Source organism: Peribacillus sp. NPDC101480 (genome assembly GCF_050277335.1).
Taxonomy (GTDB): domain Bacteria; phylum Bacillota; class Bacilli; order Bacillales; family DSM-1321; genus Peribacillus.
In genome coordinates, this window is the sequence record NZ_JBNNSB010000007.1 from 115,343 (window position 1) to 320,630 (window position 205,288).

General features: G+C 41.2%; 198 protein-coding genes, 1 pseudogene and 4 riboswitches (1 of these 203 only partly in view). Of the genes and pseudogenes, 120 read left to right on the forward strand and 79 right to left on the reverse strand.

All coding sequences use genetic code 11. The annotated features are described in order from the left end of the window. From ACQKMF_RS21400 to ACQKMF_RS21420, 5 genes are all read right to left on the reverse strand, one after another. On the reverse strand, nucleotides 1–1,108 hold the 5' portion of the coding sequence (locus ACQKMF_RS21400; protein ID WP_402940880.1) for a C40 family peptidase. 50 nt of this gene lie to the left of the window's left edge; only the first 1,108 of its 1,158 coding nucleotides appear in the window; it begins with the start codon at nucleotides 1,106–1,108; the stop codon falls past the left edge of the window. Nucleotides 1,109–1,394: 286 nt separating this feature from the next. After that, a complete protein-coding gene (locus ACQKMF_RS21405) occupies nucleotides 1,395–2,231 on the reverse strand; it encodes a TIGR03943 family putative permease subunit (RefSeq protein ID WP_402940883.1) in 837 nt (278 codons plus the stop codon). A gap of 14 nt (nucleotides 2,232–2,245) precedes the next feature. Further along, a complete protein-coding gene (locus ACQKMF_RS21410) occupies nucleotides 2,246–3,127 on the reverse strand; it encodes a permease (protein ID WP_375781817.1) in 882 nt (293 codons plus the stop codon). A gap of 190 nt (nucleotides 3,128–3,317) precedes the next feature. Then, nucleotides 3,318–3,947: a DNA-3-methyladenine glycosylase gene (locus tag ACQKMF_RS21415; RefSeq protein ID WP_427574858.1), complete on the reverse strand. Its 630-nt coding sequence runs from the start codon at nucleotides 3,945–3,947 to the stop codon at nucleotides 3,318–3,320. A gap of 102 nt (nucleotides 3,948–4,049) precedes the next feature. Next, entirely contained in the window at nucleotides 4,050–5,615 is a 1,566-nt protein-coding gene (locus tag ACQKMF_RS21420) for an MDR family MFS transporter (RefSeq protein ID WP_402940887.1), read from the reverse strand. A gap of 285 nt (nucleotides 5,616–5,900) precedes the next feature. Between ACQKMF_RS21420 and proC the strand changes: the two genes are divergently transcribed. Together proC and ACQKMF_RS21430 are read left to right on the forward strand one after the other, a co-directional pair. Further along, on the forward strand, nucleotides 5,901–6,707 hold the full coding sequence (gene proC / locus ACQKMF_RS21425; RefSeq protein ID WP_230177191.1) for a pyrroline-5-carboxylate reductase: 807 nt from the start codon (nucleotides 5,901–5,903) through the stop codon (nucleotides 6,705–6,707). A gap of 85 nt (nucleotides 6,708–6,792) precedes the next feature. Further along, nucleotides 6,793–8,160: an FAD-binding oxidoreductase gene (locus ACQKMF_RS21430; protein ID WP_427574862.1), complete on the forward strand. Its 1,368-nt coding sequence runs from the start codon at nucleotides 6,793–6,795 to the stop codon at nucleotides 8,158–8,160. 261 nt (nucleotides 8,161–8,421) lie between these two features. Here the strand turns inward: ACQKMF_RS21430 and ald are convergent, their stop codons facing one another. The 6 genes from ald to ACQKMF_RS21460 all read right to left on the reverse strand — a co-directional run bounded on the left by ald (nucleotide 8,422) and on the right by ACQKMF_RS21460 (nucleotide 14,854). Next, nucleotides 8,422–9,555, reverse strand: a complete 1,134-nt coding sequence (gene ald, locus ACQKMF_RS21435; RefSeq protein ID WP_053533925.1) for an alanine dehydrogenase — start codon at nucleotides 9,553–9,555, stop codon at nucleotides 8,422–8,424. A gap of 171 nt (nucleotides 9,556–9,726) precedes the next feature. Next, nucleotides 9,727–10,548, reverse strand: coding sequence for an EcsC family protein (locus ACQKMF_RS21440; RefSeq protein WP_427574864.1), 822 nt, complete (start codon nucleotides 10,546–10,548; stop codon nucleotides 9,727–9,729). Nucleotides 10,549–10,597: 49 nt separating this feature from the next. Continuing rightward, the gene (locus ACQKMF_RS21445; RefSeq protein ID WP_230177196.1) at nucleotides 10,598–11,854 is read right to left on the reverse strand and encodes a PucR family transcriptional regulator; all 1,257 of its coding nucleotides are present in this window, start codon (nucleotides 11,852–11,854) and stop codon (nucleotides 10,598–10,600) included. A gap of 129 nt (nucleotides 11,855–11,983) precedes the next feature. Further along, a complete protein-coding gene (locus tag ACQKMF_RS21450; protein WP_101224327.1) occupies nucleotides 11,984–12,982 on the reverse strand; it encodes an inorganic phosphate transporter in 999 nt (332 codons plus the stop codon). Between the two features lie 15 nt (nucleotides 12,983–12,997). Beyond that, a complete protein-coding gene (locus ACQKMF_RS21455; RefSeq protein ID WP_063235631.1) occupies nucleotides 12,998–13,618 on the reverse strand; it encodes a DUF47 domain-containing protein in 621 nt (206 codons plus the stop codon). 237 nt (nucleotides 13,619–13,855) lie between these two features. Then, nucleotides 13,856–14,854, reverse strand: a complete 999-nt coding sequence (locus tag ACQKMF_RS21460) for an inorganic phosphate transporter (protein WP_101224326.1) — start codon at nucleotides 14,852–14,854, stop codon at nucleotides 13,856–13,858. Nucleotides 14,855–15,239: 385 nt separating this feature from the next. Between ACQKMF_RS21460 and ACQKMF_RS21465 the strand changes: the two genes are divergently transcribed. Then, entirely contained in the window at nucleotides 15,240–16,070 is an 831-nt protein-coding gene (locus ACQKMF_RS21465; protein ID WP_230177197.1) for an aldo/keto reductase, read from the forward strand. A gap of 471 nt (nucleotides 16,071–16,541) precedes the next feature. Continuing rightward, entirely contained in the window at nucleotides 16,542–16,796 is a 255-nt protein-coding gene (locus ACQKMF_RS21470) for a GlsB/YeaQ/YmgE family stress response membrane protein (RefSeq protein ID WP_170946860.1), read from the forward strand. 209 nt (nucleotides 16,797–17,005) lie between these two features. Here ACQKMF_RS21470 and ACQKMF_RS21475 read toward each other — a convergent pair whose 3' ends face one another. Next, the gene (locus ACQKMF_RS21475; RefSeq protein ID WP_427574867.1) at nucleotides 17,006–17,917 is read right to left on the reverse strand and encodes an RluA family pseudouridine synthase; all 912 of its coding nucleotides are present in this window, start codon (nucleotides 17,915–17,917) and stop codon (nucleotides 17,006–17,008) included. 232 nt (nucleotides 17,918–18,149) lie between these two features. Here ACQKMF_RS21475 and ACQKMF_RS21480 point away from each other — a divergent pair, with 232 nt between their 5' ends. After that, nucleotides 18,150–18,563: a DUF5365 family protein gene (locus ACQKMF_RS21480; RefSeq protein WP_048689759.1), complete on the forward strand. Its 414-nt coding sequence runs from the start codon at nucleotides 18,150–18,152 to the stop codon at nucleotides 18,561–18,563. 68 nt (nucleotides 18,564–18,631) lie between these two features. On the opposite strand, the gene ACQKMF_RS21485 is transcribed toward ACQKMF_RS21480, so the two are convergent. Beyond that, complete coding sequence (locus tag ACQKMF_RS21485; RefSeq protein ID WP_048689755.1) at nucleotides 18,632–19,102, reverse strand: thioredoxin family protein; 471 nt, start codon at nucleotides 19,100–19,102, stop codon at nucleotides 18,632–18,634. Further along, entirely contained in the window at nucleotides 19,102–19,539 is a 438-nt protein-coding gene (locus tag ACQKMF_RS21490; protein ID WP_101224324.1) for a disulfide oxidoreductase, read from the reverse strand. The genes ACQKMF_RS21485 and ACQKMF_RS21490 overlap by 1 nt, the downstream gene beginning before the upstream one ends. A 191-nt stretch (nucleotides 19,540–19,730) precedes the next feature. On the opposite strand from ACQKMF_RS21490, the gene ACQKMF_RS21495 reads away from it, so the two are divergent. The 3 genes from ACQKMF_RS21495 (at nucleotide 19,731) to ACQKMF_RS21505 (ending at nucleotide 23,847) form a co-directional block, all read left to right on the forward strand. Then, nucleotides 19,731–21,278 (forward strand): carbon-nitrogen hydrolase family protein, encoded by a 1,548-nt coding sequence (locus ACQKMF_RS21495; RefSeq protein ID WP_137018058.1) that lies wholly within the window; start codon nucleotides 19,731–19,733, stop codon nucleotides 21,276–21,278. A 150-nt stretch (nucleotides 21,279–21,428) separates the two neighbouring features. Next, nucleotides 21,429–23,159 (forward strand): phospho-sugar mutase, encoded by a 1,731-nt coding sequence (locus ACQKMF_RS21500; protein WP_402940911.1) that lies wholly within the window; start codon nucleotides 21,429–21,431, stop codon nucleotides 23,157–23,159. Between the two features lie 160 nt (nucleotides 23,160–23,319). Further along, entirely contained in the window at nucleotides 23,320–23,847 is a 528-nt protein-coding gene (locus ACQKMF_RS21505) for an NADPH-dependent FMN reductase (RefSeq protein ID WP_101224321.1), read from the forward strand. 131 nt (nucleotides 23,848–23,978) lie between these two features. Here ACQKMF_RS21505 and ACQKMF_RS21510 read toward each other — a convergent pair whose 3' ends face one another. Then, nucleotides 23,979–24,221 carry a YhdB family protein gene (locus tag ACQKMF_RS21510; RefSeq protein ID WP_427574871.1) on the reverse strand — a complete coding sequence of 81 codons (243 nt, stop codon included), beginning with the start codon at nucleotides 24,219–24,221 and terminating at the stop codon, nucleotides 23,979–23,981. 132 nt (nucleotides 24,222–24,353) lie between these two features. Here ACQKMF_RS21510 and ACQKMF_RS21515 point away from each other — a divergent pair, with 132 nt between their 5' ends. The 13 genes and pseudogenes from ACQKMF_RS21515 (at nucleotide 24,354) to arsC (ending at nucleotide 36,684) form a co-directional block, all read left to right on the forward strand. Then, a complete protein-coding gene (locus ACQKMF_RS21515) occupies nucleotides 24,354–25,322 on the forward strand; it encodes a M14 family zinc carboxypeptidase (RefSeq protein ID WP_402940915.1) in 969 nt (322 codons plus the stop codon). 49 nt (nucleotides 25,323–25,371) lie between these two features. After that, nucleotides 25,372–25,692 (forward strand): DUF3889 domain-containing protein, encoded by a 321-nt coding sequence (locus tag ACQKMF_RS21520; protein WP_230177204.1) that lies wholly within the window; start codon nucleotides 25,372–25,374, stop codon nucleotides 25,690–25,692. Nucleotides 25,693–25,898: 206 nt separating this feature from the next. Continuing rightward, a complete protein-coding gene (locus ACQKMF_RS21525; RefSeq protein ID WP_427574874.1) occupies nucleotides 25,899–26,780 on the forward strand; it encodes a radical SAM/SPASM domain-containing protein in 882 nt (293 codons plus the stop codon). Between the two features lie 465 nt (nucleotides 26,781–27,245). Further along, complete coding sequence (locus ACQKMF_RS21530) at nucleotides 27,246–28,088, forward strand: MurR/RpiR family transcriptional regulator (protein WP_101224317.1); 843 nt, start codon at nucleotides 27,246–27,248, stop codon at nucleotides 28,086–28,088. A gap of 63 nt (nucleotides 28,089–28,151) precedes the next feature. Next, a complete protein-coding gene (locus tag ACQKMF_RS21535) occupies nucleotides 28,152–29,306 on the forward strand; it encodes a M20 peptidase aminoacylase family protein (RefSeq protein ID WP_427574876.1) in 1,155 nt (384 codons plus the stop codon). After that, nucleotides 29,299–30,093: a GNAT family N-acetyltransferase gene (locus tag ACQKMF_RS21540; RefSeq protein WP_402940923.1), complete on the forward strand. Its 795-nt coding sequence runs from the start codon at nucleotides 29,299–29,301 to the stop codon at nucleotides 30,091–30,093. Before ACQKMF_RS21535 ends, ACQKMF_RS21540 begins: the two co-directional genes overlap by 8 nt. 13 nt (nucleotides 30,094–30,106) lie before the next feature. Continuing rightward, complete coding sequence (gene menC / locus ACQKMF_RS21545) at nucleotides 30,107–31,219, forward strand: o-succinylbenzoate synthase (RefSeq protein WP_427574878.1); 1,113 nt, start codon at nucleotides 30,107–30,109, stop codon at nucleotides 31,217–31,219. Between the two features lie 151 nt (nucleotides 31,220–31,370). After that, on the forward strand, nucleotides 31,371–32,450 hold the full coding sequence (locus ACQKMF_RS21550) for a YkvI family membrane protein (RefSeq protein ID WP_427574880.1): 1,080 nt from the start codon (nucleotides 31,371–31,373) through the stop codon (nucleotides 32,448–32,450). A gap of 162 nt (nucleotides 32,451–32,612) precedes the next feature. Then, nucleotides 32,613–34,028: a SpoVR family protein gene (locus ACQKMF_RS21555; protein WP_101224313.1), complete on the forward strand. Its 1,416-nt coding sequence runs from the start codon at nucleotides 32,613–32,615 to the stop codon at nucleotides 34,026–34,028. A gap of 50 nt (nucleotides 34,029–34,078) precedes the next feature. After that, nucleotides 34,079–34,338: pseudogene (locus ACQKMF_RS21560) on the forward strand (flavoprotein); the annotation flags it as partial. Between the two features lie 236 nt (nucleotides 34,339–34,574). Beyond that, on the forward strand, nucleotides 34,575–34,916 hold the full coding sequence (locus ACQKMF_RS21565) for an ArsR/SmtB family transcription factor (protein ID WP_101224312.1): 342 nt from the start codon (nucleotides 34,575–34,577) through the stop codon (nucleotides 34,914–34,916). An 18-nt stretch (nucleotides 34,917–34,934) separates the two neighbouring features. Then, nucleotides 34,935–36,233, forward strand: a complete 1,299-nt coding sequence (locus ACQKMF_RS21570) for an arsenic transporter (RefSeq protein ID WP_230177208.1) — start codon at nucleotides 34,935–34,937, stop codon at nucleotides 36,231–36,233. A gap of 31 nt (nucleotides 36,234–36,264) precedes the next feature. Beyond that, nucleotides 36,265–36,684 (forward strand): arsenate reductase (thioredoxin), encoded by a 420-nt coding sequence (gene arsC, locus ACQKMF_RS21575; RefSeq protein ID WP_402940934.1) that lies wholly within the window; start codon nucleotides 36,265–36,267, stop codon nucleotides 36,682–36,684. An 83-nt stretch (nucleotides 36,685–36,767) separates the two neighbouring features. Here the strand turns inward: arsC and ACQKMF_RS21580 are convergent, their stop codons facing one another. Continuing rightward, complete coding sequence (locus ACQKMF_RS21580) at nucleotides 36,768–37,544, reverse strand: SurA N-terminal domain-containing protein (protein WP_427574883.1); 777 nt, start codon at nucleotides 37,542–37,544, stop codon at nucleotides 36,768–36,770. A gap of 833 nt (nucleotides 37,545–38,377) precedes the next feature. Here ACQKMF_RS21580 and ACQKMF_RS21585 point away from each other — a divergent pair. From ACQKMF_RS21585 to ACQKMF_RS21650, 14 genes are all read left to right on the forward strand, one after another. Next, nucleotides 38,378–39,370: an alpha/beta hydrolase fold domain-containing protein gene (locus ACQKMF_RS21585; protein ID WP_427574885.1), complete on the forward strand. Its 993-nt coding sequence runs from the start codon at nucleotides 38,378–38,380 to the stop codon at nucleotides 39,368–39,370. Nucleotides 39,371–40,066: 696 nt separating this feature from the next. Continuing rightward, a complete protein-coding gene (locus tag ACQKMF_RS21590) occupies nucleotides 40,067–41,425 on the forward strand; it encodes an MFS transporter (protein WP_340874911.1) in 1,359 nt (452 codons plus the stop codon). Between the two features lie 61 nt (nucleotides 41,426–41,486). Further along, complete coding sequence (locus ACQKMF_RS21595) at nucleotides 41,487–41,942, forward strand: DUF3237 domain-containing protein (protein WP_230177213.1); 456 nt, start codon at nucleotides 41,487–41,489, stop codon at nucleotides 41,940–41,942. A gap of 78 nt (nucleotides 41,943–42,020) precedes the next feature. Then, nucleotides 42,021–44,231 (forward strand): helix-turn-helix domain-containing protein, encoded by a 2,211-nt coding sequence (locus ACQKMF_RS21600; RefSeq protein WP_427574888.1) that lies wholly within the window; start codon nucleotides 42,021–42,023, stop codon nucleotides 44,229–44,231. Nucleotides 44,232–44,381: 150 nt separating this feature from the next. Beyond that, nucleotides 44,382–45,236, forward strand: coding sequence for a 3-hydroxyacyl-CoA dehydrogenase family protein (locus ACQKMF_RS21605; RefSeq protein ID WP_230177215.1), 855 nt, complete (start codon nucleotides 44,382–44,384; stop codon nucleotides 45,234–45,236). Nucleotides 45,237–45,256: 20 nt separating this feature from the next. Continuing rightward, a complete protein-coding gene (locus ACQKMF_RS21610; protein ID WP_230177216.1) occupies nucleotides 45,257–46,033 on the forward strand; it encodes an enoyl-CoA hydratase/isomerase family protein in 777 nt (258 codons plus the stop codon). A 189-nt stretch (nucleotides 46,034–46,222) separates the two neighbouring features. Further along, the gene (locus ACQKMF_RS21615; RefSeq protein WP_427574890.1) at nucleotides 46,223–47,398 is read left to right on the forward strand and encodes an acetyl-CoA C-acetyltransferase; all 1,176 of its coding nucleotides are present in this window, start codon (nucleotides 46,223–46,225) and stop codon (nucleotides 47,396–47,398) included. A 255-nt stretch (nucleotides 47,399–47,653) separates the two neighbouring features. After that, complete coding sequence (locus ACQKMF_RS21620; RefSeq protein WP_402940957.1) at nucleotides 47,654–49,201, forward strand: class I adenylate-forming enzyme family protein; 1,548 nt, start codon at nucleotides 47,654–47,656, stop codon at nucleotides 49,199–49,201. Nucleotides 49,202–49,226: 25 nt separating this feature from the next. Then, nucleotides 49,227–49,646, forward strand: coding sequence for an acyl-CoA thioesterase (locus ACQKMF_RS21625; RefSeq protein ID WP_402942884.1), 420 nt, complete (start codon nucleotides 49,227–49,229; stop codon nucleotides 49,644–49,646). Nucleotides 49,647–49,650: 4 nt separating this feature from the next. Further along, a complete protein-coding gene (locus ACQKMF_RS21630) occupies nucleotides 49,651–51,357 on the forward strand; it encodes an acyl-CoA dehydrogenase family protein (RefSeq protein ID WP_427574893.1) in 1,707 nt (568 codons plus the stop codon). Nucleotides 51,358–51,534: 177 nt separating this feature from the next. Beyond that, on the forward strand, nucleotides 51,535–52,599 hold the full coding sequence (locus ACQKMF_RS21635; RefSeq protein WP_427575033.1) for a cupin domain-containing protein: 1,065 nt from the start codon (nucleotides 51,535–51,537) through the stop codon (nucleotides 52,597–52,599). Nucleotides 52,600–52,619: 20 nt separating this feature from the next. Beyond that, on the forward strand, nucleotides 52,620–53,468 hold the full coding sequence (locus ACQKMF_RS21640; RefSeq protein WP_340874923.1) for a fumarylacetoacetate hydrolase family protein: 849 nt from the start codon (nucleotides 52,620–52,622) through the stop codon (nucleotides 53,466–53,468). 86 nt (nucleotides 53,469–53,554) lie between these two features. Next, nucleotides 53,555–54,784, forward strand: coding sequence for an FAD-dependent oxidoreductase (locus ACQKMF_RS21645; protein ID WP_260356816.1), 1,230 nt, complete (start codon nucleotides 53,555–53,557; stop codon nucleotides 54,782–54,784). A 69-nt stretch (nucleotides 54,785–54,853) separates the two neighbouring features. Further along, nucleotides 54,854–55,411, forward strand: coding sequence for a hypothetical protein (locus tag ACQKMF_RS21650; RefSeq protein ID WP_230177227.1), 558 nt, complete (start codon nucleotides 54,854–54,856; stop codon nucleotides 55,409–55,411). A gap of 233 nt (nucleotides 55,412–55,644) precedes the next feature. Here ACQKMF_RS21650 and ACQKMF_RS21655 read toward each other — a convergent pair whose 3' ends face one another. The 3 genes from ACQKMF_RS21655 to ACQKMF_RS21665 are packed head-to-tail and all read right to left on the reverse strand — an operon-like array spanning nucleotide 55,645 to nucleotide 58,235. Then, on the reverse strand, nucleotides 55,645–56,187 hold the full coding sequence (locus tag ACQKMF_RS21655; protein WP_427574896.1) for a TVP38/TMEM64 family protein: 543 nt from the start codon (nucleotides 56,185–56,187) through the stop codon (nucleotides 55,645–55,647). Nucleotide 56,188: 1 nt separating this feature from the next. Next, nucleotides 56,189–56,866: a response regulator transcription factor gene (locus ACQKMF_RS21660; RefSeq protein ID WP_101224307.1), complete on the reverse strand. Its 678-nt coding sequence runs from the start codon at nucleotides 56,864–56,866 to the stop codon at nucleotides 56,189–56,191. After that, nucleotides 56,844–58,235 (reverse strand): ATP-binding protein, encoded by a 1,392-nt coding sequence (locus tag ACQKMF_RS21665; protein ID WP_427574898.1) that lies wholly within the window; start codon nucleotides 58,233–58,235, stop codon nucleotides 56,844–56,846. Before ACQKMF_RS21665 ends, ACQKMF_RS21660 begins: the two co-directional genes overlap by 23 nt. 882 nt (nucleotides 58,236–59,117) lie before the next feature. Between ACQKMF_RS21665 and ACQKMF_RS21670 the strand changes: the two genes are divergently transcribed. Then, on the forward strand, nucleotides 59,118–59,594 hold the full coding sequence (locus ACQKMF_RS21670; protein ID WP_034315019.1) for an Lrp/AsnC family transcriptional regulator: 477 nt from the start codon (nucleotides 59,118–59,120) through the stop codon (nucleotides 59,592–59,594). 35 nt (nucleotides 59,595–59,629) lie between these two features. On the opposite strand, the gene ACQKMF_RS21675 is transcribed toward ACQKMF_RS21670, so the two are convergent. From ACQKMF_RS21675 to ACQKMF_RS21700, 6 genes are all read right to left on the reverse strand, one after another. After that, nucleotides 59,630–60,181 (reverse strand): chromate transporter, encoded by a 552-nt coding sequence (locus tag ACQKMF_RS21675; RefSeq protein WP_101224305.1) that lies wholly within the window; start codon nucleotides 60,179–60,181, stop codon nucleotides 59,630–59,632. Beyond that, on the reverse strand, nucleotides 60,181–60,801 hold the full coding sequence (locus tag ACQKMF_RS21680; RefSeq protein WP_427574900.1) for a chromate transporter: 621 nt from the start codon (nucleotides 60,799–60,801) through the stop codon (nucleotides 60,181–60,183). Before ACQKMF_RS21680 ends, ACQKMF_RS21675 begins: the two co-directional genes overlap by 1 nt. 368 nt (nucleotides 60,802–61,169) lie before the next feature. Next, nucleotides 61,170–62,042 carry a DMT family transporter gene (locus tag ACQKMF_RS21685; RefSeq protein WP_427574902.1) on the reverse strand — a complete coding sequence of 291 codons (873 nt, stop codon included), beginning with the start codon at nucleotides 62,040–62,042 and terminating at the stop codon, nucleotides 61,170–61,172. 533 nt (nucleotides 62,043–62,575) lie between these two features. Beyond that, a complete protein-coding gene (locus tag ACQKMF_RS21690; RefSeq protein ID WP_101224302.1) occupies nucleotides 62,576–62,788 on the reverse strand; it encodes a hypothetical protein in 213 nt (70 codons plus the stop codon). Nucleotides 62,789–62,934: 146 nt separating this feature from the next. Next, nucleotides 62,935–63,162 carry a hypothetical protein gene (locus ACQKMF_RS21695; protein WP_427574904.1) on the reverse strand — a complete coding sequence of 76 codons (228 nt, stop codon included), beginning with the start codon at nucleotides 63,160–63,162 and terminating at the stop codon, nucleotides 62,935–62,937. After that, nucleotides 63,159–63,905 carry an ABC transporter ATP-binding protein gene (locus ACQKMF_RS21700; RefSeq protein ID WP_427574906.1) on the reverse strand — a complete coding sequence of 249 codons (747 nt, stop codon included), beginning with the start codon at nucleotides 63,903–63,905 and terminating at the stop codon, nucleotides 63,159–63,161. Before ACQKMF_RS21700 ends, ACQKMF_RS21695 begins: the two co-directional genes overlap by 4 nt. A gap of 306 nt (nucleotides 63,906–64,211) precedes the next feature. Here ACQKMF_RS21700 and ACQKMF_RS21705 point away from each other — a divergent pair, with 306 nt between their 5' ends. The 3 genes from ACQKMF_RS21705 to ACQKMF_RS21715 all read left to right on the forward strand — a co-directional run bounded on the left by ACQKMF_RS21705 (nucleotide 64,212) and on the right by ACQKMF_RS21715 (nucleotide 65,793). Further along, the gene (locus ACQKMF_RS21705; RefSeq protein WP_427574908.1) at nucleotides 64,212–64,574 is read left to right on the forward strand and encodes a group I truncated hemoglobin; all 363 of its coding nucleotides are present in this window, start codon (nucleotides 64,212–64,214) and stop codon (nucleotides 64,572–64,574) included. Between the two features lie 124 nt (nucleotides 64,575–64,698). After that, a complete protein-coding gene (locus ACQKMF_RS21710) occupies nucleotides 64,699–65,082 on the forward strand; it encodes a cupredoxin domain-containing protein (protein ID WP_427574910.1) in 384 nt (127 codons plus the stop codon). Nucleotides 65,083–65,238: 156 nt separating this feature from the next. Further along, nucleotides 65,239–65,793 carry a hypothetical protein gene (locus ACQKMF_RS21715; protein ID WP_427574912.1) on the forward strand — a complete coding sequence of 185 codons (555 nt, stop codon included), beginning with the start codon at nucleotides 65,239–65,241 and terminating at the stop codon, nucleotides 65,791–65,793. Nucleotides 65,794–65,855: 62 nt separating this feature from the next. Here the strand turns inward: ACQKMF_RS21715 and ACQKMF_RS21720 are convergent, their stop codons facing one another. Next, the gene (locus ACQKMF_RS21720; RefSeq protein ID WP_427574913.1) at nucleotides 65,856–67,268 is read right to left on the reverse strand and encodes a PQQ-dependent sugar dehydrogenase; all 1,413 of its coding nucleotides are present in this window, start codon (nucleotides 67,266–67,268) and stop codon (nucleotides 65,856–65,858) included. Between the two features lie 352 nt (nucleotides 67,269–67,620). Here ACQKMF_RS21720 and ACQKMF_RS21725 point away from each other — a divergent pair, with 352 nt between their 5' ends. From ACQKMF_RS21725 to ACQKMF_RS21790, 14 genes are all read left to right on the forward strand, one after another. Continuing rightward, nucleotides 67,621–69,219: a bifunctional metallophosphatase/5'-nucleotidase gene (locus tag ACQKMF_RS21725; RefSeq protein WP_427574915.1), complete on the forward strand. Its 1,599-nt coding sequence runs from the start codon at nucleotides 67,621–67,623 to the stop codon at nucleotides 69,217–69,219. 281 nt (nucleotides 69,220–69,500) lie between these two features. Beyond that, on the forward strand, nucleotides 69,501–70,172 hold the full coding sequence (locus tag ACQKMF_RS21730; RefSeq protein WP_427574917.1) for a GntR family transcriptional regulator: 672 nt from the start codon (nucleotides 69,501–69,503) through the stop codon (nucleotides 70,170–70,172). Nucleotides 70,173–70,656: 484 nt separating this feature from the next. Further along, nucleotides 70,657–72,123, forward strand: coding sequence for a 4-hydroxyphenylacetate 3-hydroxylase family protein (locus ACQKMF_RS21735; RefSeq protein WP_427574919.1), 1,467 nt, complete (start codon nucleotides 70,657–70,659; stop codon nucleotides 72,121–72,123). 29 nt (nucleotides 72,124–72,152) lie between these two features. Further along, nucleotides 72,153–72,944: a carbon-nitrogen family hydrolase gene (locus ACQKMF_RS21740; protein ID WP_101224293.1), complete on the forward strand. Its 792-nt coding sequence runs from the start codon at nucleotides 72,153–72,155 to the stop codon at nucleotides 72,942–72,944. After that, complete coding sequence (locus tag ACQKMF_RS21745) at nucleotides 72,941–73,618, forward strand: DUF2848 domain-containing protein (RefSeq protein ID WP_260356827.1); 678 nt, start codon at nucleotides 72,941–72,943, stop codon at nucleotides 73,616–73,618. The genes ACQKMF_RS21740 and ACQKMF_RS21745 overlap by 4 nt, the downstream gene beginning before the upstream one ends. Before the next feature lies 1 nt (nucleotide 73,619). Then, a complete protein-coding gene (locus ACQKMF_RS21750) occupies nucleotides 73,620–74,336 on the forward strand; it encodes a hypothetical protein (RefSeq protein ID WP_101224292.1) in 717 nt (238 codons plus the stop codon). 443 nt (nucleotides 74,337–74,779) lie between these two features. Beyond that, the gene (locus ACQKMF_RS21755) at nucleotides 74,780–75,601 is read left to right on the forward strand and encodes an FAD synthetase family protein (RefSeq protein WP_101224291.1); all 822 of its coding nucleotides are present in this window, start codon (nucleotides 74,780–74,782) and stop codon (nucleotides 75,599–75,601) included. Then, nucleotides 75,601–76,062: a flavin reductase family protein gene (locus ACQKMF_RS21760; RefSeq protein ID WP_427575035.1), complete on the forward strand. Its 462-nt coding sequence runs from the start codon at nucleotides 75,601–75,603 to the stop codon at nucleotides 76,060–76,062. Before ACQKMF_RS21755 ends, ACQKMF_RS21760 begins: the two co-directional genes overlap by 1 nt. 131 nt (nucleotides 76,063–76,193) lie before the next feature. Then, nucleotides 76,194–76,967, forward strand: a complete 774-nt coding sequence (locus tag ACQKMF_RS21765; protein WP_402941011.1) for an IclR family transcriptional regulator — start codon at nucleotides 76,194–76,196, stop codon at nucleotides 76,965–76,967. A gap of 317 nt (nucleotides 76,968–77,284) precedes the next feature. Continuing rightward, nucleotides 77,285–78,628, forward strand: coding sequence for an MFS transporter (locus tag ACQKMF_RS21770; RefSeq protein WP_427574922.1), 1,344 nt, complete (start codon nucleotides 77,285–77,287; stop codon nucleotides 78,626–78,628). Nucleotides 78,629–79,122: 494 nt separating this feature from the next. Continuing rightward, a complete protein-coding gene (locus tag ACQKMF_RS21775; protein WP_427574924.1) occupies nucleotides 79,123–80,478 on the forward strand; it encodes an APC family permease in 1,356 nt (451 codons plus the stop codon). 27 nt (nucleotides 80,479–80,505) lie between these two features. Further along, the gene (locus tag ACQKMF_RS21780) at nucleotides 80,506–82,131 is read left to right on the forward strand and encodes an amidohydrolase (protein WP_427574926.1); all 1,626 of its coding nucleotides are present in this window, start codon (nucleotides 80,506–80,508) and stop codon (nucleotides 82,129–82,131) included. A gap of 34 nt (nucleotides 82,132–82,165) precedes the next feature. Further along, nucleotides 82,166–83,065, forward strand: a complete 900-nt coding sequence (locus tag ACQKMF_RS21785; protein ID WP_101224287.1) for a carbon-nitrogen hydrolase — start codon at nucleotides 82,166–82,168, stop codon at nucleotides 83,063–83,065. Nucleotides 83,066–83,628: 563 nt separating this feature from the next. Beyond that, nucleotides 83,629–83,769 carry a hypothetical protein gene (locus ACQKMF_RS21790; RefSeq protein WP_157831099.1) on the forward strand — a complete coding sequence of 47 codons (141 nt, stop codon included), beginning with the start codon at nucleotides 83,629–83,631 and terminating at the stop codon, nucleotides 83,767–83,769. A 176-nt stretch (nucleotides 83,770–83,945) separates the two neighbouring features. On the opposite strand, the gene uraH is transcribed toward ACQKMF_RS21790, so the two are convergent. From uraH to ACQKMF_RS21810, 4 genes are all read right to left on the reverse strand, one after another. Continuing rightward, a complete protein-coding gene (uraH, locus tag ACQKMF_RS21795; RefSeq protein ID WP_427574929.1) occupies nucleotides 83,946–84,305 on the reverse strand; it encodes a hydroxyisourate hydrolase in 360 nt (119 codons plus the stop codon). A 9-nt stretch (nucleotides 84,306–84,314) separates the two neighbouring features. After that, entirely contained in the window at nucleotides 84,315–85,808 is a 1,494-nt protein-coding gene (gene pucL / locus ACQKMF_RS21800) for a factor-independent urate hydroxylase (RefSeq protein WP_427574931.1), read from the reverse strand. 15 nt (nucleotides 85,809–85,823) lie between these two features. Beyond that, on the reverse strand, nucleotides 85,824–87,149 hold the full coding sequence (locus ACQKMF_RS21805) for a nucleobase:cation symporter-2 family protein (protein WP_427574933.1): 1,326 nt from the start codon (nucleotides 87,147–87,149) through the stop codon (nucleotides 85,824–85,826). 158 nt (nucleotides 87,150–87,307) lie between these two features. Then, nucleotides 87,308–88,921, reverse strand: a complete 1,614-nt coding sequence (locus ACQKMF_RS21810; RefSeq protein WP_402941032.1) for a PucR family transcriptional regulator — start codon at nucleotides 88,919–88,921, stop codon at nucleotides 87,308–87,310. Nucleotides 88,922–89,230: 309 nt separating this feature from the next. On the opposite strand from ACQKMF_RS21810, the gene ACQKMF_RS21815 reads away from it, so the two are divergent. The 4 genes from ACQKMF_RS21815 to ACQKMF_RS21830 all read left to right on the forward strand — a co-directional run bounded on the left by ACQKMF_RS21815 (nucleotide 89,231) and on the right by ACQKMF_RS21830 (nucleotide 94,418). Beyond that, nucleotides 89,231–90,286: a Rieske 2Fe-2S domain-containing protein gene (locus ACQKMF_RS21815; RefSeq protein WP_427574936.1), complete on the forward strand. Its 1,056-nt coding sequence runs from the start codon at nucleotides 89,231–89,233 to the stop codon at nucleotides 90,284–90,286. Nucleotides 90,287–90,483: 197 nt separating this feature from the next. After that, a complete protein-coding gene (gene allC, locus ACQKMF_RS21820; protein ID WP_427574938.1) occupies nucleotides 90,484–91,731 on the forward strand; it encodes an allantoate deiminase in 1,248 nt (415 codons plus the stop codon). Nucleotides 91,732–91,745: 14 nt separating this feature from the next. Beyond that, nucleotides 91,746–93,008 carry a pyridoxal-phosphate-dependent aminotransferase family protein gene (locus ACQKMF_RS21825; protein ID WP_101224280.1) on the forward strand — a complete coding sequence of 421 codons (1,263 nt, stop codon included), beginning with the start codon at nucleotides 91,746–91,748 and terminating at the stop codon, nucleotides 93,006–93,008. A 30-nt stretch (nucleotides 93,009–93,038) separates the two neighbouring features. Then, entirely contained in the window at nucleotides 93,039–94,418 is a 1,380-nt protein-coding gene (locus ACQKMF_RS21830) for an allantoinase (protein ID WP_402941040.1), read from the forward strand. Between the two features lie 137 nt (nucleotides 94,419–94,555). On the opposite strand, the gene ACQKMF_RS21835 is transcribed toward ACQKMF_RS21830, so the two are convergent. The 3 genes from ACQKMF_RS21835 to ACQKMF_RS21845 are packed head-to-tail and all read right to left on the reverse strand — an operon-like array spanning nucleotide 94,556 to nucleotide 96,917. Beyond that, complete coding sequence (locus ACQKMF_RS21835) at nucleotides 94,556–95,002, reverse strand: PaaI family thioesterase (RefSeq protein WP_427574941.1); 447 nt, start codon at nucleotides 95,000–95,002, stop codon at nucleotides 94,556–94,558. Nucleotides 95,003–95,016: 14 nt separating this feature from the next. Further along, nucleotides 95,017–96,567 carry a solute symporter family protein gene (locus tag ACQKMF_RS21840; protein WP_427574943.1) on the reverse strand — a complete coding sequence of 517 codons (1,551 nt, stop codon included), beginning with the start codon at nucleotides 96,565–96,567 and terminating at the stop codon, nucleotides 95,017–95,019. Further along, nucleotides 96,564–96,917, reverse strand: a complete 354-nt coding sequence (locus ACQKMF_RS21845; RefSeq protein WP_230177268.1) for a DUF485 domain-containing protein — start codon at nucleotides 96,915–96,917, stop codon at nucleotides 96,564–96,566. Before ACQKMF_RS21845 ends, ACQKMF_RS21840 begins: the two co-directional genes overlap by 4 nt. A 249-nt stretch (nucleotides 96,918–97,166) precedes the next feature. On the opposite strand from ACQKMF_RS21845, the gene ACQKMF_RS21850 reads away from it, so the two are divergent. The 14 genes from ACQKMF_RS21850 to paaX all read left to right on the forward strand — a co-directional run bounded on the left by ACQKMF_RS21850 (nucleotide 97,167) and on the right by paaX (nucleotide 109,101). Continuing rightward, nucleotides 97,167–98,495, forward strand: a complete 1,329-nt coding sequence (locus tag ACQKMF_RS21850; RefSeq protein ID WP_260356840.1) for a phenylacetate--CoA ligase family protein — start codon at nucleotides 97,167–97,169, stop codon at nucleotides 98,493–98,495. A gap of 214 nt (nucleotides 98,496–98,709) precedes the next feature. Continuing rightward, nucleotides 98,710–98,949 (forward strand): ferredoxin, encoded by a 240-nt coding sequence (locus tag ACQKMF_RS21855; protein WP_402941047.1) that lies wholly within the window; start codon nucleotides 98,710–98,712, stop codon nucleotides 98,947–98,949. A 126-nt stretch (nucleotides 98,950–99,075) separates the two neighbouring features. Next, nucleotides 99,076–100,032 carry a 1,2-phenylacetyl-CoA epoxidase subunit PaaA gene (gene paaA, locus ACQKMF_RS21860; RefSeq protein ID WP_101224274.1) on the forward strand — a complete coding sequence of 319 codons (957 nt, stop codon included), beginning with the start codon at nucleotides 99,076–99,078 and terminating at the stop codon, nucleotides 100,030–100,032. A gap of 18 nt (nucleotides 100,033–100,050) precedes the next feature. Beyond that, on the forward strand, nucleotides 100,051–100,410 hold the full coding sequence (gene paaB / locus ACQKMF_RS21865) for a 1,2-phenylacetyl-CoA epoxidase subunit PaaB (protein WP_101224273.1): 360 nt from the start codon (nucleotides 100,051–100,053) through the stop codon (nucleotides 100,408–100,410). Further along, nucleotides 100,400–101,200: a 1,2-phenylacetyl-CoA epoxidase subunit PaaC gene (paaC, locus tag ACQKMF_RS21870; protein ID WP_427574947.1), complete on the forward strand. Its 801-nt coding sequence runs from the start codon at nucleotides 100,400–100,402 to the stop codon at nucleotides 101,198–101,200. Before paaB ends, paaC begins: the two co-directional genes overlap by 11 nt. Nucleotides 101,201–101,224: 24 nt before the next feature. Beyond that, nucleotides 101,225–101,722 carry a 1,2-phenylacetyl-CoA epoxidase subunit PaaD gene (paaD, locus tag ACQKMF_RS21875; protein ID WP_101224271.1) on the forward strand — a complete coding sequence of 166 codons (498 nt, stop codon included), beginning with the start codon at nucleotides 101,225–101,227 and terminating at the stop codon, nucleotides 101,720–101,722. A gap of 20 nt (nucleotides 101,723–101,742) precedes the next feature. After that, on the forward strand, nucleotides 101,743–102,048 hold the full coding sequence (locus ACQKMF_RS21880) for an EthD family reductase (RefSeq protein ID WP_098372584.1): 306 nt from the start codon (nucleotides 101,743–101,745) through the stop codon (nucleotides 102,046–102,048). Beyond that, nucleotides 102,045–102,821, forward strand: coding sequence for an enoyl-CoA hydratase/isomerase family protein (locus tag ACQKMF_RS21885; protein WP_260356843.1), 777 nt, complete (start codon nucleotides 102,045–102,047; stop codon nucleotides 102,819–102,821). Before ACQKMF_RS21880 ends, ACQKMF_RS21885 begins: the two co-directional genes overlap by 4 nt. 10 nt (nucleotides 102,822–102,831) lie before the next feature. After that, nucleotides 102,832–103,605, forward strand: a complete 774-nt coding sequence (locus ACQKMF_RS21890; protein WP_427574950.1) for an enoyl-CoA hydratase-related protein — start codon at nucleotides 102,832–102,834, stop codon at nucleotides 103,603–103,605. Between the two features lie 23 nt (nucleotides 103,606–103,628). Beyond that, nucleotides 103,629–105,146, forward strand: a complete 1,518-nt coding sequence (locus ACQKMF_RS21895; protein ID WP_230177277.1) for an aldehyde dehydrogenase family protein — start codon at nucleotides 103,629–103,631, stop codon at nucleotides 105,144–105,146. 120 nt (nucleotides 105,147–105,266) lie between these two features. Next, a complete protein-coding gene (locus ACQKMF_RS21900) occupies nucleotides 105,267–106,139 on the forward strand; it encodes a 3-hydroxyacyl-CoA dehydrogenase (RefSeq protein ID WP_230177278.1) in 873 nt (290 codons plus the stop codon). Further along, the gene (locus tag ACQKMF_RS21905; RefSeq protein WP_101224266.1) at nucleotides 106,136–107,344 is read left to right on the forward strand and encodes an acetyl-CoA C-acyltransferase; all 1,209 of its coding nucleotides are present in this window, start codon (nucleotides 106,136–106,138) and stop codon (nucleotides 107,342–107,344) included. The genes ACQKMF_RS21900 and ACQKMF_RS21905 overlap by 4 nt, the downstream gene beginning before the upstream one ends. 13 nt (nucleotides 107,345–107,357) lie before the next feature. Then, nucleotides 107,358–108,134 carry an enoyl-CoA hydratase-related protein gene (locus tag ACQKMF_RS21910; protein WP_427574953.1) on the forward strand — a complete coding sequence of 259 codons (777 nt, stop codon included), beginning with the start codon at nucleotides 107,358–107,360 and terminating at the stop codon, nucleotides 108,132–108,134. A gap of 85 nt (nucleotides 108,135–108,219) precedes the next feature. After that, nucleotides 108,220–109,101: a phenylacetic acid degradation operon negative regulatory protein PaaX gene (gene paaX / locus ACQKMF_RS21915; RefSeq protein WP_096339984.1), complete on the forward strand. Its 882-nt coding sequence runs from the start codon at nucleotides 108,220–108,222 to the stop codon at nucleotides 109,099–109,101. Nucleotides 109,102–109,178: 77 nt separating this feature from the next. Here the strand turns inward: paaX and ACQKMF_RS21920 are convergent, their stop codons facing one another. Then, a complete protein-coding gene (locus ACQKMF_RS21920; protein WP_034314889.1) occupies nucleotides 109,179–109,691 on the reverse strand; it encodes a gamma carbonic anhydrase family protein in 513 nt (170 codons plus the stop codon). An 80-nt stretch (nucleotides 109,692–109,771) separates the two neighbouring features. Here ACQKMF_RS21920 and ACQKMF_RS21925 point away from each other — a divergent pair, with 80 nt between their 5' ends. Both ACQKMF_RS21925 and ACQKMF_RS21930 read left to right on the forward strand, forming a co-directional pair. Continuing rightward, the gene (locus tag ACQKMF_RS21925) at nucleotides 109,772–110,737 is read left to right on the forward strand and encodes an NAD(P)H-dependent flavin oxidoreductase (protein ID WP_101224264.1); all 966 of its coding nucleotides are present in this window, start codon (nucleotides 109,772–109,774) and stop codon (nucleotides 110,735–110,737) included. A gap of 341 nt (nucleotides 110,738–111,078) precedes the next feature. After that, complete coding sequence (locus ACQKMF_RS21930; RefSeq protein ID WP_230177286.1) at nucleotides 111,079–111,690, forward strand: DedA family protein; 612 nt, start codon at nucleotides 111,079–111,081, stop codon at nucleotides 111,688–111,690. A 42-nt stretch (nucleotides 111,691–111,732) separates the two neighbouring features. Here ACQKMF_RS21930 and ACQKMF_RS21935 read toward each other — a convergent pair whose 3' ends face one another. Next, nucleotides 111,733–111,885 (reverse strand): YjcZ family sporulation protein, encoded by a 153-nt coding sequence (locus tag ACQKMF_RS21935; protein WP_214743454.1) that lies wholly within the window; start codon nucleotides 111,883–111,885, stop codon nucleotides 111,733–111,735. A gap of 216 nt (nucleotides 111,886–112,101) precedes the next feature. Between ACQKMF_RS21935 and ACQKMF_RS21940 the strand changes: the two genes are divergently transcribed. From ACQKMF_RS21940 to ACQKMF_RS21960, 5 genes are all read left to right on the forward strand, one after another. Then, complete coding sequence (locus ACQKMF_RS21940) at nucleotides 112,102–112,845, forward strand: metallophosphoesterase family protein (protein WP_402941065.1); 744 nt, start codon at nucleotides 112,102–112,104, stop codon at nucleotides 112,843–112,845. Nucleotides 112,846–112,943: 98 nt separating this feature from the next. Next, entirely contained in the window at nucleotides 112,944–113,075 is a 132-nt protein-coding gene (locus ACQKMF_RS21945; RefSeq protein ID WP_260356845.1) for a hypothetical protein, read from the forward strand. A 208-nt stretch (nucleotides 113,076–113,283) separates the two neighbouring features. Then, nucleotides 113,284–114,210 (forward strand): cation diffusion facilitator family transporter, encoded by a 927-nt coding sequence (locus ACQKMF_RS21950; protein WP_427574957.1) that lies wholly within the window; start codon nucleotides 113,284–113,286, stop codon nucleotides 114,208–114,210. A gap of 257 nt (nucleotides 114,211–114,467) precedes the next feature. Further along, nucleotides 114,468–115,157 (forward strand): response regulator transcription factor, encoded by a 690-nt coding sequence (locus ACQKMF_RS21955; protein ID WP_402941072.1) that lies wholly within the window; start codon nucleotides 114,468–114,470, stop codon nucleotides 115,155–115,157. Then, the gene (locus ACQKMF_RS21960) at nucleotides 115,147–116,577 is read left to right on the forward strand and encodes a HAMP domain-containing sensor histidine kinase (protein ID WP_427575038.1); all 1,431 of its coding nucleotides are present in this window, start codon (nucleotides 115,147–115,149) and stop codon (nucleotides 116,575–116,577) included. Before ACQKMF_RS21955 ends, ACQKMF_RS21960 begins: the two co-directional genes overlap by 11 nt. A 55-nt stretch (nucleotides 116,578–116,632) precedes the next feature. Here the strand turns inward: ACQKMF_RS21960 and spx are convergent, their stop codons facing one another. Beyond that, nucleotides 116,633–117,028: a transcriptional regulator Spx gene (spx, locus tag ACQKMF_RS21965; RefSeq protein WP_034314875.1), complete on the reverse strand. Its 396-nt coding sequence runs from the start codon at nucleotides 117,026–117,028 to the stop codon at nucleotides 116,633–116,635. A gap of 248 nt (nucleotides 117,029–117,276) precedes the next feature. Here spx and modB point away from each other — a divergent pair, with 248 nt between their 5' ends. After that, nucleotides 117,277–117,930, forward strand: coding sequence for a molybdate ABC transporter permease subunit (modB, locus tag ACQKMF_RS21970; protein WP_427574959.1), 654 nt, complete (start codon nucleotides 117,277–117,279; stop codon nucleotides 117,928–117,930). Here the strand turns inward: modB and ACQKMF_RS21975 are convergent. Continuing rightward, the gene (locus ACQKMF_RS21975; protein ID WP_427575040.1) at nucleotides 117,892–118,371 is read right to left on the reverse strand and encodes a GNAT family N-acetyltransferase; all 480 of its coding nucleotides are present in this window, start codon (nucleotides 118,369–118,371) and stop codon (nucleotides 117,892–117,894) included. The genes modB and ACQKMF_RS21975 overlap by 39 nt on opposite strands. Before the next feature lie 115 nt (nucleotides 118,372–118,486). On the opposite strand from ACQKMF_RS21975, the gene ACQKMF_RS21980 reads away from it, so the two are divergent. Beyond that, entirely contained in the window at nucleotides 118,487–118,978 is a 492-nt protein-coding gene (locus tag ACQKMF_RS21980; RefSeq protein WP_101224256.1) for a hypothetical protein, read from the forward strand. 197 nt (nucleotides 118,979–119,175) lie between these two features. Then, nucleotides 119,176–119,373, forward strand: coding sequence for a cold-shock protein (locus tag ACQKMF_RS21985; protein WP_028393295.1), 198 nt, complete (start codon nucleotides 119,176–119,178; stop codon nucleotides 119,371–119,373). Nucleotides 119,374–119,414: 41 nt separating this feature from the next. On the opposite strand, the gene ACQKMF_RS21990 is transcribed toward ACQKMF_RS21985, so the two are convergent. The 4 genes from ACQKMF_RS21990 to ACQKMF_RS22005 form a co-directional block, all read right to left on the reverse strand. Next, nucleotides 119,415–119,582 (reverse strand): hypothetical protein, encoded by a 168-nt coding sequence (locus ACQKMF_RS21990; RefSeq protein ID WP_402941076.1) that lies wholly within the window; start codon nucleotides 119,580–119,582, stop codon nucleotides 119,415–119,417. A 117-nt stretch (nucleotides 119,583–119,699) separates the two neighbouring features. After that, entirely contained in the window at nucleotides 119,700–120,137 is a 438-nt protein-coding gene (locus ACQKMF_RS21995) for a flavodoxin domain-containing protein (RefSeq protein ID WP_230177290.1), read from the reverse strand. Continuing rightward, a complete protein-coding gene (locus ACQKMF_RS22000) occupies nucleotides 120,109–121,161 on the reverse strand; it encodes a ribonucleotide-diphosphate reductase subunit beta (protein ID WP_137023613.1) in 1,053 nt (350 codons plus the stop codon). Before ACQKMF_RS22000 ends, ACQKMF_RS21995 begins: the two co-directional genes overlap by 29 nt. Nucleotides 121,162–121,206: 45 nt before the next feature. Continuing rightward, on the reverse strand, nucleotides 121,207–123,504 hold the full coding sequence (locus tag ACQKMF_RS22005; RefSeq protein ID WP_427574962.1) for a ribonucleoside-diphosphate reductase subunit alpha: 2,298 nt from the start codon (nucleotides 123,502–123,504) through the stop codon (nucleotides 121,207–121,209). Between the two features lie 138 nt (nucleotides 123,505–123,642). Further along, nucleotides 123,643–123,823: riboswitch (cobalamin riboswitch) on the reverse strand. A gap of 292 nt (nucleotides 123,824–124,115) precedes the next feature. Here ACQKMF_RS22005 and ACQKMF_RS22010 point away from each other — a divergent pair. Continuing rightward, entirely contained in the window at nucleotides 124,116–125,045 is a 930-nt protein-coding gene (locus ACQKMF_RS22010; RefSeq protein ID WP_101224252.1) for a manganese-dependent inorganic pyrophosphatase, read from the forward strand. A gap of 94 nt (nucleotides 125,046–125,139) precedes the next feature. Here ACQKMF_RS22010 and ACQKMF_RS22015 read toward each other — a convergent pair whose 3' ends face one another. The 3 genes from ACQKMF_RS22015 to ACQKMF_RS22025 all read right to left on the reverse strand — a co-directional run bounded on the left by ACQKMF_RS22015 (nucleotide 125,140) and on the right by ACQKMF_RS22025 (nucleotide 129,483). After that, complete coding sequence (locus ACQKMF_RS22015) at nucleotides 125,140–125,286, reverse strand: hypothetical protein (protein ID WP_155726446.1); 147 nt, start codon at nucleotides 125,284–125,286, stop codon at nucleotides 125,140–125,142. An 85-nt stretch (nucleotides 125,287–125,371) separates the two neighbouring features. Then, the gene (locus ACQKMF_RS22020; protein WP_101224251.1) at nucleotides 125,372–126,829 is read right to left on the reverse strand and encodes a SulP family inorganic anion transporter; all 1,458 of its coding nucleotides are present in this window, start codon (nucleotides 126,827–126,829) and stop codon (nucleotides 125,372–125,374) included. A gap of 1,096 nt (nucleotides 126,830–127,925) precedes the next feature. Beyond that, nucleotides 127,926–128,015, reverse strand: a riboswitch (cyclic di-GMP riboswitch). A 256-nt stretch (nucleotides 128,016–128,271) separates the two neighbouring features. Continuing rightward, the gene (locus tag ACQKMF_RS22025; RefSeq protein WP_101224249.1) at nucleotides 128,272–129,483 is read right to left on the reverse strand and encodes an MFS transporter; all 1,212 of its coding nucleotides are present in this window, start codon (nucleotides 129,481–129,483) and stop codon (nucleotides 128,272–128,274) included. A gap of 199 nt (nucleotides 129,484–129,682) precedes the next feature. Here ACQKMF_RS22025 and ACQKMF_RS22030 point away from each other — a divergent pair, with 199 nt between their 5' ends. Together ACQKMF_RS22030 and ACQKMF_RS22035 are read left to right on the forward strand one after the other, a co-directional pair. Then, nucleotides 129,683–130,990 (forward strand): CitMHS family transporter, encoded by a 1,308-nt coding sequence (locus ACQKMF_RS22030; RefSeq protein WP_427574965.1) that lies wholly within the window; start codon nucleotides 129,683–129,685, stop codon nucleotides 130,988–130,990. A gap of 169 nt (nucleotides 130,991–131,159) precedes the next feature. Next, entirely contained in the window at nucleotides 131,160–131,792 is a 633-nt protein-coding gene (locus tag ACQKMF_RS22035; RefSeq protein ID WP_427574967.1) for a superoxide dismutase family protein, read from the forward strand. Between the two features lie 311 nt (nucleotides 131,793–132,103). Here the strand turns inward: ACQKMF_RS22035 and ACQKMF_RS22040 are convergent, their stop codons facing one another. After that, nucleotides 132,104–133,069, reverse strand: coding sequence for a rhodanese-related sulfurtransferase (locus tag ACQKMF_RS22040; RefSeq protein WP_402941094.1), 966 nt, complete (start codon nucleotides 133,067–133,069; stop codon nucleotides 132,104–132,106). Between the two features lie 141 nt (nucleotides 133,070–133,210). On the opposite strand from ACQKMF_RS22040, the gene ACQKMF_RS22045 reads away from it, so the two are divergent. Continuing rightward, on the forward strand, nucleotides 133,211–134,227 hold the full coding sequence (locus tag ACQKMF_RS22045) for a nitronate monooxygenase (protein WP_402941097.1): 1,017 nt from the start codon (nucleotides 133,211–133,213) through the stop codon (nucleotides 134,225–134,227). 17 nt (nucleotides 134,228–134,244) lie between these two features. After that, nucleotides 134,245–134,700, forward strand: coding sequence for a GNAT family N-acetyltransferase (locus tag ACQKMF_RS22050; protein ID WP_427575042.1), 456 nt, complete (start codon nucleotides 134,245–134,247; stop codon nucleotides 134,698–134,700). A 261-nt stretch (nucleotides 134,701–134,961) separates the two neighbouring features. Here the strand turns inward: ACQKMF_RS22050 and ACQKMF_RS22055 are convergent, their stop codons facing one another. After that, nucleotides 134,962–135,540: a GNAT family N-acetyltransferase gene (locus ACQKMF_RS22055; protein ID WP_101224245.1), complete on the reverse strand. Its 579-nt coding sequence runs from the start codon at nucleotides 135,538–135,540 to the stop codon at nucleotides 134,962–134,964. 103 nt (nucleotides 135,541–135,643) lie between these two features. Between ACQKMF_RS22055 and ACQKMF_RS22060 the strand changes: the two genes are divergently transcribed. After that, nucleotides 135,644–137,035 (forward strand): PLP-dependent aminotransferase family protein, encoded by a 1,392-nt coding sequence (locus tag ACQKMF_RS22060; protein ID WP_427574970.1) that lies wholly within the window; start codon nucleotides 135,644–135,646, stop codon nucleotides 137,033–137,035. Nucleotides 137,036–137,067: 32 nt separating this feature from the next. On the opposite strand, the gene ACQKMF_RS22065 is transcribed toward ACQKMF_RS22060, so the two are convergent. Then, entirely contained in the window at nucleotides 137,068–137,487 is a 420-nt protein-coding gene (locus ACQKMF_RS22065; protein WP_034314851.1) for a MarR family winged helix-turn-helix transcriptional regulator, read from the reverse strand. A gap of 659 nt (nucleotides 137,488–138,146) precedes the next feature. Beyond that, nucleotides 138,147–138,350 carry a hypothetical protein gene (locus ACQKMF_RS22070; protein WP_427574972.1) on the reverse strand — a complete coding sequence of 68 codons (204 nt, stop codon included), beginning with the start codon at nucleotides 138,348–138,350 and terminating at the stop codon, nucleotides 138,147–138,149. A gap of 128 nt (nucleotides 138,351–138,478) precedes the next feature. Between ACQKMF_RS22070 and ytvI the strand changes: the two genes are divergently transcribed. Beyond that, nucleotides 138,479–139,522 (forward strand): sporulation integral membrane protein YtvI, encoded by a 1,044-nt coding sequence (gene ytvI, locus ACQKMF_RS22075; protein ID WP_402941109.1) that lies wholly within the window; start codon nucleotides 138,479–138,481, stop codon nucleotides 139,520–139,522. Between the two features lie 345 nt (nucleotides 139,523–139,867). Here the strand turns inward: ytvI and ACQKMF_RS22080 are convergent, their stop codons facing one another. Next, on the reverse strand, nucleotides 139,868–141,220 hold the full coding sequence (locus tag ACQKMF_RS22080) for a hemolysin family protein (RefSeq protein ID WP_101224242.1): 1,353 nt from the start codon (nucleotides 141,218–141,220) through the stop codon (nucleotides 139,868–139,870). A gap of 615 nt (nucleotides 141,221–141,835) precedes the next feature. Here ACQKMF_RS22080 and ACQKMF_RS22085 point away from each other — a divergent pair. From ACQKMF_RS22085 to ACQKMF_RS22100, 4 genes are all read left to right on the forward strand, one after another. Further along, complete coding sequence (locus ACQKMF_RS22085; protein WP_311735918.1) at nucleotides 141,836–142,408, forward strand: YitT family protein; 573 nt, start codon at nucleotides 141,836–141,838, stop codon at nucleotides 142,406–142,408. A 93-nt stretch (nucleotides 142,409–142,501) separates the two neighbouring features. Beyond that, nucleotides 142,502–143,215 (forward strand): FixH family protein, encoded by a 714-nt coding sequence (locus ACQKMF_RS22090; RefSeq protein WP_101224241.1) that lies wholly within the window; start codon nucleotides 142,502–142,504, stop codon nucleotides 143,213–143,215. A 91-nt stretch (nucleotides 143,216–143,306) separates the two neighbouring features. Further along, complete coding sequence (locus tag ACQKMF_RS22095; RefSeq protein WP_157831095.1) at nucleotides 143,307–143,471, forward strand: hypothetical protein; 165 nt, start codon at nucleotides 143,307–143,309, stop codon at nucleotides 143,469–143,471. Between the two features lie 162 nt (nucleotides 143,472–143,633). After that, the gene (locus ACQKMF_RS22100) at nucleotides 143,634–144,263 is read left to right on the forward strand and encodes a DedA family protein (RefSeq protein ID WP_427575044.1); all 630 of its coding nucleotides are present in this window, start codon (nucleotides 143,634–143,636) and stop codon (nucleotides 144,261–144,263) included. A gap of 54 nt (nucleotides 144,264–144,317) precedes the next feature. Here the strand turns inward: ACQKMF_RS22100 and ACQKMF_RS22105 are convergent, their stop codons facing one another. From ACQKMF_RS22105 to ACQKMF_RS22120, 4 genes are all read right to left on the reverse strand, one after another. After that, the gene (locus ACQKMF_RS22105; protein ID WP_427574976.1) at nucleotides 144,318–145,649 is read right to left on the reverse strand and encodes a hemolysin family protein; all 1,332 of its coding nucleotides are present in this window, start codon (nucleotides 145,647–145,649) and stop codon (nucleotides 144,318–144,320) included. Nucleotides 145,650–145,922: 273 nt separating this feature from the next. Continuing rightward, entirely contained in the window at nucleotides 145,923–147,032 is a 1,110-nt protein-coding gene (locus ACQKMF_RS22110; RefSeq protein ID WP_230177300.1) for a histidine kinase N-terminal domain-containing protein, read from the reverse strand. A 236-nt stretch (nucleotides 147,033–147,268) separates the two neighbouring features. Continuing rightward, complete coding sequence (locus ACQKMF_RS22115) at nucleotides 147,269–148,156, reverse strand: cation diffusion facilitator family transporter (RefSeq protein WP_402941120.1); 888 nt, start codon at nucleotides 148,154–148,156, stop codon at nucleotides 147,269–147,271. A gap of 411 nt (nucleotides 148,157–148,567) precedes the next feature. After that, nucleotides 148,568–149,092 (reverse strand): universal stress protein, encoded by a 525-nt coding sequence (locus ACQKMF_RS22120; RefSeq protein ID WP_427574979.1) that lies wholly within the window; start codon nucleotides 149,090–149,092, stop codon nucleotides 148,568–148,570. A 292-nt stretch (nucleotides 149,093–149,384) separates the two neighbouring features. On the opposite strand from ACQKMF_RS22120, the gene ACQKMF_RS22125 reads away from it, so the two are divergent. After that, on the forward strand, nucleotides 149,385–151,418 hold the full coding sequence (locus ACQKMF_RS22125; RefSeq protein WP_427574981.1) for a transglycosylase domain-containing protein: 2,034 nt from the start codon (nucleotides 149,385–149,387) through the stop codon (nucleotides 151,416–151,418). Between the two features lie 405 nt (nucleotides 151,419–151,823). On the opposite strand, the gene ACQKMF_RS22130 is transcribed toward ACQKMF_RS22125, so the two are convergent. Then, nucleotides 151,824–152,132: a hypothetical protein gene (locus ACQKMF_RS22130; protein WP_427574983.1), complete on the reverse strand. Its 309-nt coding sequence runs from the start codon at nucleotides 152,130–152,132 to the stop codon at nucleotides 151,824–151,826. A gap of 194 nt (nucleotides 152,133–152,326) precedes the next feature. Here ACQKMF_RS22130 and iadA point away from each other — a divergent pair, with 194 nt between their 5' ends. From iadA to ACQKMF_RS22160, 6 genes are all read left to right on the forward strand, one after another. Further along, the gene (iadA, locus tag ACQKMF_RS22135) at nucleotides 152,327–153,502 is read left to right on the forward strand and encodes a beta-aspartyl-peptidase (protein WP_427574985.1); all 1,176 of its coding nucleotides are present in this window, start codon (nucleotides 152,327–152,329) and stop codon (nucleotides 153,500–153,502) included. 857 nt (nucleotides 153,503–154,359) lie between these two features. Continuing rightward, nucleotides 154,360–155,472, forward strand: a complete 1,113-nt coding sequence (gene pdhA / locus ACQKMF_RS22140) for a pyruvate dehydrogenase (acetyl-transferring) E1 component subunit alpha (protein ID WP_402941131.1) — start codon at nucleotides 154,360–154,362, stop codon at nucleotides 155,470–155,472. Next, the gene (locus ACQKMF_RS22145) at nucleotides 155,472–156,455 is read left to right on the forward strand and encodes an alpha-ketoacid dehydrogenase subunit beta (RefSeq protein ID WP_101224443.1); all 984 of its coding nucleotides are present in this window, start codon (nucleotides 155,472–155,474) and stop codon (nucleotides 156,453–156,455) included. The genes pdhA and ACQKMF_RS22145 overlap by 1 nt, the downstream gene beginning before the upstream one ends. A gap of 29 nt (nucleotides 156,456–156,484) precedes the next feature. Next, nucleotides 156,485–157,765 carry a dihydrolipoamide acetyltransferase family protein gene (locus ACQKMF_RS22150; protein ID WP_402941134.1) on the forward strand — a complete coding sequence of 427 codons (1,281 nt, stop codon included), beginning with the start codon at nucleotides 156,485–156,487 and terminating at the stop codon, nucleotides 157,763–157,765. Further along, entirely contained in the window at nucleotides 157,766–159,190 is a 1,425-nt protein-coding gene (gene lpdA / locus ACQKMF_RS22155) for a dihydrolipoyl dehydrogenase (protein ID WP_402941137.1), read from the forward strand. Between the two features lie 376 nt (nucleotides 159,191–159,566). Beyond that, a complete protein-coding gene (locus tag ACQKMF_RS22160; RefSeq protein ID WP_101224231.1) occupies nucleotides 159,567–160,946 on the forward strand; it encodes an amino acid permease in 1,380 nt (459 codons plus the stop codon). An 88-nt stretch (nucleotides 160,947–161,034) separates the two neighbouring features. Here ACQKMF_RS22160 and hisC read toward each other — a convergent pair whose 3' ends face one another. Beyond that, nucleotides 161,035–162,147, reverse strand: a complete 1,113-nt coding sequence (gene hisC / locus ACQKMF_RS22165; RefSeq protein ID WP_101224230.1) for a histidinol-phosphate transaminase — start codon at nucleotides 162,145–162,147, stop codon at nucleotides 161,035–161,037. A 173-nt stretch (nucleotides 162,148–162,320) separates the two neighbouring features. On the opposite strand from hisC, the gene ACQKMF_RS22170 reads away from it, so the two are divergent. Continuing rightward, nucleotides 162,321–162,788 (forward strand): Lrp/AsnC family transcriptional regulator, encoded by a 468-nt coding sequence (locus ACQKMF_RS22170; protein ID WP_101224229.1) that lies wholly within the window; start codon nucleotides 162,321–162,323, stop codon nucleotides 162,786–162,788. Nucleotides 162,789–162,884: 96 nt separating this feature from the next. Here ACQKMF_RS22170 and ACQKMF_RS22175 read toward each other — a convergent pair whose 3' ends face one another. After that, nucleotides 162,885–163,283 carry a carboxymuconolactone decarboxylase family protein gene (locus ACQKMF_RS22175; RefSeq protein WP_427574989.1) on the reverse strand — a complete coding sequence of 133 codons (399 nt, stop codon included), beginning with the start codon at nucleotides 163,281–163,283 and terminating at the stop codon, nucleotides 162,885–162,887. A gap of 118 nt (nucleotides 163,284–163,401) precedes the next feature. Between ACQKMF_RS22175 and ACQKMF_RS22180 the strand changes: the two genes are divergently transcribed. Together ACQKMF_RS22180 and ACQKMF_RS22185 are read left to right on the forward strand one after the other, a co-directional pair. After that, nucleotides 163,402–163,824, forward strand: coding sequence for an Lrp/AsnC family transcriptional regulator (locus ACQKMF_RS22180; RefSeq protein WP_101224441.1), 423 nt, complete (start codon nucleotides 163,402–163,404; stop codon nucleotides 163,822–163,824). A 223-nt stretch (nucleotides 163,825–164,047) separates the two neighbouring features. Next, the gene (locus ACQKMF_RS22185) at nucleotides 164,048–164,983 is read left to right on the forward strand and encodes a catalase family peroxidase (protein ID WP_427574991.1); all 936 of its coding nucleotides are present in this window, start codon (nucleotides 164,048–164,050) and stop codon (nucleotides 164,981–164,983) included. 266 nt (nucleotides 164,984–165,249) lie between these two features. Here the strand turns inward: ACQKMF_RS22185 and ACQKMF_RS22190 are convergent, their stop codons facing one another. Beyond that, nucleotides 165,250–166,920: an ABC1 kinase family protein gene (locus tag ACQKMF_RS22190; protein ID WP_427574993.1), complete on the reverse strand. Its 1,671-nt coding sequence runs from the start codon at nucleotides 166,918–166,920 to the stop codon at nucleotides 165,250–165,252. A gap of 14 nt (nucleotides 166,921–166,934) precedes the next feature. After that, a complete protein-coding gene (locus tag ACQKMF_RS22195; RefSeq protein WP_063232312.1) occupies nucleotides 166,935–167,237 on the reverse strand; it encodes a phasin family protein in 303 nt (100 codons plus the stop codon). A gap of 220 nt (nucleotides 167,238–167,457) precedes the next feature. On the opposite strand from ACQKMF_RS22195, the gene ACQKMF_RS22200 reads away from it, so the two are divergent. Then, complete coding sequence (locus ACQKMF_RS22200; protein WP_101224225.1) at nucleotides 167,458–168,207, forward strand: SDR family NAD(P)-dependent oxidoreductase; 750 nt, start codon at nucleotides 167,458–167,460, stop codon at nucleotides 168,205–168,207. A gap of 2 nt (nucleotides 168,208–168,209) precedes the next feature. Here the strand turns inward: ACQKMF_RS22200 and ACQKMF_RS22205 are convergent, their stop codons facing one another. Both ACQKMF_RS22205 and ACQKMF_RS22210 read right to left on the reverse strand, forming a co-directional pair. Beyond that, nucleotides 168,210–168,440 (reverse strand): hypothetical protein, encoded by a 231-nt coding sequence (locus ACQKMF_RS22205; protein ID WP_101224224.1) that lies wholly within the window; start codon nucleotides 168,438–168,440, stop codon nucleotides 168,210–168,212. 64 nt (nucleotides 168,441–168,504) lie between these two features. Continuing rightward, complete coding sequence (locus ACQKMF_RS22210; protein WP_048687434.1) at nucleotides 168,505–169,296, reverse strand: TIGR00266 family protein; 792 nt, start codon at nucleotides 169,294–169,296, stop codon at nucleotides 168,505–168,507. 191 nt (nucleotides 169,297–169,487) lie between these two features. Between ACQKMF_RS22210 and glpK the strand changes: the two genes are divergently transcribed. Together glpK and ACQKMF_RS22220 are read left to right on the forward strand one after the other, a co-directional pair. Further along, nucleotides 169,488–170,978 carry a glycerol kinase GlpK gene (gene glpK / locus ACQKMF_RS22215; protein ID WP_427574996.1) on the forward strand — a complete coding sequence of 497 codons (1,491 nt, stop codon included), beginning with the start codon at nucleotides 169,488–169,490 and terminating at the stop codon, nucleotides 170,976–170,978. A 67-nt stretch (nucleotides 170,979–171,045) separates the two neighbouring features. Further along, a complete protein-coding gene (locus ACQKMF_RS22220) occupies nucleotides 171,046–171,513 on the forward strand; it encodes a CBS domain-containing protein (RefSeq protein WP_101224222.1) in 468 nt (155 codons plus the stop codon). A gap of 53 nt (nucleotides 171,514–171,566) precedes the next feature. Here ACQKMF_RS22220 and ACQKMF_RS22225 read toward each other — a convergent pair whose 3' ends face one another. From ACQKMF_RS22225 to ACQKMF_RS22240, 4 genes are all read right to left on the reverse strand, one after another. Further along, the gene (locus ACQKMF_RS22225; protein ID WP_402941159.1) at nucleotides 171,567–173,681 is read right to left on the reverse strand and encodes a peptidoglycan D,D-transpeptidase FtsI family protein; all 2,115 of its coding nucleotides are present in this window, start codon (nucleotides 173,679–173,681) and stop codon (nucleotides 171,567–171,569) included. 361 nt (nucleotides 173,682–174,042) lie between these two features. After that, nucleotides 174,043–174,396, reverse strand: coding sequence for a hypothetical protein (locus tag ACQKMF_RS22230; protein WP_101224220.1), 354 nt, complete (start codon nucleotides 174,394–174,396; stop codon nucleotides 174,043–174,045). Between the two features lie 75 nt (nucleotides 174,397–174,471). Further along, a complete protein-coding gene (locus ACQKMF_RS22235; RefSeq protein ID WP_427574999.1) occupies nucleotides 174,472–175,590 on the reverse strand; it encodes a DUF2515 family protein in 1,119 nt (372 codons plus the stop codon). Nucleotides 175,591–175,674: 84 nt separating this feature from the next. After that, on the reverse strand, nucleotides 175,675–175,842 hold the full coding sequence (locus ACQKMF_RS22240; protein WP_157831094.1) for a hypothetical protein: 168 nt from the start codon (nucleotides 175,840–175,842) through the stop codon (nucleotides 175,675–175,677). Nucleotides 175,843–176,353: 511 nt separating this feature from the next. Between ACQKMF_RS22240 and ACQKMF_RS22245 the strand changes: the two genes are divergently transcribed. The 3 genes from ACQKMF_RS22245 to ACQKMF_RS22255 all read left to right on the forward strand — a co-directional run bounded on the left by ACQKMF_RS22245 (nucleotide 176,354) and on the right by ACQKMF_RS22255 (nucleotide 180,504). Continuing rightward, the gene (locus ACQKMF_RS22245) at nucleotides 176,354–178,105 is read left to right on the forward strand and encodes an ABC transporter ATP-binding protein (protein ID WP_427575001.1); all 1,752 of its coding nucleotides are present in this window, start codon (nucleotides 176,354–176,356) and stop codon (nucleotides 178,103–178,105) included. After that, on the forward strand, nucleotides 178,102–180,120 hold the full coding sequence (locus tag ACQKMF_RS22250) for an ABC transporter ATP-binding protein (protein ID WP_427575003.1): 2,019 nt from the start codon (nucleotides 178,102–178,104) through the stop codon (nucleotides 180,118–180,120). The genes ACQKMF_RS22245 and ACQKMF_RS22250 overlap by 4 nt, the downstream gene beginning before the upstream one ends. 135 nt (nucleotides 180,121–180,255) lie before the next feature. Further along, nucleotides 180,256–180,504: a type B 50S ribosomal protein L31 gene (locus tag ACQKMF_RS22255; protein ID WP_101224216.1), complete on the forward strand. Its 249-nt coding sequence runs from the start codon at nucleotides 180,256–180,258 to the stop codon at nucleotides 180,502–180,504. 112 nt (nucleotides 180,505–180,616) lie between these two features. Here the strand turns inward: ACQKMF_RS22255 and metC are convergent, their stop codons facing one another. Together metC and ACQKMF_RS22265 are read right to left on the reverse strand one after the other, a co-directional pair. After that, nucleotides 180,617–181,798 (reverse strand): cystathionine beta-lyase, encoded by a 1,182-nt coding sequence (gene metC / locus ACQKMF_RS22260; RefSeq protein WP_427575005.1) that lies wholly within the window; start codon nucleotides 181,796–181,798, stop codon nucleotides 180,617–180,619. Next, entirely contained in the window at nucleotides 181,795–182,907 is a 1,113-nt protein-coding gene (locus ACQKMF_RS22265; protein ID WP_230177317.1) for a methionine biosynthesis PLP-dependent protein, read from the reverse strand. Before ACQKMF_RS22265 ends, metC begins: the two co-directional genes overlap by 4 nt. 86 nt (nucleotides 182,908–182,993) lie before the next feature. After that, a riboswitch (SAM riboswitch) is annotated at nucleotides 182,994–183,107 on the reverse strand. A gap of 328 nt (nucleotides 183,108–183,435) precedes the next feature. On the opposite strand from ACQKMF_RS22265, the gene fumC reads away from it, so the two are divergent. Together fumC and ACQKMF_RS22275 are read left to right on the forward strand one after the other, a co-directional pair. Next, entirely contained in the window at nucleotides 183,436–184,818 is a 1,383-nt protein-coding gene (fumC, locus tag ACQKMF_RS22270) for a class II fumarate hydratase (protein WP_101224213.1), read from the forward strand. A gap of 105 nt (nucleotides 184,819–184,923) precedes the next feature. Continuing rightward, the gene (locus tag ACQKMF_RS22275; protein ID WP_076367341.1) at nucleotides 184,924–185,166 is read left to right on the forward strand and encodes a hypothetical protein; all 243 of its coding nucleotides are present in this window, start codon (nucleotides 184,924–184,926) and stop codon (nucleotides 185,164–185,166) included. Between the two features lie 47 nt (nucleotides 185,167–185,213). On the opposite strand, the gene ACQKMF_RS22280 is transcribed toward ACQKMF_RS22275, so the two are convergent. Together ACQKMF_RS22280 and ACQKMF_RS22285 are read right to left on the reverse strand one after the other, a co-directional pair. Further along, a complete protein-coding gene (locus tag ACQKMF_RS22280) occupies nucleotides 185,214–186,359 on the reverse strand; it encodes an ABC transporter ATP-binding protein (protein ID WP_101224212.1) in 1,146 nt (381 codons plus the stop codon). A gap of 123 nt (nucleotides 186,360–186,482) precedes the next feature. Beyond that, on the reverse strand, nucleotides 186,483–187,367 hold the full coding sequence (locus tag ACQKMF_RS22285; RefSeq protein ID WP_427575008.1) for a PucR family transcriptional regulator: 885 nt from the start codon (nucleotides 187,365–187,367) through the stop codon (nucleotides 186,483–186,485). A 180-nt stretch (nucleotides 187,368–187,547) separates the two neighbouring features. On the opposite strand from ACQKMF_RS22285, the gene ACQKMF_RS22290 reads away from it, so the two are divergent. Further along, nucleotides 187,548–188,585, forward strand: coding sequence for an NAD-dependent epimerase/dehydratase family protein (locus ACQKMF_RS22290; RefSeq protein ID WP_230177319.1), 1,038 nt, complete (start codon nucleotides 187,548–187,550; stop codon nucleotides 188,583–188,585). A 199-nt stretch (nucleotides 188,586–188,784) separates the two neighbouring features. On the opposite strand, the gene ACQKMF_RS22295 is transcribed toward ACQKMF_RS22290, so the two are convergent. From ACQKMF_RS22295 to ACQKMF_RS22305, 3 genes are read right to left on the reverse strand one after another with little or no spacing between them, the layout of a single operon-like run. Beyond that, nucleotides 188,785–189,606 carry a MetQ/NlpA family ABC transporter substrate-binding protein gene (locus ACQKMF_RS22295; protein ID WP_427575010.1) on the reverse strand — a complete coding sequence of 274 codons (822 nt, stop codon included), beginning with the start codon at nucleotides 189,604–189,606 and terminating at the stop codon, nucleotides 188,785–188,787. A gap of 55 nt (nucleotides 189,607–189,661) precedes the next feature. Beyond that, nucleotides 189,662–190,330, reverse strand: a complete 669-nt coding sequence (locus ACQKMF_RS22300) for a methionine ABC transporter permease (RefSeq protein WP_402941186.1) — start codon at nucleotides 190,328–190,330, stop codon at nucleotides 189,662–189,664. Then, nucleotides 190,317–191,333 (reverse strand): methionine ABC transporter ATP-binding protein, encoded by a 1,017-nt coding sequence (locus tag ACQKMF_RS22305; protein ID WP_402941189.1) that lies wholly within the window; start codon nucleotides 191,331–191,333, stop codon nucleotides 190,317–190,319. Before ACQKMF_RS22305 ends, ACQKMF_RS22300 begins: the two co-directional genes overlap by 14 nt. Nucleotides 191,334–191,401: 68 nt before the next feature. Further along, nucleotides 191,402–191,506, reverse strand: a riboswitch (SAM riboswitch). 281 nt (nucleotides 191,507–191,787) lie between these two features. Here ACQKMF_RS22305 and ACQKMF_RS22310 point away from each other — a divergent pair. Then, the gene (locus ACQKMF_RS22310) at nucleotides 191,788–192,612 is read left to right on the forward strand and encodes an MBL fold metallo-hydrolase (RefSeq protein WP_230177322.1); all 825 of its coding nucleotides are present in this window, start codon (nucleotides 191,788–191,790) and stop codon (nucleotides 192,610–192,612) included. Nucleotides 192,613–192,668: 56 nt separating this feature from the next. Here the strand turns inward: ACQKMF_RS22310 and ACQKMF_RS22315 are convergent, their stop codons facing one another. From ACQKMF_RS22315 to ACQKMF_RS22340, 6 genes are all read right to left on the reverse strand, one after another. Continuing rightward, on the reverse strand, nucleotides 192,669–192,857 hold the full coding sequence (locus tag ACQKMF_RS22315; protein WP_053534060.1) for a hypothetical protein: 189 nt from the start codon (nucleotides 192,855–192,857) through the stop codon (nucleotides 192,669–192,671). Between the two features lie 85 nt (nucleotides 192,858–192,942). Beyond that, the gene (locus ACQKMF_RS22320) at nucleotides 192,943–193,146 is read right to left on the reverse strand and encodes a YheE family protein (RefSeq protein ID WP_101224207.1); all 204 of its coding nucleotides are present in this window, start codon (nucleotides 193,144–193,146) and stop codon (nucleotides 192,943–192,945) included. Nucleotides 193,147–193,209: 63 nt separating this feature from the next. Next, entirely contained in the window at nucleotides 193,210–194,406 is a 1,197-nt protein-coding gene (locus tag ACQKMF_RS22325) for a YheC/YheD family protein (protein ID WP_402941195.1), read from the reverse strand. Continuing rightward, complete coding sequence (locus ACQKMF_RS22330; protein ID WP_427575015.1) at nucleotides 194,403–195,770, reverse strand: YheC/YheD family protein; 1,368 nt, start codon at nucleotides 195,768–195,770, stop codon at nucleotides 194,403–194,405. Before ACQKMF_RS22330 ends, ACQKMF_RS22325 begins: the two co-directional genes overlap by 4 nt. A 3-nt stretch (nucleotides 195,771–195,773) precedes the next feature. Beyond that, entirely contained in the window at nucleotides 195,774–196,844 is a 1,071-nt protein-coding gene (locus ACQKMF_RS22335) for a YheC/YheD family protein (protein ID WP_427575017.1), read from the reverse strand. Between the two features lie 16 nt (nucleotides 196,845–196,860). Further along, nucleotides 196,861–197,874: a YheC/YheD family protein gene (locus tag ACQKMF_RS22340; RefSeq protein ID WP_427575019.1), complete on the reverse strand. Its 1,014-nt coding sequence runs from the start codon at nucleotides 197,872–197,874 to the stop codon at nucleotides 196,861–196,863. Nucleotides 197,875–197,911: 37 nt separating this feature from the next. On the opposite strand from ACQKMF_RS22340, the gene ACQKMF_RS22345 reads away from it, so the two are divergent. The 6 genes from ACQKMF_RS22345 to ACQKMF_RS22370 all read left to right on the forward strand — a co-directional run bounded on the left by ACQKMF_RS22345 (nucleotide 197,912) and on the right by ACQKMF_RS22370 (nucleotide 200,781). Further along, nucleotides 197,912–198,118: a hypothetical protein gene (locus ACQKMF_RS22345; protein ID WP_157831091.1), complete on the forward strand. Its 207-nt coding sequence runs from the start codon at nucleotides 197,912–197,914 to the stop codon at nucleotides 198,116–198,118. Between the two features lie 536 nt (nucleotides 198,119–198,654). Beyond that, complete coding sequence (locus ACQKMF_RS22350) at nucleotides 198,655–198,858, forward strand: hypothetical protein (RefSeq protein WP_427575021.1); 204 nt, start codon at nucleotides 198,655–198,657, stop codon at nucleotides 198,856–198,858. Continuing rightward, nucleotides 198,855–198,965 carry a hypothetical protein gene (locus ACQKMF_RS22355; RefSeq protein ID WP_101224201.1) on the forward strand — a complete coding sequence of 37 codons (111 nt, stop codon included), beginning with the start codon at nucleotides 198,855–198,857 and terminating at the stop codon, nucleotides 198,963–198,965. The genes ACQKMF_RS22350 and ACQKMF_RS22355 overlap by 4 nt, the downstream gene beginning before the upstream one ends. Nucleotides 198,966–199,038: 73 nt before the next feature. Beyond that, entirely contained in the window at nucleotides 199,039–199,395 is a 357-nt protein-coding gene (locus tag ACQKMF_RS22360) for a YlbF family regulator (protein ID WP_101224200.1), read from the forward strand. A gap of 147 nt (nucleotides 199,396–199,542) precedes the next feature. Beyond that, nucleotides 199,543–200,409: a Cof-type HAD-IIB family hydrolase gene (locus ACQKMF_RS22365; RefSeq protein WP_101224440.1), complete on the forward strand. Its 867-nt coding sequence runs from the start codon at nucleotides 199,543–199,545 to the stop codon at nucleotides 200,407–200,409. Between the two features lie 105 nt (nucleotides 200,410–200,514). Further along, a complete protein-coding gene (locus tag ACQKMF_RS22370; protein WP_241663197.1) occupies nucleotides 200,515–200,781 on the forward strand; it encodes a transcriptional regulator SplA domain-containing protein in 267 nt (88 codons plus the stop codon). Nucleotides 200,782–201,121: 340 nt separating this feature from the next. On the opposite strand, the gene ACQKMF_RS22375 is transcribed toward ACQKMF_RS22370, so the two are convergent. Then, nucleotides 201,122–201,571: a DinB family protein gene (locus tag ACQKMF_RS22375; protein WP_427575024.1), complete on the reverse strand. Its 450-nt coding sequence runs from the start codon at nucleotides 201,569–201,571 to the stop codon at nucleotides 201,122–201,124. Between the two features lie 390 nt (nucleotides 201,572–201,961). On the opposite strand from ACQKMF_RS22375, the gene ACQKMF_RS22380 reads away from it, so the two are divergent. Further along, nucleotides 201,962–202,360, forward strand: a complete 399-nt coding sequence (locus ACQKMF_RS22380; RefSeq protein ID WP_402941216.1) for a hypothetical protein — start codon at nucleotides 201,962–201,964, stop codon at nucleotides 202,358–202,360. 198 nt (nucleotides 202,361–202,558) lie between these two features. Here ACQKMF_RS22380 and ACQKMF_RS22385 read toward each other — a convergent pair whose 3' ends face one another. Then, nucleotides 202,559–203,437 carry a dimethylarginine dimethylaminohydrolase family protein gene (locus ACQKMF_RS22385; protein ID WP_202190619.1) on the reverse strand — a complete coding sequence of 293 codons (879 nt, stop codon included), beginning with the start codon at nucleotides 203,435–203,437 and terminating at the stop codon, nucleotides 202,559–202,561. 392 nt (nucleotides 203,438–203,829) lie between these two features. On the opposite strand from ACQKMF_RS22385, the gene ACQKMF_RS22390 reads away from it, so the two are divergent. Beyond that, the coding region (locus tag ACQKMF_RS22390) for a long-chain fatty acid--CoA ligase (protein ID WP_427575027.1) at nucleotides 203,830–205,288 on the forward strand (1,459 nt) is incomplete at its 3' end.

The window sequence follows — 205,288 nt, forward strand, 5'->3', positions numbered from 1 at the left end:
TGTTAATGTTAGCGTAGGATACTCCTTTAGATGTAGAAGCATTCAGCATTTGACCGTTACCGGCATAAATTCCTACATGGTTGATTACTCCATCATTATTGGTATCAAAAAATACTAAATCCCCTTTTTGAAGGGCTTTTGAAGATACAGCTGTACCAACGTGTGATTGTGCCACTGAATTTCTAGGCAAGGAAATACCTGCACTTTTGAATGCCCTTAATGTGAACGAAGAGCAATCAAATATGTCAGTCCGCGAAGTGCTCGCACCGTAAACATACTTAGCTCCCATGTATTTAGCACCAGCTGCCAGAACTTGATCCGCTTTGGTCGATTTGGACGGTTTATTAATTGAAGAAGCCGAGGCTTTCCCTGAAACACGGATGGTTTGGCCTATACGAATACGATCTGAATTAGAAATATTAGGGTTTATTTTAAGTAAGGCACTAAGGGAAAGGTTATATCTTTTAGCGATGGTTGATAAGGAATCCCCTAATTTAACCACATAAACGTCTGTTGTATTTTTATTATTATCCGGAGTGCTGGTAAGGGTATTAACCTTCAGGACCTGACCGGGAAAAATAAGGCTACCAGTCAAATGGTTTTTAGACTTTAATTGTTGGACAGTCATATTGTTGACTCTTGCAATTTTGTCCAGGGTGTCTCCGGATTTGACTGTATATGTAGCATTTGTTTTGGCCGTAGAGCTGGATGCAGGAGCTTGTCCGGAAACACGGATGGATTGGCCAATATAAATGCGATCCGAATTAGAAATATTAGTGTTTAATTTAAGCAGGGCACTAAGTGAAAGGTTGTATCTTTTAGCAATTTTAGATAAAGTATCCCCCAGTTTAACTACATATTTTTCGGTTTTATCTATATTCTTAGTGTTAAGAGTATTAAATTTCAAGATTTGGCCGGGAAAAATAAGGTTACTAGTCAAATGGTTTTGAGATTTTAATTGTTGGACAGTTGTATTATTAGCTTTAGAGATTTTATCAAGGGTGTCCCCTGATTTAACTTGATAAGAACCAGCATAGGCAGAAGTGCCGGCGATAAGGGTACCTATAATGGTTCCTGCAAGAATGAAAGAGTTTTTCGAATTGTTCATTTAGGAAAGTTCCTCCTGATGTGGTAAAAAAATATGTAGCATTTATATTATAAAGGTAAGGCATATAAAAAACATGACCCATTTAAATAAAATTCAACTTTTTCGTCATTTCTCAGGTTATTTTGCAGATCTGTCACATTGAGTGGAATCAAGTGGATGGGCAGGATCCTTAATATCGCATAAAGAGATAACTAGGCTAAAAGAGATTTCATAAATGGAAGCTTTGAGGTAATTAAAAAGAAAGGTAAGAATAATATAATATCTTTACCTTTCCATGATTAATTTTTTAATATTGTCTATAAACATAGGGATCGTCAGGTTCTGCGATTTTACTATGTGATGATACTTTGAGCAGGGGAATGGTTTTCTTGAATGGCTGATAATAAATGGATTCCAATTCTCCTGTCACGGAATACCACTCATCATTTTTTGGATGCATACCTTCGGGAAATTCGATCAGCATACCGAATACCCCAGAGTCTGCGACACAGTGAATGACTCCAAAACGAAACAGGAATACCTGGTTTTTGGCTAGCTCATCCGAATTGTACGAAAACCCGGTTAACGTAATTTGTTTGCCCGTGAATTTTCCAGGAGAGTAATAGATGGCCTCTAAGTCATTTAGATAGTTTTCATCGGTTAAATGAAGACTATCATGGTCAACTAAGTCTTTGAGCGAGTGATCCATTAAAGTTAAATAGTCATCCTTGCCATAATAAAGACTCGTATCCGGCTGCAGAAATTGATGCTGGCTATATTCATCTGAGTCATCATATACCGGGAAATGAAATCCTTTTTTTTCTACGATATTCGAGTCCATAGTGGCAACAGGCAAAAAGAGACCGGTTAAAATGGGAATGACGTAAAGGAAGTAAGTAAGGTTCTTTTTCCATTTCTTGTTTTCCTGGGAGTGATCATGTCCGCACTGACAATCAACACATTCTTCTTGATTATCTTCTTTAAAATATAAGTAGGATCCCATTAACGTGAAAATAGCCAATATATAGATGGCAATTTGTGAAATATAAGAATATTCCATATTGATGTATTTCGATATATTCCCTGAGGCGTGTAAATGCACGAATAAAAAAGTAAGTCCAAGTAATATGAATAATCTTCCCATATAAAACACCCTCTTTAAGAAATAAACAATAAAGTCAGGCCTAAGACGGAAATAAATATATAGGCCATCAAACATAAAACGAATTTTGTTTTGAAGGTACCTAAAAGCATGATTGTATTTTTAATATCAAACATGGCCCCAAATACAAGAAAAGCAACTAGTGAAGAGGGCGAGAAGGTACTTCTAAAAGAACTTGCAACAAAGGCGTCCGCTTGGGAACACAAGGACATGACATAGGACAAAGCCATCATGACTGCATTCCCGGATAGTTTTCCTTGCCCAATTTCAAGCAATAGGGATGTTTTCAAAAAGGTTTGAATGCCAGCTGCCAGCAGTGCACCAATGATTAAGTATTTTCCAACAGAAAAGAACTCTTCAATCGAGTGTTTAAACATCCCCGTTATTTTGTCTTTAAATGTAAGTTTATGGTGATGTATATGTTCGATATGTTCCTGTTTAAGCTGATTTGTCTTAAATTGAAAAGACAAGATGCATGCAATGATCAGGACGACCACGAATGCAATTCCGCCACGATAGAAAACCATGCTCCAGCTATTACCAAACGCTATATAGGTGGAAAACAGGACGATCGGATTGAGAATGGGTGCAGAAAGCATAAAGGCAATGGCCGCTGAAAGAGGAACCCCTTTAGCGATCAAACGGCGGGTAATCGGGACGATCCCGCACTCGCAGGCAAGAAAAAAGACTCCTGCACCTATTGCGGATAGAACAGATAAGATCGGATTTTTCGGAATAATTTTTGCAATCATCTCTTCTGACACAAACATTTGGATGATTCCAGATATAAGGACTCCCAGTAAAATGAAGGGAAGGGATTCAATTAGGATACTAATAAAAATTGTATTCATTTGCAAAAGGGCCTGAACGTTCATCATAAACCACCTTCCATATTGCTGACTTAACTATATTAGGTTCGTAAAAGAAGGAAGTCAATTTATTATTACTTGGGTAATAGGATGGAAGTTGAATAGGGAGGGGGGATTAAGAAAATTGAATAAAGTAAACTCCCCTCAAAGTTGTGTAACATCCAAAGGATTTACATTATTCAACATAGAGGGGATAAAATCATGGTTTATTTTTCAGTACAGCTTTATTAATTAGGTTTTTACGCGATACAAACTGATTGTCGGTAACCCAGAAGCGCCAAGGGTAATCTTTTGCTACCCCGGAGTTGTCGATTCCGACGCGGGGGCCGCTGGATATGTGTTCAGGCTGTTTTCCGACAGCTAGATATAGCGGGGGATCCGTAAAAGATCGACCATAATCATCCATGGTGATGCCCAGTGCCTTTGTTAGCTTCCCTGGTCCATCGGTCCATTTACGAATATCGGCAATTCCTCGTCTTTCATGCATTAACTCGAGCCCCGAATAGGGTTCAACCGCACGGATTAAAATGGCTTCCGGATTTTCAGGCCCTCCGCTTACGACATTGACCAGTGTATGTGTGTGCATGACGTATGTATAGATCAAACCTGAATTTCCGAACATCACTTCCGTCCGTTTTGTCCTTCTATTTCCAAAGCTATGTGCGGCCCTGTCTCCAGGTCCAATATAGGCCTCTGTTTCAACAATGAATCCAGAAGCGGTTCCATCCGCTGTTTCTTTTATAATCAGGCAGCCTAGAAGGGATTTTGCCAGTTCAAGGGTAGGCTGCTGATAAAAATCCGCAGGTAAAATTGAATCGTATATCTTCATGATATCACTCCATTTAGTCTCATACAGGTAAAATTCCCTTATCGATGAAAAAGAAACATGAAGGGAAAAAAAGACCGGCTGATTATATCAGCCGACCTTTTTTTAGCCTAATTCCTTCTCCGTTTCTTGATCTTTTTTGATTCGGCCCGAACCCACGGAAAGTGCCACTAATATCCCTGCGGAAACAAAAAAGATACCGGTGATGAAAACACTGGAGAATGCATCGATCCAAGCATTTTCAATCGTTTTTACAAGGACAGTGCTGACTTCTGCGGGCATTTTAAGGTTTTCAGGATAAAGCATGATATTGAATAACGCATCCGTTTTATCGGCTAATGCTTTCAGTGCCTCATGCAATATAGGGTCCTTTTGACTTACGACCGCATCATCCATATTTTGCTGGAGATTGTGATTCATGACAGCATTCAAAATCGTGATGCCCATCGTTCCTCCTATTGATCGGAAGAATGTCGAAGCCGCTGTAACCGACCCGAGCTGCGATTTTGGAAATTCGTTTTGAACGGCAATCATCAATGTCGGCATGACAAGACCCATGCCTATCCCAAGGATGGCCATGAATGAGTACGCAGTGAATATAGTCGTACTGCCGTCCATCATGCTCATTAGGAAAAAGCCAAGCGTCGCAAAGACCATTCCAAAGGTAAGCACGGTACGAAAACGGAATTTCAACAGTAATCGCCCGCCAATGATGCTGGAAAGAATCATACCGATCATCATCGGAGTCATGGTCGACCCTGCTTTTGTTGGTGAAACTCCCAATACGCCTTGCATGAACAGCGGGACGAACATGATTGCCCCGAACATGCCAAGGCCAAGCAAGAATCCCAAAATATTCGTGGTGGTAAAAACTCTATTTTTAAAAAGGGATAAATCAAGGATCGGTTCGACCGCTCTTCTTTCAAAAAAGATGAATAGGGCAATGAAGACAATGGTGCTGCCGAAAATCAAGAAAGATTCTAATGATAACCATTCGAATTTATCACCACCGAAGGTCAAGCCAAGCAGTAACAGGACAATACCAGGAATCAAGGTGAAAATCCCTAGATAATCGATATTCACTTTCTCTGTTTTCCTTATCGCTTCATGTTTCAATCCTACATAAATCAAAATGGCAGATAGTAAGCCCGTCGGTACATTGATCAAAAAGATCCAATGCCAGCTGATATGGTCAACGATCAGGCCGCCCAGAAAAGGGCCGATGACAGAACTTAAACCAAAAAGGGCTCCGAATACACCCTGCCATTTGGCTCTTTGTTCCGCAGAGAATATATCACCGATTATCGTTTGGGATAAAGGCATGATCATCCCGCCGCCGATTCCCTGCAGGCCCCTGTAGATGATCAATTGCTCCATCGAAGTGGCTGTGGCACATAAAAACGAACCGATCGTAAATATGATCGTGCCAAGCAGATAAAGGGAACGTCTGCCATATAAATCAGATAGCTTACCAACAATGGGTACAACAGTCGTTGAGGCTATTAAATAGGCAGTCGTTACCCATGCAAAGATGGTAAATCCATTCAATTCCCCGATAATTGTCGGCATGGCCGTACCGACGATCGTCTGTTCCAATGAACTGAAAAACATTCCAATGATCAATCCTGTTAAGACAAGCTTGGTATTGACCGCTTTTTTTTCCATTTGCATAGCATTTCTCCATTCCTATAACTGTATTCCTTATTCGTTTTTTGACTAATAGGTCAAAATTATAAATCTCTAATGACCATTTAGTCAACATTTTTTTTTGCTAAAAAATTCAATTGCATGACTATATTGCGTAAAGGTGGATTTAAGGATACATCCATATCACTAAAGTAATTCGACCAGAAACCACCAAATCCTTCCTTATTAATGTCTCCAACGTGTTTCCATTTATCATATCCGATATAATAAGAAGGAATATAGATGAACTTATGATTGGAAGTGTAAGATATGAATAAAAAAATAGGATTTATTGGATGCGGCAAAATGGGTGAGGCGATGCTTGAGGGCATGCTGCTTGCAGAGGTCATTTCACCTGAAGGGATCATGGTCAGTACTGCGAGTGTGGAGACCAAAACTAAAATCACCACGAAATATAAGGTTAAAGGTACTTTGGATAATAAAGAGGTTGCCGGTTTTGCTGATTTTCTCTTTCTAGGAATCCAACCTGCCATGCATAAGCAAGTGCTGGAAGAAGTGAAGAATCATGTTAAAGAAGACGCTGTGATCATTACTATGGCAGCAGGCATCACTGTATCACTAGTTGAGAACAGCTTCGGAAAAAAAGTGAAGGTTGTCCGGACGATGCCAAACACTCCTTCGCTTGTCGGTGAAGGCATGACTGCCATGAGCATTAATGATCAAATTACCGATGCTGATATAGAGGATGTGACTGCACTGCTGAATAGTTTCGGTAAAACGGAAATCCTGCATGAAGATTTGATGGACGCAGTACCTGCCATCAGCGGTTCGTCGCCTGCTTATGTATATATGTTCATTGAGGCGCTGGCTGATGGAGGGGTCCGTGACGGCATTCCACGAAAACAAGCATACCGAATGGCAGCACAAGCTGTAATGGGAGCTGCTAAAATGGTACTGGAAACGGAAAGACATCCTGCTGCTTTAAAGGATGATGTCTGCACGCCGGGCGGTTCAACGATAGCTGCGGTAGCGTCTCTAGAAGAAAATCAGCTAAGATCCAGCATTCTGCAAGCAATGAAGGCCTGCACGGATAAAACGAAAGGTTTAAGTAAATGAAGAAAGATGGATTGCCTTTTAGAGGGCAATCTTGTCCGTTTTTGTATTTCCAGAATGTTTTGTGAAAAAAGAGGGGGCTGCAATAATGAAAGGTTATATAGAAGATTTAAGGAAGATACTTTCGGAAGAACAAGTAACGGTGAATGAAACTTTATTGGAGCAGCACAGCCATGATGAATCATATCACACCCCGCATTTACCGGATATGGTCATATATCCAAGGGATACTGCGGAAGTAAGCGCAGTCATGCGTTATGCGAATGAGCATGAAATACCGGTCATTCCTTTTGGGTTAGGATCAAGTTTGGAGGGGCATGTCGTTCCAGTCAAAGGGGGAATTTCCCTGGATCTGTCCTTGATGAATCGAGTATTGGAAGTCAGGGAAAATGACTTCCTTGTGAAGGTGCAACCAGGTGTGACTAGGACGCAGCTCAATAAAGAATTAAAAAAATACGGTTTGTTCTTTTCCGTCGACCCTGGTGCCGATGCTACATTGGGAGGGATGGCAGCTACGAATGCAAGTGGGACGACCTCGGTCAAATATGGGATAATGCGCGATCAAGTAAGGGATTTGGAAATAGTTTTAGCAAACGGTGAAGTGATTCATTCCGGAAGCTTAGCGACAAAATCATCTTCAGGCATCCATTTGAATGGCTTGTTTGTTGGCTCTGAAGGTACGCTGGGTGTATTTACTGAACTGACATTAAAGGTGTATGGCATTCCTGAAGTCACAATGGCAGGGAGAGCATCATTTCCAACCGTCGAACAGGCAGTATCTGCGGTTAATGGGATCATGCTTGCTGGTATTCCGATTGCACGAATTGAATTGGTTGATGCCGAGTCCATAAAAAAAGTTAATCAATTCATGGACAAATCCTATGAAGTCAAACCAACTTTATTCCTCGAGTTTCATGGGAACTTTGCCGGACTGGAACAGGACGTCAAATTTGCCAAGGAAATCGTAAGTGATTTTGGCTGTGGGGATATCCAGTTTGAAACCGATTCAAGAGCACGGAATGCCTTATGGGAAGCGCGCCATAATCTCGCGTACGCATTCATTCACAGCGCTCCGGGGAAGAAGCTGATGGTGACCGACGTTAGTGTGCCCCTTCAAGAATTATCGAATGCCATACTGGATACAAGGAAGAAAGTCGAACAATCCAAAGTGGAGGGGGCGATTGTAGGTCATGTAGGTGACGGGAATTATCACGTATTGTTCATGATCGATCTGAAAAATCCTGAAGAAGTTAAAGAAGCGAAAAGGTTAAATGAAGAAATCGTTGAATATGCATTAACCAGAGGCGGTACATGTACGGGTGAACATGGAGTGGGCCTTGGAAAATCGAAGTATCAGCGAAGGGAGCATGGAGGAGCTTACGAAGTGATGAAAACGATCAAACAGGCATTGGATCCGAAAGGATTAATGAATCCCGGGAAGATCTTCATAGATTAAGAGGAATATTCTATTTTGATAGATCAGTAATAACATCAATTGGGGAAAGGGCAGAGTAGTGTCCTTTCCGGAAAAATAGTCCGTCATAGCAGATAATTCAATCTAACTCTGGATAATTCGACCGATCTCGAGCAGAAAATCGGACCTAACCCCAAATAATTCGACCTAAAGGCCGGATTCGTATGAAGACATACAGCTTCATCGAGATTCTCGTCCAAAAAAAATAAGACTCCAGACATGATTCTGGAGTCTTATTTTTTATTAAGCGTTAATGTTATTTGGGTTTAAGGCGTTTTCAACACTTACGTAGTTGTAGCCAAGGTCTGTGGCAACTGCTTCGAACGTGATTTCACCGTTCGCCACATTGACGCCTTTTGCAAGGGCATCATTTTCAAGGATTGCTTTGATGGCACCTTTGTTTGCAATTTGAAGTGCAAATGGTACAGTTACGTTAGTTAAAGCAACTGTAGAAGTTTGAGGCACTGCTCCTGGCATATTCGCCACTGCATAATGCACTACTCCATGTTTAACATAAGTAGGGTTATCATGTGTTGTTATGTGGTCGACCGTTTCAAAGATACCGCCTTGGTCGATTGCAACATCGACAATGACTGAACCTGGAGACATCGATTTAACCATTTCTTCAGTAACGAGCTTAGGAGCTTTAGCACCTGGAATCAATACAGCACCGATAACCAAATCGGCATCTTTGACTGCTTCTGCAATATTATAAGGGTTGGAGATGAGTGTAGTCAGTTCATTTCCGAAAATATCATCAAGTTGACGAAGGCGGTCTGGGCTTAAGTCAAGAATGGTAACATCTGCGCCTAATCCAATAGCGATTTTAGCAGCATTCGTTCCAACCATGCCTCCGCCGATAACAGCGACTTTACCGCGTTTAACTCCAGGAACTCCGCTTAAGAGTATTCCTTTACCGCCGTTATTTTTTTCAAGGAACTGAGCACCGATTTGTGCAGCCATGCGTCCTGCAACTTCACTCATTGGTGTCAATAAAGGAAGTGTGCGGTTTACTGCAACCGTTTCATAAGCAATGGCCAAGACACCGCTTTCTTTTAGGGCCTGAGCTAGTGCCGGTTCTGCCGCAAGATGTAAATATGTGAAAAGGATTAAATCTTTTCGGAAATATTTATATTCAGATGAGATAGGTTCTTTTACTTTCATGATCATTTCTGTGCTTGCCCAAACGCTAGCAGCGTCCTCGACTATAACAGCTCCAGCTTCTTGATATGCTTCATTTGTAAAACTGCTTCCTAGACCTGCGTTCATTTCGATTAATACTTCATGTCCTGCATTGACTAATGCTACGACCCCAGCTGGAGTGATAGCTACACGATTTTCATTGTTCTTAATCTCTTTTGGAATTCCTATTCTCATCTTAATCCCTCCAATAATATGTTTTACTATTTGTATCACAAGTATAGTTGGAAAAAGAAACAGTTAGTATGTGGAAATCAGAAAAATGAAAAAGGTGTATTTGTGGAATTCCACAAACGCAGTTTCAAAAAACATGGACTTGCCAGGATCAAAACCTATTTAAAGCTGAATTCAATTCTTTACAATTGGTTCTTGAATGCGCTCTAGAATCCTTCTTTTCTTATAAAGCATGATTCCCGTATCGGCTATGTCGGCAATCATGGAACGATTTGTAAGGGCGCCGAATATTATTCCGGCAACAGGAACCATTTGCAAAAGCTTTTTCCAGCCAAACTGATCACGGTATGTATAAACTACTTCTCGCCATCCTTGCAGTTCTGAGGCTATTTCCCTTTTTGATTGGGAATCAGTCTGGGTCATTTTCGACAATTCATTTAATATAGCCTTTTTGCCGACTACATCCGATGTTGTGAATTGCAGGCATTTGACGATGAATATACGTTCTTGGCGGTCCCTAGGATTGAAGCCATATGTGATGGCGATATCCTGAAGGGTTTTGATCGACATGCCGAGAAGAAGGGGGATGTCAATTGCCAAGGTGAAGATTCCGCCAATCCCGGTAGTGGCACCTTGAACCGTTGCCAATTTGCTCCCTGAATTTTTAATATCCTGACTCACGCTATCCATGATATGGAGGGGGATGCTTGAAACATCTTCCAGGGCAGTAATATTCAACTCGGGATTCTTGGCTTGCAGCTGATTTAGAATATGAGCTTCTTTCGTTAAATATTTTCCGCCATTCTGAATGTAGCTGCCGATTTCATCAAGCATGACACCCAATTTTTTCTGAATGAAATCCGGTGTCAACTTATCCAATAGCTTGAAAGGGATCCGCCCAATACGTTCCCAAAACCATAGTCCTTTCTGATCCTTCTCCCATTTATCTATGATTGCTAATTCTTTTTCAATTTCTTCTTTTGTTTCAAGTTTCATAAGATCAACCTTTCCACACCTCTAGTATTCCATATCAGGGAATATATCATTAATTTTTCTTGAAGAATTCATCATATTGATTAAGTTTAATGTTAAGAAAGAGGGACATTTTTTGAATCGGGTCTTTTAACCGGATATTTCCCACTTCCGAGATCCTTTTTAATCGGTAATTCAATGTATTCACATGGATATGAAGGTTTCTTGAAGCTTCGTTTGGGTTGCAGTCTTTCTCTAGATAGACAGTTAGTGTTTGCAGCAATTCCGTCTGGTTTTTCATGTCGTATGCTTTTAGTTTAAGGATGGAAGGATGAACACGACGCTGTTTGTTGCTTGCGAGTGATTCAATCATTTGAAACATGCCAAGTTCTTCATAATGTAAAATGAGTTTCATGTCATCAGGGAATATATTCTTCATTTTTAGGGTGTATTGAGCTTCTTCGTAACTTGATTTAACGTCCATTAAGTTTTTATACATATTGCCAGCCGTTCCAAGGATATGCTCAACACCGAAACGCCGTTTCATCTCCAGAATGAAAAAAGGAATGAACTCATAAATGGATGAAGTGAAAGAAGGGCTGTTTTCCTGGTTGGCTCCCGCGAAAAGAATGAGTTTGTTATGGTCAATGGCAAATAATGAACTGTTTATCTTTTGAGTGGTCGTTAACATGTATGAAATATAGCGCTCCACTTCGCGATTGATTTCTTTAGGGAATTCAAATACCAATATGGAAAAAACAACTGGAACATGGATGGAGAATTTCTGATAATTTTCAATTATTTCCGATTCTTCTTGATAATGCCCGGTCAACATGCGCCAAAGAAACTCTTGATGACCGGCTTCTTTCCTTTTCTTTTTCAATTGCAATTGCTGTAACTGGTTCTTCGCTTCCTTGGCAGCGAATTGCAGAAATTTCATATCTTCTTCGGAGAAAGGTTCATTTACTTCCAAAGCCCAAATGAAACCAAGTACTTCATTATTTTTCCGGATGGAAACCGCAACCCTGTTACCGAGCCCGACATCATTGATAGCCCCGATTTTAATGGGGGCATCTTCTTTCAATAACGCGGGTATGAAGCCATCTTTCCATAAACTGTTGATGACCTTCTCAGGGACACGTCTTCCGATTATGGTCATGATACGAGCCTGATCCGTAGTATCATCGTGTGTGCTATAAGCAAGTAAGCGATGGTTACCGTCCTCGATTGTAATGGGGCAACCTAAAACAGAACTGATTCTATCGGCAAACTCCATCATATCTCCATAAAGGTCTTTAAAAATATCTCTATTTTTTTCGAATTCCTTCATTATTATTTTGCCCCTCGCTAAAAAAATTCCTTCTCCTTGAATTTTAAACGATTTTCTATTAATAAGCATAGATAAATCCTTTGTTAATACAAAAAATCCCTACCTATGGTTACCGGTAGGGATTTTATTTTAGAATAGGAAGTTAATTAAAAGATAAAACAAACCAGCTAATGTTGCCGAGATGGGAATGGTAATGAACCAAGTGATGATCATTCTCTTTGCCGTTCCCCATTTTACGCCCTTGACACGATGCGCAGATCCAACACCAAGGATTGAAGACGAAATAACATGGGTTGTACTAACGGGCATGTGTATTACAGTCGCGCCAAAAATAATGAAAGCGCCGGTTAAATCCGCTGCAACACCATTGACCGGACGGATTTTCATGATTTTGCCGCCAACGGTTTTAATGATTTTCCATCCGCCGACGGAAGTTCCAAGTCCCATTGCCAGTGCACATGAGAATTGAACCCAGAAGGGGATATCGGTACTTGATGCATAACCATTTGCAATAAGGGCCATCGTGATGATACCCATCGCTTTTTGAGCGTCGTTCGTTCCGTGTGTATACGATTGAAGTGCCGCAGTAGCAATCTGTATAGTCCGGAATTTTTGGTTTGTTTTTGTCAGGTTATTGTTTTTAAAGACTACTTTAAAAATGCTGTATACGATAAACCCGATTGCAAAAGCAATTAGCGGGGAGAAGATCAAAGCTTGAAGAATTTTCATGAACCCTTCCCATTTAATGCCGGCGAAGCCTGCTGCAGCAATGGCTGCACCTGCAATCGAACCAATCAATGCATGGGAGGAACTGCTTGGTATTCCGTAATACCAGGTAAGAAGATTCCATATGATAGCGGCAAGCAGAGCAGCCAGAATTACATATGAACCATTCGGAAGCGTGAACGGATCCACGATATCCTTCGTTATGGTCTTCGCCACTCCAGTAAATGTCATAGCTCCGACGAAATTCATGATTGCTGCCATGATGATGGCATGCCTAGGCTTCATGGCCTTTGTTGAAACAGCAGTAGCTATTGCATTGGCTGTATCATGAAAACCATTGATGAAGTCAAATGCTAAAGCAAAGAAAACGATTAATATTGTTAAAATTAATAAAGTATCCATTTATTGGGGTACTCCTTAGGCGTTTTTCATTATGATTGTTTCAAGTGTATTGGCCACCGCTTGACAGTGATCGGCGATCTCTTCAAGGCTTTCGTAAATTTCTTTATATTGAATGATCCTGATTGGATCTTTTTCAACTGTAAACAAGTTTTTGATTGATTGACGTTGAATTCCGTCACAAACTGATTCAAGATCTTTAATTTTGATTGCATTTTCACGAATCATTGGCAATTTTTTAGTGGATAGTGTATCGACAGCATTTTCAATCTCATACGTACACTGTTTGATTGCATCCACAAACTTAAGCATATACTCATCTGCATTGACAATTGAGTACATTTCGAATAATGCCGCACAGTGTTCCAAACCGTCTATGACATCATCCATTCTCATGGTTAATTCAAGAATATCCTCCCGTTCGATAGGAGTGATGAAAGCATTGTTCAGCTCTTTGATCACATTATGAACCATTGAATCGCCTTTATGCTCATAGTCTTTCATCGTATCTGAAAATACTTTTAGATCGGAGATATTTTTGAGTTTATAATCCGCGAAATAGTCAGCACCTTCTTTAAGGTTTTGAGCGATGTTAAAAAGCATTACAGCGAATTTGTCTTTTTTTGATTTAAAAGCCATGTTAAAGCCTCCCAATTAGTCATGCAAATTTACGCACTTTAGTCGTACGCTTAGTATTAACAAATTGATTGTAACGAATTCATGTAGTATCCGGGAAGGTTTTTCGACGAAAATTTACAAAATCTTAATAAAACTTTACATAAAAAAACAAGGAAAATTAAAAAAAGGGAAAAACCTGCAATTATAAGGGGGTATTTGTAAAAAAAAAGCCTTTCCGATATGGAAAGGCAAAAGTTTCTATAAAAATAAAGCAATCAAATAGTAAATGATTCCAGATAAGGAAGCGGAAATTGGCAATGTAATGAACCAAGTGACCAACATGTTTTTAGCGGTTCCCCATTTTACCCCTTTGATGCGGTGTGCAGAACCGACCCCTAGTATTGAAGAAGAAATGACATGAGTCGTGCTGACAGGCATATGCAGGAAGGTTGCACCGAAAATGATCGCTGCACCAGTCATATCTGCAGCAACGCCATTAACCGGACGGATTTTCATGATTTTACCGCCAACGGTTTTGATGATCTTCCAACCTCCGATAGATGTACCAAGCGCCATGGCAATGGCACATGATAATTGTACCCAGAATGGAACTTCAGAGGTAGAGGCATATCCGTTAGCGATCAAAGCCATCGTGATGATACCCATGGATTTTTGAGCATCATTCGTTCCATGTGTATAAGACTGGATGGCCGCCGTGAGAATTTGTATTCTCCTGAATCGCTTATTAGTTTTTCCTAAATTATTATTTTTGAATACTACCTTGAAAATACTGTATACAATGAATCCAAGCGTAAAGGCAAGGATGGGAGATAGAATCAATGCTTGTACAATTTTAGTGAATCCACTCCATTTAATCGCATCGAATCCACTGGCCACGATGGCAGCTCCTGCTATTGAACCAATGATCGCATGGGAGGAACTGCTTGGAATTCCAAAATACCAGGTGATTAAATTCCATATTATGGCCGAAATTAGTGCAGCAAGGATTACATAAGAACCATTGTTCAATGTGAAAGGATCCACGATATCCTTCGTAATGGTATGCGCAACACCAGTAAAGGTAAGTGCTCCTAATAAATTCATGACCGCAGCCATGATGATTGCATGACGTGGTTTAAGCGCCTTGGTTGATACTGCTGTTGCGATGGCGTTAGCCGTATCATGGAAACCATTGATAAAGTCAAAGACCAAAGCAAAAATAATAATTAGCACTGTTAAGATGAGTATGCTATTCATACATGGAGGACTCCCTTGATTTCAAGTGTAAAGTGTATATGGATTTTGGCCAATGAATGGGCGCAAAACAGTTTGCAACTCCTCAATATTTAGGATGGGAGTTTTACGTTTGATTATTCTATAAAAGCTGACACCTTCTTTTTTACTTTGTTTTAAGTCGAACTATTCAATTGTAACGAATTTCATATCTATAAGGATAGATGTTTCGTCATTTTTTTACAAAATATTTAACTTAGTGAATGATTAAAAAGATAAAATGTTTCCTTTTATATATATAAATTGGTGCGTTTTCGTTTAAGAACTCTGTAAATCCCGAGGCTTATGGTTAGAAATAGAAGGTGGAGGGATGTATAATTGGTAAATAAAAGTAAGGGGGAATGATGGAATGATTTCAAATATTGGGGAAACGATCACCTTACATAATGGAGTTAAAATGCCACAGTTGGGTTTTGGTGTATTTAAAGTGAAAAACGGCAATGAAACGGTTGAGTCTGTCAAGAAAGCGATCGAAGTTGGATATCGTGCGATCGATACGGCTGCCATTTATGAAAATGAAGAAGGTGTTGGTCAGGCGATTCGTGAATGCGGCGTGCCTCGTGAAGAATTGTTCATAACATCTAAAGTGTGGAATACAGAGCAAGGATACGAAACGACGCTCCAGGCATTTGATGATAGTTTAAATCGCCTTGGCTTGGAATACTTGGATTTATACTTGATCCACTGGCCGGGAAAAGATAAATATCTGGAAACCTGGAGGGCTTTGGAAAAGCTTTATAAGGATGGAAAGGTGAAATCAATCGGTGTAAGTAATTTCCATGTTCATCATTTGGAAAATTTACTTGCAAACAGTGAAGTGAAGCCGGTCGTCAATCAAATTGAATTGCATCCACTTTTGACTCAAGTCGAAATTCGTGATTACTGTGCAAAACATGAAATAAAGGTAGAATCTTGGAGCCCGCTAGGAAGAGGAAACCTATTGGAAGAGCCGACAATTAATCATATAGCGAAGAAGCATGGGAAAAGTTCAGCGCAAGTGTTGATTAGATGGCATCTGCAACATGATCTAGTTGTAATACCTAAATCGATTACGCCGTCCCGCATTGAGGAAAATGCACATGTATTTGACTTTTCATTAAGCTTGAATGAAATGAATCAAATAGATGCCTTGAACAAAAATGAACGGTTCGGCAGCAATCCCGATGAACTTTTGTTCTAAAGCATGCTGAAAATATAGAAGGGTGTCCCGAAATTGGGGCATCCTTTTTCTTTTTCCTTTATGAACATATTTGAGACGGTTACTGCTTATACTAACAATGTGACAAAGTTTAAGCCTATGGTATACCCGTTTAATATGTCTGATAATCCTGTTTTCGTTGCCAAATATTTTTAAAAAAAATTAGGTTTTAGATTATTTAAACGGGGAAAATAATGAGTACAGCGGCAAACAAAAAGAAAAAAATCACTAACATGAGGATTGTCCAATCAGTTACTCAAGGGCTATAGCTAGCTAACTCTACCCAATAACTAAAGCATTCACATTCATTAGATATCGTGCTAATCGGCATCATACCATTTGAATGTAAAAGTTAAAATAACTGAAAAAAGCATGACAAAATGGAAGTGATTTGATTTCTTGGAGTCTGCTGCAGAAATGAAAAAATAACTAATTTGAAGGAGGAAATATATTATGGGATTTTTATGGTCATTAATTATCGGAGGTATCATTGGTTGGTTAGCAGGTATGATCGTTGGACGTGACGTACCATTTGGAATTATCGGTAACATTATCGCTGGTTTTGTTGGTGCATGGTTAGGTTCATTAATTCTTGGGAACTGGGGACCTTCAGTAGCAGATTTCGCTATAATTCCAGCATTGATTGGTGCAATCGTATTTGTCTTCATCTTAAGCCTTATCTTAAAAGGCATGAGAAAAGCTTCATAAATAAAAAAATAAAGCTGGCCCAAGTGGCCAGCTATTTTTTATGCCAAAATGAACGGATTTCGTCCCGACATGCGTATATTTCGGCCGTATAGCGGAAAAATTCGACCCAACATGCAGAAGATCCGTCCGTAAAAAAATATGAGCGACAATTCGGATAATATTAATGAAGAAATAAGAACACCGTCCGAAATGGAACGGTGTTTTTTTGTTTAAATGGTGACATCGAATATATCAGGTTCATCAATGAAAGGAGCTTCAACGATCATTTTTTCTTCTGATATGGGATGGATGAATTCAATTTTCCTTGCATGAAGGGCTTGACGTGGAAATGTCCTTTTTCCGCCATATAAGGTATCTCCGGCCAATGGGTGGTTTAAATGACTGAAATGCACCCTGATTTGATGGGTTCGGCCGCTTTCCAAGGTGCAGCTGACGAGCGTCAAGTTTTTCTTGGGATCTCGGTTGAGCACCCGATAGTGGGTGACTGCTGTCTGGCCTGTAGGGGAAACCCTTCTTCTCGTCGCATGGTGGCGGTCGCGGCCAATTTTTTCTTTGATTTCTCCTTCATTCTTTTTAATGTTTCCTTCGACTAAAGCTAGGTAAGTCCGCTTGATTTCCCTTTCTTCCAACATTCTGTCCAGCATGGACCCAATAAGGCGGTTTTTGGCAAAAAGGACGGCACCGGTGGTATCTTTATCAAGCCTATGAATATGCTTGATCATACAGGTCTGGCCGGTTTTTTGAAGATGGTGCGCGACACCATTGAGGAGGGAGTGTGCTTCACCCGGCTGAGAAGGATGGGTATCCATTCCAGCCGGTTTATTGGCTATCAACAACACATCATCTTCATATAAGATGGAAATTCCTAAGTCTGCCGCTTGTACTGATTCATTTTCAGCGTGATCCAATAAGGGGATGCTGATCGAATCTCCTTCATTAAGGATAGCTGACCATGCGACGGAATTCCCGTTCACTGTAACTTCTTTACTCATTCTCCATTCATGCACTAATTTTTTGGGGGCCTGCCAACGCTCCCTAAAAAGCTTTTCAATTGTTAATCCATTCCAACTTTGGAGAACATCAATTATTAAATGTTGGTTAGTTATTCTGAAATTTTCCAATAAAAACCCCTACTTTCGACTGCTTTGGTTTTGATTAAATGAAAAAAATATATAATAATTAAGAATTAGTCATGAAAAAGTAACCTTGGACCTATTGATGAAATTTCCGTGGTGGAAATTACCACATATTTTTTACAATATTTATGTTATTCTAGTGAGAAAGAAATCGCTTGTCCTAGAATATACATATAATAGATAGGTCTAACGGATCTGAAAAAAGGTGGTTTTTTTAGTGAAGACGGTCTTTTCTTCAACGGAAGAACAAGAGCAAGAAATAGCGAGTCTCGTTTCTCGTTTCTACGAATCTGTATTTCCCAAATACTTTACGGAAAGTGAAATCCTTCATTTTCGCGAGATTGGCGTTTTAAAGCCCAATCAAAGTTCTGTTACTTACTTGGCAACATTAAGAGACGCATTTCAAGTAATGACATGTCTTCAAGTCCTTATGTCGATATTAGACAAACAAAAGAGAGAAGATTTTATGGAATCTGAATCTGAAGAATTGTTCCAACATAACATCACTCTATTGAATGAATGCGGAATATTCTTCCCCTTTTATTATGACCATTTTTCAAGTATAAACCATGAAGCGAATAATGAGATGCAGATGATGGACATCCAGGTGGCGAATCAATATTTAGTATAAGGCAAAAAAAATGAGCCGGCTATAACGGGAGAAGCATTTCCGTTAGGGCCGGCTCATTTTTTCCATCCTTAATTAATATCGTGGTCCTTGAACCATTTCTCGAACGTTTCCTCATCATTATAGCCAACGATCCGTTCTTGTTCTTTGCCATTATTATAGTGAACGATGGTCGGTGTGCTTTTGATGCCATAATCGCTCCATCCTTGTTCAAACTCCAAAAGATTGTATTGAACTAGATCGATTCCCAGCTTTTCTGCCAAAGGAGCCACGATTGGCGTGGTTTTTTGACAATGCGGGCACTCAGGACTATAGAAGTAAACGGTCACATCTTCATTATCCTGGAGGTCCTGCTCCAATTCTTCCGGCAGGATCAAGTTTTGATAATTGGGGTCATCCAGCTGATCGACAGTAGCGGGTTTAAGCTTATCCTTACCGTATGGATTTCCTTTTGATTTTTCTTCTTTTTTCAAGTTTGTAAAAACGCCCAGCAGGACAAATATCGCGACGATTATCACTAAAAATATAGCCATTTTCTTCATTAAGCTGCAACCTCCTTGGATCTTGTCCATATGATGTAACTGCATATGAAAATAATGATGAATGCAGTCAAGGCTAGGAACGGGATGGTGATGAAACCAAATACGTTTATATATTGACCTGTACATGGAACCCTTCCACATGCAAGGGTGTGGTCAGAAAAGAATGAAACCTTTTGTATCAAGTAATGGTACGTGGAAATGAATGCACCGATAGCGGATAATATCATCGTATAAAAGCTGATCCAATAATCTTTTCGAATGATTGCAATTCCTAAAATGATCGTAAAGGGATACATGATGATCCGCTGATACCAACAGAGGACACAAGGTTCATATTGCTTGATTTCAGAAAAATATAAGCTTCCAAACATAGCAATGATGGAAGCAGCCCAGGCTACAAATAATAAGTTTTCCACACTGCGTTTTGTATTGTTCATGGTTCCTCTTCCCCATCTCTTTTTACTCTCATGAAAAGTATAGTATGTAAGGACCGCGTATGTAAAATATATATTCTTTTAACGGACATTCAGAATGTTTTTATTTGTAATCCATGGGTAGGTTCAGTTGTTTTAATTTTGGAATAAGGGGTATAATTCTTATGGAAGAGATTAAAGGAGTCTGAGGAAAAATGCCCAATTTGGACCTGCATAAATATGAAAAAATAATGGAAATACGTAATATGAGGCTAGGAGACATAGATGAAATAATTGCTTTGCAGTCGAGTTGCTTTCCTGGAATGGTTCCCTGGAAGCGAGATCAGCTTGAGAGCCATCTGGCGATTTTTCCAGAAGGACAGTTTGTGGCTGAATATGATGGAAAAGTGATTGGCTCATGTTCCAGTCTCATTATTAATTTTGACGAATATGATGACCGCCATACATGGGATGATGTAACCGATAATGGGTACATCACGAATCATAATCCAGACGGTTATAATTTATATGGAATCGAGGTCATGGTCCATCCTGAATTCCGCAGGATGAAAATTGGCCAAAGATTATATGATTCAAGGAAAGAGCTTGTTGCCCATTTGAATTTAAAAAGCATCATTATCGGGGGAAGGATCCCCAATTACCATAAACATGCGGAAGAACTATTACCAAGGGAATATGTGAAAGAAGTGCAATTGCATAAAATATATGATCCGGTTCTTTCATTCCAACTTTTAAATGGGTTCACGCTTATGAGGATCAATCCGAATTACTTGCCTGATGATCTGCAATCGAATAAGTATGCTACTCTCATGGAGTGGAATAACGTCGATTATCAGCCGAAAACAAAACGTTATTATAAAACATCAGAGCCGGTACGTATCTGCGTCGTGCAATACATGCTGCGTAAAATCGATTCATTCGAAGATTTCGCTAACCAAGTCGAATATTTCACCGATGTTGCTTCGGATGCTAATGCGGATTTCGCCGTGTTCCCGGAATTGTTCACCACCCAGCTGATGTCTTTCTTGAATGAAAGATCACCAAGCTTGGCTGTCCGGAAACTGTCGGATTTCACGGAGCAATACATTGAATTGTTTACCACTTTAGCTGTAAGGTATAACGTCAATATCATCGGCGGTTCCCACTTCGTTAAAGAAGATGATGACAATATCTATAATATCGCTTATTTATTCCGTCGCGATGGGACGATTGAAAAGCAATATAAAATTCATATCACACCGAATGAAAGAAAATGGTGGGGTATTAACGCAGGTGACCGCGTTCGTGTCTTTGATACGGATTGTGGAAAAATTGCGATACAAATTTGTTATGATATTGAGTTTCCGGAACTCGCCCGGATTGCTACCGACATGGGAGCCAAAATCATATTCACTCCATTTTGTACAGAAGACAGGCAAGGCTATCTGCGAGTTCGTTATTGTGCCCAGGCCCGTGCAGTCGAAAACCAAATCTATACTGTCATTTCCGGAACGGTCGGAAATCTTCCGCAAACGGAAAATATGGATATCCAATATGCCCAATCGGGAATCTTCTCTCCATCGGATTTCGAATTTGCGCGTGACGGCATAGTCGGGGAAACCAGCCCGAACCTTGAGATGGTCCTGATTGGCGATGTCGATTTGGAAATCTTAAGGCGGGAGCGTCAGTCTGGTACTGTAAAGCAATTGAAAGATCGCCGCCATGATATTTACCATCTGCATTACAAAGATGGCCAAAAATAAAGAGGTAAACGAGCTCGTGATGTGAAGAATGCTGGATTCGGTTCTTTTCATTACGAGCTTCATTTATTGGAATAAATGTGATAATTTTGTATATGTAAGGTAGATACATAATAATTACAAATATGAGGCGTTTGGGAGGAGATGTTGGAGATGGATTGGAAATCTTTATACACCACTTGGGCAGGGTACCAGAATTTAAATGGGGAATTACGTGTCCTCCTTGAGGAAATGCAGCGGGATGAAGCACAACTCGAAGATGCCTTTTATAAAAATTTAGAGTTTGGAACAGGCGGAATGCGCGGGGAAATCGGAGCGGGAACGAACCGGATGAATGTTTATACGGTAAGGAAGGCAACGGTTGGGTTGGCTCAGTATATCTCTTCGTTTGGGGAAGAAGCGAAAGGAAGAGGGGCTGTGATCGCTTATGATTCAAGACATAAGTCCCCGGAATTTGCACTGGAAGCAGCTAAGACCTTGGCAACATTTGGGGTGAAAGCTTATTTATTCGATGAATTGCGTCCAACTCCAGAATTGTCATTTGCGGTTCGCGAGCTGAATGCTTTTGCTGGCATCGTCATCACGGCAAGCCACAATCCGCCTGAATATAATGGTTACAAGGTTTATGGGTCAGATGGGGCACAATTGCCACCGGATGCGGCGGATCAAGTGATCAGCTACGTGAATGCCATTGAAAACGAGCTTGAAATTCAGGTTGAAGAAGCTGAAGTCCTTAAACTGCAGGGCCTCATCGAAATGGTTGGGGAGGAAGTGGATGCAGCGTATAATCGCGCGTTGCTTACAGTTCCAGAGAACCCGCAGCTTGCCGAGGAAATAGATGTGTCAATCGTCTTTACGCCGCTTCATGGAACGGCAAATAAATCCGTCAGGCGGGCACTGCAAAGCTTAGGTTATCAAAATTTGCATATCGTTAAGGAGCAGGAATTGCCAGATCCGGATTTTTCGACAGTTCAGTCTCCAAACCCGGAGGAACCTGCTGCATTTGAAATGGCCATCGAGCTTGGTAACAAGGTGGAAGCGGATCTATTGATAGCAACGGACCCGGATGCCGACCGGCTTGGAATTGCCGTGAGAGACGAGATGGGCCAATATGTTGTCCTGACTGGTAATCAAACAGGTGCCCTTTTCCTGGATTATTTACTCTCCCAGAAAAAAGAAAAAGGGAAGATTCCTCAAAATGGAGTCATCTTAAAAACGATCGTCACTTCAGAAATCGGGCGTACGATTGCCGAGTCATATGGCTTGAAGACGGTTGATGTACTTACCGGATTTAAGTTCATTGCCGAGAAAATAAATCAGTACCATGAAAGCGGGGAAAGCAGCTTTTTGTTCGGATATGAAGAAAGCTACGGTTATCTGATTAAAGACTTTGCACGTGATAAGGATGCCATTCAAGCTGCGGTGCTTGCTGTCGAGGTCTGTGCCCATTATAAAAAGCAGGGATTGACCTTATATGAAGGGTTGCTGAATGTGTTTGAAAAGTACGGCTTTTACTTGGAAGGTTTGCGTTCATTGACTTTGAAGGGCATTGAGGGAGCGAAACAGATTCAAGGAATATTGAATCAATTCCGTCAAAATCCTCCTTCCCGAATAGCTGGCATTCCGGTAGTCGTTGAAGAAGATTACCAAAGCAGCAAGAAGCGTACATTACTTTCAAATGATGAAGAATTGATCGAGCTTCCGAAATCAAATGTATTGAAGTATTTCCTTGAGGATGGTACATGGGTTTGCCTGCGTCCTTCAGGCACTGAACCGAAAATTAAATTCTATTTCGGTGTCCAAGGTAAATCAATGCAAGAAGCTGAGTCCAAGTTATCGGGAGTCATGGAAGATTTCATGAGCAAGATTGAAGCATTGGTTTAAATTTATGAAAGCTAAACGAAAGACTTCTTCAGGTCTTTCGTTTTTTTTTGATTTTTAGTTGCATGAAAAATCAAAATTCTAGGAAATTCCGTTGCGGTTTTGGTATACTGTATTGGCGACTGATCTCGGAAAACATCGGGGAATAATGGAGGTTTAATTCATGAAATTAGTAATCATTAATGGTTCACCACGTAAACAAGGGCGTACGGGGATTGCCTCACGCTACATATCCAAGAAATACGGAGCGGAACTTATTGATTTAAGCAATAGCGAAATCCCTTTATATTCAGGTGAAGGTGAACAATATCAACTGGAAGTTATTCAAGGACTTCGGAAAAGCATCGAGGAAGCAGATGGCGTAATTCTGACAACTCCGGAGTATCATGGTTCCATGAGCGGAGCCTTGAAAAATGCCTTGGATTTTCTAAGCAGCGAACAATTCACGCATAAACCAGTCGCTCTATTGGCTGTTTCCGGCGGAGGAAAAGGCGGGATCAATGCCTTGAATTCCATGAGGACAGTGGGTCGAAGCCTTTATGCAAATGTGATCGCCAAACAATTGGTTCTGGATCCGCATTGCTTCGATTACGAAAATGATGGTTTATTTGAAGAATCTGCAGTACTTGTAGAAGGTATGATTGAAGAGCTTAAAATGTATGCAACGGCATATGCTACAATCAAAAAATGATGAAATGAGGGTCAGGTATTTACATACCTGACCCTTCCTTGTTTTTATAGGGTTTCACCAGCCAAAGTTATATCCCCGAAAATCGATCCTCTTGTATAATTTTTCCCGTTTTGCAAAAACTATAGTTGATTTTAGCTTGGAAGTTCACTTAAATAATCACTTGTTTTTTCTGCTGCATGATCCAGATAACGAAGCAGTGCATACAGCTGGAATTGAACGATTTGATAATCATGCTCAAACCTGTAAGCGTGCAGAAAATGTTCTATTTTTTTTGAAAGAAAGTGATCTTTCGTTCGAACCATCAATACTAACAAGCTGTCCCAATCAGAACGGTGCGTGTGAAACAATGCCTGATCATAATCAGCAATCCTCATGTTCTTCTCCCCCTTATTAAGGAGCTATTTGTATTTTGTTCAGATATGACAGAACATTTCCTTACAATAAGTGGCGATGTATTTGGAACGCGGTTGTTGCTTTTTACCTGAATAAAAATAAAAGGTGAGTACATGAGAAAAATAATGGTAATTGGAATACTGGTGCTTCTTTTTTTCCCTGAACCATCGCTGGCGGCAAAAGTGTATTCCCCTGAACAGATGGAAATGGATCTGCAAGGAATCCAAAAGCAGTATGAATTGGACGTTCAAATTATCGGACAAACTGAAAAGGGAAAAAATATAAAGGCAGTTAGGTTAGGAAAAGGAAAAAGATCGATTTTGCTGGTGGGATCACATCATGGTCGGGAATGGCTCAGCTCCAAACTTTTAATGCGCATGCTTGAAGAATATGCAGCCGCATATCGAGCGGGCAAACCTGTTGGGGAATATTTGACGGAATCATTGGATGAGGTGAGCATCTGGTTCATCCCGATGCTGAATCCAGATGGCGTCAGCATCCAGCAAGGAGATTTATCCAACTTAAATGTTCTTGAGAAGGCTGCGGTATGGAAAATGAATCGATATAGCAGGAATTGGTCCCGGTGGAAAGCCAACGCTAATGGCATTGATTTAAATAGGCAGTATCCGGCTGGATGGAAAGAAGTCATGAGTCATGAAACAAAACCGACGTATCAATTTTATAAGGGCCGACAACCACTTGAAGCAGCTGAAGCTATAGCGCTTACGGATTTCACGAAAAAGATCGATCCCCTTATTGCCGTTTCCTATCATACCTCAGGAAGGGAAATCTTTTGGCATTACAATAATAAACGGAAAAATATGGCAAGGGATTATGGCATTGCGAAAAAGGCTGCCGAATTGACTGGATATGAACTGACCTTTCCGGACAAAGAAGCGGTAGGAAGCGGATATACGGATTGGTTCATAACTGAATTCCGCCGCCCGGGAATGACGATTGAACTTAGTTATTTAGTGGATGAAACCAATCCGCCATTGACTGTGTTTCCTGAGGAGTGGGAGAGGAATCGATTAGTTGGAATCATGCTTGTAAAAGAAGCAAAGCAGCTGCATAACAACTGAACAATTTTACATAATAATACTAACCGGAAAGTATGAGGAGGAAAAGATTTTGAAAAAAGTCATCGTGATGCTAATGGGGATTTTTTTGATTATGCAAGCAGGGGCCATTTCAGCACAAGCCCAAAAACCCGATTACGAAAAATACGGAAAGATTGCGATTACAATAGTTCAGGCAGATTATCCTGAAGTTGAGATTACCGATTACGAATATAAGGGCAGAAAAACAGTAGCGAAAAATCTAGTCGAAGACGATTTCAGATTTTTGGTCGAGAATAAAGGTCAGAAGTTTAATGTCATCGTGACTGTACAACATGATTTGAAAAATGAAAAATTACTTAGTTTGAAGGTCACGGAACAAAAAGGAAAGTGAGATCGGAACAACCGGAAAACTTAAGGGATGCATTACAGACATCTTCACCTCGAGAAGATGTTTTTTTCTGATTTTGTTTAAAGGTTGTCCGGGAAATGGTGGCAGCCGTTCAGCTTCCATGAAGTTTTCATTGCATTTAGGAGCAGCTAACAAGTATAGTTAGTATCAGAATGAAAGAATAAGCTTGATTGTAGGGGTATTAGAAAATGAGAAAGTTTAAGAAAGTTTATGTGGAAATTACGAATATATGTAATTTGAAGTGTAATTTTTGTCCAAGCTCCAGTCTGCAAAGGACCCTGAAATTCATGGATCCTGAAGGGTTTACGGATGTTATCAAGAAAATCAAACCACACACCGATCATATTTATTTTCATCTGATGGGTGAACCGTTTTTAAATAAAAATTTGGGTACATTCCTGGATATCAGTGCTGAAAATGACCTGAAGGTTAATATTACAACGAACGGTACCTTGATTCAAAAGGTCAAAGACAAGCTGCTCTCCCAAAAAGCCCTTCGGCAGGTGAATATTTCACTTCATAGCTTTGAGGCAAACGATACGAGCAATAGTCTTGACTCTTATGTCAGTAATATTGCCGATTTTATTAATGAAGCAAATGAAAAAAGCGAAGTGATTTGTGCCATTCGTTTATGGAATATGGATACGGATGAATTAAAAGCGAGTAATGGCCTGAACGATGATATTCTGAGCATGCTGGAGGAGAAGCTTTCATTGGATATTCGCTTAAGTGAAGCTCTTCAGCAAAAGAATAATATAAAGTTGAGGGACAGGGTTTATATAAACATGGCCGAAAAATTCGAGTGGCCGGAATTGGACCGTGACATTATCGATGAAAATATTTTCTGCTATGCCCTTAGAGATCAATTAGGCATCTTGGTGGATGGTACAGTCGTACCTTGTTGCTTGGATAGTGAAGGCAAAATACCGCTGGGAAATATATTCGAAACATCACTTGAAGACATTTTAAATGGCGAACGGGCGAAAAATATGTATGATGGTTTTTCAAGAAGATGTGCAGTTGAAGAATTATGCAAACGATGTGGCTATGCAAAGCGTCATAAAAAATAAATGAAGGAAAACCACCGGTACATTTCGTGGTTTCAGACTGTAGACAAACTCGATGAAAACTCAGTTTGCCTACAATTTTTTATTTTAAAATGTTCAGTTGATTTCAGAAATCCGCTCCCTTTCCGCCGACTGTCTTGGGCCGTTGACGCAGTTTATCGACCTAAACCACACCGTATTCGACCGTTGAGGCACAGTATTCGACCTACCCCGCACTGTATTCGGCCGTTTAAGTTCACCTCACTATTCGGACTCTGAACCCCATTTTGCCGCCAAACTGAAACCACGGAGTCCATCTCCGTGGTTTTTTTGCTTGAAGCATTTTCTTCTTTTTTATTAAAAATTCAGAATATTATTGTTTTATTAAAAGTCCTGTGATAAAATACTCTCTATTATTGTTGAAGCGAAAACTTCATATTGTCATATAAAAAGTTTTGGATTCATATCTTGTTTCAGAGGGGATGTTTTATGGATTTACAGCAAAAAGTTAAAGAAGTATTCCCTGGTTTATCTACTGGTCAAAAAAAGGTAGCAAAATACTTGTTGGTGCATTCACATACATTTGCAGTCACTTCAGCTCAAAAGCTCGGAAAGGATATTGGGGTGAGTGAAACGACCATCATCCGCTTTTGCTATTCATTAGGGTTAAGTGGATATGCTGAGCTTCAAAAGCTTATTCGCAATCAGTTGATATACGAGAGCAGCAGTTTGAATGAATATCATTCTTCAAAACTTGAAGCCGCGAGTCAGCCAAACTTCATGGCTCAGGTGATGGGGCAGGATATCATCAGCATCGAAAAGACAATGAAAAATTTATCAAATGAAGATTTCTCCAAAACAGTCGATAAATTGGCGGCAGCTGACAATGTTTTAATATCCGGACACCGTTTATCATTTTCGGCAGCACATTGGTTAACCTTTACGCTTAGGCTTGTTAGGGAAGAGGTTCATTTATATCGCCCTGATACTGATGATATATTTTTACTGTTGAATAAAATGACTGAAAATTCCGTTTTTGTGGCCATTTCATTTCACCGCTATGTTAAAGAGACTGTGAAAATAACGGAAATGGCCAAAAAAGCGGGTGCATTTGTAATTGGGGTTACGGATTCCGAACTGGCTCCGATTGCTGAATACACTGACATTTTACTGCCCATTTCAACACCAAGGACTTCCACGATCGATACCGCACCGGTTTTATTCTCATTATTGAATAGTTTAGTAGCTGGTGTATCGATTAAGGACGAACAGGGTTTCAAAGAAAGAAAAGCTATATATGATGCGTTTAATCAAGACGATTATTTCTTTTAAGGTAAAACTTCCACCAGTTTGGGGAACAAGCCGATTAAACCGGGATACAAGGGGGAGACAGAGATGGATATCACACAATCTATCGAAAAATTAAGGCCGCGTATACTCGATATTTTTGACCATTTACACGCAAATCCTGAAACGAGTTGGAATGAAGTGAATACGACAGCTTTCATTTCAAATATCTTAACGGAGAATCAGTGTACGGTGAAAACATTCGAGGACTGTACAGGAGTGATTGGGGAAATCGGGGATGGGAATTTTACGGTCGGGTTACGATCGGATATCGATGCACTTTGGCAGGAGGTGCATGGCACGTTTCAAGCCAATCATTCGTGTGGACACGATGGTCATATGACCTTGGCACTTGGAGTATTCCTGGTATTGAGGGAAATGGACTTCCATCCTAGCGGGAAGCTGAAGTTCATTTTTCAACCTGCCGAAGAAAAAGGCACGGGCGCCTTGAAGATGATTGAAGAAAAGGTATTGGATGATGTCGATTTCCTTTATGGAGTGCACTTAAGACCGGTTGAGGAAGTGAAGGATGGGCAAGCGGCACCAGCCATTGTGCATGGAGCCGCTCAGTTCATTAAAGGTGAAATAGCGGGAACTGATGCGCATGGAGCCAGACCGCATCAAGGGCAAAATGCCATCGAGATAGGAGCGGCATTCATCACTTTGTTAAATGGTATCCATCTCAATCCGTCCATCCCTTATTCCGTAAAAATGACGCAGTTTTTTGCTGGCGGCGAAAGTTCCAATATCATCCCGGGGAGAGCCACTTTTTCCTTGGATTTAAGGGCACAGGATAATGCAGTGATGGAAGAGCTCACCAAAAAGGTGGAAAAGGTTGCAGAATCTTTGGCCATTGTCCATGGAGTCGAAATGAAACTCGAACCGGGAACCTGTGTTGCTGCAGCAACCGTGAACGATCAAGCCCAGGAAATAATGTCTGAAGCGATAGCCGATACACTCGGGGAAAAAAATCTGGTAGCGCCTGTCATTACAACCGGGGGAGAGGATTTTCATTTTTATACGTTGAAAAGACCTGAACTCAAAGCGACGATGCTTGGATTGGGCTGTGATTTGGCACCAGGGCTCCATCATCCGAACATGACTTTCAACAAAGATGCTTTGTTATCGGGAATTGAAATCCTGGCCAAAGCCATCATACTGACTTTCGAGAAATATGGGGATGGGGGCCACTTACATGACTGATGAATTAATTGTTAAATCCCTATCCACATTAGAGGATTTACAAGAAGTGCAGCGACTGGAAGCCCTCGTATGGGGTATGGATTGCGTTCCCATCCATCAGACGATTACGGCAGTCAAAAATGGCGGGCTTGTTTTAGGCGGCTATATCAATGGCCAGTTAGTCGGGTTTCAATACAGTTTCCCGGGATTCAAAGACGGAAGGGTATATCTTTGTTCACATATGTTAGCCATCCATCCGGACCATCAAAAGAAGGGCTATGGCAGATTACTTAAACTTGCACAAAAAGAAGAAGCACTAAAAAAAGGCTACGACTTGATCACATGGACGTATGATCCATTGGAAAGTGTGAATGCAAACTTGAATATCGGTAAGCTAAAAGCTGTTTGCTCTACATATATGGAAGATTGTTATGGAAATATGAAGGATACCCTCAATGAAGGACTGTCCACTGATCGATTCATGGTGGAATGGAATATACGGCAGGAAGCAAAGGAAGAGACTCCGCTTCCTGATGAAGCCATACACCTCGTAACGACAGCAATGAATGACCAAGGCTTTCCTTACATCAAGGATTATCATTTCGAAACCAATGCCGAGGTGATCGCCATACCCATTCCGACAGATATTCAACAAATCAAAAAAGCTGATCTTCGCCTTGCGATTGATTGGCGGTTAAAAACCGGTGAATTATTCAAAGCCTTTTTTGCCAAAGGATATGTTGCAACCGGGATCGAACGGGAAAAAGGTAAAAACATTCAAAACTATTTATTAAAAATACAAGAATAAGAGGGGATTTGGGATGAAAATAACAGAAGTGCGTTTACGTCATTTAAATATGGATTTGGTAGCTCCCTTTACAACAAGCTTTGGAACGTTTGTGGATAAGGAGTTCATTCTTGTGGAAGTGAAAAATGGAGAAGGGCTTTCGGGCTGGGCTGAATCTGTGGCGTTTTCAGCACCTTGGTATAACGAAGAAACCATCAAAACCAATTGGACCATGCTGGAGGATTTCCTGATTCCGCTTGTATTGGATAAAGAAATAGAGCATCCTCGTGATGTATCGGATATGTTCTCGCATATTCGTAAAAATAATATGGCAAAATCGGCAATCGAGGGAGCCATCTGGGATTTATATGCGAAAGAAAAGAATATTCCATTAAGTATGGCTTTAGGCGGAAAACTGGAAAAAATCGATGTTGGAATCAGCATCGGCATCCAAAAAACGGTACCTGAATTACTGGCGAAGATAGAAGCTGGATTGAGGGATGGGTATAAAAGAATCAAAATGAAAATACAACCAGGATGGGATGTAGATGTAATCAGGGAAGTACGCAATCGTTATCCCGATGTTCCGATCATGGCAGATGCAAACTCCGCTTACCGGCTGAAAGACATCGAATTACTGAAACAACTTGATCAATTTGATTTAATGATGATCGAGCAGCCCTTGTCATCAGATGATATTGTCGATCATGCCACATTACAAGCGGAAATCAAAACACCGATTTGCTTGGATGAAAGTATACATTCCGTCGAAGATGCAAGAAAAGCCCTTGAATTGGGAAGCTGTAAAATCATTAATATTAAAATCGGCAGGGTTGGCGGTTTAACGGAAGCAATGAAAATACATGAATTATGTAAAGAAAGGAATGTACCTGTTTGGTGTGGAGGCATGTTGGAATCTGGTGTCGGGCGTGCTCATAATATCGCTTTGACAACACTTGATAACTTCACGATGCCTGGTGATACGGCAGCATCCGCGAATTATTGGCATAAAGACATCATCCAACCAGAGGTTACAGTGGAAGATGGTGTCATAAACGTCCCAAAGGCGGCAGGCATTGGCTATGAAGTCGATTATGCTGCGATCGATGAATTCACTTCCTATAGTAAAAGATATCCTAATAAATAAGAGTAAGAATAAAAGAACTCCCGGCTTCATGGACATCGGCCCGTTAACTTGAAGCTGGGAGGCTATTAAAGAACAGGATCATGATGAAGGGGAAGATATTTCTTTTAACTTAAATTGTCAGAATAATCATATAATTAGGGTGGTATTTGATATGAAAAATAGTATAAATCTAGCAGGAGCATATATTGGAATCATCATTGGAGCAGGTTTCGCTTCAGGACAAGAAGTATTACAGTTCTTCACGAGTTTTGGAATCTACAGTGTATTGGGAATTGTGGTGGCGACAGCTTTATTCGCGTTTTTAGGCATGCAAGTTACCCAGCTGGGGAGCACTCTCCAAACACGCTCCCATAAAAGCATCATCGATCATATTTGTGGCCGCTATATAGGCAGGGTGGTCGATATTATCATCACATTTTTCTTGTTTGGCGTTACAGTCATCATGATTGCCGGTTCCGGAACGATTTTTGAGGAACAATTCGGGATTCCAAGCATTGTCGGTGCAATCGTCATGACGGTACTCACGATTGGTACGCTTTTACTTAATGTTAATAAAATAATGTCCATCATTAGTGCCGTCACACCGTTTTTATTTGTTATCATGATCATTATTTCAGGTTATTCATTTTTTACATCCGATCTAAGTTTCAATCAAATCATTTCATCTTCAAGTAAAGGAACGGCTGCAACCGGGAATTGGATGATGGGTTCATTACTTTATGTTTCATATAATATGACTGCCGGAATAGCCATGCTAGCCGTAATGGGAGGGACCTTCAAGAATAAGAAAGAGGCTGGTATGGGAGGAATTCTAGGAGGGATCGGTTTAGGGATCCTGCTATTCTTGATCAATTTGGGGATGATGTCCGACTTGAAGGGCATAGAAGGCTCAGGAATGCCTACCCTTCATTTAGCGAATCAGATTTCACCATGGTTGGGATATATCCTATCAATCATCTTTTTAGGAATGATTTATAATACCGCTGTCGGGATGCTGTATGCGTTCACCGCCAGGTTGGTGCCTGCCGAAACAAAACGCTTTAAAATATCCGTGATTATAGTCGGCATCCTCGCTTTCCTTGCAAGTTTCGTTGGCTTTATTAAATTGGTTGGGACGGTATACCCTGTCACAGGATACTTAGGTTTTGTCATCATTGCAGCGCTCATCATTTCCTGGATCCGTTCAAGAACGAAAAAAGAGGCTGTGAATACGGAATTCGCGAAATTTTAATTTCAAAGGGATTAAGTGCAGAACTGCACGAAACTTTTGGCCTGGCATCTTCTATATGGAGGTGTTTTTTTTCTGTTATCGAGGACCTTTCTCATGATCACGGCATTTTTCCTCCTTTTTTTCATACATTAGTTTAAAGGCGAAAGACAAGGGGGATATCGGATGAATGAAGCGGAGCAAAAGGCTCTGGAATATGCCATTAGTGAAATTACCGAAATAGCAACAGGGTTCGGGTTGGATTTTTACCCGATGCGTTATGAAATTTGCCCTTCAGAAATCATTTATACATTTGGTGCCTATGGGATGCCTACCCGTTTTTCTCATTGGAGCTTTGGGAAGCAATTTCATAAAATGAAGCTGCAGTATGACTTTGGATTAAGTAAGATCTATGAACTGGTCATTAACTCTGATCCTTGTTACGCTTTTCTGCTGGACTCCAATTCACTTGTACAAAATAAATTGATTGTTGCCCACGTTTTGGCGCATTGTGATTTCTTTAAGAATAATATACGTTTCAATAATACTAAGAGAGATATGGTAGAAAGTATGTCGGCAACGGCAGAAAGAATCCGTGAATATGAAATCCTGCATGGCAAAAAGGAAGTGGAAACCTTCCTTGATGCACTTTTAGCCATTGAAGAACATATCGATCCGTCGCTGATGAGACCAAAGCTTGCCTGGACGATGGAGGATGAGGAAGAAGAAGAGGAAATAAAACCGACAGCCACACAATATGATGATTTATGGGACCTTGATAATAAAGATAAACCGAAGAAATCCAACATTAAAAAAAGAAAAAAATTCCCGCCAAGGCCTGAAAAGGATATTATGCTTTTCATAGAACAGTACAGCAGGGATTTAACCGATTGGCAACGGGATATCATGACGATGATCAGGGAAGAGATGCTGTATTTCTGGCCGCAGCTGGAAACGAAAATCATGAACGAAGGCTGGGCATCCTACTGGCATCAGCGCATAATCCGTGAATTGGATCTATCCTCAGGCGAAGCCATTGAATTCGCGAAACTGAACGCAGGGGTCGTTCAGCCATCACGGACCAGTATCAATCCTTATTATCTCGGCTTGAAAGTGCTTGAAGATATTGAAGAACGCTATGATAATCCAACCGAAGAAATGATCAGGCTGGGCGTCAAGCCTGGATCTGGCCGGGAAAAGATGTTCGAAGTCAGGGAAATCGAATCTGATATTTCCTTTCTCCGCAATTATTTGACGAAAGATCTGGTCATGCGGGAGGATATGTACTTATTCCAAAAGCAGGGCAAGGATTATAAAATCGTCGATAAGGCATGGGAACATGTTCGTGATCAACTCGTCAGTATGAGGGTTAACGGCGGTTTCCCCTATATCACAGTAAACGATGGGGACTTCATGCGCAATGGGGAACTTTATCTAAAGCATTGGTATGAAGATATTGAACTGGATCTGAAATATCTCGAAAAAGTCATGCCATATATCTATCAGCTCTGGGGCCGCCCCGTGCATATGGAATCAGTCATGGAAGGAAAAGAAGTCCTGTTTTCCTATGATGGAAAAGGTATTCACCGGAAATATTTATAAAGCTGAAAAAACTGCCGGTCACTCGGCAGTTTTCTTGTTTTTGTCTCATAAAGATATACGGAAGAGCGCCTACTTCTTACTGGCAACAGGCTACGAACAAGTCCGTTCCGTGGTGGCTTATCTGACAGGGGATGTCGAGGGGGCAAAGGAAGTGCGCTTGCAACTTCCTGAAACAGGAGTTTGCAGTGTGAATCTGGCATCTAGTTCCTACGATTCTGATATTCCTCCAACTGAAACAAACAATAGTTCTTGCTGTGGCAGTCCTGTTTCAGTGAGATTGGAAATAAAAATTAATTCCTGTTGTAAATAAAATAGAAGACCAGTCTGAAACCAGGCTGGTCTTTTTATAATTTCTTCGGGTACTATTCAGGGCTGCCGTTGCAATCGCTTTATTCGGAGTTATTGTGAAGCCCGTTTTTAAGAAGAGTATGAAAATTATTGCTGAATAGTTAATGCTTGATTAAATAAGAATATGCTTATACAATGATGGTAAATAATCACATAAGCATATACTTATTTACTTTGTGCTAGGAGGGATGAAAAGCTATGAATGAAGCGTTGGATTTGGAAACCACGGCAAACATTCTTAAATTACTAGGTGATAAAACCCGTTTGACCATGATTAAGATCATGGCTGAGCATGAATGCTGTGTCTGTGAATTTGTGGACCTATTCGAGATGAGCCAGCCCGCTATCAGCCAGCATTTACGAAAGTTGAAAGATAGCGGGATCGTGAATGAAGCGAGGAGGGGACAATGGGTTTTTTACTCGTTAAACCCGTCTTCTTCCCATTACACATTTATTCAGACGGTCATCAAGGACTTGCCAAGTCAAAACTTTAAATTAGAAAACTTAACAGCACAAGGAAAACGGATTTGTTGTGACTAACTAGGAGGTACTACTTCAGTGGGATCAGTTATTTTGGCAGTTATCATCTTTTTATTAACACTCATTCTCGTCATCTGGCAGCCGAAGGGATTGTCAATCGGATGGTCAGCTTGTGGCGGTGCGGTTTTGGCCTTACTTGTTGGAGTGGTGGACTTTACTGATGTCATGGACGTGACATCGATAGTCTGGAACGCGACACTCGCCTTCATCGCGATCATCATCATCTCGCTTATTTTGGACGAGATAGGATTTTTTGAATGGGCAGCGCTGCATATGGCGAGAGCCGCCAAGGGAAATGGAGTAAGGATGTTTGTCTATGTAAGTATCCTTGGTGCTCTTGTGGCTGCCTTTTTTGCAAATGACGGAGCCGCCCTTATCCTCACACCAATCGTATTAGCAATGGTTCGGGCATTGAAATTTAGTGATAAAATGATTTTCCCTTTTATCATGGCAAGTGGGTTCATTGCTGATACAACCTCACTGCCTTTAGTGGTGAGTAATCTTGTAAACATTGTATCTGCAGACTTTTTCAATATCGGTTTTGCCGAGTTTGCTTCTAGAATGATCGTACCGGACATCTTTGCACTTATTGCAAGCATCTTGGTTTTATATATATTTTTCCGTAAAAGCATACCGAAAAATTATGATGTATCACAGCTTAAAAAACCAGCGGAAGCCATTCAAGACCACAGGATGTTTAGGCTGTCCTGGATCGTATTAGGAATATTGTTGGTTGGTTATTTTTCCAGTGAATTCATTGGGGTTCCTGTATCCATCATTGCAGGCATTGTCGCCATCTTCTTCCTCATGATGGCTAGAAGGAGTCCAGCGGTCAACACAAAAACCGTTATCAAAGGCGCACCATGGGCAATCGTCTTTTTCTCAATTGGTATGTATGTAGTGGTTTATAGCCTGCGAAATGTTGGCTTGACGAATGTATTAACGGATTTAATCCAAGTTACCGCCGATCAAGGATTATTTGTAGCAACGATTGGGATGGGCTTCATCGCCGCCATTCTGTCATCACTTATGAATAACATGCCAACCGTTATGATTGATGCCCTTGCCATTTCCGACACCCATACAACAGGCGCAATCAGGGAGGCCCTTATTTATGCAAATGTCATCGGTTCGGACTTGGGCCCGAAAATCACTCCTATCGGTTCTTTGGCTACGTTATTGTGGCTGCATGTCCTTTCATTAAAAGGCGTGAAAATCTCATGGGGAACTTATTTTAAAACGGGAATCATCTTAACCATCCCAACATTGTTCATCACATTGGTCGGCTTATATATATGGCTGCAAATCATTCATTAAACATTTACTACAAACAAAGGAGAGAAACAGCATGGCTAAAAAAACACTTTACTTCCTATGTACAGGGAACTCTTGCAGAAGCCAAATGGCTGAAGCATGGGGGAAGAAATATCTAGGTGACGAATGGCAAGTGATTAGCGCAGGAATCGAGGCCCATGGGTTAAATCAAAAAGCTGTAAAAGCGATGAATGAAGTTGGATTGGACATCTCCAATCAAACATCGGATATCATCGACCCTGACATATTGAATAATGCCGATTTTGTCGTTACATTATGTGGTGATGCGGCAGACAAATGTCCAATGACGCCAAAGCATGTGAGACGTGAACATTGGGGCTTTGATGACCCGGCAAGAGCGGAAGGAACAGATGAAGAAAAATGGGCTACCTTCCAACGTGTACGTGATGAAATAGGAGAAAGAATTGCACGTTTCTCTAAAACGGGTGAATAAATAAAAATGAAACGCCTTGGGTGTTATAGGCGAACCAAAGACCATAAAGAAAGAGCTGCCATAATTGGCAGCTCTTTTCATCATTAAATCTTAATATCGACATTGGCATTTTTCTGAAGTTCTTCCACATGCTTCACAAGCTTTTCTTGTTTCTTTTGCTGCTCTAGTTGTTCCTTGATTTGCGGCTTCATTTCCTCGAGTTTCTGTACCTTCTGCCCGCTTGTTTTAGCTTGCTCTGCAACCTGGTCATAATACTTTTGGATTTCTTCATCAGTTGCTTCTTCCACTTTAATCTCTTTTTCAACGTACTTCGTATATGGGATGTTCTCTGCAATCTGAGCATTCAGCGTTTCCGAATTCAGGCCTGCTTGCTTCATCGCTTCCTTGAATTTCTCTTCACTCTCATATTGCTTTTTGATTTCGGCAAGTTGCTTATCAATTTCGGCCTTGGAAGCTGTGTAGCCCTTTTTATCAGCTGCTTGAAGCAGTAATTTTTGCCCCACTAAAGAGTTGAGCGTTTGCTCTTTAGTTTGTTTGGCTCCCTCCTTGGTTGTCGGGTCTTGTCCGAATTGCTGCATCTGCATTTGTGTGGTGGACAACACGGTATTATATTCCGCACCTAAAATTTTTTCGTCATTGACGATGGCCACCGTTTTCTTTTCATCCACCTTTTGCTTGTCTAGTTTCTTCTGCATTTCTTCCATCTGTTTTTGCTGTTCCTCAGTTGCTTTAGCCGTTTCTTTCTCAGTTGTTTTAGTCTCTTTCTCGTCATTTTTCTTATCAGCTTCATCGTTCGAACCACAAGCCGTCAGAACAACTGCCAATAATCCAATGATGATTGGGTACAATAGTTTCTTCATATTTCAGTCTCCTCTCGTATTCAATGCTAAAAAATCATCTAATGCGCATTATAAAGGAATTTCCCATTAAAACACAATAAATTCATTCTTTTTTTCCAGAAAACAGGAAGATAGTATAGGCATCATCTCATTATATAAGTGTAACATTCGCGGAAATGAACCAATTTACCCTTCGACATGAAATAAGCTTAAAAAATGCGAAGGCTGATACCTGGTGCAGTCAGCTTGAATTCATTCTCTTAATCACAAAACGTAACTACTGTAAATTGGTTTAGTAAAAAGAAAGAATCGTCAGAAACAGAAGATTCTTGGATACTCTTCTAGGAATTAAGCGGTTTAAATCTCTACTTAATTTCCACAAATGTGTTTTCTTCATCGATAGATATCATCGGTTCCACCAGCATTTTGACAAAAAACTTAGTCGACAGAACCCTTGTAATAAGTAGTTTATTATAAATATACATTTGATTGAAAGCTTCCTGTTGGAGATTTTAGAGATATGTAAATCCCTCGATGAATCTCTTTTGAAAAGAAGTGAATATTTTCTCTTCCAGGTTAGTATTCAAAACATACAAAAACACATTTCCTTTTTCCTACAGAAAGCGGCTAACAATTTTACACGCAAGTTATTAATATAAAGACAAGGAAAAAATTCCCAAGAGACTAACTGATGATTTGTCAGCGCTCCATTACAGTTTGGTCCAAATAAAGGAGGATACAATTCATGGACGTGGTTGAGTAAGAGTGTAGATTATGTAAGCGCTCAAATAAATCAATACATCCTATGGGTTATTATCATTAATCTTTAAAATATATTCTAGGAGGACAATTGAATGAAAATAAAAAAGGCTCCCTTTCTTTCTTTATTAATGGTTGGTATTCTTGCTGTTGCTACTCCACTTGCTAGTGCAGCTGACAACAAGGCTAAAATGTTAGAAGTCCCTATTAAGGAACCTTCTGTTAATTTAATTTCAGATGTTGTTTACTCTCAGCAACCTATTTATGGTGATTCCAATGTTCCGCTAGAAATGGATATATTACAGCCTGAAGGTAAAAAACCACTTCCTGCAGTTGTATTTGTACCAGGAGGTGGATTCATGTCAGCTAATAACGATAAGTCTGTACAACAAAGAATGACCATTTCAGAGGCAGGTTACGTTGTCGCTAGTATTGAATATCGGGTTACGCCTCAGAGTACCTTCCCTTCACCACTTGAAGATGTGAAAGCGGGCATTCGCTACCTGCGAGCCAATGCTGAAAAATTTAATATCGACCCTAAGAATATCGTTGTAATGGGTAGTTCAGCTGGCGGATATCTTGCTGCGTTTGCTGGAATAACTAATGGTTTGGCGGAATTCGATAAAGGGGAAAATCTAGATCAAAGCAGTGATGTGAAAGCGGTTATCGATTTATATGGGCTTTCTGACTTAACGAGAGTTGGAGATGGCTTTTCAGAAGAGATTCAGGCCCTTCACAAATCTCCTTCCGCACCAGAAGGTATGTGGGTAAATGGACCTTCCGTAATGAGCCCTGGTGGTTCGATTTTTGATAATCTTGAAAAAGCAGCCAAAGCAAACCCCATCACATATATCACTAAGGATGCACCTCCGTTCTTAATCATGCACGGAGATAAAGATACACTTGTTTCACCAAACCAAACTGAAATATTACACGAAAATTTAATTAACAAAGGGGTTGATTCCATTTATTATGTTGTAAAAGGTGCTGGCCATGGTGGAACTCACTGGGTGCAACCAAAAGTCATGAAAATCTTGATTAACTTCTTAGATAAACACGTAAAAGGTAAAGAAAATAAAAAGAACTAAAGAGAGAAAAAAGAATTGAAGCTAAATCCTTCCGTGAATCATACGGAAGGGTTTCTTAGTGTGCAGTGGATTCCAATGGAAATCCGAAATTTTTATCTCAGTAAAACAAGAAACAAAAAGTCTGCAAAGGTCTTCTTCCAGAAAAGCTTTGCAGTCTATTTGAAATCAAACGAAAAAGTAGAAAGAAAAAACTCTACATAAACATTAATACGAAACTAACAAGCAATTTTCTAATGAATAGTAGACTCGGTAGAAGATACTGATAAGGCCATAACAAACAAGGCTAGTAGCCATAGGGGCTCGCCCTTTATAAATTGTTTAGAAATCGAAAGAGATTAGGATCAAGGGAGATTTGAGAACGGAGTTCCCTGCTTTTCTAAAACACTATAAATATTAGTCGAATGAAAACTGTGCAAATTAAATTAGCGAACGTCTTCTTTCTTATATATCACTAAGCTGTTTTACTAGTTGGATAGGTTGCACTATTCGAATAGACTACATAATAACTGAAAATAAACTTCTTTTTTCCTACATTAAGTGGCTAACAATCCTTACAGCCAGCTAATAAAATTAGATTACGGAAAAGTCAGTTACTTAAAAGGAGGGAACAGAGGTTACAAAAAAATGAAAGCGTTTCCTATTGGTGCAGGGTACGATTTGTTAAATGAAATCTAAATTTAAAGGGGGGCAATAATAATGAAGTTGATTAATCCAATGAAAGTAATTGACGGAAGCCGCATCCATTCATTCCATATTTGGCTTGTTTTCTGGCTTTTTCTCGTCATTTTGTTTGATGGATATGATGTTGTCATATACGGGGCTGTCGTTCCATCCCTTATTAAGGAATGGGGAATATCGGATGTTACAGCAGGTGCAATTGGTAGTTATACGGTAATGGGTACAGCTGCCGGCGCAATCGTATTCGGGTTACTTGCAGACAAATTGGGCAGGAAGAAAATTATCTTGTTGACCATTTTCCTCTTCAGCTTTTTCACACTGCTATCTGGGTTCGCGAATGGACCGACAATGTTTATAATTTTTCGGGTCATTGCAGGTATTGGCCTAGGGGGAGTCATGCCAAATGTTATTGCCTTGACCACTGAATTTGCACCTAAGCACATCCGTTCTGCTCTCGTGTCATTCGTTTTTTGTGGTTATTCGGTTGGAGCTATAGCAGCAGCACTTACAAGCCGGTCGCTTCTGCCGACTGTTGGCTGGGAGCCCGTTTTCTGGCTCGCGGGAATCCCTCTTTTGTTCTTTCCATTGTTAATCAAAGTCATACCGGAATCTGTTAGCTTTCTAATTCAAACTGGTAGAGTGGAAGAAGCCAAGAGAGTTCTTGCCAAGATTGATCCTACAATAAACGTGAAAGAGGCAATAGAACTTAAGAAACCTGATGAGAGAACACCAGGTTCACCTGTTATAAAATTGTTTGAACAAAAACGTGCAATAAGCACCGTAATGTTCTGGATTTCCTGCTTCAGCGCATTTATTTTGATTTACTCGATGAATACATGGCTTCCACGCCTTATGATGCAGGCTGGTTATGACCTTAAATCAAGCCTCACCTTTATTGCGGTCATGCAAATCGGAGCTATTGTAGGGACCATCGTATTTGGCCGATTGGTGGATAAACTGGGCTTTAAGAAAGTACTTGTTCCCCTGTTTTTCTGTGGTGCGATTGCCCTGTCGCTCATTGGCTTCACGAACAGTCCATTTATCGCATATGGCCTGATTTCAGTAATAGGTGCTGCATCGGTTGGTGTACAGAATATGTCAAATGCATTTGTTTCACAGTATTATCCTACTGAAATGCGTTCTACGGCCCTAGGCAGTACCATGGCTTTTGGACGTATGGGGGGGATAGTGGCTCCAACATTCGTAGGTATTCTTCTTACAATGAACTTGCAGCCCCAGTATAACTTCGCAGCAATTGCAAGCGCCGCTGTGCTTGGGGGATTCGCGATGCTGTTCGTTCAGGAGAAGCATGGTAATTATAATAAGGAAGCGGACAAACCTGAATCGGCAGAAGATCGTTTGAATGCCGCTAAATAATATTCAATCCCGATGAGATACTCTCTTCGGGATTTACGACTGAGAGGAAGGAGAAGAGGAAATGAGCATAAACCTGAAGCATATTTTTACGGCAAACATACATGTGGACGATCCTATTGAAGTAGGGGATGTGGGAACGGGTATAAGAAGAATCATTCCTATAACGGGTGGAACGTTTTCCGGACCTGGGATAAAAGGAATTGTTTTACCTGGTGGCGCGGATTACCAGATGATTCGATATGACGGCATGACGGAGGCGCTTGCCCATTATACGATTCAAACAGAGGAGGGGGTGCTAATTTATGTTGTGAACAAAGGTTACCGGCATGGCCCCAAAGAAATTATTGACCGTATCATCCAAGGGGAAGAGGTTCCAATTGGATCTTATTATTTTAAAACGGCTCCCTTGTTTGAGACCGGGAGTGAAGAATATGCTTTTTTAAATCGAAATATTTTTGTAGGAGAAGGCATAAGAAGACCTTCTGATGTGCAGATGAAATTTTATCAGGTACTATGATTTTTGGTTTTCCCTCTTTCATTATGTGTTTCTTCATTTACAATAGGATTAGGGAGAATTAGGAAGGAGGGAAGGGTTTTGTCTAGCAGTAAAAGAGAGAAATTAATGAGAAAAGTAGATAACCATTTGCGAAAGACATCACGTTATCTGATTAAGATTAACACCGAAGAAGAGGCACTGCAGTACTTGACCGATTCCTTTCGTTCTGAACTATACTGCGATTTTGTTGGTGTCGTGTTAGAAGAGGGCGGGCAGCTTTTACCGAAAGCGTGGAGCGGCAACATACCTTCTGTAACCGAGGCCTTTCCATTTTCTACAGATGACTGTTCCTCCAAATTATTTCGTCAAAGTATGACGTATAAAACAGCGGAAGTGCCGGAAAAATGCCATATGGCAAAAGTATTGAAGAAGGCCAACATTAAAACATGGTTTACTGTCCCCCTCAAAGACGACATTCACCATTTTGGCTTCTGCATAGTTGGTTTCTTAAGCTTCGTCCCGCTTTTGGATATGGAAGTCCACTTTGAGGAATTTGGAAAGGACATGGCAGTTGCCATGGCAATGGCGAGGGAAAAGGAAACACAGCTGAAAAAAATAGAAGGCATTGAATGGATTAGCAAAAACCTCTCACTCGATGCGCCTCTTGAACAGCATATCGCCGAACTGACGTCTAGGGCAGGAAAAGGGACCAATGCCGATTTTGCGTGCATTTATTTATATAATGAAAAAGAAAACTGTTTTGTTTTCCAACAACCTGCTTACGGGAAGATGGAATACGAACACAAAATCATGATCCAAGACAATTATATGCTGAAAGACTACTTTCCCTTTCTGGAAACACCTGGTGGGAATCAGCTAACGATTCCTCTTTTCAATGATCTGAAACCAATAGGAGTCCTGCATGTTGGGAACGAAGGGACAGGTGTATTCTCAGAAGATGATTTGAGAATGTTGGAGCTGTTGTCCAAACACGTTGCTGCTTTGCTCGAAAATGCTCGTTTATATCATAGCGAAAGAGATCATAAACACAGGCTTCAATTTCTTTTGGATTCTCAGCAAGCGCTTGTAAAAGAAACCGTTGAAGTTGACAATTTTGATGGCATCACAACCATGCTCGGCGGAATATTTCAAAGTTCGGTCATCTTATTTGACCGGTTTATGCGGGAGTTATCAGTTCTCGACTATGGACATGAAGGTGGTCCGCTATATACACATCAGTTGGCTGAAAGAGCAAAGGAGGAACTTGGTAACCAAAAAGGGAACGAGCTTATCACTATGCAAGATCCCACTAGCGCAGACTATTATTTTTCATTCTGGCCAGTTAGTGGCGGTGGCAATTTACTTGGCTACCTAGCCATTCGCAGGTCTGGTGTAGAGATGGATGAGTTCGACCGTCTGACGGTAGATTTAGCTCGGAATATTTGCTCAATCCAGTTTATAAAGCAAAAGCTCGTCCTAGATGCAAAAGAACAGGCAAAGGATAGCTTCATTAGCAAATTGCTGACAGAAAAAATTGATAATGAAGAAAGCATTATCCAATATGCAAACTTATTTCAATGGGACCTGTTCAGCCGCCATCGGTTGGCTGTTTTGTCCATAGAGCTTGATGTAAGTGAAATGGAAGGAAGCAATCTTCTTGAACAGCAGACGAAAAAAACGCTTGTTTGGGATTCAATAAAATCTCATCTGTCGGAGCTCGATCGCACTTTTATATCTGCATCACATGACGAAAAGTTTGTTCTACTTGTTTCAACTGAAATGGAAGGGAATAAGCCGAAAAAGTTTTGGGCTACGCTTTTTGAAAGTATTCAGCGCTGGGTCGCGAAGGGATCTATCGAATGTAAAGTACTGATGGGGATCGGGAGTGAAACGGAGAATATCCAGGATTATTATGTGAGCTATCAGCAGGCCGTCCAGGCATTGAATATAGTTAGTAGCCGGTTCGAAAACACTGGTTATTCACTTTTTAAAGACCTCGGTTCCTATACCATTCTCCATCATTTGGGTCATTCAACTGCCATTGATTTATTTGTGAAGAGTCAACTAGGGCCTCTTATCAAATATTCAGAAGGGAAAAACATCGATTTGTTCAATACTCTCCATGTTTTCCTTCAAAATAACGGGAATGTAAAAGGTACGGCTGAAGAACTTTATATTCATCGGAGTTCCCTCATATACCGGCTTGAAAGGATCGAATTGCTTCTGGATGCCGAATTAAATGACGCTGAAGTCCGGTTCAATCTGATGATGGCATTAAAGCTTTATGATATGAATGGTGGACTTATCTAAAACAGCCTTTATAGGCTGTTTTTTTATCCTACAAAATAGCCGAAGTAATTATAGTTTTTTCCCTCATTTTGTAGGTACAAACCTAAGATTACCAAGGTTATAATTAATTTACAGAATATTGATAATTTTATATAGTCGGGAGATGGAGAGATGGCAATTCAAACAATTGGGGTAGTTGGTGCAGGTTCAATGGGTTCAGGCATAGCTAATCTAGCGGCAATGAATGGGTTTACCGTTATCTTGTGTGACATTGAAGACAGCTATTTAGAAAATGCAATAAAACGTATTGGAAAGTTTATGGATAAAAGTGTTGCAAGGGGAAAAATGACCGAAAACCAAAAACAGGAAACGCTTGGACGCATCCAAACCACGACGCTCCTCGAAGAAATGAAAGACGCGGACGTGGTGATTGAAGCCGTTCTGGAAGACCTTAATCTAAAAAAGGAAGTGTTCTCTGCACTCGACCAAATCGTTCGTGAAGGCGTGATTCTGGCAACTAATACATCATCGATGTCGATTACAGAAATTGCAGCAGCGACACAACACCCGGAACGGGTGGCTGGTATGCATTTTTTTAATCCGGCACAATTAATGAAACTTGTAGAGGTGGTTCGTGGATATCAGACAAGCGATGAAACTGTAGAGGAATTGAAAGCGCTCTCTAAACAGCTGACCAAAGAGCCGGTGGAGGTGAAAAAAGATACGCCGGGATTCATTGTCAATCGGATCATGATTCCACAGTTTATCGAGGCGATCAAGCTGCTTGAAGAAGGCGTGGCTTCTGCTGAAGATATCGATAAGGCCGTTACGCTAGGCCTGAACTATCCTATGGGTCCATTCACACTGCAGGACTTTGCGGGTGTGGATATTGGGTACCATGTGATGGAGTATTTCAAAGAGGAATTCAACGATGATCATTTTGCTCCCCCTCTTCTTCTGAAACAGCTAGTCAGGGCGGGGAGACACGGTAAGAAGACAGGCGCTGGGTTTTACGACTATGAATAATAAGAATGGGGTTGAATTGAATGTATAAATTTTTATTGTGTGAAATCGAAGATAAAATCGCGGTTGTAACCATTAACCGGCCGCCCGTCAATCCATTGAATACAAAGGTATTCCAAGAGCTTTCAATCGTATTTGATGAGCTTGAAGCCAATGAAGATGTTCGAGCGATTGTCCTTACTGGCAGCGGAGAGAAAGCATTCGTTGCAGGAGCTGACATCAATGAAATGGCAAGTCTTGATCTTGTCGGAATCAATATGATGAACAAGACATCCAGAACGGTATTTACGAAAATTGAGAATGTGACAAAGCCGGTCATTGCCGCGTTGAATGGAATGGCGCTGGGTGGGGGTCTCGAGCTCGCGCTTGCCTGTGACCTGCGTATAAGTTCCGATCGTGCGAAGTTTGCTTTCCCGGAAGTTGGCCTCGGTATCATTCCAGGGGGAGGCGGTACTCAGCGGCTACAGAAGATCGTCGGACAGGGTGTTGCCAAAGAACTGCTTTATTTCGGCGATATGATCGATGCGCAACGGGCATTGGATTTGCATATCGTCAATAAATTGGTCGCAGCTGGTGAGGTGCTGGAGACAGCGAAGGAATGGGCCGGGAACTTGGCAAAAAAACCACCAGTTGCTCTTCAAATGGTGAAGACTGCAGTCAATGCAGGAGGCAATACTGACCTTGAATCGGGTTTGATTATCGAAAGCGTTTGCTTTGGCAATGCATTTTCAACGGAAGATCGGAAAGAAGGGCTTAAGGCTTTCGTTGAAAAAAGAGAACCAATTTATTCAGGAAGATAAACAATGAAGCAACACTAGATAAGTAAAACCCATAAACGTAGATATGAAGGCAATTAAAGAGGTTTTCAACTGTAGATTCCAGGACATTTAATGGTGGTAGCTAGGAACATGAGGCAAAATGATACGCCCAAAACTACGAGTATTGATTATCAGGTTTAAAAAATAAAAAATTAAAATGAGGTGAATGAAGTGAAGGAAATCTTATTGTTAGAAGGAGCAAGGACGCCATTTGCTGAAATTTCCGGATCATTCCGTGATATCACAGCAACGGACTTAGGCGTCTTTGCCGCAAAAGAAGCCATACGGCGAGCCAAAATTTCTGGTGAAGATATCGATCAAGTTGTATTCGGGAATGTGCAGCAATCAAGCAAAGATGCCCATTTGCTGGCAAGACATGTTGGGTTAAAAGCTGGTACCCCGATTCACGTCCCTGCATTGACCATTAATAGACTGTGTGGAACGGGTGTTGAATCTATTTTAATAGCGGCGCGTTACATTTTAACAGGAGAAGCGAATGTCATATTAGCAGGTGGAACTGAAAGCATGAGTCAGGTACCGCATGTAATTCGCGGAATGAGATGGGGAAGTCAACTAGGGGCGCCTGTTGTAGAAGACTGGGTATGGGACGGGCTATACGATACTTATGGAGAATGTACAATGGGTGAAACCGCTGAAAATTTGGCTGCCAAATATAGTCTGTCCAGGGAAGAAGTCGACCAGCACGCTCTCGCAAGCCATGAACGTGCCCTTGCTGCAAGAGAAAAAGGCTATTTAAATGAAGAAATTGTACCTGTTAAAGTGAAAGGCAGAAAAGGCGATAAAGTCATAGAAGACGATGAACACATTCGGGAAACTAGCATGGAACAGCTTGGGAAACTGAAGGCGAGATTTGTTGAAAACGGAGTAGTTACACCAGGTAATGCGAGTGGCATGGTTGACGGAGCGGCGGCAGTCATTGTCGCCTCAAGTGACTATGCGGAAGTAAAAGGACTGAAGCCGATTGCTCGACTTGTTTCCTGGGACGTAGTCGGAGTAGAGCCAAAGTACATGGGGATTGGACCTGTTCCGGCCATTCAAAGTGCATTAAAAAAAGCTAGCTTAACAATCGCAGACTTAGATCTGATTGAAATCAATGAAGCATTCTCAGCTCAGTACCTTGCTTGTCAAAAAGAATTAGGCTTTGACCTTGAAATAGGAAATGTAAACGGTGGGGCAGTTGCAATGGGGCATCCGCTAGCAGCGAGCGGAACAAGAATCGTAACCGCACTCATTTATGAATTGAGAAGACGCAATAAAAAATATGGGGCAACAGCTGTTTGCATTGGCGGAGGTCAGGGAATTGCGGCAATTTGGGAAGCGTTATAAAGTTGTGATTTATAGAACCGTATAATCAAAGTTTAAGGCAGTCCTTTTCCAGGGATTGAAAGGATTTTGTGTACAAATGACGAAATAACTGATGAAAATGCGGATTCCATAACGAGGCGTTCATGCTGAAAATAGAAGTTAATGTAGGCTAAATGGTTCAGTTAAAAGGGAAAACAAGTTTCTGGTTAGAAAAATCACATTTAGTGGCAGGAAAAATGGCGAGATTTTTAGAACCATACGGGAGCGAGTGAGTATATGGAAAAGGATCAGAATCTTTTGACAGTTTACGGCTTATTGGAGCGTGCTGTTTCAGCTAATGGGGATAAAGAAGCGATATATGATTTGAAGAGACGGGTCTCCTACCATGAAATGAAAAAGGATGTGGAACGGTTTGCCGGGACACTCTACAATCTGGGCATAAAAAAAATGGACCGGATTGCTGTGTCATTGCCCAACTGGTATGAAACAGCGGTTATATTTTTTGCTGCAGCCAAAATTGGGGCGGTGATCGTCCCCTTTAACCATAAATATCGAACACATGAAGTCGAATACATCTTAAAGAATTCCGAGCCGAAAGCGTTGATAGTGACGGAAGAATTTGATCAAAACTTTGGGTTAAAAGAAGCGCAGTCGATTGTGCCGTCATTGATCTCTGTACGGTTTACACGGGATGGCCTCCATCCATATGAGGACCAAACCTATGGTGATGTCATGGAAGCAGAAATTGATGTAAATAACGATCTATTTTGTATTTTATATACGTCCGGGACAACCGGCGTGCCAAAAGGCGTTATGATCACGCATAGAGGTGTGGTACAATCCGCGAATACATTGGCAGGGGAACTTAGATGTACTGAAGAGGACGTTTTTGTTGTATCAGCGCCGCTGTTTCATATCTTTGGCATGGCATGCAACTTGTTTTGCGGCGTATCCGCCGGGGCACGAATGGTGTTACAGGAAAAATATCATCCCCGTGAAACTCTTAAACTGATTGAACAAGAAAAAGTTACGATAAAGATGGGTGTACCGACAATGTTCATTAAAGAAATGGAACTGGATGATTTTGATAGTTACGACTTGTCGACATTGCGTACAGGCATGGTGGGATCTGCTCCAATTCCACCAAGTAAAGTCAAGGAAATACGAGATCGCATGGGCATAAAACTTTGTCAATCATTTGGGATAACGGAAACGGTTACGGTTACATTGACTCCTTATTATGATGATGAACAGAAAATAACGAAGACACTAGGAAAACCGATTCCTGGGGTTGAGTTGAAAATTGTTGATGAAAACCGGCTTGAAATCCCATTAGGGGAAACAGGAGAGATAGCCCTCAAAAGCTTTGGGATAATGAAAGGCTATTACAAAATGCAAGAACATACGGACGATGTTCTAGATCGGGAAGGCTGGTTCTATACCGGTGATCTAGGTGTGCAGGATGAAGAAGGATATCTGCATTTTGTAGGCAGAAAAAAAGAAATGATAATCCGTGGGGGCTATAACATATATCCTCAGGAAATTGAAAGTGTGCTGACCAAACATCCAAACATAATGGTTGCTGCAGTCGTGGGCATTCCAGATGAAGTGCTTGGTGAAGTGGTGTGCGCGTTCATTCAGCTAAAAAAAGGAACAGAAATTTCAGAAGGTGAAATTAAAGCCTTTGTAAAGAAACAAATAGCAAATTATAAAGTCCCGGAAAAACTCATGTTCATTGAGGATTTTCCAATGACGGCTAGCGGAAAAATCCAAAAATCGAGACTTCTTGATCAGATGGATGCGAAGGTCAGTCGTCCAGTCTGAAATTGAAAGGAGCATATCTAACATGATAGCAGAATATTCGTTCCAGGTAAGATGGGGTGACACGGACGCAGCAGGAATAGTGTTTTATCCCAACTTTTATAAATGGATGGATGAAGCCACTCATGAATATTTGTCAGTCCTAGGGTATCCATCCTCCAAACTTTATGCAGAACAGCAAATTGGTGTCCCTTTATTAGAAGCTAACTGCATTTTCAAATGTCCTCTTTTCTTTGAGGATAGCGTGGTTGTGCAAAGTACAGTTGAAGAATTACAAAACAAAGTATTTAAATTGCGACATGCTTTTATTAGAGGCGAACAAATAGTAGCTGAAGGGTATGAATTACGTGCCTGGACATCATTTGAGGGTAAGCCGAAGGCGCTACCGGTTCCTGAAGATATCCGAAAAAAAATGATGCCAAAAACCCACCAGTCTATGAAGAGGTGAATACATGCTTACGGAAAAAAAGGAAATCAAACATTTTTTGAATACTGACATCCTTCCTGACGAAATTTTCACACCCGAAGACTTTAGTGATGAACATATTATGCTGGAAGAGATGACTGGGAAATTTGTGAAGAACAGAGTTTATCCGGCATTAGGAAAGATAGAAAATCAGGAGTTTGATGAAACAGTGCGTCTTATCAAAGAGGCAGGTGAACTCGGGCTGATCAGCGCAGATATTCCAGAGCAAGATGGAGGGCTAGAGCTTGGCAAAGTCAGTGCGTCCATCATATCTGAAAAAATGGCGCTTGGCCGTTCGTTTTCCATTACATTTGGAGGGCAAACCGGAATTGGGGCGTTGCCAATTGCCTATTTTGGAACTGTGAAACAAAAGGCGATGTATCTCCCAAAAATGTTATCTGGTGAGACTATAGCTGCATATGCATTAACCGAACCTTCATCCGGCACGGATGCAATGAGTGCAAAGACAACAGCGGTACTCTCTAAATGTGGGAAATATTACATTTTAAATGGAGAAAAACAGTGGATTACCAACTCTTCTATCGCTGGCCTATTTATTGTATATGCAAAAGTGAACGGTGAAAAGTTTACTGCTTTCATTATTGAAAAAGATTACGAAGGAGTCTCCATTAGTCCTGAAGAAAAGAAAATGGGGTTACGGGGGTCTTCCACATGTTCTCTTATTTTGGATAATGTAAGAGTACCTTCTGAAAATGTTATTGGTGAAGTAGGGCGTGGGCATATTATTGCGTTTAACGTATTGAATATCGGCCGCCATAAGCTTTCAGCCACTTCATTGGGAACTGCAAAGAGATCGATTGAGCTAGCCGTTAGCTACGCCAATGAAAGGAAGCAATTTGGCGAGCCTATTTCCAGCTTCAACTTAATCAAAAATAAACTGGCTGATATGGCTATAAAAACATACGCTAATGAAAGTTCCGTGTATAGAACTGCAGGCGCGATGCAGGAAGGGTTTGCAAATATGAAACAAACGGGCTCCGATGACTTTTGTGAAACGATTTCCCGTTATGCTTTAGCATGTTCGATCAACAAAGTTATGTCCACGGAAGTTCTTGACTTTATCGTAGATGAAGCCTTGCAGATCCACGGTGGATATGGATATATGGAAGAATATGAAATAGAGTCACTATATCGTGATTCCAGGGTTAATCGGATTTTTGAAGGTACGAATGAAATTAATAGAACCCTGATTGCTTCAACATTACTGAAAACCTATGAATTGCCTAGTAAGAAAGGAAATGTTGACGAAGGTACGCTGCTACGTGAAAAGCAGACACTTCAGCTGATGAAAAAGCTTTATCATTCTACAATAGAGTCTGTTCGGAAGAACGACCTGATAAATCTAAATCAAGAACAGGAAACAGCTGCATTTATCGCGGACCTAGTCATCGGAATTTATTCGGCGGAAAGCTCCATTTTACGAACGGAAAAAGCAGTACAGATAACAGGGAAAGATGAAAACAGCCAAAAAATTGCTTATACGAAAGTATTTATACATGAAACATCCCAAATGGTCGCCATCAGAGCCTTAAATATTCTAAATCATCTCGGTGATGATGAAGCATTTTCGCGGATTGCTGGACGTCTTATCATGAGTTGCCCGGAAAATATTGTGGAAGTGAAGCGTAAAATTGCGGATGTAATTATTGAAGCTGAAAAATATGTTTCTTAGTTATTAGTGCAGATACTTGATCAGCTACCGAGATAATTGGGAATGGTAAATAAAGTTCAATTATTAGATTTAATTATGGAATCGCTTTCAAATCATGAATTTATTTTAAAAGGAGTGAATTGAGTGGCTAAAAGTGAAGTTTATACACAGGAAAAGCTAGATCAGTATTATGAAGGAATGAAGAAAAGAAATCTTGGCCCTCTATGGTACGACCTTGGCCATATGGTAACCAAAGAGCCGGTACATGATGTAGAGCCGTATTTATGGAAGTGGAAATCCATTCGTGAATATGTGCTGACTGCAGGGGAATTGCTGGAGCCGGGGAAAGACGCAGAACGCCGTGTAGTGTATCTTCAAAATCCGAGCCTGCTGAAGCGAGGTCTTGTTGGCTATGGGACACATACTTTATATGCTGGCATTCAGCTACTGTTACCTGGTGAGAGCGCCCCCTCCCATCATCACTCACAATCTGCGATCCGTTTTGTTATTGAAGGGGACGGGGCATACACGGCGGTTAATGGAGAGAAAACGTATATGGAACGTGGAGACATGATTTTGACGCCGGCCTGGACTTGGCATGAGCACAAGCATGAAGGAACAGAGCCGATGTTTTGGATGGATGGGCTAGATGTAGGTCTCGTCCGCACGATGGCTGCATCGTTTTTTGAGCCGTATGAGGAAGAGTCTTACCCGATGGAAGCACCAGAAAACTATGCTAATCAGCAATTTTCAATGGGAGCGTTTAAAAAGCTAAATGAAAAATCAAATCCTGATTATCCATCACCAATTTTCGGTTACAAATTCGATCGTGTTAAATATTTGCTTAATCAGATGACAGAAGCAGATTTTGACCCGTTTGACGGATACGCGATTGAATATATTAATCCAACCACAGGTGGCTCTGCTGATTCCCGCATTGGCACAATGATGCAAAAGTTGAAACCAGGTCAGCAAACGAAAGCGCACCGACATGTTCACAGCGCAATTTTTCATGTTCTTGAAGGTACAGGCTATACGGTCATTGATGGTCAGAAGTTTGAATGGGAAAAAGGGGATTTCTTTATTCTACCACCATGGAGCAATCATGAGCATGAGAACACGGGATCAGAAGATGTGTTCCTATTCTCCTTCAATGACAAACCCGTCATGGAAAAATTAGAGCTTGAATTCAGCGAGGGATACCAAGAAAATGATGGACACCAGGTAGTGGAAAAAGTCTTTATACCTGACGGAACCGTTTGAGAAGAGAAGGGGGAGGCATTGTGAAGATTGCTATTTTTAATGACGATTTACTTGGAGTGGTAATGGGAGACCGTGTAACAGATGTATCAAAAGTAGCAGGATGGGATAAAGCTGACCCGAATTCTTCTTTCCTCAAGCTCGTTGAAAATTTTAATGAACTAAAAGAGGAAATGAATCGGGAAGCGGAAACAGGAACTTCTTATTCATTGAATGAGGTGACATTGAAGTCCCCTGTACCAAGTACACGGAAAATTTGGGCTGCACCTGTGAACTATCGAAAACATCAAGAAGAAATGAATGAAATATTCAACAACGCACCTAGGACAATCGAAGAAATTGCCTTGTTTCTGAAATCACCTGAGTCCTTATCTGGTCCCTCCGATCCCATTTTACTTCCTTATAAGGATCGTCGTACGGACCATGAGGCTGAGCTTGGATATGTGGTCGGTAAAAAGGCGAAAAATATAAAGGAGGAAGAGGCAAAAGATTATATCTTTGGTTACTTTGCCTTATTGGATATTTCCATTCGGGGCAATGAAGAGCGGACCTGGCGAAAGTCGTTTGATTCATTTACTCCGATCGGACCATGGATTGTGACTTCCGATGAAATCGAAGATCCAAATGACTTGGCCATGACATTATGGGTGAACGATGAAGTGCGTCAGGATGGAAGTACAAAACATCTCATTTACGATTGTTACAAATGTTTTGAAGTGGCATGCGATAATATGACGCTCCTTCCTGGAGATATTGTGGCAACGGGTACCCCTGAAGGAGTTGGTCCGATTGAAGAGGGGGATTGTGTCCGCATTAAAATTGACAAAATTGGTGAATTCACCGTAGATGTTAAACTGGCCGGTGAAGTTTAAGGAATTGTAAAACTGAAAATGTCTATTTTGCCTTATAAATCTAACTACAAATAATTATAAAATATTAAATAAGGAGAATCTCATCTATGGAAAAAATAAATAAATGCGATGTAATAGTTGTTGGCGCTGGCCCGGTTGGTTTAGTTGCAGGTCTTGCATTGAAGCAAAAAGGAATTTCTTCTGTAGTTATAGAAGCGGATCCGCACGGACGTCCTCGTCCGGGTAGCCGGGCGATCTATATGCATAGTGCAACTCTAAAACTTTTGGAAGAAATTTCGAAAGGACTGGGGTTCACACTGGGGCGCAATGGGATCATTTGGCCTGTTAAGCGAACACTTTATAAAGGAAAAGAAGTATATGTCCGTAATTATGGATTTACGGATAATACCGATCAAAAAAAATTACCCCATTTCACGGCATTGCACCAAGATGATATCGAAAATCACATTTATGATGCCTGTCTTGACGCTGGTGTTGAGTTCGTTTGGGATTCACCAGTGAAAAAATTGGATATAACCGGTGCTGGGGTGAGATTGACTACAAAATCCGGTGAAGTGTGGGAAGCACAATACATTATTGGCAGTGACGGATCACATTCAGTTGTAAGAGAACAGGCTGGTTTAAAATTTGAAGGACCGCGAACGGCAGATACATTCCTTGTAGTTGATGTAAAAGAGGATGAGGAAAATCCCCTGCCGCTTGAGCGTACATTTCATTATCAACATCCAGCAATGGGAGGAAGGAATGTGATGTTTGTTCCGTTTAAAGGTGGCTGGCGGGTGGACCTTCAGCTTTTAGAAGGTGACAATCCGGATGACTATACAAATATTGAGGGTGTCAAAAAGTGGCTTCCAAAAGTGATGGATGCTAAATATGCTGAGCGTATTACATGGGTATCAACATACCGTTTCCATCAGGTCGTTGCCAATTCTTTTACAGATGAAAAAAGGCGAGTTCTTCTCGCCGGTGAAGCAGCCCATTTATTTGCACCTTTTGGTGCCCGTGGATTGAACTCCGGAGTTCCGGATGCAATTATTTCTGTACGGGGGATTAAGAAAGCGCTTCAATCTAACTCTGAAACGGAGCGAAAAGAAGCAATTGATGCAGCTGCCACCGAAAGACGTATTGCCGCAAAGTGGAACCGTGACGGATCAACCACTGCATTACATCACCTTCAAGGAGATGCCCCTGAAATGAACCTAAAGCGTGAACTTGCAGCATCCCTCGTATCCATAGTTCCAAGACTGGGACGCTGGCTCGATGAAGGCCCATATGGACCGAAATTTGGTCCTCCAGAACTGACAACAAAATATTAACAGACATTGGTCGACAGGGAAATCCCAGTCAGCCTGATAAAACGGAAGGTATGAAAGGAGTGGACTAATATGGCTTTAGTCGGAATAATCAATGAAGAAAAGTACGGTACGGACGCACGGCCTGCCAATGAAATGATTGTGCGACTTACTTCCATAGACTGGTATTCACAAGTCGGGGTGAAGTGTAATGAAGCAGAGAGAAAAGTAGATCAGTTTATGAACGCAATTGGCGTCAGTGAATATAAAATAAAGTGGCTTTCGGCAACTCAGGTTTCAGAGGCAATCAGCTGTCTTTCGTTTGAAAGAAGTACACTTTGGGAAGTTCTAAAGGAATTACCAGATCAACTTAAGGAAAAGATCGATGCCGCTGGAAATGAAAAACTGCTTGCAGATATCGTGGACAAAGTGCCGGAGGCCGTTTTTCATGGAGCATATAAACATGCATTCAACGCATTTAGGGATGAAAAAGCAATAAAGTTCCTCGTTGGACATGCCATGTATATAAGTGTTCTTGCTTGTACAGCTGAACTTGCTGGTGAAGAAAACCCATTTTCCTTTATTGTAGAATTGCTTGAAGATGGACATCTGCCGCTCGGTCCTGAAGGAAATACATTTTATCTTCTATAATTTAAGAAGCAAACATGATAGGATGTTTGCTTGCTAATATCACCTACTCACACATACCGGATAACACATATAGTAGTGTTAAGATACTATTGCAAACAGAGACTTTTGAAAACTACCATCTTCCAATAAGAAAACAAGGTAGCCAGAAACGGAAAATCTGGTGCAGCCTTGTTTTCGTTTCAGTTTTATATACGAATAGTTATTTGCCTAAGAACAACTTGTTAGATTTCGGATTATAACTTATTTCTATTAAAGTAATAAAAGACTGCGATTACCAGAATCAACAGTACCAAAACAATCCTTACATCATCCGAGGCCTTCAATACTTGTGTCACCGAATACGCCTCGACAAGGAGGGCAGGCAGTTTTCCGATGGATGTGGCGAGGAAGAAAATCATCATTCGCGTCTTGCTTAATGCTGCTGTAAGGTTAATCACGCCAGATGGTATAAAAGGAAGGAGCCTAAGCATCAGGATCATCCAAAATACATGAAACCCTTGTGACTTTTGCAGCTTCATGACCCACCGGTTCTTCATGAACTTGGGTTGGAATGTTTGAAAGCCCTTTCGATATAACCAAAAGCTGACCACTGCACCTGCAATTTCCCCCATGTAAGAAAGGATCAATCCCTTTTCAAATCCAAATACGGTGATATTGGCGGCCGTGATGAATACGCTTGGAACAAAACCAAGCACGCTAATCAATATATTGAATACTAAACTTACAGCAATGGAAAAAGGGCCGCTGGATAGTAATGCCTCAGAAATGAAATTCATATCAATCCACAGAACTCCATTTATACCCGATGCCCCAGACCGTTTTCAAGTGTTGATCTACAGGAAAACCGACATGACGCAATTTCTCTCTAATATTTCGAATATGGGAATCGATTGTCCGATCTTCCGTATCCGTTTTAAATCCCCAAATGGTCGAAAGCAGGTGGTCTCTGGAATACACTTGATCTGTTGATTTTAAAAACAAGCATAACAGTGAGAACTCTTTTGGTGTCAATGGGATTGTTTTTGTATCATAATGTGCTTCATAAGCGGATTCATTTAATTTTAGCCCTCTAAAAATCACAGTATCATCCTGATTATGCACTCGCCGCGTCACTGCTTCGATTCTGGCAAGTAAAACTTCTTCATTAAATGGTTTCGTAATATAATCGTCTGCGCCCTTTTTCAACCCTTTCACCATTTCTTGTGCAGCATCCCGGGCGGTGAGCATGATTATGGGAATGTTGGTAAACGCACGGATCCTTTCACATGTTTCCCACCCATCCAAATTAGGCATCATTACATCAAGAAGTACTATGTCCGCATGTTTATGCGATAAGAACTGTAAGGCTTCATGTCCAGATTTCATCTTCATGCATGTATATCCGTGAGGTTTAATGTATAGCTCTAATAGATCAAGCATTCTCTGTTCATCATCAACCAGAACTATTGTCTTCATTTGTAATCTCCTTAAATGTGATAGTGAAGCACGTTCCTTGCTCCAAGTTGCTTTTAACCGAAATGGTCCCTCCTTGTATCTCCACTAATTGCTTGACGATGGAGAGCCCCAATCCGAATCCACCGGTATCTCTGGCGCGTGATTTCTCGACACGATATAAACGGTCAAAGATATGGGGGATATCTTCAGGGGGAATGCCAACACCTTGATCGATTATGGAGACGGAAATCCTGCCAAGGCATTCAGTTGCTTTGATGGTGGTGACAGTATATTCGTTCGAGTACTTCAGCGCATTATCGAGCAGGTTAAGAATGACTTGCTCAAACCGTGAGGGATCTATATCTATAAATAAATCATCCTTACATTCCAGATTCAATTGAATTCTTTCATTTGTAAAAGCCGGCAGCACTTTTTCATGAATGTTTTGCAGGAATGAAGAGAGCTGGACGGTTTCTTTTGATATGGTGAATGTATTCACATCCATTCTAGCCATATTGAATAGTTCGTCCAATAATCTGTTTAATCGTTCGGATTCATCATGGATGATCTCTAAGTATCGTGTTCGTTCGGCAGCATTCAAGTCTTTCCGGCGGGCAATATCAGCGTATCCCTTGATATAAGTTAGCGGCGTGCGCAGTTCATGAGAGATACTTGCCAAAAATTCATTGCGTTCCTTCTTTAAATAGTTCAATTCATTAGCCAAGCTTTGAATGGATTGGGCAAGCTCCCCGAGTTCATCATGAGATCGTACTGGCACTGCCACTGAAAAATTCCCTTTGCTGAGTTTGGTTGTCGCTTCCTTCATTGAAATAAGCGGTCTAGTCAAAGCTTTTGATAGAAAATAAATGGTGATAAGCATGAAGAAAAGGAGCAATGCAGTCGCAAAAAGGAAATGCTTATTCAATTGTGCAATTAAATCCTCAACTTCCCTAGTATCTTTGAACATATAAACATAGCCTTTTTTTTCTTTATCACTGATAAATGGCGTAATGGTCGCTATATATCTTTCATCCTTCCAACTTGATTGGATGACCATACCTTTTCGGGGAACTTGCGGGATGTTTTTTGCCAAGAGTTTTTTCATTCCCCCATTTACCTTTTCGGAAGATATCAGAATATCGCCCCTTGTGTTCGTAATTACGACATCTGTATCGGTATGGTACTCCATCAGGCCGATATGCTTAAGAGTAGAGTCGGAATACGTGATTTCCAACACATCACGATGACTATTGCCACGGGCCTTCAGTGATTCCAATTCTTGATTGATACGGGAATGGATCACTTTATTATGCAAGTAAATCATCGAAACGGTTTCCATCAAAAAAATGCAAACAAATATAGATAGTCCGAGCTTAAAGGAGATTTTCATGAGCATTCACCTTCTTATGGAATAAAGTCAGTTTAGCGAAAAAGTATGAAGAAAGTATGCAGTATTTTCAATTTCTTCGCATCTCTTAAACAACGATAATCCGAATGAAGACTTGTTGCAAGAAGGACAATAACTTTAATGGACCCAAACTGCATTTTTTCAGTCTTGTATATGGTAATGCGGGAATCAGTTTTTTTAACTCTATTGGAAGTTGTTATTTAAAAAATAGATGATGATTCTTGAATTTATGTAGACTGCTTTTATTTTATTTAAACCTATAATAAATTGAAACTGCCGGAAAAATGGACAGTTTTTTTATTTAGTCTATTCAAAATGTTTTGTATTAAGGAAACATTTTGTCGTAAATGAATACTATATAAAAAAGGAGCTGATCCATATGAATTGTACAAACCGTACGCAGAAAAAAATAATGGCTTATTCCGCATTATTCAAAAAAATGGGCATTCTCAATGATGAGGAATACAAAAATATCGCAAAAACCTTACAAACAAAGGATTGAGGAAGTGTCCATTGGAAATTCATAAACTATTATCCTGCATTAAACGGGCTGTAAAACCCCCGCCTTCCAATTTTCGAAGTAGGAGGGGGACTTCAGTCTGGAACTCAAGGAGGTGCCGTCATTTGTCCGGCCCTGAGTCTATCGAATTCCATCTTTTTGGCGGCTGCACTCAGCTGGATAAAATACTGCATCTTTATTTTGGAAAGCTACATATATGATGGACATTCAAATGGAAGTAGGAGAGGGGACATTAGGGCTTCCCAAAAATTTCTGCCTTTATTAGAAGTGAAAGGAAGATTGTTGTGATCCGGTGGTGTTCTCTGCGATAATGGAATAAAGAAATCGAAAAGGAGTTACGTAGGATGGCAGAGGACTTTAAGATTCCCAGCTTGAAAGTTGATGAAATCGATAAGAAAATCATATCGGTTTTACATGAAGATGCACGAATTTCATATACCGACTTAGCGAAGAAAGTGGAGCTTTCCAGAGTTGCGGTACAGATGAGAATTAATCATCTTGTTGAAAACGGGGTGATCGAGAGGTTTACTGCGGTCATAAATCCAGCTAAGGTCGGCATCCATGTCTCGGCATTCTTTAACGTTGAGGTTGAGCCAAAATATCTGGAATCGGTCGCACAGCAATTAGAAAGTGAACCGGCTGTAACGAGTTTATATCATATGACCGGTCCGAGTAAACTCCATATGCACGGAATCTTTACTGATAATCAAGAGATGGAACGTTTTCTCAATGAGAAGCTTTATGCGGTCGTCGGTGTTGTCAGCGTTGATTGCCAAATTCTCATTAAACGCTATAAAAGCCGGATGGGCATGAAGCTTTAAATAAAAAAATCCCCCTATATAGGTGGATTTTTTTATTATGTGAGCGGGATGATAAAGCCGCCATACGCAAAGGCAAGAATGATTACGAATGCGGGGTGAATCTTGAATTTACCTAAAGCCAAGAATGCCAATCCAGCGATGACGATTGAATGGATGTAGCCGATGGATCCGACCGCATCCGCTGCCATATTCCAGGTGAGCAATAACATCATGATCGCAATCACGGGCTGTACAAGCAGTGACATGCCTTTTACGATAGGCGATTGCTTGTATTTTCGCAGGATTTTTAATAAATATATCAAAGCCACGGCTGAAGGGATGATCGTGCCTGCCAAGGCAGCTAGAAATCCTGGCCAGCCATATACATCATATCCGACATATGCGGCTATTTTCGTGGCGATCGGTCCTGGGAGTGAATTTCCTAACGCCAGCATTTGTGAGAACTCGGTATTATCAAGCCAGCCATAACGGGTAACGATTTGATCATACATTAGCGGAATCGAGGCTGGACCTCCGCCGTAACCAAGCATATTGGCTATGAAAAACGCCAGAAAAACAGCAACTCCTATTGGGATAATAAGACCCATTAAGCGGATTCCTCCTTCCTATCCGTCTTTTTGTTTTTCAATCTATCCTTTAATTTAAAATGAAACGCTCCATATATAAGAAAAATCATGATGACGATACCCGGATGCAGGGAAATGACCTGCAGAAGCAAAAAGGAAATCGCAAAAAAGGTGATTCCGAGCACCTTCCCTAACCCTTTTACCGCCTTTTCGCCAAACTCATAAGCCATTTGACCAAGCATGACGGCAACCACCGGCATTACAGCAGCTATCATATTGCTGATCATTGCTGAATTACTTAAAACATTAATGAATGCAATCAAGAAAACCATCGCAAAGCATGAAGGTAAAACGTGAGCGGCCACACTTACGAGGGCTCCCGGCCAGCCTTTTAATTTATAACCAAGATATGCTGCCATCTTCGTGGCAATCGGTCCTGGGAGTGTATTGGCAATCGCCAAAGTTTCCCCGAATTCATCATCGTCGAGCCAGTGATAACGGGAAACTGCTTCGTGGCGGATGAGCGGGATGACTGATGGTCCGCCGCCGAAACCTAATATCCCCGTTCTCATCATCCCAATCGTCAATTCCATATATGGTTTTTTCAAGAACGATTCCTCCTTCGTTATAAAATTTAGCATTCATTTCCAAAATATTATGAATTAATGATAACAAAAACTCTTTCGAAATGTACATAAAATAATAATTATTATTACGTAATGATTGTATATTTGAGATTTTTCAATATAATCGGCTGTAAAAAATATAATAATACATCTTTTTGTCTTAAGAATCTAGAAACCGTTGGGACGGTGTGGAGCTGAGTTCTTGGATTCCGCCTTATTATTAACATAAAGGGGTATAATAAGGATAAATTACAAATAAAAAACAACTTTTTCTGCAATCCCCTTTTTAAGACCAAAAAAGAACCCTATAGACAGCCTTTTTTAAAGAGACCGCTCTATAGGGTACATTTTAATATATAACTCTAATAAACTTATTAATGTGGTTATTCTTCCCGAATGACTAATAATACCCCGATAAAAATTAATATTGTGCCGATCCAAAAAGACAAGCTGATTTGTTCCCCTAGTATTAACCAACCTAAAAAAGTACCGACTATAGGCTGTAAAAAGAAAAATAATCCACCACTTGAAGCGGTAAGCATTTGCAGTCCGCGATTCCAAAGTAAAAAGGCACATGCTGTGGAAATAACGCCCAAGTATAATAGGCCGCCCCATATGGATGGATGCATGATTGCTTGAAAATCAAGCTCATCCAATCGACTGATCGTAATAGGTGTTAAAAAGACAATTGCCACTAGCACTGCATAGGTCGTTATAACAATTTGTGAATATTGCCCAGGGACACGTTTAATTAGAACAGACATAAGTGCCCAAGTTAAGGCAGCAATAAGTAGTGATAGGCCCCCAAGTTGGTGAGATGAGCCGATATGGGCATTCCCGACAATGATACCGACTCCGATTGTCGCTAAAATTACAGAAATTGATTTCTTGATAGTGATCTTTTCTTTTAAAATGATACGTGCAAATATCACCATGAATGCAGGTGTTGTGGAAGTAATGATGGCTCCCATTTGTGCAGTGGATAGCAGTGTACCGACTTCCTGGGTTACGATGGAAATTGTGTTTCCAACAAGTCCTATAATGAAAACCAAAAGCCAATCCCGTTTTTCAATCCGCCAAGATTGTTTTGTTATAAAACCAATTGTCAGCAATGCTAAAATCGCAATTACATATCGTAATAATACTAATTCAAGTGGCGGAACAACGTCTACCACAACTTTTACCACAACATACATCCCGCCCCAAATGCTAGCAGCGAGTGATAAATATAAAGAACCTAATATAGTGTTTTTCATCTTGTACCCTCCGTTTTAACTAAACATTTCCAGTCCTTAACGGAGATGCAATTTTTCTGCCGTTAAGGAAGAATAACTGCAGGTACATCATTTTCGAATAGTGGTGACCACATCATAAGCTTTCAGCTCACTTTCAAAAAATATTATTTTCAATGATTTTAGTATTCCGAGCTGTTTCAAGCATCAGTAAGTTATAAAATATACTCATTTAAATATACAAGATTTTAGATTGATAAAACAACAAATAATAGTATTAAGCTAGCGTACAATTAAGATTATCCGTCAATCAAGATAGTATACTAAAACTTGAAACACATGAAAAAACCCCACCTGATCTATTAACAACTGGTGGGGTTTCTATTTGGCTTAATGGATTCTAGTTGGGATAAAAAGAGGGATTTATAGGGAAGGGATGCAAATGGTACAGTAATAAAGCTGGAAAGAAAAGGTGGATTAGGATTAAAGAGCTCCCTTAAGAGTTTAAACCTAATCCACCGTTACGTTATATTTGGTGCATGACCTTTCCGGAAGCATCACAATCCGTTATATTTTCTTTCAATTTTCCTGAACTCATCTGATAGTTCAAATAGCGTGTGTAATACGGCTGTTTGAATATATAGATTCATATAATTATCATTGCTCTTCTTTTGAAAGGATAAATCATGTTTTTCATTTATTTTCCTAGTAATACATGCATTAATTTCGCTCCACATTTCTTTCGTTCCTTCTTTAATTTTAGTCTCCATAATCTCCCACTCCTTTTTTATTAGTTTATCCAATCTATTACATTCTTATACTTATTATTTGGCCAATCTGGTAACTTTTTTATCTTAAAATTAATGTCTACAGTTTTATGGGTATCCTTCTTTTTCTTTGCTTCATAAAGAAAGAGTTAGCATAAAGAATAAAGAAAATGATAAAGAGGAATGACCACTGAGGCAATCGACACCCCCGTTTGAAAACTCTCCTTATTTTTGAGTACATCCAATATATCCTGGTTATACATCAGTGATGAGAAGGTGAAATGGACCATCACACCAGTAATCATGGCAAACAGATAAATCGTATAAACACGGAAATTGCGCTGAACGTTCCGGACCGTCATATTCAGTAAGTTCACCTTTGATTCCCTCCCATGGCACTCTGGATGTGAAGGATTCGATCAAAGAAGTCACTTTGACTTTGGTCACCTTTATAAAGCTCGTTTACGATTCCTCCATCACGCAAGAAGATAACTCGTTTACAGAAGCTTGCTGCATAGGAGTCGTGTGTAATCATGAGAATGGTCGTTCGAAACGTTTCATTTAAGCTCGATAACTGTTCCAATAATTGTGTTGCCGATCTCGAATCAAGTGCGCCTGTAGGTTCATCTGCAAAGACAATCGCAGGGTTTGCAATAATTGCGCGCGCGGATGAAGCCCGTTGTTTTTGACCGCCTGAAACTTCTGTAGGGTATTTATCCTGGATTTCTTCAATATTCAATGCCTGAATGACTGGTCCCAGCCGTCTTTCCATCTCATCCGTAGAAAATTTCCTCAATGAAAGGGGAAGGTGAATGTTCTCTTTAATCGTTAAAGTATCAAGCAAATTGTAATCTTGAAAGAATAACCCCATGCGTTCTTGGCGAAATGTACGCAATGCTTTTTTGTTTAAATCCAACAGGGCCTGTTCTTCAAGCCAGACCTCCCCGCCAGAAAATTTATCAATTGTCGAGAGCACATTCATCAGTGTGGTTTTTCCCGAACCAGATGGCCCCATAATAGCCGTAAATTCACCCGAAGTAATGGTAAGGTCAATATTTTTTAAAACCTGTGCTTTTCCATAGGATTTTGATAAGTTTTTAGTTTGTAATACTTTTTTCAACGTAAATCTCCTCCTCATGCTACATACTATAAAATTCATCCCTTTTCCCACCATAGATGTAACAGGAAGTAAGATTACAATTTTGTCACATTACAATTTGAATATGTAAAATAAAAGTGTGAACAGTGAATGTAATAAATGGATTTCCCTATAACAATTACTCATTTTCAGCAACTTGGCAGCAACAAGTGGAAATAAAGAGGGATTAGTGAATCTCAGCAAAAGGGGATTAAATTGTAAGATAAAGAATAAAAACAAATTTTCTACAAAGAATACTTCTATTAATTACAAGTTAGGAGTGTATATATGGAACAAACACTTTATGAAAAAGTCGGCGGGGAAGAAGCGATAGCAAAAGTTGTGGACTATTTTTACTCCGAATTGGTTCTTAAGGATGAGACAGTTAATCATTTTTTTGAAAAAACGGATATGGAAAAGCAACGCCGTCATCAAACAAAGTTCATTAGTTTTGCATTAGGTGGTCCAAAACAATATTCTGGACAATCCATGGCAAAAGCACACCATGGATTGAATCTGCAACCAGAACATTTTAATGCCATTGTAAAACATCTTAACGATGCACTAGCTCACTTTGGAGTGAATGAAGCTGACATAAATACAGCTCTATCTAAAGTTGCTACACTAAGAGATGATATCTTGTATAAATGATTGTTATTGAGCTATCAGGTGCTTTGCAAAGGAGCTGGCTAGCAGCTCTCCTTTGCAACCAAATTAATAGTAATAATATATTAATGGATTAGAAAAAATAGTGTTAAGGAAGGAGGGATTGCGAATGTCTATGAAAAAGCGGGTAACAGGATTGGCCGTTGTGCTTGCAATGTTTGTAGTTGTGACAAGTCTAGGCTCACTCGGCGTATTTGCCGAATCCGGTGTTGTAGCTCAGCCTACGGTGAAATCGATTGAGGTAGAGTTGAACGACGATTACTTTAATCCGGAAGTCATCACTATTCCGAATGGAACAGCCACAACGTTGATATTGAAAAACAAAGGTACAAAAGAACACACCTTCACAGTGGAGAAGCTCGGAATTGACGCCGAGGTCCAGCCAGGTAAAGAAAAAACCATTACCGTGCAACCGAAACAGCCCGGTACATATGAACTGACATGCCGGTACCATTTCCAGGAGGGAATGGTTGGGAAAGTAATAGTCAAATAAAAGGCAGGGCCAATAAGGCCTTGTTTTTTTTATTTATTAAGCTATTTTTTCATTACACAGGAAATTGATGTTTGGATGATTAATAATTGTTCCACCTCTAATAAATGGTAATATAATGTATCGTAACGTATAAACCAAATGGAAGGAGGTGGAAAGGTGTATTTTTTTAAACCTATTTCTGATGAGGTTCGTTTATCTCAAATAGTATTCAATAAACATAAAAAAACGATGAAGCTCATTTTAGGGTCTATTTTTGCCTGTATTGCTGCTATTCTACAGGCTGTTGCTGGCTTTTTACCAGGTATAGGATATTTTATAAGTCCGCTAGCCACTGCACCTATTCTGTTATGTTCCATGTTTTCCATTCCATATGGAGTGATGACCTACCTTCTGACAATTATGTTGTTATGCATCCTACAGCCCACTGAACTGATTGTATTTCCTTTTACAACAGGATTGTTAGGACTTGGCATAGGGGCATCTTTTTACTTCTTTAGTAAGAGATTAAGTATTATCGCTGCTGGCGCAATTCTTTTAATGTTAGGGATTATGAGTCTAATATTTATTTTTCACTTTCCAGTTTTAGGTCCAGCAGTCTCTGTTTCCTTTTCATTTCTTATTACTGGCTTCTTATTTGCTTTTATTTATAGTTGGTTATGGGTTGAAATTGCTTTAATCATTTTTAAAAGATTAAAAATGATTATAATTTAGTGATTCCCCATCACTCACTTGATTTTTAATTTGGATTCATAAGAGAATTATCAAGAATTAATTCATGAAACAATTTCAAAAACAGTACCCTGGTTGAAATCAGTCACTTTCATAGAGCCATAAACCCCTAAATATAATCTGCTTTGATCCAGGTTCGTTCCCAAATTAACATAATAAGCTGATTGAGACCCAAAATCATAATCGGTTTGTATCACACTAAAATCATTTTGTTCACCATTTGGTCTAATGGTGGTATAAGCTAGAGCCCCTCTAACCTGAGGTTGAGATTCTTTCCGGAAAAGATCCGTAAACACAACGCTTCCTGTTAAACCAGGGATGCTTTTCCCCATATATGCTTGCACTCCTGTAAGTGCAGTTCCTTCAAACTTATCGTGTCTGTTATCTTTATGAAAATAACTAGTTAAAGGCTGAAGACGACTCCCTGAAAGTGATACTGCTTCATTGTAATAAGCAATTGTTTTTTCATCCGAATTCTGATTTTCAGTGCAGCCTTTTATAATCGAAGCAGGAAAAGCACCTTCCCAACCTCGCCAGCCAAAGTTAATGAATCCTTCTTTGTCAGGTTCAGAATTCATGAAAGAAGCTTGAATAAGCTGAGTAACCGGCATTGGTTTATAATGAACGAATGAAAAAATCGACTCGACCAAATTCTGGCCGACATTTCCCGCATATTTAATATACTGATTATAAAACCTTTGAAATGAAATGCCTGGTATATTGCGAACACCTTTGGCCATTACCATGAGTGCTTCCTGAATGGTTGTGGGAAGTTCATTGAAACGTGTGACAATGGGTGGATCATTGACGTACATATTCTTACCTACATCAATTTCAATTATTTTACCAGCTATTTCCAGATCATCCTGACTTAAGTTAAATGGATCATGGCCTGATCCACCATCTCCGGTTGTTAAAACAAGTTTTCCTGTTTCAGGTGAAAAGTTTAAACTATTGACCCCATTATGATTTGAAAATGGTCTTCTTAAGTTGAGTAATGTCCGTCGTTTTTGGGGTTGGCCATTCGATTGTAAAATCCATTCTTCAATTGTATCAATATGATCATATTGTGTTTCTCTATTTATCCACCGTAGGTTTAAAGTCTTGGGATCACATGGATCAGGCTTAAAAGATTCAGGAAGAGCACCTGGTCCTTGTGTCCCAGCCACTGAATAATGAAGATAAAACAGACCGTTATAATAAAAATCGGGATGAAACGCCAGCCCTAGCAATCCCCGTTCATCATATCCGCCACCAGAAGCACCTAGTTTCAGGATTCGCGGGCGAATATCCAAAAAAGTCCTTATATCTCCATTTCCTATGTAAAAGATCTCTCCTACCTGGGTTGCAATAAATAATCTTTCAATTGAGTCACCTGGAAGTATGGTTGTTTTCAAAACAGTAGGTAAATTTATTTTACTTACGATGGGCCGTAAACCAACCTTGACTTTTATCAACTGACTTTGCACCCCTTCTTATTGTTTTCTTTTTATAAGAATATGATTAGAGCTGTCCATTAGTACCAAATTAGGCCGGGGAATCTGATAAGGCATTACACCATTTTCTGCACGAGCGTAATTAAATGGGTAGAAAAATGGGAGCCTTTTTAAATAAAACTGTATTTATTGCTAGTCAAAATCTTAACAGATTTCTAAATGTTAAGCCGTATGAGTATTTAAAAAAGATATGCATGTACTGGGTTAATTTAATAATTATTATATGAAATATAACAAAAAATCACGGTCCCTTTATACGGATATAAAATTCAAGAGTTATTCTTAATTTACATCTAGAGGGAGGGATCGGAAATTGTCAAAATTTCAGGCCATATCTTCTTTGTTCATCTTGGTATTCATCATCATTTTCGTAACTTATAAAATCTCAGCATACTCATCCAATCATTCAACGAACCATTCCACATCCAACCACTACATTCAAGTACATTTGTTAGGAGTTAATGATTTTCACGGCCAACTAAACAAATATGAAATGGTTTCAGGAACCATGGCAGGTGGGGCTGAATACCTGGCTGCCCATTTAAAAAAATATAAACAAGAAAACCCAAATACACTACTTGTTCATGCAGGTGATATGGTAGGAGGAAGTCCTCCAATCTCTTCTCAATTTAAAGACGAACCGATGATTGAATTTTTAAACCTTCTGCACTTTGATGTCGGGACACCTGGAAATCATGAATTGGATCAAGGCGTAAATGAAATGAAACGCCTTATTTATGGAGGATTCAATAAAAAAACAGGCTATTTTCAAGGTGCCAATACTTCTTACAGTTCTGCAAATATAATCGATAGAAAGTCGGGTACTCCCTTGTTACCACCGTATGTTATTAAACAAATTGACGGAATTAATATTGGATTTATCGGGGTGGTAACAAAAGAGACCAACCTGTATGTGGCACCTGAAAATCGAAAAGAAGTAGAAATAACGGATGAAGTTACAGCTATTAACCGATCCGTTAAGATTTTAAAGGAAAAAGGGATTAAAGTGATTGTTGTATTGGCACATGACTCAGCTAAATCAGATAAGGCAGGAGCAAATTCCAGTGGAGCTTTAGTGGAGATGGCTCCAAGAATCGATGATGAGGTCGATGTCATTTTTGCGGGTCACAGCCATGAATATGCCAATACCGTTGTAGCCGGTAAACTGATCGTTCAAGCTTATTCTAATGGGAAAGCCTTTTCTCAAGTAAATCTTGAAATTGACCCACATTCTAAAATTATCGTTAAGAAACAAGCAAAGATTATTTTCACTTTACATCATCATATAAAACCGGATAAAGAAACGGTTGCCCTTCTAAATAAATACAGAAAAAGATTGGGGAGCCATTTTAATCAGGTAATAGGACAAATGCCTGAAGAAATCAAACGACATCAAGATGCAAACGGTGAATCCCCATTAGCGAAAATGATTGCAGAATCTGAGCGGGAAGCCATGGGGGTAGATATAGCTTTTGTCCATAAAGGCGAAATGCGGAAAAGTTTTAAAAAAGGGGAGGTCACTGTAGAAGACCTTTATACAGTCTTGCCTATGGGTCATAGTGTCAGTAAGTTAATCTTAACAGGAGACCAAATAAAACTTGCTTTAGAACAGCAGTGGGCGAAAGATTATGAAAATAGGCTGCAAACGGTTGGTTTAACGTATAATTGGGAACCCGAAGCTCCAATTGGCAACCGCATTGTTGCGCTGAAGGATATGAAGGGTCAAGAGATTCAGGCAAGCAACGAATATGAAGTGGCAGTTAGTAATTATTTAGCTTCAGGCGGTGATAACTTCACTGCATTTGAACAAGGTAGACTCGTAGAATCCGGTCCGCAAGTTGTCACTGCACTAATACGCTATATCCAACAGAAGTACCCCCACGAAATTTTTTCACCTTCATTGAAAGAATGAAGGTGAAAATACAAGGACTTGCATAAGTAAGTGAGCCCAAAAAATTATATTTTCGACTATTGTTAAGGTATTCTTTCAAAGGAGTTGCTTCGGCAGCTCTTTTTCTTATGGAATAAAAAGGTGCTGTCCGGTTTGTAAAATTCAGAAAAATAAAAAATATATTATTGACTTATGTCTGAGGTATTATGTATTATGTATACATAACACATGTGAGGTTTTAGCCAATCATGTAGATTTAAATTGTTCATATTGTAAAGACTTATCAAAAAGGACGGATTAATATGGCAGGAATTCATTTAAAACCAATCGAAAAGGAAAGAACAACACAAGATAAAGTTTATAATCAAATAAAAAAAGCGATTTTATTTGGTGGTATTACCAGTGATGAAATATTTACTGAAGTTCAATTAGCGGAAAGGTTAGATACTTCAAGAACTCCGGTAAGGGCAGCTATTCAAGATTTGGTGAAGGAAGGATTACTTGTTTCCATTCCAAGGAAGGGTTTAACTGTAAGAAAGATTACACCAGAGGAACAGGATGAAATCTTTTTACTAAGAAGTGCAATTGAAGTTGAATCGGTGAAAAAACTAACAAAAGAAATGACATCACCTGAAAAGCTGAGGTTACTTAAATTAATTCTGAAGCAACAAGAAGAAGCGTTGCAAAACGATGATGCTATTAGTTTTATCAAGCTAGACCATGAGTTTCATCTCTCGCTGACAAGGCTAGCAAACTTCACTATAATAGAGCAAGTTTTGAACAATCTTCATAACCTTACTCAGCTTATGGGTTTAAAAGCAGTCAGTAAACTTGGGAGAATGAAAAATGTTTTAATGGAACATACTCAGATTATCCAGGCTTTAGAGGAGAAAAATCCCGAACTGGCTTCACAGGCGATTTTAAACCATTTAGAAAAAACAAAAGAAACATTGATTATGGTTGATAATTCCTGATTTCTATCAAATGCTTGAAGGGGGGGGGCTCCTAGTAAAAGGCAGTTTATTAATCTCTAGGAAAAAAAAGGGTTTAGAATCAACTTCAGACTATGAAGTTGAAGCAAGGTTAAACCGATTCTTTTTTTCACGTGTAGAGCAAAGCCTTGGAGAAATTCTTCCGAATGCTTTTTCCTGGGTTTTTGCTTAGATAGTAAGCCTTATTGTTGAAATAGTAAGAGAACAATCTATAATTCATTGGAAATGAAAGCGTTTACCAATCGATCCCGATGTTAATGTTCATAGGTAAAGAGTAAAGGTATAAAGGAATAATGATTCGATATGGAATGTCATTACCTACCTTAATTATAGATTGGAATTGGCAAAACCTTTAATGTATACACAATACATAATACATAACACTAAATACAATTAAGGTTCGCCTGTTAAATCGTTTCTTGTTTTTAAAACATGTACTTATTCAAACATATAGGAGGAATCAGGTATGGTTAGAACAGGTAAAGAATATTTACAGTCATTGAAAGATGATAGGGCAATCTACATAAATGGGGAACGAGTACAGGATGTGACGACCCACCCAGCTTTTACAGGAATTACACATACCATTGCAGGTTTATACGATTTAGCATGGGATGAATCTCAGAATATGACATACAAAACTGAGGACGGTACACTAGCAAATAAAATTTATATGATTCCAAGGAGTCGGGAAGAACTTAAAGATAGAAGATTGGCGATTTCTAAATGGTCTGAAGCAACATGTGGATTTGTCGGAAGAAGCCCTGATCACGTCGCCAGCTTTTTGGCTGCTTTTGCCAGTTCACCCGATGTGTTTGATCGTGGAGGAGAAGGCTATGGGAATAATGTTTTGAATTTCTATAAACATGTGCGAGATCAGGATCTATATGTAACATACGTTATTATTCCGCCACAAATCGATCGAAGTAAAGCAGCTCATGAGCAGGAAGATAAATTTCTTCCAGTTGGAGTTTACGAAGAAAGAGAGGACGGAATTATTGTTCGAGGTTCTCAAATGCTCGGTACTGCATCAGCAGTATCAGATTACTTATTTGTAAGTTGCCTTACACCACTCAGACCTGGTGATGAAGATTATGCTTTGTCTTTTGTACTGCCGATTGATGCAAAAGGATTAAAATTTTATGCGAGGCCTGGTTATGCTGAAAAATCTCCAAGCACATTTGATTACCCATTGTCCTCTCGTTTTGATGAAAGTGATTCATTAGTTGTTTTTGACGATGTATTCATTCCTTGGCAAGATATTTTTGTTTACAAAAATATTGACATCGTGAGAGCTCAGTTCCATGAAACACCAGCTCACGTATTAGGCAATAATCAGGCGCAAATAAGATTTAGCAATAAATTGAAATTTTTGATTGGGGCTGCTCGAAAAGTTTCTGCTATGAATGGAATTGATAAAATCCCTTCAGTCCAAGAGAAGTTAGGGGAACTTGCTTCTATTGCGGCTTCTGTAGAAGGTAATCTCTTAGCTTCTGAATATAATTGTATCATCGACAAAAACGGTGTGGCACGACCGAATCCACGTTTTCTCTATGGTGTAGTAGGTCAACAGGAAACTATATATGCTTCCACTATTAAAATTTTACGGGAGTTATGCGGTGGAGGTGTTTTACAATTACCATCTTCATATAAAGAACTCATCAATCCTGAAACGAAAGATGATATGTATCAATATATACGTTCTACGGGAGTTGGGGCTGAGGAGAAAATTAAACTATTTAAGTTAGTATGGGATATCATTGGTTCAGAATTCGGTGGCAGGCATCAACAGTATGAAATGTTCTATAATGGTGCACCTTTTGTCACGAAAGGCTTTTCATTTAGAAATTACGGCTATGATGAGCCGGTTCAAATGGTGGATAAATTTTTAGGAAGCTATTCACTTCCCACTCAGGTGGAAGAACTAATATAAAAAAATATAAATAAAAGGATGTTGCAGAAATGAAAATTGCATCAATACAATTAGAGATTAAAGATAGCGAATCTAAATCTGCTCGCATAGATCGTGTGGAGTCAATGATTGATGGATTAAAAGGACAAGATTTAATAGTTTTACCAGAAACGTGGGCAACAGGGTACTTTTCTTTTGATCGTTATATTGACGAATCAGAAGAATTGAATGGGGATTTTGTCCAACGATTCTCCTCAAAGGCTAAAGAAGTTAAGTCATATATATTTGCAGGTAGTTTTATAGAAAAAAATAATGGAAAATACTACAACACAAGTGTTCTATTTTCTCCGGATGGGAAACTTATAGGAACCTATCGAAAAATGCATTTATTTCGTTATGGTTCAAGAGAAGGCCAAATATTGACGAGAGGAAATGAAACAACTGTAGTCGATACAGAATTCGGGAAAGTTGGCTTATCAACTTGCTATGATTTGCGATTTCCTGAATTGTATCGTGCTGAAGTGGATTTAGGAGCAGAGTTACTTCTTGTTACATCTGCTTGGCCGCATAGAAGGCTGGAGCATTGGAAATTATTCAATTCAGTTCGAGCATTGGAAAACCAGTGTTTCTTGATTTCGAGTAATTGTGTTGGTAATACTAATGACGTCCTTTTAGCTGGTCATAGTCAAGTGGTTGACCCATGGGGGATTGTTGTGGCTGCTGGAGGAGACGAAGAAACTATTATTAAAACAGAGATTGATCCATCTCAGGTTACTAAGATTCGAGATGTATTCCCTAATTTGAAGCACCGAGTTTTGGATAGAAAGGAGGAATTCAGTTGATAAATATTAATGTTTGTGGAAGAAATATTGTCGCAGACCCTAAACGATTACTTATTGCCGGCTATACGGGAAAAGACCAGGAATCTGTAAAAAAACATATTGATGAATTGAAGGAGATCGGCGTACCGGCTCCTCCACAAGTTCCGATGATTTACGATCTTTCAACAAATCTCATTACGACAAATAACTCAATTTCAGTTATTCAAGAAAGCAGCAGCGGAGAAGCAGAAGTGGTCATCATGAAAATTCAAGGGAAATGGTATTTAGGACTTGGCAGTGATCACACGGACCGCGGGCTTGAAAAAGTGTCTATTCAGAAATCCAAACAAGTATGCAGCAAACCTATTTCAACACAATTTTGGCCTTTGGATGAAGTAAAAGATCGATGGGATGACATTGAAATGAGAAGCTGGATGATTGTTGATGGGGTGAAAAAAGAGTACCAAACAGGCAAGCTGGGAGAATTCTTGCATCCTGAAGACTTGCTCAAAATAATCGAGGAACGTGGATATGATAGTGAGGATATGATTGTGTTTTGCGGAACATTACCGATTAAAAATGGTGAATTTATTTATGGGGAAGCATTTTCAGCAGAATTATATGATCGTTTAACGGATAACAAAATTCAATTGTATTATCAAGTTCATATTTTAGTGGATTCGGAGGTAGTTTGAAATGGAAAAATCAAAAATGAAAATTGATAGAAAACCAGAATTAGAATTTGTTGAGTATAAAACCTTTGAGGCTGTTCCTTCAAAAACTGTAAAAGGTGCATCTCAACGAATTATTGCACAGATTCCAGATACTAATGTAGCAACTCGAATTCTTGAACTGGAGGCAGGTACTGATACATCCCCTGATGGAGTCCAAGTCCATGATTTTTGGGAAGAATTATATATTATAGAAGGATCCTTAATTGATTTACGTCTAAATGAGGAATTTACAGCAGGAATGGTTGCATGCCGTCCTCCAGGGATGGAGCATGGTCCATGGAAATCAACTAATGGTTGCAGGATTTTCGAAGTTCGCTATTATGCAGATCAGAAAAAAGAAGAACATGAATTTGTCGATCATAACACTTTTGAAGCGCAGCCTTTTAGTAAGGTTAAGAGCCTTTCTGAAAGAATCATTGCTTCTGACCCTACTACAGGAGTCGCTACAAGAATTCTTCATAACGGTCCAGGGACAGATACTTCTCCTAATGGAGTGCAAGTCCATGATTTTTGGGAAGAATTATATATTATTGAAGGATCTTTAATTGATCTACGTCTAAATGAGGAATTTACAGCAGGGATGGTTGCTTGCCGTCCTCCTGGGATGGAGCATGGCCCATGGAAATCACCGGATGGCTGTAAGATTTTCGAGGTCCGTTACTACTCTAAGGTACAATAAACAGATATGTTTTGAAACGAATAAGCTCCTGCATATACGAATATGGTAATCCATCAAATGGCTTCTCGTGACATTAAACAACGAGGAGCCTTTTATCTCTGATACATTCTTACGCAGGACCCCAATGCTGAATGCTCAAATTGATTATTGGGGTATTTAAGTATCTGAATATTCTGTGTAATAGATTATGTATACAGAGTTCATTACGAAGAAACTCTAATCGTTAAGCAATGAGTGCACATCCATGAAAAGTTCAATTGTTGACTTAAAATGTACGTCATTAATGGTTGATGGGTCCACCGTACACCAGTGTTACACAAAATTATATCGGCTAAACATTTTAAAAATCATTATCTTGATGACGGAGAAGGTGAAGCAGGTTGGATGTTTTCCATTTAGCACATCCACTAGAGGGATCCCTATATCCAAGGGAGCCGCACGTAATGGCATTAGGTTTTTTTGACGGTGTTCATTTAGGTCATCAATCTCTGTTGAAGCAAACCAAGAGAATAGCCGAAAAGAAAAATCTTAAATTCACGGCGATGACCTTCGATCCACATCCAAATGAAGTAATCAAATTGGAGAAAGATTGGAGATATTTAACTCCCCTAGCTTTAAAGATTGAAAGAATGGCTGCTATTGGAGTGGACAAGCTTTTTGTCATAAAGTTTAATTTAGCATTTGCTTCCCTTCAGCCATCTGAGTTTATTAAACAATATGTTTTAGGTCTTCAAGCTAAACATATAGTGGTAGGATTTGATTTCACCTTTGGAAATAAAGCTCAGGGTACTGTTGATTATTTACAAAAAGTGAGTAAAAACAACCTCTTTGATGTAACCGTCATTTCAAAACAGGTACATAATGGCGAAAAAATAAGTTCAACTTTAATTAGAAAAATGGTAAGGGATGGAGATGTCCACCTCGTACCCTACTATTTGGGACATCATTTTGAAATTAATGGGGTCGTTTATAGTGCAAATAGACATAAACATGAGAAAGAGACAAATATGGAAATCTATATTGGGAATAAGTATATCCTGCCAGCACCAGGCTTATATCGTGTAGAAATCAAAAACGAGAACAAATCTTGTCATGGGAAATTTATAAGATATGGGTGCAGCAAGAGAAATGATGAAATAAGCGGTCAAATTATAGAAATGCTGAAGGGAGGTGTTGTGGAAGAATTGACTGTTAAATTCATAAAACAGATTCCTTTCGAATCAATGTTTAAGTATAGTTCAAATTTTAAGGAGGTTATAAAATGATGGATGATAGAAATTTTAGAAATGCGATGGGGAAATTTGCAACAGGAGTAACAGTCATTACAACACTTTTAGAAGATGAAGCACACGGTATGACGGCGAATGCTTTTATGTCAGTTTCACTTAATCCAAGAATGGTCTTAATATCCATAGGCGAAAAAGCTAAAATGCTAGATAAAATTAATGAATCTGGAAAATTTGCTGTAAATATATTGTCAGATGCTCAAAAAGAGTTATCCATGCATTTTGCGGGGCAGATTAAAGAAAAACGTCAGATTGAATTTGGCTGGATAAATGAACTGCCAGTAATTAAAAATGCTTTAGCAAATATCGTATGTAAGGTCCATAGTAAACAAATGGCTGGGGATCATACACTCTTTATTGGAGAAGTAACTGAACTCGTCGTTAGCGATGGAGCACCACTAGCCTTTTATGAAGGGAAATACGCCGAAATACTCAGCTAATCTGTTTATATCAGGATTTTTGTAAAAGTTTGATCATTAAATTTGAAAACGATGATCCTGTTCCGTATTAGTTAAAAAGACCGTAAAGCATTCTTGAAAAAGCGCTTTTGTTTTGTTAAGGAGGGGAACTCATGCAAAGCAAAAATAAGACAGCCGTCAGATCAATGGATATCCTTAATCTTTTTTTAAAGCACTCAAAGTTAAGTTTTAATGAAATCGTACATTTTTCAGGGATACCGAAAACATCTGTTTATCGAATGGTAATGTCACTTGAAGAGATGGGTCTTCTCGCTAAAGATAGAGATGGAAAATATTCACTTGGCCTGTTATTTCTTCAGTTTGGCCATTTAGTAGCTGAACGCTTCGATATTCGGCAGGTAGCTTTGCCGATAATGCAAAAACTTCATGATAAGGTAGGGGAAGCCGTTAATCTCATCGTACAAGACGGCAAAGAGGCAATCTGCATCGAAAAACAGGATACAAAACAGCGTGTAAGGCTTAATACGGCAATTGGCCGGAGAACACCGCTGTATGCCGGAGCGTGTTCTCGTGTCATTCTCGCTTTTCTGCCGCAGTATGAGCGGGAACAATATTTAGAGCAAATAGAACTGAAGTCGATTGCATCTGGAACAATTACTGATAAAGAGAGACTTCGTATTCTTCTAGAAGAGTCTCGAAAAATGCAATTTACGATCAGTCACTCGGAACTTGAAAATTATATATCTGCGGTAGCTGCTCCTATTTTTAATTACAAAGGTTATATCATTGCGGGCATTAGTGTTGCTGGTCTTGAAGTGAATTACCAAAACGAGTTGTTGCCTCCATTGGTTGAAAAGGTTAAGAGTGCAGCACTCGATATTTCACGGGAATTTGGGTATAACGATAAACATCTTTGTTTAGGCTAATATATCCACGGTTGATAGACAAATTGCGATTATAGGCTTTTTCACCAGAACAATTAGTGCCTTATTGAAGGTATTTATATAATGTATTGTGGATACACAACACATTATACTGAATACTTATGAGTCTGATTAACTGCATGTTCAAGATTAATATAAGGCACAAAGTAAACAAATAGCAGGAGATCAGACTCTCTTTATCGGGGAAGTAACATAGTACGTTATTAATGTTGGTGCACCATTAACCTATTAATAATCAGCAAGCCATCCACATCCAAGAACCCGCATCCAGGAAGTAACTAATCCGGAGGTGTGTTAAATTGAGTGGGAAAAAGAAACTGGACAAGAAATCACAAAAGATATTATTTGCAAGTTTACTTGGCAGTACCATTGAATTTTTTGATTTCTTTCTTTATGGAACCGTTGCTGCACTTGTATTTAATAAACTGTATTTTCCTAATGATGATCCGTTTGTAAGTTTATTGCTTGCTTATGCATCATTTGGCATTACATTTTTTATACGACCTCTTGGTGGGCTTGTTTTTAGTCATTTGGGAGACAAGTTTGGCAGGAAAAATACTCTTGTGCTTTCACTTTTATTAATGGGAATTTCTACTGTATGTATTGGACTACTTCCAACATATAGCATGATAGGGCTTTGGGCTCCAATCCTTCTGGTTTTTTTTCGTCTCGTTCAAGGGATTGGACTTGGCGGGGAATGGGGAGGAGCAATACTCTTAGCGGTTGAATCTGCACCTAAAGAAAGACGTGGCTTTTTTGGAAGCTTTCCTGCAATGGGTATCCCTCTTGGGATGTTACTTGGGACATTCTCCATTTCATTAATGAGTTTACTTCCTGAATCACAATTTCTTTCATGGGGATGGAGGGTTCCATTTGTCCTAAGTGCGATTTTAGTAGTTATTGGTATCTGGATAAGGAAAGGGATTGAGGAAACATCGGCCTTCAAGGAAGAGAAAGAAAAAGGAAACGTCGTAAAAATCCCACTATTTGAGACACTGCGATATCATTGGAAAGCTGTTTTAATTTCTTTAGGAGCAAAATGTGTTGAAGTGGGCCCATTCTACTTATTTTCCACATTTTTCATATCCTATGCTACAGAAACACAAGGTTTTTCAAGGACTACAGCTTTAAATGTAGTTACTGTTGCAACAATCGTTACAGCGATTTGCATGCCATTTATGGGAATGTTATCTGATAAAATTGGCCGTAAACGTGTTTTTCTTATTGGTACTATCGGAATAACGCTTTTTGCCTTTCCATACTTTTATTTATTTTCCTTACAATCCACTCCTTGGTTATACGTTATTTCAATAGTGGGCTTAGGAATACTGTGGCCTCCAATTGCGGCGACTATCGGGACAATGTTTACTGAAATGTTTAGTACGAATGTTGGTTATACAGGAATAACGCTTGGTTATCAAACAGGCTCTGCATTATTTGGTGGAACTGCCCCAATGATTGCGACTATATTAGTAGGCACCTTCAATAATTCTTGGGTTCCGCTTGCTTCATTTTTAGTATTTCTTTGTATCGCATCTCTTATCTCAGTATTATTTGTCCGAAGTAGTCAAAGTAAAAGTAATCCTTTCTCTGAAAAAAGGACAATAGACGATAAGGATACAGATAATCAAATAAGCGGGTAATGAATAGTCTTTCTAAGAGGGAAAATAGATTGATCTTTAAAAATGGTGACGTTTAACAGTTAATGAAGAGCGAAGTTGTACGAGAGCGGTTGGGGTAGGGAAACCTTCCAATATCGCTCTCTTTCAATGAAGTCTCTTTGAAGTGTTTACGGTAGAAGGCACCAAGTAGACTATGTTCGGGCGATGGCATTATGATAACTTTGCCATTTGATTTTTCCTTTATAAATGACTTAATGAATAGATATTTCTTAGATATCGGAAGAGTGAGAGCCGAGGACGGCTAGCTGAAGAAGAAAAGTATTGAATAATGGGTTGCCATATCCCGTCCCTGACGACTGATTATGCAATATTAAATAAATGATGTAGAATTGCATAAACCTATTAATTCATTAAATAATCTGTATATTGCAATTGTTGGCAAAATACCATTAATACCCACTTGGTATGGTATTTGCATATAAATTAATTAATCACGAATAAGGGTGGAGTGATACATGGAGAATGCAAAATTAAGACGTTCGTTAACAGTATTTCCTTTAGTGCTATTTGGATTGGCTTATATGGCACCTACAACAGTTTTTTCTACATATGGGGTTGTTGCGGAGATAACGAAAGGGATGGTACCTGCTGCCTATATCATAGCTTTGGCTGGTATGTTGTTTACAGCCTATAGCTATGGTCAAATGGTCAAGGCCTACCCTGTTGCCGGTTCTGCATATACATTTACTCAAAAGGCTCTTAATCCTCACCTTGGGTTCTTAGTGGGCTGGGTTATCCTATTGGACTATTTATTTTTGCCAATGATCAATGGATTACTGATCGCCATTTACTTAAACGCATATTTTCCATCCGTTCCTTTTTTCTTCTGGTTAATTGCCTTTGTCATTTTAATCACCACTGTAAATATAATTGGAGTGAAAATAGCAACAAAAATAAATGTTTTATTAGTTGCCTGTCAATTTCTTATAATAGTAATATTTTCATTCCTCTCGATTAAAGGGTTACTTAACGGAATGGGTTCAGGAACATTATTCATGAGTTCTCCATTTGTGAACGGAGATATACCACTATCTTTAGTATTAGCGGGTTCATCTGTTTTATGTTTATCTTTTTTAGGATTTGATGCTGTTACCACATTTTCAGAGGAGACCATTAATCCGAAAAAAATAATACCAAAAGCCATTTTCCTCGTCGCGTTAATAGGGGGAGGTCTGTTTGTCACCATCTCATACATCAGTCACCTTGTTTACCCAAATTTCCAAGCTTTTAAAGATTCGGATTCCGCTTCCTTGGAAATTGCCATGTACATAGGGGGTAATTTATTTCAATCTATTTTTCTAGCAGGATATATTACCGGAGGGCTGGCATCTGGTTTATCAGCTCATGCAAGTGTTTCGCGACTTTTGTATGCGATGGGGAGAGATGGAGTTCTTCCAAAGAAAATATTTGGTCACATTCATCCAAAATTTCAAACTCCAACACACAACATCATCTTAGTGGGTATATTTGCTTTATCTGCTTTATTTGTTGATTTAGTGACAGCATCATCCTTTATTAACTTTGGGGCGCTTGTTGCCTTTACTTTTGTTAATCTTTCGGTTATTTCCCATTATTATATTAGAGAAAAACAGCGAAACGGAATGAACACACTAAAATACCTCATATTGCCGCTGATTGGTACTGGTTTCACAATTTGGTTATGGACTAGCCTTGATTCAAAGGCACTTTTACTCGGACTGGGATGGTTTGGAATTGGTTTCATCATGCTGCTTTCAAATACGAAATTGTTTAGTGAGCGGCCGCCTGAGCTTTCTATTGATAATGCGATAGAAAAAGAAATTCAGGCATAAAAGCTATATTCATCAAGGAGGATAAAAATGGTAAGTGCAGACATCATTCTTTCTGGTCAACATGTTTTTACTGGGTTACAAGATGAGCCAATAAAAGCAGCTATCGCCATTAAAGATAATAAAATTATTAAAATCGGTTCTAAAGAAGATATAATGTCATTCCTTGGAGATGAAACAAAAGTGTATGACATGGAAGATGGACTAATTATACCGGGTTTTCATGACTTTCATATGCACATTATGATGGGAAGCATTTTACAGAAGGATAGTGCCAAATTATTTGATGCAGCTTCAGAAGAAGATGCAGCCAAAATAGTAGGTGAATTTGCAGAAACGAGACCAAATGATGAGTGGATATTTGGCGTCGGCTGGGATCATACCAATTGGAAGAACAAAGTGCTGCCACATAGAACAACGCTAGATAAATATATTAGTGATCGCCCTGTTTTATTATTCAATGCAGAAGTGCATTACGCATGGATCAATAGTAAAGCAATGGAAATGATTCAATTAACGAAGGATACCCCAGATCCGGAATATGGGGAAATTGGAAAAGATGAAAATGGGGAACTGACAGGCCTTCTATTTGAACAGGCAATTGGCTATGCATCAGAACATGCATATAAATTACCGAAAGATAAACGTGTAAGCCTATTCCAAGGTTTTCTTAATGAAACGAAAAGATTGGGAATCACATCCGTTAATGATTTATATGGAGCTAAAATTGCGCCAAATCCATTAGACGATCTTGAAATTTTCAAGGAATTTGAGAGAGAAGGGTTACTTACAACCAGAATTCACTTTTCGCCGGAGTTAAAAATTGATTTAGCTGCCGCAAAGGAATTACAAACAAATTATCATTCAGACAAGCTCACCTTTTCTGGATTAAAACAATTTATAGATGGTGTTGTGACAAGTCATACTGCTTTTTTATTGGATCCTTACAAAGACCGTCCAGATACAAAAGGCGGAACAACTTATCCAGCTGAAACAATTAAACAATTAGTAAAAAAGGCAGATAAGGAAAATTTCCAAATTCGTTTCCATGCTATTGGTAACGGTGCAGTCCGCTTAGCTTTGGATGCATTTGAAGAAGCGAGAAACGTAAATGGACAAAGAGATGCTAGACATGTCATTGAACATGTGGAGGTATTGCATCCGGATGATGTTCATCGCTTTAAGGAATTAGATGTAATCGCTTCCTTTCAACCTAAACATATTGAATTAATGGAAAGTGAGGCATACACAGCCAGAATCAGTGAAAAACAACAACCTCTCTATTATCCTATCAAAACACTAGTGGATACTGGTGCTAAAATTGCCTTTGGTACAGATTTTCCTGTAGTACCCTTAAATCCCATGATGGGTATTTATCAGGCAATCACCAGAAAAGATTTAACCGGGAAGGCGTGGCAAGAGTCGGAAGGAATAACATTAGCTGAAGCGCTAAAATATTACACGGCTACACCGGCATTCGGGTCTTTCAGAGATAAAGAATTAGGCACCTTGGAAGCAGGGAAGATAGCGGATATCGCAGTATTAAATAAAAATTTATTTAGCCTATCAACAGAGGAAATTCTTGAAACAGAAGTGAAGATGACGATTATGGATGGAAAGGTCGTATATGAAAACCAGGTCGTCCAAAAGGTATAAGATAAAAAAATATTAAAAGGTAGGTAGTGAGAAAATGTCAAAAGTAAAAGTTGGTCTTATTCAAATTCATTGCGGAGAATTCATTGAGCAAAATATCCAAAAAACGATAGAGAAAATAAAAGAAACAGTAAATAAAGGGGCACAAATCGTTTGCTTACAGGAATTATTTTCTTCGCAATATTTTCCGCAAACGGTCAGTGTGAAAAATTATGATTTAGCTGAAGATGTAAATAGCGGTACATTAGCCGAAATGGGTGAATTAGCAAAGGAATTAGCAATTGTCTTGATTGTCCCTTTTTACGAAAGAGCAGGTGCTGGAATTTATTTTAATAGTGCAGCTGTATTTGATGCAGACGGAGAATGTTTAGGGATTACAAGAAAAAATCATATTCCGGATGGTCCCCAGTATCATGAAAAATATTATTTCGTTCCAGGCAATACAGGCTATCCTGTCTATGAAACGGCTTATGGAAAAATAGGAGTCGGGATTTGTTGGGACGAGTGGTATCCAGAAGTTGCCCGAATTTTGAGCTTACAAGGTGCAGAGATATTATTCTATCCTTCCGCTATTGGTTCAGAGCCAGATCATCCCGAGATATCGACAAGATCATCCTGGGAAAAGGCAATTTCCGCTCATGGCATTTCTAATGGTGTATTCGTTGCTGCGACAAATCGAGTGGGCCAGGAAAAGGACATGAATTTTTACGGCGGTTCATTCATTAGCGATACATTCGGGAATATTCTAGCTTCACTTGATGAAGAAGAAGGAATTATTGTGCAAGAAATTGATTTAAATGAAATAGAAGAAACTAGAAAAATTCTTCAATTCTTTAGAGACCGTCGTGTCGATACATACGGCCCTATATTACAAAAAGAAATACTCCCAACCCCATCCCCTTCAAAAAAGGGAACAAACAAAGCGCTGTTTAGTTAATCATCTAAGAAATGGCAGGTGGAATTACCTGCTCAGACTGTAGACAAATGATTGAGTTTGCCGAATTTGTTATTTTCGACTCCGGGCACTCGCATACCGCGGGCTATCCCCAAGGCGTCCTTTGCTCCTGTGGGTTCTCCCTTGGAAGCGCTAAATTTTAGGTGGAGTTATTAGTGTTATAACTGAAAACACAGGTGTACCTGGTGTGCTTGCAGCAGTTACAAATAATTACTGACTGCATTGCTTAGATAATCTATAGTTCAAAAGAAAAAAACCAATTTTCCTTTATGGAGAGTTGGTTTTTTATGCTGTTCAAATGGCCGTTAATGTAACAGTATTCTATTTCTTGGTTTAAAGAAATAACGTGTGAATTAGCTTTTGATCGGAGCTGTCGCTAAGGCGGCTTTTCCTTTATAGGACGGTTAGCAAAGAACAATATGGGAAATACTAAAAGAATGAAAATCTTACCGAATTTTCAGAAAAATACATTGACGGGAAATTACAGTTGTTATATATTATTAATAAGTTAAATTTATTGTTATATAACAGAAGGAGGAGTCAAGATGATGAATATTCAGGATAAAGCCTATGAAAGTTATTTAAAGATTTGTGAAAGGTATGAAATCGAGTCGATAAACTTCGACCGCTTCATCAAAAACTTAACTAAAGATCAGTTGGATGAATACAGTAAATTAGCCGTTTAAATGAAAGGACGTGATTGCACAAGATGGATCTCCCGGTTGATGTAGATGTAGAAGCCAGTTAGAAACCCCACCAGTTGCTATTGGGAACAGGTGGGGTTTTGTTATGTGTTTTAAAATCCAGACTGTAATCGATCAAAAAAGAAGCTACCGGAGAAGGTCTTCTCCGGCAGTTTCTTTTAACTTCCCCGATACACTTGATAGCCCCATGGGGAAACGAGCAGTGGCACATGATAATGAGAGGATGGGGAAGATAGTCCGAAACGGACGGGTACCTGGTCCAAAAAGGGCGGATCAGGAAGCTCGATGGACTTATTCCGGAAGTAATCCCCGATATGAAAAATGATTTCGTAGTTTCCCATTTTAGTGTTTTCTGCGTTCAGCAGCGGGGCATCGAGCCTCCCGTCTGTATTTGTGACCGCTGAGTGGAGCAGCTGCCAGTCAGCGGTTGATGATTCAGAAAAGTATAATTCAATCGTCACGTTTTCGGCCGGCTGGCCATGCATTAAATCCAATATATGTGTTGTTATACCAGGCATAAATACTCCTTAACCGATGTTTTCTTCAGCAGCAGCCAGGATTTTATTATTTTCGAGATTTTCTTTTTTAACGGTGAAGACCTGAAATCCATATGGCGGGCGCGGCTCTGTATATACTTTTCCTTTGGATTCCGGGATTTCGGAAACGACTGTATCCCATGTGTGGTTTTGGGATTCGAATGTAACTTCAAGAAGCTGAGGGAATCTGGTTAAAATACGGCAGCCGATTTCATAAATCAGATTTTGGATCGAAGGAGTCTCCATTTCATGGAAAACGGATGTAGCAATATCGATTACCTGTTCAGCAGCCACGTATTTAGAAGGATCCACACCGAATGCGTCCTTTTGATCCTCATAGACCCAGTGGAGATTCAAATAGATGAAAAGCGGTCGATTTCCATCTTCGGGAAGCGTCGTATACTCATCACGGACAAAACCGACAAAAGAGTTCCCGCTTACTTTGATTAATTGGAGGTCATGGATGGAACTGCTTTGCTGAACGATTTCGCTGCCGTTTTCCCTACGGATGATTTCGACGGCTGCCTTGGCCCGTTCGTTGCGGGACTTTTTGAATACAAGGTCACTCGGTTTCAATTGAAGATCCGTCGCTTCAGTCACAGCTTCGAAAGGGATATCCTCGGCAATCAATTTAACCGTATCGATTTGAGGATATTTGTTAAGGAAGGCTTCTGACACATATGAAGCAAATCCTTCTAATGTTGCTCCTTTGAATGTGGCTAAATGCCGTTGGATGAAGTTTTTCATCGAATCTGTCGCGACGACCATGGAATTGTCTCCTTCCGTGAAGGAGGTAAGAAAAGAGGAGCCGCCAACGGAAACTTTTACATTGGTGCCAAAAATGATATGATCTCTGCCTGAAAAAGTGGATTCTGGTATTTGTTTGATTCCGGTTAAAGGCTTTGAATAGGTCCTATAGGCAAAAACATTTCCTTTTCCATAACTTAGTGTTTGTGCGGCTGATTTATTTTTCATTGAATTCTCTCCTTCGATTTTGATTTTATCCTGTAAACGAAATAGGGCAATTTTATGAATTTCAGATAGTGCCTTATCGAACTCTATTGTTTCTGAATGGTGAATCCTTGTTTTCATCGATTGATATATGTCATTTTTATCTTTGCCGCGTACAGCCAGGATAAATGGAAAGCCGAATTTATTCATATATTGCCGGTTCAATGATATGAAACTTTCATATTCTTCGGCAGTAAGGTCCTTTAAACCGGCGCCATGCTGTTCCTTAGTCGAATCATCACTCATTTCAACTTTGTCCCCTAGGTTCGGGTGCTTCTTGATTAATGTTAACTTTTCTTCATTTGACGAATTGCTTACAATGTCCACCATGCATTGATGCAGATTGATAATGGATGAAAATGGTCTATTGGCTGCCGCCTTTTCTGCAATCCAAGGTGAATGTTCGAAAGTATCACCAAGGAACATCGTGAACTCCTTTTCGCTAATTGCATTTAGTGACTTAATAGTAATCATTCTAAGGGCTCCTTTTTAAATGCTTTTTGCCATGAACTGATCTGCATCCGCGATGGTTCTATCTGCCGCCTTTTTCTTTCGGGGAGTCAAGATCAGATTCAGGATGATGGCTGTCAGGCTTCCTGTGATGATTCCATCACCGACAACGATACGGATAGTTTCCGGCAGGCTTGAGAATAACTCGGGAACGACGGTTGCGCCCAGTCCGAGTGAGACTGAACAAGCAATGACCAATAAATTAGCATTATCCGAGAAATCGACGTCATTCAACATTTTAATTCCTGATGAAACGACCATTCCGAACATGACGACGGTAGCACCTCCGAGAACGGCAGTGGGAATCAGTGTAGCGAGTGCTGCGATTTTCGGTACAAGTCCAAGCCCGATTAAAATGAAGCCGGCTACAATGGTGATTGTTCTTTTTTTTACACCGGATAATTGTACGAGGCCTACATTCTGGGCGAATGTACTATAAGGAAAGGCATTGAAAATCCCGCCTAAAGTGAAGGCAAGGCCTTCTGCCCGGTAGCCCTTGACAATATCTTTTTCACTCAATTCCCTGCCGGTTATTTTTCCGAGAGCAAGGAATGCGCCAGTGGATTCGACAAGGATGACTGTGCCAACCAACATCATCGTAAGTATGGGTGCTATTTCAAAGCTGGGTGTACCGAAGTACAAAGGAGCGGGGATATGGAACCAAGAAGCCTCGGCAACGGTGGAAAAGTCCATCTTCCCAAAAAACGTTGAAGCGATCGTTCCTGCTATGATGCCAATCAGAACGGAAATGGAGCGAATGAATCCAGTGAAGCAGCGATTGATTAACAGAATAACGGCGAGGACTCCTAAAGAAAGCATCAAGTTCTCAGCTGAGCCAAAGTCTTTGCTGCCGGAACCGCCAGCCATATTCTTTATGCCGGTGGGCACTAAGGATAATCCAATGATGATGACGACGGTACCGGTCACGACAGGCGGGAATAATTTAAGCAGTTTACCAAAGATGTTGGAGAAAAAAATGATGAATAATCCAGCGGCTATGATTGATCCATAGATAGCGGAAATGCCATAATTGCTGCCGATGGATATCATGGGGGTGACTGCGACGAAAGAAGTTCCCAAAACTATCGGGAGGCCAATTCCAAAGTATTTATTTTTCCAGGATTGCAATAATGTAGCGATCCCGCAGGTCAATAGATCAATGGCAATAAGGTAGGCTAACTGTTGAGAATTGAATCCCAATGCCCCCCCGACGATGATCGGCACCAATATGGCACCAGCATACATGGCAAGAACGTGCTGAAGACCTAACGAGAAGGCCTTGGACTTATTAATTCTGTCATTCATAAAAAAACTCCCTTCTACAATAGCATGTCATTTTATATCACGTGATTCTGTTATGATTAATATCATAATAAAAAATCAGAAAATTGTCATTAGTTAGATTAGACAATTTTTGGTTGTGGATATAGACAACTTGCATAAAGTGATGGGAGGCTTTTGTTTTATATTTTAAGTAAGGATTTAATGCGAAGGGCAAGCCGTATCTGGAGTGTGGTCTCCGAATCTTTCAGGCTCTTGCCGAGCAGCTCCTCGCATTTCTCGAGTCTGTATACAACTGTGTTTCGGTGTACGAATAACCTTTTGGCAGTTTCGGATATTTGACAATGAGTTTCGAGATAGACGGATAATGTCTGTAATAAGGATTGCTCCTCCTCAGTGAAAACCTTTGAAAATCCCTGTAGTGCATAATGGTGAAAATTCATGAGGTCTTCTTCGGGGATGATCCTCAATAATTCCATAATATCCTTCGTTCGGAATATATGGATGTATTCGGTCCTTTTCGAAAGACCTCCTTCGAGAAGGGAGTCGTTCGCTTCTTTGTAAGAATTCTTGGTCTGTAAAAAACTCTGGCTCAAATGGCTCACTCCGAAAGAAATCGTGCAGCCGAACTGGCTGGCTGTTATCCTTTGCAATGATTTTAGCGAGGTTTCGACAGTTTGGAGAACGTCAGAGACTTCATTCACTTCATATAAAAGAATGCATTTCTTGCCTTTGGTAAAGAGATGAATGGGATTGGGTGATAGGTAAAGTTCATCTTCCAAAAACTCGTATATCGAATCAGCCCGTCGCTGCAGCTGTGTGTAACTTATGTCCGAATCGGATTCATCGATCTTTCCGACTGCGCATATATAGGTTTTTTCATTGTGTAAGGAAAACTCCTTTGCCCGATTTATGATTTCCTCTTGTGAAGAGAAACTGCCATCGAGAAAATGAAGGAAGAAATCATTTCGGATATTCCGATCATGCTGTTTAAGGGCGTGTTCTTTCATCAGGGCAAAAGAAATGACATTAGTTGCCTGTTCTATCGTCAATGTTATGAGGTTATCGCTAGTCTTAATTTCTCCCGATATCGTCAAATAACCAAATTTTTCTTCATTCATATAGATGGGGAAGACGGTATAGGGCTGTTTATTGGAAAGGGATGAAAATGAAAAGAAAGGTGTTTTGGTTTTGTGGAATCGGAATCCCGCTTCGCTCATTTTTTTGATTATTGGAATAATTCCAGGTGTTGAGATTGGTTGGAATATCGGTTTTAGGTACTGGTCAACTAATAAGATGGGGTATCCAATCATATCCGATAAATGATCAAGCAGCTTTTGAATTCCTTTGCCGCGCATGATTAAGTTTGTGAATTGTTTATGTGTTTCCATGGCAAAAGTCAATTCCGCTGCACGTTGATCCAAAATCCCCCGTAATGTATGGTTGATGATTTCCCCGAGTGACAATTCGGCCGGGAGTTCAATGATTGGAAAGGATAAATCATTGGCAAGAACCAGTGCCTCCTCAGGTATTTCCTTTAGGTACCTCCTTGTCTTTATTCCCAGGGCTGCGCAGCCTTGGTTTGCCATCGCTTCGACGAGTGATGACAAGAGATGCGGCTTGTCCTTTATGTGATAAGCCGTCGTTACAAGGAATTCATTTGGTTTTAAAAAGTTGATGATATCCGGAGCGTCCATCATATTGACTGTGAGGACTTCCCGTTCGATCCCTGCTCCTCCGGCAATTAAATGCATGCCGGTTAATGCTGGCAATGTTAAAAGTTCGGCTACCTTCATCTGAAACACCTCATTTTGGAAAATTAGAGTATTGAGTGTAAGTTTATAAATACAGGGGAAATGAATCGGTTTTAAATTAGCGCATGTTGCTGATATTAGTTTGAATCCCTCCGTTTACTAACGTGCTTTGCGGATTTTCATTATCATATCATACAAACACTTTGGCATATCCTACAAATTTCATTGTTTGGATTATCGGATAAATAAAAAAGCATTTTTATGTTAGGTTTTATAACATCTTTGGTGACATATTATTTTAATTTTGTTAATATTTATAAAAAATAACGTGAGGATAAGGGAGACGATAAAATGAGTGAAGGCACAGTTGCTTCCAGTAAGAAAAAAAGAGTAACGCCGTTTCCGAAAGAATGCACATTCAGCAAAGGGGACTGGGATGTATTATCGCAATATTGGTTTCCTGTGGCGGCAGTCGAGGAAATATCGGAAAAACCGATAGGCATTAAACTTCTGGATGTGCATCTTGTCCTTTATCGGGCCAATGGGAAGATTATCGTTGCGAGGGACCTTTGTCTGCATCGTGGTGTGCCATTAAGCATGGGCTGGGTGGATGGTGATGATATCGTATGCCCTTACCACGGTTTTAGATATGGCCCGGAAGGGAATTGTACGGGGATACCTGCACATCCCGACGCTAAAATATCCCCGCGTCTTTGCATTAATATTTATCCCGCGGTTGAGCGCTACGGCTTGATTTGGACCTCGATTGCGAGCGATAAAGAGGATATTCCAAAGTTGCCGGCCTGGGATGATAAGGCATATTTGAACATCCTGCCGCCATCCATAGACATTGCCGGTTCAGCCGGTCGGCAGATGGAAGGTTTTTTGGATGTGTCCCACTTTGCTTGGGTTCATTCGGAAAGCTTCGCTGATCGTAACAATCCTATCGTTCCTAGTTATAAGGTGGAAAAAACGGAATATGGCCTGCATGTGGAATACTTAAGTTCCGTCAGTAATTACGGAAAAGGCATGCGGCATTTAGAACCTGCCCACTTTGAGTGGCTGCGTGTTTTTGATATCTATCCACCGCTGGCGGCCAGGCTTACTGTCCATTTCCCGGAGGATGGGAAACTTCACATCTTGAACTGTGCCAGTCCGGTTTCGGCACGAAAGACAAGAATGTTTTCACCGATGGCCCGTAACTTTGATTTAGATGCCCCGGTTGAAGATACTTATGAATTCAACTTGCAGATTTTCAATGAAGATAAGGAAATGGTGGAAAATCAAAAGCCGGAGGAGCTGCCTCTTGATTTGCAAGCGGAAGCGCATATCGCGGCAGATAAGACGTCGATCGCTTATCGTCAGCTATTGAGGGAATTGGGCTTAGGCTCGAATTATACAAGTTGATAAAAAGAGGGTGTCCGGTTTAATGGGCGCCCTCTTCTTTTGTTGGCTTGTTTTCAGTTGGTTATTTTGCACAAAAAAACACCGAAATACTAACAGAATTGTCAATGAAGTTAAATGTGAAAGCAAGTAAAATAATAGATAACATAAATTTGTGAATATTCATAACATGAATGGATATTGAGAAGGGAAGCGATGTGATGGGCATTCAAATCGAAAAAATCATAAATGAAAAGGATGATGTTGCGTCGATGATAGAATGGTTGGCATCTTTCGGGGCAACGGAGAGTAATGGGGTGACCCGGTTATTATATTCCAAGGAATGGATGAGCGCTCAGCAGGCAATGAAAGCTGAGATGGAAAAAGAAAACCTCAGTACATATTTTGATAGTGTAGGCAACTTGTTTGGCAGGCTTGAGGGAAGGGATCTCTCCGGTGGAATCATTCTGACCGGTTCCCATATAGACACGGTCAAGGATGGGGGGAAATATGATGGCGCATATGGGGTCATCGCTAGTTTCCTGGCAGTTAAGAGGTTGTATAAAGCCTATGGGGCGCCGCGAAAGACGATTGAAGTCGTTTCCTTTTGTGAGGAGGAAGGAAGCAGATTTCCCTTAACGTTTTGGGGGTCGAGGAATATTAAAGGAGTCTATGGTCTTGAGCATGTCAGGGATTTAAAAGATACAGAAGGAATTCCTTTTTTGGAAGCCATGAAAAAGTCAGGGTTTGAACCTGAAGCCTATAAAACCCCGGTCCGCGATGATATTGACCGGTTCGTCGAAATTCATATAGAACAGGGGATGGTGCTTGAAAAGAATGAGAATGCAATTGGGGTCGTCAGCCATATTGTCGGGCAGCGCCGTTATACGGTTAAAATCATGGGTGAGAGTGATCATGCGGGCACCACTCCCATGTCATACAGGAAGGATGCTGTCGGTTTTGCTTCGGAATTCATTTCTTTTTTAACGAAAAAAGCGATGGGTATGGACCCGGGTTTAGTTGCGACTGTTGGGAGAATGGATGTTAAACCTAATGTTCCGAATGTCATTGCTGGTGAAGTGGAGCTCAGTCTCGATATCAGGCATCACGAGGAAGAGGTTCTTGAAAGGTTTTGTAAGGAAATTTTTTCGACTTTCGATTCCTTGGCAAAGAAAGCTGAAATGAAGCTGGAGGTTTCACAATGGATGGATGTCAAACCGGTTGCGATGGATCGGGAAATGAATGGCCTTGTCCGAAAGGTAGCTGAAGATAAAAAAATACCATACCAAGATATGGTCAGCGGAGCCGGCCATGATGCACAAGTATTTGGTTCGTTTTGTCCGACTTGCTTGCTGTTCGTTCCAAGTAAGGGGGGGATCAGCCATTCGCCTAAGGAGTTTACGAGTGTTGTGGATATGGAAAAGGGAATCGACGTTTTAAGTGAAATACTATATAAATTAGCCTATTAAAGGGGTTGGGGAAAATGGCATATTCAGAATTGAATGCACCGATGAGAACGATCATGACACCAGGACCGGTCGAAGTGGATCCGCGTGTTTTAAGGGCGATGAGCACACCGATATTAGGGCAATTCGATCCTGCATTCACTACAATCATGAATGAAGTGATGGAAATGCTGCGTTTGGTTTTTCAAACGAAAAATAAATGGGCATTCCCTATCGATGGCACCTCAAGATCGGGTAATGAAGCGATTCTATGCAGCATCATTGAGCCGGGAGATAAGGTTCTGGTTCCCATATTCGGTAGATTCGGTCATTTGTTGGTCGAAATCTGTGAGCGATACGGAGCTGAAGTCCATACGATGGAATGTCCTTGGGGAGAGGTGTTCGAACCGCAAGCTGTCATCGCGGAAATCAAGAAAGTCTCCCCAAAAATAACAGCAATCGTTCATGGGGAAACTTCCACAGGTTGTATGCAGCCTTTGAAGGAAATCGGGTTGGCCTGCCGAGAATTGGGTGTCCTGCTTGTGGTGGATGCGGTTGCCTCGATCGGGGGCACCGATGTTAAGGTGGATGAATGGTGTATTGATGGGTTGATAGGAGGGACACAAAAATGCTTGTCCGTTCCTTCAGGTATGGCACCGATTACGTATAATGAGAGAATAGAAGAAATCATCCAGTCCCGTAAAAAGGTGGAACGTGGTATTGCGACGGATGAAGATAACCAAAAGGTTTCGCTCCGCCGTCCGATCACCAGTAATTATTTCGATTTAAGCATGCTGCAGGATTATTGGGGACCGCGCCGCTTGAATCACCATACAGAAGCGACCTCCATGATTTATGCGTTACGTGAAGGGTTGCGCCTTGTGCTTGAAGAAGGTCTGGAAACGCGCTTTGCCCGTCATGAACTCCACGAAGCTGCTCTCGTTGAAGGGATCAAGGCAATGGGGCTGACGTTATTCGGGGATGGGAAAAACAAACTTCCGTGTGTAACTTGCATCGAAATTCCAAACGGAATCGACGGTGAAGCTGTAAGAGCCATGCTGTTGAATGAATTTGGTATCGAAATCGCTTCCTCGTTTGGTCCGCTTCACGGCAAAATCTGGAGGATCGGGACCATGGGATTCAGTTGCAGGAAAGAAAACATCCTCTTTGTATTGGCCTCCTTGGAAGCTGTCCTTTTGCGCCAGGGGTTCCAAGTTAATCGGGGAGAGGCTTTGCAGGCTGCACTGGATGTGTATGTGGGAAAGACGGAGAAAGTGGCTGCATCAAGGGGATCTCTTTGATTATAAAACTATTTTGGGGGAGTGGTCCATATGTCAATATATGATCTTATTATCCGCAATGGATATGTAGTTTTTCCTGATGGAGTGAAGAAAGCAGATCTTGCCATCCAGGATGGGATGATTGTTAAGATTGGGGATATCCTGGATGGCACTGGTTATGCAGAGTATGAAGCGGATGGCCAGCATATCTTTCCTGGTATGATTGATGTCCATGTGCATTTTAGCGAACCTGGCCGCGCTCATTGGGAGGGCTTTGAAACAGGATCGCAAATGATGGCAGCGGGAGGCTGCACCACATATTTCGATATGCCATTGAATGGAATCCCTTCAACGATTGATCGAAAGGCCCTCCTTGAAAAGGGCAATCTCGGTGAGATGAAGTCGGTTATAGACTTTGGATTATGGGGAGGACTGGTCCCGGGAAATATCGATGATTTAGAGGATCTCGCCAAATCCGGAGTCATCGGATTTAAGGCATTTCTATCAGCGACGGGAAATGAGGAGTTTGAACGGGCAGATGATTTCACCCTTTTACATGGAATGAAGAAAATAGCGGAATTGGGAAAGGTTTTGGCCCTTCATGCGGAAAGTGATCCGATCACTCAGTGGTTCAAGCGGGAAAAAGAGAAGGATGGACTATTCAGTGCGAATGATTATGCAGCTACAAGACCTGTGCAAGCGGAAGCGGAGGCTGTGGAGCGTGCCATTACATATGCAGAGTTAACGGGCTGTCCGCTGCACTTTGTCCATATTAGCAGTAGTTTGGCCATCGAAAAAATTGAATCGGCCAAACAGAAGGGGCTGGATGTGACGGTCGAGACGTGTCCGCATTATTTATTATTCAATCAGGATGATTTAATAGAAAAAGGCGCGGTTGCAAAATGTGCTCCCCCACTAAGGGAAAGGGAAGAACAAGAAAGATTGATTACCCGTTTAATGGAAGGGAAATTCGATATGATTTCTTCCGACCACTCACCATGCCCTTTTGAGCTGAAAGATCCTGCCATACATAATATTTTTGAAGCGTGGGGCGGAATAAGCGGGGGGCAATTTTCGTTGATGTCGATGATTGAGTTGGCTGTTTTACATGGTATCCCGCTTCATAAGGTCGCTGAGTGGACAGCTTCAGCCCCGGCAAAAAGGTTCGGTCTCTCCTCTAGAAAAGGACAAATCGAGGTAGGGAAGGATGCAGACCTTGCCATCGTTTCCCTTAATGGTACGCATGAAGTTTCGGAAACGAATTTTTTCGCGAAACATAAACAAAGCGTTTATATGGGCCATACCTTTCCTTGCCAAATCACGGCTACCATGAATAGAGGGAAAATAGTTTACGAGACTGATGTAATCAGTGAAAGGGAGCGTGGGGAGTGGCTAAAAGTGATAGATTCCAGTATTCCGGCCAATAGCTAGGAAGAAGGGTTTTAAAATAAGGGAGGGGGATTCCAAATCGGGAATCCCCTTTTTATTAGCTCAACGTATGTATCATGGGCAAAACGAGGGGAAAATAAACCGGACAAGTTGATTGCTCGTCCGGTTCCAAGTGTTACTTATTCAACTTGGTCGACGAAATATTGACTTTTCCTGTATACCATCGCTTCCATGGTTGCAATCAATTCCCTTTCATTTGACACGTCTATTTTATACCAGGCCAGTTTATGGTTTTTCTTTATTTCTTCCGCTCTGGCAGTTAAAGTCTCACCCCGTTTGCCAGCTGATAAGAAGTTGATGTTGTTTGAAACGCCAACCGCAATTTTGCCATATGAATTACTGGCTGCGGCGAACACGTAATCAGCGAGTGAAAAGATGATGGCACCGTGAACCGTTCCATGGCTATTTAGCATGTGGTCACTTGGAATCAATTCTGCTTCAGCTGTCCCGGGGCCGAGTTTCGTCAATTTCATCCCTAGAAAAGAAGCGTATGGTTCGTCGACCAGTACTTGTTTGATTTGATCGTAATGCAATTCGTGAATATCCTGATCTAAATGTGTGGTCATGGAAATCCTCCTTCTTAATGGTCTTTTGCTGAACTTATCCCATATCCGGTGTTTGATTTGAACAGTACCTCAGCAAAACCGTTTTCTTCATCTTTTGCTTTTGACAGTATTGTACCTAAATAAGCTCCAATAAAGCCGAGCGGTACGGTGAAAATGGTCGGGTTGCTCATCGAGAAGAGGGGATCACCAGTGAAAATTCCCATCCCAGGTTCCGGATTCCATACATTGGGACTGAGCATGACCAGTATGATGGAGCTGAGTAACCCGAATGACATTCCGGTGATCGCTCCGGTTGCGTTGAAGCGTTTCCAATATATTGGGCAAAGAATGATCGGTAAATTGGCACTGGCAGCAATTCCAAGCGCAAGGACTGAAAGAAAAGCGACATTCATTGATTGAGCAAATAAAGCAAGTAAAATCGAAATGACCGCTACTCCGACAGAAGCCATTCGGGCAACAAGTATTTGCTGTTTTTCCGTAATATTTCCTTCCTTGATGATTTCACCGTATATATCATGTGCAAAAGCCGATGCCGACGTTAAAACAAGGCCGGATACAACCGCTAAAATCGTGGCAAATGCCACAGCAGAAACGAATGCGAATAAAAATTCCCCGCCCATGGTTAATGCAAGAAGGGGCGCGGCCATGTTTCCAGCCGAGTTTGCTTCGATGATCCGCTCAAACCCGACGAAAGATGCAGCGCCGAAACCAAGGAAAATCGTCATGATGAAAAATACCCCTATAAACCATGTGGAATATACGACGGATTTCCTTGCAGTAGCTGCGTCCTTTACTGTAAAGAAGCGGACGAGTAAATGCGGAAGGCCTGCTGCTCCAAGGACAAGCGACATATTAAATGAAATCATGTCGAGTCCATCGGTGTATTTATTTCCTGGATTCAAAAATTCCTTTCCGAGCGGTGTTGCAGTTTGTACATGTTGGAACATCTCTGAAATGTTGAAATTAAAACGGGAAAAAACGATGAACGTCAATACAGCGGAACCGCCTAGCAATAGAACCGCCTTCGTGATCTGCACCCAGCTTGTCGCTCTCATCCCGCCGAAAATCACATAAATCGTCATCAGTACACCGACAAGAAGAACTGATAGCCAATAATCGATGCCGAGCAAGAGTTTAATTAATCCTCCTGCACCTACAAGTTGGGCAATCATGTAAAAGATTGAAATGACAAGTGTGTTAGCAGCAGCTATCCCTCGCACTTTTTTTGATTTGAAGCGTGCTGAAATCATGTCTGCCAGCGTAAACTTACCTAGATTGCGAAGTGGTTCCGATACAAGATACAATAAGACAAGAAAGGCAACAAGGTTCCCGATGCTCATATAAAAGCCATCAAAACCAATCAGTGCGATTGCACCCGTAATTCCAAGGAAGGATGCGGCTGACATAAAGTCACCTGCTACGGCCAATCCATTCTGCCATGCTGTCAATCCGCCGCCGGCCGTATAAAAATCGCTGGCATTTTTTGTCTTCTTAGAAGAGTAATAGGTTATTGTAAGCGTTAACAAGATGATGCCCAAAAAAAGCGTGAGGGATAAAATGCTCATTCGCCAAGCTCCTTCTCATATTTATTCAAGATATTTTTAGCCATCTTGTCGTATTTCTCTGCTTTTTTGATATAGACAATTCCCCCTAACCATACGACAGCGAATTGGAGAAGTGCATATACCCAAGCCCAAGTAATATTAAAAAAAGCTTCACCCTTCAACACTTCGCTATAAGCAGCTAAAATAGGCAGAACAAAATAAAAAGCAAGAAAGAAGAGAGTGACAGGTACGATGAAAGCTTTTTTCTTTTGAAGCAAATACTTGAATTCTTCCGTTTCAATTAATTGACGATACTTATTTCCGTTGTCATGTCCTGATGGTGAATGGCCGTTTTTAGCCTGTGATTCCATAGTAAGCCCCCTTTTTGTGTAGCACGTTTTTAAAACGATTGTTTGATAAAATGATATATCATTGTCTGAAAATTTAGTAAATTAGTATTTTGTCTATTCGGTCATTTTATCTGAATTATAAAAACATTATTGACAACGTAGAAATGACGTATTAATCTTGAAATAAATCATAACAATAATTTAATCTCCGTTTTATTACCGTTATGTATGTTAGATGGGACAATAGTAAAATTGAGGGGGACTGAAACAATGTACAATCCGGAAGTTGAAACGGCTTCGCGTGCTGAAATGGAAAGTTTACAAATGGCACGCCTTAAAAAAACGATTAGCCATGTATATGAAAATGTACCTTATTACAGAGAAAAGTTTAGAGAGATGGGCCTGGAACCAGAAGATATTCAAACTCTAAACGATGTGATAAAGCTTCCATTTACAAAAAAACAGACGCTTCGTGATCAGTATCCATTCGGTTTATTTGCCGTTCCGATGGAGGATGTAACACGCATTCATGGTTCATCCGGAACGAGCGGAAAGCCTACAATTGTCGGGTATACGAAAAATGATTTGGAAAATTGGGCAACAATCGTCGCACGTGGAATTGTAGCTGCAGGAGGCCGCAAGTCAGATATTTTCCATAATGCATATGGATATGGTCTGTTTACAGGGGGCCTGGGCTTGCATTGCGGGGCAGAAAAGCTGGGAGTTGCGACAGTACCCATTTCAGGGGGGAATACCGATAGGCAGATTACGATCATCAATGACTTTAAACCGCGAGGCATTTGCGGAACCCCTACTTATATTTTGAATATCGCTGAAAAGATGGAAGAGATGGGAATTGATCCTGCTGATAATGGGCTTGAGTATGGGATTTTCGGAGCTGAGCCATGGTCGGAGGCAATGAGGGCAACACTGGAGAGGAAACTGAAATTGAAAGCCATCGATATTTACGGATTAAGTGAAATCATGGGGCCGGGAGTTGCGATTGAATGTCATGAAGCACAGGATGGACTGCATATCGCAGAAGACCATTTCCTTGTCGAGGTCATTAACCCGGACACGCTTGAACCGGTTAAGGACGGCGAAGATGGGGAACTTGTCTTTACCAGCCTTACAAAGGAAGCGCTGCCAATCATTCGTTACCGTACAGGTGATATCGCCTCAATTACACATGAACCGTGTAAATGCGGGCGTACGACAACTAGAATGTCCCGTGTTAAGGGCAGAACGGATGATATGATCATAGTCAGGGGAGTGAATGTGTTTCCATCTGAAATAGAGCGTGTGCTATTCCAAATGGAGGGAATTGTGCCACACTATCAGATTCATCTCGTTAAGAAGGGAAATATGGACGGTGTTGAACTGCATATTGAAATTGAAAGCGGTTTCTACAGGGAAATTGAAGAAGACTTAACGCATGGTAATGTAGAGATATTAAGGAAAACGATACAGCATCATTTGAAATCCGCATGTCTTGTAACGATGGATATTGTTGTCAACATCCCAAAAAGCATTCCCCGTTCAGAAGGAAAAGCGATTCGTGTCGTTGATAAGCGGAAGGATGAAGTCATTCGTTTATAAATTCCATGCTCATGAATATGGATGTTGAAACCGGACGATTCCATCGTTCAGTTCTTTCCTGCTAAATTACCGTACGATTGGAATAAATGAGCTGAAGAAATCGAACAAGTAAACGCGATACATAAAGCGGATGCAATCGTGGTTAAATATGGGTTTATCTCTTAATGGAAGAGAAGATGGAGCCAATCATGAAATGGAGAAGGAGGAGGGCCTCTTGTCAAAATATACAGTTGTGGATCAAGAAACTTGCATTGCTTGCGGTGCATGCGGTGCGGCTGCACCTGAAATCTTTGATTACAATGATGAGGGAGTGGCATTTGTCATCCTGGATGAAAATGAAGGAATTGCAGAGGTCGCGGAAGGTTTATTTGATGATCTGGATGATGCAGTGGAGGGCTGTCCGACAGATTCAATCAAAGTGGAAACCTCGCCCTTTAAAGTTTTAGTGGATTAAAAGATTCAAAGAAACCCAGATAATTTCCTTTTATTTCGAAAAAAAACAGAATAGTCTTGCATTAAATATAACAGTAAAATATAATAACGTTATATAAACGTTATATAATAAAAAGAGGTGATTTGGATGAACGTTCTTTTAAATGATATGGCAGGAGAAGAAAAGCTAAATCAATTCATTGCCAGAATAGAAGCGGGAGAAAAGATAGAGGCGGATGATTGGATGCCGGAAGAATACCGGGGCACTTTAATCAAGTTAATATCGATGCATGGAATCAGTGAAATCATGGGGGCGCTTCCAGAAAAGGAATGGGTACCTAAAGCCCCGACCTTAAATAGAAAACTTGGAATCATGGCAAAGGTGCAGGATGAAATGGGGCATGGGCAATTATTGCTTCGAGTCGCCGAGGATTTGCTAAGGCCTTACAGTAAAAAACGGGATGACCTAATGCAAGATTTGTTTAAAGGAGATTTAAAGTTTCATAATGTTTTCCATATGGAAGCCAAATCCTGGGGCGATGCTGGATTGATTGGCTGGCTTGTTGATGGTGCAGCCATCATTTCCCAGACGAACATGCTGGGCGCCTCATACGGACCTTATGCCAGGGCATTACAGAGGATTTGTGCGGAAGAAGTTTTTCACGCCCAGCATGGTGAAGCGATAATCATGGCTTTGGCTGAGGGGACGGAAGAACAAAGGAAATTGGTTCAAGACTCCATCAATTATTGGTGGGAATCTTTATTACTTTTCTTTGGACCTCCCAGTAAGAATGAAGTGGGCACTTCCAAACAGGATATAACGATTAAGTACAGAATCAGAACCAGTACGAATGAACAACTTCGACAAGCCTTTTTTTCTAAATATGTAAAGCGGATCCTTTCACTTGGCTTCAGCATTCCAGATGAAACGCTTAGGTTTGACAAAGCATCCGAAACCTGGATTTACCAACAACCCGATTGGGGGAAATTGAAGGTGTTCGCAAGGAATGAAGGTCCCCGTTCGCAGGATCGCTTAAGTCTTCGAAGAATTTCTTATGAAAATAATAAATGGGTACGTGAGGCATTGGCGCCCAAGGTCATCTAAGGGAGGGGGAAGGACGATATGGAAACTAGGCAAGGGAATTACTTTGAAGAATTTGAAGTGTTTAGCCGTAAAACGCAATCATCACCCGTTCAATATCACTTCAGCCTGCTGGCCCCGAATGAGGATATCGCCATCATGATGGCACAAGAAAACTTCATGAGACGTGAAGCGGTTGATGATATCTGGGTCGTGAAAAGACAGAATATACGGAAAATGACGGCCGAGGAAAAGAAAACGCTTCAACGTATCGATAATAAAGACTACAGGACCACAAAAGGATACGGGTATTTAAAGAAAAAATGGCGGAAGTATGAGCAGGGAATGCTCGATGAAAAAGAGATAATGTCTTGGGCTGGAGGTGTGAAAAATGAAGAATGAATCATTGAAGGGCATCGCAATCAAGGAATTGCTGCTTCAACTGGCTGACGATGACTTCATCCATTCATACCGTGGTGCAGAATGGTTGGGACTTGCACCGCATATCGAGGAAGATGTTGCATCCGCTTCGATATCTCAAGACACGATGGGGCATGCCGCAATATATTATAAATTACTTGAAGAACTCGGTGAAGGGGATGCTGATAAGCTTGCTCATGACCGTCCCGCCAAGGAACGGCGCAATGCAATCATTCTCGAATTGGTCAATGGTCCTGGTTACTATATGAAAGACCCGGATTATGATTGGGCGTTTGCGGTAGTGCGAAATTATTTTTATACCCAAGCCAAAGCGATTAAGGTTCAATCCCTTCATTCAAGTTCATATGAACCGCTTGCTGAAGTGGCACAAAAGGTACAGATGGAACTTTACTATCATTTGATGCACTGGAAAACATGGTTCGTCCAATTGCTGGGATCTGGTCACTTGGAAGCAGTTTCGAGAATGAAAGCGGCAATCGGGAAAACAATGCCCAATTTTGCTGGCGTATTTTCACTTGGACAATATGGAGAGGAAATGGTTGAGCTCGGCTTGATAGAGGGCGAAGCTGTATTACAGAAAAAATGGATCGAGGCCATCACACCAATTTTTGAAAGTGTCGGCTTGGCAACAACGATTCAAATAGGGATGGCAAGAGGTGATGGTCGTAATGGCCAGCATACGGAAGATTTGGAAAAGGCGCTAGAAACGTTAAGCGAAGTATACGCAAGCGATAAAGCAGCTTCATGGTGAATCAATAGAAAGGGGAGGGGTACCATGGCGACCGTACAGTTAAACACAGAAGAAATATATAGGCTCCTGGAAGACGTTAAAGATCCCGAAATCGATACAGTAAGTATTCTGGATTTAGGGATGGTTGAAGACGTGACGGTTTCGGGCCAGGACGTTTCGGTAAAAATGCTGCCAACTTTTCTTGGGTGCCCGGCATTGTCGATCATTCAAAAAAATGTGGAAACAGCCCTTCGACAGTTGCCTGCCGTAAAAAATGTAAGTGTGGAATTTTTACGTTCCCCTTCCTGGACATCCGATCGAATTACGGAAAAGGGGAAAGCGGGATTGAAGGTTTTCGGAATCTCCCCTCCTCCCCGACAAATGAAAAGTGATGGATCATGGCATGTGGATTGCCCATATTGTGAATCGACATATGTCACGATGGAAAATATCTTCGGTCCAACGGCCTGCCGCAGCATTTTATATTGTAAGGCATGCAAAAATCCGTTCGAAGCGATGAAACCGATGATAAAAATAATCTAATAAAATGGAGGTTTTCTAAAATGGTAAAACTAATCGCCCTTTATAAACAACCTGAAAACAAGGAAGAATTCGATGAGCACTACTTCAATGTACATGGTCCGATAACGGAAAAAATTCCTGGTCTTCAAAAAATGGAGGTCACTAAAATAGTCGGGACACCGATGGGCAAAGACTCTGAGTATCACATTCTATGTGAAATGTATTATGAAGACCATGATGCACTGCAAAAAGGAATGCGTTCTCCTGAGGGCAAAGCATCAGGGAAAGACTTAATGGGCTTTGCGGGGAAACTTGTAACGATGATGATCGGCGAAGAAATAAAATGAATGCGCTTCAATTCATTGAAACGTCAATCGCGGATGGCATTGGTTATATCTCTTTAAATCGGCCGCAGCAACTGAATGCCCTTAACAGGAAAATGGTGAGGGAAATAGTTTTAACCATGGAAGAATTCGACCGGGACCCGCAAGTGAAGGTGATCTTGCTATCGGGTAATGGAAAAGCATTTTCCGCTGGAGCTGATATTGACGAGATGGTGAACGACAATCCAATCAGTATGGAGTTAACGAACCAATTTGCCGATTGGGACCGAATAAGCCTAGTCAAAAAGCCTGTGATTGGTGCGGTGAAAAGTTTTGTATTCGGCGGTGGTTTTGAACTTGCTTTATCCTGTGATTTCCTGATTGCCGCCAGCGATACCCAGTTTTCCTTTCCGGAAGTGACACTAGGGGTCATGCCTGGTGCGGGAGGAACCCAAAGATTGACGAAATTGGTAGGCAAGACAAAGGCACTTGAATGGATGTTGACGGCTGAAAGGATAAAGGCAAAGACAGCTCTGCAATATGGTTTCATCAATAAGATCGTGGCACCTGAATTGTTAATGGAAGAAACGGTTGATTTTGCCAGGAAGATAGCAAAGCAACCCCCGTTAGCTGTAAGGCTGATTAAAGAATCCGTCAATAAAGCCGTTGATTACACCTTATATGAGGGCATGCAATTTGAACGGAAGAACTTCTATATTCTTTTTGCATCAGAGGACCAAAAAGAAGGAATGAAAGCATTTGTAGAAAAAAGAGAGCCGGATTTTACAGGCGGATAAGGGGTGCTCTATGTACGAAACCATCAAATATAGGGTTGAAAATGGAGTGGCATGGCTTACTTTGAACCGTCCTGAAAAACTAAATGCCTTTACGGCCCAAATGAATAAGGAAATACAGAAAGCGATGAAAATATCTGCGGGGTCAGATGAAGTGCGGGCCATTATCATTACTGGGGAAGGCAGGGCCTTTTGTTCGGGGCAGGATTTATCGGATGTTGATGAGGGCATGAATTTAGGCCAAAAGCTGCTTGATGACTACGGTCCGATGATGCAGCAAATAGCAAACTGTGAAAAACCGATCATTGCCGCAGTCAATGGAGTGGCTGCAGGTGCTGGCTTCAGCCTGGCGTTGGCATGCGATTTTCGGCTTGTTTCTGAAAAAGCCAGCTTTTTAAATGCTTTTGTCAATATCGGGTTGATTCCTGATTCGGGGAATCTGTATTACCTTTCGCGGATCGTTGGTCATGCGAAAGCCTTGGAATTATCTTTATTGGGGGAAAAGGTTACGGCTAGCGAGGCGAAAAATATCGGACTCGCTACAAAAGTGATCGTTTTGGAGGAATGGAACGAGGAATTGAAAGCCTTTGCAGAGAATATCGCAAACAAACCAACGAAAGCGATCGGTTTAATCAAAAGATACTTAGAGGCGTCCTATCACCTTTCATTGGAAGAATACTTAAAAGAAGAAGCGGAGGGGCAGCGAATTGCTGGCTTAACGAAAGATTATGCAGAAGGTGTGGCAGCATTCACTGAAAAAAGGAAAGCTCAATTCATAGGCAAGTAATATAGAAAAGGGAGTGGGATTATATGGTTAGAGTACAAGAGGCGGCATTTGAAAAAGCGGAAATGAAGCGTGATTATTATCATCTGATCATTAATGGAGAAAGAGTGGAAAGCTCGGATGGTTCCACGATTGATGCGTATAATCCTGCAACAGGTGAAATCATTGCCAAGGTTGCAAAGGCGACCAAGGAAGATGCAGAAAAGGCTGTTCAAGCTGCACGTGAAGCATTTGATAACGGGAAATGGAAGAGGACACCGATTAACAAACGGTCTCGTGTTTTGAACAAAATTGCAGCGATCATGCGTTCACGCTTTAATGAATTGGTTGAATTGGAAGTCCTGAACAGCGGCAAATCCATCTCTGCAGCTCAAGGCCAAGTCATGCAGGCAATTGAAGATTTCGAGTTTTATGCAGGAGCTTTAGTTGCACATCGCGGATCGGTCAATAATGTTCCTGGTCAATTCCATAATTATACGGAAAAGGAGCCAGTAGGGGTTTGTGCTCAAATCATCCCTTGGAATTACCCTATGATGATGGCTGCGTGGAAAATTGCACCTGCAATCGCAGTCGGCTGTTCGGTCATTGTTAAGCCAGCTTCGTTAACGCCGCTGACTGCCATTGTATTAGGTGAAATCTGTTTAGAAGCTGGTGTTCCTTCCGGCGTGGTCAACATCATTCCAGGACCTGGATCTGACGTAGGGAATTACCTTGTCGAACATCCGAAAGTGAATAAGGTAGCCTTCACGGGTTCTACGCCAATCGGCAGGGATCTCATGGGCAAAGCTTCACAGACATTAAAGAGGGTGACATTGGAGCTTGGCGGTAAGTCCCCTAATATTGTTTTTGAGGATGCAGACCTTGAAGCGGCTATCGATGGATCATTATATGGCATTTTCTACAATACTGGGCAGTCTTGCGAAGCCAGATCCCGTTTATACGTTCACGAAGACATATATGATGAGTTCGTTGCCAGATTCGTAGAAAAAACGAAAAAATTGAAATTGGGCAATCCGCTCGATAAAGAAACACACGTCGGTGCAGTCATAGATCAAGGGCAATTGGATGTCATCGACAATTATGTACAATCTGCCATTACTGATGGAGCGAAAATCCTCACAGGAGGAAAGCCAGCGGTCATCGAAGGCTTCGAAAACGGTTATTGGTATGAACCGACGGTCATTGCGAATGTCAATCATGATATGGATGTTGTGAAAGAGGAAATATTCGGGCCGGTCGTTGTCATAATGAAATTCAAAGATGAAAAAGAAGCCGTGAGACTCGCGAATGATACGGAATTCGGTTTGGGTTCAGCCCTCTGGACAAAAGACGGCGGGCGTGCGACTAGGGTCGCCAATCAAATAGAAGCGGGAATCGTCATGGTGAATTGCCCATTCTCCGCATTTCCTGGAACACCTTTCGGAGGGTATAAGCAATCAGGATTCGGCAGGGAACTTTGTATTGAGACACTTGATCTTTATACAGAAACGAAAAGCATCATTTCCTATCATGGAAGCCGTCCCTTAAATCCCTTTGGAATTTAATAAAACATAAAATAGGCGGCTGGCTGAACGGAATGTCGGAAAAGTAATTCAGGTATGGATGAATGCTGATCTGATTCATCCGCAGCCAGCCCTATTTATTTTTGAAGGAGGAATGAACGAATGATTAGAAATCTAGTGATTGTCGGATCTGGTGTCATGGGCAGGGGAATAGCTTATGTAGGAGCAACAGGGGGCTTTAATGTAGTGCTGGTGGATGTGAATCAGGATGCTTTGGAAAGTGCAAGAAACGAGATAGATGCCATTTTTGAGAAGGGTGTGCGCTATCAAAAAATCACTCAGGAAGAAGCGGCAGCTGCAAAAAGCAGATTTTCCTATTCTTCCAATTTGAAAGAATCAGCAGCATATGCCGACTTGATCATAGAGGCAGTTCCTGAAAAGGCGGAAATTAAGAGGGCAGTCTTTGAAACGATTGAAGTCCATGCAAAAGAAGACTGTTATTTTGCAACCAATACGTCCACGATGAGCCCGACGGAAATTGGTTCTTATGGAAAACGTCCCGAAAAAACGATTGCCATGCATTTTTTCAATCCTGTACAAAAGATGCCGCTCGTTGAAATCGTACGTGGACTTGAAACCAGCGATGAAACGGCAGCCGTAATAAAAGAGGTAGCCGGAAAAATGGGAAAAGAAACAGTGGTCATAAATGAATTCCCTGGGTTTGTAACCAGCAGGATCAGCTGTTTGGTAGGAAATGAAGCCTTCTTTATGCTTCAAGAAGGTTTAGGCACACCAGAGGAAATCGATAAGGCAATAAAGTTAGGGCTGAATTACCCAATGGGTCCATTTGAGCTAGGTGATTTGGTGGGACTGGATGCCCGATTGAATAATTTAAAATACTTACATAGTAAGCTTGGTGAGAAATACCGCCCGGCTCCCCTCCTTGAACAGTATGTTAAAGCTGGCAGGCTCGGCCGTAAATCAGGTAAAGGTGTGTACGATTATACAAAAGACGGCGAGCTGGTGAGGAAATGAAGGATGTTGTGATCATTGATGCTGTGAGAACACCAATCGGAAGATATAAAGGCGCATTGAAAAGCGTTCGACCGGATGACCTAGGTGCAATTGTAATCAAGGCGCTGACCGATCGCAATCCAGAGCTGCCGCCAGATCAAATTGAGGATGTCATCTTCGGGAATGCAAATCAAGCCGGAGAGGATAATCGCGATGTGGCCCGGATGTCCGCCCTTTTAGCTGGTCTTCCGGTAAATGTAGGTGGAACGACAATAAATCGCTTATGTGGATCCGGATTGGATGCCGTCATGTATGCTGCACGCTCCATTGCAGTTGGTGAAGGCGATATTTATATCGCAGGCGGTACTGAAAGCATGACAAGGGCGCCGTACGTCATGGCCAAACCTGAGAGTGAATTTCCTCGGGGTTCAATGGAGCTTCAGGATACAACGATCGGATGGCGTTTCACGAATGAGAAACTTAAAGAAATGTATGGTGCGGATTCCATGCCTCAAACGGCTGAAAACGTCGCCCTGCGTTTTTCGGTTTCAAGGGAGGACCAAGATCAATTCGCGTATCAAAGCCAGCAAAGAGCGAAAAAAGCAGTGGAAAATGAGCGTTTCATTACTGAAATCGTACCTGTTCGATATACGGATCGTAAAGGGAATGAGGTCATTATCGAGAAGGATGAACACCCTCGTCCTGACACGACCATCGAAAAGTTGGAAAAACTCAAACCGATCTTTAAAGGCGGCACCGTAACGGCCGGTAATGCTTCAGGTGTAAATGATGGAGCCTCGGCATTACTTTTGATGAGTGCAGAAAAAGCACGGGAGCTTGGATTGAAGCCTCTGGCCAAATATGTTGTAGGGGCGGTAGCGGGCTTAGAACCGTCCATTATGGGCCTTGGTCCGATTCATGCCACTAAAAAGGCATTGGAGAGGGCAAGCTTGACGATTGAAGACATCGGGCTAGTGGAATTGAATGAAGCATTCGCTTCCCAATCCTTGGAGTGCATCCGCCAGTTGAAATTGGATCAGGAGAAAGTGAATGTCAATGGCGGGGCAATAGCGTTTGGCCATCCCCTCGGTGCAAGCGGGGCGCGTATTTTAACAACACTTGTCCACGAAATGAAAAAGCGGAAAGTACGCTATGGTCTTGCGACGATGTGTGTAGGCGTTGGCCAAGGCATATCGGCCATTATAGAAAATATCGAGACAAATTAAGGGGAGGTGCCTCATGTCCAAGGTTATTTATGAAGTGATAAATCAAATCGGCTATATAACAGTGAATCGGCCCGACGTATTGAACTGCTTCGACTATGGGACACTTTGTGAACTTCAGGAAGTCATCGATGCAGTTTATTATGACGGCAATATCCGTGTCGTCATTTTCACCGGTGCTGGGGAAAAAGCATTCAGCGCGGGTGCGGATTTGAAAGAAAGAAAGTCTTTGAATGATGCGGAAGTAAGAAGGAACGTTAAAGCGATTCGTGATGTTTTTAATAGTATCGCAGGGCTTCCGCAGCCAACCATAGCTGCCGTCAATGGATATGCATTGGGGGGAGGATTTGAATGGATGCTTTCATGTGACTTTGCAATTGCAGCCGAAGGTGTTTCTATGGGGCTCACTGAAACTAGCTGGGCCATTATTCCTGGGGCAGGCGGTACACAGCGGCTGCCGAGATTGATTGGGGAAATGAAAGCGAAGGAATTGATCTTCACTGCTAAAAAATTGACTGCAGAAGAGGCATGTCAATTAGGGATCATTTTGAAGGTCGTGCCAAGGGATCAACTAATGTCAGCTTGTGGAGAATTGGCAGCCAATATCATGAAAAACGGGCCGATTGCAGTCAAACAAGCCAAATATGCGATTGACCAAGGAATGAATACGGACTTGCAAACCGGAATGGCCATAGAAGGTAAAGCCTATGAATTGACTATCCCGACTCAAGACAGATCGGAAGCGCTGCTGGCATTTAGTGAACGGAGAAAAGCACGGTTTACTGGTGATTGATATTGCGCTTTCATTAAAAAAAGATATAATAATTATTATGTCTTCCGTGTGAAAACAGTAACAATGTTAGGACGAGGTGAGAAGGATAGGTACTAATACACAATCCATGATTTTTACGATATACGGCGATTATATCCGTAACTATGGAAGTAAGATCTGGATAGGCAGTTTAATTCGTTTGTTAAAGGAATTCGGCCATAATGAGCAGGGCGTTCGTGTAGCCGTTTCACGAATGGTCAAGCAAGGGTGGATTCAGTCGGAGAAGCAGGGAAATAAAAGCTATTACTTTTTGACTGATCGCGGTGTGCAGAGAATGGATGAAGCGGCCAACCGCATATATAAGATGAAACCGAATGAATGGGACGGTAAATGGCGTATCTTAATGTACACGATCCCTGAAGATAAGCGGCAATTACGAGATGATCTCCGTAAAGAATTATTATGGAGCGGGTTTGGCAGTTTTTCAAGTGGTTGCTGGATTTCCCCTAATGATTTGGAGAAACAAATCAACCGCTTGATCGAGAAATATGACATAGATGAATATGTTGATTTTTTCATTTCGGAGTACAAAGGTCCAAAGGAAAACCAATCGCTTGTCGAGAAGAGCTGGCATTTAGAAGAGATTGAAAATAAATATGAAGAATTCATCGAGAAATACAGCAAACAATTCATCGTTCATCAAAGCATCATTAGCAGGGGCGAAATGTCCGATGCTGATTGTTTTGTGGAACGAACGAACTTGGTGCATGAATACCGTAAATTTTTATTTATCGATCCGGGCCTGCCAAAGGAACTTCTGCCTTCAAAGTGGAATGGCAATCATGCTGCTCTTTTATTTAGCCAGTATTATCAAGTCTTGGCTGAACCAGCAAGCCGTTTTTTTGAAAGCGTATTTCAGGAAAACAATGATTTATGCCGGAAAGATGAAACCTATGATGCCAAGGACCATCCACTGATCATTAAGTGAAAAAGAGCTTCAGCCAGTCGTTAACTACGACTTGCCGAGGCTCTTTTCACATTATCATTTTCGACTCTTGCTTTTAATTAATCAAGTATCCCTTTGAAGTCTTTTCCTTTTTGAACATATGTATCGATTGAAAGTTGGATCAATTCAAGATCTTTATCATTCAATCTGCGAACCACTTTCCCCGGGGAACCAATAACCAGTGAACGTGGAGGTATGATTTTGCCAGAGGAAATCAATGTGTTCGCTCCGACGATGCATTCTTCGCCAATCTCTACATTATCCAATATCGTTGATCCCATACCGATAATGGAGCGTTTGCCTATTTTACAGCCATGCAGGATGACATTGTGACCAACCGTCACTTCGTCTTCAATGACAACTGGGCATCCTTCGAATAAATGAATGGTGGAATTATCTTGTATACTGCATTTTTCTCCTATTGTAATTGAATCTTCATCACCGCGCAGTACGGAATTAAACCAAATGGTCGAGTCTTTCCCGATCGAAACATCACCGATTAAATGAGCGCCGGGTGCCACGAAAACAGTATCATCAATGGAAGGTTTTTTATTATTGTATGGAATAATCATAGTCTCGCTCCTTTTTGAAAAGTCAGAATTGTTTTTCTAATGAATATAGTATAACATTAAATTGACAGGGAGGGATGAAAGTGAAATATATTTGTGAACTTTTTGCGATAAAATATCCCATTATACAAGGCGGCATGGGGAATATAAGCAATGCAAGTCTTGCGGCTGCAGTATCCAATGCAGGAGGACTTGGGACAATAGGGTGCGGTACCATGAATCCTGAACAGGTGGAAGCCATCATTCTCGAAACCAAAGATAAAACCAATAACAATTTCGCGTTGAACATTCCAATAAATGTTAGTCCATATACAGATGAGTTAGTGAATCTTGTCCTGAAGCATGAAATACCTGTAGTTTCCTTATCTGCAGGAAATCCTGCCCCTTTCATTCCGCTATTGCAAAAAAAGAATATAAAAGTGATTGCCATCGTTGCGTCGGTCAAGCACGCGCAAAAAGCGCAAGCAGCAGGGGCTGATGTGTTGGTCGCAGAAGGGTTTGAAGCTGCCGGCATCAACTCGAACCTGGAAATGACGACCTTTACACTCATTCCGCAAATCAGCAAGCATGTGACGCTCCCGGTTTTGGCAGCTGGCGGAATAGGCAATGGACAGGGTTTGGCAGCGGCATTGATGCTGGGGGCTTCAGGAGTCCAATTGGGAACCAGGCTGATCGCTACACAAGAGGCACCGTTCCATCCGTCATATAAACAGAAACTAATCGAAGCTATGGGCAATGATACGGTAATTTTGGGCAGAACGTTTGGCCAGGTCAGAAGGGTATTGAAGGATCCATATACCGAGAAAGTCCTTGATTTGGAAAAACAGGGGCTGTCTCCTGTGAATTATCGTGAAATGACCTCTGAGGTCCATCATATTAATGGCGCGATGAACGGGGATGTTAACAATGGTTTTATGAACAGCGGCCAGGTTGCCGGATTGATTGACGATATACCCACGGTAAAGGAATTACTTGATGGCATGATGAAAGATGCAAAAAAACAAATGGAAGATGGATTGAGGAGGCTCTCTGCCCCTTTTATGATTTGAGAGGGGTACAGATCTTGTCATGGGTACATCTCTACCCATTTAGGGGCTATTCACTTGTTTAACTATAACGAATGCTTGAGGTCAATTCGTCCTCAAGTTTTTTTCGTTTCGGGACATCTGATATTCTATTATCGTTCTTTTTACAAGCGTAGTTCTATAGTGAATAGCCCGATAACAAAATATGGACTCCATAAGAACACTGTTTTAGGATAACATTATAGAAAAATGCGGGTTAACTTGTGATACAATGGACAATGTCCTTTTTGACATCATGGGTGCCCGCATTCATCTTGGAGCACCCCTTTTTATATGTAATAAAAGTTAGAAAAGGGGAAACCTCAATGGAAACTTTAATTATGGATATGATTGAAGCGTTTAAATCTTTATCTTATTTCGGTGTTTTGCTAGCTTTGACTTTTGAATTCATTCCTGCTGAAATAGTTTTGCCACTTGCAGGATACTGGGTTTATCAAGGTGATATGAATTTATACTTGACTATCCTTGCCGGTTCGCTTGGCGGGGTAACGGGCCCATTGACGCTTTATGCCTTAGGCAAGTATGGCGGGAGACCGCTTGTATTAAAGTTCGGAAAATACTTTTTGATCAAAGATGAGCAGCTGAACAAAGCTGACCGCTTCTTTGAAAGGTATGGTGGGGGAATTGCCTTCTTTGGACGGTTTGTACCAGGTATACGTACCGCCGTGTCGCTGCCATGCGGAATATTGAAAATGAATATTTGGAAATTCATATTATATACTTATATGGCGATGCTTCCTGTTACAAGCGTTTATGTTTATTTAGGGTTTAAGTTAGGACCTAGATGGGAGCAGGCGGGAGCCATCTTTTCACAATATGCGAATTTCTTGCTTATCCCTATTGCACTTATAGTCATTTGGTTCATTATGAAGACTCGAAAACAAAAGCAAAGAGAAAAAATAAAAGTCAATTCATAACAAAGAAGGCGCCATGCTCAGGCGCCTTTTTGATTTAGTATATTAGCAGCATCCACCGAAGCCGCCGCCGCCGAATCCCCAACTGCATCCGATGATGATCAACAAGATGAATAATACGATCAGCAATGCAAATCCGTTATCGAAACCGCCGCAGCCGCCACCGCCGCCACAACATTCGTTACCATTTCCACCCATTTGATTTCCTCCTCATACATATTATGAATTACATACCTAGCAAAACATCTTTACCGGGAATACTTCATACTATGTATTCTAGGCCGAAGTGTTTGCTTATTCATAAAAAATGGGCGTGGGCAAAATCAAGGGAATAAGCCCGAATATTTTTTTGATTTTGTTTTAAATGTTATAATATACCATGTGGATTGTGGGGGAAGGGAGCTGAACTAACTCATGAAAGTTGCCATTATTACGGATGTGCATGGTAATGCTTCAGCGTTGAAAGCCGTTCTTAGGGATATTGATCAAAGGGGAGATATAGATCGTCTCTATTGTTTGGGAGATATGGTCGGGATTGGTCCGGATACTAATGAAGTCCTTGAACTTTTATTTTCAAGAAATGATGTATCGATGATAACTGGAAATCATGATGAAGCTGTCCTGGCCATCATTAACGGGGAGCCGCATCCGGACGGTCATATTCATGTTAAGGAGCATCATGAATGGATAGCTGAAAGGATGCATAGGAAATTCATAAATGAATTGGAAAAATTGCCTCGGACCATACATCATATCATTAATGATCACTCCGTTTACTTCACCCATTATCACATGGAATCGAAGAAATTGGATGAGCACATAAGCCAAAATCCATTTAGTAAAATCGTTGAACCGAGTTTAAGTAACTTAGAAACGCTTTTCAAAGATCAGCATCACGATTTAATCGGATTTGGACATCATCATCCCATCCACCTTTTTAAAAATGACCGAACGATATTCCTGAACCCTGGTTCTCTTGGCTGTAATGGTGAACCAGTTGCCCCTTATGCGATTGTTGCGATTGAAAATACCGGTATTCAGGTAAATCTTGAAAAAGTCGCCTATGATAATACATCGTTCCTGTCATCGTATCAAAGCTTACAAGTCCCAGAGCATGAATTCATTATTCGTGCCTTCCATGGCGGCCAGCAGGTCTAGGACGTTTAAAAAAGATGAAGTATGGGGAAATGTTGAGCATAAAGGTACATGCCTGTGGATACGATAATAGGCAAACTCAACGAAGCTGGAGGTATGTCATGAAGGAAAAGGAACGGGTAGTAAATCAAGAGCAGGAAGAGATGGAAGGGCACAGTTTTGTTTGTAATGATGAATTGTTTAATAAGGATCTGTACGCCATTGTCGATGATACGATGAAAGAGGAAGGATAAACGGGAAAAACGCTGCAGGTAATGTCTGTAGCGTTTATTTTTACTTTGAAATGGCTGAAGCCAGAATTTAGGGTTTTCGTAAAAGATCACGTCCTCCTGATTCCATCACTCTTTTTACCGCCAGTGAATCCCGGAAGTGAATCATTTGAAACCATTCTGGATTTATCCCATACTATATATAAGTTTCAAATCCGAGAGGAGGGATGGCATGGGACATCATCATGGTCACTCCCATGATCATGGGCACGGACACCACCACCATTCTAATAATAAAAAAGCCTTGTTGGCATCTTTCTTATTAATCTCCACATTCATGATCGTCGAGGTCATTGGCGGATTCTTGACAAATAGTCTGGCTTTACTGTCGGATGCAGGTCACATGCTTAGCGATGCAGCAGCTTTAGGGCTTAGTTATACAGCGATAAGGTTGGGGGAAAGGAAAGCGACATCGTCCAAATCGTTTGGATATAAACGGTTTGAAATCATTGCTGCTTGTTTGAATGGATTGACCTTGATCGTCATATCCGTATTCATTTTCGTCGAGGCAATTAAGAGGTTCCTGGATCCCCCTGAGGTGCAAAGCTTGGGAATGCTAATGATTTCAATCATCGGCTTACTTGTTAATATCATTGCGGCCTGGATTTTAATGAGCGGAGATAAGGAAGACAATTTGAATGTACGGAGTGCCTTTTTACATGTCATTGGTGATATGCTTGGATCGGTGGGTGCCATTGCTGCCGCACTCTTGATTTATTTTTTCGATTGGGGAATTGCAGATCCGATTGCGAGCGTCATAGTCGCGATTTTAATCATTATCAGCGGTTTTAGGGTAGTGAGGGATTCTTTCCATATCTTGATGGAGGGCACACCAGACCAAGTCGATATGGATGCAGTGAAAGCATCCTTGATGGAATTGGATGGTGTATCAGATGTCCATGATCTTCATATCTGGACGATCACCTCTGGCTTTTTGACAATGAGCTGCCATGCTGTCATAGATGAGAACGGTAATCACGATTCCGTTTTAGCAGAAGCGCAAAAACTACTTCATAATCAGTTTGGAATTGAACATAGCACGATCCAAGTGGAAAGACAGGAAGCGGGTTGTCCGAATCCACACGAGACATGTAATTGAAAAGGGCTGGCTCAGTTTAGAGCCAGCCTCTTAAGAGTGTATTTTCTGGATGATCATTACGACCATGCAGAAGCATTCCTGTTAAAATGAATCGAGATCACTTACACAAGGTTATTATGTGAAAACATCGGCTAATTTTACTGCGAACATAATCCTGACACATAAAAATGGTAAGATTGAGGGAAAATGCTTGGTCTTTTTAATAGTTAGCATATATAAAATGATTCCACTATAATTCAGTAAGGAGGAATCCGTCAATGAAGAAAATTCTTGTAGTAGAAGATGAAATTGCCATATCGATGGTATTGAAAGCATATTTGGAGCGGGAAGGTTTTGATGTAGTCCAAGTTTACGATGGGCTAAAGGCCATTCCGGTGTTTGAAGAAACGAAGCCAGACCTTGTCCTGCTTGATGTCATGCTTCCTGGTAAGGAAGGCTGGGATATACTGAAGGAAATTCGGGAGGACGATACATGTCCGGTTATCATGTTGACTGCACTGACAGATGTCGATTACAGATTATCGGGATTTAAGTCAGGTGCGGATGATTACATCTCCAAACCCTTTGTTGCCGAAGAAGTCGTGGCCCGGGTGCATGCCGTTTTAAGAAGATCATCATCGGTTGTTACGGAAGATGGTCATGTACATCAATTTGGGAGTTTAACCATCGATGATCTGTCTTATAAGGTGCATTTGAATGGGGAAGAGATAAACTTGACGCCGCGTGATTTGTCGCTGCTCGTTTTTTTCGCTAAGCACCCTAATCAAATTTTCACGAGAGAACAGCTGCTTGACCAAGTGTGGGGCATAGATTATGACGGCAGTGACCGTGCGGTGGACCTGGCGATCAAACGAATCAGGAAGGCGATAGATGCATGGCCTGTAACTGAGGGGGAAATAAAAACATTGCGTGGATTGGGGTATCAATTGAGTGTCTATGAAAACTAAAAAAAGAACCACTTTACAACGCTATTGGACAAAGAGATACGTATTGACCTTGATTTCAGGTTTGATATTATTGTCTGTTTTTTCCTTATGGTGGATGGAAAAAACGGCTTTGGAATATAGGCTCAGCCTTCTTAAATACTTAGCTGATGAAACATCCGATCGCGCGATTAAGGAAAATGGCCAGATTGTCGTTGGTCCGATCCTTTCGGAAATTGTTGAGGAAAGGGAGAAAATCCTCCATCTGAACCAACAGCCAATCATCTATATCGTCGATCCCGATGCCACCATCATATATACGATGCCACAATTGTATATCGATCCGGATGAAAATAAACTCCCGGACGTCATCATGAAAAATACGGAGTTAGTCCAGAAGGTCAAGATTTCAGACAACAAAGTATATGTCGTAAAATCCCCCATTACTTTTAACGATGAGACGAGAGGCTGGGTGGTCATTGCCCAGGAAGAAGGGGCATTGAAGGAAATCAACCAAGACCATGGCTTGTTGGCGATCATGATTGGAGGCCTTCTGATTCTGGGGACGGGAGTCATTTATTTTCTTTCCAGGCAAATTTCGCGCCCCATCCAAGACGTAGCTAACGCCGCTGTCCAGGTTCGTGAAGGCAACTATGATATCCATTTCAAAGAGGAAGAGGAAATCAAGGAAGAAGAAATTTATGAACTGATAGAATCATTTAAGGAAATGACCAATCGATTGAAGGTCATGGAGAAGTTGCGGGCTGAATTGCTTGCAGGCGTAACCCATGATTTGAAAACACCAGTAACTTCCATTAGCGGACTGATACAAGCGGTTAAGGACGATGTCGTTAAGGGAGAGCAAAGTAAGGAATTCCTCGATATTTCCTTAAAGGAAACTCAGCGATTACAAGGTATGATAGAGGATTTACTCAATTATAATGCCATATCGGCAGGCGCTTTTAAAATCCGGGTACAAAAAGAGAATATCAATATATTCATCAAGGAAATCGCCTATCGCTGGCAGGTGACCCAGGATGATGATCAAGCGTTCGCTTTTGAGATAAAAGTTCCTGATGAACCGGTCTTTGGTCAAATTGATTCATTGCGGATGCAGCAAATCGTCATTAACCTTTTGAATAATGCCAGACATGCACTTGACGGCAAAGGGAAAATAGCGATTCACCTTTATGAAAAGGATGAAGAACGGATCTGCATTGATGTACTGGACAGCGGGCGGGGGATTCCGAAACATGAACAGCAATATGTGTTCGAACCATTTTATCGAGGTGAAAACAAAAAGCTGAAGGTACGTGGGTTAGGTTTGGGACTGCCATTCAGTAAGATGCTCGCAAAAGCGCAAAAGGGAGATCTTGTGCTTAAGGATAGCGATGAACAAGGCACCACCTTCACGATTGTCATAGAGAAAGGGGATAAGATATAAAAAAGGGTTGTCCGATGTAATGGACAACCCTCTTATTATGCAGAATGTTAACTGATTAAGCCAATTGGCTGATTGCACGCCATAATTGTACATGACGGACCTTCCTTGGAAGGAAGCGTCCCATTTCTTCTTCATTATATCCTGCATGCAAGTTCTTATGGTCGAAAATGATTGGCCGGCGAAGTAAATCCGGGTTATCTTGAATAAGCTTGCAAAGATCATTAAGTGGTGTATTATTTATATCGATATTCAGGCTTTTGAATTTTTTGGAACGGGTTGAGATGATTTCATCTGTCCCGCCTTCCGTTTTACGTAAAATCTCTTTTATTTCTTCTATAGAAAGTGGTTGGGAATATAGGTTACGTTCATTAAAGGAAATTTCGTTCTTCTTAAGCCAAGCTTTTGCTTTACGACAGGCTAAACTGCTTGGGGTAGTATAAATTGTTACCATTAAAATCGACTCCTTCAAAGTTTTCAAGTTTATTGGAATGAAATTATTTTTATATTTGTGATACTCTTACTTTAACGTTCCTTTGTGTCAGCAAGATGTCAAGAAAAATAAACTTAAATGTTATTTTAAAAAAGAAAGGGAGAAAATGAAATGGAATCTGCCTTTAATGAAAAAGAAACGGTTTGGGTAATGATGCCGAAAAAGGACCTGCATAGGCCGTTATTTAACTGTGATGTGCGGATGGTATCATGACAGGGGATTTTTGGTCACCAGTCAGGCTATCGATACAAGTAGCGGGACTATCGGGTATCCTTGTTTTCGTTTTAGGAATTATCCTAGCGCGAATGATGGCTAAAAAGAAATTCAAGGGAAGAGTCCTGTTGGAAACAGCGTTTTTATTGCCGCTTGTTTTGCCGCCTTCCGTCGTGGGGTTTTTATTGATTGTGATTTTTGGCAAGAGTGGAATGCCGGGACAATTGATTGAAAGGGTTTTTGATCAGCCACTGATGTTCACGTGGTGGGCGGCGGTCATTGCATCTACCGTGGTAGCGTTTCCGCTTATGTACCAATCCGCTAAAACGGGCTTTGAAGGTATAGATGAAGAAATCGAAAATGCAGCAAGGGTTGACGGGGCCGGCGAGTGGAGATTATTCCTGAATGTATCCCTTCCATTGGCGGTCAAATCCATCGTCACTGGTGCCATCTTGAGTTCTGCGCGTGCATTGGGGGAATTCGGGGCCACACTCATGTTTGCCGGAAACATTCCCGGACAGACACAAACCATACCGACGGCGATTTATATCGCCATGGACTCCGGGAATATGACATTAGCCTGGCTATGGGTTGCCATAATCATTGTCATTTCATTCATTATGCTTTTTATCGTGACATACATAAAATGAATGCTGTTTCTCGAATATGCTTATGAAAAAGAAAGGTGCGGCTTCTACGTCCTCTTTATGGGTGAATCCGTTTTTTTCGTAAAGGTTCCGTGCAGGCAGGTTCATTTTACCGGTCGAAACGGATATCTTTTCCCAGTCGTCGGGTAATTGAAGAGCATGCAGCAGTGCATCCGCGATACCCTGCCGAAAATAATCAGGATGGACGACCATCCGGCAAATCAGTATTTGACCATTTTCTTTTGTATAAGATATTGCACCCGCTAAGGTACCACCCTTTAAAAAGCATAGAAACGTTTCATGACAATGAATGAATTGTTCATATGTTTCCAATAATGGAGGGATATCAGCAAAGCCGATCATTTCCGCTTCCACCTTATAGGCTTCTTTCTGAAGTTTAAAAAGCTGCCGGCCATAATCGGAGTCCAGGTCCCGAATTGTCATGAGCAATCAAATCACTCCCTTTCATTACATTATAATGGAAGAGGGGGATTATTGTTTCTAATCAGTCTATGTTATAATCGACAAACAATATGAACTAATGAAATGAGGAAGAAATTTGTTAACATTTGAAGAAAAATTGAGCATCATTGAAACTTTTCCAGAATTACAGCGAAAAGACGTTTCTTTGGGACGTGTGAACTTCCATTATCCAGATAGCGTCCAAGAGAAAAAAATCGTCGTTCAGCACTTGCATCCCAATGGAAATGGATTCGTTTACGCTGGGCATATGAGAAAAAAAGACACTGACCGTAAAGGGTTTATCAATATACGTGACTATGATGAAGCGGATTTGAAAGAATTGATTCAAAAAAGCGTGGATTACCTATCAAAACCTCCGGTAGAATTCGAAGAAGAGGAAAACGAGTTCGCTAGGTTGGAAGGGGCATGGATTGGCCCTGAAAAGCAAGAGCTTACACTTGAAAGGGAAGACCTGCTTTGGAATGTTTATTCAGGGTCGAATCTTGAGGAATGTTTCGAGAGTCCGATAGAGGCGGAGCGTTACTTATTGGACGAAGGCTTCCGACAAAGCAAGAAGAGGAATATGTAGAATTTTAGGATAATTTGTCGGTTGATTTACTGCGATAATCTTGTTTTTTTAGGATTTCCCATGATATAATATGAGTAATTATTTTTGTTCGGAAAAGTTTGATAGAAGGATTTACTGTAATAGGATTCCTCTTGAAACATTATCCAGAACCAAAAATAGTAATAAAATGGATTTTTCCAAACACAGGAGGAACTATCATGGTACAAGGTAAAGTAAAATGGTTTAACGCAGAAAAAGGTTTCGGTTTCATCGAAGTTGAAGGCCAAGACGATGTATTCGTACATTTCTCAGCTATCCAAGGAGAAGGCTTCAAAACGCTTGAAGAAGGCCAAGAAGTTTCTTTCGAAATCGAGCAAGGCGCTCGTGGACCACAAGCAGCTAACGTTCAAAAATAATTGAACGCATATAAAAAAAAGACTCCGAACTTGGAGTCTTTTTATTTTTCTTTTATTTCGGCGATTTCCTTTAATGCTTTGTCCAATTTTTCTTCGATCCGTTTAGAACGATTAAAATGCCCTGACAGGAAAAAGACGATGAATATAACGAATACTACAAGCACTAGCATAAAAAGGATAGGAAGGAACTGTGTTATATTTTCAGTCATTGGATATTATCTCCTTTTTTCTTCCATTATACTCCATGCTTACGGCTGCTATGATAGAGGGAGCCAAGTTTTTTAAACACTGAAAGGGGATATGCGAGCATGCATATCCCCTTTCAGTCAGTTCTGGAATAGCGAGGCGAACTTTTGAAGTCTGGGCAAGTCTGATTCTTGATACATCTGTTCTATCTTCAATGTCACCAATAACTGGCTCTTGGCAAATAACATGTCCCGGAAATGATCGACCGCCCCACAAAAATGATTATAGTTGGTTTCACCAGTGCCGAAGACTCCCGTTTTCAGATGAGCAATAGGCAACTGTTCCAGTTCTTTATAAAGGGCTGCTGATTTAGCGGGAAGCTCCCCATTGCCCCATGTATAGGTGCCGACGATCAATGCATCGTAATCTGGCAATGTACGTGAATCGAATTCATTCATTCGATATAGTCCAGCTTCAGGTAAAAGGGAAGCGAGGGCTTCAGCAAGCGCTTTTGTATTGCCGCCGGCAGAATGATAGACAATGGCAACTTTACAGCTCATCGAACCCATTGCTGGCATTTACTTGACTGTATGTCCTTGACTTCTGTTCGAAGAAATCGGTTTTGGTAAGTCCGATGGATTCATCATCGAACGTTTTGATCCATGGCATCGGGTTCTCGCCATACTCTTTATACAAATTTTCAAGGCCTAGCATACGTAACCGTTTGTTGGCGATATATTCGATGTACTCATTGAATTCTTCCAAATCAAGATCGGCTTTGGTTTGGATATCTTCGAGCATATATTCAGACCATTCCTTTTCGAGTTCGACTGCTTTTTCAATCGTTGTATAGATGAACTTCGTGTTTTCTTCATTATTTAACTCAGGATATTCATACATCAAGATTTGAATGAGCATTCCAATGAAATCGAAATGTACCATTTCATCGCGATGAATATAGGATATCATCGTAGCCGATCCGGTCATTAGATTTTGCCGTCCTAAATTATAATAAAAGGCGAAAGCCAGATAGAAATAAATTCCTTCAAGGTTCGTTGAATGGATCAGTGCCTCGAATAAATGCTGTGGGCTGGGATCGTCCACGAACGTTTGATAAGCATCAACGATCGGTTGGTTACGCTTAATCACTTCAGGATGTTCTTTGATGCGGTCGAAAAGCTGTTTTTGCTTGCCTACCGGAATCAAGGAAGCAAGGATATAGGAATAAGACTCATTATGGATCGATTCCTGCTGGGCCATGTTGGCCAGGATAGCTTTTGCCGCCGGATCTTTGATGTACCGAAGGATTTCTACTAATGTGGGCGTTTGAAGACTGTCCATTCCAGCAATCATCGTAAGGATATCGAGAAATGCATCCTGGATATCTTCATCCAATTCGCCCCACTGCTTTTTATCCTGAATCATGTTCACGCTCGAAGGCTTCCAAAAGTTATTGATGAGCTGTGTATAGGTATCATAGAATTTTTCATACTGAATATCGTTCCAAAGGAGGAAGCCTGAAGCTTCTCCTTTGAAAACACCGGTTGCCTTGGTTGGATGCGTCGGTTCGAGCATCCGAATTTTTTTGATATGATTGGTCATTCGTGAAAACTCCTTTAAGAATAGATTACTGGGTCATGATTGTCGTTAACTTGAACAGCTTTCGCAGGCATTGTCATATTCGGAAGAAGTCGAACGAACATAATACGTTGATTTCAACCCGCTTTCCCATGCCGTTAAATGTATATCCAACAGGACCTTCGCTTTGATTGTATTGTGTACATACAGATTAAAGCTGATTGCTTGGTCAATATGGCGTTGTCGGGCTGCATTTTGCCTGATGCTTTCCAGTTGGTCCAAATTGAATCGCGTCTTTTTATAATATTCATACGTATTTGGCGTCAAGCCTGGTGCGGTCACCTTGAATTTGAAGTTTTTCTTTTCTTCGTAAAATTCAATTTCATACAAAGGGTCGATGCCATCCGTGGAATTACCGATTTTGGCTGTCGATGAATTGGGGGCAATCGCCATTAAATATCCATTACGGGTTCCGTGTTCCTGTACGTCTGCTTTTAAATCCATCCATTTTTGATCTATATAGTCACGGAGTTCGAAATAGTCCCCTGTATGCCAATCAGATCCTTCAAAATATGGGTATGATCCTTTTTCCTTGGCCAATTCGTTGGATGCCTTGATTGTTAAGTAAGCGATCTTTTCGTATAAAGCATCGGCATATTGAACAGCCTCATCGGATTCCCAATAAATATTCTGTGTGGCAAGTAAATGATGCCATCCAAACGTTCCTAAACCAATTGCCCGGTAACGTTTGTTCGAGATGGATGCTTGTTTGACAGGAAGATTATTCACATCAATGACATTGTCCAGCATACGGATCTGAATGGGAATCAATCTTTCCAAAACATCGCTGCCCACCGCCCGTGGCAAGTTAATGGATGAAAGGTTGCAGACAACGAAATCGCCGCTTTTACGAACCACAACAACATCTCCATCTTCTGTTTCATATTCATCCGTGATCGTCGAAGGGCTTAGGTTTTGGGCAATCTCCGTACAAAGGTTGGAACAATAAATCATACCTTTATGTTTATTGGGATTCTTCCGATTCACTTCATCGCGGTAGAACATATACGGTACGCCTTCTTCTAATTGAGAAATCATGATGCTTTTCATGATGTCCATCGCATTGATTTTTTCAAAGCTGTAGTTTGGAAGCGTGCCATTTTCTGCGGCCTCGACAGCAAGTGCATAATGTTTCCTGAAGCTTCCTTCGCCTTTCTTCTCGTCATAAAGATCTTCAAGTGAAAATCCAAGGGTTTGCTTGACGGTATGCGGATCGAAAAGATACCATTCTTTTCTGTCGCGTACAGCCTCCATGAATAAATCCGGTATGCAAACGCCTGTAAATATATCATGGGCTTTTAATCTGTCATCCCCGTTTTGTGTCTTCAAATCGAGGAAGCTCATGATATCTTTATGCCAGGCATCCAAGTAAATCGCGATGGCACCTTTACGTTGACCCAATTGATCGACACTTACAGCTGTCTGGTTGAATAGTCGAATCCAGGGCGTCGTGCCGGAACTATTTCCAGAGAAACCCCGGATATCAGAACCAAGCGAGCGAACCTTACCAACGTAAAGGCCGACACCGCCGCCGAATTTAGATACTTTTGCTGCATCGTAGTTTGATAGATAGATGCCATCAATGGAATCTTCAATCGCGTCGATAAAGCAAGAGCTTAACTGTCCATGTGTTTTCCCAGCATTGGAGAGTGTAGGAGTCGCAACAGTCATATAAAGGTTGGACATGGCCCAGTATGCTTCTTTTATAAGTTGCAGGCGATGCTCCGTTTTTTCCATTCGCATGATTTCCATCGCGATGATCATGAAACGTTCTTGCGGCAGTTCGTAGACCTTGTCCTTTTTTGGGCGGGCCAGATAGCGGTCGTTCAATAAGTAGATGCCTATGTATGAGAATAATTTATCTTTTTCCGGGTCGATCACCGAGCCCAATTCCTCAATTTCCGCTTTTGTATATGAAGATAGCAGTTCTGGCTTGTAAATTGGATAACGCTGACCTTCCGAAAGCTGGGAGAGCTCTGTGATCAGCTCATAGAATGGGCCATAACTCTTGCCTGCATAACCACGATTGGCTTGTGCATCCCTATACATTGTATTCAACAGTTCTGCTGCAGCAACGAATGTCCAATCCGGAGCATCGATATCCACACCCTCAAGAGCGAGCTGAATCAGTTTTTTTGATGCCTGTTCTTCGGTTGAGTCACTTTTGCGATCAAGCCATTTTGTAAAACGCTTTTTGAACTTTTCCATATCGAGACGGCCTTCGAATTCCTTCGATAACATCTCAAGCTGGATGGATTTCTTTTCTGTTTCATTTTCACTTATGGTATAGTTATATGTTTGAGTCATTAATAATCCTCCTTGTTAACTTCCGCTAAAATAAAAAAACCGCCCAAAGAATTGAGCGGATCAAACGATAGAATAAAAGAGCCATGAAAAAATAGCCGTTATACTATCGTTTCATCATCTCAATCCCCGAAGAATAAGAAACGTGAAAAATTCAAGGCAGGTCTCCTGACTCATGATCATCCTACTTTGAGTCCTTCCCGTATAGAGAGCTATACAGTGGGTTTCTCATTTCGTCACATTTACAGTTGCGGGGACAGTTCCGGGTTTACACCGGATTCCCTTTTCAGCCATCACTGGCACCTTGGATTATAAAAATTCTATATATAGTTATTGGTATAGATTATGTAATCAATATCTAGTATTTCTGCTTATATTATCGTAAGCCATATACGATGATAATTCAACTAATATATTTGAAAAAAACCAACCCTTATCTATTGACAAAGTGATGGCAGAGGGTGAAGGAATGAAAGATTTTATTGGGGAATGGATAATTCAAGCGCTGATTTTACGGGATTTTGTGTTAAAATAAAGTGTCTAGTAAAGGTGGCTCTCCCTTATTGCGGTGAGGGGATTCGCGGAAAAATATTTATGAAAAAGGGGATAAAATCTTGGAAAAAGTATTAGTTTTTGGACATAAAAACCCGGATACAGACACAATCTGTTCAGCAATCGCTTATGCAGATCTGAAAAAGCAGTTAGGTATCAACGCTGAACCAGTTCGTCTGGGTGAAGTGAATGGTGAAACTCAATATGCATTGGACCAATTCAAATTCGATGCTCCCCGTCTTGTGGAAAAAGTTGCAGGGGAAGCTGATGGCGTAATCTTGGTCGATCATAACGAACGCCAGCAAAGTGCTGAAGATATTGACCAAGTCCGTGTGTTGGAAGTTATTGACCACCACCGTATCGCTAACTTCGAAACGAGCGATCCTTTATATTACCGTGCGGAACCAGTTGGCTGTACGGCAACCATTTTAAATAAAATTTATAAAGAAAACGGCATTGAAGTTCCTAAAGCAATCGCAGGTCTTATGCTGTCTGCCATCATTTCCGATTCTTTATTGTTCAAATCACCTACATGCACGGAGCAAGACGTTGCAGCAGCTATGGAATTGGCTGCCATTGCGGGAGTCGACGCTGAAACATATGGCTTGGAAATGTTGAAGGCGGGAGCTGACTTGAGCGACAAAACGATCGCCCAGCTCATCACACTTGATGCAAAGGAATTTTCCATGGGATTGGCTAAAGTGGAGATTGCACAAGTAAATGCTGTGGATCCAAACGAAGTCCTTGCTAAGCAAGCTGAATTGGAAGCGGCGATTGAAGCGGTAATCGCTGTCAAGGAATTGGACTTATTCCTATTCGTCGTAACGGATATCTTGACTAATGATTCTGTTGCCTTGGCTCTTGGTAAAGCGGCTTATGCAGTGGAAAAAGCATACGACGTTTCATTAAACAACAACATCGCCGTCTTAGAAGGCGTTGTATCGCGTAAAAAACAAATCGTGCCGGTCTTAACGGATGTATTCAGCAAGTAATAAAGGAAAAGGGATGCTCATTATTTGGGCATCCTTTTACTGTACATGCAAAAAAAGACTCAACCATCCATTAAGGATGTTTGAGTCTTTTTTCTTAATTCAAGGCTTCCTTTTCTTTTTCATAGGCGATGACAATCAATTCTTTATTGGCTTCCTCGCCTAGTTTGCTTTCAAAGCTTTTCAGTTCATTCAATAAATCCGGTGACAGATTTGCTGCTGTATAATCCTGCTCGGGTGTCATGCTTTTCGCTCCTTTCAAAAGGAAATGATTCATATTATCTATTTTGTCGGTTTGAAAAGTTTCTATTCAGCAGAATGTTACTTCTTCAAGATATTTTACTTTCTGAGGTGGCGAGTTTTTCAAGCAATGACGAACTTTCTTCATCGAGCCCTTGGACTTGGACAGGTATTCCCAGAAGCTGATATTTAAGGATAACCGTATCAACAGCACCGACTGCTGAAGCATCCCAGATCTTGGAATGGGAGAAGTCGATGACGATTGCATCGGCTTTTTCCTTGAAGTCAAACTTCGAAACAAAGTCCTGGACAGAAGCAAAAAATATTTGTCCGCTGATACGATAAGTGATTTTCTTAGCCTGGATATCTTCCTTTTTCTCTGCTGCCACTTTAGAAATTTTAGCCGAGAAGAAAATCATGCTCAAAAGCACTCCGGCAAATACCCCTTTTGATAAGTCATGTGTATAAAGAACAATGAGGACCGTCACGATCATCACGGCTGCATCCGACTTAGGAGCTTTAGTGAGCCTCTTTAGGGAAGACCAGTCAAATGTCCCGATTGAAACCATGATCATGACTGCGACAAGTGCAGCCATCGGTATTTTAATAAGGACATCATTCAATACCACGATTAATACCATAAGGAATGCTCCCGCTACAAATGTCGAGAGCCGGCCCCTTCCACCTGATTTAATGTTGATACCGGATTGGCCAATCATCGCACATCCTGCCATGCCTCCAAAACATCCGGCGATTATATTCGAAATCCCCTGGCCCTTGGCTTCCCTATTTTTATTACTGTCCGTGTCAGTCATCTCATCGACAATTTGAGCTGTCAATAACGATTCAAGCAGCCCAACAAACGCAAGGGCAATGGAATAAGGGAAAATGATCGCCAAAGTTTCGAAGGTCAAAGGGATGTCTGGAAGCATGAACATCGGGAGCGCTTCGGTCAATTGCCCCATATCCCCAACCGTCCGCACCGTAGCCCCTGTGGTAACTGCAACGACCGTCATGAATATGATGGCGACAAGTGGTGAAGGTATGACTTTCGTGATCAGCGGAAAAAGATAAATGATTGCTAATGAAACGGCTGTCATGACATACATGATCCACGTTTCGCCCACGAAATGGGTAAGCTGTGCCGTGAAAATCAAGATGGCTAAAGAATTCACAAAACCAGTCATGACCGGTTTCGGGATGAACTTCATTAATTTCCCGATTTTTAAGACCCCTAGTAAAATTTGCAGCAAACCAGTCAATATTGTTGCAGCAAGTAAATAGTTCAAGCCATGATCTTTAACAAGGTCGACCATGACGAGTGCCATTGCGCCAGTGGCAGCCGATATCATTCCCGGCCTCCCGCCGACGAAAGAGATGACAATGGCAATGCAGAATGAGGCATATAGACCAACCATTGGGTCAACGCCAGCAATGATCGAAAAGGCAATCGCCTCCGGAATCAATGCCAAGGCAACGACAATTCCCGATAGGACATCTCCTCTAACGTTGCCGAACCATTCCTGTTTGTATGCAGATGTATTCAAAGAAACACTCCTTCTTTCTTTTATATATGTGTGTTAAATTTCTATTTTTAACGCACTAAATTATAGCATGAGCCCTTCTTTCTATCTATATGGATAATATAAACGACAAATCGAGGGCTATTCATTTCTAATTGAATGAAGGTAAAATGCCTAAAGCGGGAAGAATTGATACAAGAGGTGCTTGAGCCATCTTGTAAGGGAACCAAGGCTGAAGAAGCCTCGATTCATCTATGGGATGAATCGGAAAACTGTCTATTGACCTTCGGTAGGGTCTCCAAAAAATGAATGACTAAAAGGGATGATATGAAGATTACCGGTTGAGTGGCAAATAAACTCGTACCTTCGTATTGGGAGGGATATATCATTATCTTATAACAGCCGATTATATATGGAGGGAGGCGGTACCACTAGAAAGCTGGATCATTTAGTATGTTTGCATACAGGGCATGCATGTAATAATGTCAATCGAAATGGATTTCCGAAAAAGTGGCTTGGCCATTTTTGACATAATGGGCTCCTACACGCTTTGCCCCAACGATTGGAACCGGTTCATGACAGTCCAGACATGGGCTTTAGAAGGTAGTGATACGCGATAGAATCTAATGATTTCTTATAAACCACATGATGATTTATCAATCGAGCCAGTTATAGGCCGACCGTACATTTACTATTCATATAATGAAAAATGATAGTGCTTTAACTGTGTCAGTATAATTGGGCATGAGGTAATTGAGTGTTTTTTACCGGAACTATATATTCCTTTTTTTATACAAGGAAGTGGTGAGGGTTAAAAAGTAAGGAACCTCATTCCATTGTTAAGGGGCTAACCCTTATCAATGCTGGATTTACATTTAGGACATGTCACTTCTTTATAATGCTTGAACCTGATCTTTCGAAGGTCGCTTCTGGACAACATTGCGAATACATTATATCTTGTGCCGCATGCACAAGTATTTTTATCTTTAACTATGTGTCTCTCATCCGTAGTAGCTGAATAAATGGTTGGAAAGAACATATATAACCCTCCTTGTTTTAATTTTAGGCAAATTAAAAAGGGGCAAGAAATTGATAATAAAGTGATCCATTCAAGAAAAATCGTGGCAGCCCGGCTGCCATGACAACTAGTTGTTGGTTTAGGCCCGTGGCTTTGCGTCTTTTACTTTCATAAAATTTGCCTATAATAATCTTAACATAAAACCTAATGTGTGATGAAGTGCAGTGCAGTAAAAATACTTATCAGTTTATGGGTGGGACCTAAGGTTGGATGGAGTTTACGGATAGGCATGAACGTTACCGGTTTCAAATCTTTAACTCACTGACTGTATCGGAATATGACCGAAACGAGATTCAGTTCCAAAAGTATCCAGCACTACAGCTGTATGAGCATTAAACATGAGAAAGCCTGCTTCCATCTGGAAGCAGGCTTTCTTGCCAAAGTGTGATTAATGTGATCTGGCCAACTCCGGATTGCGGTGCATCGCGAAATAGAGGACAAGTCCGGCAATGAGGAGTAAAGTGCTGGTCGTTATGAAAACGGCGGAGAATCCGTAGAAACCAGCAACCATTCCGCCCATAGCGGGTCCGATGATATTGCCTAAAAAGCGCAGGCTCGTATTGTACCCAAGCACTTCCCCCTGCATTGCGACAGGCGCTTCTTGGCGAATGTAGGCAATCCTTACAGGGATGATGCCGCCTATTGCCATGCCTAGTATGAAACGTACAAAAACAAGCTGCCAAAAATGATTGATGAAGGCACCGGGCAAGTAGACAAGAGCTGTCAGAAAAAGAAGCAGCACAAGAATCTTCACATGACCATGCCGATCACCTATCTTGCCCCAGTGACGCGCCATCAATAAATTCCCCAGGCCTGCTGCAGAAAAGGCGATTCCTGAATAAAATCCGAGATTGGAAGTTCCATGCAGCTCGCCAACGTATAAAGAAAGAATGGGCTGGATGCTGAAGTGGGCAACTTGGACAAGTGTCGAAATGAGCATGACATTCACTAAGATGGGGTTCCTTAAGATATGCGAAAGAACCTCCCTGCTTGTATAGCTCGACTTCGTTCCCTTCTGCTGTTCCATTATGTACTCCTTGGTTGCAAAAACAAGAAGTCCAGAGATGAAAATGGTGATGGAGGTGAATTTAAAGGCGGTTGAATAGCCGAGTGTGTCTGCAAGCACGCCGCCAAGCAATGGTCCGAAAAGGGAACCGGTTATATTTCCCGTTTGTAAGGTTCCCAGTACACGTCCGGCAATTTCTTTTGGTGTCTGCGTTGATATGAAGGCCTGTGACATGGAAATGAAGCCAGTGAATATTCCTGTGAACATCCTTAAGACGAATAGCTGCCAAACATTTTCGACGAATCCCATCAGGAAGATGGACAGACCCATCCCAAAGGCGCAGGCAATCAAGATTTTCTTTCTGCCATACCGGTCACCAATCCGTCCCCAAATGGGGGAAAATAAAAAGGCTGTCACGAAAGTGATTCCAAAAGTCCATCCGGACCAATGCTGGATATATTGAGTCGAGTAATCTCCGAATGTACCAATGTATAAGGATATGAATGGAAGAACCATCGTCATGCTCCCGCCTATGAAGAAATTGGCGAACCACATGATGAAAAGATTCCGTTTAGCTATTTTATGAGCGTTCATTTTACATACAACACTTCTTTCCTCCGAAAAAACTTCGGGTTCCTAAATAATAGTATACAGAATTTAACTAATTTATTAAACGAATTTGTTTTACTGGTTTTTTAATGAATGTGCAAATGTTATAATGTGAAAATATTGATTTTTCAGAAAAATTAAAAATCTAAAGGTTCTCATATTTTCAATTAAAGGAGTTTTTAACATGTTAACGATTTTAGGATTTTGCATGATTTTAACGTTTCTTGTCTTAGTCATCACAAAGCGCTTGTCAGTGGTTGTAGCTTTTATCTTCACGGCGATAGCCTTTGGTCTGATTGGTGGGTTTGCTTCGGAAATGGGAGATATGATGGTTGCCGGTATTTTAAAGGTGACACCAACAGCAGTCATGATCGTTTTTGCTATTCTATACTTTGGTTTAATGATTGACGTTGGTTTATTCGAGCCCATGATCGCTAAAATACTGAGTTTTGTAAAAGGAGACCCGCTAAAGGTTGTCATGGCAACCGCCATAATAACCATTTTGGTAGGTTTGGACGGAGACGGATCTTCTACATTCATGATCACCGTTTCAGCCATGCTGCCGCTTTATATCAAATTAGGGATGAACAGGCTCGTATTGGCCTGTGTCGTTGGTTTAGCCGCTGGTGTCATGAATATGATCCCTTGGGGAGGTCCTTTGGTCAGGGCGGCCGCGAGCCTTCAGGTTGAAGTATCGGAGTTATTCATTCCTCTCATACCGGTCATGATCTGCGGTCTTTTATGGACGCTTTTTTCGGCATATGTGCTTGGCAAAAAGGAAAGGGAGAGATTGGGAGTCAGCTCCCTGGAAACGAACATGCAACCTGGTATGAGCGAACAGGCTGCAGCTGTTGAAACCGCACCTCAAGGAATATCCAAGCTTTTTTGGTTTAATTGGTTCTTGACGATTTTACTGATGGTTTTGCTGGTGATGGAAGTGCTGCCGATACAAATCTTATTTGCCTCCGCTTTTGCGATTGCACTATTCGTTAACTTTCCGAACCCAAAAGAACAGCAGGAAAGAATTTTAAGTCATGCCAATAGTTTTGTGATGATCTGTACACTCATTTTCGCTGCAGGGATTTTTACGGGTGTATTCACAGAAACAAAGATGATGGACTCGATGGCTGCTTCAATCGTAACCGTAATTCCGGAGTGGCTCGGGGCACATTTGCCACTGGTGGTAGCGCTGACAAGCATTCCGATGGGGTTCATTTTTTCACCTGATGCCTATTACTTTGGCATTCTGCCAATAATAAGTGAAACGGCATCGAACTTCGGTATTGCTCCTGTAGAGATCGGAAGGGCGGCTTTATTAGGTCATTCGACCGCAGGGTTCCCCTTATCGCCATTGGTGCCTGCAACATTCATATTGATTGGCCTTGTAGGCGTGGATTTTGGGGATCACCAAAAATTCCTGTTTAAATGGGCGTTTGGGACAACTATCATCATGACGATTGCAGCCATTGCTTTCGGGGTCATCACTTTGTAAAATATGAGCCCATTAAGCTATATTGTAAAATCCTTGTCTGTGAATTTAGTAAGGTGTTCACTCTCACTGGTGCAATCTATTTTCCTATTTATCCCTCTTTCTGTTTATTCTTCCATAATAGTGGAAAGTAATAAGAGGAAATACATATAAGAGAGTGAGGGAATTTATCATGAACTATAAACAAAAACTTATACTGCCTATGTGTACTGCCTTTTTACTGTATGGATGTAATTCAGCGAATGATTCAAATCAGGCCGATAATAATGCAGAGGACATGACTACAGTGGGACAAGGAACAGATGCAGAGGTTGATCCGCAGGTGAAAGCGGAAGTTAAAGATGTAGAAGGTAATACACTTGGGACGGTGAACTTTACCGCTGAAGAGAATTCTGTAGTGATCGAGACCGCTTTGGAGGGCCTTGAGCCAGGCTATCATGGATTTCATGTTCACGAAAACGCAGCATGTGAGGCGGATGCCAAGGAAGGCCCTTTCACTACAGCGGGAGGACACTTCAATCCAACTGACGAAACACATTCTAAGCATGCAGGTGATATGCCTCCTTTATATGTAAAAGAAGATGGGACAGCAAAATATACGGCAACATTGGATAACATGACAATAGACCAACTGAAGAAAGAAGAGCTGGCTGTAATCGTTCATGCGAATCCAGACAACTTTGCCAATATTCCTGACCGCTATGAAGCCAATGGAGAAAAAGGACCGGATGCAGATACTTTGAAAACTGGTGATGCAGGCGATAGGCAAGCTTGCGGGATTGTTGTAAGTGCAGAGGCAAAATAAAATTAATGAAGTAAGAGCGATTCCTCTAAAGAGGAATCGCTCTTTTCATTGAAGGTAGGACTACAGGCAGCTAAAATCTAAAAGCTGAAACCATTCTTTTTACGAATTAAGAAGGTTTTTTCTATTGTGATATAGAAGTAAGAATGTAAGTAATATTGCAAAAGAAGCAGTAGTATTAAAAAAGATCATAGTTAATTCTTGCAGTGGAATGAAGTCCAAGACATAGGTTTAATATAGAAAAATAAGGTTTGGTTTGAATCGATAAAAAAACCCGAACAGGGATCTTGTCCACTGATTCGGGTTTGCTAATATTATTTTGCCGTAATGGAATTATCGATTAGATGTAATCTCTCAGCCACTTCTTCTTCAGAAAGGTTATGCTCGACTACATAGCGATTACGCGGATGCACTCGGCATTCATGGGTACAGCTGCGCATATGTTTGTGTTCGTTCTCTTCGCTGCAAAGGATTTTCTTGTTGCATTCAGGATTAGCGCAATTGACATAGCGTTCACAAGGTTCGCCGGAATAAATATCGCGTCCGACAATGACATGTTCCTTTTGATTGATAGGTACGGCAATCCTTTCATCGAAAACATACATTTGGCCATCCCATAGTTCACCTTGGACTTCGGGATCCTTCCCGTATGTTGCGATGCCGCCATGCAGCTGGCTTACATCTTCAAAGCCTTCTTCGACAAGCCAGCCGGAGAATTTCTCACAGCGGATACCGCCGGTGCAATACGTTAGGATTTTTTTGCCTTCGAACATTTCTTTATTTTCCCGTACCCATTCCGGAAGTTCACGGAAATTCGTGATTTCTGGCTTGATTGCACCCCTGAAATGTCCTAAATCAAATTCATAGTCATTTCTGGCATCAAGGACGATGGTGTTTTCATCTTGCATTTGCTCGAAGAACTCCTTCGGGCTCAAGTATTTGCCAGTCGTCTGGTTCGGATTGATGTCGTCTTCCAAGCGAAGCGTTACAAGTTCATTGCGTGGACGAACATGCATTTTTTTGAAAGCATGGCCTTCAGCTTCATCTATTTTAAACACGATATCGGCAAAGCGGGGATCGCTTTTCATCATGTCCATATATTTGTCGGTTTGTTCGATCGTACCTGAAACTGTTCCGTTGATACCTTCTGAAGCCACCAAGATACGGCCTTTCAATTCAAGGGCTTTACATGCCGCAAGATGCTCGACTGCGAATTCTTCGTGATTCTCGATAGGTACATACAAATAATAAAGTAATACTCTATATGGTTTTGTTTCCATTTTTTATTTACCACCTATGTTTTATATTTGCAAGATATAAAGGGTGATCATTTAGACACTTTTCTCTTACAGATAATCATTATACCAAGAAAACGTAAAAATGATAAGGGCATGAAGAAAAATCAAGAGGAGTTGTATGGAATGTTGAAAGAGTTAATGAGATATCCAATCATTCAGGCACCGATGGCAGGAGGAGCTTCCACTCCGAAGCTTGCGGCTTCAGTATCCAATGCAGGAGGATTGGGCTTTCTCGCAGCTGGCTATAAGACTGCGGAAGAGATGAAGGACGAGATTGGGCAGACCCGTCAGTTGACTGAGCGCCCTTTTGGCGTGAATGTATTTGTGCCAGGCAACGAGGCGGTGGATGAAAATATATTATCTGGCTATCGTGAAAAGATCGAGAAAGAGGCCGAGAGCGTTGGGGCTGAGATTGGAAAAGCCGATAGTGATGACGATGATTGGGGAAATAAACTACATGTATTGAAGGAGGCTGGGGTCGCTGTCGTCAGTTTTACGTTTGGATGTCCTACGGAAGATGTAATAAGGGAGCTCCAAGATGTCGGTTCCCTTATAGCCGTGACAGTAACCAACCTTCAGGAAGCAAAAAAGGCGGCGGGAGCAGGCGCCGATGTTCTATGTGTACAGGGGTTTGAAGCAGGGGGGCACCGGGCCAGCTTTGATAACCGCACAGAAGATGATTATGGTCTTTTAGTATTGATACGGATGATAAAAGATGAACTGGACTTACCGATCATTGCCGCGGGCGGACTGATGCATGGAAAGGATATCGCGGCCGTGCTCGAAGCGGGAGCAACAGCGGCGCAATTGGGAACCGCTTTCCTTCGCTGTCCCGAAAGCGGGGCAAGTCCGGTCCATAAGGCGGCGCTGGGAAATCCACGATTTACTCAAACCTCTATTACCCGAGCCTTCAGCGGCCGGAGGGCACGCGGGTTGGTGAATCACTTTATAACGGAATATGATAGCGTTGCACCCGTCGCCTATCCTTTTGTCCATCACATGACAAAACAAATGCGAAAAGCGGCTGGACAAAAAAACAATCCTGAATTGATGGCTTTGTGGGCAGGACAGGGATATAAGTTGAGCAGGGAACTTCCTGCATCGGAATTGGTTGAACTTCTTGTAGAAGAATTAAACTGAGAAGGGTTTGGATGATGATGGAGATAAGGGAATTATTCAAGGATGAGCCACCCCCGATGCATTTATTGCTTTTGGCAGATCCTTCAAGGGAATTGGTCGAGGAATATTTGGAGAGCGGAACGTGCTTTGTTGCCGTGAGTGATAAGCGAATGATCGGTGTTTATGTTTTACTGCAAAAAGGCCCGGAACTGATAGAGATAATGAACATCGCAGTCGATGAACGGCACCATGGAAGGGGAATCGGCAGGCAATTGATTGAACACGCCAAAGGCCATGCCAGGGTACAGGGATATAAAATGATTGAAATCGGAACGGGGAATTCGGGGATAGGGCAGCTTGCCCTTTACCAAAAATGCGGTTTTAGAATCACTGGGGTCGATCGGGATTTTTTTAATAGAAACTATTCCGAGACCATTTATGAAAATGGGATTCAGTGCCAGGATATGATTCGCTTGTCACAAAGCTTAGACTAAGCAATGATCATCCAGTTTGACGGAAATGCTTTACAGACAAAAGTGCGCGTCGCATGCTAAGGAGGATTGAACTTGTTCTTTGGTGATATGATTATCTTCTTTTTGCTTTACTTATGCCGTTTTTATTTGCGATTGGCGTTTTCATATTCATTCGATCAACGAAAAGGCAAAAGGATTCTTTATCGAAAATTCGTAAAGACTCAGATGAAAAATAGCGCAAGAGAAAAAGAGTGCAAAACAACGGCACTCTTTTTCTCATTTTCACCTTTCCAAAAAAGCTTCCAAATTCCTTTTCACACTGGGCCATTCATGCTCAAGAATACTATAGACCACCGTGTTCCTGATCCTCCCATCTTGCAGTTTTTTCTCCATCCTCAAAATGCCTTCTTCAAGGGCGCCGAGCCTGGTTATTGCTGCACGCGATCTATTGTTGCATTCGTCAGTCCTGAATTCAACCCGTTTCATTTGCCACTTTTCAAAAGCATGCTGCAATAGCAGGTACTTACATTCTGTGTTAATGGCTGTTCGCCATTTGTCGGGATGATACCAAGTCGCGCCGATTTCCAGGGATTGATTATGAAAGTGAATATTTCTTAAGCTCGTGCTGCCTACTATCGAATCATCAGTCCGATCGATAACGACAAATGGATGATGAAGTTCCTGTTCCCTTGCTCGAATGCCTTCCTTTACATAGGAGATCGCCTCTTCATATGACAAAATTTTTGTTGCACTCCATTCCCATATTTCAGATGGCAGGGAAGCGGCGTAAAGCGGTTCGATATGACGTTCCAGCATCGGGGTGAGTATCACGTGTTTCCCGTATAATTCGATATGCTCCATAGTTTCCTCCTCTTGATTGATATCTTCATTATAAAAATATTCTGGTTCTGCAATAAGGACCAATGCTGATATAATTTATGGAACCAGTTTGAAGGAGGACCAAATGTTTGAAATCACTCTAACCTTAGATAAAACGAATAAAGAAGCCTTATATGTCCAATTGTATAAATACTTTATAAAGGAAATCCAGAATGGGCAAATCCAGGCCGGAATGAAACTGCCTTCTAAACGAAAACTGGCCTTGCATTTAGGGATAGGCCTGAATACAGTGGATACGGCTTATCAGCAGTTGATGGCAGAAGGATATGTGGAAAGTCAATTAAGGAAAGGTTATTACGTAGCCGATTTAGAACCGATCTCAGATATGAATGAGCCGTTGCCTGTAACAGAAGGGATGATGTGTCCTCCGAATGAAAGAAATGAGATAGATTACAACCATGGCCGGGTGGACGTGGATTCTTTCCCGCATGCCGTGTGGAAAAAATGCTTGAACAATACTTTGTATCTACAGGAAAGGGAAATGTTCATAAGCGGTGATCCTCAAGGGGAATGGGGGCTCAGGGCTGAGATTTCATCCTATCTATTTCAATCAAGAGGAGTTCGCTGCGGGGCTGATCAAATCATCATTGGAGCAGGTACCCAGTATTTCATCCATCTGCTGCGGTTACTTCTTGGAAATGAACGGGTATTTGGGTTGGAAGACCCTGGCTTTCATCGGGTAAGGGAGGTACTGAGGCTGGAGGGAGCGGATATGGCATACATACCCTTGGATGAAAGTGGAATGAGTGTGGACTCCTTGAAAGGGAGTGCAGCGAATGTTGCCTATGTCACTCCTTCCCATCAATTTCCTTCCGGTATGATCATGCCGATAACTAGACGGGTGGAATTGCTCAATTGGGCAGTGGAAAAAAAGGGTTATATTATTGAAGATGATTATGACGGGGAATTCCGACATGCCGGTAAACCGATTCCGTCCTTGCAGGGGTTGGACACCAATGGAAGGGTCATCTATTTAGGCACGTTTTCAAAGTCGCTCATCCCATCAATCAGGGTGGGATTTATGGTGTTACCCATGGAGTTGGCTTGCCGCTATCAGCAGAAGTTAATAGGATACAAACAGACCGTTTCCAGACTGATTCAGGAAACGCTCTGTCTTTTTATGAAAAATGGACATTGGGAACGCCATCTGAATAAAATGCGAACGATTTATCGAAAAAAGAATAAGGTGCTGCTGAGTGCCATTGAAGAGAGCTTCCATGATCGTGTAGCCGTAATCGGTGAAAAGTCAGGCTTGCACGTTCTTTTAAAAGTAGAAAACGGCAGCAGTGAGGCAGAGCTCATTCAAAAGGCTGCCAGTGTGGGGGTTAAAGTCCACCCAACATCGGTTTATCATTCAAAGAATGTGAAAGATCCGACTATTTTGATTGGGTACGGTGGTTTAACCGAAAGGGAAATCGAAGCAGGAATCCGACTTTTAAAAAAGGCATGGCTATAGCTTGGTGTGCAACAATGATATAAGATACCATTTTAGTTTCTTATATTATTGAGGATTTTAAGGACCGTCTGGAAAAATACTTCCTGTTCTTCTTCTGTAATGCCTTCCAGGGCTTTCCCTTCGATTTTTTCGGCAATCTTTAGACATTTTGTATGTACCTCTTTGCCCCGGGGGGTCAATTCGATTCGTTTTTCCTGTTCATCTTTTCCAGGAACTTGTTTAATCATATTATTCTGTTCCATACTGTTGACCGAACGTGTGATGATAACACTATCTACATCCAAGTAACTGCAAATATCGGGGATTGTGGAATAGCCACAGTTCTTTAAGTAATTCAGGATTGTCCACTGATTATGGTAAATTTCAAGTGCTGTAATTTGTTCATTCATTTTGCTTACTAATGATCTCGATACTTGTAAATATTGATGAAATAATTGAGTAGGGTTCGTCATATGATTCTCCTTTATAATGGTCGACCAATCCATTATATTCTTTAATTCTTAAAAGTCTATTGTAAAGAATCATTTATTTCAGTCAATGTTTATTTTTGGAAGCAAAGCGGGAAAGGGAAAAACACTGGCAATATGAATGAATTGAGGGAAAGCTCAGTCCTCCCAAATCATCAAAAAACTACGGGGAAGCATAAGCACATTCACAAGAAGAACCTTAATATATGATGGGAGATATTTTAGACTATAGGAAATTCGAGTTTGCCAACAGTTTATTTATGGTTTTTCCATTTGGGCGTTTATAACAGCACCAGGCACTCGCTTTCCTCGGCTTGCACCTGCGGGGTCTCCCTTGGACGCGCTTTTCCCGCAGGAGTCTCGACACCCGCTCCAATCAACTTTGTTATAACATTTAGTCAGAAACCATACCTGAGGAGTTGAAGGTGTTGCTTTGCGGGTCAGTTAGGCCCGGTACATCATTTAATTAAAAATACGTTTTCCGAACTCCTTTTGACTACTAACTGTAATATATGTTTTCCTTCAAATATTCTATTAGCAAGTACTAGTGGCGCAGAGAAAAGTCTATACGACACCTCACCTTGAAGCCTGAATGCAGTATATCCTGCAAACAAAACCCAGCCTCTAAAGTGGCTGGGTTTTGTTTAAAGCTTCTCGCTGGTGGAGCGGTGTTTTGTTTCTTTTTTATTTCTTTCTTCTTGTTGTTCATATTTAATTTCATCAATTGGTAAATCATCAATGGGCATGACCACTTGATCACGTTCCTGCTGTTTTTCCTGATTTTTCTTGAAGGCCTTGGATTTATCATTACGCTCCTCAAGATACTTTTCTTTATCTTTATTATCCAATGTCAATCCCTCCATCTCTTTGTATCCCTTTTTCCCCTTATTGAGAAAATAAAACGTATAAGCGAAATATATGTGATCCCATTTCATAAATATAAGGAGAACAGGAAAGTGCAAGGAGGGTTTGTTCAGTGAATTTCGCCGTCTTTTTTCGCTGGTTTTGGAGGGGGCTTCTCCTTTTAGTCATAGTAATCGTCATTCCCTATTCATGGGCTTTGATTTTAGCGTTGCTCACAGCCATTCTTTTGGATGGATTGGTCCGCATGATTGGTGAAACGGCAAAGCTGCATCGTTTTTGGGCAGTATTGATTTCATTTGTTTTATATGTAGGCGGGCTTATGAGCATCACTTATTTTTCCTTTTCGGTATTAATCAAGAAGGTCATTGTCTATTCGGAAGAATTTCCAGGTTTCATACGTGAAGTGTATTTGACGGCAATATTGCCAGTCATTAGGCAATGGGAAAGATATTCCCAAACTTTACCGCCAAATCTCATTCAATCAATAGAACAAACGATGGAAAAGGGAGTCATGGCTCTGGAGGGGTTCACAGAGGGCTTTGTTCAGGATATGGTTCAATTCGTTACACTCATTCCGGGTTTTTTCATTGACTTTTTAATTTACTTAATCGCTTTATTCTTATTTAGTCTTGAATTGCCAAAGTTAAGAAAAAAGGCAGTCCTTTATTTGAAGACATCCACCTATCAAAAGATTTCGCTAGTTTATCAAGATTTAAGTATGGCAGCCGTAGGCTTCATCAAGGCACAAATCACGTTGAGTTTAGTAACGTTCATCATGGCTTATGGAGGACTATGGTTGTTAGAAGTGAAGTATACGATTCCGTTGGCACTCTTAATAGTAGTTGTGGATATTCTTCCTATCTTGGGAACGGGATCTGTACTGGTTCCTTGGGCAGTTATCGTCTGGGCTCAAGGAAACCATCATCTAGGTATTGGCCTCATCATCCTATTCCTGGTCATTACCATCATAAGAAGGACAATCGAACCAAAAATCTATTCAGCAAATATGGGGTTGAGCCCATTGGCATCGTTGATCAGTCTTTACTTAGGGTTTAAGATGCTTGGCTTCATTGGGCTTTTCCTTGGACCTTCGATACTGATTGTTTATGATACGTTAAAGAGGGCAGGTGTCATCAAAACCAATTTCAAAATATGAAAGATTATTAGATGTTTTTTGCCTGATTTCTTAAATTTGACATATCTTTTACCGCTTTACCTTGACCGTTGCAATGATTGCAATCCCGGGAAAAGAATTGCAGAAAACGGGTTTTCCCTTTCCCTTTGCAGTGCTGGCAAATGGTTATGAGTTTCATGATTCCTCACTCCTTCAAAAAGTATCGCTTTTTTAACAGTATGAAACAATTAAGGTAGAACTATACTTCATGTAATCATTCAATGTTAAAAGCAGCAGGTTTTATATAATATGTATTTATTTTATTTCATGTACCAGTTGAAAAAAATAACCCCCGATCCTATTGTCTTTTAGGAACGGGGGTTATTATCATGAAACGATTTCGGTTTGTGATATGATCGGGAATTCTTTTACTTCGCTTACGACTTTTACTTGTTTATATATTTCAATATAACGAATATGGTGATCTTCCATTTCCTTTATCTTAAAGTTATAAGGACCGTAAGTCAGGATATCACCTTGTTTGGCCTCGTAATTCTCGGTAAGGATCCATCCGCCCATCGTATCAATATCTTCATCATTGATATCCAATCCAAGTAAGTCATTCACTTCGCTGACCAATACCTTGGCATCGATGATGTAGTGATCTTCTTTTAATTTACGGACATCGGGCACTTCATCCAGGTCGAACTCATCGCGGATATCGCCAACGATTTCTTCAAGGATATCTTCAACGGTCACCAACCCTGACGTACCGCCGTATTCGTCCATGAGGATAGCCATGTGAATCCGTTCCTTTTGCATTTTTAAAAGTAAATCGTGAATGGGGATACTGTCAATGACACGGATGATCGGACGAACATATCGGTCGATCGTTGACGCAGCCTGATTGTTCTTATCTATCATTTCAGTGAATAGCTCTTTGATATTGACCATTCCGATAACATGATCCTTATCACCGTCAATGACAGGATATCGTGTAAAGTTCTCTTCCGCCATAACAGTGAAAAACTGCTGAATCGTATCTTCTTTGGATACCGTTGCAATTTCTGTACGTGGAACCATGATTTCTTTTGCAATCCGATCATCGAATTCAAAAATTTTATTCACATATTTAAACTCTGATTGGTTAATTTCGCCACTTTTGTAGCTTTCGGAAACAATGATACGCAGCTCTTCTTCTGTATGAGCCAAATCATGTTCGGAAACTGCTTTTAATCCTAGCATTCTTGTAAGCGACCTTGCAGAGCCATTCAGTACCCAAATGAAAGGATACATGACTTTGTTAAAGGCAATTAAAGGTTTCGAAACCAATAATGTTACTTGCTCCGCTTTTTGAATCGCCAATGTTTTCGGTGCCAATTCTCCAACAACGACATGTATGAACGTAATGAAAGAAAAGGCAATTGCAACTGAGAGTAAATGTGAAGCCGACTCCGGAAGATTTAATTGATTTAAAAGTGGTCGCAAAATGTTTTCAACTGTCGGTTCCCCAAGGAATCCAAGCCCTAGAGCTGTAACGGTAATTCCGAGCTGACAAGTTGAGAGGTATTCATCCAGGTTGGAGATGACCTTCTTTGCTGAAATAGCATTCCTCGTTCCTTCTTCAATTAATTGATCGACCCTCGTGCTTCTCACTTTAACAATCGCAAACTCCGTAGCTACAAAAAATGCTGTTAAAGCAATTAAAATGGCAATAAGAACCAAGTTTATTATGTCCAAATAGTCTCCCTTAACTCGCCTTCGAGACGAATAAGGAGTACACCTCCTACATTTTTAAAATATACAAGTATATTTTTTTTTCCGTGCTGAATATTTTTGGGATTACTTCAAAATGGCTGTGGTAATAGATGTGCAGCCGCTTGAACTCCCATTTCTTTTAGTGATGAAGAGAATAATAGTATATGCCGATTAGCGATGCGTAGACGGGAAATAGAAGAATTTCTGTCTGAAGGAGTGCAGCCATTTTCCAAAAGGATGCACATATCCGTTACGCAAAGCAGCTTCCGTCCGTCAAAACGAACATTCTTTAATGCCCCATCAAATCACCTCATTCTAATTAATTTAAATACTTTCATTATAGAAAGAGTTAATCATTCAGTCAAACAGCTTACGGCACCTTAAATCCGGTAAATTGCTTGTAAAGGATCAGTTTGAGCTAATAATTAGCTGTTTTTGACTGTTTTCTCTACTTTATTGTAACATATTATAGAATATTCAGAAAACTAAGAGCCGTTTCATAAAAAATTCGTCAGTTACATTATTTTTTGGATGGTACAAACATATTCTATAGAAACCAAGACAAGTTTTAAATGAAGATTAAAGGGGGTTGCAGCCATGAAAATCATGGAAAGGATGGCAGCGATCATTGCTGGCAGCATGCTGGTAGGTGTGGGAATCAATTTTTTTCTGATACCTTATCATTTATTGGATGGTGGCATGATAGGGATTGGGCTGATTTTTCATTACTATATAGGACTTCCAACCGGACTGGGTGTGATTTTGAGCAGCATTCCATTATATATATATGCTTGGTATTTTGAAAAAAAATTATTTCTGAACAGCTTGCATGGCTTGCTTTTTTCCTCTTTATGCATCGACATTTTTTCCGACGCTGTCACAGGATGGAGTCTTCCCATTTATGTAAGTGCGATAATCGGGGGAGGGTTGATTGGACTTGGAATCGGCTTGATGCTTCGGTATGGGACTTCTACAGGCGGAACGGATATGCTGGCACAGATCCTATCCAGGAAAAGTGGGCTCAATGTAGGGCTGCTGATTTTTTTTATTGATGGATGCGTATTGCTTTGCGGATTAAGCGTTGTGGGGACTTCAATCTTTTTATATTCATTTTTAACGATCATCGCGGTAGCCATGCTGACTTCAGTCACCGTGATGCGGACGATTTAGTTTTGATTTATGTATAAAAATTTGAAAAATGGAAAGGATGGGCAATATGAAAGGACAGATTTTTAGTCTAATAAATAGTAAAGGGAAGTTCATATGAAAAAACTTTATATGTGTACTGCATTGTTAGTTATGCTAGCTGGGTGTCAAGAGGCTGAAATGCCAGAGGATAAAGAAGTGAACAGTGCTGTTCCAGAATCGATGGATGCATCTATTGTCATTAAAGGGAAAGTGGAGCCTGGAAAAGAAGTCATTCTTGAAACGACAGTGAAACAGGGAAGCCAATTGGTGAATGAAGCTGATGAGGTACTGTTTGAAGTGAGAAAGTCCGGACAGGATAAACGGGAAATGCTTGAAGCGAAGAATACTGGAAGTGGAATGTATCAAGTGATGCATACTTTTGAAGAACAAGGCAAATATATTGTAGTCTCACATGTAACGGCGAAAGGCCTTCATGTAATGCCTGAAAAAGAAGTTGTCGTTCCTGAACATGAAAGTGAAGGTGCATCGGTTCATCCTAGTACGGATGTATCCATCGAGTTTCAAAGTAACCCTGTAAAGGCAGGAAAAAGTTCAAACTTTGAAGCGACCGTTGAATTGAATGGGAAACCACTGACAAATGCAGATGTGAATTTCGAGGTCTGGAAGGAAGGCAGCGAAGAGAGTCATTTCACCAAAGCTGAAGAAGATGGAAATGGAACATATCTAAATAAGGTATCTTTCGAAGAATCGGGAACCTATAAGGTGCAGGTACATGTTGAAAAAGACGAAGTGCATGAACATCAACTGCAAACGATTCAAGTCAATTGATTGTTTTTTGATCCCATCGTTTAAACAGGTTTCATCTCTTCGTTAAATGGGAAGTTAAAGGATAACGGTACAGCAGAAAGGGAGGGTAAGCATGAATAATCAAAAAATCAACAAGTATAAAAATCTCGGGATTCATATCGAAAAAACGAAATCACGCCAGGAGATTTTCACTAATGTTTCACAAAATGATTCATCCTTACTCACCACAGCTGTTTTTTCTCAATTTTCCCAAAAACGGGAGCTAAAAGAATATTAATGCAATGAGACCGGAGTACATATCAGCTGGTCTTTTTTTTTGCATTCCAAAATGTGATGTATTGTGAAGCTGGTATGAAAAATCGAATAGAACCTCATGAGCTGAAATAGGATAGAAGGACAAACAATTTGAAATTAGCGGTAAGGGGAGTCCGATAGCATGATATCACAGCTTATTATGACAATATTGAATTGGTTTGCGGAAATGGGGTATATGGGGATTTTATTGGGGCTGATGGTTGAAATCATCCCGAGTGAGCTTGTTCTCGGATACGGTGGTTATGTCGTCGGCCTGGGGAAAATGAATTTTTGGGGAGCTGTTCTTGCAGGAGTGGCAGGCGGGACGATGGCACAGCTATTTCTCTATTGGGCTGGTTATTATGGAGGACGGCCCTTTCTCTTGAAGTATGGAAAATATATATTAATTAAAGAAAATCATATTGTACATGCTGAGGAATGGTTTCAAAGGTATGGCGTAGGCGTGATTTTTACGGCTCGGTTCATTCCAGTGGTTCGCCATGCCATTTCCATCCCTGCCGGAATTGCGAGGATGTCCATATGGAAGTTTATATTTTATACGGTTGCGGCTGTCATACCTTGGACCATCTTGTTTCTGACCTTAGGGCGGATCCTCGGCGAGAATTGGCAGCAAATCCGGGAAATAACGGAACCTTATCTCATTCCGGCTGCTGGTTTTTCCTTTATCTTTATCATGCTGTATATTCTATGGAAAAAAAAGAGTACACCTCCAATCGTAACTGTCAAAAAAATGGGACGGTTTCCCGATAAATGAACAATCGAAAAAACAGCCACGTAAAATCACCTTTTACGTGGCTGTTTTTAATCATTATCCTTGGGTAAGGTCTTCTTCCAGAGGAAGCTGAACGACCTTTTTTGTCACCTCGATAGAACGAATGGCGTGATCTTCCATTTCAATCACTTTAAAGCAGAAGCCGTCTTTTTCCATGATGTCCCCTACCTTCACATCATAATTTTCAGTAAGGACCCATCCGCCTATCGTATCGACATCATCTTCTTCTAAGTGAATGCCAAGTAAATCATTCACTTCCTTTACAAGAAGTTTAGAATCTAAAATATAATGGCCATCTTTAATTTTCCTGATCGAGGCAACTTCATCGATATCGAATTCATCACGAATTTCGCCAACGATTTCCTCGAGGATATCCTCGACTGTGACAAGTCCGGAAGTCCCGCCGTATTCATCCATCAAAATAGCCATATGAATGCGTTCTTTTTGCATTTTTAACAGCAAATCGTGAATCGGGATATTTTCCATTACCCGAATGATCGGACGAGCGTAATTTTCTATCGCTTTGATATGGATTTCCCGATTCTTTATAAGATCCGAGAAAACTTCCTTTAAGTTCACTAAGCCGATGACATGGTCTTTATCACCTTCGACAACAGGATATCGAGTGTATTTTTCCAATTTGGCGACATCGACGAATTCCTGAACCGTATCATCTTTGGATATGGTCATGATTTCCGTCCTAGGAACCATGATTTCTTTGGCAACACGATCATCGAATTCAAAGATGTTGTTTACATATTTAAATTCCGACTGGTTGATCTCTCCGCTTTTATAGCTATCTGATAGGATGAAACGCAATTCTTCTTCCGTATGGGCTATTTCGCTTTCGGATGCTGGCTTGAAGCCAAATAAACCGACAACTAATCGGGAAGAATGATTCAAGGCCCAGATGAAGGGAAAGGCTATCTTATGGAAAAATATCAGCGGGCTGGCAATTGCCAAGGCCACTTGCTCAGCCTTTTGGATGGCAACCGTCTTTGGAGCCAATTCACCTACAACCACATTCAGGAACGTAATCAGGGAAAATGAAATGACGAATGTCAGAATGCTTGTGACTTCTTGAGGGAAATTCAAGGCATTGAATAATGGACCAACCAATTTTAGGACGGTCGGCTGTCCAAGCCACCCCAATCCAAGGGCAGTAACGGTAATACCAAGCTGTGTCGCGGATAGGTACTCATCAAGATCGGATGTAACCTTCTTAGCCGCAATGGCTTTTTTATTTCCCTCTTCAATCAATTGATCGATCCTGGAGCTGCGAACCCTTATGATCGAAAATTCAGAAGCTACAAAAAAGGCCGTTAAAGCGATTAAAATAATGACGAATAATAAACTTAATATGTCCAATTAGTGTGGGACTTAATTGAATCGCAAAACGATTTAATTATCCCAGTCACCTCCCAAAACCAATAATGAATGAAATGATATTTAGTGTATAAAATGTTAGATGAAAAATAAGTCTTGTCTATCTTGTATGAAAATTATGCTGGTTTATATTTTCAATCTATAGGATCATTCACCTCGATTAGTAGTAGAACCTACCTATTAGTATAAGTAACTGGACGTCAATCAGTCAAAAATTTCACACTAAAAACCTAAGTAAAAAAGGTTGTTTATCCATTATTTAGTTTTCAATTGTATGGAAAAGGTCGTTAGGAAATCGGTAGAGTGACAGGTTAAGGTTCCATGATGCTTTAAGACGATTTCTTTACAGACGAATAATCCCAATCCCGTTCCCCTTTTTTTGGTGGTGATGAATGGTTCAAAAATATTCGGCAAAACATCGTCAGGTATCTTCGGCCCGTTGTTCGATATATTTAAAGTAAGAATGCCGGGTGGTGATTCAGAGCCTGAAATGTAAATGGATGGGGAAGGCATCCCTGCAACCACATCAAGAGCATTTAAAATAATATTAAGTAAAACCTGACGGAATTCTTCTTTAGAACCTGAAATTACGGCATCCTCGGCAATATTACATGTAATGGAAGCATTTACTTCCAAGATGCTTGGGTATAGAAATTCGATTACCTCATTCACAAGCTGAGCAATTGAAAATAGATCAGGAGGTGATGTTGAAGTTTCCTTTTTGGAAATATTAAGGAATTGTGTGATCCGGTAATTGAGCTGATCCAATTCCTTTGAAATGATATCAAGGTATTTTATTTCAGGCTGTTCTGCCTGTAACAATTGTATGAATCCCATGATGGAAGTCAGTGGATTTCTGAATTCATGGACAAAACTTGAGGTCATTTGGCCAAGTAGCGTCAAACGGTCTTTATGGTTTGGGCTTATGAATTGATAGCGTTCTTCAAGTTCCATCGTTTTCAATTCGGTATAATGGGATAATGCAAAATGAATGAGTTTATCGAAGCAAACGTTTATTTGCTTAATTAGATCCGATATTTCTACTTTGGGTGCTTCGGAATTCAATACGTGCTCAATGATGATGGATCTCCCGATGGTTGCAGTGGAAAAGAAATTTTCCATATCCAATTGCTTATTAACTCGTTCAGACGCAATTTTTTCCCCTACGACCTTCAGTACATCGCCTATTTCAGTATCCGATTTTCCAAGCTGATCCATTAGCAGATTAAAAATATTTTCCACTTCTCCTTTAAAATACCCTAGATATCCGTCAGGTAAATGCAGCAACTCATCTTTCCATTTGGAAATGATGCTGGTTTTTTGAGAAGATAAAAAGTGAATGGTCATTTCTCGATTAGATACCATTTTGCCCTCCATACTGTAGGAAAATGAATTTACTTTTGACCCAGAAAGTGCTTTATTAGAATAAAATTACAAAATATCAAAATAATTACATGTTGTTTTCATGATAACAGATTACTGTTCTTTTAACATGTGTCAATTGGATAAATATTCGGCAATCAATCAATAAATACCTTTTTTTGACACAGTTTTATTACAGTAATTACAGGAATTAATAACAAAAAAAGGTATCCGTAAAGTTAATGACGGTTACCTTTTTTATGAAATGCATATGGTTCGATATGAACGATCACATGCTGAATATTATATTCCTTCAAAAGATTCTCTTCGATTTTAACCGTAATATCATGACCTTGAATGACGGTCAAAAGGGGGTTAACGTGAACGGTAGTTTCGAGCAGGATTTCACTTCCGTGCATCCGGGCTTTAATTTCACTCATTTCTTTAACACCTTCTGTCAATATAATGGTTTTTCCGATCTTTTGCAGGAGCTGCTCGTCGAAACCGTCGGTTAAAGAGATGGAGGCATCACGAAAGATATCCCAGGCTGTTTTACAGATAATGATCCCCACGACTGCTGCAGCTATCGCATCCAGCCAAGGGATTCCCATCTTGGTGCCGATGATTCCAATGAAAGCACCAACACTGACAAGGGCATCGGATCGATTATCCTGTGCGACGGCATAGATGGAAGAGCTGTTGATCTTTTTACTTAGAGATAAGTTATAACGGTAGATTCCGTACATGAAGATTGCAGAGAATAGAGCTACATAGCCGGTCAGCATACTGGGAACGGTTGTTGAATCTTGGTGAAAGAAGGATTCAATGGCACTGAATACAACCTGGAGGCCCACGGTGATCATGATGAAGGCAGCTACCAACGAGGCTACGGTTTCCGCCCGTAAATGACCATATGAATGATTATCATCGGGAGGTCTCTTTGAAATTTTTAAACCGATCAATACGGCTATGGAAGCGATGATGTCAGTCGTATTATTTAAACCATCAGCCCAAAGCCCTTTGGAATCTCCAAAATAACCGAATGACAATTTAAGAGCAGACAAGAATATGTAAGCGGCGATGCTTATGTACGCGCCTTTTTCAGCTGAAATCGAATGTTTATCCATGTCCATTCCCTCCCCAATGTAAATTAGGCTTAATAAAGATACCAAATCAAACCTTAGTGAGTCTATAGAAAAATTGTCGTATTTAGCCATCTAACATGGTTAATGGCAGGTGTATTGAAGGTCTGTAAAGAAGTTGGATAAACGAAAGAATATCGCCATAAAATGGGAACGGCGATTTTTGATGATATGTGCATTTTCTTTAATTGTAATATTCTAACCGATGATCGAAAATTAAATACTTACAAAGGGGAGCCAAATGGGCTGAGAGTGAACAGTTCGAACTGGTGCAGGGATGTGGTTTTGGATACAAACAATACATGTATTACTGAAAAATCCAACAAAAAGTCCGGATTCTATAAGAAACCGGATTTTTTCGAAGTATTTAATAACTAGTGTGAACCGGCTCAATTTTCATTTTGCAATGAATACCGAACAGGGTGCGTTTTTCAAAATGGAACTACTTGTACTGCCAAGGAAGAACTTTTCCAAACCGCTTTTAGCGCTATTGCCGACTACGATAAGATCAGCTGAAGTTCTTGCTGCAAAGTCACATACGCTATCTGGCGCATATCCTTCCAATAGTTCGAATTTCCCCTTGACTTGACATTCACTTAACAATCTCAACGTATTACTTTCTGCGTTCTGAATACTATTCTCGATGGCGGAAGGGGTGTCATTTACCTTTTGATTTCGTGGCTGATCAACTTCAACAACAGGATGTGTCTGGACTGGATCTACATAAAATCCGGCAGCAGGTACGAACCATGGAGCAGAGGCGTCTCCCACGATACGCTGTTCAACTTTATCATTTAGGACATGAACTACGGTCAACTCGGCTTTTGGAAAGGCCTTTTTCAATGTTGCTCCATATTCGACAGCCCGTTTACTCTCTTCGTTTCCATCAAAAGCGACGACAATATGCTTTAAGTCCTTCATTAATATCATCTCTCCCCTTTTTAAGACCTTAAAGGTGTTATACCCACTTTTAAATGGCTTCACGCCTTTAATCTGTATATAGACTGCCATTTACGGGTAAAGGATAGATACGAGCATAGTTAAAATGGTAGGATGAAATCTGGTCCTTACAGTTAGTTGACATGTCAGACGATGAAGAAATATCATCAAGGGTGCCGATATCCGAGTATAGTGCTACATGAAAAGGGCGCCTAGCTTCGGCCTTTTATTCAATCGACGAGTTTTCTTTAATAAAAAGGGTAAAATATTTTTAATGAAACATGTCGCAGATGGGAAAATGGGGGTACAAATGAGAGGGTTAGTGAAATTAGGTCTAATTATAATATTGGTGATTGTGGTTTTAGGCGCCGGTTCACTGTTGTATTTCAGGCAGGGTGCTGATATAAGTCATCTTGAAAATAAGCTTCAGCAACCGACAGGGATCTATGATTTGGATGGGAATCTTGCTAGTACAATCACGGCAAATAAATCCGAAGGTGTTGCTATAGATGAAATACCGGAACATATGAAACAAGCGGTGGTTTCCATTGAGGATCACCGTTTTTATGAACATCACGGCATAGATTATCAAGGAATTATGCGGGCTTTGGTTAAAAATGCAAAGGCTGGAAGTGTTGTTGAAGGCGGGAGCACGCTCACCCAGCAGCTTGTGAAAATCACGATGCTGGAATCGGATCGAACACTGAAGAGGAAGATAGGAGAGTTTTTTCTAGCCCAGGAAGTTGAAAATCAGTATACAAAAGATGAAATACTGGAAATGTATTTGAATCAAGTTTATTTTGGCCATGGGGCATGGGGAATCAAAAAGGCTGCAAATATTTATTTTTCCAAAGAGGTCTCTGAATTGACCGTTGCCGAGGGCGCATTGCTGGCGGGAGTCATTAACTTGCCATCCAAACTTGATCCATACAAGAATTTAGACGGGGCAGTGAAGCGGCGCGATTTGGTTCTTTCGAGAATGGCGGAACATGGTTATTTGACGAAAGATGAAGAAGCAGCTGCAAAAAAAGATGCGGTGACACTTCTTATGGGGGAGAAGGAAACCGATCCATTAAGAGGTAAATATCCCTATTATGTCGATCATGTTTTATCGGAAGCATCGAGTAAATATGGAATTAAGCTTGAGGAGCTGCTTTCAAAGGGCTATAAAATTTACACGACTCTGGACCAATCCATGCAGCAGGCTACAGAAACCGTGTATGAGAATGCAGCCAATTTTCCAGTTGGAACGAGTACAGAAGAACTGGTTCAAAGCGGGTCTGTCCTCCTTGATCCTGAAACCGGCGGCATAAAAGCACTTGTCGGCGGGAGAGGTGAACATCAATTCATGGGATATAATCGGGCCACCCAGCTGACAAGGTCTCCTGGATCATCCATTAAACCGCTTGTCGTTTACACGCCAGCTGTTGAAGAGGGATATGATATCACTGCCCCTTTAAAGGATGAAAAAATGAGCTTCGGTGAATATGAGCCAACAAACCTGAGCGGTGAATATAAAGGAGAAGTCCCCATGTATGAAGCGGTGATGAATTCCTTGAATGTACCGACGGTTTGGCTATTGAATGAGATTGGCATCGATAAGGGGCTTGATTCACTTAATCGGTTTGGAATTCCATATGAAAAGGATGATCGAAACCTGTCGATCGCTTTAGGAGGGATGAAAAAAGGTGTGTCCCCGCTGCAGATGGCAGGAGCCTTTTCAGCTTTTGCCAACGAAGGGGAACGGATGGAGACCCATGCCATTGTAAGAATAGAAAATGCCGATGGAAAAGAGGTTGCCGCCTGGAAAGAGAAGAGCACCAAAGTGACCTCAGTAGGCGCCGTCGATAAAATGAATGCCATGCTGCTTGGAACAGTGGAATATGGCACAGCGAAAAACGCCGCAGTATCAGGTTATGAAATAGCAGGAAAAACAGGCTCCACACAAGTTCCCATCGAAGGAATATCAGGGGTTAAAGATCAATGGTTCATCGGTTATTCACCTTCGCTGGTCGGTGCTGTATGGGCTGGATATGATAAGACCGACGAAAATCATTATCTAACGACACACAGTAGTCAGGGAAGTGCACTCATCTTCCAAAAAATAATGGCGCAAGCTTTACAGAATCAAGCGGCTCAATCTTTTAAAGCTCAGGATATCGGACCGCTAATAGCTGAACAGCAGGCACTTATAGCTGAGCAACAGGAGAAGGAAGAAGAGGACAAAAGGAGACAATATTGGATTGATAAAGGAAATGAGATTAGGGAAGGTTTGAATAAATGGAGGGACTGGGAGGTTCCATGGTGATTCTCAGGTAAGGGAGTTTAAATAAAATTAACAAACTGAGACTGTCAATCATTTGACAGTCTCAGTTTGTCGACGAAAGGGAGCGGATTTAATACGTGGCTCCGGAGTCTGAATAATCCGTGAACGGCCGAATAAAAAACGGGTAAGGTCGAATAAATCCGAGAAGGGTCGAATAAAGAGCGGGTAAGGCCGAATAAATCTGTGAACCGCCCAAAAAAGCTCAGGATGAAATCAACTGGAACGTTTTTAAAATAAAAAAACTGCAGGCAAACTCGCGTTTGGCTACAGTTCTTCATTTATTTAAAAAATTAGATTTGCTATTATGCCGATTACGACAATTGCGCCTATCACCATTAAAATGGTTCTCATTTTTATACACCCTCTTCATAACGTAGTCGGAATCATTTAAATATTAACGGTTTGGTTCGATAGGAAACCGAATGAACATTCATCATTTTCTTTACAAATAGCCTGTACTTTTTCTAGCATGGCATGTACATTCTCGCCTTCAAGGATGACTTTCATGGTTGCACACTCTTGAAGAATGAGCACAAAGGATACGAAAGTCGAAAGTTTCTTGGCATCGACCAATTTATGGTTGCAGATAAAATATATATTCCCTTTAAATTCTTTTGTAACTTGATATAGGTTCATGATTTGTCGCATGGATAATCTTTTATTTGTTTTAATGTCAGAAGAAATCACTTTATTCATGTCGTTTGCTCCTTTTGTTTTTATACTTTTGGAAAAGCATAATCAAGATGTCAATTCGGCTACAACTTTTAAAAAATGAACAAGTATGTTTGGTCTTTTTTATGTAATTGTTAGCTGGTCATGTTGTATATTTACCCGGGTAAAAGATTTTGAAACCTATTTGAAAATTTGTATTTTTTGAAGGGAGAAGGAGAATGCTCACACTTATTAAAAATGGGGAGCTATATGGTCCGGAATATATGGGCCAAAAAGATATCCTCTTGGTTGGGAAGCAAATTGGATTCATCGAGGACAAGATTGAGGTACCTGACAATTTCGTTGAATTGGAGGTGATTGATGCGGATGGCCAAATCGTGGCTCCGGGTTTTATAGATGGTCACGTACATATTATCGGCGGAGGCGGGGAAGGCGGCTTTAAAACGAGGACTCCTGAAATCCAATTAACAGATGCCACTTTAGCGGGTATAACGACATTGGTAGGGGTCATCGGAACAGATGGAACGACAAGGACGATGCCCGCACTGCTTGCTAAAGCGAGGGCGCTTGAAGAAGAGGGAATTAGCTGCTTCGTTCAGACTGGTTCCTATCAAGTTCCAGTCAAGACGTTAACAGGTAAGATCGAAGATGATTTGATTCTTGTCGATAAAATTATCGGTGTTGGCGAGATAGCCATTGCCGATCATCGTTCCTCGCAGCCGACTGCAGCTGAGCTGGCTAAACTGGCCTCTCAGGCGCGTAATGGAGGTCTGCTGTCCGGGAAATGCGGTATCGTCAACATTCATGTCGGGGACAGTCTAGATCATTTGCATGTAATTGAGGAAGTTGTCGAGACAACGGAAATACCGATCACTCAGTTCTATCCTACACATATAAACCGAAATCCGCATTTATTCAATGCAGGGGTGGAATATGCAAAAAAAGGGGGGTATATCGATTTTACGACAAGTACGATCGAGAAGTTCCTTGAAGAAGGGGAGGTCAAAGCAAGTACAGCAATAAAAAGGGCACTGGAAGAAGGCGTTGAAATCGGGCAGATTACCATAACTTCAGATGGACAAGCCAGCCTGCCTGACTTCGATGGAAGCGGCAACCTGCGGGGTTTGAACATTGGTACATGCATGTCCTTATATGATTGTGTTGTCGATGCGGTCCTCGAGGATGGAGTGACAATTGCCGATGCCATACGAGTTGCGACGGCAAACCCGGCAAACATTTTAAAACTTTCTGCAAAGGGTCAGCTTGCGGTAGGTAAGGACGCCGATATTATCATAATGAAGAAACAAACTTTAGAAATAAATATTGTTATCGCGATGGGGCAAATCATGGTCAAGGATGGTGAAGCAGTCGTGAAAGGAACATTTGAAAAATAGATCTTTCTAATTTTGGGTGCTATTTCGGTGCGAGTTCTACCCCATTTATCCTTAATTGCAAAAAGGGGTAACATTGATCTAATTTCGGATTTCTGAAAGAGGGAATGTGTAATGATTTCCACTCCAGGCACTCACTTACCGCGGGCGGTCCGGGATCCTTCTCGGCGCTCGCCTGCGGGGTCTCCCTCGACGCGCTTTTTCCCGCAGGAGTCTCGAACACCCGCTCCAATCAACTGGAACTTCTTTTTTAAGAAATATTGTATGGAAACTGGCCCTTCTCCAATTCGTCTAGAGTCTGGCTGCTCCATCAATTTTTTTTGACAAAAGGAGTTTCGGATTTCTCGACCTGAACCAAGATTAAAAAGTAAACTCGATTATCCTTCATGTTTTTACTATAATCCTCATTGGATTTCAGAAATCAACTGGAATATTCCATTAGAAAAAAACGTATGCAACTGGATTTTTCCTTAAAGTTTGTATACAGTCTAAGACCCTTAATTATATAATGGGTCTTTTTTTGTGCTGGATACTTTTTGGATGAGGTCGTGAATAAATCGAGCATATCACAATTTGTAGATAATAAATGAAATTTACCCATTGAATGTTCTCATTTTCAAAATGAAGGTGAAGTATCAGAAAACATATTCTAAATAAAGGCAATATACGAAAAATTCATTCTATTTAACATATTATTAAAAACTTGGATGTATTATCCTTTTATATAAGGAAATGTATTTTATGAAACAGCATTTAATCACAGACATAGAGACCAATAAAACATTTTGGGCTGTTATTTCATGACTGTTCAAAACCTTGGTAAGTTTGCGAATCAAATCTATCTTAAGGGGAGAAATGAAATGGAAAAGACGGGAAACCCAATAATGAAAGCGCATTCAGATGGAACTGATCCGGAAATGTTTCGTGTATTGACTCCTGAAGGGGAAATCATTGAAACGATTGATGGAAAAATCGATAAATCACTTATGTTAAAGATGTATGAGAGCATGCTCCTGCTCAGAACATTTGACCGAAAATCAATTAATCTTCAGCGCCAAGGCAGGATTGGGACATATGCACCATTCGAAGGACAGGAAGCATCACAGGTAGGAAGCGCTTTAGCATTGTCGGCAGGGGATTGGATGTTTCCCACATACCGTGATCATGGAGCTGCAATCATTCATGGTCAGGAATTATACCGTGTCTTCCTATACTGGATGGCACATTTTGACGGCTCAATTTGTCCAGAGGGAAAAAGGATTATGCCTCCAAGTGTTCCCATTGCCACTCAAATGGTTCATGCAGTTGGTACGGCTTGGGCAAGTAAGCTTAAAGGCGAACAGAATGTTAGCATTGCTTATTTTGGTGATGGTGCCACTTCAGAAGGGGACTTTCATGAGGCACTGAATTTTGCTGGCGTTTATAAAACCCCGACAATCTTTTTCTGCCAAAATAATGGCTACGCAATCAGTGTACCTTTTGAAAAGCAATCGGCATCCAAAACGATATCCCAGCGGGCTGCTGCTTATGACATCCATGGGGTGCGGGTGGATGGAAATGATATTTTTGCAGTATGGATGACTGTAAAAGATGCTGTCGAAAGAGCGCTTAAAGGGGAAGGGCCTACATTGATTGAAGCCATTACCTTTCGCTATGGCGCCCATACTACTGCAGACAATCCGAACATATATCGCGATCAGGACGAAATTTCAACGTTCTGGAGGGAAAACCGCGATCCCATAACACGTCTTAGAAAGTATTTGGATAAAGAGGGTCACTGGAATGAAGAGCAGGAGGAATTGGTGATAAAACAATTCAACGAACTGATCGATGCTCACCTTCAAAGAGCAGAAGGGTATCCAAAATCCGACCCGCTCGAAATGTTTAACCATGTATATGCAAAGGAGTCATGGCATCTAAAGGAACAGAAGCAGGAATTGAATCAAATCTTAAGGAAAGGCGGGAAGAAATAATGGGCAAAAATTTAACGATGCTCCAGGCTATTACGGAAGCGCTGGACCAAATGCTGGGTCATGATGATCGCGTGATGATCTTGGGTGAGGATATTGGAGTTAATGGCGGGGTTTTTCGGTCAACGGAAGGGCTTTATGAGAAGTATGGAAAAGATCGAGTTGTCGATACGCCATTAGCTGAATCTGGAATCATCGGCTCTGCCATTGGTTTAGCCCTTAACGGAATGCTGCCCATAGTGGAGATCCAGTTTCTCGCCTTTATTTATCCTGGATTCGAGCAACTCGTTTCCCATGCTGCCCGTATGAGGTATCGTACCCGTGGGCAATTTGGGGTGCCCCTCGTAATCCGTACTCCATATGGTGCCGGAATCAGGGGTCCTGAACTTCATTCCGAAAGTGTCGAAACCTTCTTTGCCCATACTCCGGGTTTAAAGGTGGTTGCACCCAGTAATCCATATGACGCAAAAGGGCTGCTCATTTCAGCGCTCGAAGATCCAGATCCGGTGATTTTTTTGGAACCGACTAAATTGTATCGGGCCTTTAAGGAAGAAGTTCCCGACGAAATGTACCGAATACCCATCGGTCAAGCAAAAGTGGTCCAGGAGGGAAGCGACCTGACCATTTTTGCATGGGGGGCCATGTTAAGGGAGGCATTGAATGCCGCGAAAAAGATTGAAGCGGAAAAAGGCTGGAAATGTGAAGTGGTCGATCTTAGAACTTTATACCCCCTGGATAGGGATACGATCGTGCAATCCATTAAAAAGACAGGTCGTGCATTAATCGTCCATGAAGCCCATAAGACTGCCGGATTAGGTGCGGAGATCATCTCCATCATTAATGATGAAGCTCTTATTTACCTAAAAGCGCCGATTAAGCGTGTAACTGGATTTGATGTTCCGGTTCCGCCGTTTACAATAGAAGATCATTATTTACCGACTGTTGACCGTGTAAAACAAGGAATAGTCGAAACGATATCATTTTAATTGTGATTAAGGGAGAAGGAGGATGACGCATGATGGAATTTAAACTTCCTGATGTAGGGGAAGGGATGCATGAAGGGGAAATTATCCAATGGCTCATCAAAGAGGGGGATGCGGTAAAACAGGATCAACCCATTGTTGAGGTGCAAACGGATAAAGTCAATGCTGAATTGACTGCTCCCGCAGCGGGAGTGGTCAAGAAGATATTTTTTTCCGAAGGGGATATCGTGGAAGTGGGAACCACAATATTCACAATTCAGGAAGAGAACGATATGTCAGTTCCGGATACAGTCATTATTGAAGAAGAAAACCATGCCGTGCAATCTAGCGATGTAAAAGTGAATGCTGAGCATATTACGACTAAACAGCATCATGAGACATTGCGTGCGCTGGCAACACCATTCGTGCGTCAATTGGCGAGGGAAATGAAGATTGATATCGAGAAGGTTAAAGGCTCCGGTCCAGCTGGGCGAATTACCGAAAGTGACTTGAAGCAGTTTAAAGAAAATAATTCGTTTACACGGGAAAAAGCCAAACAGCTTGAGGACAGGATTGTTCAAGATATGGCCCCGATGAAGGATGCCATCCAGGCAAAAGGTTTGGAAAATGAGCGGGAAGAGCGGATTCCGCTTAAAGGCATTCGTAAAAAAATCGCTGAACATATGGTAAAGTCGGTTTCAACCATTCCTCATGTAACCCATGTAGATGAATTGGAAATGGACCGATTGAAGGAATTTAAAAATCAATTAAAGGAGTACTCCGATGATAAGGATATTAAATTGACTTTTTTGCCATTTTTCGTTAAAGCGATTGTCATCGCCTTAAAGGAGTTCAAAACACTAAACGCTTCAATTGATGAAAGAACCAATGAAATCATCCTGAAAAATTATTATCACATTGGGATTGCGACGAATACAAACGAGGGTCTCATTGTACCAGTCATAAAAAATGCCGATCAAAAAACCATTTTCCAACTGGCTGATGAAATCAAGCGATTGGCAGCCCAAGCCCGTGAAGGGAAGCTGAACATAGATCAAATCACAGGCAGTACATTTACCATCAGCAATGTAGGACCGATCGGAGGGATGCACGCGACCCCGATCATTAACTATCCGGAAGCGGCCATATTAGCTTTGCATAAAATGGAACATCGCATGGTCGTTCGCGATTTGGAAGGTGTTATCCGTTTAATGATGAATATGTCACTTTCTTTCGACCATCGTTTGATTGATGGGGTAACAGCGGTGCATTTTACCAATAGAATTAAGGAATTGCTGGAAAATCCAATTCGTTTAGTTGTGGAGATGAGATAAATGGTAGTTGGGGAAGTTGCTGTAGAGACGGATGTTGTCATCATGGGAGGAGGTCCGGGAGGATATGCTGCGGCTATCCGTCTCGGCCAGTTAGGAAAATCAGTCGTGCTTGTTGAAAAGGATAAGCTGGGCGGGGTATGCCTTAATCGGGGCTGTATACCATCAAAGGCATTAATTCACGCAGCAAATCAATACCAAAGTCTTAATGATTTAGGGAAAATGGGAATCCGGCTGCCTCAGGAAAGCACGACTATGGACTTGGGAGTTTGGCAGGATTGGAAAGCGGGCATCACATCTCAATTGAGGCAAGGTATTGCCCATTTGTGTAAGGAAAATGGAGTGACGGTGGTTAAAGGTCAAGCAACCTTTTTATCTGATGACCGCATTGGAGTCGAAACCGATGGCGATTTCGAAACCTATAAGTTTGAGCAGGCAATTATTGCGACGGGGTCCAGGCCTTTCATTCCATCCTTCATTAAAGTCGATGGAGAATATATATTGGATTCGACATCATCTTTGCAGCTGCAGGAAGTTCCTTCAAGCTTGTCAATCATTGGCGGAGGATATATCGGAATCGAATTGGGTATGGCATTTGCAAAGCTAGGTACTAAAGTGACCATCATTGAAATGGCCAATCGCATACTCCCCCAAGTTGCTGAAAACTTGGTAAAGGAAGTCACAAGGAATGCCAAGAAGCTTGGGATGAAAATCAAAACCTCCTCGAGGGTAGAAAAGGCGACAGTAGTGAATGGCCAAGTACATCTTCATGTGTCCTCGGAAGAACAGGGGACTGAAGTGGTCGTGAGCGAAAAGACCCTGGTTACAATTGGCAGGATACCTAACACTGAAGAAATTGGCCTGAATCGGGCTGGGGTTACGGTTGGCGAGAAAGGCCATATAGCAGTGGATATGGAATGCCGTACAAATGTGCCGCACATCTTTGCCATCGGTGATACTACACCTGGTCCGGCTCTTGCCCATCGAGCATCCAAACAGGGAATCGTGGCAGCTGAAGTGATAGGGGGGCTGCCAAGTGCAGTAGACTCACCATATGTTCCATATGTAATCTTCTCGGAACCACAAATAGCTGGTGTTGGTTTAAGCCGTGAAGAAGCTGAACAACAGGGATACAGCGTCAAGGTCGGCAAATTTCCGTTCAGTGCCAACGGAAGGGCGCTTGCAACGAATGAAACGGAGGGATTTGCTGAAGTGATCGTGGATGCTAATAGCCACATATTGCTCGGGATGCATATGGTAGGTGCTGATGCTTCCAACCTTATAGGTGAAGGGGTCCTTGCCCTTGAACTGGCGGCTCGGGTCGAGGATATTGCCCTCAGCATGCATCCTCATCCAACTTTGACCGAGGGGTGGATGGAAGCGGCTGAGGCAGTTTTGGGACATGCGATTCACATCGTAAATAAATAACATAACTGGAATATGTATCATGGGGATTACCGATGTAGTCCCCGATTAGAATGTTTCATTTTAATAGAGTCAGAAACCCGGTCATTGGTCCCCGTAAGGCAAGGCTATCAGCAAGTCACTCCATTTCGAAAATCTGACCGGCGTTTGACCATACGGGAGCCATATTAGCCTGCAATGATTCCTCTTGTAAAACCATCAGCTTATTGATATCATTTTTACTTTGGGGAAGTATGAGAAGAGTTTTCAAGAAGGCTTTGCTTTCTTCCACTCCTAAACCATAACGGTTGATGAGATAACTTATCTATTCGCCATTCAACGATTGAAATGGGTTTAATTTTTTATATGAGAAAATTATGGAATGAAGGAGGCAAATGTAATGGAGTCAAATGGTGGGTCACTGCAAAAGAAATTATTGCCACGGCATATTAGCATGATGGCAATGGGAGGGGCTATAGGTACTGGGATTTTTAAAGGAAGTGCCGAAACCATATCGTTAGCAGGGCCAGGAGTTATATTCACTTATATTTTTGCAGGATTATTACTGCTTGTAGTCATGGGTGCTATAGCAGAAATGGCGATTGTCTATCCAAATACGAATATGAAGGGTTTCGTACAGAAAGCATTCGGTAAGCGCTTTTCCTTCATCGTAGGCTGGATGTATTGTTTCATGTGGCTGTCCGTATGTGTCATTGAGGTAGTGGTGGCAGGAAGCTTCTTGCAATATTGGCTCCCGGCTATCCCTCTATGGGTATTAAGTTTAGGGTGTGCGGCTTTCATAATTGGGATTAACATGATGAATGTCAAAAATTATGGTGAATTCGAATTTTGGTTTGCTGGCATTAAAATTACAATGATCATCTTATTCATCATATTGGGAGCCTGTATTTTATTTGGAGTGATCCCAAGCGGCGGATCTAATTATCTGCAAAACTTCACAGGGCATGGAGGATTTTTCCCAAATGGATGGATGTCCATCTTTTCGGCATTACTGATCGTCATGTTCTCCTATGGCGGTTCCGAGTTAATAGGGGTGACAGTAACCGAAGCAAAGGATGCAGAACGCATTTTACCTAAGGTCATTAAAAACTATATTTGGAGAGTCGTTTTATTCTTCACCTTACCGATCCTTGTAATCTGCGGTTTGATTCCTTGGAACGAAATTAGCGACCAGGCAAGTCCGTTTGTACAAGTTTTGTCAATGTCAGGTTTTCAGGGTTCTGCGCATATCATGAATTTCATTTTGATAACGGCAGTCTTATCAGCCGCTAACTCTGGAATATATGGGTGTACCCGAATGCTGCATTCTTTAGCTGCAGAAGGGGAAGCTCCCAAGTCATTCTCTTATGTATCAAAAAATGGCGTTCCTTTGTATAGTTTGATATTAAGTGCAGTTGTATTGGTCGTCGGCTCCATGATTACTTTCGTTGCACAGGACCAGGCATTTACTCTATTAATGGCTTTTCCGGGCTTTGTAGTATCACTTGTATGGATCAGCATCTGTTTAGCGCAGCTAAAACTTCGCAATTCTTATCCCAAGGCTCCGAGTTTTAAATTGTGGGGCTTTCCATATGTAACCTTGTTTACTGTAATCACCTTAAGCATCATTTGTGTCACGTTCGTGTTCAGTGAACAGAATCGGATCAGTATCATTGCTTGCCTGATTGTGTTGGCTGCATTAATCTCGATTTCGATTTTTAAATTTAAAAGTGTGGATGCACAGGAAACACCTATAATAGAAAAGGATATTGCTAAATAAATTCACGTAAAAGATACGGCATGGGCAAAGGCGTCCATGTCGTATCTTTCATTAATGATCATTGATATACAGCAACTTCATGGATCGGTCATGCACCAGACGTTTTATTGATAATATGTTGTAAGGATGCTATGAATCTCTCGTTTTCAGGCGCAGTGCCAATGGTCACGCGGATAGTATTTTCATAGCCTAGCAAATGACCTGAACGGATGATGACACCCTGAATTAATAACTTCTCAAAAATGTCCCTGCCAGGCTGATTCAATTTGACCATCAAGAAGTTGGCATGTGAAGGGTAGAATGTTAATCCCATCTTGCTTAGTTCGTTTTCTAAATATCTTCTTCCTTCCTCATTCTTACGAACACATTTCTCAACAAATGGATGGTCGTCGAGGGAAGCGAATGCTGCAGCCTGTGCTAAACGATTGGTATTGAAGGGCTCCTTCACTTTAACTAGCTCTTGTATGATGGAAGCATCCATTAAACCGTATCCAATCCTTAATGCAGCCAGGCCATAAATCTTCGAAAAAGTGCGTAAGATAACCAGGTTTGAATGCATATTGAGAAGTGGTAAGGTTTCTAAAAATTCTCCATCTTCGACATATTCATAGTATGCTTCATCAACGATCAGCAAAATATGTTTCGGCACCTTCTCTATAAAAGTGCGCAACTTTTCTTTTTGAACGATCGTTCCTGTTGGATTATTGGGATTACAGACAAATATCATTCTTGTTTTTTCTGTTATGGCCTCATACATACCCTGCAGGTCATGTACCCCATTAATAAGAGGTATCTTTACAGGTGTGCCGCCGTCAATCAATACATTCGTTTCATACCGTGGAAATGTCACATCAGCCATGATGACTTCATCATTTTGTTGGATATAGGTTCTTGTTAACAAACGAATCACTTCATCAGAACCATTTCCCAAAATGATATGATCTTTATTGATATTCAATTTCCTTGCCAGCTTTTCAGCTAATGCAGGTGCCATACCTTCAGGATAAAAGGAGGTTTGCTCCATTTCGGTAAGCATGGCTTCTTTTGCTAGAGGTGAGTAACCGAATGGGTTCTCATTGGATGCCAATTTAACGATCGTTTCAAGACCAAGTTCGCGTTGCACTTCTTCAATTGGCTTGCCGGAAACATATGGGCTGATGCTTTCGATGTTTTGTCGAACCGGGATTTTCGTAAAGGTCAATGCAGGTTCCTCCCTTTGGTGAATTCTGAATTTTCTTTTTCTATTTGATTATTTTAATGATAGAATATTAACTGGTAAAATTACATACAAAAAAGAATGTATTTATTGCTATCCATACAACATTTTAAAGAAATATATGCTTATATTCCTTCATTATGAAAGGCGGTTGCTTCATGGATGAAATAGATGTCAGGTTACTGGAACTTTTACAAAGAGATGGACGCATTACGATTAGTGAACTATCGAAGAAATTGGCTCTCAGTCGACCTAGCATCTCTGAACGTATGTATCGCCTGCAAGAAAAGGGGATCATTGAGGGGTTCAGCGCAAGGGTTTCACCTCTGGCAATAGGAAGGGGTGTACTTGTGTTCATTCAGGTGAGTGAACTTAAGGTTCCTGTTTCCGATTTTGAGACATTGGTGAAAAATGATTTAGACATTATCGAGTGTCATCGTGTAACGGGAACAGTTGGATATTTTTTGAAAGCGGCTTTAGCTGATATGGACAGCATGAGATTACTGATAGATCGATTGATACCATATGGACATCTGAATACATCCGTGGTTTTGACATCCCCGGTACCTTCCCGCTCCATTCTTCCAAGGATCAATGAAATGGAGGATCATGGGGCGAAATCCTAGGTGGTAATTCAATTTATAAGGATTCGGTGACCGTTCAAACTAGAAAATAGGTTTATTACAAAAGGAACGAGGCAATGCGCCTGTTCCTTTTTGCCGTTATTTTAAATCCATCAAAGCCCCGAAATATTGCTGGGCGGTTGTAAAACAAATGAATGCCAATAGTTCAGAAATCTCTTCATCACTGAATGCCTCCTTCAACACCTGGAAAAACTTTTCCTCCGTTTTTTCACGCTGCAAGAGAAATACCTCCGCAAAGGCGATTGCATAGCTTTCTTTCATATCTTCAGGCTTTAGTGGAGTCCCTTTTGCCTGACAGTATGAGCAGCCATTACCGTATGCCAGCACCCTTCTGACGTTTTCCTTTAACTTCTCCGAAAGTTTCCCATTTGCAGATATACAATCTGAAAGCTCCGACCATTTATGCGAAATCTCTTCAGAATGAAATAATCTTTGAAATGGACTGGATCCCTGTGATGATTTTTTTATTCTTGTCATGAACATCTCTCCTTTGAGATAATCCTAATATAAAAAACCAAGAAATTTAATTCCGTTTGTAAAGAAATGTGGTTAAATAATGAAAGAATGTAAAGAGAATAAGGGGGATAATTTAAAAATGAAAATAGATGAGAAAGACCAGAGCATCCTTGCCGAATTAACGTTGAATAGCCGCATCTCCATGAGGGAATTGGCAAAGAAAGTAAACCTCTCTGCCCCCACCGTTGCCGAACGGGTACGGCAAATGGAGTCGTTCGGGATCATTAAAGGGTATGTTGCCGAGATTGATCATAAAAAGATCGGTTTTCCAATTGAGTGTATCGTTGAAGCAACGGTAAAAAATGGGGAATATGAGAAATTCAAAAAGTATATCTCCGAGGTGCCGAATGTTGACTTTTGTTATCGAATTGCCGGGCAGGCTTGCTTTATGCTGAAAATCCACACTCAGAGTCTTGAAGAAGTGGAGGAATTCATCAATCGGACCATTCCTTTTGCGGCAACCGTTACCCATGTGATCCTTTCACAGGTGGAGCGGGAATAGGAATGAGTATTTTTCTTATGGAAGAAAAAGAGATCTGTAGGCCGATCATTTGAATTAATGGATAAAATCACGTGTCCATAAAGGTATACATAAGTTTGCAGTGCCTGGATATTTCCAGGTGTTTTTTTGCAATCAATGCTTTCGGTGATTCAAGAAAGAATAAGCTAATGGAATAAAGGGTACATGTAATAGTGGATTATAATCTGAAAAGGTGGGGTGAGGTATGTTGGAGGAAACTGACGACTTGAACCCTGAATTAGCCAGGGAAGCAGTTAATGTGATTGAAGATGTAGCTGGAAAATATCCTGGTTATCGGCGTGCACATGCAAGGGGATATGTTTATGAGGGGGTTTTTACCCCAAACGGAAAAGCGTCCCCATTAACGGTGGCTTCGCATCTTCAGGATGAAGCCGTGCCGGCGATCATTCGGTTTTCAAATAGCTCGCCGATTCCAAGCCATCCTGATGCCATTTCCCCTGTAAAGGGCATGGCAGTCAAGTTTCAATTGCCGAATGGAGAGGTGTCAGATCTTATTACTGTGACCATTCCGTTATTCTTTGCTAAAACACCGGAAGCGTTTGTTGATATAGCTGGTTTTTTCAAATCTGCCAAAGAAGGTTTCCCAAATCTGAAAGAGCTTGCAAAAATTCTGTGGAAGTATCCAGAAAGCAAGGCAAGCCTGCAAATGCTTAAAGAAATGCGTTCTCCAGCCAGTTTCTCAACTTGTCAATATTATTCCATTCATGCATTCTATTTCATTAACGCGGAAGGAAGGAGGCAGGCCATCAAGTACGAGTGGGTACCGGATGTCGGCCTTAGTATGCTAGAAAGAAAGGATTTGGCCAAGCATTCGCCAGAGTATCTGAATGAAGAAATGGAAGAGAGGCTGAAAGAAGGTCCGGTGGGCTTTAAATTGAACATACAAATAGGAGGGGAAAATGACCCGACTGACGATCCAACCACAGCTTGGCCGGAAGATAAACAGGTAATCACGATTGGGTATTTAACGATCTCCAAAAAATCGGAAGTGTGTAAAGATTCATTATTGTTTGATCCAACCAATATTTCTGAAGGAATCGAGTGCTCGGAAGACCGGATCTTGAATTTTCGCCATAGTGCGTATGCCGTTTCATATGAACGACGGATAAATAACCAATGAATGAAATCACGAAAAGGGAACCCTGCATTAAAGGGGTTCCCTTCAGACTGCTGGAAAACCTGCTTTCGGAAATCCACTCCCTTTCCAACTGTAGACAAGCCTCATCAATGCAAGCGTATGTGGGTTTCGGCTAGCCCAGTTATTCGGCAGGAGTGTCGCAAATTTCTTCAATCCAGTGAGAATTGCAGTAAAAAACTTAAAGGATAATGACTTGTTTTAAATTCATGGTTCGGGATGAAACTAATCTGAACCCCTTTTATAGTAGGTTACATTTTTCCGGATCTGAATATGGTGTAGAGCATAAGTAAGAACATCAGGGTTGCAACGACAAATCCAATCTCGATAACCGGTATTTTCCATAGGATCAAGGTTTCCCCGCCTATTGCAGAGCCGATAATGAGACCGACCATGATTATGCTGAATGCAAGCAGGATAATACTGAACGACAGCCGGTTCGAGATTTGATCAAGCTTATGTAAAAATACTTGAAGTTCGGGAATGTTGATATCGAGCCGCAATTTCCCTTTTTTAATGATACTTGTCACTTCCTTGATATCCTTGGGCAGTTCGGCAATGGCTTCAGCAGACTCGATGAATTGATTCCAGGCGTTTTTCGCAATGTTTTTTGGATTGTAGCGTTCCTTAAAAAGCCTCTCCCCAAAAGGTTCAGCTGCCTTCATGATGCTGAAATTCGGATCTAACCCTTCGACAATGGCCTCCATGGTAAGCAGAGCCTTGCCGAGCATCGTGAATTCGGGAGGGATTTGGACTTGATGCCGATTGGCAACAGTGAACAGGTCATTGACTGCTCCGCCTAAACTGATTTGGCTCAATGGGATATCATAATATTTATTTCGCAGCTCATCAATATCCCCCCTTAATGGGGCCATATCGATTTCGTCCGTCAGGAGGCCCATATCTGAAAGCGTCTTGATCAATCCATTGGTGCTTCCTCGTTTCAGGTTTATGACTAGCGAGGCGAACTGATACTTCGTTTCCTCCTCCAGACGTCCCACCATTCCGAAATCCATGAGTGCGACGACATTTCCCGGCAAAATGATGATATTGCCCGGATGGGGATCGCCGTGGTAAAAGCCATCAATCAATATTTGCTGAAGCATGGAGTTCGCTAATCTTTCTGCGATTTGCCGGCGATCATAACCTTCATCATCAAGCTGCTTATAATGGTTGATCTTAATGCCTTGAATGAAATCCATCGTCAGGACCCTTTTTGTGGAAAACTCCCAGTGGATCCTTGGTACCTTAAACCCTTGATCATCGATGAACTGCTTGGCAATTCTTTCCCCGTTTCGACCCTCGGAGTTATAATCGAGTTCTGCGCGTAGTGATTTAGCGAATTCATCAATCATTTTTCTGATTTGGTAGCGTCTTGCCCAAGATATGCGAGCTTCCATAAGTCTTGCCAAATCATCGAGAATTTCCAAATCCGTTTCCACTGTCGGCATAATATCGGGCCGCTGCACTTTGATTGCTACGACTTCCTGTGAAGGAAGGCGTGCTGTATGGACCTGTCCAATTGAAGCGGTTGCCAGAGGGGTTTCATTAAATTCAAGAAAAATGTTTTCCAAAGAATCACCCAATTCGGCTTCGACAATTTTGCGAACCCTATCAAATGGAAAAGGGGTCACCTGGTCCTGTAGCTTTTCAAGTTCGCGGACGATCTCATCGGGAACGAAATCACGCCTCGTGCTTGCAATCTGACCAAGTTTAATGAATGTTGGTCCCAAGCTTTGTAATATCTTATGCAGCCGCTCTCCGATCGAGCGGAGGTTCAGATTTTCATCGGGTTGGAGTTTCGAGTTCGCTTTGCTCTCGGATAATCCCAGGCGATAGATGAAGTAACCGAAACCATTTTTCAAGAAGGCATTAATGATTTCCTGGTAACGATGTGCGTGTTTCAGTCGCTTGCGAAACATTCAAGTACCTCCTGTCACGATTGTAAGTTTTGGTTCTGCTTCTCCAAAATTACGATACGGCGCTCCAATTCCTGAACTTCTTCTTTAGTTGCCAAGTTTAGGCCATTGAGCGCTTGGTTGACTTTGGCCTTGACGGAATCATCCAGCTGCTTTTGGGCTTGTTCCCCTTTTTCGACCCATTGCTTCAAAAGGACCTTGGAGTCTTCTTTGCTGATATCGCCTTTTTTGACAAGAGAGTCCACTGCTTTTTCAATTTGCTCTTTTGTAGCAGCGGCAGCACCTAATCCTAAAGAAAACACATTTTTTAATAAGTCCATTTTTACATTCCTCCAATATAAGTTTTTTACACCGTAAGAAAGATAATAGCGGATGCCGTTCAATCTGGTTCATTCTTGCTGTTATTATCTATCATACATCACTTTAGGGCAGCTAGAAAAATATAAGGGTCCTCCAGGTTATTGATGATAGGAAATTGTTTGAAGTGTAGCGAATTGGATATTATGATAGGGACAAATCTGTGAAAGTGAGGATGGAATAATGGGTTTCAAAAATAAAACGGTGATTGTAACAGGCGCTTCGAATGGGATAGGGAGAGGCGTGGCAAAGGGATATGCAGAAAGCGGTGCTTCAGTCGTTCTCGCAGATTTGGACGAGCGGGAAGGTCTTTCGTATGTGGAAGAGCTCAAAAGTAACGGTCATGAAGCCATGTTCGTCAAAACGGATGTACGCAAGGAAGCTGACATCCATCATTTGATGGATGTAACTCTAAAAACATATAAGACCATTGATATATTAATCAATAATGCAGGAAAGGCATTATTCAAATCGCTTTATGACCTGACGATTGAGGAATGGGACGATATGATGAATACGAATTTGCGCAGTGTTTTCCTTTGTTCCCGGGCTGCTGCAGAATCGATGCGGAAAAATGAAAAGGGAGGTGCAATCATCAATTTGGCATCAACCAGAGCGGTGATGTCTGAACCTGATTCGGAATCCTATGCAGCGACAAAAGGAGGGATCAAAGCACTGACACATGCACTTGCCGCTTCTTTAGGCAAAGAGAAAATTACGGTCAATTCGATTTCTCCGGGATGGATTGAAACGCGAGATTATGAATCGCTGAGGGATAAAGATCACCAGCAGCATTTTTCCAATCGGGTTGGCAAGCCTGAAGATATTGCAAGGGCCTGTCTTTATTTGACGGCATCGGAAAATGATTTCGTTACGGGTGCGGACCTTATCGTCGATGGAGGCATGACAAGAAAAATGATGTACGAGGAGTAATCTCATTTTTTCCGATAAAGATATTGCAGTTCAGTCCCGAGTTCACGGTTGAGCAGCTGTTCCATTTCTTCAAGCTCCTTTATGCCGATAGGGCCATCGGCAGCTGTCCAGTGAATGGTATAAACAAAATAGTAATCTCTTATTTTTCGGAAAATAACAGGCGAATTCGGGAATTGATCAAAAATTGCCTTGATATTATAGCGTCTCATGTAGGACCACTTAACGAGCTGCATGTTGCTACCCATCCTTTTCAAAAGAGATCAATGACTGCCAGGATGGCAGCCATTGGTCCGGTTCTTATTTATCGTTGAATAAATTGAATAAGCCTCTAGCTACGCTGCCTTCTTCGGAGGATCCTCCATTTTGCGGAGCTGCAGCAAATACACGGCTTGCAAGCCGGCTGAATGGCAAAGATTGCACCCAGACGGTTCCTGGTCCTTTTAATGTTGCAAAGAATAAACCTTCGCCACCGAATAAAGCTGTTTTCACGCCTTTTACAGTTTCAATATTATAATCTACCCCGCTAGTCATCGCTACTAAACATCCTGTATCGACCCGTAAGATTTCTCCTGCAGCCAATTCTTTTTTATGGATTGTGCCGCCGGCATGAACGAAGGTCATTCCATCTCCTTCAAGTTTTTGCATGATGAAGCCTTCACCGCCAAAGAAGCCTGCCCCTATCTTTCTTTGAAACTCAATTCCGACTGAAACGCCTTTCGCTGCCGCCAAGAATGCGTCTTTTTGACAAATGATTTTCCCACCGAGCTCGCTTAAATCCATCGGAATGATTTTACCTGGATAAGGCGAGGCGAATGAAACATGTTTTTTATCTCGTCCTTCATTCGTAAAAGCCGTCATGAAAAGACTCTCACCAGTAAGGAGCCGTTTCCCGGCACCGAATAGCTTACCCATCATTCCGCTGTCACCATTCGATGACCCATCGCCAAAGATGGTTTCCATCTTGATTTGATCTTCCATCATCATCAAACTTCCAGCTTCGGCAATCACCGTTTCCTGAGGATCCAATTCCACTTCAACAAACTGCATGTCATCTCCATATAATTTAAAATCTATTTCATGGTTATTCATATTCCATTCCTCCTATCAATCTTATTTTCATTGTAAAAGATAAACTCTTAACCTGCCAATATTTTTCAATTTTTCGCCGTAATTTATATATTTTTTGTTTTCACGGGTATATCTAGTAAAATGTAGGAAGAAAAACAGCATGACACTTAAGCGGGAATGAACTTTTTTCTTAAGTGCAGGAGGAGACAGCCATGGAGACTTACATACTATCATTGGACCAGGGAACGACAAGTTCCCGGGCCATTTTATTTAATAAAAGCGGGGAGGTTTTGCATATTGCCCAAAAGGAATTCACCCAATATTTCCCGAATCCTGGATGGGTGGAGCATAACGCCAATGAAATTTGGGGTTCCATCCTATCGGTAATCGCTTCCTGTCTATCGGAAATGAATGTAAAGCCTGAACAGATCGCTGGAATTGGCATAACGAATCAACGGGAGACGACCGTGGTATGGGATAAGGAAACAGGTCAGCCGATCCATCACGCCATCGTCTGGCAATCCCGGCAGACAAGCGAAATCTGCACGCAATTGAAGGATGGAGGTCTCGAAGACTTATTTTTGCAAAAAACCGGTTTGTTGATTGATGCTTATTTTTCCGGTACAAAGGTGAAATGGATTCTCGACCATGTAGATGGGGCACGGGAAAAGGCTGAAAACGGAGACTTATTGTTTGGTACGATCGATACGTGGCTGATATGGAAACTTTCGGGTGGTAAAGCACATGTAACCGATTATTCGAATGCTTCAAGGACGCTGATGTATAACATTCATGACCTGAAGTGGGACGAAGAGCTGCTGGAAATCCTGCAAGTGCCGCGATTGATGCTCCCGGATGTTCGCTCTTCATCGGAGATATACGGGAAAACAGCGCCACACCATTTCTTTGGGCACGAAATCCCGATTGCCGGGGCAGCGGGAGATCAACAGGCCGCTTTGTTCGGACAAGAATGCTTTGAAAAAGGAATGGCTAAGAATACGTATGGCACCGGATGCTTCATGCTGATGAATACAGGAGAAAAGGCAGTGAAATCAGAGCATGGCCTGTTGACCACGATTGCATGGGGGCTGAATGGTAAAGTCCAATATGCCTTGGAAGGCAGTATTTTTGTCGCAGGTTCGGCCATACAATGGTTAAGGGATGGGCTGAAACTCTTGCATGATCCTAAAGACAGTGAAAAGTATGCTTTGCGGGTCACTTCAGCCGATGGTGTCTATGTAGTTCCCGCATTTGTTGGATTAGGTACCCCTTATTGGGATAGTGATGTCAGGGGAGCTGTATTCGGACTGACAAGGGGGACATCGAAGGAGCATTTCGTCCGGGCAACATTGGAAGCGCTGGCCTACCAGACAAAAGATGTACTTAAGGCCATGGAAGTCGATTCAGGGATTAACCTAAAGGCATTGAGGGTCGATGGCGGCGTTGTCAAAAACAATTTCTTGATGGAATTTCAAAGCGGCCTCCTGAATGTACCAGTCGAAAGACCGGTCATTAGTGAAACGACAGCTTTAGGGGCAGCGTATTTAGCTGGGCTTGCTGTCGGATATTGGAAAGATCAGGAAGAGGTTTCAAAGCTATGGGCAGTCGATAAGAAATTCGAACCCGAGATGGAAGAACAGGAACGGAAGGATTTATATGATGGCTGGAAAAAGGCAGTTCAGGCGGCAAGGGTTTTTAAATAGAGTAAGTAAGGGTATTAATAGAGAGAGATGAATACAGAACGTACAAACTTAAAAAAGGGGTGGTAATATGTTAGTTAAGGATTTCATGATAAGGGAAGTCTACGTAGCCCGTCCTGATTTTACATTAAAGGAAATTCTGCGGATCTTAATCGAAAATAAAGTGGGCGGGGTCCCCGTTGTGGATGAACATGATAAGCTATTGGGAATGGTGACGGACGGGGATATCCTCCGTTACTTGACACCTGCAGAGGAAGCCATCATGGGGTATTTCACCTATATTACGGTTCTTCCCGGTGAAGAGTTGGATGAAAAGGTTACATCCAAAATGAATGATAAAGTCTCACAAATCATTAAAAATAAAAGGATTACAAAGCTATCTCCCGAAGATCCGTTAGATGAATTGATAAAGGTCCTTTCCAAGCATCATTTCAAGAAAATCCCCGTCGTGGACAAAAATGATAAAGTCGTCGGCATCATCAGCAGGGGAGATGCACTTAGGGCCCTTTATAAGGAATTCGTTCAAAAGCTGGAATAAACGGGCATCATAAAAAGGCCTGCTCGATTACGAGCAGGCCTTTTTTGTAATCATCATTGAGTGCTTTCTACTGCTTTATCTGCATCAGATTCACCTTTTGCTCTTTTTTCCTTCAATTTAAAGTAGGCGTCCATTACGTCCCGCCCGATCCGTTTGTTAATATCATCAGAGGGCTTGCCTTGATACACCCATGGCACGACGACAGAGAATGCCACTTCCGGATTATTGTGAGGTGCATAACCTACAAGCGTCAAATTGATAGTCGGGACTGGCGCGCTATATTGATTTCTCCGCGGTCCGTCGTAAAAGGCCTCGGCAGTACCCGTTTTTGCTGCCGCACGGTAGGACTTCCCGCCGAAATATTTATATGCCGTCCCGCCTGGTTCCTGGGCAACCTGTCTGAATCCTTCCTGGACACGTTGCATCCAAACGTCTTTCCCGCCTAAATCGTTTAATACTTTAGGACTCATTGTTTTAAAAACGCTGCCCAATTCCTGGTGCTCATTGGAAGGATTCCTGATTTCCCTGACCATATGGGGCTCAAGCCTTTTTCCGCCATTTGCAATCGTCGAAACATACTGTGCCAATTGCATAGGAGTATATGTATCATACTGTCCAATCGATAAATCCAGCAGCAATCCGTCTGTTGACATATCGACTCCTTTAAACCCTACGGATTCATTTGGCAGGTCGATGCCTGTGCGGACACCCAATCCAAATTGGGCATAATGATTCCGCATGATTGAATAAGCTTCCCGGTTGATTCCTAACGGCCGGTTAGGGATATAATGACCGCCGGCAATTTTGATTGCCGTCATGAACATATAGACATTCGACGATTTCTTTAACGCAGAGACATCGGTAACATAACCCAAATCACTATAAGATCCTTTGGGCTTAGCCCCTGCTAAAAGGAGTTTTCTGTCAAAAAAAGCTGACCCTGGTGCGATGGCTCCTGTCTGAAAGCCTGTGTAGACAGTGGCTCCTTTAACAGATGACCCCATCGTATAGGATGTCGTAATGTTTCCAAGGGCGAAATCGTTCATTTCGGTCAATCCGGTTTTACTGTTGCGGCCGTATTGCCTGCCGGCCATTGTAAGCACCTCGCCTGTATTCGGGTCCATTAAAACGACGAAGGCACGATCCAATAAGTAGGTATTTCCCTTAGCCTTGGTTTTGCGCAATTCGTTCTCGATGATTTTTTCAACCTGCTGCTGCAGCTCCATATCAATTGTAAGGACCAAGTCTTTTCCGCTTTGCCCTTCAGTGAGGGTATTCGTATTGATGACTTCCCCTTTGCTCAGCACATTTTCAATCCGCGTCTTTTGACCGCGCAGGACATCTTCATATTGTTTTTCAATATAACTTTTTCCGACCCGGTCATTCCTGGTATAGTCGCGTGCCAGATAATAGTCAATATTTTCATTGGGAATGCCTTCTTCGGAAGAAGAGACCTTGCCAAGAACCGAACGGAGGGTCTCATCATATTTATAGGTCCTTTCCCAATCCGTCGTTACATCCACGCCTGGCATTTCATCCAAATGTTCACTGACCCTGGCGAATTCCTTAGTGGAGACATCTTTATTCTTCACGATTGACGGTGCGAGGGCATAGCCGCTATTGAATTCCCTGAAGATGGCGATCACTTCCAATTCATCCTTGGTGAATTCCTTGATATCCTCATCGGTTACCCGTTCCATTTGAAGTTTGTATAAATCTTTTTGCTCCAGTTTCTTTTCGATGACTTTCTTCTTCTCGGCCTTGGTGATCAAGGCTTCGGCCTCTTTTGGATGCTTTAAAATCCAAAAATCCTTTTTATCCGGCAGGGTTACCTTTTTGGTATCTTTTTCTATCAAGGTGGCAAGGACCTCTGCCGTCTTCACCATATCGGCCGTTTTCGTATTCGGGTATTTCGTATAGGTGATGGCATTACGTGGCTCATTATCAACGACCGGATTCAAGTTGCGGTCATACATCTTGCCACGGGGAACGGGGGTATTGGCCACATCGTTTTCCGTTCGGTCGACTTCGCGGAGGTAATCATCCCCATACACGATTTGGACGATGCCAAGCCGGATTATTAAGCTTGAAAATAAAATGAATATTAAAAAGAACATAAAGTTCAGTCGGAAAGGAATTGGGGTTTTTTTCTTCTTTTCTTTGGCCATCATTAACATTCCTTTCTAGTAAAAGTAAAAAATAAGAAAATTCCTATCTCCAATGATATATAAAATTAACTTATTTTTCTATGCTTTATCCGTAAATTTATCTATATTTCCAAAAGAATGTTCTGGAGTTATATAATACCTAGTAATCTTATAATTGGGAAAATTGATATAAATATAAATGTCAATGGGGTTTTAATAGATAAAGAGAGGGAGAAGCGGCAAAGCGACAATAATGGGGAGAGATGCATATATGAGTCGCTCTTGTGGCAAAAGCGCTAGGAAGGACATTTTGTAAATGAATGAAAAAAAGGTCTTTAAACCTTAGAATCCATTCACAATGACTTAAGTACCATGATAAGCATTAATTTACTTCATATTTCCTAACGGGAGTTTGAGTCGTGACACTGATAACCTCTTTGAAATATCCGCATAGCTCAAGCCATTTTTCAGGGTAAATATAGTTGAAGCGTTCGATCGTTTCTAGGGAGTGAAGCACAAGGGAATCGATTTGACCCGCTTTTTTACTTTGTAAATTGAATAAAAGCTCATGCGGGATTGTGTAATAAGGGTGGATTTGATATGGATTGAGTATGACCGGGGAAATATTCTTCTCTTCCATATACTTGTCCGTCACGATCTTTTGGATTGCAAAGCTTTCATCAGTATGTAAATCCCCGATTTTGTAATTTGGATTCAATAGTACAATGCCTCTCATTTGCTTCACCCATTCTTTTTTGCTAACCATTCTTGCCAAATGGGGGAAGGGATATTCAAAGTAAGAGGCTTGATGCTAGAAAATGGCTTTCATTCCGTTAAGGGTTTTGAGATGCTTGACATTTTCGAGCACCTCGTTGGTCAGGTCCGACTTTTTAATGATCGGTAAGCTTTGTAAATCTTCTATGAAGCTTACATTCGTGAACCAATCAAAGGAATGGGGAGGAAAGAATAGTTGATCTTCCCATGCATCATGAAGAGTGGGGCTGTAGACTTTATCATCTTTTGACGTGGATGCATCAGAGGTATATATACTTGCCCAGTAATCCTCTCTGGAACCCGTGTGGGGAATCTCTTTAGTAAATTGGCCAACACCGCGAAAAACCACCGGATGCTGAAAAAGAAGCTCATATAATGATTTCCCCGTTTCAATACGCTGTTTCGGGTCGGCAAAGCGTTCAACGGTAAGGCCGGTCAAGGAATGAAGTCCTTTTTGCTTGTTTGCATAAGGAAAGATCACTTTCATGAAGCCTAAGTATTCCTGCAGCTGAAAATCAAGCCTGCGGAGGATTTCACCATGACGGGTGCGTTTTAATATCCTTTCATGAAGCATTCTTTGCTCATTAATGATAAGGGCCGTTGTCAAAAGGGGTGAATGGGGCTCTTCAATGAAAGATTCCCAAATCGGGGCCATGAATCTTGAAATGCGGAATACCGGTAAATACCTTCTTAGCGGAAGTTCTTTTTGTTTAGAATGTTCATATAAAAGAAGCTGGGGGAAGGCATCATCAAATATGGCTGAATTGGCGCGCTCAAGGAACAGGAAGAATTTCTGCCGTTCCGCTTGGTCAAAGAGGTGGGTCATGGCTGAGCTTTTCAAGTCAGTCATATGGTATCCTCCATTCCTCGAAACCATATGTGCTAAAAAGGCCCAATGGACCTCTGGATTACGATTGTAAAAGGCAAGATATGCTTGTGTTCTTGTGATATTGTTCCGGTTCAAGGCAGCAGTCTCGGTTCGAATGCTTTTTATAAGAGCTGTTTCCTCAGGGAAAAAAGCTTTTGACTCATCAAAAGGCTGAAAGAGCTCTTTTTGTAAAAGGGATTTTAGCGTGCCATATCTTTCATCATCGATGATGGGTTTTGTTTTGGCAGGGTTTTTACCCAACAGCTTTTGCAAATATTGGGAGAGCATACAATCACCACGGTTGTTTTTCGATCATTATATGCAGAGCCGTCAAGAAAGGGGCGTTGCATTTGCAGCGCCCCCAAGGTGATGTCATCTTTTCTTCTTCTTTTCCAGGTACAATAAAATATAATAGACTATCCAGAAAAGAAACACAGGAATGAAGGATAAAAATCTATATTGGACCGGTACGGCAAATAAGATGAAAATGGATGATAATAAAAAGGGAACCGCCAGGAGTATATATTTTCTCCATTGCATATGCTGAACCTCCTTAGGTTACGTCATTCTTATAAGAATAAAGGATTATCCATCAATAATCTAGAAAAGTCGCAATTGACAAAAATATGCAAACGTAGTAATCTTTAAATATAAGTTAAAAATTACCATTAATTAATGAAAAAGGAGGCGAACGTCATGACTAAATCAGTTAAGCACAGTGATGTCATAATCGAATATCATACGTCCGCCTGCCCTGTGACCTTGTCTTTCTAGACATAGGATCCGACGTGTTCATTGATCATTTTAAAGCGCAGGTTGTGGAATTTTCGCGGCCTGCGCTTTTTATATGTGTTATTACGCATTAAAAAAAGCTTCCGCTAATTGGCGGGGGCTTTTTGGCATTTGGAATACAGGTGCATTAGCATCCTTTCCATATAAAAGATAGGAGGAATTTTAAAATGAGACAAAAGACATTGGAAATTTTATTGCAGCCGGGAGATCCAGAAAGCGGTTAGCGAGTGAAAGAGTTGATCAAAAGGGAGGGGAATTCATGTTTGCGATTTTTAAAAAGCTGTCCTGGTTCTTTAAAGAACAGTGGCAGCGTTACACCTTGGCGATTTTATTTCTATGTATAGTGAATATCTTGGAGGTTATCCCGCCAAAACTTGTCGGGAATGCCATCGATGATATGAACAATGGCAGCATGACGCAGGAAGGGGTCATGAAATACGTTATTTATTTGCTGATGGTACTGATTGGCAGTTATTTATTTGGTTACTTATGGAGTTATCTGTTATTCGGCGGTGGAAACTTGGTCGAACGAAAACTAAGATCCGGATTTATGGGCCATTTGCTAAAAATGACGCCGAGCTTTTATGAAAAAAACCGTACAGGGGATTTAATGGCAAGGGCAACCAATGATTTAAAGGCAATATCCCTCACAGCTGGTTTCGGGATATTGACCCTCGTTGACGCTGTGCTGTTCACCATTACGGTAGTGGTCATGATGGGGGCCACGATCAGCTGGCAGTTGACGATTGCGGCGGTTCTGCCGCTTCCGATCATGGCAGTGATGATGCAAATTTACGTGAAGAAAATTTACAAACGTTTTACGGATGCACAAGCAGCCTTTGGTACTTTAAATGACAAGGTCCTGGAATCCATTTCAGGTGTCCGTGTTATCCGGGCCTATGTCCAGGAACGGGAAGATGAAAAGCGGTTTGATGAAATGACCGAGGATGTATATCGCAAAAATTTAGCCGTGGCAAGAATCGATGCCCTCTTCGATCCGACGATCAGCATTATCATTGGCATCAGTTATTTAATCGGGTTGGGCTATGGGGCCTACCTTGTATTTCAACAGGCCATAACGCTTGGCGGACTTGTTTCGTTCAATGTGTACCTAGGCATGTTAATCTGGCCGATGATCGCGGTGGGTGAACTGATCAATGTCATGCAAAGGGGAAATGCTTCGCTAGATCGTGTTCAGGATACCCTTTCACATGAAGCGGATGTGAAGAATTCATTGGGGCTGGAGAGTATTGCGAATCCGGGAAATATCCAATTCAATTCAGTGTATTTTACATACCCTTCCTCAACGGTTGTGAATCTATCCAATATTTCCGTTCAGCTTGAGCGCGGTCAAACATTGGGGATAGTGGGGAAAACAGGTAGTGGAAAAACGACATTCGTGAAGCAATTGCTGCGGGAATACCCATTAGGAAAAGGTGAAATCGCTTTTGCAGGCATGCCGCTGGAGCAACTGACCCTTGAAGATATTCGTAAATGGATCGGCTACGTTCCACAGGACCATTTTTTATTCTCGAAGTCTGTTAGGGAAAATATCTTATTCGGTAAAATGGATGCAACCGAAGATGAACTGGCTGAAGCTATCCGGCTTGCGGATTTTGAGAAGGACTTAATGATGCTGCCAAACCATCTTGAGACACTCGTCGGTGAGAAGGGTGTCGCACTATCCGGAGGGCAAAAGCAAAGGATCTCGATTGCCAGGGCACTGATCAAAAATCCGGAAATCCTTATATTGGATGATTCCTTATCCGCTGTAGATGCAAAAACGGAAACGACGATCATCGAAAATATCCAAAATGAACGAGCAGGGAAAACGACCATCATCACAACCCATCGCTTATCGGCCGTTCAGCACGCGGACAGGATAATCGTATTGGACAGCGGAGAGATCATCGAAGAGGGGACTCATGCGGATTTACTGCAGAATGATGGCTGGTATAAGGAGCAATATGAGCGACAGCAGGTTGACGAAGGGACGGAGGTGAAGGTATGAAGGTCGTAAAGAAACTTTTTAATTATGCTGCCCTTTATAAAAAATTGATCATTGGCGCCCTGATCATGCTGGCACTTTCGGTAGCTGCCGATTTAACGGGTCCTTTCGTTGCCAAGAAAATCATCGATTCACATATACTTGGCATTGAATCTCCCTGGTATGAAGCGGGTAAAGGAAAAGATGCTGTCAAGTATGATGGAAATTGGTATAAACGGGCTGATTACTTTGCAAAAGGTGAGAAGAAAGGCAGGGAAGTCCATGTTCTGCAGGTCGGCAATCAATTTGTCTTCGTAAATGAGGCTGTCCCTATCGATGGGCGCAGAACCTTGGAGGACCAATCATTGATCATTAGGAAAGACGGGAAAGAGCAGCGTACGCAAGCAGTGAAATTGACGAGTCAGGAAGTGATGGGATTTTACCAACCGGAAATCCCTCGGATCATTAAGCTTGTGGCTTTTTATTTTAGCCTTGTCATCCTTTCCTCCATTTTTCAATATGGGCAGAGTTTTTATTTACAGAAAGCGGCGAACCGAATCATACAGAAGATGCGAAATGATATTTTTAAGCATATTTCCCGTCTGCCGATACGTTATTTCGATAATATGCCAGCGGGTAAAGTTGTAGCCAGGGTCACTAATGATACGGAAGCGATCCGGGAATTATATGTAACCGTGCTCGCCAACTTCTTCTCGAGTACAATTAATATTTTCGGCGTTCTAATTGCTTTGTATATTCTGGATCCACGAGTCGGTACCATCGGCACTTTACTTATTCCGATCATCGTTATCTGGACGATGGTATACCGTAAATTCGCCTCGAAATATAATCACATCATTCGGGAACGGGTAAGCGATATTAATGGGATGATCAATGAATCCATTTCTGGAATGAGCATCATTCAGGCATTTGGACGTGAAAAGGAGACAAAGCAATCTTTTGAAAATCTAAACAGGGAGCATTATTCCTATCAAAATAAAATGCTCCATTTGAATTCGTTGACGGGTGGAAACTTGATTGGGGTCATTAAGGTTTTGGCGCTTATGGCATTCGTCTGGCATTTCGGCGGGATTTCCCTTTCTGCCAGTTCGGCCATTTCCTTAGGGATGATGTATGCAATTGTTGATTTGATCAGCCGCCTGCTTCATCCGCTTCATGGAATCGTCAATCAGTTCGCTAATCTTGAACAGGCGCTTGTTGCAGGGGAGCGGGCATTCAGTTTATTGGATGAGCAGGGATTGGCAGTCAGTGATGAAAACATATCCAGATACAAAGGAAACGTGCAATTCGAAAATGTTTCTTTTGGTTATAAGGATAATGAATATGTGTTAAAGGACATTTCCTTCTCCGCTAAACAAGGGGAAACGGTCGCTTTAGTTGGCCATACCGGGTCAGGAAAAAGTTCCATAATGAATTTATTGTTCCGCTTTTATGACAGCAGTGAAGGCCAAATTAAAATCGATGGCACGAATATATTGGATATACCTCATCAGACGCTTCGTGAGCATATGGGAATCGTCCTTCAGGATCCCTATTTATTTACTGGCACCATCGCCTCCAATATCAGTCTGAATCATAAAGACATTACAAGGGAAATGGTTGAAAAATCATTAAGAGATGTCGGGGGGGACAAAGTGCTGAAGCATCTTCCTTTAGGGCTGGACGAACCCGTGATCGAAAAAGGCGGAACGCTGTCTTCCGGGCAGCGGCAGCTAATCTCTTTTGCCCGTGCTCTTGCATTCAATCCGGCCATATTGATTTTGGATGAAGCGACAGCGAGCATCGATACCGAAACCGAGGCAATTATCCAGGAGGGGATGGAAGTGCTGAAAAAAGGGAGAACGACCTTCATCATTGCACATAGACTTTCCACGATAAAAAATGCCGACCAGATTCTTGTACTGGATAAAGGGCGTATTGCTGAGCAAGGTACACATGAGGAATTAATGGAACTAAAAGGGAAGTATTATCAAATGTATGAACTGCAGGCTGGTCCGCATAAAGGCATGGCTGGTTGAACACAATTGAATAAGGGTGGATCATCAAGATTAAACTATAATGAGGGTACCGACTTTTGGTACCTCAAGCATAATTATTGATAATAGTAATCATTACGTTTAAGATATACCTATACTGACGATGAGGTGATAATAGTGAAACAAGAAATTCATCCCGATTATCAACAAGTGGTATTCATGGATACCAACAGTGGGTATAAATTTTTGACAGGCTCCACGAAGACGTCCAATGAAACGATCGTTTGGGAGGACGGACAAACATATCCATTATTAAAAGTGGAAATCAGCTCGGATACGCACCCTTATTATACAGGAAAGCAGAAGTTTGCTGAAAAAGGCGGACGGGTGGATCGCTTCCTGGATAAATATAATATGAAGAATTGAGAGTCAGGCCATCGGGAAATCGATGGCCTTTTTTTATGACTGGGAAGAAAAAGAGTTAATAATGATGCAAGGAAAAAAGGTGCCCATAATTTATGAGGCACCCATCTTTTATTCATTTTGCAGCAATTGCTTCCCCTTTGGCAATATTGACGAGGGCCGCATCGAAGTCCTTGATTAAATCGTCCGGATTTTCAAGTCCGACAGAGAGGCGGAGCAAGCTGTTCGTGATGCCCCGCTTTTCCCTTTCATCATCAGGCATGGCAGCATGGGACATTTTGGCCGGGTAGGATAATATGGATTCGACCGCTCCCAGGCTTACGGCAAATACAGGGAGCTCGACAGTGTTCACGAAGGAACGGAAGATTTCCTCACTTTCCAATTCAAAAGATAGGACCGCCCCTGCTCCAAGTGACTGGCCTTTCTGGATGGCGTGCTGTGGATGATCGGCTAGGCCGGGATAATACACTTTTTTCACCAAGGGCTGATCTTTTAAGTAGGCTGCAATCTTTTCTGCCCCTTTTTGTGAATGTTCCATTCTAACTGACAAGGTTTTTAAACCTCTCATTACAAGCCAGGCATCTTGGACACCAAGGACCGCTCCAAATGAGTTTTGGAGCGAACCGAGTCTTGCCGCCAATTCCGGATCTTTCACGACCGCAAGCCCAGCTACCACATCACTATGTCCGGATAAAAACTTCGTCGCGCTATGAAGGACAACATCAGCGCCAAGATTCAGCGGTTTTTGCAATGCGGGCGTCAAGAATGTATTATCAACAAAACTTAAGGCACCGGCTTTTTTTGCGATATCACATACAGCTTGAATATCGGTCACTTTAAGTAACGGATTTGAAGGCGTTTCAATGTATATGGCCCTGGTATTTGGCTGAACGGCCGCTTTGACGCTTTCAAGGTCCGTCATGTCAACGAAGGTATGCTCAATATTGAAACGGGTCAATACGCTTGTGACCATCCTGAACGTTCCGCCATACACATCTTCGGAAATGACGATATGGTCTCCGGCCGACAATAGCAGGAAGGCTGTTGAAATGGCAGCCATACCTGATGAAAAGGCAAAGCCGTGAGTGCCTTCCTCTAAATCGGCAATGATATCTTCAAGTGCCTCGCGAGTTGGGTTTCCGCTTCTGCTGTAGTCATATTTGCCGAATTGATCGATATCCGATTGATGGAACGTCGATGCATGCTGAATGGGGACGCTCACACCGCCAGTTGCCGGATCGAATTTATGTTGATTATGAAGTAATTTCGTTTCAAAGCTAAAATCATGACCTGTCATCGTAGTGCCTCCCTTTTTACATGTGCGAATGCTTGCTGCAGGTCGCCAATCAAATCATCGCTATCCTCGATGCCAACGGAGAAGCGAAGCAGGCGATTACAAACCCCATTTGCCGTTCTGACTTCAAGCGGTATATCGGCATGTGTTTGTGTGGCAGGATAGGTGATGAAGCTTTCAACCCCTCCAAGGCTTTCTGCAAAGGAAATTAATGAGAGCGATTGTAAAAATGGGTTGACCGCCGCTTCATCAATGATGCGGAAAGAAATCATGCCGCCTCTGCCGGGATACAATACATCAGTGACACAATCATGCTCCGATAAGTAATCTACAAGTATCTTGGCATTCTTTTCATGACGCTCCATCCGCAATGCCAGGGTTTTCATTCCGCGCATCAACAGCCAAGAATCAAATGGGCTCAAGACAGCTCCAGTACCATTATGATGGAAGGCAAGTGCATCACATAATTCAGCGCCGCTAGCAACGATCAGTCCCGCGAGCACATCATTATGACCACCGAGATACTTGGTTGCACTATGAATCACAATATCCGCTCCAAGCACGATGGGTTGTTGAATAAGAGGCGTGTAAAAAGTGTTATCAACGATTAACAATAAATTATATCGTTTAGCCAATGCTGCAACGGCGCTAATGTCCGTTTGCTGCATAAGGGGGTTAGTGGGAGTTTCGATGAAGATGGCTTTCGTGTGAGGAGTGATTGCTTTTTCGATATCCTCCAAACAACAAGTGTTTACATAGTCACACTGCAATCCCCATTTTTTAAAACCTTGTTCTAACAGACGATATGTACCGCCATAAAGATCTTCGCTGACAATCCATGCATCCCCGGATTTAAAAAGGGCGAGAATAGTGGAGATGGCGGCCATTCCTGAACTGCAGGCATAACCTTGGTCTCCTTTTTCCAGATCGGCGATGGATCGCTCCAATAGCTGGCGTGTAGGGTTACCAGTCCTTGTGTAGTCGAATCCCGTCGATTGGCCAATTCCTTCGTGACGAAAAGCTGTTGAAAAGTATACCGGCGGATTGACTGTTCCTGTCGCCGTTTCGCTGCGATTTCCTAATTGAGCAAGATATGTTTCAGATTTGTACATGGTTTTCACTGCTCCTTTGAGTTATATAAAATAAAAAAAAGTCTTCTTTAAGAAGAAGACTTTGATTAAGTAGGGACGAGTCATTCTTCTTATCTTCCAAGTTCACAAACTTGTGGAATTAGCACCTTTTCATTGGTTTGAAACAAATGAAGGTTGCTGAGGTGTCATCGGGCCATTCCCTCTACCTCTCTCGATAAGAGTTTAGATTATTCAATTTCTTTTGAATTTACTATATATACAAAATACTGTCAAGGACATTTTGGGAGTGATAATGCTTTGATGTTCATGATCAGGTCAATTGGAGCCTAGTGGTGTCTACACTTTATGTGTCTAAAAAGAATAATTGAATTTTCATATAAACATGAAGGGAACTTGGATTTTTCAGAAAAAATGGAAAGGGTCAGCGGGATATTTTTGCTTTAAAATAATAAAGTTTGTACAATGTATGGAGAGAAAGAATAATCCGACATTATTCATTTCATATGCAAAAGGTCTTCAATGAATAGTGCAAACATAGGAGGAGAACACATGGAATACAGAATCGAACGAGATACGATGGGTGAAGTGAAAGTTCCTGCTGATAAATATTGGGGAGCACAAACTGAGAGAAGCCGTAACAATTTCAAAATAGGTAACGAAAAAATGCCGATTGAATTAGTTCGTGCATTTGCATACGTTAAACAAGCTGCGGCAAAGGTGAACTATGATCTTGGTGATCTTTCCGAAGTTAAAAAGAATGCCATCGTCAAGATTTGCGGGGAAATCCTTGAAGGTACGCTTGATGAACATTTCCCGCTTGTAGTTTGGCAAACGGGAAGCGGCACGCAAAGTAATATGAACGTGAACGAAGTGGTCGCTAACAAAGGGAATGAATGGTTAAAAGAAAATGGTGAATCTGAAACCCTTCACCCGAATGATGATGTTAACAAGGCGCAAAGCTCAAATGATACTTTCCCGACCGCCATGCATATTGCAGCCTTTATGGAAGTCGCTGAAAAATTGGTGCCTGCCATCAAAGCCCTTCGTGATACATTCGATACAAAAGAAAAAGAATTTTGGGATGTCGTGAAAATTGGCCGGACACATCTTCAAGATGCTACACCATTAACATTAGGACAAGAAATTTCCGGTTGGAAAGCGATGCTCGATAAGGATCTAGCGATGATTGAAGAAAGCAGCCAAAAATTATTGAACCTTGCTCTAGGCGGAACGGCTGTAGGAACCGGAATCAATACAAAAAAAGAATTCCCGGGACTCTCTGCCAAACAAATTGCAGCAGATACAGGATACCCTTTTGTCACATCTGATAATAAGTTCCATGCATTGACTAGCCATAACGAAATAGTCTACGCACACGGTGCTTTGAAAGCATTGGCGGCGGATTTAATGAAAATTGCGAACGATGTCAGATGGCTTGCAAGTGGACCAAGAAGCGGAATCGGCGAAATAGCCATTCCGGAAAACGAACCGGGCAGCTCCATCATGCCAGGTAAAGTCAATCCAACACAAAGTGAAGCGCTTACCATGATTGCAACACAAATCGTTGGTAACGATGCTACAATTGGCTTTGCAGCAAGTCAAGGTAACTTTGAATTGAATGTATTCAAACCAGTCATCATCTATAACTTCCTGCAGACGGTCAAATTATTGACGGAAGGCATTCATTCATTCAACGACAATTGTGCGGTGGGCATCACTGCAAATGAAGATAAAATCAAAGAAAATGTAGAACGTTCCCTTATGTTGGTAACAGCATTGAACCCGCATATCGGTTATGAAAAAGCAGCCAAGATTGCCAAAACGGCATTCAAGGACAACTCTACGTTAAAAGAAGCGGCGTTGAAATTGGAGTTCCTGACGGAAGATGAATTCAAAGCATGGGTCGATCCTGCTAACATGGTTAATAAATAATTAGTAGTGCCCTCCCTCTGGTATTAGGGAGGGTGTTTCCATGTGTTAAAATAATGGAATCTACAAATACTGAAATCATAAGTATCGGGAACAGGAGGAAAAACAATGTCTATATGCCCGCTTTGCAACGGTCTGAGAAAAATTCATGTGAAATGCCCGGAATGCGGCAGTGATCTTGAGGATAAAGGGAAATTCATGGACTACGCGGATGATTACAGTGCTTATATGGATATCGACATACTTAAAGAAAACGACGGATACCCTCAATCCCTTCAAAAAGGCCAATGCCCGCATCTCATGAAATGCCCGGAATGCGGACATGATGAAGTGGTATTGGTCCAGGAATGAATTTGAATAAACGTAAAAAGACCCATTATGGATGGGTCTTTTTACGTTTAATTGGCAGATAACTTCATGCTTTCCTGCATCTGTTCATCTTCTTCAACTAAAATGCGATGTTCAGTCCCTTTATCAAAAAAGTGTGCTTTATTCATGTCGAGGGCAAGATCGATCTTTTCCCCTGCCTGAATAATATTCTTGGCATCGACCCGTGCAACGAAGTCCTGCCCCTCTAATGTGGAGTAGAGCATAATCTCCGCGCCCATGAGTTCGGCTACATCAATTTGGGTCGTGAATGTAGTGTTAGGGGACTTCGTGAAGTAAGCTCCTTCATTATGGAAATCCTCCGGACGGATTCCAAGGATAACATCTTTTCCGGCATATCCTTGATCACGCAGCATTTTCATTTTCAATTCAGGTATTTCAAGCGTTTGTTCGCCTATTTTAATTGTGCCTTCTTTTAATGTTCCGGTAAAGAAGTTCATGGCAGGCGATCCGATAAAGCCGCCGACGAAAACATTTATTGGTTTCTCATAAACGTCCTTTGGAGCACCAACCTGTTGGATGATACCATCTTTCATTACAACAAGGCGTGTCGCCATGGTCATTGCCTCTGTTTGGTCATGCGTGACATATATCGTTGTAGTGTCGAGCCGTTTATGCAATTTAGCGATTTCGGCACGCATTTGAACCCGCAGCTTTGCGTCGAGATTGGATAATGGCTCATCCATCAAGAAAACTTTTGCGTCCCTTACAATTGCACGGCCGAGAGCCACACGCTGGCGCTGACCACCTGAAAGCGCTTTAGGTTTCCTGTTTAGCAGCTCTTCAAGTCCGAGTATCCTTGCCGCTTCATTGACCCTTTGCTTGATTTCCGCTTTTGGCGTTTTCCTGAGCTTTAATCCGAATGCCATATTGTCAAATACGGTCATATGAGGATATAAGGCATAGTTCTGGAAAACCATCGCAATATCACGATCTTTAGGAGGGACATCATTGACTCGCTTGCCGTCTATGTATAAATCCCCTTGGGAAATGTCCTCCAGTCCGGCAATCATCCTTAATGTCGTTGATTTGCCGCAACCGGAAGGTCCCACAAAAACGATGAATTCCTTATCGGCAACACGAAGGTTGAAGTCTTTAACAGCCGTCACCTTTTTATCATAAATCTTGAATATATGATCTAACACTAACTCTGCCATGAAAAATCCCCCTTTTAAACTCCTGATTACTTGTACCAATTAGCTATAGTCTAAGCTATCGGTTTAGAAAAAAGTATGGGCACATTGCACAAAAAAGGATGATATTACCTCTTTGTATGGAAATTAATCATTCAGAAGAAAAATCAAGTACGCAGTAAGGGCATGACGGAAGTTTCTAATATCGAGACCAGTTCTTTCAGAGAATTTATCGATTCGGTATTGTAAGCTGTTCCGATGTATATAAAGCTGTTTGGCGGCATAGGTGGCATTGGAATTACATTCAATATACGTTTTAACTGTTTTGATAAGCTCAGTATCCTGCTTGGTCTTGCCAAGAATTTGATTGATATACCACTTTGCATTCTTAAAGGATGGTTCATTTATTAATGAATGAGGGATGATATCTGCCAAATCAGTCACCTTTAGATCCGGCAAATGCACCTGTGCCAAATCAAAACACCTTTTCTCCTGGGCCCAGTGATGGTGAAGGTCTTGGTTTACAGGATGAAAGCGCCCCGTGAACATACGGGTCTTTACATAAAAATCACTCTCAAGCGTGGAAGAAATGGCGATTAGTTCTTTATTTGATAATGGTTCATCCTTGTCTGTTTCAATTAAGACACCTGCCGTTTCATTTTCCCAGATAATAGCTGCGTCAGATGGAACGAAAGCGAGGAAGGCCTCTTCAAAATCGGAGTTGGAAAAATCAGCATGAGTCAGCTTGAAATGAAGGAATCGAACATTCTCCCAGCTCGTTAAAGGCAATGGTGCATTCGGATCGGATAAAAAATTTTTCCATGATGAGTCTGGATGTGCATTGAGGTTCTTTGGGTTTATGGAAGGAGCAAAAAGCAGTTCCAATAAACGGATTTCCTCGGCTGTGATTTCTGAACGGGGAATGCCAAGTATACTTCTGGATTCTTCGAACCAAACATAATCAGAAATATCATCAGTATCCTTTTTATTGGTAAGAGCGTTCGGGAATTTTTGTTTAAGATTTTCAAGCATCGGTTCCACCTTCTTTCTCTCTTTCCATTTCATTATAGCGAAAAAGAATAAAGTTCAAAAGATTAGGATATTGCCAGTTTTTCCGAAAGGGAAAATCAAAGAAAAGTTGTAAGTATTATTAATGTTAGGAAAGGGTATTGCGTATGCTTTATGGAATATCGTTAAAGAGGAGGAGATCTTATGAACATTTTACTATTGGGCGGTACACGGTTTTTAGGCCGGTATTTAGCAAAAGCTGCGATAGGGAAAGGGCATGATGTCACACTTTTTAATCGTGGAAGCGATCCTTATGTCTTTCCCGAAATAGAACAGTTAAAAGGGGACCGCGACGGGGACCTGGAAATGTTGAAAGGGAGACAGTGGGATGCAGTCATTGACACATCAGGATTTATCCCTCGAACTGTATCGAAATCCTGCAGATTGCTTAATCAAGTTAAACACTATACATATATTTCAAGCATCTCAGTTTACAGTGATCCGACCGAGCCAGGAATTGATGAAAATGGAGAAGTTCATACACTAAATGAAGATAAAGCAGAGGAGATCACCCACGGAACTGCTGGACCGATATACGGTGAATATTATGGACCGTTAAAATCATTAAGCGAAAAAGCAGCTGAAAAAGAACTGCCGGGGAAAGTCCTGTCAATTCGTGCCGGGCAAATAGTGGGTCCATATGATTACACTGACCGATTGCCGTACTGGCTTAAAAGGATAGCGGATGGGGGAGAAATTTTAGCTCCTGGACGCCCTGGACGTCCAATCCAAGTTATCGATGCAAGGGACTTGGCCCAATGGATCATACAAATGATAGAAAAAAGCATGACAGGTACGTATAATGCCGTTGGCCCAGATTACACACTGACTATGGAGCAATTACTTGAAGGCTGCAAAAAGGTAACAAGAAGTAATGCTGATTTTACATGGGTATCTGAAAAATTTTTAAAGGACAATAAAGTAGAGCCGTGGGGAGAAATGCCTTTATGGATACCAGAAGAATTCCCTTTACCTGGAGGAAAGGAACCTTTGAATGGGTTTTTGGCTGTCGATAACGATAAAGCCATCAATAATGGACTAACATTCCGTCCCCTATCAGAAACTCTCGAAGATATATGGAATTGGGAAAAGAGCCGTCCGGAATCTGCCGATAGAAAAGCAGGCATTCACAGACAACATGAAAGTGATCTCCTAGGATTATGGAAACAGACAGTAGGTTGAAATATTCTTTTATTATTATTTTTAAATAAACAATGTGAAGGAAATTAAAAAAACGATGGGGTTTTTACCCCATCGTTTTTTAGTCCATGGATTGGCTTGCATGGTTTGTAAGGATTTCAAGGTTTTCCATGGCGGCTGCCACTTTGTCCTTAATGAAAGGCCTGCTCCCAATAAGGGGAAGCAGGCCACGATTATTTGATCAATTCATCCAGTCTGGTTTTCCAAATCCGGCAAATTTGTCATCGATGACTTTTTCGAACTGGTCGGATTCCACAACTGATTTAATATCCTTTGCAAATTGGGAGTCTACATCTTTTGTATTCACTGTAACAACGTTTCGATACATATCCGGCATTTTTTCTAAAACAATGGCATCCTGTAGGTCCATTTTCGCTGCAAGAGCGAAGTTGCCAGGGACCGCTGATAGGTCAACACTGTCTGTTGCCCGGGGCAATTGAGCGGATTCCAATGGTTTGAGTTGAATGTTTTTTGGATTTTTCGTTACATCCTTTTCAGATATTTTTAAAGGGTCGACATCTGGATCTACTTCAATCAGCCCTTCATCCACCAGCACTTTAAGTGCACGTGCGAGGTTAACCGGATCATTGGGCACTGCAAGGGATGTACCGTCTTTAATTTCTTTCAATGATTTATACTTGTTCGAATATATGCCCATTGGTGCTGTTGGAACTATGATAAGGTCGGAAAGCTTTAAATCATTTTCTTTAGCGAAGTTATCCATGTACACCTTATGCTGGAAGAGGTTGGCGTCGATCGAATGGTTGCCAAGGGACTTATTCGGCTGGATATAGTCGGTGAATTCGACGATCTCTATTTTGTAACCGAGATCTTCCAGACCTGGTTTTATGGCCTCTTTAACCATATCGGCATAGGGCCCGGTAGTCGCCCCGATCTTCAATTCCTTTTTGTCTTCAGTTTTTGGGGATGCATCATCGCTCCCGCATGCTGCCAAGCCAAGGGCAAGTGCACAGACTGATAATAACGAAGCTATTTTCTTCATTTGAAATTCCTCCTGAGTAATGAAATGTATTGAATCATTGAAAAATGACGGATCACTATCGTTTGTTAACTATGTATGAGGCCTTGTCACCAACCATTTGAATGATTTGAACAAGGCAGATCAGCAAGACGATCGTCGTGATCATGACTGTGTTGTCATAACGGTAATAACCGTACCGGATGGCCAGGTCGCCAATTCCGCCTCCGCCGATTGTCCCTGCCATTGCTGAGTAACCGATAAGCGAAATGGTCGTTAATGTCAGTCCTTGAATTATACCCGGTTTTGCCTCTGGTAGAAGTACATCCTTAATGATCATCCATGGAGTGGCTCCTACGGCAATTGCAGCTTCAATCACTCCTCTGTCTATTTCACGTAATGCCGTTTCAACGATTCTTGCAAAAAAAGGTATTGCGGACACCGACAGGGAAACAGAAGCCGCTCTCGGCCCTATCGTCGATCCAGTTAGAAGATCCGTTAAAGGAAGGAGGGCGACCAAGAGAATGATGAAAGGGATTGAACGGACAATATTGACTGCGAATCCTAGAGAGCGATTCACGATACTATTTTCAAAAAATAAATTCCTTGTTGTGGTAAACAGCAATACTCCAAGCGGTAAACCGATCAGCAGGGCTACTGCAAGGGAAACGCCGACCATATAAATCGTTTCAAGAAAGGCTTTATTAAGATCAGGTAAAATATTGACGATGGAATCAAGCAGTGACATGTTTTAACACCTCCACAGAACTGGAACGATTTTTTATATATTGCAATGCCGAATGAATTTGAGCGGCATCGCCTATTAACTCGATGATTAAAATGCCTAAAGGGACATCCTGGATATACTCAATTTTACCGTGTAAAATATTACCCTTTACTGAATGGGATTGGAGAGTATCCGAAAGGATCGACTCACCAGCGGTTTGCCCTTCGAATTGAATTTGAATGATCGTACCTTTACTTTCTTCAATCAAGTGCGGAGGGAGTGCGAAATCCAGAACACTGCTAATGAATTGCTTCGTTAACTCCTGCTTGGGCTGTGAAAATATTTCATAAACGGGACCTTCTTCAATTACACGGCCGTCCTGCATGACGGCGACACGGTGGCATAGTTCTTTGACCACTTCCATTTCATGTGTAATCAACACGATGGTGATGCCAAGCTTACTGCTTATCTTTTTCAATAATTGTAAAATCGCTTTTGTAGTTGTTGGATCAAGTGCTGAAGTCGCTTCATCACATAATAGTACAGTGGGGTCATTTGCTAAGGCACGGGCTATGCCTACCCGTTGCTTCTGTCCACCGCTAAGCTGCGCCGGATAGACATCTTTCTTATCGCTGAGCCCTACGATTTCCAACAATTCCAATACACGTAACCTGATTGCATCCTTCGATCGATGCGCGGCCTTTAAGGCGAAAGCGACATTTTCATAAACGGTTTTTGAACTGACCAGTGAAAAGTGTTGGAATATCATTCCGATTTTTTGACGTTGTTTACGAAGCTCTTTACTTGATAAAGAGGTTAAATCAATGCCGTCGATGATGATATTTCCACTTGTCGGACGTTCAAGCAAATTCAAGCAGCGGAGTAATGAGCTTTTTCCAGCTCCACTGTAGCCGACAATTCCATACACTTCGCCAGTTTGAATGGTTAAGGATACGTTATCCACTCCGATAACTCGGTTTTTCTTCGAGACGTATTCCTTTCGGACTGAACGGATTTCAATCATGAGCTTTCCCCCTTAAACATTAAAAAACTGCCCCTATCATTCAGAAAGAGGCAGCGAAATTATATCTCGTCTTATCTTTCAGAATGCAATCATTCTGCAGGAAGTGGCACCGTTCCCTAAGGGCGGTTGCCGGACATCACAGGGCCTGATCCCTCCGTCACTCTTGATAAGTAAATTATTATTTTAGAATATTTCAAGTTTTTTAATATAATCTATATTATTTGTAAAATCCGACAATGTCAATCGTTTCTGAAGTTTTTGGGGTGATTTTTATTATTAAAGTTTTGTAAGGTCCGTTAAAAAAGGGCTATTATACAAGAATCCAGCATTTACATCCAGGTTAATTATACCAACATTTCCTTGTCAAAAAGGTAAAGTGGTACTACATTTATTATAGTAAAGTTAAAAAAAGGAAGATAAAACTATTTTTGTACAATGATGGGGAGGCGATTGAATGATAGAAATTAAAACGATAAATGATGTGGTTTGTGTGCACGGGACTCCTGGCGGGAACAAGTCGGGGATGAGTGTTAATGTTTTTTTAACGGATGGACTATTGATAGATACTGGCGCACAGATTTTACTGGAAGAGCTTATTCCGTTCTATGAGTCCGCAGACTTCGACTCAGTGGCCCTGACTCACTATCATGAAGACCATACGGGGGGCGCTGCATGGATACAGGAACATAAAAAGGTGCCGCTTTTCATTCACCCGATGTCGGTTGAGGTTTGTGCAAAGGATGCTGTATATCCTGAATATCGCAAAATTTTCTGGGGGAAGAGAGACGCCTTTAAAGCTGAGCCGCTAGGGGAGGTCATTCATTCACGCACCCAAGCGTGGGAGCCGATTTTTACCCCCGGCCATGCGAAGGACCATATGGTGTATTTGAATAACAGTAATGGAGTGCTCTTTTCAGGAGACCTTTTCGTAACACCAAAGACAAAGCTTGTCTTACGGGAAGAGTCTATCCCGGTCATCATTGATTCCATAAAAAGATTACTTCAATATGACTTCGGGGAAGTGTTTTGCTGCCATGCTGGGCATGTCCCTGATGGAAAGGAAATGTTCAGGAAAAAGTTGGATTATTTGGAAAACCTCCAAGGTGAAATTTTACGCCTGCATTCTCAAGGGCTGACCGTTCATGAAATCCAGCAGGTCGTTTTACCGAATCGCTATCCCCTTATCGAGATATCTGGGCATGAATGGGATTCAGAGCATATCATTACATCGATATTAAACGAAAATATTTTGAGTGCCAGGGAGAATCGAACAATTTGAATGTTAACGGTCTGACTGATATAAAGGAGAGCTCTCCATAAGAGAGCCCACATCATTCATTTATTGATATTGGGATCTGTTTCATCATAAAAATCATGTGCTTCTTCGATGTTCTGAAGGTTAGCGACTTCATACACATTTCCGCCCGCCATTCCTTCATTGATGATACGGTCGATATCAAGGTAAACGGAGTCCTTGCCATCATATTCGGTATCCTTCAAAAATGTCATTTTTTCTTTATCCAAAATAAATCCCTCCTAGCCTTTTCTTTAGTTTAGGCAAAGGAGTTTTTTTTATTCTGTTTAGGGATTTCATGAATGTAAAGGCGGTTCATTCATATACATGGAAGATCATTAAATCATGTATCATGCTTTTAAGTTTGGCTTCATCTGTTTCGGAAGGCGGATTGGCTGTCCACTCGATGGATCCATCTTTATGATACAAGGCTTGGACTGCCTGCTTGTTGAAATAAAAGGAAATTTTCCATCCTGGCAGATTCTTATGCAGTGGTGTCCATTGAAAATGAGTAATCATATGTATTACCTCCATATATACAGTTTCTCATTTAATTATAATGGAAAACGGCAGCTGGAGGTGCTATTTAATTGTCAGGCTGGGAAAAGTTAATTCAATAAAAAGATTTTTTAAATGCAAAAGCCTGTTTGTTTCAATTTCCTCCTCATCGAATTGCATGGGCTTTGAGTTCACCTCGTATATGAAGAGCGATCCTGATTCGTCTTCCCCTATATCCATGGAAAACTCTCCGAGAAATCCGATTTTTTTTGAAAGTATCTCACCGCTTTTTTGGGCGATTTTCGCTAATTCTCGATTCAGGCTTCTTGATTGCAGGTCTTGATAAGGAAAGATCTTACCCCCTTGGGGAGTGTGGGTAGTGATTTCCTGAGTTTGTGACATCCTTACCGCTTTGCCGGTCACTTTATAAAAACCTTTTTCATAATGGACCAGAATCCGGTAATCATAACGGTGTCCAAAAAGTTTTTTTGGAATGATCGCCTGTTGAGCAAGGTAGCTCCTTTTTAATAAATCCCTTTTTTTTGTTTCCCAGAATGACGCGAAATCCGGGAAGGACTCACTATGCTTTAAGCTATTGAACAATAGTGTATCATCATCATTTCTGATAATGGTATAAATGCCTTTACCTTGGCTTCCTTTGCAAGGTTTAAGGTATATATGCCTGTAGGTCTCCAGGAAAGCATCAAGGCAGCCGCTGTTTCGCAAGACCATGGTGGGCGGAAGGTGATTGGTGAGGGATCCTTCTTCCATCAATGCTTCGAACATCACATATTTATCTATGAAACAGGGGTTGAAAAGATTCATTCGAGATTCTTTAAAATATCCGATGAGCTGTTGGAATTCTCCTGACGCCTCATAGCTCCTAGAGGGGATTCGGTTATAGACGATGTCAGGGAAGGGCACTTTACATTCGATCCACTTGTTTGAAATGGAGGAAAAAACATACCCTCTCATCGATTCGGAATGAAGGGCCTTTTCTGTGAATACATACGCCAATATTCCATGTTTCAATAAATATAGTGATAGGTCCCGAAAAAGGGTCAGGTTTCCACCCAAACCTGATTCCTTTTTGGGATTGGAAACAGTCAGTATGCCGACGGCAAGCATCCGGTTACCTGGAAATATGGTGATAGGAATTAGGGGTTGATTCGTATGATCCTTATTATAGCTGATTACCTCTTCGGCAGAGCCGGCGAAAAGTTCCGCATTTTCTTGATTGTGGTACCAATTTTCAGTGGGGATATCGTAAAAAATGTTCATCGCGGCACACTGATTGATTTCGTAATCGTCTGTTCCGTAAGATAAATGGCGTAATCAAGGCTAAGCTTTCTGGTCAGCAATTCGAAATCCTTGAGTTTTGGATGGGAGAAGATGGAACGTCCCGGTTTGGAATTGGCTTCAAACATCCAAACCTGCCCTTTTTTATCCAATCCAAAATCAAATCCTATTTCTGCAACGATGCCGTCCAAGTTCTTTTCTATACTGTCACTTAAAATCAGCGCGGCTTCCGATAGCTTTCGTTCGACTTCTTTGGCCTCATCGTCATCTCCAAACAGTTCGGCAACCGTTTTGATCACACCCCCGCTTTTAATATGGGTCGTGACGCTGCCGGCACCGGCGATTTTTGCGGCGATCGCGGTTACCTGCCATTTTCCATTACTGTCCTTATTCGTATGGACCCGGAAATCCACTGGACGTTTTTCAGATCGAATTAATGGGATGCCCTGCTGCACGATAAGATTCTCAAGCGGCCGGTCGTGAAAAATATGTTTAACGATGGATTCCAGTGTGGAAAACTTTTGCAGTTTATTTTCTTTTGCTTCATTTGTATAGCGGCAATAGTAAACATTCTCATGCTTATCATAAAGAATTTGATGAATCCCTAGGCCGAGGCTGCCGTGAATGGGCTTTATATAAACTTGCCGGTAATGGGAAAGAAGGGTTTCCACCACGGACATGGATTGAAATGGATACGTTTCCGGCAAATATGGCAGTGCCCGCTCATCTGCGCATAACCTTTCATTTACCTCCCATTTATTGAAAAAACCAGGATTATACCATGGAATGGTATATTCTTTTTGAAATTTCTGCTTCACTTCTTTAGGTCCATCGCGGTTTTCCGTCAACCGATTTGGGAGCCGGTCATAGATGACATTAGGAAAAGGAAATTCATTAATGTGCCAGTCATCGTTATCAAACACATAACCTTTGATTGTCTCCTCATCCCAATTGATTACATTCTCCCCAAATACAAAGGGGATACAGCCTGTGGTCCTGCTAAGCGAAAGGAGCTTTGCGAAAAAATCCGATCTCTCGCCCAATGGTTTGTTTGAAATGCCGGTGAAGCCTGATGAAAAGATTCCGACCAGCGGTCCGATATGAATGCTCTTGCCGTATATGAATAAATGAAGGGGAATATCGGTATGATCGAATATTAGAGATTCCGCAAGACTTTCCGAAAGGACGATTGATTGATTGACGGCCGGGTTTTGTTTGACGGTGGCAGGACATGAATGTCGTCCGAAATAAATTAATTCAATCTCTGCCAAATCTCCAAGCTCTGAAGGGTAGTAGAGAACATTGCCGGGGATAGCGGCAATTTCGGCAGGATAAGTCTTTCTCACTTTCTATTCACCTGCTTTCTGAAGATGTTCGGCTAAATACTGGCTATATTGAAACGGTGCGCGATGAATATCTTTCATGGTCTCCGGCTGTAGTGCCTGAATGATTTTCCTTCCGGGCTTCGAGTTAATGTCCATTATCCATATTTGGCCTTTTTTATCGATGCCTATATCGATCCCCAACTCGAATAACCTTTCAAAGACAGCTTCGGCTTCTGCCGGCAGGGTGCGAAGGATATGCTGAATCTTTTGTTCGACGGCAATCGAAATCGTTTCCGGGTTTCTTTTGATGAAATTATCCAATGAAATGGCTTCCCCGCCTGTGGCAAGATTTGAGGTGATTCCGTCCTTTTGTCCCGTACGAATTCCGCGGCCACGTTCCATCCATTGATTCTTCTCGTTTTTTTGAAGTAAAATCCGTAAATCGAATGGCTCGTTATTTTGGTTGCAAAGCTCCAAATATGGCTGGCAGAGGTAACGGTATCGATTTAATAAATGCTGCAGCCATTTGTTAAGCTGAGATTTGGAGGGGAATTGGCGGTCATATTTGGTGCCCTTTTTCGTCATGGATACCAAGGTGCCGTCCTCGTTTTTTGAAAGCAGATAGATCCCTGTACCGCCTGCACCGAATTCAGGTTTGATGATGATTTTATCCAGGCGTTCCAAATGACCGGTAATATCTTCAGGTGTCGTCACTTGTACGGTCTCTGGAAAAAATGCCTGTAGGAGTGGATGGTTTTTTAGGATTTGATACACTTCCCACTTACCAGGAAGGCCAAGCCCCAAGAAATACGAGTTATCTTTTAACCAATCGATTTTGTGCCGCGTTTCCGTTGACTCCCGGACTAATCCGTGAAAACAGCGATCATAAACAAAATCAGGTATATCAAAAGATGCGGCGATCCAAGTTTCATTCTCGTCATCAAAACGCTCGCCGCGGACTTTTTTCAGATCCATATCAATATTTTCCGGTGAGAATTTACAAACTTTCATATTAAATGATTTTGCGGTTTTGGCTATTTCGGTGAAGTAGTTGTTTTCATGTGTATCCGACGCGGCCATTAATCCTATTAACACGTGCTAGCAACTCCTTTTATGGATGGTTTTCGCGGTTAAGGGCAAGCATGAAATCTATAATGGATTTTACTGATGGACGAAAGGTTTCATAGCTGCCTTGAAATTTTTTCGAAGGCTTTGAATTCACTTCGATGATCCAAGGATGGGTATCGGTATCCAGTGCTAAATCGATCCCTAGCTCCCCGAATGAATCTTCATGGTTTTCGACCAAGGACTGGGCAGTGTTTTTAGCCAGCCGAACGAGCTTTTGATATATGCGGCTGGCGTTCTGAAGGTCAAATGCTTCCTTTAGAAAATCCGGGCCATTTTTCATCAAGCCGCCTTGTGCAAGATTGGAAACGATAGTGCCAGGGTCCCCAATCCGGGCAACCATTGATGAAACTTTCCATTCAAGCAGTTCGTTCCGGTGAAGAAGTATACGGAAATCAACTTTTCTCTGATCGGTTTCGAATAGGGAAATCCCTTTTTGAAGAATGAAGGATTGTTTTCTGGAAAACCTTTTTAAGGTTTCGTACAACTTTTCATCCGTATCAGCAAAATGCACATCCTGGAGATTTCCGGATTGCTCGATTTTCCATTTTCCAGCTACTTGCGTTAATCTGCATATATTCCTGCCTTGGCTGCCTGATGCGGGTTTAAAGTAGATTACCGAATGCTTTTCTATAAACCTCAAGAAAGATTCCATTTCGTTAAAAAGTATCGTCTCCGGCAAATTTGGCAACAGCTCATTTTCTAAGATTAGCAGTTCATGTACATCATGTTTGGAGAGGAACCTTCCATTGAACATCGGTATCGACCGTTCCTCCAGTTCAGTTTTAAACAGCTTGAAAGAATGCGATTCCTCAAGTTTGCGCGAATGTATCCGGTTATAAAATACATCAGGAATGGGGAGGTGCAAGGTTTGCCAGCCATATTGCCCAGGCAGGTAGCCTTCCACAACTCCTTCTTGAAGAGACTGCAATTTTACTAAATAGAAGGGGATTCCCTGCTGATTACAATATGATTTCATTTCCTGATAAAATTTTTCCATCTCACCGAATGTCCCGTCTTGCAAGGGAGTCTGGTTCATGAGTGAAGCGAAGAAAGGGCCTATTTTAATTGACCTTCCTTCCGCATTGTATGAGACGGAGATTGGATCGGAAAAACTGGGTAAGGATAAAGTTTGGTTCATATCATATGAAAGTTTCAATGTAGGCTGGGATGACGGGAATGGCTGGACAAGTACCGGGACCGAACGGCATCCAGCCATGATCGTTACGGGTTCTCCAAATTGAAGGCCCCATTCCTCAAATAGTTTTTCTTCGATAAACAGTAGCGCCTTCTTTCGCGTCTCTGCGGGATTTACCGTAATGAAAACTTTCTGATGGTTAAGGTTCATAATAATTCCCCGTTTGCACTAAGTTTAATATCCTTTAATAATTAAATGATGGGCAAATGTGGATAACACATTCTATGTTCTTTTAATTAGAAGGTGTCATCAAGCCTCTATTTAAAGCAATAAATGGAGAAATTTCATGGAGTTTTGGTTAAGGATACTGTATGGTCGTCTTAGGTGCTGTAATAGGTGGCTTCACTAAATTATTAGCTATCACAATGCTGTTCAGACTTTATAAACCAATCTATATTTTCGGGAAACAGCTGCCTATGACACAGTGTTGATTCCGAAGCGGCAGAATGTGTTAGGCAACAGTTAGGCAAATTGGTGTTGATCATTTAATCACGCCAGAGAGCATTCAAAGTAAAGTCATCAGATGCCTCTATACAGAATATGAAAATTTTCGTGAAGGCAGAAGTAAAGAAAGCATTGTCCATGGAAAAAAGTACTGCTCAAATGCTTGATCAACTGGGAATGAAGAATTCTTCATTTACGTTAGAACAGAGATTACAAACATTCTTTCTTGGTAAATATGAAACATGGGCGGAAGAGAAACGATATAACGAAAAAACGGCTGAAATGCTTCCTGTCGCTTCGATCATGAATAAGCCGGTTCCATTTCCCGACTTGAGGAAATGATCGTTTCCATCACTAAGAAGGAATTGTCGATAATCATCTACCTTGGGGCTTTGCTTGGTGGAATAATCGGTTTATTTCAAGGTTTCGTAACTGTTTTAATAGGATGACGTGTAATTCGCAATCGGATTTGTTATAGTGGAAAAGGTGTAGGAATACAATGATTACCGGGAGGGGAAATAAATGAGTAACGTATATGATGCAGCGTATGAAATGGAAAAGGCAATTAGGGCAAGTAATGAATATGCCGATTTGCAACGCTTATATGATCTAGTCAATTCTGATGAAGCAACAAAAGGAATGTTTGAAAACTTCCGTAATTTGCAGATGACATTGCAGCAAAAGCAAATGATGGGACAGGAGATTGCACCGGAAGAGGTTGAGCAAGCACAAAAGACGGTACAGCTTGTCCAACAAAACCCAACCATTTCACAATTGATGGAAGCTGAACAACGGATGAGCATGGTCATAGCAGACCTCAATAAAATTATCATGAAGCCGCTTGAAGATTTATATGGCTTACCTGAACAACAGCAATAAGCAGTTAAAGACTCCCTTCCATAATGGTTGGGGGTTTTTTTGTTTCCTGTAAGCACCGTTGCAAGGGTCGTGAACCACTATTTGTTCTATTCCCGAAATTTTAGTCATAAATTTGGAAAGAGGATACTACAGATGGGGGAGATCAGCATGGTATATCGACTACTTGCGGTCAATATCGACGGGACATTACTCCAGTCGAATGGCCGTTTAAATAAATCGACTAAAGAAGCAATAGATTATGTTCACCAAAAAGGTGTCCATGTTGCACTTGTGACGTCAAGAAACTATCACTCAGCAAAAAAAGTGGCCAAAGCCCTAAAAATAAATCCGATGATCGTTGCTCAGCAAGGAGCCTTTGTCGGAGCTTCCATAGAAAAGCCGATAATGGTAAAAAGAATATCAGAAGAACTGACTGCAGAGCTCGTGCAAATGCTTGAAAAGACAACGTGCCAAATATTGCTCATTCATGAGAAATACTCGCTGGGCAATCGGGTGAACCTCCCGGAGAATTTGCTTGGTAAATCGGTAATGTATTTGAATGATCAAAATATTTATGCTCAAAATTATGTGGATGATATCAGTGAAGAGCTTATTGACCAGCCGATGGCCCCGACGAAGATGGACATTATATTTCCAGAAAAAAGTGCTCGAAATGATATGTTGAAATTGATAAAGGAAATGTTCCCTGAGGTTGATGCAATCTTGCATCCAGGACATAAGCTGACAATCGTTCCGAAGGGTGTTTCTAAATGGAGCGGTGTATTGTATTTAGCTGACCATTTAGAGGTGAAAAGAACGGAAATCGTCTCGATTGGAGATGGATTGGATGATATCGAGATGATTGCCGGTTCTGGTCTGGGAGTTGCCATGGGTAATGCGGATGAGGAAGTAAGGAAAGTGGCTAAATGGGTGACGCGCTCCAATGACCAAGATGGTGTTGCCTATATGCTGAGGGAATTCTTCCGGAAACAGCATCCAATCGATTTTTTACAAAAGATGAATATGCTTAAGTGAATGGCGGGGCTCCAGGGGCCCCATTCAGATAATTCCGCTTTTTAGGCCTGTCATATTTCATAAATAATTATAAGCTTCTTTCCATAAGCTAAAGGAAAATCAGTAATGGAAAGGAAGAATTCAATGGGTGTAATCAATGCAAAAGAAGTGCAAGTCGGTGACGAGGTGTTTGTGATTTATAATAATCCCCACGTTCCTACCGTTTCGAATATAAGGGCGGCGGAAATCGTTCAGCATCCCAAAGATCCAAATGCAGTTGCATTGTTCCTGAACGATACATTTCATACGATTGAGGACGATGATGCTTTGTTCACTTCGGAAGCCGCAGCGGAAAAAGCATACAGTGATTATATGGATAACCAAATGACTTAAAGAGACGTTCACTTCGCATGAACAGATGAAAGCCCTCGCTCATAGAGCGGGGGCTCTTTTTGATTATATTTACGAGTAAACGCTCGAAATTCACGAGTATTTGTTTCAAACTCACGAGTAAACACTCGGAATTCACGAGTAAACGCGCCAAACTCACAAGTAAAAGCTCCGAATTCAAGAGTGGATGCTCGAACTCACGATAAAAGCTCGAACTCAGATAAAAGCACCCATACTCCCATGTCAGAGGCAATTAGTGATTGAAACAGCATATTTGACTGTGAAAAATAAAAAACTGTCACTCCTATTTCAAGAAATACAGAGTGACAGTTATGGTCTAATCTCAGTTATTGGATTGGATTAAGAGTTTCATTGCGTGAATTTGTCCAATATGATTGGCTTCATGGAGCACTACAAAATTAATGAATTCCCCCACTGTTTCCATTCCGTTGAAAGGCTGTGGTGTTTTTTCAGTCAATCGTTCCTCTGAAATTTCAAGAATTCGATCGAGTTGTTCATGCAGTTGTTGCTTTAATACTTCAACGGTAGGTACGTCCCCAGTCCAGTCCGCTGGTTTTGAACCATATCCGAATAGTTGGCCGTAATTCGCTGGCAATTCACTATTGGAGTCCAATAAAAATTTTTCGGCTGTAGTAAGGACATGTCCAAGGTGCCAATGGATTGTATTATTAAAACCTTCAGGCTGTACATCCATAAACTCTGGTTTGATTCCATCGATTTCTTTTAAAAGATTGCCGCGCATGACTGTTAGCTGATTTTTTACATAATTCATTTTACATTCCCCTTTCAATCTTGTTTTTTTCTAAACGCTATCCCATGAAATTATAGCAAGGATAATTCAATATTATCAAATTTTAGCTAAGTCTTTTCAAAAGGGGAAGGCTTATCAATTTAAAAGGTTTTTTATTGTCGGCTAATAATGGAATTAAATGCAATATAAGCAAGTATGTGCTTTTGATGAAATGGAAGGAAGGCTGCATCAACTACTTTCTGAATGGTTGAATGCAGGTCCAAGGGATACAAGGGGTCAAGAACTCTTAAGCCAAAAGCTTAAGTTTTTTTGGTTAATAAATCGACAAACATTCCTATTACTCTTTTGCGTGGAGAAGTATAATGAAATATATTGGATAATTAATCCATTGGGTATGAGGAGATGACATTAATGAAAAGGAAACAGCTGCTTGTTGCACTTAGCCTATTATCAATAACGTTAGCTTCGGGCTGTACAACAAAGCAAGAACATATTTCCGTTCAAAAGTATGAAGGTAAACACTACAAATTCGAAGCATATAAAGAAAAGATAGAAATGGGGAAAACAGAAAAAACAAAAGAAATAGTAAGAAATGCAGATTGGGAAGAATTCGCGTTGGCTGAAGATCATCCTGAGGCGGACTTCATCTTTTATTTTAATGATGAGAAAAACGAAGGTAGACTAACCGTATATTATGTTTGGGTCAATCCTGATGGAAAGATTGTAGAATTGACGAAGGATGAACACAGTAAGTATGTACAGTTAAATAGAAACGATTCAAAAATCTTATTAAGACTGCTGCATAAATGAAAAGGCCTCCAGACAAGCGTTAACCTTAGAACTCTCATGTGCCTCAATATCAACAGAGTTATTTGAAAAAGTGTTATGGATGGAATCGAGGCATTAAAAAAAGAACTAAACCCTTAATCCTTCCTGTTTTATGACACCTTGTTGAAAAAAGGCGAAAGAACCCGGATTTTCATACAAGTCCGGGTTCTTTCATTTTGCTCAGGCTGAATCAGTCTTCTTATTCGTTGTCCTCAATAGTGGCATTGTGCAGCAACGGAAGGAGCCGCCGGACTTGATGATTTCGCTTATATCGACTTCGATGACTTCGTATCCGCGTTTACGAAGCTCACTATTTACCTGTTTATTACATGGAAGACTGAATAATTTTTTATTCCCAATCGAAAGCACATTGGTTCCTAATGTGAATTGTTCTTCTTTAGTCACTTCGATCATGTCATAACGAGAAGATAATAAATCCATTTCTTTTTTTGTAAAGGACTCTGGAAAAATAAGCGCCTCTGTCGGTGATATGATATTGAAAACACAATCTAAATGTAGGAATGTTTCAATGAAAGGAACCGCGATGACATCGTATTCCGGTAATAAGGTTTGAAGATGCTTGACGGAAGTTTCATCCGTTCTTTCACTGATTCCAATATAGATGGTCTTTCCGTCAATAAGGACGTCCCCGCCCTCAATATGATTTTTGAGTAGGTTGAAATATGAGATGCCATTCGTTTCGAGCCAGGATTTCAATATTTGTTCTTCACCCTGCCTGATACCTGTTGCCAACTCAGCCACATAAACGGTATTGCCAAGAGTGAAACCGATATCTCTCGTGAAAACTTGTTCTGGATATGTAAATTGAGGTGTAAGTTTTATGACTTCAATTCCTTCGTGTTCAAGTGCCTTTGTAAATTGGGTGTGCTGCTTCAAGGCTAGTGCTTGATCGATATTTTCCTCTTGGAACTCTTTTTGTGTTTCGTTAATGATCTCTCGGATTTCCATATAACGAGGTTCACAGACGATCACCCGTGATAGCTTTGAATATTCACTCGCGCAATAAGCTTCTAGTTCTTCGTTTATTTTGTTTACCATAAATGAGCTCCCTCTAAATATAATTGTATCTTTACTATTTCCTCTTTTTTCTAGAAAGAAACATAAAAATATATGTCAGGGAACTGCACCGATAAATTTGGAGGGTTTAAAAATAACTTTTCAGATTACGCTCCTAAGAAATGATTTCGTTATATACCGGTTTGATCCTTTCAAATCGAAGAAAGCGAGATTGCCTGCAGTTTTTTATTTAAAAAACATTCCAGTCGTTTCAGAAATCAGTTCCCTTTCCGAAATCGTCAAACTGATTTAAAAATTTTATCTAGATAAACCGAAATTCAAAATAATCGTAAAAGGCACCTAGGGATAAAGGATTATTTTTTTTCTGGTCGAATATATAATGAGGATGCTTTTAATATAAGGGGGAGATTGTAATGATGGATACTCCATTGATCATGACTCAAATCATTGAGAGAGCTGAAAAATATTTTCCGAAGAAAGAGGTAGTTTCGCGTACGGATGGTGGAATTCACACATTTACATATGCAGAGATTGCTGAGCGTACAAGAAGGCTGGCCAGTAATCTTGAAAAATTCGGCATTCAGACCGGTGACCGTATTGGAACGCTTGCCTGGAACCATCATCGGCATTTAGAAGCATATTTTGCGATTCCTTGTCATGGTGCTGTCCTTCATACAATCAATATGCGTCTGTCTCCTCAACATGTTTCTTATATCGTCAATAGTGCGGAGGATCGATTATTACTGGTAGACCCAGATGTCATTCCCCTCTTGGAAGCAATTAAAGATGAGTTAACGACAGTGGAAGGGTACATCATTATGACGGATAAAGAGGAGCTGCCTAAAACGACCCTTTCACCCATTTATCATTATGAAAAATTATTAGCCGAGGGGAATCCGAAACAGCCATTCATTCAAACCTTGGATGAAAATGCGCCTGCCGGCATATGTTATACTTCCGCCACGACTGGAAATCCGAAAGGTGTGGTTTATTCACATCGCGGAATTTTGCTGCATGCGATTGCACTGGGGCTTGCCGATTCCACAGCATTAAGCGAACGTGATGTAGCCCTTCCTGTCGTGCCGATGTTTCATGTAAATGCTTGGGGCATGCCTTTTGCCAGTGTTTGGTTTGGAACGAAGATGGTTTTGCCGGGACCCTATTTCACCCCAAAGATTTTGGCTGAGCTTATAGAAAAGGAGAAGGTTACAATCGCAGCAGGGGTTCCGACGATATGGCTGGGCTTATTGAAGGAGCTGGAAGAAGGCACCCATGATACGAGCAGCATTCGCACTGTTCTATGCGGAGGGTCGGCTGCTCCAAAAAGCATGATTAAAACCTTTGAACAAAAGTATGGGATACCATTCCTGCATGCCTATGGAATGACTGAAACGAGCCCGCTTGTTTTTGTTTCGAAACCAAAAAGCTATCAGGAGGACCTCCCTGAAGAAGAACTTTATGAGTTGAAGGCCAAGCAGGGCCTTGTTTCGCCAATGATAGAAATTAAAGTGGTCGGTCAGGACGGCGAAGTGAAACCAGATGGAAAAGAAATGGGCGAATTGCTGATCAGGGGTCCTTGGATAGCGAATGAGTATTTTAAGGATGAGCGGTCAGAGGATACGTTTAAAGATGGCTGGCTGTATACGGGGGATGTTGTCACGATTGATGAAGAAGGATTCGTCAAAATCGTTGACCGGACGAAAGATTTGATAAAAAGCGGCGGTGAGTGGATTTCTTCCGTAGATATAGAGAATGCATTAATGGCCCATGAAGGAACCTTTGAGGCGGCGGTAATTGCAGTGCCTCACGAAAAATGGCAGGAACGGCCGATCGCTTGTGTTGTCTTGAAGGGCGCATATAAGGGGCTAGTGT

Coding starts and splice junctions, on each gene's coding strand:
- ACQKMF_RS21405 (WP_402940883.1), bottom strand. CDS start 2,231: ATGGGAAGATTATTCATATTACTTGGACTTACTTTTTTATTCGTGCAT.
- ACQKMF_RS21410 (WP_375781817.1), bottom strand. CDS start 3,127: ATGATGAACGTTCAGGCCCTTTTGCAAATGAATACAATTTTTATTAGT.
- ACQKMF_RS21415 (WP_427574858.1), bottom strand. CDS start 3,947: ATGAAGATATACGATTCAATTTTACCTGCGGATTTTTATCAGCAGCCT.
- ACQKMF_RS21420 (WP_402940887.1), bottom strand. CDS start 5,615: ATGCAAATGGAAAAAAAAGCGGTCAATACCAAGCTTGTCTTAACAGGA.
- proC (WP_230177191.1), top strand. CDS start 5,901: ATGAATAAAAAAATAGGATTTATTGGATGCGGCAAAATGGGTGAGGCG.
- ACQKMF_RS21430 (WP_427574862.1), top strand. CDS start 6,793: ATGAAAGGTTATATAGAAGATTTAAGGAAGATACTTTCGGAAGAACAA.
- ald (WP_053533925.1), bottom strand. CDS start 9,555: ATGAGAATAGGAATTCCAAAAGAGATTAAGAACAATGAAAATCGTGTA.
- ACQKMF_RS21440 (WP_427574864.1), bottom strand. CDS start 10,548: ATGAAACTTGAAACAAAAGAAGAAATTGAAAAAGAATTAGCAATCATA.
- ACQKMF_RS21445 (WP_230177196.1), bottom strand. CDS start 11,854: ATGAAGGAATTCGAAAAAAATAGAGATATTTTTAAAGACCTTTATGGA.
- ACQKMF_RS21450 (WP_101224327.1), bottom strand. CDS start 12,982: ATGGATACTTTATTAATTTTAACAATATTAATCGTTTTCTTTGCTTTA.
- ACQKMF_RS21455 (WP_063235631.1), bottom strand. CDS start 13,618: ATGGCTTTTAAATCAAAAAAAGACAAATTCGCTGTAATGCTTTTTAAC.
- ACQKMF_RS21460 (WP_101224326.1), bottom strand. CDS start 14,854: ATGAATAGCATACTCATCTTAACAGTGCTAATTATTATTTTTGCTTTG.
- ACQKMF_RS21465 (WP_230177197.1), top strand. CDS start 15,240: ATGATTTCAAATATTGGGGAAACGATCACCTTACATAATGGAGTTAAA.
- ACQKMF_RS21470 (WP_170946860.1), top strand. CDS start 16,542: ATGGGATTTTTATGGTCATTAATTATCGGAGGTATCATTGGTTGGTTA.
- ACQKMF_RS21485 (WP_048689755.1), bottom strand. CDS start 19,102: ATGAAGAAAATGGCTATATTTTTAGTGATAATCGTCGCGATATTTGTC.
- ACQKMF_RS21490 (WP_101224324.1), bottom strand. CDS start 19,539: ATGAACAATACAAAACGCAGTGTGGAAAACTTATTATTTGTAGCCTGG.
- ACQKMF_RS21495 (WP_137018058.1), top strand. CDS start 19,731: ATGCCCAATTTGGACCTGCATAAATATGAAAAAATAATGGAAATACGT.
- ACQKMF_RS21500 (WP_402940911.1), top strand. CDS start 21,429: ATGGATTGGAAATCTTTATACACCACTTGGGCAGGGTACCAGAATTTA.
- ACQKMF_RS21505 (WP_101224321.1), top strand. CDS start 23,320: ATGAAATTAGTAATCATTAATGGTTCACCACGTAAACAAGGGCGTACG.
- ACQKMF_RS21510 (WP_427574871.1), bottom strand. CDS start 24,221: ATGAGGATTGCTGATTATGATCAGGCATTGTTTCACACGCACCGTTCT.
- ACQKMF_RS21515 (WP_402940915.1), top strand. CDS start 24,354: ATGAGAAAAATAATGGTAATTGGAATACTGGTGCTTCTTTTTTTCCCT.
- ACQKMF_RS21525 (WP_427574874.1), top strand. CDS start 25,899: ATGAGAAAGTTTAAGAAAGTTTATGTGGAAATTACGAATATATGTAAT.
- ACQKMF_RS21530 (WP_101224317.1), top strand. CDS start 27,246: ATGGATTTACAGCAAAAAGTTAAAGAAGTATTCCCTGGTTTATCTACT.
- ACQKMF_RS21535 (WP_427574876.1), top strand. CDS start 28,152: ATGGATATCACACAATCTATCGAAAAATTAAGGCCGCGTATACTCGAT.
- ACQKMF_RS21540 (WP_402940923.1), top strand. CDS start 29,299: ATGACTGATGAATTAATTGTTAAATCCCTATCCACATTAGAGGATTTA.
- menC (WP_427574878.1), top strand. CDS start 30,107: ATGAAAATAACAGAAGTGCGTTTACGTCATTTAAATATGGATTTGGTA.
- ACQKMF_RS21550 (WP_427574880.1), top strand. CDS start 31,371: ATGAAAAATAGTATAAATCTAGCAGGAGCATATATTGGAATCATCATT.
- ACQKMF_RS21555 (WP_101224313.1), top strand. CDS start 32,613: ATGAATGAAGCGGAGCAAAAGGCTCTGGAATATGCCATTAGTGAAATT.
- ACQKMF_RS21565 (WP_101224312.1), top strand. CDS start 34,575: ATGAATGAAGCGTTGGATTTGGAAACCACGGCAAACATTCTTAAATTA.
- arsC (WP_402940934.1), top strand. CDS start 36,265: ATGGCTAAAAAAACACTTTACTTCCTATGTACAGGGAACTCTTGCAGA.
- ACQKMF_RS21580 (WP_427574883.1), bottom strand. CDS start 37,544: ATGAAGAAACTATTGTACCCAATCATCATTGGATTATTGGCAGTTGTT.
- ACQKMF_RS21585 (WP_427574885.1), top strand. CDS start 38,378: ATGAAAATAAAAAAGGCTCCCTTTCTTTCTTTATTAATGGTTGGTATT.
- ACQKMF_RS21590 (WP_340874911.1), top strand. CDS start 40,067: ATGAAGTTGATTAATCCAATGAAAGTAATTGACGGAAGCCGCATCCAT.
- ACQKMF_RS21595 (WP_230177213.1), top strand. CDS start 41,487: ATGAGCATAAACCTGAAGCATATTTTTACGGCAAACATACATGTGGAC.
- ACQKMF_RS21605 (WP_230177215.1), top strand. CDS start 44,382: ATGGCAATTCAAACAATTGGGGTAGTTGGTGCAGGTTCAATGGGTTCA.
- ACQKMF_RS21610 (WP_230177216.1), top strand. CDS start 45,257: ATGTATAAATTTTTATTGTGTGAAATCGAAGATAAAATCGCGGTTGTA.
- ACQKMF_RS21620 (WP_402940957.1), top strand. CDS start 47,654: ATGGAAAAGGATCAGAATCTTTTGACAGTTTACGGCTTATTGGAGCGT.
- ACQKMF_RS21630 (WP_427574893.1), top strand. CDS start 49,651: ATGCTTACGGAAAAAAAGGAAATCAAACATTTTTTGAATACTGACATC.
- ACQKMF_RS21635 (WP_427575033.1), top strand. CDS start 51,535: ATGAAGAAAAGAAATCTTGGCCCTCTATGGTACGACCTTGGCCATATG.
- ACQKMF_RS21645 (WP_260356816.1), top strand. CDS start 53,555: ATGGAAAAAATAAATAAATGCGATGTAATAGTTGTTGGCGCTGGCCCG.
- ACQKMF_RS21650 (WP_230177227.1), top strand. CDS start 54,854: ATGGCTTTAGTCGGAATAATCAATGAAGAAAAGTACGGTACGGACGCA.
- ACQKMF_RS21655 (WP_427574896.1), bottom strand. CDS start 56,187: ATGAATTTCATTTCTGAGGCATTACTATCCAGCGGCCCTTTTTCCATT.
- ACQKMF_RS21660 (WP_101224307.1), bottom strand. CDS start 56,866: ATGAAGACAATAGTTCTGGTTGATGATGAACAGAGAATGCTTGATCTA.
- ACQKMF_RS21665 (WP_427574898.1), bottom strand. CDS start 58,235: ATGAAAATCTCCTTTAAGCTCGGACTATCTATATTTGTTTGCATTTTT.
- ACQKMF_RS21670 (WP_034315019.1), top strand. CDS start 59,118: ATGGCAGAGGACTTTAAGATTCCCAGCTTGAAAGTTGATGAAATCGAT.
- ACQKMF_RS21675 (WP_101224305.1), bottom strand. CDS start 60,181: ATGGGTCTTATTATCCCAATAGGAGTTGCTGTTTTTCTGGCGTTTTTC.
- ACQKMF_RS21680 (WP_427574900.1), bottom strand. CDS start 60,801: ATGCTAAATTTTATAACGAAGGAGGAATCGTTCTTGAAAAAACCATAT.
- ACQKMF_RS21685 (WP_427574902.1), bottom strand. CDS start 62,042: ATGAAAAACACTATATTAGGTTCTTTATATTTATCACTCGCTGCTAGC.
- ACQKMF_RS21690 (WP_101224302.1), bottom strand. CDS start 62,788: ATGGAGACTAAAATTAAAGAAGGAACGAAAGAAATGTGGAGCGAAATT.
- ACQKMF_RS21705 (WP_427574908.1), top strand. CDS start 64,212: ATGGAACAAACACTTTATGAAAAAGTCGGCGGGGAAGAAGCGATAGCA.
- ACQKMF_RS21710 (WP_427574910.1), top strand. CDS start 64,699: ATGTCTATGAAAAAGCGGGTAACAGGATTGGCCGTTGTGCTTGCAATG.
- ACQKMF_RS21730 (WP_427574917.1), top strand. CDS start 69,501: ATGGCAGGAATTCATTTAAAACCAATCGAAAAGGAAAGAACAACACAA.
- ACQKMF_RS21735 (WP_427574919.1), top strand. CDS start 70,657: ATGGTTAGAACAGGTAAAGAATATTTACAGTCATTGAAAGATGATAGG.
- ACQKMF_RS21740 (WP_101224293.1), top strand. CDS start 72,153: ATGAAAATTGCATCAATACAATTAGAGATTAAAGATAGCGAATCTAAA.
- ACQKMF_RS21750 (WP_101224292.1), top strand. CDS start 73,620: ATGGAAAAATCAAAAATGAAAATTGATAGAAAACCAGAATTAGAATTT.
- ACQKMF_RS21755 (WP_101224291.1), top strand. CDS start 74,780: ATGGCATTAGGTTTTTTTGACGGTGTTCATTTAGGTCATCAATCTCTG.
- ACQKMF_RS21760 (WP_427575035.1), top strand. CDS start 75,601: ATGGATGATAGAAATTTTAGAAATGCGATGGGGAAATTTGCAACAGGA.
- ACQKMF_RS21765 (WP_402941011.1), top strand. CDS start 76,194: ATGCAAAGCAAAAATAAGACAGCCGTCAGATCAATGGATATCCTTAAT.
- ACQKMF_RS21775 (WP_427574924.1), top strand. CDS start 79,123: ATGGAGAATGCAAAATTAAGACGTTCGTTAACAGTATTTCCTTTAGTG.
- ACQKMF_RS21780 (WP_427574926.1), top strand. CDS start 80,506: ATGGTAAGTGCAGACATCATTCTTTCTGGTCAACATGTTTTTACTGGG.
- ACQKMF_RS21785 (WP_101224287.1), top strand. CDS start 82,166: ATGTCAAAAGTAAAAGTTGGTCTTATTCAAATTCATTGCGGAGAATTC.
- ACQKMF_RS21790 (WP_157831099.1), top strand. CDS start 83,629: ATGATGAATATTCAGGATAAAGCCTATGAAAGTTATTTAAAGATTTGT.
- uraH (WP_427574929.1), bottom strand. CDS start 84,305: ATGCCTGGTATAACAACACATATATTGGATTTAATGCATGGCCAGCCG.
- pucL (WP_427574931.1), bottom strand. CDS start 85,808: ATGATTACTATTAAGTCACTAAATGCAATTAGCGAAAAGGAGTTCACG.
- ACQKMF_RS21805 (WP_427574933.1), bottom strand. CDS start 87,149: ATGAATGACAGAATTAATAAGTCCAAGGCCTTCTCGTTAGGTCTTCAG.
- ACQKMF_RS21810 (WP_402941032.1), bottom strand. CDS start 88,921: ATGAAGGTAGCCGAACTTTTAACATTGCCAGCATTAACCGGCATGCAT.
- ACQKMF_RS21815 (WP_427574936.1), top strand. CDS start 89,231: ATGAGTGAAGGCACAGTTGCTTCCAGTAAGAAAAAAAGAGTAACGCCG.
- allC (WP_427574938.1), top strand. CDS start 90,484: ATGGGCATTCAAATCGAAAAAATCATAAATGAAAAGGATGATGTTGCG.
- ACQKMF_RS21825 (WP_101224280.1), top strand. CDS start 91,746: ATGGCATATTCAGAATTGAATGCACCGATGAGAACGATCATGACACCA.
- ACQKMF_RS21830 (WP_402941040.1), top strand. CDS start 93,039: ATGTCAATATATGATCTTATTATCCGCAATGGATATGTAGTTTTTCCT.
- ACQKMF_RS21835 (WP_427574941.1), bottom strand. CDS start 95,002: ATGACCACACATTTAGATCAGGATATTCACGAATTGCATTACGATCAA.
- ACQKMF_RS21840 (WP_427574943.1), bottom strand. CDS start 96,567: ATGAGCATTTTATCCCTCACGCTTTTTTTGGGCATCATCTTGTTAACG.
- ACQKMF_RS21845 (WP_230177268.1), bottom strand. CDS start 96,917: ATGGAATCACAGGCTAAAAACGGCCATTCACCATCAGGACATGACAAC.
- ACQKMF_RS21850 (WP_260356840.1), top strand. CDS start 97,167: ATGTACAATCCGGAAGTTGAAACGGCTTCGCGTGCTGAAATGGAAAGT.
- paaA (WP_101224274.1), top strand. CDS start 99,076: ATGAACGTTCTTTTAAATGATATGGCAGGAGAAGAAAAGCTAAATCAA.
- paaB (WP_101224273.1), top strand. CDS start 100,051: ATGGAAACTAGGCAAGGGAATTACTTTGAAGAATTTGAAGTGTTTAGC.
- paaC (WP_427574947.1), top strand. CDS start 100,400: ATGAAGAATGAATCATTGAAGGGCATCGCAATCAAGGAATTGCTGCTT.
- paaD (WP_101224271.1), top strand. CDS start 101,225: ATGGCGACCGTACAGTTAAACACAGAAGAAATATATAGGCTCCTGGAA.
- ACQKMF_RS21880 (WP_098372584.1), top strand. CDS start 101,743: ATGGTAAAACTAATCGCCCTTTATAAACAACCTGAAAACAAGGAAGAA.
- ACQKMF_RS21885 (WP_260356843.1), top strand. CDS start 102,045: ATGAATGCGCTTCAATTCATTGAAACGTCAATCGCGGATGGCATTGGT.
- ACQKMF_RS21890 (WP_427574950.1), top strand. CDS start 102,832: ATGTACGAAACCATCAAATATAGGGTTGAAAATGGAGTGGCATGGCTT.
- ACQKMF_RS21895 (WP_230177277.1), top strand. CDS start 103,629: ATGGTTAGAGTACAAGAGGCGGCATTTGAAAAAGCGGAAATGAAGCGT.
- ACQKMF_RS21900 (WP_230177278.1), top strand. CDS start 105,267: ATGATTAGAAATCTAGTGATTGTCGGATCTGGTGTCATGGGCAGGGGA.
- ACQKMF_RS21905 (WP_101224266.1), top strand. CDS start 106,136: ATGAAGGATGTTGTGATCATTGATGCTGTGAGAACACCAATCGGAAGA.
- ACQKMF_RS21910 (WP_427574953.1), top strand. CDS start 107,358: ATGTCCAAGGTTATTTATGAAGTGATAAATCAAATCGGCTATATAACA.
- ACQKMF_RS21920 (WP_034314889.1), bottom strand. CDS start 109,691: ATGATTATTCCATACAATAATAAAAAACCTTCCATTGATGATACTGTT.
- ACQKMF_RS21930 (WP_230177286.1), top strand. CDS start 111,079: ATGGAAACTTTAATTATGGATATGATTGAAGCGTTTAAATCTTTATCT.
- ACQKMF_RS21935 (WP_214743454.1), bottom strand. CDS start 111,885: ATGGGTGGAAATGGTAACGAATGTTGTGGCGGCGGTGGCGGCTGCGGC.
- ACQKMF_RS21940 (WP_402941065.1), top strand. CDS start 112,102: ATGAAAGTTGCCATTATTACGGATGTGCATGGTAATGCTTCAGCGTTG.
- ACQKMF_RS21945 (WP_260356845.1), top strand. CDS start 112,944: ATGAAGGAAAAGGAACGGGTAGTAAATCAAGAGCAGGAAGAGATGGAA.
- ACQKMF_RS21950 (WP_427574957.1), top strand. CDS start 113,284: ATGGGACATCATCATGGTCACTCCCATGATCATGGGCACGGACACCAC.
- ACQKMF_RS21955 (WP_402941072.1), top strand. CDS start 114,468: ATGAAGAAAATTCTTGTAGTAGAAGATGAAATTGCCATATCGATGGTA.
- ACQKMF_RS21960 (WP_427575038.1), top strand. CDS start 115,147: ATGAAAACTAAAAAAAGAACCACTTTACAACGCTATTGGACAAAGAGA.
- spx (WP_034314875.1), bottom strand. CDS start 117,028: ATGGTAACAATTTATACTACCCCAAGCAGTTTAGCCTGTCGTAAAGCA.
- modB (WP_427574959.1), top strand. CDS start 117,277: ATGACAGGGGATTTTTGGTCACCAGTCAGGCTATCGATACAAGTAGCG.
- ACQKMF_RS21975 (WP_427575040.1), bottom strand. CDS start 118,371: ATGACAATTCGGGACCTGGACTCCGATTATGGCCGGCAGCTTTTTAAA.
- ACQKMF_RS21985 (WP_028393295.1), top strand. CDS start 119,176: ATGGTACAAGGTAAAGTAAAATGGTTTAACGCAGAAAAAGGTTTCGGT.
- ACQKMF_RS21990 (WP_402941076.1), bottom strand. CDS start 119,582: ATGACTGAAAATATAACACAGTTCCTTCCTATCCTTTTTATGCTAGTG.
- ACQKMF_RS21995 (WP_230177290.1), bottom strand. CDS start 120,137: ATGCCAGCAATGGGTTCGATGAGCTGTAAAGTTGCCATTGTCTATCAT.
- ACQKMF_RS22000 (WP_137023613.1), bottom strand. CDS start 121,161: ATGACCAATCATATCAAAAAAATTCGGATGCTCGAACCGACGCATCCA.
- ACQKMF_RS22005 (WP_427574962.1), bottom strand. CDS start 123,504: ATGACTCAAACATATAACTATACCATAAGTGAAAATGAAACAGAAAAG.
- ACQKMF_RS22015 (WP_155726446.1), bottom strand. CDS start 125,286: ATGACACCCGAGCAGGATTATACAGCAGCAAATCTGTCACCGGATTTA.
- ACQKMF_RS22025 (WP_101224249.1), bottom strand. CDS start 129,483: ATGAACGCTCATAAAATAGCTAAACGGAATCTTTTCATCATGTGGTTC.
- ACQKMF_RS22030 (WP_427574965.1), top strand. CDS start 129,683: ATGTTAACGATTTTAGGATTTTGCATGATTTTAACGTTTCTTGTCTTA.
- ACQKMF_RS22035 (WP_427574967.1), top strand. CDS start 131,160: ATGAACTATAAACAAAAACTTATACTGCCTATGTGTACTGCCTTTTTA.
- ACQKMF_RS22040 (WP_402941094.1), bottom strand. CDS start 133,069: ATGGAAACAAAACCATATAGAGTATTACTTTATTATTTGTATGTACCT.
- ACQKMF_RS22045 (WP_402941097.1), top strand. CDS start 133,211: ATGTTGAAAGAGTTAATGAGATATCCAATCATTCAGGCACCGATGGCA.
- ACQKMF_RS22050 (WP_427575042.1), top strand. CDS start 134,245: ATGGAGATAAGGGAATTATTCAAGGATGAGCCACCCCCGATGCATTTA.
- ACQKMF_RS22055 (WP_101224245.1), bottom strand. CDS start 135,540: ATGGAGCATATCGAATTATACGGGAAACACGTGATACTCACCCCGATG.
- ACQKMF_RS22060 (WP_427574970.1), top strand. CDS start 135,644: ATGTTTGAAATCACTCTAACCTTAGATAAAACGAATAAAGAAGCCTTA.
- ACQKMF_RS22065 (WP_034314851.1), bottom strand. CDS start 137,487: ATGACGAACCCTACTCAATTATTTCATCAATATTTACAAGTATCGAGA.
- ACQKMF_RS22085 (WP_311735918.1), top strand. CDS start 141,836: ATGAAAATCATGGAAAGGATGGCAGCGATCATTGCTGGCAGCATGCTG.
- ACQKMF_RS22090 (WP_101224241.1), top strand. CDS start 142,502: ATGAAAAAACTTTATATGTGTACTGCATTGTTAGTTATGCTAGCTGGG.
- ACQKMF_RS22095 (WP_157831095.1), top strand. CDS start 143,307: ATGAATAATCAAAAAATCAACAAGTATAAAAATCTCGGGATTCATATC.
- ACQKMF_RS22110 (WP_230177300.1), bottom strand. CDS start 147,032: ATGGTATCTAATCGAGAAATGACCATTCACTTTTTATCTTCTCAAAAA.
- ACQKMF_RS22115 (WP_402941120.1), bottom strand. CDS start 148,156: ATGGATAAACATTCGATTTCAGCTGAAAAAGGCGCGTACATAAGCATC.
- ACQKMF_RS22120 (WP_427574979.1), bottom strand. CDS start 149,092: ATGAAGGACTTAAAGCATATTGTCGTCGCTTTTGATGGAAACGAAGAG.
- ACQKMF_RS22125 (WP_427574981.1), top strand. CDS start 149,385: ATGAAACATGTCGCAGATGGGAAAATGGGGGTACAAATGAGAGGGTTA.
- ACQKMF_RS22130 (WP_427574983.1), bottom strand. CDS start 152,132: ATGAATAAAGTGATTTCTTCTGACATTAAAACAAATAAAAGATTATCC.
- iadA (WP_427574985.1), top strand. CDS start 152,327: ATGCTCACACTTATTAAAAATGGGGAGCTATATGGTCCGGAATATATG.
- pdhA (WP_402941131.1), top strand. CDS start 154,360: ATGGAAAAGACGGGAAACCCAATAATGAAAGCGCATTCAGATGGAACT.
- ACQKMF_RS22145 (WP_101224443.1), top strand. CDS start 155,472: ATGGGCAAAAATTTAACGATGCTCCAGGCTATTACGGAAGCGCTGGAC.
- ACQKMF_RS22150 (WP_402941134.1), top strand. CDS start 156,485: ATGATGGAATTTAAACTTCCTGATGTAGGGGAAGGGATGCATGAAGGG.
- lpdA (WP_402941137.1), top strand. CDS start 157,766: ATGGTAGTTGGGGAAGTTGCTGTAGAGACGGATGTTGTCATCATGGGA.
- ACQKMF_RS22160 (WP_101224231.1), top strand. CDS start 159,567: ATGGAGTCAAATGGTGGGTCACTGCAAAAGAAATTATTGCCACGGCAT.
- ACQKMF_RS22170 (WP_101224229.1), top strand. CDS start 162,321: ATGGATGAAATAGATGTCAGGTTACTGGAACTTTTACAAAGAGATGGA.
- ACQKMF_RS22175 (WP_427574989.1), bottom strand. CDS start 163,283: ATGACAAGAATAAAAAAATCATCACAGGGATCCAGTCCATTTCAAAGA.
- ACQKMF_RS22180 (WP_101224441.1), top strand. CDS start 163,402: ATGAAAATAGATGAGAAAGACCAGAGCATCCTTGCCGAATTAACGTTG.
- ACQKMF_RS22185 (WP_427574991.1), top strand. CDS start 164,048: ATGTTGGAGGAAACTGACGACTTGAACCCTGAATTAGCCAGGGAAGCA.
- ACQKMF_RS22190 (WP_427574993.1), bottom strand. CDS start 166,920: ATGTTTCGCAAGCGACTGAAACACGCACATCGTTACCAGGAAATCATT.
- ACQKMF_RS22195 (WP_063232312.1), bottom strand. CDS start 167,237: ATGGACTTATTAAAAAATGTGTTTTCTTTAGGATTAGGTGCTGCCGCT.
- ACQKMF_RS22200 (WP_101224225.1), top strand. CDS start 167,458: ATGGGTTTCAAAAATAAAACGGTGATTGTAACAGGCGCTTCGAATGGG.
- ACQKMF_RS22205 (WP_101224224.1), bottom strand. CDS start 168,440: ATGCAGCTCGTTAAGTGGTCCTACATGAGACGCTATAATATCAAGGCA.
- ACQKMF_RS22210 (WP_048687434.1), bottom strand. CDS start 169,296: ATGAATAACCATGAAATAGATTTTAAATTATATGGAGATGACATGCAG.
- glpK (WP_427574996.1), top strand. CDS start 169,488: ATGGAGACTTACATACTATCATTGGACCAGGGAACGACAAGTTCCCGG.
- ACQKMF_RS22220 (WP_101224222.1), top strand. CDS start 171,046: ATGTTAGTTAAGGATTTCATGATAAGGGAAGTCTACGTAGCCCGTCCT.
- ACQKMF_RS22225 (WP_402941159.1), bottom strand. CDS start 173,681: ATGGCCAAAGAAAAGAAGAAAAAAACCCCAATTCCTTTCCGACTGAAC.
- ACQKMF_RS22230 (WP_101224220.1), bottom strand. CDS start 174,396: ATGAGAGGCATTGTACTATTGAATCCAAATTACAAAATCGGGGATTTA.
- ACQKMF_RS22235 (WP_427574999.1), bottom strand. CDS start 175,590: ATGCTCTCCCAATATTTGCAAAAGCTGTTGGGTAAAAACCCTGCCAAA.
- ACQKMF_RS22240 (WP_157831094.1), bottom strand. CDS start 175,842: ATGCAATGGAGAAAATATATACTCCTGGCGGTTCCCTTTTTATTATCA.
- ACQKMF_RS22245 (WP_427575001.1), top strand. CDS start 176,354: ATGTTTGCGATTTTTAAAAAGCTGTCCTGGTTCTTTAAAGAACAGTGG.
- ACQKMF_RS22250 (WP_427575003.1), top strand. CDS start 178,102: ATGAAGGTCGTAAAGAAACTTTTTAATTATGCTGCCCTTTATAAAAAA.
- metC (WP_427575005.1), bottom strand. CDS start 181,798: ATGACAGGTCATGATTTTAGCTTTGAAACGAAATTACTTCATAATCAA.
- ACQKMF_RS22265 (WP_230177317.1), bottom strand. CDS start 182,907: ATGTACAAATCTGAAACATATCTTGCTCAATTAGGAAATCGCAGCGAA.
- fumC (WP_101224213.1), top strand. CDS start 183,436: ATGGAATACAGAATCGAACGAGATACGATGGGTGAAGTGAAAGTTCCT.
- ACQKMF_RS22275 (WP_076367341.1), top strand. CDS start 184,924: ATGTCTATATGCCCGCTTTGCAACGGTCTGAGAAAAATTCATGTGAAA.
- ACQKMF_RS22280 (WP_101224212.1), bottom strand. CDS start 186,359: ATGGCAGAGTTAGTGTTAGATCATATATTCAAGATTTATGATAAAAAG.
- ACQKMF_RS22285 (WP_427575008.1), bottom strand. CDS start 187,367: ATGCTTGAAAATCTTAAACAAAAATTCCCGAACGCTCTTACCAATAAA.
- ACQKMF_RS22290 (WP_230177319.1), top strand. CDS start 187,548: ATGAACATTTTACTATTGGGCGGTACACGGTTTTTAGGCCGGTATTTA.
- ACQKMF_RS22295 (WP_427575010.1), bottom strand. CDS start 189,606: ATGAAGAAAATAGCTTCGTTATTATCAGTCTGTGCACTTGCCCTTGGC.
- ACQKMF_RS22300 (WP_402941186.1), bottom strand. CDS start 190,330: ATGTCACTGCTTGATTCCATCGTCAATATTTTACCTGATCTTAATAAA.
- ACQKMF_RS22305 (WP_402941189.1), bottom strand. CDS start 191,333: ATGATTGAAATCCGTTCAGTCCGAAAGGAATACGTCTCGAAGAAAAAC.
- ACQKMF_RS22310 (WP_230177322.1), top strand. CDS start 191,788: ATGATAGAAATTAAAACGATAAATGATGTGGTTTGTGTGCACGGGACT.
- ACQKMF_RS22320 (WP_101224207.1), bottom strand. CDS start 193,146: ATGATTACTCATTTTCAATGGACACCACTGCATAAGAATCTGCCAGGA.
- ACQKMF_RS22325 (WP_402941195.1), bottom strand. CDS start 194,406: ATGAACATTTTTTACGATATCCCCACTGAAAATTGGTACCACAATCAA.
- ACQKMF_RS22340 (WP_427575019.1), bottom strand. CDS start 197,874: ATGGAAAAATTTTATCAGGAAATGAAATCATATTGTAATCAGCAGGGA.
- ACQKMF_RS22345 (WP_157831091.1), top strand. CDS start 197,912: ATGAGTGAAGCGAAGAAAGGGCCTATTTTAATTGACCTTCCTTCCGCA.
- ACQKMF_RS22350 (WP_427575021.1), top strand. CDS start 198,655: ATGGAAAAAAGTACTGCTCAAATGCTTGATCAACTGGGAATGAAGAAT.
- ACQKMF_RS22355 (WP_101224201.1), top strand. CDS start 198,855: ATGATCGTTTCCATCACTAAGAAGGAATTGTCGATAATCATCTACCTT.
- ACQKMF_RS22360 (WP_101224200.1), top strand. CDS start 199,039: ATGAGTAACGTATATGATGCAGCGTATGAAATGGAAAAGGCAATTAGG.
- ACQKMF_RS22365 (WP_101224440.1), top strand. CDS start 199,543: ATGGTATATCGACTACTTGCGGTCAATATCGACGGGACATTACTCCAG.
- ACQKMF_RS22370 (WP_241663197.1), top strand. CDS start 200,515: ATGGAAAGGAAGAATTCAATGGGTGTAATCAATGCAAAAGAAGTGCAA.
- ACQKMF_RS22375 (WP_427575024.1), bottom strand. CDS start 201,571: ATGAATTATGTAAAAAATCAGCTAACAGTCATGCGCGGCAATCTTTTA.
- ACQKMF_RS22380 (WP_402941216.1), top strand. CDS start 201,962: ATGAAAAGGAAACAGCTGCTTGTTGCACTTAGCCTATTATCAATAACG.
- ACQKMF_RS22385 (WP_202190619.1), bottom strand. CDS start 203,437: ATGGTAAACAAAATAAACGAAGAACTAGAAGCTTATTGCGCGAGTGAA.